214 protein-coding genes, 5 tRNA genes and 2 pseudogenes (1 of these 221 cut by a window edge) are annotated in these 230,686 nt (G+C 72.2%); 114 read left to right on the top strand and 107 right to left on the bottom strand.

Annotation, left to right across the window (positions count from 1 at the left end):
* From LV78_RS07650 to LV78_RS07640, 3 genes are all read right to left on the bottom strand, one after another.
* A protein-coding gene (locus tag LV78_RS07650) for a beta strand repeat-containing protein (protein ID WP_253844014.1) crosses the window boundary here: on the bottom strand, positions 1-1,734 show its 5' portion. The gene continues 1,329 nt to the left of window position 1, outside the view; only the first 1,734 of its 3,063 coding nucleotides appear in the window; its start codon is at positions 1,732-1,734; its stop codon lies off the left edge, out of view.
* A gap of 176 nt (positions 1,735-1,910) precedes the next feature.
* Positions 1,911-2,750 carry a hypothetical protein gene (locus LV78_RS07645; protein WP_253844013.1) on the bottom strand — a complete coding sequence of 280 codons (840 nt, stop codon included), beginning with the start codon at positions 2,748-2,750 and terminating at the stop codon, positions 1,911-1,913.
* A gap of 292 nt (positions 2,751-3,042) precedes the next feature.
* Positions 3,043-5,649, bottom strand: a complete 2,607-nt coding sequence (locus tag LV78_RS07640; RefSeq protein ID WP_253844012.1) for a hypothetical protein — start codon at positions 5,647-5,649, stop codon at positions 3,043-3,045.
* Positions 5,650-5,750: 101 nt separating this feature from the next.
* Here LV78_RS07640 and LV78_RS07635 point away from each other — a divergent pair, with 101 nt between their 5' ends.
* Positions 5,751-6,956 (top strand): AI-2E family transporter, encoded by a 1,206-nt coding sequence (locus LV78_RS07635; RefSeq protein ID WP_253844011.1) that lies wholly within the window; start codon positions 5,751-5,753, stop codon positions 6,954-6,956.
* 15 nt (positions 6,957-6,971) lie between these two features.
* Here the strand turns inward: LV78_RS07635 and LV78_RS07630 are convergent, their stop codons facing one another.
* Entirely contained in the window at positions 6,972-8,171 is a 1,200-nt protein-coding gene (locus LV78_RS07630) for a GGDEF domain-containing protein (protein WP_015805722.1), read from the bottom strand.
* Positions 8,172-8,333: 162 nt separating this feature from the next.
* Between LV78_RS07630 and macS the strand changes: the two genes are divergently transcribed.
* Together macS and LV78_RS07620 are read left to right on the top strand one after the other, a co-directional pair.
* Positions 8,334-9,479: a MacS family sensor histidine kinase gene (gene macS, locus LV78_RS07625; protein WP_253844010.1), complete on the top strand. Its 1,146-nt coding sequence runs from the start codon at positions 8,334-8,336 to the stop codon at positions 9,477-9,479.
* Complete coding sequence (locus LV78_RS07620) at positions 9,476-10,135, top strand: response regulator (protein WP_253844009.1); 660 nt, start codon at positions 9,476-9,478, stop codon at positions 10,133-10,135. The genes macS and LV78_RS07620 overlap by 4 nt, the downstream gene beginning before the upstream one ends.
* 38 nt (positions 10,136-10,173) lie before the next feature.
* Here the strand turns inward: LV78_RS07620 and LV78_RS07615 are convergent, their stop codons facing one another.
* Complete coding sequence (locus LV78_RS07615) at positions 10,174-10,485, bottom strand: hypothetical protein (protein WP_253844008.1); 312 nt, start codon at positions 10,483-10,485, stop codon at positions 10,174-10,176.
* Between the two features lie 141 nt (positions 10,486-10,626).
* Between LV78_RS07615 and LV78_RS07610 the strand changes: the two genes are divergently transcribed.
* From LV78_RS07610 to LV78_RS07570, 9 genes are all read left to right on the top strand, one after another.
* Positions 10,627-11,463 carry a helix-turn-helix domain-containing protein gene (locus tag LV78_RS07610; RefSeq protein WP_253844007.1) on the top strand — a complete coding sequence of 279 codons (837 nt, stop codon included), beginning with the start codon at positions 10,627-10,629 and terminating at the stop codon, positions 11,461-11,463.
* A 2-nt stretch (positions 11,464-11,465) separates the two neighbouring features.
* A complete protein-coding gene (locus LV78_RS07605; protein WP_308208683.1) occupies positions 11,466-11,663 on the top strand; it encodes a DUF397 domain-containing protein in 198 nt (65 codons plus the stop codon).
* A gap of 22 nt (positions 11,664-11,685) precedes the next feature.
* Positions 11,686-12,573 carry a DddA-like double-stranded DNA deaminase toxin gene (locus tag LV78_RS07600; RefSeq protein ID WP_253844006.1) on the top strand — a complete coding sequence of 296 codons (888 nt, stop codon included), beginning with the start codon at positions 11,686-11,688 and terminating at the stop codon, positions 12,571-12,573.
* Positions 12,574-13,248, top strand: coding sequence for an Imm1 family immunity protein (locus LV78_RS07595; RefSeq protein WP_253844005.1), 675 nt, complete (start codon positions 12,574-12,576; stop codon positions 13,246-13,248).
* A gap of 76 nt (positions 13,249-13,324) precedes the next feature.
* Entirely contained in the window at positions 13,325-13,924 is a 600-nt protein-coding gene (locus LV78_RS07590; protein ID WP_253844004.1) for a DUF1707 SHOCT-like domain-containing protein, read from the top strand.
* Positions 13,925-13,960: 36 nt separating this feature from the next.
* Positions 13,961-15,496 carry an SDR family oxidoreductase gene (locus tag LV78_RS07585; protein WP_253844003.1) on the top strand — a complete coding sequence of 512 codons (1,536 nt, stop codon included), beginning with the start codon at positions 13,961-13,963 and terminating at the stop codon, positions 15,494-15,496.
* A 61-nt stretch (positions 15,497-15,557) separates the two neighbouring features.
* Positions 15,558-16,592: an L-threonine 3-dehydrogenase gene (gene tdh / locus LV78_RS07580; RefSeq protein ID WP_253844002.1), complete on the top strand. Its 1,035-nt coding sequence runs from the start codon at positions 15,558-15,560 to the stop codon at positions 16,590-16,592.
* The gene (locus LV78_RS07575) at positions 16,592-17,776 is read left to right on the top strand and encodes a glycine C-acetyltransferase (protein ID WP_253844001.1); all 1,185 of its coding nucleotides are present in this window, start codon (positions 16,592-16,594) and stop codon (positions 17,774-17,776) included. Before tdh ends, LV78_RS07575 begins: the two co-directional genes overlap by 1 nt.
* Positions 17,777-17,838: 62 nt before the next feature.
* Entirely contained in the window at positions 17,839-18,753 is a 915-nt protein-coding gene (locus LV78_RS07570) for a LysR family transcriptional regulator (RefSeq protein ID WP_253844000.1), read from the top strand.
* Here LV78_RS07570 and LV78_RS07565 read toward each other — a convergent pair.
* From LV78_RS07565 to LV78_RS07545, 5 genes are all read right to left on the bottom strand, one after another.
* Positions 18,726-19,577: a hypothetical protein gene (locus tag LV78_RS07565; protein ID WP_253843999.1), complete on the bottom strand. Its 852-nt coding sequence runs from the start codon at positions 19,575-19,577 to the stop codon at positions 18,726-18,728. The two genes, LV78_RS07570 and LV78_RS07565, sit on opposite strands and share 28 nt — an antisense overlap.
* A gap of 78 nt (positions 19,578-19,655) precedes the next feature.
* Positions 19,656-20,738 (bottom strand): hypothetical protein, encoded by a 1,083-nt coding sequence (locus LV78_RS07560; protein WP_253843998.1) that lies wholly within the window; start codon positions 20,736-20,738, stop codon positions 19,656-19,658.
* 144 nt (positions 20,739-20,882) lie between these two features.
* Entirely contained in the window at positions 20,883-21,314 is a 432-nt protein-coding gene (locus LV78_RS07555; RefSeq protein ID WP_253843997.1) for a DUF4303 domain-containing protein, read from the bottom strand.
* A gap of 14 nt (positions 21,315-21,328) precedes the next feature.
* On the bottom strand, positions 21,329-22,960 hold the full coding sequence (gene ptsP / locus LV78_RS07550) for a phosphoenolpyruvate--protein phosphotransferase (RefSeq protein WP_253843996.1): 1,632 nt from the start codon (positions 22,958-22,960) through the stop codon (positions 21,329-21,331).
* Positions 22,961-23,032: 72 nt separating this feature from the next.
* Positions 23,033-23,884, bottom strand: a complete 852-nt coding sequence (locus LV78_RS07545) for a ribokinase (RefSeq protein ID WP_253843995.1) — start codon at positions 23,882-23,884, stop codon at positions 23,033-23,035.
* Between the two features lie 84 nt (positions 23,885-23,968).
* Here LV78_RS07545 and LV78_RS07540 point away from each other — a divergent pair, with 84 nt between their 5' ends.
* Complete coding sequence (locus LV78_RS07540; protein WP_253843994.1) at positions 23,969-25,855, top strand: DUF2339 domain-containing protein; 1,887 nt, start codon at positions 23,969-23,971, stop codon at positions 25,853-25,855.
* A 279-nt stretch (positions 25,856-26,134) separates the two neighbouring features.
* Here LV78_RS07540 and LV78_RS07535 read toward each other — a convergent pair whose 3' ends face one another.
* Complete coding sequence (locus LV78_RS07535) at positions 26,135-28,255, bottom strand: MMPL family transporter (protein ID WP_253843993.1); 2,121 nt, start codon at positions 28,253-28,255, stop codon at positions 26,135-26,137.
* A gap of 125 nt (positions 28,256-28,380) precedes the next feature.
* Here LV78_RS07535 and LV78_RS07530 point away from each other — a divergent pair, with 125 nt between their 5' ends.
* Positions 28,381-29,127 (top strand): TetR/AcrR family transcriptional regulator, encoded by a 747-nt coding sequence (locus tag LV78_RS07530; protein WP_253843992.1) that lies wholly within the window; start codon positions 28,381-28,383, stop codon positions 29,125-29,127.
* An 80-nt stretch (positions 29,128-29,207) separates the two neighbouring features.
* Here the strand turns inward: LV78_RS07530 and leuS are convergent, their stop codons facing one another.
* Entirely contained in the window at positions 29,208-32,012 is a 2,805-nt protein-coding gene (gene leuS / locus LV78_RS07525; protein WP_253843991.1) for a leucine--tRNA ligase, read from the bottom strand.
* 301 nt (positions 32,013-32,313) lie between these two features.
* Here leuS and LV78_RS07520 point away from each other — a divergent pair, with 301 nt between their 5' ends.
* Positions 32,314-32,718, top strand: coding sequence for an SdpI family protein (locus LV78_RS07520; protein ID WP_253843990.1), 405 nt, complete (start codon positions 32,314-32,316; stop codon positions 32,716-32,718).
* A gap of 22 nt (positions 32,719-32,740) precedes the next feature.
* Here LV78_RS07520 and LV78_RS07515 read toward each other — a convergent pair whose 3' ends face one another.
* Positions 32,741-33,322, bottom strand: coding sequence for a YqgE/AlgH family protein (locus LV78_RS07515; RefSeq protein ID WP_253843989.1), 582 nt, complete (start codon positions 33,320-33,322; stop codon positions 32,741-32,743).
* 169 nt (positions 33,323-33,491) lie between these two features.
* Here LV78_RS07515 and LV78_RS07510 point away from each other — a divergent pair, with 169 nt between their 5' ends.
* Positions 33,492-34,856, top strand: a complete 1,365-nt coding sequence (locus LV78_RS07510; protein ID WP_253843988.1) for an MFS transporter — start codon at positions 33,492-33,494, stop codon at positions 34,854-34,856.
* Here LV78_RS07510 and LV78_RS07505 read toward each other — a convergent pair.
* Both LV78_RS07505 and LV78_RS07500 read right to left on the bottom strand, forming a co-directional pair.
* On the bottom strand, positions 34,845-35,111 hold the full coding sequence (locus LV78_RS07505) for a response regulator transcription factor (protein ID WP_253843987.1): 267 nt from the start codon (positions 35,109-35,111) through the stop codon (positions 34,845-34,847). The genes LV78_RS07510 and LV78_RS07505 overlap by 12 nt on opposite strands.
* A 149-nt stretch (positions 35,112-35,260) precedes the next feature.
* Positions 35,261-36,829, bottom strand: coding sequence for a CCA tRNA nucleotidyltransferase (locus tag LV78_RS07500; protein WP_253843986.1), 1,569 nt, complete (start codon positions 36,827-36,829; stop codon positions 35,261-35,263).
* Between the two features lie 93 nt (positions 36,830-36,922).
* Here LV78_RS07500 and LV78_RS07495 point away from each other — a divergent pair, with 93 nt between their 5' ends.
* The 10 genes from LV78_RS07495 to LV78_RS07450 all read left to right on the top strand — a co-directional run bounded on the left by LV78_RS07495 (position 36,923) and on the right by LV78_RS07450 (position 48,342).
* On the top strand, positions 36,923-37,447 hold the full coding sequence (locus LV78_RS07495) for an NUDIX hydrolase (protein WP_253843985.1): 525 nt from the start codon (positions 36,923-36,925) through the stop codon (positions 37,445-37,447).
* Entirely contained in the window at positions 37,444-39,738 is a 2,295-nt protein-coding gene (locus LV78_RS07490) for a DUF6049 family protein (RefSeq protein WP_253843984.1), read from the top strand. The genes LV78_RS07495 and LV78_RS07490 overlap by 4 nt, the downstream gene beginning before the upstream one ends.
* Positions 39,735-41,369: a murein biosynthesis integral membrane protein MurJ gene (murJ, locus tag LV78_RS07485; protein ID WP_253843983.1), complete on the top strand. Its 1,635-nt coding sequence runs from the start codon at positions 39,735-39,737 to the stop codon at positions 41,367-41,369. Before LV78_RS07490 ends, murJ begins: the two co-directional genes overlap by 4 nt.
* Positions 41,370-41,406: 37 nt before the next feature.
* The gene (locus tag LV78_RS07480; protein ID WP_253843982.1) at positions 41,407-42,915 is read left to right on the top strand and encodes a protein kinase family protein; all 1,509 of its coding nucleotides are present in this window, start codon (positions 41,407-41,409) and stop codon (positions 42,913-42,915) included.
* A gap of 139 nt (positions 42,916-43,054) precedes the next feature.
* Entirely contained in the window at positions 43,055-43,666 is a 612-nt protein-coding gene (gene sigM, locus LV78_RS07475) for an RNA polymerase sigma factor SigM (protein WP_015805751.1), read from the top strand.
* Positions 43,663-44,529 carry an anti-sigma factor family protein gene (locus LV78_RS07470; RefSeq protein WP_253843981.1) on the top strand — a complete coding sequence of 289 codons (867 nt, stop codon included), beginning with the start codon at positions 43,663-43,665 and terminating at the stop codon, positions 44,527-44,529. Before sigM ends, LV78_RS07470 begins: the two co-directional genes overlap by 4 nt.
* Before the next feature lie 108 nt (positions 44,530-44,637).
* The gene (locus tag LV78_RS07465; RefSeq protein ID WP_253843980.1) at positions 44,638-45,390 is read left to right on the top strand and encodes a PIN domain-containing protein; all 753 of its coding nucleotides are present in this window, start codon (positions 44,638-44,640) and stop codon (positions 45,388-45,390) included.
* 267 nt (positions 45,391-45,657) lie between these two features.
* On the top strand, positions 45,658-46,653 hold the full coding sequence (trxB, locus tag LV78_RS07460) for a thioredoxin-disulfide reductase (protein ID WP_253843979.1): 996 nt from the start codon (positions 45,658-45,660) through the stop codon (positions 46,651-46,653).
* Between the two features lie 26 nt (positions 46,654-46,679).
* A complete protein-coding gene (gene trxA / locus LV78_RS07455; protein WP_253843978.1) occupies positions 46,680-47,006 on the top strand; it encodes a thioredoxin in 327 nt (108 codons plus the stop codon).
* Between the two features lie 196 nt (positions 47,007-47,202).
* Positions 47,203-48,342 (top strand): N-acetylmuramoyl-L-alanine amidase, encoded by a 1,140-nt coding sequence (locus LV78_RS07450; protein WP_253843977.1) that lies wholly within the window; start codon positions 47,203-47,205, stop codon positions 48,340-48,342.
* 125 nt (positions 48,343-48,467) lie between these two features.
* On the opposite strand, the gene LV78_RS07445 is transcribed toward LV78_RS07450, so the two are convergent.
* Positions 48,468-49,100: a GNAT family N-acetyltransferase gene (locus tag LV78_RS07445; protein ID WP_253843976.1), complete on the bottom strand. Its 633-nt coding sequence runs from the start codon at positions 49,098-49,100 to the stop codon at positions 48,468-48,470.
* Positions 49,101-49,250: 150 nt separating this feature from the next.
* On the opposite strand from LV78_RS07445, the gene LV78_RS07440 reads away from it, so the two are divergent.
* Positions 49,251-50,567, top strand: coding sequence for an aminotransferase-like domain-containing protein (locus tag LV78_RS07440; protein ID WP_253843975.1), 1,317 nt, complete (start codon positions 49,251-49,253; stop codon positions 50,565-50,567).
* A 13-nt stretch (positions 50,568-50,580) separates the two neighbouring features.
* Complete coding sequence (locus tag LV78_RS07435) at positions 50,581-51,525, top strand: D-alanine--D-alanine ligase family protein (protein ID WP_253844320.1); 945 nt, start codon at positions 50,581-50,583, stop codon at positions 51,523-51,525.
* A gap of 88 nt (positions 51,526-51,613) precedes the next feature.
* Here LV78_RS07435 and LV78_RS07430 read toward each other — a convergent pair whose 3' ends face one another.
* The 9 genes from LV78_RS07430 to rpmH form a co-directional block, all read right to left on the bottom strand.
* On the bottom strand, positions 51,614-52,609 hold the full coding sequence (locus LV78_RS07430; RefSeq protein WP_253843974.1) for a ParB/RepB/Spo0J family partition protein: 996 nt from the start codon (positions 52,607-52,609) through the stop codon (positions 51,614-51,616).
* Entirely contained in the window at positions 52,606-53,526 is a 921-nt protein-coding gene (locus tag LV78_RS07425) for a ParA family protein (protein ID WP_253844318.1), read from the bottom strand. Before LV78_RS07425 ends, LV78_RS07430 begins: the two co-directional genes overlap by 4 nt.
* Positions 53,527-53,644: 118 nt before the next feature.
* Positions 53,645-54,316, bottom strand: coding sequence for a 16S rRNA (guanine(527)-N(7))-methyltransferase RsmG (gene rsmG / locus LV78_RS07420; RefSeq protein ID WP_253843973.1), 672 nt, complete (start codon positions 54,314-54,316; stop codon positions 53,645-53,647).
* A gap of 418 nt (positions 54,317-54,734) precedes the next feature.
* Complete coding sequence (locus LV78_RS07415) at positions 54,735-55,202, bottom strand: NUDIX hydrolase (RefSeq protein WP_253843972.1); 468 nt, start codon at positions 55,200-55,202, stop codon at positions 54,735-54,737.
* Positions 55,203-55,551: 349 nt separating this feature from the next.
* On the bottom strand, positions 55,552-56,103 hold the full coding sequence (locus LV78_RS07410; RefSeq protein ID WP_372494818.1) for a Jag family protein: 552 nt from the start codon (positions 56,101-56,103) through the stop codon (positions 55,552-55,554).
* A gap of 28 nt (positions 56,104-56,131) precedes the next feature.
* Positions 56,132-57,196, bottom strand: coding sequence for a membrane protein insertase YidC (yidC, locus tag LV78_RS07405; RefSeq protein ID WP_253843971.1), 1,065 nt, complete (start codon positions 57,194-57,196; stop codon positions 56,132-56,134).
* Positions 57,197-57,200: 4 nt separating this feature from the next.
* Positions 57,201-57,470, bottom strand: a complete 270-nt coding sequence (gene yidD / locus LV78_RS07400) for a membrane protein insertion efficiency factor YidD (protein WP_253843970.1) — start codon at positions 57,468-57,470, stop codon at positions 57,201-57,203.
* Positions 57,467-57,811: a ribonuclease P protein component gene (gene rnpA, locus LV78_RS07395; RefSeq protein ID WP_253843969.1), complete on the bottom strand. Its 345-nt coding sequence runs from the start codon at positions 57,809-57,811 to the stop codon at positions 57,467-57,469. The genes yidD and rnpA overlap by 4 nt, the downstream gene beginning before the upstream one ends.
* A 13-nt stretch (positions 57,812-57,824) precedes the next feature.
* Positions 57,825-57,968 (bottom strand): 50S ribosomal protein L34, encoded by a 144-nt coding sequence (rpmH, locus tag LV78_RS07390; protein ID WP_015805767.1) that lies wholly within the window; start codon positions 57,966-57,968, stop codon positions 57,825-57,827.
* Positions 57,969-58,399: 431 nt separating this feature from the next.
* On the opposite strand from rpmH, the gene dnaA reads away from it, so the two are divergent.
* The 11 genes and pseudogenes from dnaA to LV78_RS07335 all read left to right on the top strand — a co-directional run bounded on the left by dnaA (position 58,400) and on the right by LV78_RS07335 (position 70,822).
* Positions 58,400-60,130, top strand: coding sequence for a chromosomal replication initiator protein DnaA (gene dnaA / locus LV78_RS07385; protein WP_253843968.1), 1,731 nt, complete (start codon positions 58,400-58,402; stop codon positions 60,128-60,130).
* A 772-nt stretch (positions 60,131-60,902) separates the two neighbouring features.
* Complete coding sequence (dnaN, locus tag LV78_RS07380) at positions 60,903-62,060, top strand: DNA polymerase III subunit beta (RefSeq protein ID WP_253843967.1); 1,158 nt, start codon at positions 60,903-60,905, stop codon at positions 62,058-62,060.
* 23 nt (positions 62,061-62,083) lie between these two features.
* Complete coding sequence (gene gnd, locus LV78_RS07375; RefSeq protein ID WP_308208689.1) at positions 62,084-63,016, top strand: phosphogluconate dehydrogenase (NAD(+)-dependent, decarboxylating); 933 nt, start codon at positions 62,084-62,086, stop codon at positions 63,014-63,016.
* Positions 63,017-63,023: 7 nt separating this feature from the next.
* Entirely contained in the window at positions 63,024-64,139 is a 1,116-nt protein-coding gene (gene recF, locus LV78_RS07370) for a DNA replication/repair protein RecF (protein ID WP_253843966.1), read from the top strand.
* Positions 64,140-64,326: 187 nt separating this feature from the next.
* A complete protein-coding gene (locus tag LV78_RS07365; RefSeq protein ID WP_372494816.1) occupies positions 64,327-64,758 on the top strand; it encodes a DciA family protein in 432 nt (143 codons plus the stop codon).
* A 238-nt stretch (positions 64,759-64,996) separates the two neighbouring features.
* Positions 64,997-66,970 (top strand): DNA topoisomerase (ATP-hydrolyzing) subunit B, encoded by a 1,974-nt coding sequence (gene gyrB, locus LV78_RS07360; RefSeq protein WP_253843965.1) that lies wholly within the window; start codon positions 64,997-64,999, stop codon positions 66,968-66,970.
* A gap of 46 nt (positions 66,971-67,016) precedes the next feature.
* Complete coding sequence (gene gyrA, locus LV78_RS07355; RefSeq protein ID WP_308208682.1) at positions 67,017-69,536, top strand: DNA gyrase subunit A; 2,520 nt, start codon at positions 67,017-67,019, stop codon at positions 69,534-69,536.
* Between the two features lie 35 nt (positions 69,537-69,571).
* The gene (locus tag LV78_RS41510; RefSeq protein ID WP_253843964.1) at positions 69,572-70,429 is read left to right on the top strand and encodes a DUF3566 domain-containing protein; all 858 of its coding nucleotides are present in this window, start codon (positions 69,572-69,574) and stop codon (positions 70,427-70,429) included.
* Between the two features lie 54 nt (positions 70,430-70,483).
* Positions 70,484-70,557: transfer RNA gene (locus tag LV78_RS07345), tRNA-Ile, on the top strand.
* Positions 70,558-70,593: 36 nt separating this feature from the next.
* Positions 70,594-70,704: pseudogene (locus tag LV78_RS07340) on the top strand (DLW-39 family protein); the annotation flags it as partial.
* Positions 70,705-70,749: 45 nt separating this feature from the next.
* Positions 70,750-70,822, top strand: a tRNA-Ala gene (locus LV78_RS07335).
* A gap of 338 nt (positions 70,823-71,160) precedes the next feature.
* Here LV78_RS07335 and LV78_RS07330 read toward each other — a convergent pair.
* Positions 71,161-71,592: a DoxX family protein gene (locus tag LV78_RS07330; RefSeq protein ID WP_253843963.1), complete on the bottom strand. Its 432-nt coding sequence runs from the start codon at positions 71,590-71,592 to the stop codon at positions 71,161-71,163.
* Between the two features lie 136 nt (positions 71,593-71,728).
* Between LV78_RS07330 and LV78_RS07325 the strand changes: the two genes are divergently transcribed.
* Positions 71,729-72,274, top strand: a complete 546-nt coding sequence (locus LV78_RS07325) for a DUF2020 domain-containing protein (RefSeq protein ID WP_096490928.1) — start codon at positions 71,729-71,731, stop codon at positions 72,272-72,274.
* An 82-nt stretch (positions 72,275-72,356) separates the two neighbouring features.
* On the opposite strand, the gene LV78_RS07320 is transcribed toward LV78_RS07325, so the two are convergent.
* A complete protein-coding gene (locus tag LV78_RS07320; protein ID WP_253843962.1) occupies positions 72,357-72,962 on the bottom strand; it encodes a hypothetical protein in 606 nt (201 codons plus the stop codon).
* Between the two features lie 94 nt (positions 72,963-73,056).
* Between LV78_RS07320 and LV78_RS07315 the strand changes: the two genes are divergently transcribed.
* Complete coding sequence (locus LV78_RS07315; RefSeq protein ID WP_253843961.1) at positions 73,057-73,605, top strand: peptidylprolyl isomerase; 549 nt, start codon at positions 73,057-73,059, stop codon at positions 73,603-73,605.
* Positions 73,606-73,667: 62 nt separating this feature from the next.
* Entirely contained in the window at positions 73,668-74,501 is an 834-nt protein-coding gene (locus tag LV78_RS07310) for a rhomboid family intramembrane serine protease (protein ID WP_253843960.1), read from the top strand.
* A 229-nt stretch (positions 74,502-74,730) separates the two neighbouring features.
* On the opposite strand, the gene LV78_RS41505 is transcribed toward LV78_RS07310, so the two are convergent.
* Both LV78_RS41505 and crgA read right to left on the bottom strand, forming a co-directional pair.
* Positions 74,731-75,153 carry a PH domain-containing protein gene (locus LV78_RS41505; RefSeq protein ID WP_253843959.1) on the bottom strand — a complete coding sequence of 141 codons (423 nt, stop codon included), beginning with the start codon at positions 75,151-75,153 and terminating at the stop codon, positions 74,731-74,733.
* A gap of 232 nt (positions 75,154-75,385) precedes the next feature.
* Positions 75,386-75,652 (bottom strand): cell division protein CrgA, encoded by a 267-nt coding sequence (crgA, locus tag LV78_RS07300; RefSeq protein ID WP_096490932.1) that lies wholly within the window; start codon positions 75,650-75,652, stop codon positions 75,386-75,388.
* 138 nt (positions 75,653-75,790) lie between these two features.
* Between crgA and LV78_RS07295 the strand changes: the two genes are divergently transcribed.
* Both LV78_RS07295 and LV78_RS07290 read left to right on the top strand, forming a co-directional pair.
* Positions 75,791-77,083 carry a class E sortase gene (locus tag LV78_RS07295; RefSeq protein ID WP_253843958.1) on the top strand — a complete coding sequence of 431 codons (1,293 nt, stop codon included), beginning with the start codon at positions 75,791-75,793 and terminating at the stop codon, positions 77,081-77,083.
* A 1-nt stretch (position 77,084) separates the two neighbouring features.
* Complete coding sequence (locus LV78_RS07290; RefSeq protein ID WP_253843957.1) at positions 77,085-77,243, top strand: hypothetical protein; 159 nt, start codon at positions 77,085-77,087, stop codon at positions 77,241-77,243.
* A gap of 31 nt (positions 77,244-77,274) precedes the next feature.
* On the opposite strand, the gene LV78_RS07285 is transcribed toward LV78_RS07290, so the two are convergent.
* Complete coding sequence (locus LV78_RS07285) at positions 77,275-78,621, bottom strand: FAD-dependent oxidoreductase (RefSeq protein WP_253843956.1); 1,347 nt, start codon at positions 78,619-78,621, stop codon at positions 77,275-77,277.
* Positions 78,622-78,686: 65 nt separating this feature from the next.
* Here LV78_RS07285 and LV78_RS07280 point away from each other — a divergent pair, with 65 nt between their 5' ends.
* Positions 78,687-79,328, top strand: a complete 642-nt coding sequence (locus LV78_RS07280) for an aminodeoxychorismate/anthranilate synthase component II (protein ID WP_253843955.1) — start codon at positions 78,687-78,689, stop codon at positions 79,326-79,328.
* A gap of 112 nt (positions 79,329-79,440) precedes the next feature.
* On the opposite strand, the gene pknB is transcribed toward LV78_RS07280, so the two are convergent.
* From pknB to LV78_RS07245, 7 genes and pseudogenes are all read right to left on the bottom strand, one after another.
* On the bottom strand, positions 79,441-81,489 hold the full coding sequence (gene pknB / locus LV78_RS07275) for a Stk1 family PASTA domain-containing Ser/Thr kinase (protein ID WP_253843954.1): 2,049 nt from the start codon (positions 81,487-81,489) through the stop codon (positions 79,441-79,443).
* A 685-nt stretch (positions 81,490-82,174) separates the two neighbouring features.
* Positions 82,175-83,221, bottom strand: a pseudogene (locus tag LV78_RS07270) (serine/threonine-protein kinase); the annotation flags it as partial.
* Positions 83,221-84,687 (bottom strand): peptidoglycan D,D-transpeptidase FtsI family protein, encoded by a 1,467-nt coding sequence (locus LV78_RS07265; RefSeq protein WP_253843953.1) that lies wholly within the window; start codon positions 84,685-84,687, stop codon positions 83,221-83,223. The pseudogene LV78_RS07270 and the gene LV78_RS07265, both read right to left, overlap by 1 nt.
* Positions 84,684-86,147, bottom strand: coding sequence for an FtsW/RodA/SpoVE family cell cycle protein (locus tag LV78_RS07260; RefSeq protein WP_253843952.1), 1,464 nt, complete (start codon positions 86,145-86,147; stop codon positions 84,684-84,686). The genes LV78_RS07265 and LV78_RS07260 overlap by 4 nt, the downstream gene beginning before the upstream one ends.
* Before the next feature lie 3 nt (positions 86,148-86,150).
* On the bottom strand, positions 86,151-87,572 hold the full coding sequence (locus LV78_RS07255) for a PP2C family protein-serine/threonine phosphatase (protein ID WP_253843951.1): 1,422 nt from the start codon (positions 87,570-87,572) through the stop codon (positions 86,151-86,153).
* A complete protein-coding gene (locus tag LV78_RS07250) occupies positions 87,569-88,033 on the bottom strand; it encodes an FHA domain-containing protein FhaB/FipA (RefSeq protein WP_012782663.1) in 465 nt (154 codons plus the stop codon). The genes LV78_RS07255 and LV78_RS07250 overlap by 4 nt, the downstream gene beginning before the upstream one ends.
* Positions 88,034-88,083: 50 nt before the next feature.
* Positions 88,084-89,364, bottom strand: coding sequence for an FHA domain-containing protein (locus LV78_RS07245; RefSeq protein WP_308208681.1), 1,281 nt, complete (start codon positions 89,362-89,364; stop codon positions 88,084-88,086).
* A 114-nt stretch (positions 89,365-89,478) separates the two neighbouring features.
* Here LV78_RS07245 and LV78_RS07240 point away from each other — a divergent pair.
* The 3 genes from LV78_RS07240 (at position 89,479) to LV78_RS07230 (ending at position 91,314) form a co-directional block, all read left to right on the top strand.
* Positions 89,479-89,561, top strand: a tRNA-Leu gene (locus tag LV78_RS07240).
* A 446-nt stretch (positions 89,562-90,007) separates the two neighbouring features.
* Positions 90,008-90,628, top strand: a complete 621-nt coding sequence (locus LV78_RS07235) for a hypothetical protein (RefSeq protein ID WP_253843949.1) — start codon at positions 90,008-90,010, stop codon at positions 90,626-90,628.
* 50 nt (positions 90,629-90,678) lie between these two features.
* Positions 90,679-91,314 (top strand): SDR family oxidoreductase, encoded by a 636-nt coding sequence (locus LV78_RS07230; RefSeq protein ID WP_253843948.1) that lies wholly within the window; start codon positions 90,679-90,681, stop codon positions 91,312-91,314.
* Positions 91,315-91,486: 172 nt separating this feature from the next.
* Here LV78_RS07230 and LV78_RS07225 read toward each other — a convergent pair whose 3' ends face one another.
* The gene (locus LV78_RS07225) at positions 91,487-92,764 is read right to left on the bottom strand and encodes a D-arabinono-1,4-lactone oxidase (protein WP_253843947.1); all 1,278 of its coding nucleotides are present in this window, start codon (positions 92,762-92,764) and stop codon (positions 91,487-91,489) included.
* An 83-nt stretch (positions 92,765-92,847) separates the two neighbouring features.
* Here LV78_RS07225 and LV78_RS07220 point away from each other — a divergent pair, with 83 nt between their 5' ends.
* A complete protein-coding gene (locus tag LV78_RS07220) occupies positions 92,848-94,035 on the top strand; it encodes an amino acid deaminase/aldolase (RefSeq protein WP_253843946.1) in 1,188 nt (395 codons plus the stop codon).
* Here the strand turns inward: LV78_RS07220 and LV78_RS07215 are convergent.
* Complete coding sequence (locus tag LV78_RS07215) at positions 94,032-94,664, bottom strand: TetR/AcrR family transcriptional regulator (RefSeq protein ID WP_253843945.1); 633 nt, start codon at positions 94,662-94,664, stop codon at positions 94,032-94,034. The genes LV78_RS07220 and LV78_RS07215 overlap by 4 nt on opposite strands.
* A 119-nt stretch (positions 94,665-94,783) precedes the next feature.
* Between LV78_RS07215 and LV78_RS07210 the strand changes: the two genes are divergently transcribed.
* The 3 genes from LV78_RS07210 to LV78_RS07200 are packed head-to-tail and all read left to right on the top strand — an operon-like array spanning position 94,784 to position 98,081.
* Positions 94,784-96,037, top strand: coding sequence for a family 1 glycosylhydrolase (locus tag LV78_RS07210; protein WP_253843944.1), 1,254 nt, complete (start codon positions 94,784-94,786; stop codon positions 96,035-96,037).
* A gap of 32 nt (positions 96,038-96,069) precedes the next feature.
* On the top strand, positions 96,070-97,317 hold the full coding sequence (locus tag LV78_RS07205; RefSeq protein WP_253844310.1) for an MFS transporter: 1,248 nt from the start codon (positions 96,070-96,072) through the stop codon (positions 97,315-97,317).
* Positions 97,314-98,081, top strand: a complete 768-nt coding sequence (locus LV78_RS07200) for an SDR family NAD(P)-dependent oxidoreductase (protein WP_253843943.1) — start codon at positions 97,314-97,316, stop codon at positions 98,079-98,081. Before LV78_RS07205 ends, LV78_RS07200 begins: the two co-directional genes overlap by 4 nt.
* Before the next feature lie 372 nt (positions 98,082-98,453).
* Here LV78_RS07200 and LV78_RS07195 read toward each other — a convergent pair whose 3' ends face one another.
* Together LV78_RS07195 and LV78_RS07190 are read right to left on the bottom strand one after the other, a co-directional pair.
* Positions 98,454-98,816: a hypothetical protein gene (locus LV78_RS07195; protein ID WP_253843942.1), complete on the bottom strand. Its 363-nt coding sequence runs from the start codon at positions 98,814-98,816 to the stop codon at positions 98,454-98,456.
* A gap of 13 nt (positions 98,817-98,829) precedes the next feature.
* Positions 98,830-99,153, bottom strand: a complete 324-nt coding sequence (locus tag LV78_RS07190; protein WP_253843941.1) for a hypothetical protein — start codon at positions 99,151-99,153, stop codon at positions 98,830-98,832.
* Positions 99,154-99,430: 277 nt separating this feature from the next.
* Here LV78_RS07190 and LV78_RS07185 point away from each other — a divergent pair, with 277 nt between their 5' ends.
* The 3 genes from LV78_RS07185 to LV78_RS07175 all read left to right on the top strand — a co-directional run bounded on the left by LV78_RS07185 (position 99,431) and on the right by LV78_RS07175 (position 102,122).
* Positions 99,431-100,753 (top strand): helix-turn-helix domain-containing protein, encoded by a 1,323-nt coding sequence (locus tag LV78_RS07185; protein ID WP_232520113.1) that lies wholly within the window; start codon positions 99,431-99,433, stop codon positions 100,751-100,753.
* Positions 100,754-100,814: 61 nt separating this feature from the next.
* Positions 100,815-101,711: a phosphotransferase gene (locus LV78_RS07180; protein ID WP_253844309.1), complete on the top strand. Its 897-nt coding sequence runs from the start codon at positions 100,815-100,817 to the stop codon at positions 101,709-101,711.
* Between the two features lie 111 nt (positions 101,712-101,822).
* On the top strand, positions 101,823-102,122 hold the full coding sequence (locus tag LV78_RS07175) for a hypothetical protein (RefSeq protein ID WP_041836481.1): 300 nt from the start codon (positions 101,823-101,825) through the stop codon (positions 102,120-102,122).
* A gap of 190 nt (positions 102,123-102,312) precedes the next feature.
* Here LV78_RS07175 and LV78_RS07170 read toward each other — a convergent pair whose 3' ends face one another.
* The 4 genes from LV78_RS07170 to LV78_RS07155 are packed head-to-tail and all read right to left on the bottom strand — an operon-like array spanning position 102,313 to position 105,207.
* Positions 102,313-103,332, bottom strand: coding sequence for a CopD family protein (locus LV78_RS07170; protein WP_253843940.1), 1,020 nt, complete (start codon positions 103,330-103,332; stop codon positions 102,313-102,315).
* Positions 103,329-103,877: a copper resistance CopC family protein gene (locus LV78_RS07165; RefSeq protein ID WP_253843939.1), complete on the bottom strand. Its 549-nt coding sequence runs from the start codon at positions 103,875-103,877 to the stop codon at positions 103,329-103,331. The genes LV78_RS07170 and LV78_RS07165 overlap by 4 nt, the downstream gene beginning before the upstream one ends.
* Complete coding sequence (locus tag LV78_RS07160) at positions 103,874-104,623, bottom strand: YcnI family copper-binding membrane protein (RefSeq protein ID WP_253843938.1); 750 nt, start codon at positions 104,621-104,623, stop codon at positions 103,874-103,876. Before LV78_RS07160 ends, LV78_RS07165 begins: the two co-directional genes overlap by 4 nt.
* A gap of 26 nt (positions 104,624-104,649) precedes the next feature.
* Positions 104,650-105,207 (bottom strand): hypothetical protein, encoded by a 558-nt coding sequence (locus tag LV78_RS07155; protein WP_253843937.1) that lies wholly within the window; start codon positions 105,205-105,207, stop codon positions 104,650-104,652.
* A 93-nt stretch (positions 105,208-105,300) separates the two neighbouring features.
* Here LV78_RS07155 and LV78_RS07150 point away from each other — a divergent pair, with 93 nt between their 5' ends.
* Entirely contained in the window at positions 105,301-107,067 is a 1,767-nt protein-coding gene (locus tag LV78_RS07150) for a BCCT family transporter (protein WP_253843936.1), read from the top strand.
* 52 nt (positions 107,068-107,119) lie between these two features.
* On the opposite strand, the gene LV78_RS07145 is transcribed toward LV78_RS07150, so the two are convergent.
* On the bottom strand, positions 107,120-107,560 hold the full coding sequence (locus LV78_RS07145) for a DUF6474 family protein (protein ID WP_253843935.1): 441 nt from the start codon (positions 107,558-107,560) through the stop codon (positions 107,120-107,122).
* 101 nt (positions 107,561-107,661) lie between these two features.
* Here LV78_RS07145 and LV78_RS07140 point away from each other — a divergent pair, with 101 nt between their 5' ends.
* Complete coding sequence (locus LV78_RS07140) at positions 107,662-109,296, top strand: TM0106 family RecB-like putative nuclease (RefSeq protein WP_253843934.1); 1,635 nt, start codon at positions 107,662-107,664, stop codon at positions 109,294-109,296.
* A gap of 39 nt (positions 109,297-109,335) precedes the next feature.
* On the opposite strand, the gene LV78_RS07135 is transcribed toward LV78_RS07140, so the two are convergent.
* Positions 109,336-110,088: an SDR family NAD(P)-dependent oxidoreductase gene (locus tag LV78_RS07135; RefSeq protein WP_253843933.1), complete on the bottom strand. Its 753-nt coding sequence runs from the start codon at positions 110,086-110,088 to the stop codon at positions 109,336-109,338.
* A 338-nt stretch (positions 110,089-110,426) separates the two neighbouring features.
* Between LV78_RS07135 and LV78_RS07130 the strand changes: the two genes are divergently transcribed.
* Positions 110,427-112,208: a gamma-glutamyltransferase family protein gene (locus tag LV78_RS07130; RefSeq protein WP_253843932.1), complete on the top strand. Its 1,782-nt coding sequence runs from the start codon at positions 110,427-110,429 to the stop codon at positions 112,206-112,208.
* Positions 112,209-112,297: 89 nt separating this feature from the next.
* On the opposite strand, the gene LV78_RS07125 is transcribed toward LV78_RS07130, so the two are convergent.
* Together LV78_RS07125 and LV78_RS07120 are read right to left on the bottom strand one after the other, a co-directional pair.
* Complete coding sequence (locus LV78_RS07125; protein ID WP_253843931.1) at positions 112,298-112,627, bottom strand: hypothetical protein; 330 nt, start codon at positions 112,625-112,627, stop codon at positions 112,298-112,300.
* Between the two features lie 1,364 nt (positions 112,628-113,991).
* Complete coding sequence (locus LV78_RS07120) at positions 113,992-114,366, bottom strand: hypothetical protein (protein ID WP_096490961.1); 375 nt, start codon at positions 114,364-114,366, stop codon at positions 113,992-113,994.
* Between the two features lie 374 nt (positions 114,367-114,740).
* Between LV78_RS07120 and LV78_RS07115 the strand changes: the two genes are divergently transcribed.
* A complete protein-coding gene (locus tag LV78_RS07115; RefSeq protein ID WP_253843930.1) occupies positions 114,741-116,039 on the top strand; it encodes an alginate O-acetyltransferase AlgX-related protein in 1,299 nt (432 codons plus the stop codon).
* 73 nt (positions 116,040-116,112) lie between these two features.
* Here LV78_RS07115 and LV78_RS07110 read toward each other — a convergent pair whose 3' ends face one another.
* The 9 genes from LV78_RS07110 to LV78_RS07070 all read right to left on the bottom strand — a co-directional run bounded on the left by LV78_RS07110 (position 116,113) and on the right by LV78_RS07070 (position 125,355).
* A complete protein-coding gene (locus LV78_RS07110) occupies positions 116,113-117,879 on the bottom strand; it encodes a glycosyltransferase family protein (RefSeq protein WP_253843929.1) in 1,767 nt (588 codons plus the stop codon).
* A gap of 1 nt (position 117,880) precedes the next feature.
* A complete protein-coding gene (locus LV78_RS07105) occupies positions 117,881-118,417 on the bottom strand; it encodes a hypothetical protein (RefSeq protein ID WP_253843928.1) in 537 nt (178 codons plus the stop codon).
* Positions 118,414-120,306, bottom strand: coding sequence for a glycosyltransferase family 4 protein (locus LV78_RS07100; RefSeq protein WP_253843927.1), 1,893 nt, complete (start codon positions 120,304-120,306; stop codon positions 118,414-118,416). Before LV78_RS07100 ends, LV78_RS07105 begins: the two co-directional genes overlap by 4 nt.
* 40 nt (positions 120,307-120,346) lie before the next feature.
* A complete protein-coding gene (locus LV78_RS07095; protein WP_253843926.1) occupies positions 120,347-121,948 on the bottom strand; it encodes an SAM-dependent methyltransferase in 1,602 nt (533 codons plus the stop codon).
* Positions 121,945-123,132, bottom strand: a complete 1,188-nt coding sequence (locus LV78_RS07090) for a DUF1707 domain-containing protein (RefSeq protein ID WP_253843925.1) — start codon at positions 123,130-123,132, stop codon at positions 121,945-121,947. Before LV78_RS07090 ends, LV78_RS07095 begins: the two co-directional genes overlap by 4 nt.
* Before the next feature lie 790 nt (positions 123,133-123,922).
* Positions 123,923-124,141 carry a hypothetical protein gene (locus LV78_RS07085; protein ID WP_096490968.1) on the bottom strand — a complete coding sequence of 73 codons (219 nt, stop codon included), beginning with the start codon at positions 124,139-124,141 and terminating at the stop codon, positions 123,923-123,925.
* Positions 124,142-124,232: 91 nt separating this feature from the next.
* Positions 124,233-124,658, bottom strand: coding sequence for an OsmC family protein (locus tag LV78_RS07080; protein WP_253843924.1), 426 nt, complete (start codon positions 124,656-124,658; stop codon positions 124,233-124,235).
* Positions 124,659-124,844: 186 nt separating this feature from the next.
* Positions 124,845-124,917, bottom strand: a tRNA-Gly gene (locus LV78_RS07075).
* 42 nt (positions 124,918-124,959) lie between these two features.
* Positions 124,960-125,355, bottom strand: a complete 396-nt coding sequence (locus LV78_RS07070; protein WP_253843923.1) for a DUF7674 family protein — start codon at positions 125,353-125,355, stop codon at positions 124,960-124,962.
* 238 nt (positions 125,356-125,593) lie between these two features.
* On the opposite strand from LV78_RS07070, the gene LV78_RS07065 reads away from it, so the two are divergent.
* The 3 genes from LV78_RS07065 (at position 125,594) to LV78_RS07055 (ending at position 129,084) form a co-directional block, all read left to right on the top strand.
* The gene (locus tag LV78_RS07065; protein ID WP_253843922.1) at positions 125,594-127,015 is read left to right on the top strand and encodes a sigma-70 family RNA polymerase sigma factor; all 1,422 of its coding nucleotides are present in this window, start codon (positions 125,594-125,596) and stop codon (positions 127,013-127,015) included.
* Between the two features lie 123 nt (positions 127,016-127,138).
* On the top strand, positions 127,139-127,576 hold the full coding sequence (locus LV78_RS07060) for a DUF983 domain-containing protein (RefSeq protein WP_253843921.1): 438 nt from the start codon (positions 127,139-127,141) through the stop codon (positions 127,574-127,576).
* A gap of 248 nt (positions 127,577-127,824) precedes the next feature.
* Complete coding sequence (locus LV78_RS07055) at positions 127,825-129,084, top strand: sensor histidine kinase (protein ID WP_253844307.1); 1,260 nt, start codon at positions 127,825-127,827, stop codon at positions 129,082-129,084.
* A 4-nt stretch (positions 129,085-129,088) separates the two neighbouring features.
* On the opposite strand, the gene LV78_RS07050 is transcribed toward LV78_RS07055, so the two are convergent.
* On the bottom strand, positions 129,089-129,256 hold the full coding sequence (locus LV78_RS07050) for a hypothetical protein (protein ID WP_012782702.1): 168 nt from the start codon (positions 129,254-129,256) through the stop codon (positions 129,089-129,091).
* Positions 129,257-129,296: 40 nt separating this feature from the next.
* Between LV78_RS07050 and LV78_RS07045 the strand changes: the two genes are divergently transcribed.
* The 9 genes from LV78_RS07045 (at position 129,297) to LV78_RS07005 (ending at position 138,082) form a co-directional block, all read left to right on the top strand.
* The gene (locus tag LV78_RS07045) at positions 129,297-130,169 is read left to right on the top strand and encodes a S49 family peptidase (protein WP_253843920.1); all 873 of its coding nucleotides are present in this window, start codon (positions 129,297-129,299) and stop codon (positions 130,167-130,169) included.
* Positions 130,170-130,265: 96 nt separating this feature from the next.
* A complete protein-coding gene (locus LV78_RS07040) occupies positions 130,266-131,093 on the top strand; it encodes a LytR/AlgR family response regulator transcription factor (protein WP_253843919.1) in 828 nt (275 codons plus the stop codon).
* Positions 131,090-131,518 carry a hypothetical protein gene (locus LV78_RS07035; protein WP_253843918.1) on the top strand — a complete coding sequence of 143 codons (429 nt, stop codon included), beginning with the start codon at positions 131,090-131,092 and terminating at the stop codon, positions 131,516-131,518. Before LV78_RS07040 ends, LV78_RS07035 begins: the two co-directional genes overlap by 4 nt.
* Before the next feature lie 3 nt (positions 131,519-131,521).
* Positions 131,522-133,330 (top strand): sodium/solute symporter, encoded by a 1,809-nt coding sequence (locus LV78_RS07030; RefSeq protein ID WP_253843917.1) that lies wholly within the window; start codon positions 131,522-131,524, stop codon positions 133,328-133,330.
* A gap of 293 nt (positions 133,331-133,623) precedes the next feature.
* Entirely contained in the window at positions 133,624-133,980 is a 357-nt protein-coding gene (locus LV78_RS07025; RefSeq protein ID WP_012782707.1) for a DUF485 domain-containing protein, read from the top strand.
* Entirely contained in the window at positions 133,977-135,563 is a 1,587-nt protein-coding gene (locus LV78_RS07020) for a monocarboxylic acid transporter (RefSeq protein ID WP_253843916.1), read from the top strand. The genes LV78_RS07025 and LV78_RS07020 overlap by 4 nt, the downstream gene beginning before the upstream one ends.
* 149 nt (positions 135,564-135,712) lie before the next feature.
* Positions 135,713-136,060, top strand: coding sequence for a rhodanese-like domain-containing protein (locus LV78_RS07015; protein WP_253843915.1), 348 nt, complete (start codon positions 135,713-135,715; stop codon positions 136,058-136,060).
* A gap of 1 nt (position 136,061) precedes the next feature.
* Positions 136,062-136,970: a DUF4328 domain-containing protein gene (locus tag LV78_RS07010; protein ID WP_253843914.1), complete on the top strand. Its 909-nt coding sequence runs from the start codon at positions 136,062-136,064 to the stop codon at positions 136,968-136,970.
* Between the two features lie 92 nt (positions 136,971-137,062).
* Positions 137,063-138,082 (top strand): glycerophosphodiester phosphodiesterase family protein, encoded by a 1,020-nt coding sequence (locus LV78_RS07005; protein ID WP_253843913.1) that lies wholly within the window; start codon positions 137,063-137,065, stop codon positions 138,080-138,082.
* 20 nt (positions 138,083-138,102) lie between these two features.
* On the opposite strand, the gene LV78_RS07000 is transcribed toward LV78_RS07005, so the two are convergent.
* Positions 138,103-139,335 (bottom strand): cytochrome P450, encoded by a 1,233-nt coding sequence (locus tag LV78_RS07000; protein WP_253843912.1) that lies wholly within the window; start codon positions 139,333-139,335, stop codon positions 138,103-138,105.
* Positions 139,336-139,557: 222 nt separating this feature from the next.
* Between LV78_RS07000 and LV78_RS06995 the strand changes: the two genes are divergently transcribed.
* The 4 genes from LV78_RS06995 to LV78_RS06980 all read left to right on the top strand — a co-directional run bounded on the left by LV78_RS06995 (position 139,558) and on the right by LV78_RS06980 (position 142,770).
* Positions 139,558-140,256, top strand: a complete 699-nt coding sequence (locus LV78_RS06995) for a glycerophosphodiester phosphodiesterase (protein ID WP_253843911.1) — start codon at positions 139,558-139,560, stop codon at positions 140,254-140,256.
* A gap of 19 nt (positions 140,257-140,275) precedes the next feature.
* Positions 140,276-141,220 (top strand): DUF5926 family protein, encoded by a 945-nt coding sequence (locus LV78_RS06990; RefSeq protein ID WP_253843910.1) that lies wholly within the window; start codon positions 140,276-140,278, stop codon positions 141,218-141,220.
* A gap of 70 nt (positions 141,221-141,290) precedes the next feature.
* Positions 141,291-141,617, top strand: coding sequence for a DUF952 domain-containing protein (locus tag LV78_RS06985; protein ID WP_253843909.1), 327 nt, complete (start codon positions 141,291-141,293; stop codon positions 141,615-141,617).
* Positions 141,618-141,738: 121 nt separating this feature from the next.
* Positions 141,739-142,770: a phenylacetaldoxime dehydratase family protein gene (locus LV78_RS06980; protein WP_253843908.1), complete on the top strand. Its 1,032-nt coding sequence runs from the start codon at positions 141,739-141,741 to the stop codon at positions 142,768-142,770.
* Between the two features lie 97 nt (positions 142,771-142,867).
* Here LV78_RS06980 and LV78_RS06975 read toward each other — a convergent pair whose 3' ends face one another.
* The 5 genes from LV78_RS06975 to LV78_RS06955 all read right to left on the bottom strand — a co-directional run bounded on the left by LV78_RS06975 (position 142,868) and on the right by LV78_RS06955 (position 147,253).
* The gene (locus LV78_RS06975; protein WP_253843907.1) at positions 142,868-143,428 is read right to left on the bottom strand and encodes a ferritin; all 561 of its coding nucleotides are present in this window, start codon (positions 143,426-143,428) and stop codon (positions 142,868-142,870) included.
* 148 nt (positions 143,429-143,576) lie between these two features.
* Positions 143,577-144,824, bottom strand: coding sequence for an arginine deiminase (locus LV78_RS06970; protein WP_253843906.1), 1,248 nt, complete (start codon positions 144,822-144,824; stop codon positions 143,577-143,579).
* Between the two features lie 139 nt (positions 144,825-144,963).
* A complete protein-coding gene (locus LV78_RS06965; RefSeq protein WP_253843905.1) occupies positions 144,964-145,617 on the bottom strand; it encodes a GOLPH3/VPS74 family protein in 654 nt (217 codons plus the stop codon).
* Between the two features lie 73 nt (positions 145,618-145,690).
* Positions 145,691-146,485: a CPBP family intramembrane glutamic endopeptidase gene (locus LV78_RS06960; RefSeq protein ID WP_253843904.1), complete on the bottom strand. Its 795-nt coding sequence runs from the start codon at positions 146,483-146,485 to the stop codon at positions 145,691-145,693.
* 9 nt (positions 146,486-146,494) lie between these two features.
* Positions 146,495-147,253 (bottom strand): DUF2470 domain-containing protein, encoded by a 759-nt coding sequence (locus LV78_RS06955; protein WP_253843903.1) that lies wholly within the window; start codon positions 147,251-147,253, stop codon positions 146,495-146,497.
* Positions 147,254-147,345: 92 nt separating this feature from the next.
* On the opposite strand from LV78_RS06955, the gene LV78_RS06950 reads away from it, so the two are divergent.
* Positions 147,346-147,972 (top strand): hypothetical protein, encoded by a 627-nt coding sequence (locus tag LV78_RS06950; RefSeq protein ID WP_253844306.1) that lies wholly within the window; start codon positions 147,346-147,348, stop codon positions 147,970-147,972.
* Positions 147,973-148,076: 104 nt separating this feature from the next.
* On the opposite strand, the gene LV78_RS06945 is transcribed toward LV78_RS06950, so the two are convergent.
* Entirely contained in the window at positions 148,077-149,270 is a 1,194-nt protein-coding gene (locus LV78_RS06945; protein ID WP_253843902.1) for a homogentisate 1,2-dioxygenase, read from the bottom strand.
* A gap of 69 nt (positions 149,271-149,339) precedes the next feature.
* On the opposite strand from LV78_RS06945, the gene LV78_RS06940 reads away from it, so the two are divergent.
* The 5 genes from LV78_RS06940 (at position 149,340) to cydB (ending at position 154,661) form a co-directional block, all read left to right on the top strand.
* Positions 149,340-150,206: a hypothetical protein gene (locus LV78_RS06940; RefSeq protein ID WP_269770681.1), complete on the top strand. Its 867-nt coding sequence runs from the start codon at positions 149,340-149,342 to the stop codon at positions 150,204-150,206.
* The gene (locus LV78_RS06935) at positions 150,203-151,387 is read left to right on the top strand and encodes a fumarylacetoacetate hydrolase family protein (protein WP_253843901.1); all 1,185 of its coding nucleotides are present in this window, start codon (positions 150,203-150,205) and stop codon (positions 151,385-151,387) included. The genes LV78_RS06940 and LV78_RS06935 overlap by 4 nt, the downstream gene beginning before the upstream one ends.
* A 2-nt stretch (positions 151,388-151,389) precedes the next feature.
* Positions 151,390-152,049: an IclR family transcriptional regulator gene (locus LV78_RS06930; RefSeq protein WP_253843900.1), complete on the top strand. Its 660-nt coding sequence runs from the start codon at positions 151,390-151,392 to the stop codon at positions 152,047-152,049.
* Between the two features lie 81 nt (positions 152,050-152,130).
* Positions 152,131-153,642 (top strand): cytochrome ubiquinol oxidase subunit I, encoded by a 1,512-nt coding sequence (locus tag LV78_RS06925; RefSeq protein ID WP_253843899.1) that lies wholly within the window; start codon positions 152,131-152,133, stop codon positions 153,640-153,642.
* A gap of 14 nt (positions 153,643-153,656) precedes the next feature.
* A complete protein-coding gene (cydB, locus tag LV78_RS06920) occupies positions 153,657-154,661 on the top strand; it encodes a cytochrome d ubiquinol oxidase subunit II (protein ID WP_253843898.1) in 1,005 nt (334 codons plus the stop codon).
* A 127-nt stretch (positions 154,662-154,788) separates the two neighbouring features.
* Here cydB and LV78_RS06915 read toward each other — a convergent pair whose 3' ends face one another.
* Entirely contained in the window at positions 154,789-155,778 is a 990-nt protein-coding gene (locus LV78_RS06915; protein ID WP_253843897.1) for a toll/interleukin-1 receptor domain-containing protein, read from the bottom strand.
* A 157-nt stretch (positions 155,779-155,935) separates the two neighbouring features.
* On the opposite strand from LV78_RS06915, the gene cydD reads away from it, so the two are divergent.
* Both cydD and LV78_RS06905 read left to right on the top strand, forming a co-directional pair.
* Positions 155,936-159,001 carry a thiol reductant ABC exporter subunit CydD gene (gene cydD, locus LV78_RS06910; RefSeq protein WP_253843896.1) on the top strand — a complete coding sequence of 1,022 codons (3,066 nt, stop codon included), beginning with the start codon at positions 155,936-155,938 and terminating at the stop codon, positions 158,999-159,001.
* Positions 158,998-160,116, top strand: coding sequence for a GAF domain-containing sensor histidine kinase (locus tag LV78_RS06905; protein ID WP_253843895.1), 1,119 nt, complete (start codon positions 158,998-159,000; stop codon positions 160,114-160,116). The genes cydD and LV78_RS06905 overlap by 4 nt, the downstream gene beginning before the upstream one ends.
* 195 nt (positions 160,117-160,311) lie before the next feature.
* On the opposite strand, the gene LV78_RS06900 is transcribed toward LV78_RS06905, so the two are convergent.
* The gene (locus tag LV78_RS06900) at positions 160,312-160,941 is read right to left on the bottom strand and encodes a response regulator (protein WP_253843894.1); all 630 of its coding nucleotides are present in this window, start codon (positions 160,939-160,941) and stop codon (positions 160,312-160,314) included.
* 60 nt (positions 160,942-161,001) lie between these two features.
* Here LV78_RS06900 and LV78_RS06895 point away from each other — a divergent pair, with 60 nt between their 5' ends.
* Positions 161,002-161,484 (top strand): GNAT family N-acetyltransferase, encoded by a 483-nt coding sequence (locus LV78_RS06895; RefSeq protein WP_118945124.1) that lies wholly within the window; start codon positions 161,002-161,004, stop codon positions 161,482-161,484.
* Positions 161,485-161,545: 61 nt separating this feature from the next.
* On the opposite strand, the gene LV78_RS06890 is transcribed toward LV78_RS06895, so the two are convergent.
* Positions 161,546-162,157 carry a macro domain-containing protein gene (locus LV78_RS06890; protein WP_253843893.1) on the bottom strand — a complete coding sequence of 204 codons (612 nt, stop codon included), beginning with the start codon at positions 162,155-162,157 and terminating at the stop codon, positions 161,546-161,548.
* Positions 162,158-162,260: 103 nt separating this feature from the next.
* On the opposite strand from LV78_RS06890, the gene pheA reads away from it, so the two are divergent.
* Entirely contained in the window at positions 162,261-163,151 is an 891-nt protein-coding gene (gene pheA / locus LV78_RS06885) for a prephenate dehydratase (protein WP_253843892.1), read from the top strand.
* Complete coding sequence (locus LV78_RS06880) at positions 163,148-163,759, top strand: histidine phosphatase family protein (protein ID WP_253843891.1); 612 nt, start codon at positions 163,148-163,150, stop codon at positions 163,757-163,759. Before pheA ends, LV78_RS06880 begins: the two co-directional genes overlap by 4 nt.
* A gap of 43 nt (positions 163,760-163,802) precedes the next feature.
* Here LV78_RS06880 and LV78_RS06875 read toward each other — a convergent pair whose 3' ends face one another.
* The 6 genes from LV78_RS06875 to LV78_RS06850 form a co-directional block, all read right to left on the bottom strand.
* Entirely contained in the window at positions 163,803-164,639 is an 837-nt protein-coding gene (locus tag LV78_RS06875; RefSeq protein WP_253843890.1) for an ABC-2 membrane transporter-related protein, read from the bottom strand.
* Positions 164,636-165,496: an ATP-binding cassette domain-containing protein gene (locus tag LV78_RS06870; RefSeq protein WP_253843889.1), complete on the bottom strand. Its 861-nt coding sequence runs from the start codon at positions 165,494-165,496 to the stop codon at positions 164,636-164,638. Before LV78_RS06870 ends, LV78_RS06875 begins: the two co-directional genes overlap by 4 nt.
* Complete coding sequence (locus LV78_RS06865; RefSeq protein ID WP_253843888.1) at positions 165,489-165,872, bottom strand: GntR family transcriptional regulator; 384 nt, start codon at positions 165,870-165,872, stop codon at positions 165,489-165,491. Before LV78_RS06865 ends, LV78_RS06870 begins: the two co-directional genes overlap by 8 nt.
* 82 nt (positions 165,873-165,954) lie before the next feature.
* Positions 165,955-166,371 (bottom strand): Imm1 family immunity protein, encoded by a 417-nt coding sequence (locus LV78_RS06860; protein WP_253843887.1) that lies wholly within the window; start codon positions 166,369-166,371, stop codon positions 165,955-165,957.
* A complete protein-coding gene (locus LV78_RS06855) occupies positions 166,365-166,940 on the bottom strand; it encodes a DddA-like double-stranded DNA deaminase toxin (RefSeq protein WP_253843886.1) in 576 nt (191 codons plus the stop codon). The genes LV78_RS06860 and LV78_RS06855 overlap by 7 nt, the downstream gene beginning before the upstream one ends.
* A gap of 18 nt (positions 166,941-166,958) precedes the next feature.
* The gene (locus LV78_RS06850; RefSeq protein WP_253843885.1) at positions 166,959-167,144 is read right to left on the bottom strand and encodes a hypothetical protein; all 186 of its coding nucleotides are present in this window, start codon (positions 167,142-167,144) and stop codon (positions 166,959-166,961) included.
* A gap of 214 nt (positions 167,145-167,358) precedes the next feature.
* Between LV78_RS06850 and LV78_RS06845 the strand changes: the two genes are divergently transcribed.
* Together LV78_RS06845 and LV78_RS06840 are read left to right on the top strand one after the other, a co-directional pair.
* A complete protein-coding gene (locus LV78_RS06845) occupies positions 167,359-168,222 on the top strand; it encodes a helix-turn-helix domain-containing protein (protein ID WP_253843884.1) in 864 nt (287 codons plus the stop codon).
* Positions 168,219-168,404 (top strand): DUF397 domain-containing protein, encoded by a 186-nt coding sequence (locus LV78_RS06840; protein ID WP_253843883.1) that lies wholly within the window; start codon positions 168,219-168,221, stop codon positions 168,402-168,404. Before LV78_RS06845 ends, LV78_RS06840 begins: the two co-directional genes overlap by 4 nt.
* A gap of 50 nt (positions 168,405-168,454) precedes the next feature.
* Here the strand turns inward: LV78_RS06840 and LV78_RS06835 are convergent, their stop codons facing one another.
* Complete coding sequence (locus tag LV78_RS06835) at positions 168,455-169,003, bottom strand: peptidylprolyl isomerase (RefSeq protein WP_253843882.1); 549 nt, start codon at positions 169,001-169,003, stop codon at positions 168,455-168,457.
* A 227-nt stretch (positions 169,004-169,230) separates the two neighbouring features.
* Between LV78_RS06835 and LV78_RS06830 the strand changes: the two genes are divergently transcribed.
* The 3 genes from LV78_RS06830 (at position 169,231) to LV78_RS06820 (ending at position 179,232) form a co-directional block, all read left to right on the top strand.
* Complete coding sequence (locus LV78_RS06830) at positions 169,231-172,617, top strand: TIM-barrel domain-containing protein (RefSeq protein WP_253843881.1); 3,387 nt, start codon at positions 169,231-169,233, stop codon at positions 172,615-172,617.
* 151 nt (positions 172,618-172,768) lie between these two features.
* Positions 172,769-175,918 carry a S8 family serine peptidase gene (locus tag LV78_RS06825; RefSeq protein ID WP_253843880.1) on the top strand — a complete coding sequence of 1,050 codons (3,150 nt, stop codon included), beginning with the start codon at positions 172,769-172,771 and terminating at the stop codon, positions 175,916-175,918.
* 173 nt (positions 175,919-176,091) lie between these two features.
* Positions 176,092-179,232, top strand: coding sequence for a S8 family serine peptidase (locus LV78_RS06820; protein WP_253843879.1), 3,141 nt, complete (start codon positions 176,092-176,094; stop codon positions 179,230-179,232).
* Positions 179,233-179,310: 78 nt separating this feature from the next.
* Here LV78_RS06820 and LV78_RS06815 read toward each other — a convergent pair whose 3' ends face one another.
* Both LV78_RS06815 and LV78_RS06810 read right to left on the bottom strand, forming a co-directional pair.
* Complete coding sequence (locus LV78_RS06815; protein ID WP_253843878.1) at positions 179,311-179,661, bottom strand: metallopeptidase family protein; 351 nt, start codon at positions 179,659-179,661, stop codon at positions 179,311-179,313.
* 4 nt (positions 179,662-179,665) lie between these two features.
* A complete protein-coding gene (locus tag LV78_RS06810) occupies positions 179,666-180,694 on the bottom strand; it encodes a septum formation family protein (RefSeq protein ID WP_253843877.1) in 1,029 nt (342 codons plus the stop codon).
* Between the two features lie 159 nt (positions 180,695-180,853).
* Here LV78_RS06810 and LV78_RS41500 point away from each other — a divergent pair, with 159 nt between their 5' ends.
* The 3 genes from LV78_RS41500 to LV78_RS06795 are packed head-to-tail and all read left to right on the top strand — an operon-like array spanning position 180,854 to position 183,251.
* Positions 180,854-181,618, top strand: coding sequence for a cell envelope integrity TolA family protein (locus LV78_RS41500; RefSeq protein WP_308208680.1), 765 nt, complete (start codon positions 180,854-180,856; stop codon positions 181,616-181,618).
* Positions 181,619-182,782 (top strand): glutathionylspermidine synthase family protein, encoded by a 1,164-nt coding sequence (locus LV78_RS06800; RefSeq protein WP_253843876.1) that lies wholly within the window; start codon positions 181,619-181,621, stop codon positions 182,780-182,782.
* Between the two features lie 16 nt (positions 182,783-182,798).
* The gene (locus tag LV78_RS06795; protein ID WP_253843875.1) at positions 182,799-183,251 is read left to right on the top strand and encodes a DUF350 domain-containing protein; all 453 of its coding nucleotides are present in this window, start codon (positions 182,799-182,801) and stop codon (positions 183,249-183,251) included.
* 162 nt (positions 183,252-183,413) lie between these two features.
* On the opposite strand, the gene LV78_RS06790 is transcribed toward LV78_RS06795, so the two are convergent.
* Entirely contained in the window at positions 183,414-184,088 is a 675-nt protein-coding gene (locus LV78_RS06790; protein WP_253843874.1) for a DUF3800 domain-containing protein, read from the bottom strand.
* 157 nt (positions 184,089-184,245) lie between these two features.
* Here LV78_RS06790 and serS point away from each other — a divergent pair, with 157 nt between their 5' ends.
* The 3 genes from serS (at position 184,246) to LV78_RS06775 (ending at position 187,246) form a co-directional block, all read left to right on the top strand.
* Entirely contained in the window at positions 184,246-185,496 is a 1,251-nt protein-coding gene (gene serS, locus LV78_RS06785) for a serine--tRNA ligase (RefSeq protein WP_253843873.1), read from the top strand.
* A gap of 194 nt (positions 185,497-185,690) precedes the next feature.
* Positions 185,691-186,590: a DUF4328 domain-containing protein gene (locus tag LV78_RS06780; RefSeq protein ID WP_253843872.1), complete on the top strand. Its 900-nt coding sequence runs from the start codon at positions 185,691-185,693 to the stop codon at positions 186,588-186,590.
* Positions 186,587-187,246 carry a DUF4328 domain-containing protein gene (locus tag LV78_RS06775; protein ID WP_253843871.1) on the top strand — a complete coding sequence of 220 codons (660 nt, stop codon included), beginning with the start codon at positions 186,587-186,589 and terminating at the stop codon, positions 187,244-187,246. The genes LV78_RS06780 and LV78_RS06775 overlap by 4 nt, the downstream gene beginning before the upstream one ends.
* A 38-nt stretch (positions 187,247-187,284) precedes the next feature.
* Here the strand turns inward: LV78_RS06775 and lhgD are convergent, their stop codons facing one another.
* Complete coding sequence (gene lhgD / locus LV78_RS06770; protein WP_253843870.1) at positions 187,285-188,463, bottom strand: L-2-hydroxyglutarate dehydrogenase; 1,179 nt, start codon at positions 188,461-188,463, stop codon at positions 187,285-187,287.
* Positions 188,464-188,473: 10 nt separating this feature from the next.
* Positions 188,474-189,364 (bottom strand): LLM class flavin-dependent oxidoreductase, encoded by an 891-nt coding sequence (locus tag LV78_RS06765; protein ID WP_253843869.1) that lies wholly within the window; start codon positions 189,362-189,364, stop codon positions 188,474-188,476.
* A 48-nt stretch (positions 189,365-189,412) separates the two neighbouring features.
* Between LV78_RS06765 and LV78_RS06760 the strand changes: the two genes are divergently transcribed.
* From LV78_RS06760 to glf, 8 genes are all read left to right on the top strand, one after another.
* Positions 189,413-190,237, top strand: coding sequence for an HAD family hydrolase (locus LV78_RS06760; protein ID WP_253843868.1), 825 nt, complete (start codon positions 189,413-189,415; stop codon positions 190,235-190,237).
* Positions 190,238-190,353: 116 nt separating this feature from the next.
* On the top strand, positions 190,354-192,270 hold the full coding sequence (locus LV78_RS06755) for a hypothetical protein (protein ID WP_253843867.1): 1,917 nt from the start codon (positions 190,354-190,356) through the stop codon (positions 192,268-192,270).
* A 9-nt stretch (positions 192,271-192,279) separates the two neighbouring features.
* A complete protein-coding gene (locus tag LV78_RS06750) occupies positions 192,280-193,326 on the top strand; it encodes a glycosyltransferase family 2 protein (protein ID WP_253843866.1) in 1,047 nt (348 codons plus the stop codon).
* 2 nt (positions 193,327-193,328) lie between these two features.
* A complete protein-coding gene (locus tag LV78_RS06745) occupies positions 193,329-193,838 on the top strand; it encodes a GtrA family protein (RefSeq protein WP_253843865.1) in 510 nt (169 codons plus the stop codon).
* A gap of 26 nt (positions 193,839-193,864) precedes the next feature.
* Positions 193,865-195,145: an acyltransferase family protein gene (locus LV78_RS06740; RefSeq protein WP_253843864.1), complete on the top strand. Its 1,281-nt coding sequence runs from the start codon at positions 193,865-193,867 to the stop codon at positions 195,143-195,145.
* A 101-nt stretch (positions 195,146-195,246) separates the two neighbouring features.
* Positions 195,247-196,881, top strand: a complete 1,635-nt coding sequence (locus tag LV78_RS06735; protein ID WP_253843863.1) for a glycosyltransferase — start codon at positions 195,247-195,249, stop codon at positions 196,879-196,881.
* Positions 196,878-197,777, top strand: a complete 900-nt coding sequence (locus LV78_RS06730; RefSeq protein ID WP_012782761.1) for a glycosyltransferase family 2 protein — start codon at positions 196,878-196,880, stop codon at positions 197,775-197,777. Before LV78_RS06735 ends, LV78_RS06730 begins: the two co-directional genes overlap by 4 nt.
* Positions 197,778-197,912: 135 nt before the next feature.
* Entirely contained in the window at positions 197,913-199,097 is a 1,185-nt protein-coding gene (gene glf / locus LV78_RS06725; protein WP_253843862.1) for a UDP-galactopyranose mutase, read from the top strand.
* A gap of 68 nt (positions 199,098-199,165) precedes the next feature.
* On the opposite strand, the gene LV78_RS06720 is transcribed toward glf, so the two are convergent.
* From LV78_RS06720 to LV78_RS06695, 6 genes are all read right to left on the bottom strand, one after another.
* Positions 199,166-199,957: an SdrD B-like domain-containing protein gene (locus LV78_RS06720; protein ID WP_253843861.1), complete on the bottom strand. Its 792-nt coding sequence runs from the start codon at positions 199,955-199,957 to the stop codon at positions 199,166-199,168.
* 73 nt (positions 199,958-200,030) lie between these two features.
* Entirely contained in the window at positions 200,031-200,828 is a 798-nt protein-coding gene (locus LV78_RS06715) for an SdrD B-like domain-containing protein (protein ID WP_253843860.1), read from the bottom strand.
* A gap of 512 nt (positions 200,829-201,340) precedes the next feature.
* Positions 201,341-202,237, bottom strand: a complete 897-nt coding sequence (glfT1, locus tag LV78_RS06710; protein WP_253843859.1) for a galactofuranosyltransferase GlfT1 — start codon at positions 202,235-202,237, stop codon at positions 201,341-201,343.
* 3 nt (positions 202,238-202,240) lie between these two features.
* Entirely contained in the window at positions 202,241-203,056 is an 816-nt protein-coding gene (gene wzt / locus LV78_RS06705) for a galactan export ABC transporter ATP-binding subunit Wzt/RfbE (protein ID WP_012782767.1), read from the bottom strand.
* Positions 203,057-203,072: 16 nt separating this feature from the next.
* Positions 203,073-203,984, bottom strand: coding sequence for a galactan export ABC transporter permease subunit Wzm/RfbD (gene wzm, locus LV78_RS06700; protein WP_253843858.1), 912 nt, complete (start codon positions 203,982-203,984; stop codon positions 203,073-203,075).
* 282 nt (positions 203,985-204,266) lie between these two features.
* The gene (locus tag LV78_RS06695) at positions 204,267-204,815 is read right to left on the bottom strand and encodes a bacterial proteasome activator family protein (RefSeq protein WP_253843857.1); all 549 of its coding nucleotides are present in this window, start codon (positions 204,813-204,815) and stop codon (positions 204,267-204,269) included.
* A 114-nt stretch (positions 204,816-204,929) separates the two neighbouring features.
* Between LV78_RS06695 and LV78_RS06690 the strand changes: the two genes are divergently transcribed.
* Together LV78_RS06690 and LV78_RS06685 are read left to right on the top strand one after the other, a co-directional pair.
* Positions 204,930-206,129 (top strand): cysteine desulfurase-like protein, encoded by a 1,200-nt coding sequence (locus LV78_RS06690; protein WP_253843856.1) that lies wholly within the window; start codon positions 204,930-204,932, stop codon positions 206,127-206,129.
* A gap of 106 nt (positions 206,130-206,235) precedes the next feature.
* Positions 206,236-206,874, top strand: a complete 639-nt coding sequence (locus tag LV78_RS06685; RefSeq protein ID WP_253843855.1) for a class I SAM-dependent methyltransferase — start codon at positions 206,236-206,238, stop codon at positions 206,872-206,874.
* A gap of 72 nt (positions 206,875-206,946) precedes the next feature.
* Here LV78_RS06685 and LV78_RS06680 read toward each other — a convergent pair whose 3' ends face one another.
* Complete coding sequence (locus tag LV78_RS06680) at positions 206,947-207,921, bottom strand: NAD(P)H-quinone oxidoreductase (protein WP_253843854.1); 975 nt, start codon at positions 207,919-207,921, stop codon at positions 206,947-206,949.
* A 44-nt stretch (positions 207,922-207,965) separates the two neighbouring features.
* On the opposite strand from LV78_RS06680, the gene LV78_RS06675 reads away from it, so the two are divergent.
* Positions 207,966-208,598, top strand: coding sequence for a GNAT family N-acetyltransferase (locus LV78_RS06675; protein ID WP_253843853.1), 633 nt, complete (start codon positions 207,966-207,968; stop codon positions 208,596-208,598).
* Positions 208,599-208,677: 79 nt separating this feature from the next.
* Positions 208,678-210,198 (top strand): M28 family metallopeptidase, encoded by a 1,521-nt coding sequence (locus LV78_RS06670; RefSeq protein WP_253843852.1) that lies wholly within the window; start codon positions 208,678-208,680, stop codon positions 210,196-210,198.
* 114 nt (positions 210,199-210,312) lie between these two features.
* On the opposite strand, the gene ypfJ is transcribed toward LV78_RS06670, so the two are convergent.
* Positions 210,313-211,218: a KPN_02809 family neutral zinc metallopeptidase gene (ypfJ, locus tag LV78_RS06665; protein WP_253843851.1), complete on the bottom strand. Its 906-nt coding sequence runs from the start codon at positions 211,216-211,218 to the stop codon at positions 210,313-210,315.
* Between the two features lie 459 nt (positions 211,219-211,677).
* Positions 211,678-213,405, bottom strand: coding sequence for a bifunctional metallophosphatase/5'-nucleotidase (locus tag LV78_RS06660; RefSeq protein WP_253843850.1), 1,728 nt, complete (start codon positions 213,403-213,405; stop codon positions 211,678-211,680).
* A gap of 195 nt (positions 213,406-213,600) precedes the next feature.
* Here LV78_RS06660 and LV78_RS06655 point away from each other — a divergent pair, with 195 nt between their 5' ends.
* Positions 213,601-214,032 (top strand): MarR family winged helix-turn-helix transcriptional regulator, encoded by a 432-nt coding sequence (locus LV78_RS06655; RefSeq protein WP_253844303.1) that lies wholly within the window; start codon positions 213,601-213,603, stop codon positions 214,030-214,032.
* Between the two features lie 13 nt (positions 214,033-214,045).
* Positions 214,046-214,130: transfer RNA gene (locus LV78_RS06650), tRNA-Ser, on the top strand.
* Positions 214,131-214,220: 90 nt separating this feature from the next.
* Here the strand turns inward: LV78_RS06650 and LV78_RS06645 are convergent.
* The 17 genes from LV78_RS06645 to LV78_RS06565 form a co-directional block, all read right to left on the bottom strand.
* Positions 214,221-215,597 carry a tyrosine-type recombinase/integrase gene (locus LV78_RS06645; RefSeq protein ID WP_253843849.1) on the bottom strand — a complete coding sequence of 459 codons (1,377 nt, stop codon included), beginning with the start codon at positions 215,595-215,597 and terminating at the stop codon, positions 214,221-214,223.
* 2 nt (positions 215,598-215,599) lie between these two features.
* A complete protein-coding gene (locus tag LV78_RS06640) occupies positions 215,600-215,788 on the bottom strand; it encodes a helix-turn-helix domain-containing protein (protein WP_253843848.1) in 189 nt (62 codons plus the stop codon).
* Between the two features lie 145 nt (positions 215,789-215,933).
* Entirely contained in the window at positions 215,934-217,286 is a 1,353-nt protein-coding gene (locus tag LV78_RS06635) for a DUF3987 domain-containing protein (RefSeq protein WP_253843847.1), read from the bottom strand.
* Positions 217,287-217,520: 234 nt separating this feature from the next.
* A complete protein-coding gene (locus tag LV78_RS06630; protein ID WP_253843846.1) occupies positions 217,521-218,219 on the bottom strand; it encodes a DNA cytosine methyltransferase in 699 nt (232 codons plus the stop codon).
* Positions 218,216-219,166, bottom strand: coding sequence for a bifunctional DNA primase/polymerase (locus tag LV78_RS06625; RefSeq protein ID WP_253843845.1), 951 nt, complete (start codon positions 219,164-219,166; stop codon positions 218,216-218,218). Before LV78_RS06625 ends, LV78_RS06630 begins: the two co-directional genes overlap by 4 nt.
* A gap of 18 nt (positions 219,167-219,184) precedes the next feature.
* Positions 219,185-219,358, bottom strand: coding sequence for a hypothetical protein (locus tag LV78_RS06620; RefSeq protein WP_253843844.1), 174 nt, complete (start codon positions 219,356-219,358; stop codon positions 219,185-219,187).
* 307 nt (positions 219,359-219,665) lie between these two features.
* A complete protein-coding gene (locus LV78_RS06615) occupies positions 219,666-221,741 on the bottom strand; it encodes a hypothetical protein (RefSeq protein WP_253843843.1) in 2,076 nt (691 codons plus the stop codon).
* A gap of 56 nt (positions 221,742-221,797) precedes the next feature.
* The gene (locus tag LV78_RS06610; RefSeq protein WP_253843842.1) at positions 221,798-223,537 is read right to left on the bottom strand and encodes a hypothetical protein; all 1,740 of its coding nucleotides are present in this window, start codon (positions 223,535-223,537) and stop codon (positions 221,798-221,800) included.
* Entirely contained in the window at positions 223,534-224,700 is a 1,167-nt protein-coding gene (locus LV78_RS06605) for a hypothetical protein (RefSeq protein ID WP_253843841.1), read from the bottom strand. Before LV78_RS06605 ends, LV78_RS06610 begins: the two co-directional genes overlap by 4 nt.
* Positions 224,697-225,026 (bottom strand): hypothetical protein, encoded by a 330-nt coding sequence (locus LV78_RS06600; RefSeq protein WP_253843840.1) that lies wholly within the window; start codon positions 225,024-225,026, stop codon positions 224,697-224,699. Before LV78_RS06600 ends, LV78_RS06605 begins: the two co-directional genes overlap by 4 nt.
* Positions 225,026-225,385 carry a hypothetical protein gene (locus tag LV78_RS06595; RefSeq protein WP_253843839.1) on the bottom strand — a complete coding sequence of 120 codons (360 nt, stop codon included), beginning with the start codon at positions 225,383-225,385 and terminating at the stop codon, positions 225,026-225,028. The genes LV78_RS06600 and LV78_RS06595 overlap by 1 nt, the downstream gene beginning before the upstream one ends.
* Positions 225,386-225,484: 99 nt before the next feature.
* Positions 225,485-226,027 carry a plasmid transfer protein KilB gene (kilB, locus tag LV78_RS06590; RefSeq protein WP_253843838.1) on the bottom strand — a complete coding sequence of 181 codons (543 nt, stop codon included), beginning with the start codon at positions 226,025-226,027 and terminating at the stop codon, positions 225,485-225,487.
* Between the two features lie 100 nt (positions 226,028-226,127).
* Complete coding sequence (locus LV78_RS06585; protein ID WP_253843837.1) at positions 226,128-226,346, bottom strand: hypothetical protein; 219 nt, start codon at positions 226,344-226,346, stop codon at positions 226,128-226,130.
* A 17-nt stretch (positions 226,347-226,363) separates the two neighbouring features.
* A complete protein-coding gene (locus LV78_RS06580) occupies positions 226,364-226,540 on the bottom strand; it encodes a hypothetical protein (RefSeq protein WP_253843836.1) in 177 nt (58 codons plus the stop codon).
* Positions 226,540-226,959, bottom strand: coding sequence for an RRQRL motif-containing zinc-binding protein (locus tag LV78_RS06575; protein WP_253843835.1), 420 nt, complete (start codon positions 226,957-226,959; stop codon positions 226,540-226,542). Before LV78_RS06575 ends, LV78_RS06580 begins: the two co-directional genes overlap by 1 nt.
* Entirely contained in the window at positions 226,959-227,516 is a 558-nt protein-coding gene (locus tag LV78_RS06570; RefSeq protein WP_253843834.1) for a hypothetical protein, read from the bottom strand. Before LV78_RS06570 ends, LV78_RS06575 begins: the two co-directional genes overlap by 1 nt.
* Positions 227,516-227,731 carry a helix-turn-helix domain-containing protein gene (locus tag LV78_RS06565; protein ID WP_253843833.1) on the bottom strand — a complete coding sequence of 72 codons (216 nt, stop codon included), beginning with the start codon at positions 227,729-227,731 and terminating at the stop codon, positions 227,516-227,518. Before LV78_RS06565 ends, LV78_RS06570 begins: the two co-directional genes overlap by 1 nt.
* A 240-nt stretch (positions 227,732-227,971) precedes the next feature.
* Here LV78_RS06565 and LV78_RS06560 point away from each other — a divergent pair, with 240 nt between their 5' ends.
* The 3 genes from LV78_RS06560 to LV78_RS06550 all read left to right on the top strand — a co-directional run bounded on the left by LV78_RS06560 (position 227,972) and on the right by LV78_RS06550 (position 230,640).
* A complete protein-coding gene (locus LV78_RS06560) occupies positions 227,972-228,724 on the top strand; it encodes a GntR family transcriptional regulator (RefSeq protein ID WP_253843832.1) in 753 nt (250 codons plus the stop codon).
* Positions 228,721-229,575, top strand: a complete 855-nt coding sequence (locus LV78_RS06555) for a phosphoribosylaminoimidazolesuccinocarboxamide synthase (RefSeq protein ID WP_253843831.1) — start codon at positions 228,721-228,723, stop codon at positions 229,573-229,575. Before LV78_RS06560 ends, LV78_RS06555 begins: the two co-directional genes overlap by 4 nt.
* A 420-nt stretch (positions 229,576-229,995) precedes the next feature.
* Positions 229,996-230,640, top strand: a complete 645-nt coding sequence (locus LV78_RS06550; protein ID WP_253843830.1) for a M50 family metallopeptidase — start codon at positions 229,996-229,998, stop codon at positions 230,638-230,640.
* The last annotated feature ends 46 nt before the right edge of the window (positions 230,641-230,686 follow it).

Raw genomic sequence — 230,686 nt, 5'->3', positions numbered from 1 at the left:
GATCGAGCCGTGCTTGCCGGTCGCCTCGGCCGGGCCGCCGACGTCGAACGTGCTGTCGCTGGTGGCGGTCGCGTTGGTGTTGCTCAGGATGCCACCGGCCATGCTGTGCATCTGCAGGCCGAGCGCGGTGGGCAGGCCGACCGCGTTGCTGGACACCGTGCCGTCGTCGTCGCGGGTGTTCGGCTCGCCGCCGACCGCGGAGCCCTTGACCTCGTCGGCCGTGCCGTCGGCCTGGCCCAGCACCGAGAACGCGTTGCCGAAGGACTCGGCGGGCACGAACGAGGGCAGCGACACCAGGTTGCCGGACACGACGCTGTCGTTGCCCCGGCTGGCGTTGAGGCCGCCGACCTCGGTGGTGACGAGGTTGTTGCAGTTGCCGTCGGCGTTGCCGCCCGCCGAGAGGCCGGTGCCGCACAGGTCGGCGGGGACGGTCACCGGGGCGGAGACCACGTTGGAGCCGAGCACGGCGCCGTCGCCGTTGGTGAAGGTGTTGCCACCCACCAGCGTCGTGGAGTCGTTGGTGTGGTCGGCCGCCGCGTTGCCGAGGACCGCCGCGCCGTTGCCGCCGACCGCGGCGGGCAGGCCGATCGGCAGGTCGCCGATGCTGCCGGACAGCGTGCCGTTCTCGCCGGTCGTGCTGGTGAAGCCGCCGACCTGCGAGTAGTTGGACGCCGAGGAGGTGGCGGTGGAGTTGCCCGCGACCACGACCGCGTTGTCGTCGGCCGAGATGGGCCCGGCGATCTGCGGCTGGAGGATGTTGCCCGCCAGGGTGCCCCGGTTGCCCGAGGTCTCCGCGTAGGTGGGCAGGTCGAAGATGCCGGTGTGCTCGCTGCCCGCCGTGGCGGTGGCCGAGTTCTCGGCGAGCACGTCGCCGTTGCCGAGCACGCCCGCGGCGTTGCCGTTCACGGCCGCGATGGGCGCCAGCGGGGCCAGCAGCGCGTTGCCGCCGCCGAAGCTGTCCGCGCCGCTCGTGGTGATGGTGCCGGGCACCTCGGCGGTGACGTCGGACGAGCCGTTGGCGAGCGCGTTGCCGATCGTGCCGACCGCGTTGTTGTTCAGCTGCACCGGCACGGCCCACTGGCCCGCGACGACGTTGCCGGACAGCGAGCCGCGCTCGCCGGAGGTGGTGATGTCGCCGCCCGCGACGGCGGACTGCGACGCGGTGGTGTTGGCCTCGGCGTTGCCCAGGCCCGCGATCGCGTTGCCGGTGACCGAGGTGGGCACGGCGGCGGCGATGGCGACGACGTTGCCCGCGAGCGAGTCGCGGGAGCCGTCGGTGATGGTCGTGCGGGTGCTGCTGGCCTCCTGCTCGCAGTCGGCCTCGACGTAGGCGTCGCCCAGGGCGCCGATCGCGTTGCCGCACACCATGACCGGCACGACGAGGTCGCCGACGATGCGGTTGTTGCGGATGATCTGGTCGGAGCCGATGCCCCGGCTGTCCTTGACGAGCGGGTTGGACTGCTTGCCCATCATCGTGTTGAGCGAGGGGACGACGAGCTTCTCGTCGATCTCGGGCAGCTCGACCGCGTCGCCCAGGACGCCGATCGCGTTCTTCTCGACGAGGACGGGGATCTCGATGTCGACGTCGGCCAGCTCCTGGCCGATGCTGTCGAGCATGGAGGGGGCGAGGTCGGGGCTGACCCGCTCCTCAGCGGAGGCGATGCCCGTGCCGAGCATCAGCAAACCACCGGTGACAAGTGCGGACTGGAGACCGCGCTTGGCCCAGGTCTGCATGTTTTCTCCTTCGATCAGTGAATGGGGGGTGGTCGGACGCGGACGGCGTCTGGGGGACGACCACCCGATTTCGGAAGAGCGCGCGGCGGATCGCCCGGAACGCGGTGCTCAGCGAAGAGCGCGCAGGCCGGAGACCGAGGGGCACGGGTGTGCCGCCTCGAAACCGCGCGCGGTGATCAGTCGGGGGTGATGCCGGGCTGCTTGCCGGGCATCGCGGTGTTCCGCTCGGTGGCGGGCAGCAGTGCCCGCGCCGCAGCGGTGGGAACACCGGAGGTGGACGCGATCGTGGAGAGCGCGCCGCCGTTGTTGTTGGACGAGGAAGCGCCGTCCGCGCCGCACGAGCAGTGCGCGGGCGTGCCGGAAGCGGGCACGACCGGGACGGACGGCAGGTCCGGGGTCACGGGCTGCGCAGGGCGGGCCTCGGCGGGCGCGTCGCGGTGCGACCGCTCGACCGGGGCCGCCTGGGCGACGACCGCCCTGGTGGACCGCTGCTGGGCCTCGACCTCGGCCGCGGCCGGGGTCTCGGGGGCCGCGACGGTCGCGGCCTCCGGTTCGGCCGGGGCCTGGTGCTGCGCGGGGAGCGCCGGGATCGCGGTGGGCGCGAGGCCCTGGTCGACGCGCTGGGCGTCCTGGACCTCGACCACCTGCAGCACCGGTTCGGCCCCGAGCAGGTCGCCGACCTGGTCCACGGCGCCGCGGACGTTCTCCACGACGCGGCCCAGGTCGGCCTGCGGGATCTCGGCCAGCGCCTCGCGCTGGGCCCGGATCACCGCGTCGAGGTCCTCGACCGCCTTGTCGACGGGGGAGAGGACCTCGCTGAGCGGACCGCTGCCGAGCACGCCCTCCGCGAGGACGCCGACCGGGTTCAGGTCGGCGGTCTCGGCGGAGGCCGGTGCGGCGGACAGCGCCCAGGCGGCGGCAGTGCCAGCCAGCGCGCCGCCCGCGACGAGCAGCGCTCGGGACAGCAATCCGCGGAAGCGGACCACCTTCCCGACTCGCTGCGCCGCTGCGGACACGCTGGTACCTCCACCTGGGAAAACGGACTCGGGGAGTCGGCTTGCACGATCACCGCCGTGGCTGGCCGACGCCGAGAGCCTGCCAGTGCTGCTCCCCTTGGCGCACCCCTTGACTGCTCTGTTCGCCGGATCGTGTGATCGCCACCGTGCGTTTCACCAGGATGACGCCTAGTAGCCGAGAAATTCTCGGATCTTCCGTGTCACGAACCCCGGTCGGGGACGCCGCCGCAGGTCAGCCGTTCGTGGACGGCCGAACCGGAACGACGGCGTCCCTCCGGGCCGTCACCGTCCGTCAGACCCGCTTCAGCACGCGGGCCGCGCCCGCCGCCGCCGTGGACGCCAGGATCCAGCCCACCGCGATCAGCGCGCTGGCGATCCACTGGGACACCCCGGTGAACTGCCAGCGGTTGTCCTGCCCCAGGTCGATGATCGGCAGCAGCAGGTCGGCGGCCAGCAGCCACGGGTTCCACACCGGCGACTCGTCGTCGTTGAGCTTGAGCATCTCGTGCCACTGGAACCACAGGGCCCCGAACAGCCAGAACGCGCTGAGCCAGGTGATCGCCAGCCACGGCCGGTAGCCGTAGCCGACCGTCCAGCGCTGGAGGGAGCCCCACGCCCGGTGCGCCAGGCCCAGCTCGGAGTACCGGCGGTGCTGCTTCTCGACCAGCACCACCTGGGCCAGCTCCTCGTCGCCGCCGTCCCGGTAGACGGCGGCCAGCTGCTCGTACGGGCCGGGCGCGAAGTCCGGCTGGACCTCGCGCAGCCAGCGCAGCCGGGTGCGCACGTCCACGTCCGGGACGGAGGCGATGGACCCGAAGGTGAAGTCCTCCACCGCGACCCCGCCGCCCGCCGCCCACAGCCCCGGCCCGTCCACGACCGAGGCCGCGCGGGTCCCGGTCAGCACGACCCGGCCGCGCGGGGCCTGCTCGGCGTCGAGCCGGAGCACGAGCTGCTGGGCGGTCATGCCCCTGGCGCCCAGCGCGGTGCCGCCGGGGTCGCGGCCGAGCAGGGCGCCCGCGAACGTCGCGGTCTTGCCGACCTCGGCCAGCAGCAGCCGGACGCCGCCCTCGGCGGTGAAGCCGCCGCTGCACAGCAGGTCCTTGCCGACGGTGGCGACGCGGGCGTCCAGCGACGGCTTGGCGGTGCCGTCGTCCCTGCGGCGCGGATCGCGCAGCACCGCGCCGGTGCAGTCGAGGGTGGAGCCGATCTCGGCGTTCTGCAGGCGCAGGGAGCCCTGCGCGCGCAGGTCGCGCAGGAAGAGCGTGCCGCCGACCTTGAAGCGGTCGGCGAACAGGACGTCGATGCCGGGGCCGACCAGGCGCGCGCCGGACAGGCTGGCGCTGCCGCGCACGCGGGCGTCGACCAGGCGGACCTGGCCGTGGGCGAGCAGCGCGGCCTCGCGGGCGCTCGGGCCGGTGAACGCGCCGTGCGCGGCGCCCCTGGCGTCGAGGTCGCCCCGGATCTGGACGCCGTCGGCGTGCAGGGCGACCGGGATGTGCACCAGGCCGTCGTCCTCGGAGTCGGGTTCGGGCTCGGCGGTCCCCGGCCGCTCGGCCGGGTCCGCACTGGCGCCCGCCTGCTCGGCGGCGGTCGGCTCTGCGGCGGTCGGTCCGGCGACGGTCGGCTCGGCGACGGTCGACTCGGCGACGGTCGACTCGGCGGCTTTCGCGGGGACGTCGGCGCCGCTCGCGGGAGCACCGCCCGAACCGCCCTCCCCCGCTCCGCCGGGGCTCGCCGCACCGGTCCCGTCGGCCCCGCCCGCGCCCACCCCGCTCGCACCCGCCCTGCCCGCGCCCGGCCTGCCCGCACCCGGCCTGACGGCCCGCTCGACCAGCGCCTTCTGCCCGATCCGCGCCCCGGACAGCCGCAGGTAGCCGCCGATCTCCGCGTTCGGCAGCCGGACCGTCCCGGTCGAGGTGAAGCCGTCGTCCAGCTCCACGTTCCCGTCGACCCTGATCCGGTCGGCGACCAGCGCGGCGGCCTCGTCGGCGGTGCCGCGCGGGATCACCAGCACCGGGCGCTCCACGGTGCTCGCCCGCAGCCGCGCGCCGGAGAACACGACGTTGCCGCCGACCCGCGCGCCGTCCAGCAGCACCCGGCCCTCGGCGGTGAACCGGCCGCCCTCGGCGTCGCAGAGCAGGCTGCCCGCGACCCGGACGCCGCTGGCCTCCAGCGCGTTGTGGCCGGGGTTGATCAGCCGGGCGCCGCCGAGGTGGACGCTGCCCCCGAAGTCGGCCCCGCGCAGCCGGACCTCGCCCCGCGCCCTGAGCGCGACCGCCATCAGCGAGCCGGAGACCCTGATCCTGGCGGCGAGCAGGGCGTGCGCGCCCCCGCGCAGGACCGCGCCCGCGAGGCGGAACGTGCCGTCGACGGTGGCGTCGGTCAGGTCGACCACGCCGTCGCTGGTGAACCCGGCCTCCAGGACCAGGTCGCTGCGCACCCGGACGTTGCGGGCGCGCAGGCCGGGCACCTTGCAGGCGCGCATCCGCAGCCCGACCAGGCGGGCCATCCGCAGGTCCGGCGGCTGCTCGAAGGTGCAGTCGAGCAGGTCGACCACGTGCGGCACCCGCGCCCCCTCCAGGCCGAACAGGCCGACGACGTGCGCGTTGATCAGCCGCAGCGCGGGCGGGCCAGGCGGCGCGGTGCGGGCGGACGCGAACTTGGCCGGGATGAACCTGGCCGGGGTCGAGCGGACCTTCGGGCGCTCGTCCGGGACGGCCTCGGCGACGGCCGCCCTGATGGTCGCGGGCCGGATGGTGGCGGTGCCGTTCAGCAGGGCGGCGAGGAACGCCCCGCGCACCGTCCGCTCCCGCTGCGGGGTCCTGGCGCCGAACCTCAGCCGCGTGCCGCCCGCGAACGCGGCGGCCACCCGCTCCTCTGCTGCGCTGATCGCTTCCACAACCCGATCCGATCATCCGGGTGGCGCGCTTGACCAGGTTCGGTGACGGGTACTGCTGAGCTGCGCGAAGTCGGGACCCCGGCGGGGGTGGGCGGGATACGGTGATCGGCGTGGGCACACCGGATTGGGAGAGCAGCAAGGTACCTCCGCTCCTGCGCGTGAGCGCGGCGCTGAGCTGGCGGTTCGTCGCCGTCGTCGCCGCGCTGTACGTCGTGTCGCAGGCCGTGGGCTACATGGCTTCGGTGATGATCCCGGTGGGGGTCGCGCTGCTGCTGGCCGCGCTGCTGTCGCCCGCGGTGACGCAGTTGACGAAGGTGGGCGTGCCGCGCGGGTTGGCCGCCGGGTTCGTGCTGGTGGGCGGGCTGGCGGTGGTCGGCGGGGTGCTCACGTTCGTCATCACCGAGTTCTCCAACGGCCTGCCCGAGCTGCAGAACCAGGTCACCGCGTCGCTGAGCACCATCCGGGACTGGCTCAAGGACGGGCCGCTGCACCTGAGCGAGCTCCAGCTCCAGCAGTACGTCGACCAGCTGCTGGAGACGGTCAAGGCGAACCAGGGCGAGATCACCTCGGGCGCGCTGACCACGGCGGCGACCGTGGGCGAGCTGCTGACCGGGTTCGTGCTGGCCCTGTTCACCCTCATCTTCTTCCTGCACGACGGCGACGGGATCTGGCGGTTCATCACCCGGATCGTGCCGCGCGACGTGCGCTCCAGGGCCGACCTGGCCGGGCGGCGCGGGTTCGCCTCGCTGGTCAGCTACGTGCGGGCCACCGCGGTGGTCGCGGTGGTGGACGCGGTCGGCGTCGGCATCGGGCTGTGGATCGTCGGGGTGCCGCTGGTGGTGCCGCTGGCGGCGCTGGTGTTCCTCGGCGCGTTCATCCCGATCGTCGGCGCGGTGATCACCGGCGTGGTGGCGGTGCTGATCGCGCTGGTCGCGAACGGCCCGGTGGCGGCGGCGGTGGTGCTGGCGATCCTGATCGGCGTGATGCAGCTGGAGAGCCACGTGCTGCAGCCGCTGCTGCTGGGGCGCGCGGTGAAGCTGCACCCGCTGGCGGTGGTGCTGGCGATCTCGACGGGCCTGGTGGTGGCCGGGATCGCGGGCGCGCTGCTGTCCGTGCCGCTGCTGGCGGTGCTGAACTCGGGGATCAGGTCGCTGCTCTCGGACGCGGACAAGCACGTGGACCCGCGGCGGGTGGACGTGGACGAGCCGCAGGCGTCCGCGCCGAAGGACCTGGGGGACGAGCACCGGGTGGACGAGCTCGGCTCGGACGACGACAAGAAGAAGGAGAGCGGTCGAGGGCGCCGCTGACCCCGCGCTCCCGGCTCAGGCCATCTCGACCAGGTTCCGCCCGTAGCTCTTGGCGGCCAGCAGCGCCGAGTCGGCGGCGACCATCAGGTCGGGCAGCTCGTAGCCGAAGCGCTGGGTGGTCGACACCCCGATGCTCACCGTCAGCCCGGTGAGCAGGTGGGCGTGGCCGTCGGTGCGCACGGTCGGCACCTGGAGGTCGGCGATGGCGTGCCTGACCCGCTGGGCGACCGACCTGGCCACGGCCGGTTCGGCGTCCGGCAGCAGCACCACGAACTCCTCGCCGCCGAACCGCCCGACCAGGTCGCCGCGCCGGGTGCTGGTGTTGAGCAGGCCCGCCACGGCGCTGAGCGCGGCGTCGCCCGCCAGGTGCCCGACCAGGTCGTTGACCTTCTTGAAGTGGTCGAGGTCGAGCAGCAGCACGGCCATCGGGCGCTCGGTGGCGCGGGCCTTGGCCAGCTCGTAGCGGGCGCGGCCGTCCCAGTGCGCGGCGTTGGCCAGCCCGGTCTTGGCGTCGCGCTGCGCCGACCGCCGCCAGTGCGGCAGCTGGGCGGCCCGCTCCAGCAGGGCCAGCGGCGGGCCCGCGACCACGGCGTGCACGGCCGTCGCCAGCGCGGCGAACCCCATCAGGCCGCCGATGCTGACCGCGACGACGCCCAGCACCACGTCGATCGGCTCGCCCACGACCTCCTCGCTCGGGGCGCGCGGGCTGCGCAGCTTCAGGCCGAGCGAGATCAGCGCCGCGCGGACCGTCAGCAGCATGGTGGCGCCCAGGACCAGCACGTCCAGCCTGCCCGTCGTCGGGTGCTCCCAGCCGATGGCCAGCCGGGTGCCGAACACCGCCAGCGCCGTCGAGGACAGGGTGAACAGCCAGCGGTGCACCTCGGGGCGCTGGTCGAGCAGGCCGTGCAGGGCGGGGCCGAACAGCAGCAGGACCAGCAGGTTCCCCGGCAGCGCGACCAGGCCCGCGGTGAGGTAGGACAGGTGGGCGGCCCACGGGTTGCGGGCGATCTCGCCGACGCGGTCGCTGTACACCGAGCTGACGATGATGACGGCGCCCGCGGTGCCCGCGATGGCGGAGAAGCGGGCGATCTCCTCGGGGGTCGGCCGCTCGGTGGCGACGATCGCGAGGACCGAGGCGGCGAGCGCGGCGGCGTCCACCAGGAGCCAGTAGGCCAGCGCGGGTCGCCGCAGCGTCCACAGCGGCCACTCGCGCACGCGGAAAACCTCCCCTGCCGGAGGACGCCCGGCGCGGTCACCCCCTGCGACGGGCACCGGACCCGGTCAGCCTTCCACAAGCGGGTGCGGTGGAACAGACGGCCACCTGGGGGTTAGCCGCGGGGCGCGGACACGGCAGGATAGGGGTGGGGAGGGCTCCGGATGGCACAGGCACAGCAGACCGGTTCGGGCGCGGCCGGGTTGGACGATCCCGTGGCGCACCTGTGGCGGGCCACGATCGTGCTCCGCGTGGTGACGTTCTTCTTCGCGGTGGGCACGGTCCTGGTGCAGCAGGGCGGGTACCAGCGGCCGTGGTTGGCGTGGGTGGCGCTGGGCGCGATGGCGGTCTGGACGGTGGTCACCTCGGTGGCGTACCGGGGGCCGTCGGGGCAGCGGACCTGGTTGGTCGTGACCGACGTGCTCGTCGTGTGCGGGCTCATGTCGCTGTCGCTGCTGATCCTGACGCCCGCGCAGTTCCTGTACGGCGTCCCGCTGATCACCACGATCTGGGCGTCGGCGCCCCCGGTGGTGTGCGGCGCGCACGGCGGGCAGTACGCGGGCGCGGTCGGCGGCGCGGTGGTCGGGTTGAGCACGTACCTGAGCAGGGGCGACCTGAACACCGACATGGTGCGGGACGTGGTGCTGCTGGTCGGGTCGGGGTTCATCGTCGGCATGGCGGCGACCGTCGGGCGCAAGTCGTCGGCGCAGCTGGCGCAGGCGCTGCGGGCCGAGGCTGCGACGGCGGAGCGCGAGCGGCTGGCCCGGTCGATCCACGACGGGGTGCTCCAGGTGCTGGCGCGGGTGCGCAAGCGCGGCAACGAGCTGGGCGGGGAGGCGGCGGAGCTGGCCGAGCTGGCCGGCGAGCAGGAGGTGGCGCTGCGCACGCTGGTGGCGGCGTCGCCGGAGGAGGCGACGGAGAGCGGCGAGGCCGACCTGCGGCCCGCGCTCCAGCTGCTGATCACCCCGAAGGTGCACGTGGCGACACCCGCGACGCACGTGCTGCTGCCCGCGCGGACGGTGATCGAGCTGGTGTCCGTGGTGCGCGAGGCGCTGTCGAACGTGGAGAAGCACGCCGGGCCGGACGCGCGGGCGTGGGTGCTGCTGGAGGACCTCGGGGAGGAGGTCGTGCTCAGCGTCCGCGACGACGGCCCCGGCATCCCGGAGGGCAGGCTGGCCAGCGCGGAGGCCGAGGGTCGGATGGGGATCGCCAAGTCGATCCGGGGCAGGGTCGAGGCCCTGCGTGGGACCCTGGAGCTTCAGACCGGGCCGGGGGAGGGCGCGGAGTGGGAGGTGCGGGTCTACCGATGAGCAGCGTGACCGTGATGGTGGTGGACGACCACCCCCTGTGGCGCGACGGTGTGGCGAGGGACCTCGCCGAGCGCGGTTTCCAGGTGGTCGCCACCGCCGCGGACGCGGGCTCGGCGGTGCGGATCGCGCGCGCCGTGCGGCCCGCCGTGGTGCTGATGGACCTGAACCTGGGCGAGGCGGCGTCGGGGGTCGACGCGACCCGGATGATCGCCGGTGAGCTGGAGGGGACCAGGGTGCTGGTCCTGTCGGCGAGCGGCGAGCACGACGACGTGCTGGAGGCGGTGAAGGCGGGCGCGTCAGGCTACCTGGTGAAGTCGGCGTCCGCCGAGGAGCTGGTGGAGGCGGTCAACCGGACGGCGGCGGGCGACGCGGTGTTCACGTCCGGCCTGGCCGGCTTGGTGCTGGGCGAGTACCGCAGGATGGCGGCGGCCCCGGACGAGGTGGACCGGCCGCAGCTGACCGAGCGGGAGACCGAGGTGCTGCGGCTGGTGGCGAAGGGCCTGACGGCGAGGCAGATCGCGACCCGGCTGGTGATCTCGCACAGGACGGTGGAGAACCACGTGCAGTCGACGTTGCGGAAGTTGCAGCTGCACAACCGGGTGGAGCTGGCGCGGTACGCGATCGAGCACGGGCTGGACGGGGACCCGGAGGGCTGAGGTCCCGGCGGGTTCCCCGCCCGCTTGGCCGCCGGGGGTCAGGCCCAGACCAGCCGCGCGGTGATCCGCTTGGCCGTGCCGGGAGCGGAGCCGGGGGCGGGGTCGGGGTCGCTGAAGAGCGCGGCGGCGCGCTCGGGGGTGGTGCTCCCGGCGCGGTAGTCGCGCTCGACGGAGACGACCTCGGCGTGCTCGGCGAACGCCATCCCCCAGGCCGCGACCCTGGCGCAGGGGTCATCGCGGTCCTCCTCGACGACGGCGAACACCCTGGGGGCGTTGTCGGTCACCATGCCCTGGACGAGGGCTTCGTAGTCGGGGCCGGTCCAGGACTGGGTCAGGTAGTCGGTGCTCATGGCGATCCTCGCTCTCCTGCGGAAATCGGTCAACTTGACGGTAAACCTGACCAGTCACCTTGACTAGAGACTCGATCAGGTGACCGCCTGGCCGGTGGGCGCTCCGGCAGACTGTCCGCGATCAACCCCCAGGAGGAGCGGATGAGCAGCGGGCCGACCCCGACCGACCAGCGGGCGCGCCTCGCCGACCGGCTCAGGGAGCTGGCGCGGGAGCGCGGTGTGCAGCGGGCCGACGTGCAGCGGGTGCTCGGGTGCTCGGAGTCGAAGGTGGGCAAGATCCTGCGCGGCGACGTGTCCGTCGTGCCGCTGGAGCTCGCGGCGCTGCTGGACCTGTTCGGCGTCGAGGGGGAGGCGCGCGCCGACCTGGAGCGCCTGGGCGAGGAGTCCCGGCGCAGGCGGCCGAAGACGCCGTGGGGCACGGCGGTCCCGGACCGGTTGCGGAAGTTCTTCAACACCGAGGAGACCGCGCGGCGCATCGAGTCCTACCGGCCCGACCTGCTGCACGGCCTGGTCCAGACCGAGGACTACGCCCGAGCGGTGATCTCGACCAACCGGTCGCTGCGGCCGGACGAGGTCGAGCGGCTGGTGCAGGCGCGCATGGCGAGGCAGGCGCGGTTGACCGGGACCAGCCCGCCGGAGCTGGTGCTGGTGGTGCGCGAGGCCGTGCTGGAGGCCCCGGTCGGGACGGCGGCTGTCCGGCGCGGGCAGCTCGCCCACCTGAAGCGGCTGGTGGACGGGGGTCGCGCGGTGCTCAGGGTGGTCCCCGGCAGCGCGGGGCTGACCGGGGCGCTGTTCTTCCCGTTCACCGTCCTGACCCCGCCGGGAGGACGGGCGCGGAACGTCTACGTCGAGACGCTGACCGACGGGTTGCTGGTGGACGAGGAGAACCGGGTCGCGCACTACTCGGCGGTGTTCCAGGAGCTGCTGGACGTGGCGCTTTCCCCTGCCGGGTCGGCGGGCCTGCTGGATAGGGTCTGACCGTGGTCCCTGAGCGGGTGGTGTGGCGGAAGTCCTCGTGGAGCGGGAACAGCGGGGGTGAGTGCGTCGAGGTCGGGCGCGCGGCCGAGTGGCGTGGGGTGCGGGACTCGAAGAACCCCGCCGGGCCGGTGCTGGTCTTCGGGGCGGCGGGGTTGTCGGCGTTCGTGGCGGCGGTCAAGCTCGGCGTGTTCGAGGGGTAGCGCCGGCGTCGGGAGGCCGCGGGTGTCGGAGTCGCTGCTCTCCGGCGTGTGGGCACAGGTCGCCATTGCGCTGGACCGCGCCGCTTCCGCCGCGCTCCTGCTGAACCGGGCCTTCGGGTTGCTGTGCGAGGCGGTGGACGGTCTGTTCGTGGTGGCCCGTGGGAGCGCGGGGGAGGTTCGGGGGCTCGTCCAGTGGTGGGCGGAGCGGGCTGCCGAGGTCGCGGAGTCGCTGTGGCGGATGCAGTGGAGCTACCTCCAGGCCGAACGTTCACTGCTTGCTTATGTCGCTCGACTGGGTGGAGTTCTGCCCGCCCGATCCGTCACGTTCCCCGGCCACGTCGAACCGGACGCGCACTTCGGCCCCAACCCGGAACGTCACCACCCGGCGCTGGTCGAGGTGCCGATCGTGCGGGCGGGGCGTCAGGAGGACCGCACGAGCACGTGGGCGAGACGTGTCCAGCGCGGGTTGCCCACCTACGCCAAAAGGGACAAAACCGCAGGCATGTTCTACAACGACAGCAGTCAGTCCTGGGAACTCCTGAGCGGCACCGATCACAGAGGAGGGCTGACCAGAAAAGCCAGGCAGCACATCTCGCGAATGACCTCCAAAGGGTTCTTCGACGATAAACCGCCGACGACCAAGAGCCACCACTCGCTGAAGCTCACCCACGCCAGCACGCACGTGGAGGTCAAAGCAGCCGTGTGGGCACGTGATTCCGGTCAGTCGGTTGTCGATGTGGTGATCAACCGCAGGTACGTCTGCGGTGACGACTACGATCCGACGGTTCCGGAGAAGCACCCCGGATGCCTTCAAGCGGTCGAGAGCATCCTCAAGCACGGCCAGGTCATGAGGGTCTGGCGAGTCGGTGGAGCGGGCGAGCCGGTAGTGATCCGCGGCAAGGGGGATTAGGTGCCGAAAGTGGAGTTCTGCGGAAGCATCGAAGGTGATCACTACCGGTCCGGCGAATGGGTCGTCGAATCCGCCGAGGAGATCACCGACGCGCTTGACCGGGTGTTCGCTCCCCGCTGGCCGCACTGGACGCACTGCCAACTGCACCTTCTGGGCAGCACCGACGGCTTTGAAATCTTCGTCTACCCCGAGAAGGGCTACACGTCCTTGCAGTGGGCCGGGACCCACAGCTCGAAGAACCCAAACCCCTTCCCTGACGCACCGCTGGTCGCCGAGGAGTACGACAACGACCCGCTGATGCACTGGATGCGTGATTCCTACATCACCCGCGAAGACGCGAGGGCTGCGATCCTCGAGTACGTCGAGACCGGAGAACGCCCCACCTGCGTCGAATGGCAACCGGATGGCCGGGAGGCCTACGAGCTCCCAGAGCCGATCGAGGGACACCCGGACCTGTGGGACGACGTCACCATCTCCATCATCACCGACAGCACTCCCGAAGCGGACGCCGAGGCCATCGACCGGGACCAAGCCGAAGCCTCGCCCTGGGTCCCGATCCGCCCGCACCGGCCCCCCGAAGAGGTCTCACCCGAACTCGCCGCGTGGGCCTGGCCGGGGCAGCTCCTCCCCCTCCGCGACCCCTGGTCCTCACCACCGCCTTGGACGGCCGACTAGCGGCGCCACCCCGCCAACACCCCGACCTGACTAATCTTGATCGCAGACTCACCGTCTTGAGGGGGACCGAGTGACGATGACCGATCCCAAGCAACTCCGGGTGTCCGACGCCGAGCGCGAGCACGTCGTCGGCCTGCTGCAGAAGGCCATCGGGCGTGGGCTCCTCACGCTCGACGAGTTCTCCGAGCGCACCGACCAGGCGCTCGCCTCGCGCACCAGGGGCGAGCTGAACTCCGTCCTCGTCGACCTGCCCGGCATGGTCAACTCCGAGCACCCGGTCGAGGAGGTCGTGCCGCAGCAGTTCGCGGGCAGCCCCAAGGAGCGGGTGGAGCTCAAGTCCACGATGTCCCACGTCGAGCGCAAGGGGCAGTGGTCCGTCCCGCGCACGATCGTGGTGCACAACCGGATGGGCAACACCGAGCTCGACTTCCGGGAGGCGCACCTGCCGCACCCCGTCGTGACGATCGACCTGGACGTGTTCGCGGGTTCCGTGCGCGTCCTGGTTCCCGAGGGCAGCTCGGTGAACACCGACGACGTGCAGATGAACGCCAGCATGCTGCAGGACAAGGTCAGGGTCGAGTCCGGTGGCAGGCCGCACTTCGTCATCACGGGCAGCGTGAAGGCCGGTTCGGTCGAGATCAAGGTGAAGCGGAAGTTCAGCTTCCGGAACGTCTGAGCTGCGATCTACCGCCCGTGCGCCGATGATCGGGTGGTGCGATGCCTCGTCACCGGTGCGACCGGTTACCTCGGCGGACGGCTCGTGCCCCGGCTGCTGGCCGACGGGCACCAGGTCCGCTGCCTCGTCCGCGATCCCGGCAAGCTCCGCGACGTCCCCTGGGCGAAGCGGGTCGAGGTGGTGCGCGGCGACGTGCTCGACCCCGACTCGCTCGCCGAGGCGATGCGGGACGTGGACGTCGTGCACTACCTGGTGCACTCCCTGAACAGCCCGGACTTCGTCGACGCCGACCGGAGGGCCGCCGAGAACACCGCGCGGGCCGCCGAGGACGCCGGGGTCGGGCGGATCGTCTACCTCGGCGGGCTGCACCCGTCGCGCGGGCGGTTGTCCCCGCACCTCGCCTCGCGCAAGCAGGTCGGCGACGTCTTCCTCGCCTCGCGCGTCCCCAGCGTGGTGCTCAAGGCCGCGGTGATCATCGGGTCGGGGTCGGCGAGCTTCGAGATGCTGCGCTACCTCACCGAGCGCCTCCCGGTGATGGTCACCCCCAGGTGGGTGCACAGCCGGGTCCAGCCGATCGCGGTCCGCGACGTGCTGCGCTACCTCGTGCAGGCCGTCACCCTGCCGAAGGACACCAACCGGTCGTTCGACATCGGCGGCCCCGAGGTGCTCACCTACCTGGAGATGATGCACCGGTACGCCCGCGCCGCCGGTCTCCCGAAGCGCCGCGTGCTGCCGGTCCCGCTGCTCACCCCCCGGCTGTCCTCGCACTGGGTCAACGTCATCACGCCCGTCCCCCGCTCGATCGCCGCGCCGCTGATCGAGTCGCTGGTCCACGACGTGGTGTGCCACGAGGACGACCTGTGCGACCTGCTGCCGGGTCCCCGGATCGGGTACGACCGGTCGGTGGAGCTGGCGCTCAACCGCGTCCGCGACGCCGACGTGGAGACCCGCTGGTCGAACGCCTCGCTGCCGGGCGCGCCGTCCGACCCGTTGCCGAGCGACCCGGAGTGGTCCGGTGGCTCGTCGTACACCGACATCCGCACCCACCTCACCGGCGCGACCCCCGGCCAGCTGTGGCGGGTCGTGGAGGGCATCGGCGGCGAGAACGGCTGGTACTCGTTCCCGCTGGCCTGGGCCGTGCGCGGCTGGGCGGACCGGCTGGTGGGCGGGGTGGGGCTGCGGCGCGGGCGGCGCGACCCCCGCAGGCTCCAGGTCGGCGAGGCGCTGGACTGGTGGCGGGTCGAGGAGATCGAGCAGGGCGTGCTGCTGCGCCTGCGGGCGGAGATGCGGGTGCCCGGTCAGGCCTGGCTGGAGCTGCGGGTGCAGCCGCTGGTGGACGGGAGCGCGCGCTACCTCCAGCGGGCCGTGTTCGTGCCGCGCGGGCTGGTCGGGCACCTGTACTGGTTCGCGGTGTGGCCGTTCCACGGGATCGTGTTCGGCGGGATGGTCGGCAACATCGCCGCCGCGGCCGAGGCGACCAACGCGCAGGACCGGCGGGCGTCGGCCTGGACGCCGCCACCGCCCAGGTCGGCCGAGGACGCGCCGGGGAGGTCGGCAGTGAAGCCGAGCTGACAAGCGAGTTCAGAAAGTCCTGATGGACCGAACGGCGCAACCCGGAGCAGACTCCACCGCTGTGAAGGCACTGGTCAAGGCTGAGGCCGGGCCGGGACTCTCGTTGACCGAGGTCCCCGACCCCACCCCCGGCGCGGGGGACGTGCTGGTGCGCGTCCTGCGCACCGGCATCTGCGGCACCGATCTGCACATCGACTCGTGGGACGAGTGGGCGGCGCGCACCGTGCGCGCCCCCCTCGTGCTCGGCCACGAGTTCACCGGCGAGGTCGCGGCCGTCGGCTCCTCGGTCACGGACGTCAAGGTCGGCGACCTGGTCAGCGGCGAGGGCCACCTGGTCTGCGGGGCGTGCCGCAACTGCAAGGCGGGCCGCAGGCACCTGTGCGCCAACACGCGCGGCCTCGGCGTGCACGAGAACGGCGCGTTCGCCGAGTACGTGGTGCTGCCCGAGGCGAACGCGTGGGTGCACCGCGCGCCCGTCGACCTGGACGTGGCGGCGATCTTCGACCCGTTCGGGAACGCCGTGCACACCGCGCTGTCGTTCCCGGTGATCGGCGAGGACGTGCTGATCACCGGCGCGGGCCCGATCGGGATCATGGCCGCCGCCGTGGCCAGGCACGCGGGCGCCAGGCACGTGGTGATCACCGACGTGAGCGAGCACCGGCTGGAGCTGGCCCGCAGGGTCGGCGTGGACCTGGCGCTGGACGTGTCCCGGCGGACGCTCGCCGAGGCGCAGGCCGAGCTGGGCCTGACCGAGGGCTTCGACGTCGGCATGGAGATGTCCGGCCAGCCCGTCGCGCTCCAGGACATGATCGGCAACATGGCGCACGGCGGGCGGATCGCGATGCTGGGCCTGCCCGCGTCGGACTTCGCCGTCGACTGGAGCAGCGTGGTGCTGAAGATGCTGCACCTCAAGGGCGTCTACGGCCGGGAGATGTTCGAGACCTGGTACTCGATGTCGGTGCTGCTGGAGCGCGGCCTCGACCTCTCCCCGGTGATCACGCACCGGTTCGACCACACCGACTTCCGGGAGGCCTTCGCCACGGCGCGCGGGGGCAAGTGCGGCAAGGTCATCCTCGACTGGACGGGAGCTGCCTGATGTACGGCGCGATGCGCGAAGACCTGCGGGCCGGGTTGGACGAGATCCGGTCGGCCGGGCTGTACAAGTCCGAGCGGGTCATCGGCGGGCCGCAGCGGTCGGCCGTGCGGGTCGGCGAGACCGACGGCCTGCTGAACTTCTGCGCCAACAACTACCTGGGCCTCGCGGACCACCCGGTGCTGGTCAAGGCGGCGCACGACGCGCTGGACCGGTGGGGCTTCGGGATGGCCTCGGTGCGGTTCATCTGCGGGACGCAGGAGCCGCACAAGGAGCTGGAGGCGCGGCTGTCGCGGTTCCTGGGGACCGACGACACGATCCTCTACAGCTCGTGCTTCGACGCGAACGGCGGCCTGTTCGAGACGCTGCTCGGCGCCGAGGACGCGATCATCTCGGACGAGCTGAACCACGCGTCGATCATCGACGGCGTGCGGCTGTCCAAGGCCCGCCGGTTCCGCTACCGCAACCGGGACATGGCCGACCTGGAGCAGCAGCTCAAGGACGCCGCCGACGCCCGCTACCGGCTGATCGCGACCGACGGCGTGTTCTCCATGGACGGCTACCTGGCGCCGCTGGACGAGATCTGCGACCTCGCGGACAAGTACGACGCGCTGGTCATGGTCGACGACTCGCACGCGGTCGGGTTCACCGGTCCGGGTGGTCGCGGCACGCCGGAGCTGTTCGGGGTGCAGGACCGGGTCGACGTGGTCACCGGCACGCTCGGCAAGGCGCTGGGCGGGGCGAGCGGCGGGTACACGTCGGGCCGGGCGGAGATCGTGGAGATGCTGCGGCAGCGGTCGCGGCCGTACCTGTTCTCCAACTCGCTGGCCCCGTCGATCACGATGGCGGCGATCGCGGCGCTGGACCTGCTGAGCTCGTCGGGTGAGCTGCTGGAGCGGCTGCGGGCGAACACCGCGCTGTTCCGGTCGCGGATGACCGAGGCCGGGTTCGACCTGCTGCCGGGGGAGCACCCGATCATCCCGGTGATGATCGGCGACGCGGCCGAGGCCGGGCGGATGGCGGAGCTGCTGCTGGAGCAGGGCGTGTACGTGATCGGGTTCTCGTACCCGGTGGTGCCGCACGGCAAGGCGCGGATCCGGACCCAGATGTCGGCGGCGCACACGACCGAGGACGTGAACCGGGCGGTGGACGCGTTCATCGCGGCCAGGGAGCGGATGAACGGCTAGTCCCGGCGGTGGACCGACGGCCCTGCGGGTTCCCGCAGGGCCGTTGGGCCCACAATGCGCAGGTGATCGATCCACGCAGGTTGCGCGTGCTGCGCGCGCTGGCCGACCACGGCACCGTGACGGCCGCGGCGGGCGCGCTGCACCTGACCCCGTCGGCGGTGTCGCAGCAGCTGGCCGCGCTGGAGTCGGAGGTGGGGCACGAGCTGCTGCGCAGGCGGGGCAGGCGAGTCGCCCTGACGGCGGCGGGCGAGCTGCTGGTGGGGCACGCGAACGCGGTGGCGGCGGAGCTGGAGCGGGCGCGGGCGTCGCTGGCGGCGTTCGCGGCCGGTGGTGGCGGGCGGGTCGTGGTGGCCGGGTTCGCGTCGGCGATCACGCAGGTGGTCGCGCCCGCGCTGGCGGTGCTGCGGGCTCGGGCGCCGGGGGTGGTGGTGCGGGTGCGCGACGCCGAGGGGAACGCGAGCGTGCCGCTGCTGCTGGACGGCGAGATCGACCTGGCGGTGACCGAGGAGTACCGGCCGGGCGGGCGGGACGACCGCCGGATCACCAGGTTCCCGCTGTACACGGAGCCGTTCGACGTGCTGCTGCCGCCGGGGCACCGGTTGGTGGGGGAGGCGGCGGTGGACCTGCGGGAGCTGGCGGAGGAGGAGTGGGTCGCGCCGCAGTTGGGGAACCCGGTGCGGGACGCGGTGGAGTTGACCTGCGAGAACGCCGGGTTCGCACCGGTGGTGACGCACGTGTCGGATGACTTTCGGGCGATCGGCGCGCTGGTGGGGGCCGGGGCCGGGGTGGCTCTGGTGCCCCGCGCGGCGGGGGCCGGGGTGCCGGTGCACGGCGTGGCGCCGCTGCGGCGGGTGTTCGCGGCGGTGCGGGCGGGGAGCGAAGAGCACCCGTTGATCAGGGGGGTGCTGAACGCGCTGTCGGAGGCGGTGAGCGGGTTGGGGCCGCCGGGTCAGGCGTCGGGGAGGCGGCTGACGTAGGCGCGGCAGACCTGGCGGACGCGGTCCTCGGGGACGTCACCGGAGAGGGCTGCGACTGCCATGTTGGTGCCGGGCGAGCGGGGGCCGCCGAACAGCTCGCGCAGAAGGGCGAGGCCAGCAGTGGACACCTCGCCGACGCGCTGGTCGCTGTTGAGGGCGCTCCAGGAGGCTGCGACTTCGGTCGCCGGAAACCCCACGAAGAGCCGGTAGACGTCACCGGCGTCCTTGTTGGTGAGCCGGTCGGGCCTGCTCTCCGCACCCTTGATCCGGTCGATGATCTTGTGCGCCTTCGCGACGAGCAGTGCCACAGGGCCTGCGACGTACGCCTCTGCGGAGCGCTCTGCGCCGTCCAGCGCGGTGATCGTCATGAGCGACCGGTCAACGACAGCCGTCTCCAGGCCGGGCACGCGACGGATGGCCATCTTGTCGTGGGGCGGCACCTTGGCGCTGCGCTTGCCCTTGCCCGCGAACCGCTCGGCCATGAGCAGGTCCAGCTCGATCGCGGCGGGCAGACCACCGACCACCTCGTTCCGGAACCACAGTCCGGGCTGGTCGGCCTTGGCGAGCTCGAAACCGGCACCTCGCAGGGCTTGCTCCAGCAGTGGCTCCTCACCGAGGAGGTCGGGATCCAGGCCCAGATCACCGTCGGAGGTGTAGGCGGCGGTGCTGATCCCAACCCCGGCAGTGCGCAGGTAGACGGCCTGGGCACCGACCACGGTGATGGCCGAGCGGTGATCGCGGAGCGCTTCCAACCCGTCGAGCAGGGTGTTGCGCGCGACGATCGTCAGCTCTTCCGGATCGACGTTAGCGGGAGCTCTGGACACTTCGGCCGCCTTCTCGGGTGAATGCGGCGATGAGCGTAGTGATCACACGTCGAACACGAACGGGTGACTAGCAGGCACTCACCGTCGCCACTCATCTTCGTGATCGGCCATCCAAGCGAGAACTGCCTCAGCCTCGGCGGGCATCCGCCCCGGCCCGGCGAGTCCGTCGAGCACGAGTTGGCTCGGCGCGACGTGCGGGAGACCTTCCAGCACCCTGACACCCTCGAACACCACCGGGTCCTGCGGCTTCAGGAACAGGACGTCAGGGCTTTCATCGGTGGGCAGCAGGCCGAGGTCGTCCATCAAACCGGTCACCTCGTGCTCGGCAACATCGACGTAGACCATCAACTGGCCGCCGACCGACAGAGGAGCCAGCGCGCGGGCCGCGTACGGACCGGTGATCGCGAACGGGCGATCGATCGCGCCGGAACGCAGCCGCTCCAGAACGTCCCGGACGCCGTTCAGCGCCAGGCCGCCGTGATGGGGGTTGTCGCGCAGCAGATCACCAGCCGCCGCACGAGCGCGCAGCAGTCCCCGCCAGTCGACCTCGGTGATCACCCTGGTCTCGCGCTGGATCAACAACTGCTCTTCCAGCTGTCCGAGCAGGCGTGACACCCATGCGGTGCTCACCTCCGCAATCCGGGCGACGTCCTTCGCCTGGCGGGGCGGCGCGTGATCCACCAGGAATCGAACGATCCGACCGGCACGACTTCCAGCGAGGGTGATCGTTCGGCCGGTGGACGGCTTGCTGGATGACTTGGTCAGCCCTTGGAGGTGGATCCGCATCAAGGGGTCGTCGCTGTTGAGCGAGACGTTGCCGGTCAGGTCCAGGTAGTCAACGCCATGCTCGCGCAGTGCGTGCTGGGTTCGCGGGCTGAGCCACGGTGAGACGACCAGCAATGACTGCCAGACATGGGCGTGACGCAGGATGCTGTGCATCTGCGCGATCTTGCCGTTGATGTCACGAGGAGTGAGCTCGCGCTCCGCGAGAACTAGGAACTCCACGACCTTGCTACCGGGGAAAACCAACCGAACCCGAGCGTCGAACGCCCCGTCGTCCAAGACCTCGTTGGTGATCTCCCACTTGGATCCCAGCAATGCCTGCAAGCTGCGGACGGCATGGTCAACGAGGGCGGACTCGGGTTCCTCCGGAGGTTCCACCACTGCCCACCCTTGCCTCAAACGCCAAGTTGCCTCACTCAGGCAACTTCCAGTTTGAGGCAAAGTTGCCTCAAGGCACCAGTTGCCTCACTCAGGCAACTTCCAGTTTGAGGCAAAGTTGCCCCAAACGAGGCAACTTTCACCTCACTCCGCCGCCTCCGCCAACCACCGCTCCAGCACCACCGAAGGCCGGTTCAGCCGCAGCACCCGAGCGGTGTTCGTGTGGTCCGGGGGCATGACCTCGGCGGCTAGGAGCAGGGACGCCCGCTGCGCGCCCGTGCCGAACGCGCCTTCCGCGTCCAAGACCGCCAGCGCCTCCACCGCGACCTCCAGCACCGCGTCCGGATCCCCCCTCGGGAACCGCACCCCCGCCAGCCACTCCTCACCCCAAGCGCAGTACGGCGAGTCCGCGTACGACCACCGCAGCCCCTCGTCCCCCACCCGCGCCAGCGCCTGCTCCGACCACGCCGTCAGCGCCAGCCGCTCGCCCTCGCCCGACGTCGTCAGCGTGACGTAGTACCAGTCCTCCCGGTGGCCGCGGCGCAGGTCGGTCCAGGCCGACCGCACCGCCGCCACCACCGCCTCCAGCACTAGTGCGGCGCCCGCGCCGCCAGCTTCGCGGACGCCGGGTCGCCCGCGCCCAGCGCGCCGCGCGCGGCCAGCTGGCACAGGTCGTAGCTGGTCGTCGCCAGCTTCGCGCCGACCGTGGCCAGCGCCGTGTGGTTCATCGACAGGCTGCTCACGCCCAGTCCCACCAGCACGCACGCCAGCAGCGGGTCCGCCGCCGCCTCGCCGCAGACTCCCACCGGCTTGCCCAGGGCGGTGCCCGCCTCGCCGACCAGGGCGATCAGCCTGAGCAGCGCGGGCTGCCACGGGTCGTTCAGCGCGGCCACGGCGCCCACCTGGCGGTCCGCCGCGAACACGTACTGCGCGAGGTCGTTCGTGCCGATGGACGCGAAGTCCACCTCCGCCAGGACCTCCTTGGCGGCCAGCGCGGCGGCCGGGATCTCGATCATCACGCCGACCCGCGCGATCCCCGCCTTCCTGGCGCGCTCGGCGAACCACGCCGCCTCGGCGGCGGTCGCCACCATCGGGGCCATCACCGACACCTCGGCGCCGCTGTCCTGCGCCGCCAGGGCGATCGCCTCCAGCTGGCGCTCCAGCACGTCCGGCCGGTCGAAGGCCACGCGCACGCCGCGCACGCCCAGCGCCGGGTTCGGCTCGGCCTCGGGGTTCAGGAACGGCAGCGGCTTGTCCGCGCCCGCGTCCAGGGTCCTGACCACCACCGGCTTGCCCGCGAACGGGGCGAGGACCGCCGCGTACGCCTTGCGCTGCTGGTCGACCGTCGGCTCCTCCGACGCCGACAGAAAGCAGAACTCGGTGCGGAACAGGCCCACGCCCTCGGCCCCCGCCGCGACGGCGGCGACCGCGTCCGCCTCGGCGCCCACGTTGCCGACGACCTTCACCCGGTACCCGTCGCGCAGCGTCCCGACGCCGTTCCACTCCACGCGCGGGCCGACGTGGGCCGCGCGGACCACGCCGTCCGACTCCACGACCGCGCCCGTCTCGCCGTCGACCGACAGCGCGTCCGCGCTCAGCGACAGCACGCCCCGGCACGCCACGACCGCCGGGATGCCGAGCGAGCGGGCCAGGATCGCGGTGTGCGAGGTCGGGCCGCCCTCCTCCGTCACCAGCGCCAGCACCTTCGCCGGGTCCAGCCCGGCCGTGTCGGCGGGCGCCAGGTCGCGGGCCACCAGCACGCTGGGCGCCTCCAGGTCCGGCACGCCCGGCGCGGGCACGCCCAGCAGCTCGGCGACCAGGCGGTCCCGCACGTCGCGCACGTCGCGCGCCCGCTCGGCCATGTACCCGCCCGCCGCCTCCAGCGCGGAGATGAACCCGGCCGCGGCCTGGTGGACGGCGCGCGCGGCGGGCAGCGACTCGGCGGTGACCAGCTCCTCGGCCTGGCCGAGCAGCGCCGGGTCCGCCGCCATCGCGGCGGTGGTCTCCAGCACGGCCTTCGCGTCGCCCTCCAGCACCGCGGCCTTCGCCGTCAACCGCGCGGCCACGGCCTCGGCGGCGGGCGCGATCCGCGCGGCCTCGGCGGCCGGGTCGGCCGGGGCCGGGGACGCCGGGGGCTCCCCGAGGGCCTCCGCGACCCGGACGACGGGCCCAGCGGCCCTCCCTGCACTGACCCCGACACCGCTCAGCCGCGCGTTAGCCATGATCTAGACCGTACTCCCAGGTGGGCGGCTTGTTCGAGGGTCCTTCACCACGCAGCGGGACGACCTCGCCACTCACCGCTCGCCCAGTTCGGCCAGCGTCGGGTAGGAGGGCTGCGCGCCCGCCCTGGTCACCGAGAACGCCGCCACGCGCACCGCGAACGCCGCCGCGTCCGCCAGCTCCCGCCCCTGCGCCAGCCGCACAGCGAGCACCCCGGCGAACGCGTCCCCGGCCCCCGTGGTGTCCACGACGCCCACCTCCGGCGCGGGGACCTCCAGCACCCCCGACGGGGTGACCACCGCCGCGCCGCGCGCCCCGAGGGTGACCACCACCGCGCGCGGTCCCAGCTCCAGCAGCCCCTCGAGCGACGGCGCCAGCTCGGCCGCCTCGTGCTCGTTGACGACCAGCGGGTCCAGCGCGGCCAGCACGTCCGGGGCGACGCCGACCACCGGAGACAGGTTCAGCACCACCCGGACCCCGGCCGCCGACGCCGCCCGCACCGCCTCCTCCACGACCGGGACGGGCACCTCCAGCGAGCACACCAGCACCGCGAACCGCCCCCACGGCGCCTCGGCGACCACGTCCGCGTTGGCCCCCGGCGCGACCACGATCGAGTTCTCGCCGTCCGGCGTGACCGCGATGTACGCGGCCCCGGTCGGCCGCCCGGACACCGCGAGCAGCGCCACGTCCACCCCGGCGCCCTCCAGCGACCGCCGCAGCAGCGCGCCGTTCCCGTCGTCGCCGACCGCGCCCAGCAGCGCCACCCGGCCACCGGCGCGGGCCGCCGCCACGGCCGTGTTCGCGCCCTTCCCGCCGGGCAGCACGACCGTGTCGGACCCGAGCACGGTCTCCCCGCCCGCCGGTCGCCGGGGAACGGACACCACGAGGTCGGCGTTGGCCGACCCGAGCACGAGGACCTCAGCCATGCCGGGCACTCTGCCGGCCCGCAGGACGGCGGGTTGAGTAGTGGTACCGATGATTTGTCCGACTTCCGGGGCGATCCTGGACGCATGACCGGTCCGGACCCGCTGATAGCCCTGGCCGCCGAGGTCGACGCCCTGTCCCGCCGCCTCACGCAGGTGGGCGCGGAACTGCGGACCCTGCGCCGCACGACGACACCCGCGCCGACGCCCGGAGCGGCGGTGGTGACGGCGGAACCGCCCACGACCGCGCCGATCGCCGGACCCGCCGCCCCGGAGCAGGCGCAGGCCCAGGCCCCGCACCCGGCCACGGCGGCGCAGCCCCCGATCGCGCAGGTCCCGCTCGCGCCACCCCCACCCCACCCGTTCCCGCTGCCCCCCGGCCCAGGGGAGCCGTTCCCCCAGTACCAGCCGTACACCCCGCAGCCCAGGGTCTCGCTGGCCGAGCGGCTGAGCCAGGACGGCGCGGGCAGCCGCCTGCTGGCCTGGGTCGGCGGCGCGGTCACCACGCTCGGCGTGGTCATGCTGCTGGTCCTGGCCGTGCAGCGCGGTTACCTGGGCCCGGTCCCCCGCGTGGTCGGCGGCGCGCTGCTGGGCGCCGCGCTGGTCGGGCTCGCGCTCCGGCTGAACCGCAAGCCGGACAACCGCACCGGCGCGCTCGCGATCGCCGCGACCGGGTTCGCCGTGCTCTACCTGGACGTCGTCGCCACCACCGCCCTCTACGGCTACTTCCCGACCTGGTTGGGCCTGCTGTCCGGGCTGCTGGTGGCGGGCGCGGGCCTGTGGCTGGCGGTCCGCTGGGACGAGGCCGTGCTCGCGGTGGGCGTCGTGCTGGCCTGCGCGGTGTGCGCCCCGGTGATCACCGGGGTCCTCGCCGTGGAGCTGGTGCTGTTCCTGCTGGTCCTCCAGCTGGTCGCGGCCCCGGTGCACCTGCTCAGGAGCTGGCCCGCGCTGGCCGTGGCCGCCGGTCTGCCGCCCGCGCTGGGCGCGCTGCCGGTGCTGACCGCGAGCGGCGCGGCCACCTCGACCTGGCTGTCGGTGGCCGTCGCGGTGGTGGGCGTGGCGGTCGCGGTGGTCAGCGCCCGCCGCTCCGGCGGCAACCCCGGCCTGGTCGCGCTGCTGGCCACCGCGCCCGCGCCGGTGCTGGTCACCGCCCTGCTGCTGCCCGGCGGCCGGGGCGAGCTGCTCGCGGGCGGGCTGACCGTCGCGCTGCTGGGGCTGTGGGCGGTGCTGCGCAGGACCGGGAAGCCGGAGTTCGGCGGGGCCTTCTCGACGGCGGTCGCCGCGATGGGGCTGCTGGCCGCGTTCGAGGCGACCGCGCTGGTCTCGGGCCTGCGCTCGTTCGGCCCGGCGGTGCTGGCCGAATCGGCGGCGCTGGCCGTGCTCGCCGGGCGGACGCGCTCGCGCGGCGCGCTCGTCGGCGCGCTGGGCTTCGGCGTCCCCGGCCTGCTCGCCGCGCTGGGGGAGAACCTGGAGCTCCCCCTGCTGCTGGGCGCGTTCAGCCGCGCCACCCCGACCGACCTGGTCACGGGCGTGTTCACCGCGCTCGCGCTCGCGGCGGCGGCCGTCGCGGTGACCTGGGCGGCGACCAGGGCGGGCGCCACGCCGTCCGGCCCGAACAGCTGGATCGCGGCGGGCGCGCTGGTGCTGTACTCGACGACGGGCCTGGTGGTCTGCGCCGCCCTGCTGGTCTCACCGACGGTGACCGCGTTCCTGTTCGGCCACGCGCTCGTGACGGTGGCCTGGACGGTCGCCGCGCTGGTGCTGCTGAACCGGGGCGTGGACAGCGCGCCGCTGCGGGTCAGCGGGCTGGTGCTGGTCGGCGCGGCGCTCGTGAAGCTGGTGCTGTTCGACCTGTCGGCGCTGAGCGGGTTCGCGCGGGTCCTGGCGTTCCTGGGCGCAGGACTGGTGCTGCTGGGCGCGGGCACCCGCTACGCCAAACTGGTGGCCGCGAAGAAAAATTCGGCAAATTCGTAGCACTCCGGAGCCAATCCGCCCCCGGTTACGTCATTTTGGTGGTATGCCTCACTTGGTCGGGGCAGGACCACCGGTGCTCAGCGCCGGTTGGAACCCGGCGCCGGTCGTTTCGCCCCCCGAGCGACCGGCGCCGGGTGCCGCCTGCTGCCGCCCGCTCCGCCGTCGCGGGCGGCAGCTCGCGTGCGGGCTGCCCGACCGAACCCCCTGGAGCCGACCGGTCCGCAGGAACGCGCGGAGCCCGGCCGCCGAGGCGAACCAGGCTCCGCGAGCACGACGGGATCAGACCCGCGCGGGCTCCTTGCCGTCCTCCACCGAGCCGTCCTCGACCGGGTCGCCCTCGTGGATCGCCATCCGCTCCTGGATGCGCTTGAGCGGACCGGGCGCCCACCAGGACGCGTCGCCGAGCATCCGCAGCACGGCGGGCACCAGCAGCATCCGGACCACGGTGGCGTCCAGCACCAGCGCGAGGATCATGCCGACGCCGACGAACCGCATCACGGTGATCTGGGAGAACGCGAACGCGCCGGTCACCACGATCAGCAGCAGGGCCGCCGCCGTGATCACCCGGCCGGTCTTGGCCAGACCGGTGGTCACCGCCTCCTCGGTGCTCGCCCCGCGACCGCGCGCCTCGACCATGCGCGAGAGCAGGAACACCTCGTAGTCGGTGGACAGGCCGAACACCACGGCCGCCATCAGCACCACGATGCCGGACTCCAGCGGCGCGGGCGTGACGCCGAGCAGCTCGGCGCCGTGGCCCTCCTGGAACACCAGCACCAGCACGCCGAAGGTCGCCGCGAGGCTCAGCGCGCTCATGATCACGGCCTTGATCGGCAGCAGCACCGACCCGAACGCCAGGAACATCAGCACGAAGGTGGCGACCACCAGCACGCCGATCATGATCGGCAGGCCGTCCTGGATGGCCTTGAGGCTGTCCGAGACCACGGCCGTGCTGCCGCCGACGAGCAGCTCGTCACCGGGGTGGTCCAGCGCGCGCACGTCCTTGAGCGCCTGCTTGGACTCGTCGCTGAGCGGGTCGCCGTCCAGGCCCGCGTTGATCAGCCACACGCCGTCCTTGGGCTCGGCGCCGGGCTGCGCGTCCGCGACGCCGGGGACCTCGCTGACGCGCTGCATGAACGCCTGCGCCTCCTGGGGCGCGGGGTCGCCGGTGAGGACGATCTTGAACCCGCCCGCGGCGAGCGCCCCGAAGTCCTCCTTGACCGTCTCGGCGGCCACCCGGACCTCGTTGCCCTCGGGCAGGACCTTCTCGGTGACCTCGCCGAACTTGACGTTCAGGAACGGCGAGCCGAGGCCGAGCAGCAGCACCACGATGGGCAGCGCGAACAGCACCGGCCGCTTCATCACGGTCGCGGCGAGCTTGCGCCAGCCGCTCTCCTTCGGCTCACCGCGCTTGGCCCACGGCAGCGCCAGCTTGTCGATGTTCTCGCCCAGCAGGGCAAGCATCGCGGGCAGCAGGGTCAGCGAGGTGATGGCGGCGATGGCCACCGCCGCCATGCCGCCGTAGCTGAGGGACTTGAGGAACCCGTGCGGGAAGATCAGCAGCCCGGCGAGGGCGATGATCAGCAGCGTCGCCGAGAACGCCACGGTGCGACCGGCGGAGCCGACGGTCCGCCTCACCGCGTCCTCGGTGCCGCGCCCGGCGGCCATCTCCTCGCGGAAGCGGCCGACCATGAACAGGCCGTAGTCGATCGCCATGCCGAGCCCGAGCAGGCTGGCGACGTTCACGGCGAACGAGTTGATCTCGAGCCCGAGCGACGCCGCGTGCAGCACGCCCAGCGAGCCCAGGATCGACAGACCGCCGACGAGCACCGGGAGGGACGCCGCGACGAGCCCGCCGAAGATCACCACGAGCAGGACCAGCACGATGGGGATCGACACCGCCTCGGCGGTGATCAGGTCGGACGAGGTGACCTCGTTGATCTCCCGCTGGGTCGGGATGAGCCCGCCGACGTGGCTGGTGACGCCCTCCTGGTGCAGCTGCGGCTCGATCTGCTCCAGCTGCTTCATCTGCCCGTTGGAGTCGGGGGCCTGGAGCGTGATGACCGCCAGGACCTTGTCGCCCTCGGGAGCCGGGATCAGCGGCGTGACCTGCTTGACCGCGTCGTCCGGCAGCCCCTCCAGCCGGGTGGTGATCTCCTGGAGCTGCGCCGGGTCGGCGGTTTCGTAGATCACCAGGACGTCGCCGTCCTGGCGGCCGAAGGTGTCCTCGGTGACCGTGACCGCGCGGTCCGACTCGCTGCCCGGCGCCTCGTAGCCGCCCTGGCTGAGCTTGTCGAAGACGCCGAGCCCCCACACGCCCCCTGCCACCGCCAGCAGCACTACCGCGATCAACACCACCCATCGGCGGCGGTAGGCGAGCGATCCCCACTTCGCGAACAACACGTCCTCCCTCGGTACCGTGCGTTACTGTTGCGTGAACGGTGTCAACTTCGTAAACACTGTTCACCGGATGACCGAGCCCGACCGTACGCGCGGTGAACACCGTTCACAACTCGATGGAGTGACACATGAGCGAAGCCACTCGCCGAGAACGGCTACGCGCGGAGACCGAACGCGACATCCTTACCCAGGCTCGCGCGCTTCTCACCGAGAAGGGCCGCGATTCGGTAACTCTCCGTGCCATCGCACGTGAACTGGGGATCACCGCGCCCGCGCTGTACCGCTACTACGACTCGCGCGAGGCGCTGCTCGCCCGGCTGTGCGAGGGCATCTGCGAGGACCTGGAGAACACGCTCGGCGCCCTGCTCGCGGAGGTGCCGGACACCGCGCCGATCGACCAGCAGGTGTACCTGGTGTGCCGGGGCTTCCGCCGGTGGGCGCTCGACCACCCGCAGGAGTTCTCGCTGGTGTTCGCCTCGACGGACGGCGACTACGTGGCGGGCCGGGAGGGCGCGGAGCCCGAGGAGCAGGTGCGGGACCGGTTCGGCCGGGTGTTCCTGGAGATCGCGGCCAGGCTGGTGGCCAGCCACCCGTTCCCCGACGAGGTGCCCGCGGGCGTGTCCCCGGTGATGCACGCCGACCTCGCGCTGTACCAGCAGGTGCTGATCAACCAGATCGCGGCGCGCGGCGTGCGCGTGGACGAGCGGACCCTCGACCAGGCGGCGATCTTCCACATCCTCCAGGCCTGGGTGCGGATCTACGGGCACGTGGCGCTGGAGGTGTTCGGGCGGTTCCCGTTCGCGGTGACCAACCCGGAGGAGATGTACGACCAGATGCTCGCCCAGCTGCTCGGCGAGCTGGGGCTCCGGGGCTGACCGACCCCCGAGAACAGCGGTGGCGGGGAACCTTCGGGCCCCCGCCACCGGTGCTCAGCCGCGCGTCGCGGCGCAGCGCGTCACAGCACGATGTTGACCAGCCTGCCCGGCACCACGATGACCTTCCTCGGCTCGCCGGTCAGCAGCGCCGCCACCGCCGGGTCGCCCAGCGCGGCGGCCTTGACCTCGTCCGGCGAGGCGGACGCGGGCACGGTCACCCGCGCCTTGACCTTGCCGCCCACCTGCACCGGGTACAGGACGGTGTCCTCCACCAGGTACCGCTCCTCGGCCACCGGGAACGGCCCGTGCGCCAGCGACTCGCCGCCGCCGCCCAGCCGCTCCCACAGCTCCTCGGCCACGTGCGGCGCCAGCGGCGCCAGCAGCTGCACGGCCGGACCGGCCAGCGCCCTCGGGGCACCCGCCGGGTAGTGCTTGGTGATGTGGTTGTTCAGCTCGATCAGCTTCGCGACCGCCGTGTTGTAGCGCAGGTTCGCGTAGTCGTCGTGCACGCCCGCGATGGTCTTGTGCAGCAGCCGCAGCGCGTCCTCGGACGGCTCGACGTCGGCCACCCGCAGCTCGCCGCTGTCCTCGTCGACCAGGTTGCGCCACAGCCGCTGCAGGAACCGCTGCGCGCCCACGACGTCCTTGGTCGCCCACGGCCGCGACACGTCCATCGGGCCCATCGACATCTCGTACACCCGGAACGTGTCGGCGCCGTAGTTGGCGCACATCTCGTCCGGCGTGACGACGTTCTTCAGGCTCTTGCCCATCTTCCCGTACTCGCGGGAGACCTCGGCGCCGTCGTGGAAGAACTTGCCGTCCTTCTCCACGACCTCCTCGGCGGCCACGTACGCGCCGCGCGCGTCGGTGTACGCGTACGCCTCGATGTAGCCCTGGTTGAACAGCCTGCGGTACGGCTCGTCGCCGGACACGTGGCCCAGGTCGAACAGCACCTTCTGCCAGAACCGCGAGTACAGCAGGTGCAGCACCGCGTGCTCGACGCCGCCGATGTACAGGTCGACGCCGCCGGGGTCGTTCGCGCCGTGCTCGGCCGGGCGCGGGCCCAGCCAGTACTTCTCGTTCTCGGCGTCCACGAACCGGCCCGGCTCGGTCGGGTCGACGTAGCGCAGCTGGTACCAGCAGGAACCGGCCCAGTTGGGCATGGTGTTGGTCTCGCGGCGGTACCGCTTGGGCCCGTCGCCCAGGTCCAGCTCGACCTCGACCCACTCCTGCGCGCGGGTCAGCGGCGGGGACGGCTCGGAGTTCGCGTCGTCCGGCTCGAAGGTGCGCGGCGAGTAGTCGTCCACCTCGGGCAGCACGACCGGCAGGTGCGACTCGGGCAGCGCGATCGGGGTGCCGTCCTCGTCGTAGACGATCGGGAAGGGCTCGCCCCAGTACCGCTGCCGGGAGAACAGCCAGTCGCGCAGCTTGTACTGCACGGTGCCCTCGCCCGCGCCGCGCTCCTCCAGCCAGGCGATGATCGCCTTCTTGGCCTCGGCGACGTCCATGCCGTCCAGGAAGCCGGAGTTGATCGCGGGGCCGACGCCGGTGAACGCCTCGCCCTCGAAGCCCTCGGTGGGCTGGACGGTGCGGATGATCGGCAGGTCGAACGCCTTGGCGAAGTCCCAGTCGCGCTGGTCCTGGCCGGGCACCGCCATGATCGCGCCGGTGCCGTAGCCCATCAGCACGTAGTCGGCGACGTAGACCGGCAGCTCGGCGCCGTTGACCGGGTTGACCGCGACCGCGCCGGTGGCGACGCCGGTCTTCTCCTTGCTCTCCTGCCGGTCCAGCTCGGACTTGCGGGCCACCTCGGCGCGGTAGGCGGCGATCGCGCCCGCCTGCGCGGGGGAGGCGATCGCGTCGACCAGCGGGTGCTCGGGGGCCAGCACGACGTAGGTGGCGCCGAACAGGGTGTCGGGGCGGGTCGTGAAGACCTCGATCCGCTCGTCGGTCCCCGCCGCGCCCTCGCCCGCCCGCACCTCGAACCGGACCCGCGCGCCGTGGGAGCGGCCGATCCAGTTCCGCTGCATGGACTTGACCTTCTCCGGCCAGTCCAGCCGGTCCAGGTCGTCGACCAGGCGGTCCGAGTAGGCGGTGATCCGCATCATCCACTGGCGCAGGTTGCGGCGGAACACCGGGAAGTTGCCGCGCTCGCTGCGGCCGTCGGAGGTGACCTCCTCGTTGGCCAGCACCGTGCCCAGGCCGGGGCACCAGTTCACCGGGGCCTCGGACAGGTAGGCCAGGCGGTGCTCGCCCAGGACCTTCTGCTGCTCGGCCCCGGACAGCTCGGCCCACGGGCGGCCGTCCGGGGTGGCGCGCTCACCGGTCTTGAACCGCTCGACCAGCTCCGCGATCGGCCTGGCCTTCTTCGCGTCCGCGTCGAACCAGGAGTTGTAGATCTGCAGGAAGATCCACTGGGTCCAGCGGTAGTAGTCCGGGTCGATCGTGGAGATGCGGCGGCGCTCGTCGTGGCCCAGGCCCAGCCTGCGGATCTGGCGCAGGTAGGTCTCGATGTTGGCCTTGGTGGTCTCGCGCGGGTGCTGGCCGGTGCGCACCGCGTACTGCTCGGCGGGCAGGCCGAACGCGTCGAAGCCCATCGTGTGCAGCACGTTCCGGCCGGTCATCCGGTGGTACCGCGCGTACACGTCCGTGCCGATGAAGCCCAGCGGGTGGCCGACGTGCAGGCCCGCGCCGGACGGGTACGGGAACATGTCCTGCACGAACAGCTTGTCGGCGGGGACCTCGCCCTCGAGCTGACCGGCCGGGTTCGGCGCGTGGAAGGTGCCGCGCTCCTCCCAGCGCCGCTGCCACCGCTGCTCGATCTCGTTCGCCAGCGCCGCCGTGTAGCGGTAGGCGGGCGTGTCAGCCGCCGCTTCCGTGCTCATCGGAGTTCCCTCTCCCTATCCCTGCCCCTGACATGACGAAACCCCCCAGCCGATGACAGGCATGAGGGGTTGCCGCGCGGACCAGGAGTCGACCGGTCAGCGCGGCTTGCTAAGGAGCAGGCGCGCCGTGCTCATGGCTCAACGGTAGCAGCGCCGCGCAACTTCGTAGCGTTGGGTGACCGGATCACCGCTGATCAACGCGGTGGGTGGCGACGGCTGTGATCAGTGCGATACCACGTCCGGTGGTGACGAGCACGGGGCGGCGCTGTGGATCGCGTGCGGCGCGCCTACCCTCGTCTGCGTGAACATCGTCCTGTTCGTGGTGCTGCTCCTGGTTGGCCTGCCGCTCGGTGCGGCTGGGGTCCTGGGCCTGCGCGGCACCCTGCCCCGCAACCGCTTCCTGGGAGTGCGCTCGAAGGCGTCGCTGCGCGACGACGAGACGTTCGCCCTCGCCAACCGGGTGGCCGGTGTGCCGAACCTGGTCGCCGCCGCCGTCGCCGTGCTGGCCGGGATCGCCGCGCTCGTCGCCCCGGAGACCGCGCTGGTCGTCGGCCTGGTCGGGCTCGTCGGCGCGATCGGCATCGGCGCGGCAGGCGGGGTGCTCGGCCACCGCGCGGCCGAGGCCGTCCCGGAGCCCGAGCCCGCCGCCGGGTGCGGTGGCTGCGCGTGCGCCGGTGGCGGTTGCAGCGTCCTGACCAGGGCCTGAGCGCCCCATCCGCGCGGTCCGCTCAGTTGCGGCGGACGTCCTCGGGGTAGGTGGCGAGCAGCGCCGTCGGCATCCCCTGGCGGCGCAGCACCCGACCCCACAGGTCGACGCCCGGCGGCGACAGCACGTCGTCGGGCAGACCGGGCACCACGATCCAGTCCTCCCGCTCCACCTCGCCCTCCAGCTGCCCCTCGCCCCAGCCCGCGTACCCGGCGAACACCCGCAGGCCGCGCACGCGGGGGAGCAGCGACTCGGGCTCCGAGTCCAGGTCGACCAGCGCGACCGGCCCGTGCACGCCGACCACGCCGTCCAGCGCGCGGTGGTCCTCGCCGGGGCGCAGCGCCGCCAGGCAGAGCGCGGTCTTCTGCTCGACCGGCCCGCCGATGAACACCGCCTGCGGGCGCGACACGTGCGGCCCCCAGGCGGGAAGGACGTCGTGCACGGCCACTTCGGAGGGCCGGTTCAGCACGACCCCCAGTGAGCCCTCGCCGCGGTGGTCGATGACGTAGACGACCGTACGGCGGAAGTTCGAGTCGTTCAGGGTCGGCGCCGCGACCAGCAGCGACCCCGGTTCGACCTCGGCATCAGCACCCACGGGCCCCATGATCCCAGAACCGCCCGCGTGGCGAAGCGGTGCGAGACCCCCGCGCGGCGCGGCCGGTCGGGCCCCCGGACCTCGGCGCCCGGCGCTCCGGAGCCCCCGTGCGACGCGGCTGCTCCCCAGGCGCGCCGCTCACCCGTCGCGAGCCGTCCGCCCGGCCTACCCTCGGTCCGTGACCAGCGCCGACGCGGGGGTGCGCCACCTCGGGGCGCGCAGGCTCCTCGCCGCCCCCGGCTTCCGGCGGCTCCTCGCCACCCGCCTCGCCGCCCAGTGGGGTGACGGCCTGTTCCAGGCGGGCCTGGCCGGGGCCGTGCTGTTCAACCCCGAGCGGGAGGCCGAGCCGGGTGCCATCGCGGCCGGGTTCGCCGTCCTGCTGCTGCCGTACTCGGTGCTCGGGCCGTTCGCGGGCGCGCTGCTCGACCGCTGGGACCGGCGGCGCGTGCTCGTGACCGCCGCGCTGCTCAGGGCGCTGTTCGTGCTGCTCACCGCCTCGGCCGTGGGCGCGGGGCTGGCCGGGGTCCCGCTGTTCGTGGCGGCGCTCCTGGTCACCGGGGTCAGCAGGTTCACCGGATCGGGGCTGTCCGCCTCGCTGCCGCACGTCGTCCCCCGCGCGCACCTGGTCGAGGCCAACGCGGTCGCCACCACGGCGGGCTCGGTGACCGCCGTGCTGGGCGCGGCCACGGCGGTGCTGCTGCGCGAGGCGCTCGGCGCGGGTGACGGCGGGTCGGCCTGGACCACCGCCGTCGCGGCGACGGGCTCCCTGCTGGCCGCCTTGCTGGCCGCCGGGTTCGCGCGGGGCGCACTGGGGCCCGATCCCGCGTGCGGAGCGGTGGTCGCGCGCAGGACGTTTTTCCCTGCGCGTGACCAGGCCTCTGCATGCGGAAATGTCACACCAGCATGCGGAGCGGTGGTCGCGCGCAGGACGCCTTTCCCTGCGCGTGACCAGGCCTCCGCATGCAAAAACGTCACAGCCGCGCTGGTCGCCCTGCTGGCGCACCGGATGGCGTTCGGGATGTCGCTGGTGGTCACGCTGCTGCTGATGCGCAACTCGTTCACCGACCAGGGCCCGTTCCGCGCCGGGCTGGCCGGGCTCGGCCAGGTCGCCGCCTGCGGGGGCGCGGGCGTCCTGCTCGCGGGCCTGGTCACCGACCGGCTCGTGGGCGCGTTCGGCCGCACGCGGGTCGTGCTGGGCGCGCTCGGGCTGGCCGCCCTCACCCAGCTCGGGCTCGGGCTGCCGATGCTGCTGCCCACCGTGATCGCGGCGGCGCTCCCGCTGACCTTCGCTGGCCAGGTCGTGAAGCTGTGCGCGGACGCGGCCGTGCAGGCCGAGGTCGGCGACGAGGTGCGCGGTCGGGTGTTCGCGCTCTACGACACCCTCTTCAACGTCACCCAGGTCGTCGCCGTGTCGGTGGCCGCCGCGCTGGTCGCGCCGGACGGCCGCTCGCCCGGCCTGGTGCTGGCCGCCGCGCTGGTCCTGCCGATCGGCGCGCTCGGCCACCTGCTGCTCACCCGGCCGGGCGGCGGTTCAGCGCGGTAGCGGCAGCGGCATCCGGATCATCCCGGCCTCGTGGGCGAAGACGACGGCGGAGATCCGGTCGCGCAGGTTGAGCCTGCGCAGGATCTCCGCCACCTCCCCGCCGACCTGCCTGCTGGTCAGCTGGAGCACACCGGCGATCTCGTGGTCGGCCAACCCCCTGGCCAGGCAGCGCAGCACGGCCCGCTGCCGGTCGTCGAGCAGTTCGAGGTCGGGCAGCCGGGTGCCGCGAGTGGCGGACAGTCCCCAGGCGTTCATGCGTCATCACCCCCCGTGCGCGTCGGACGCACACAGGGTCATGCTCTCGCAACCGGTAGCCACTTCGCTAACACTTCGCAGCAAATTGGTCACTCCGGGTGGTCGTCCGGATCGGACCACCTCCCGGTCGCAGCGCCCTGACCAGCCCGTTACCGCGATTCGGCGTCGGACGCGCCCTCGGAGTCAGCCCCTTCGGGCAACCCCTCGGCCGCCGCCCCACCGGACGCCCCGGCTGCTCCCGCCGACCCCGCGCCCGCCGACCCGACGCCCGCCGACCCGACGCCCTCGGCGCGCGCCCAGGCCAGCAGCTCCACCTCGGCCTCGTCGCGGTCCAGCGGCCCCCGGTCCAGCCGCAGCTCCTTGAGGAACTTCCAGGCCCGCCCGACCTGCGGACCCGGCGGCAGCCCGAGCAGCCGCATGATCTCGTTGCCGTCCAGGTCCGGCCGCACCCGGCGCAGGTCCTCCTCGGCGGCCAGCCGGTCGATCCGCTCCTCCAGGCCGTCGTAGGTGCGCTGGAGCGCGTTCGCCTTGCGCTTGTTGCGCGTGGTGCAGTCGGCCCGCACGAGCTTGTGCAGCCTGCTCAGCAGCGGGCCCGCGTCGGTCGCGTAGCGGCGCACCGCCGAGTCGGTCCACTCGCCGTTGCCGTACCCGTGGAACCGCAGGTGGAGGTACACCAGCTGGGCGACCTCCTCCACGACCTCCTTGGAGTACCGCAGGGCCCGCAAGCGCTTGCGCACCATCTTCGCGCCGAGCACCTCGTGGTGGTGGAACGAGACGCCGCCGCCGGACTCGAACCGCCGCGTCCCCGGCTTGCCGATGTCGTGCAGCAGCGCCGCGAGCCGCAGCACCAGGTCGGGGGAGTTGTCCTCGTCCTCCAGGTCGATCGCCTGCTGGAGCACGACCAGCGAGTGGTCGAACACGTCCTTGTGCTGGTGGTGCTCGTCGATCTCCAGCCGCATCGCGGGCAGCTCGGGCAGCACCTCGGCCGCGAGCCCGGTGGACTCGAACAGCTCGACGCCGCGCCTGGGGTGCGCGCCGCACAGCAGCTTCGACAGCTCCTGCTGCACCCGCTCCGGCGTGATCCGCGCCAGCTCGCCCGCCATGGCGGTCATCGCCTCGACCACCCGGTCGGCGGGCGTGAAGCCGAGCTGCGACACGAACCGGGCCGCGCGCAGCATCCGCAGCGGGTCGTCGCCGAACGACTGCTGCGGCGTCGCGGGCGTGTCGAGCACCATCGCGGCGAGCGCCTCGCGACCGCCGGTCGGGTCGACCAGCTCCCGGCCGACCAGGTCGTACGCCATCGCGTTGACCGTGAAGTCGCGCCGGACCAGGTCGCCCTCGACGGTGTCGCCGAAGGTCACCTCGGGGTTGCGGGTCACCCCGTCGTAGGCGTCCGCGCGGAAGGTCGTGACCTCGACGGTCCGGCCGTGCTTGGTCGCGCCGACCGTGCCGAACGCGATCCCGGTGTCCCACAGCGCGTCCGCCCAGCCGGACAGCAGCCGCTGGATCTGCTCCGGCCGGGCGTCGGTGGTGAAGTCCAGGTCGAAGTCGTCCCCGGCCGACCTCCCGAGCAGCGCGTCGCGCACGCTCCCGCCGACGAGGTACAACCGGTGCCCCGCGTCGGCGAAGCGGGCGGCGAGCTCGTCGGCCACGGGGAAGGTGCTGAGCAGCTCCACGATGGCATTGTCCTGCGCGGCGGACACGTTCGTTCCAGACACGAAGAGTCAGCGTATCCGCCCTGGCAAAGCGGTTACCGCCGGCGATGATCGGCAGACGGCCCGTGGCGACGCCCGCGCACTACCATCAGGGCCATGTCCCAGTCCTCCGGCGGCACCGGCGGACCGGCCCCGAGGCGCAGGCCCCGGCGGCGCGGTCGGCGGTTGAAGTCGGTGGACGAGACGTCCGCGGGAGGGCTCGTGGTGGACGTCACCCGAGGCCTCGCGGCCGTCATCGGGCGGCTCGATCGGCGCGGCAGGCTCCTCTGGTCGCTCCCGAAGGGACACATAGAGCCTGGTGAGACCCCGGAGCGGACCGCGGTGCGAGAGGTCCGGGAGGAAACCGGTATTCATAGCAGGGTAATGCGGCCGCTCGGCTCGATCGACTACTGGTTCGCAGCCGAGGACCGCAGGGTCCACAAGACCGTCCACCACTTCCTCCTCGAAGCGCTGGGCGGCGACCTTTCCGACGAAGACGTGGAGGTCACCGAGGTGGCGTGGGTGCCCCTTGGCGAACTGGACGAACGGCTCGCCTACGCGGACGAGCGGCGCCTGGTGCGCCGCGCCGCCGAACTGCTCGCCGAGTTCGGCGTTGACCTGGATGGAGCGGAGTCGGCGTGAAACGGCTGCTGTCCGTGCTGGCCGCGGCGTCGACGCTGCTCGTCGCTGGTGCGGCTGCCGCGCCCGCGGCGAGCGCCGACGCCCCGGAGGCGGAAGCCCGCAGCACCATCGGAGAACCACCACCCGCGACCCAGGTCTGGGCCACGCGGGCGGTGTCGAAGCAAGGTCCGCAGCCGCAGATCTTCCTCAGGCTCGACGTCGAGCAGCTCAGCCCGCGCGTGGTGATGGCGGGCAGCAGCGACTCGGTCACGATCAGCGGCAAGATCACCAACGTGGGTGACCGCCTGCTGCGCGACATCGACCTGAGGTTGGAGCGCGGCAACGCGCTGACCAAGGAGGAGGAAGTTCGCACGGCGCTGCGCGAGGGCGGGGACTCCGAGGTCGAGCAGCCGCTGTTCACCAAGATCGCCGACAAGCTGGAGCGCGGCGAGAGCAAGGACTTCACCCTGACCGTGCCGCTGCACGGCGACGACCCCAAGTCGCTGCGGGTCGACGAGCCCGGCATCTACCCGGTGCTGGCCAACATCAACGGCACCCCGGACTTCGGCGGGCGGGCGCGGCTGGCCGCGCTGAGCACGCTGCTGCCGGTGCTGACCGTCCCCGGCGGCACGACGCAGAACGCGCCCGGCGGCGGCTCGCAGCTGACGCTGCTGTGGCCGCTGGCCGACCGGCCGCGCGTGGTCGAGCAGCTCCCCGGTGACAAGTCGGTGCTGACGGACGACGAGCTGGCGGCCTCGCTCGCGCGCGGCGGCAGGCTGTACGGCCTGCTGGAGGGCTACAAGTCGGCGCTCGACGGCGAGCTGGCCGGTTCGGTCTGCCTGGCCGTCGACCCCGACCTGCTGCGCACCGTCAAGGTCATGTCCCAGGGCTACCAGGTGCGCGGCCAGGGCGCGGGCAAGGGCGGCGAGGACGCCAAGCTGTGGCTGGACCAGCTGCGCAGGCAGGTGTCCGGCAAGTGCGTGGTCGCGCTGGCCGACGCGGACGCCGACCTGGTGGCGCTCAGCCGCGCCGGGCTCGGCGACCTGGCCTCGAACGCGCTGACCGAGGGCGCGCGGGTGGTCGGCGACGTGCTGGAGTCCCAGAAGCCGCTGCAGGGCGTGGTGTGGCCCGAGGACGGCGTCCTCGACCAGGCCACCCTCGACCGGCTGACCGGCCAGGGCGTCACCGGGCTCGTGCTGGAGCAGCAGGCCGTCGCGGGCACGACGGGCACCGGCCCGGTGACCGTCGGCGGCGACAAGAAGGCCTCGGCCGCCCGCGTCGACACGATGGTGTCCGACGCGCTGGTGGGCACGACCAGCCTGATCGCGGGCGCCACCACGGCGGGCACCGAGCAGGCCGTGTCGGTGCAGAACGCGCTCGCGGCGCTGGCGTTCCGCACCGGGTTCCAGGGCAACGGCCAGAACGTGGTGGTCGCGCCGCCCCGGCGCTGGAACGCGCCCGAGGGTGAGATCACCATGTTCCTGCAGACGATGAAGTCGCTGGTGTCCAGCGGCTACGCCAAGCCGGTCGGCCTGGAGTCGCTGCTCGACACCACCCCCTCCGGGCAGAGCGCGGCGCTGAGCTACCCGGTGGAGGCGGGCGCCGCCGAGGTGTCCCCGGTGGTGACCGCCGAGCTGGCGCGGGCGTGGCGCGGCGTGCAGGACATCGCCTCCTCGATGAGCCAGCAGGACGCCGCAGCCGCCACGCCCGAGGACCTGGTGGCCCCGCTGCGGCTGGCGCTGCTGCGCGCGGCCTCCGGGGCGTGGCGCGGCGACGAGGCGGCGGCCCGGCGGGCGCTGTCCGTCGGGCTCGACCGCATCGACGGCCTGGAGTCCCAGGTCACCGTGGCGGAGCCGGCCAGCCCGATCCTGCTCGGCTCGGACAACAGCCCGATCCCGGTGAACATCTCCAACAAGCTGGACGTGCGCATCACGGTGCGGGTCGTCGTCGAGGACGTGCCCGGCGTGTCCGTGACGCAGATGCCGGACCTGGTGCTGCCCGCGCGCGGCGCCCGGCAGGTCATGGTGCCGCTGGAGGCGCTGCGGTTCGGCAAGTTCAGCGTGCACGTGCGGCTGACCACGCCGAACGGCGTCGAGCTGGGCGACCGGGCCCGGCTGGAGGTCTCCTCCAACTCCTACGGGACCATCACCATCGTCATCACGGGCGCGGCGGCGGCCCTGCTCGTCCTGCTGTCCGGACGCCGGATCTACCGGCGGGTGCGGGCGTCGAAGGCCGCTGCCGCCAGGGTGGCGGACGAGATCCAGCACGAGGACCAGATGCCGGCGACGCCGGAGAAGTCGAGCGCGAGTTGAGCGGACCCACCACAGCACAAGAGCAGTCCAAGCAAGAGCCGTCGCTGGCGCAGGCCAGCGGCTCGATGGCCGTCGCCACGATCGTCAGCCGCGCCTCCGGCCTGCTGTCCAAGCTGATGCTCATCACGATCATCGGCTCGGGCGCGCTGAACGACTCGTACCAGGCGGCGACCACGCTGCCCACGATGATCAACGAGCTGCTGCTCGGCGGCGTGCTCACCAGCGTGGCCATCCCGATGCTGGTGCGCGCCGAGAAGGAGGACCCCGACGGCGGGGAGTCCTACGCGCAGTGGCTGGTCACCATGGCGGTGACGCTGCTGGGCATCGGCACGATCATCGCGCTCGCCTGCGCCCCGCTGCTGACGGCGCTGTTCGTCGGCGACGCGGACCAGGCCAAGCCCGAGCTGGTCACCGCGTTCGCCTACCTGGTGCTGCCCGGCATCGTGTTCTACGGCCTGTCGGCGCTGCTGGGCGCGATCCTGAACACCAAGAACGTGTTCGGCCTGCCCACCTGGGCCCCGGTGCTGAACAACGTCGTGGTGATCGTGACCCTGGCGGTCTACGCGCTGGTCCCCGGCGAGATCACGCTGGACCCGGTGCGGATGGGCGAGCCGAAGCTGCTGATCCTGGGCCTCGGCACGATGCTCGGCGTCGCGGTGCAGGCGTCGGTGCTGCTGCCCGCGATGAAGCGGACCGGCTTCAAGTTCCGCTGGCGGTGGGGCTGGGACCGCAGGCTCGCCGAGTTCGGCGGGCTGGCGTTCTGGGTGCTGCTGTACGTGGGCCTCGGCTTCGTCAGCATGATCGTGCTGACCCGCGTCGCCATGAACGGCACGGGCGCGCTGACCGCGTACAACTTCCAGTGGCTCGTCGCGCAGGTGCCGTACGGCGTGCTGGGCGTGTCGCTGCTGACCGCGCTGATGCCCAAGATGAGCCGGGCGGCGGCCGAGAACGACACCCAGTCCCTGGTCGGCGACCTGTCGCTGGGCAACCGGATGTCGGCGATCATGCTCATGCCGTTCAGCGCGCTGATGACGGTCGCGGGCGTGTCGATCGGCGTCGCGGTGTTCTCGCACGGCGCGTCCGGGCTGGAGGGCGGCGAGCGGGTCGGCACGGCGCTGGCGCTGTCCGCGTTCGGCCTGGTGCCGTACGCGATCACGCTGCTCCAGCTGCGGGTGTTCTACGCGCTCAAGGACGCGCGGACGCCGACGATCATCCAGGGCGTCATCGTCCTGGTCCGGATCGGGCTGCTGTACGCGTTCCTGGCGATCTCGCCCCCGGACAAGCTGGCGGCGGGCGTGTCCATCGCGATGTCGCTGAGCTTCGTGGTGGGCAGCCTGGTGGGCCAGCTGTGGCTGCGGGTGCGGCTGGGCAGGCTGCGCACCGGCTACACGGTGTGGACGGTGTGCCTGTCCCTGGTGGCGTCGGCGATCGCGTTCGCCATCGCCACCGCGCTGGCGTGGGGCCTGGTCGCCCTGCTGGGCCTGGAGAACCCCGTTCCCAGGGCCGCGTGCGAGCTGGTGGTCCAGACGGTCGTCGGACTGCCGCTGAGCTTCGGCCTGATGGCGCTGTTCCGGGTGCCCGAGGTCAAGCCCGTGCTCGACAAGGTGATCCGTCTGGTGCGTCGCCGGTGAACGCGGAGCGACCGCCACGTCCCGTACCCTCGGCAGCGTGAGCGGCGGTCAGGCCCACAGCACCCCGTTGGTTCCCGGCGGGGTCATCGGCGACGGCAGGTACCGGCTGCTGGCGCTGTGCGGGCGGGACAACCGGTGCGACGCGCAGCTCTGGCACGCGCGGGACGGTCAGCTGGGCCGCGACGTGGCGCTCACCGTGCTGGTCGGGATCCACACCGACCACGCGGCGGCCACGCGCGCGAAGCGGACCGCCGAGCGGGCCATGCACGCGTCCAGCTTCACCCACCCCGGTGTCGCTCGGGTGATGGAGGTGCTCACGCCCGGCAACGGCGTGAAGTTCACCGAGGGCATCCTCGCGATCATCGTGGCCGACTGGACCCAGGGCACCGACCTGGTGGAGCTGCTGGCGGGCGGCGCGCTGAGCGCGGGCGCGACGACCACGCTGGTCGAGCACCTGGCGGCGGCCGTCGAGGGCGCGCACCACGCGGGCCTCGTGCTCGGCGCGGACCACCCGCAGCGCGTCCGGGTCACCCCGGAGGGCAGGCTGCGGCTGGCGTTCCCCGGCCCCAGGCCGGAGGCGATCGCGCGCGACGACGTGCGGGGCCTCGGCGCCCTGCTGTACCTGCTGCTGACGGCGCGGTGGCCGCTGCCGGGCGCCCCCGAGGGCTACCGACCGGCCGCGACCGGTCAGGACGGCTCGCCGGTCGCGCCGAGCGCGCTGAACCCGCACCTACCGCACGAGCTGTCGTCGGTGGCCGTGCGGAGCCTCCAGGACACGCCGGGCGGCATCCGGACCAGCGCGGCGATCCTGCAGGTGCTGGACCAGATCTCCCGGTCCGAGGCGCAGACGGCGATGATCGAGCCGGTCGGCGGCGGCAAGGACGACGGGGTCGTGTGGACGACCCAGCGGCCCGTCGCCGGGCGGGAGCACAACCGGAAGCTGATGATCAGCGTCGGCGTGCTGGCGCTGCTGACGCTCGCGGTCATCGGGTGGCTGGGCTTCCAGATCGTCAGCTTCTTCAGCACCGACACGTCCAAGGGCAGCGGGCCGACCGTGGTGGTCGGCCAGTCGTCCCAGCCGGGCCAGCCGGAGGCCCCGGTGCCCGCCGAGCCGGTGCAGCCCGCGTCGGTGGGCGTGTACGACGTGATGAACGCGCCGGACAACCCGAACCGGGCCAACCGGGCCGTGGACAACAACCCGACCACGGTGTGGCAGACCGAGGAGTACGCGCAGCCGTTCCCGGCGGTGAAGCCCGGCATCGGGTTGATGGCGTCGTTCGCGGAGCCGCTGCGGATGGCGTCGGTGTCGGTGACGTCGCCGAGCGCGGGCACGGTCGTGGAGATCCGGACGGCGCCGTCCAACGACGCGCCGCTGGAGGAGACCAAGGTGATCGCCCAGGCCACGCTGGCGGCCGGGCAGACGCAGGTGCAGCTGGGCGAGCACGAGGCCTCGCAGCACCTGCTGGTGTGGGTGACGAAGCTGGCCGAGCACGACAAGGGCAGCCAGTCCGAGATCGCCGAGGTGGTGTACGTGCGGGCCCAGTAGGACGCTCGACGGCTCTTCCCGGACGGCGGGTCCCCACTTGTGGGGGACCCGCCGTTCGGCCGTCAGGGGCCTTCGAGGGCGGCGGGATTCCGGACCCGCACTGGCGGTAGCACGCCGGTGAGCCGATACGCTCTCCCGCGTGACCGCCGCAGCCAGCTCGGACGCCGAACTCATCTCGGCTCACGCCGCGGGTGACCCGCACGCCTTCTCCGAGCTGGTCAAACGCCACCGGGATCGGATGTGGGCGGTCGCGCTGCGGACGTTGCGCGACCCGGACGAGGCCGCCGACGCGCTCCAGGAGGCGTTCATCTCGGCGTTCAGGGCCGCCGCCGGGTTCCGGGCCGAGTCGCAGGTCACGACCTGGCTGCACCGAATAGTCGTGAACGCCTGCCTCGACCGGTTGCGGCGGCGACAAACAAGGCCGACCGTGCCGCTGCCCGAGGCAGGCCCCGGCGAGCCGGTTGCTCCGCGTGACGCGATGAGTGAACGGGAAACCCGGTTGGTGGTCCAGGCTGCGCTGAACGAGTTGCCCGAGGAGCAGCGCGCCCCGATCGTCCTGGTGGACGTGGAGGGGTACTCGGTGGCCGAGACCGCGCGGTTGCTCGGCATCGCCGAGGGGACGGTGAAGTCGCGGTGCGCCAGGGGCAGGGCCAAGCTGGCCAAAGTTCTGGGGCACCTCCGGAACCAGAGTGCAAGTGCGAACGTCCCAGGTGATGGTGTCAAGCAGCAACGTCAGTGGGAGGAACGATGACCGGCAATGTGCGGCGTCCGGGGCCGCCGTGGTCCGTCGATCTACTGGCGGACCTGCACGCCGGCGCCCTCACAGCCGAGGAGGAGAACGAGCTCCGCGAGCGCATCGCCGACGACGCCGAAGCCCAGGAGATCCTCGCCGCGCTCGACGCCACGCTGAGCGACCTGGGTGCGCTGAGCAACCTCCCCGTCCCCCGGATGCCTGAAGACCTGGCCGCCCGACTGGATGACGCGATCGCCGCCGAACAGCGGACCCGCGTTGCGCAGGTCGGCGCACCGGGCATCCCGCAGCAGGCCCCGAGCGCCACCGCTTTCCCCGAGGCGGGTTACCCCGCGCAACGGCAGCTCCCGGCTTTCGCCGCACCGGCGGCCCCGCAGTCGGCCGCGCACCCGCCGTCGAACGTGGTGGACCTGGCCGCGCGCAGGCGCAAGCGCCTCGGCTGGGGAGCAGGCCTGCTGACCGCCGCAGCCGCCGTGGTGGGCGTCGCCGTGGTCGTGGTGCCGCAGCCCGCAGGACCGGGTGACAACGTCGTCGGCCAGCCGAGCGCGGCCCCCACGTCGACCTCTCCGGGGGTGCCGGAGGTGGAGGGCGGCAACTTCGGCCCGGTGTTCGGCGAGGTGCTGGCGGCGAAGGACTACGGGCAGCTGGAGAGCCCGGAGAAGCTGGAGCAGTGCCTGGCGGGCGGCGGCGTCACGTCGAAGCCGGTGGGCTTCGCACCGGTGAAGCTGGACGGCAGGGACGCGGTCATGTCGATCCTGACGGCGGGCAAGCCGGGTTCGTGGCGCGTGGTCGTGCTGGACCCGAAGACCTGCGGCCCGACCAACCCGGAGGGCGTGCTGGCCGACGAGGTGATCAACCGCTAGTTCTGAATTGGGGCCCGATGGTGGCGGTCGGAGCACCCAAAGCGGGATTTTCGGTGACTCATAGTTAAAACTGATCACTTGAGGTAGTGAGCTCGATACGGTCGGGCCATGCGTGTGGGTGTTTACGTCGACGGCTACAACCTCTACTACGGCGGGCGCAAGCGCTGTGGTCGGGGCGAGGCCGGGTGGCGCTGGTTGGACGTGCGGGCGCTGTTCGACTCGGTGGTCGCCGAGCAGGCCGAGCTCTGGCCCGGCGCCAGGATCGAGCGGCTCGTGTACTGCACCGCGCGGATCAGCGCCGCGTACAACGCGTCGGGCGCGCAGGACCAGGACGTGTACCTGAAGGCCCTGCTGGCCGCGAAGAGCGTGGACTACATCGAGTACGGGAACTACATCAACAAGGTGATCACGCGGCCGCTGGCCGTGGAGCGGGGTGGCAGCGGTAAGCACCGGCGCACACCGGTGCTGCTGAACCCCTCAGGGCCGATCAAGGTCAAGGTAAAGGGCGAACCGGCCGACGACGCGGTGTTCTTGGCGTCGGTGGCGACGTTCGAGGAGAAGGGCTCCGACGTCAACGTCGCCACGCACCTGCTCGTCGACATGCTCACCGACGTGGTGGACGCGGTCGTGGTGGTCAGCAACGACAGCGACCTCCACATGCCGGTCAACGAGGCGTGGAAGCGGGTGCCGGTCGGTCTGGTGAACCCCGGCAGCGGGTACACGGCGGGCGCGCTGTCCACCCACTCCGGGGCGGACGTGGGTGCCGGTCCGCACTGGTGGCGGACTCTGGAGGCCGACGACTACACCGCGCACCAATTGCCCGACCCCGCCGGCCGTTACAAGCCGCCACCGGGTTGGTGACCGGCAGTGTTTGACTAGCCGGATTCACGTCGGCTATCATTCGTCCCATGTTCGCCCGGCCCCTCGTGGGCCGGGTTTCTTTTTTGCCCTCATCGCCCCGTGAGCCCTCGCTCCACCCCGTCACGCACCGGGCACGCGCGAACGCGCTGCGTCAGCTCGGTCGACACCGGGGCCCGTTGTCGACCTCACTGCGCCGCACCGGAATTACCGCGCCCTACGATCCGTTGAGCACGATGCACGCCTGTCGCGTCAAACGGAGGTCGTAGGGTGTCGGACGTTCGGAACCTGATCATCGTGGGATCAGGGCCCGCCGGTTACACCGCGGCGGTCTACGCTGCCCGCGCGCAGCTCGAACCGCTGGTGTTCGAGGGCTCGCAGTACGGCGGCGCGCTGATGACCACGACCGAGGTGGAGAACTTCCCCGGTTTCCGGGACGGCATCATGGGGCCCGACCTCATGGAGCAGATGCGGGAGCAGGCGAAGCGGTTCGGCGCCGAGCTGCGGGCCGAGGACGTCGACGCGCTGGAGCTGGACGGGGACGTCAAGTACGTCACCGCCAACGGCACGCGCTACGCCGCCAAGGCCGTCGTGCTGGCGATGGGCGCCGCCGCGCGCTACCTGAACGTCCCCGGCGAGCAGGAGCTGCTCGGGCGCGGCGTCTCGGCCTGCGCGACCTGCGACGGCTTCTTCTTCCGCGACCAGGACATCGCGGTGCTGGGCGGTGGCGACTCCGCGATGGAGGAGGCCACCTTCCTGACGAGGTTCGCCCGCTCGGTGACGATCATCCACCGGCGCGAGGAGTTCCGCGCCTCGCGGATCATGCTGGAGCGCGCCCGCGCCAACGAGAAGATCAAGTGGCTGCTCAACTCCGAGGTGACCGAGGTCGTCGGGACGGGCGGCGCGGTCTCCGGGCTGAAGATCCGCGACACCACGACCGGTGAGACCGCCGAGCACCCGTTCACCGGCTTCTTCCTGGCGATCGGCCACGACCCGCGCAGCGCCCTGGTGCGCGGCCAGGTCGACGTGGACGACGAGGGCTACGTCAAGGTCAAGCCGCACAGCACCTACACCAACGTCGACGGCGTGTTCGCCGCCGGTGACCTGGTGGACCACACCTACCGCCAGGCCATCACCGCCGCGGGCTCCGGCTGCTCGGCCGCGATCGACGCCGAGCGCTGGCTGGCCGAGCACGGCGCAGGCGAGGCCGCCGTCACCGCCGAGCACGTCGGCGGCGGCTACGGCGAGCCCGCCACCACCGGCTGACCCCACCCCACCCTGAGGAGAGAACAATGGCAGGCTCGACCGTGGTCGTGTCCGACAAGACCTTCGCCGACGACGTGCTGACCAGCGAGAAGCCCGTCCTGGTCGACTTCTGGGCGACCTGGTGCGGCCCGTGCAAGATGGTCGCCCCGGTGCTGGAGGAGATCGCGGCCGAGCACTCCGACAAGATCACCGTCGCGAAGCTGGACATCGACGCCAACCCCGGCATCGCCCGCGACTACCAGATCATGTCGGTGCCCACCCTGATCCTGTTCCAGGGCGGTCGCGCCGTGAAGCAGATCGTGGGCGCCAAGCCGAAGGCCGCTCTGCTGAACGACCTCGCCGACGTTCTCTGAGACACATCTGACGCCCACTGGGCGCAGGCCTGTTACGTGGCCCGTCCGCCTTTCGATAAGGCGGACGGGCCACGTTCGTGTGGCCCGTGTGGGTTTCCCGCTAGCCCTGGGTGAGTCCGCCGCTGTGGCAGGGGCACAATAGGGCGATATGTCTAGCGTCGGCCCGTAGTCGACGCCCGTAGTGAGCGAGGGGTGAATGCTGCTACTCCGCCGCGGCGATGTCGGCCAGGACGTGGCCGAGGTCAGGGCCACCCTCACCAAGCTGGGTCTGCTGACCGATCCGCACGCGTCCCGGGTGTTCGACCTGTCGGTGGAACACGCGGTGCGCACCTTCCAGCAGCAGCGCGGCCTCATCACCGACGGCCTGGTCGGTCCGGCCACGTACCGCGCGCTGCGCGACGCGAACTACCGGCTCGGCGACCGCCCGCTGGCGTTCCTGATCGCCCAGCCGGTGACCGGCGACGACGTGCTGACCCTCCAGGAGCGGTTGCTGGAGCTGGGCTACGACGCCGGTCGCGCGAACGGCGAGTTCGGCCAGCAGACCGAGCAGGCCCTGCGCAGCTTCCAGAGCGACTACGGCCTGGTCGTGGACGGCATGTGCGGCCCGGACACGGTGCGCGCGCTGCGCCAGCTCCAGCCGAAGGTGCGCGGCGGCAGGCCGGTGTTCCTGCGCGAGCAGGAGCGGGTGCGCAGGGCGGGCCCGAGGCTGTCCGGCAAGCGCATCATCATCGACCCCGGTCACGGCGGTGACGACCGCGGCGTGGTGGTCGACGGCGTCGCCGAGGCCGACCTGATGCTGGACCTGGCGCGCCTGCTGGAGGGCAAGATGGCCGCCACCGGCATGGAGGCCCTGCTGACCAGGGGCCCGAACAACAACCCGGACGAGAGCGAGCGGGCGAGGTTCGCGAACGACGCGGGCGCCGACCTGATCCTGTCGCTGCACCTGGACGCGAACCGGTCCCCGCACGCGTCGGGCGTGGCGAGCTTCCACTACGGCACCGGCAACGGCACGTCGTCCACGGTCGGCGAGGGCCTGGCGGGCTTCATCCAGCGCGAGATCGTGGCGCGCACCGGGATGCAGGACTGCGGCACCCACCCGAAGTCGTGGGACATGCTGCGGATGACCCGCTGCACGGCGGTCCGCGTGGAGATGGGCTACCTGACCAACGCGGGCGACCGCGAGCGCCTGATGAACCCGGCGTTCCGCGACGTGGTGGCCGAGGGCGTGCTGGTGGCGGTGAAGCGCCTGTACCTGCTGGGCAAGAACGACCAGCCGACGGGCACCTTCTCCCTGGCCGACCTGGTCCGCCACGAGGTGACCCCGCAGGCGGGCTGAGGCCCGCCCGAGCACTGACGGCGAAGGCCCCGGTTTCACGTGAAACCGGGGCCTTCGTCGTCGACAGGTGGTGTTGCGGGGCGACCGCGCGGGCCACGAGCCCGTTCCGACCGCCTGAGCGCCCCTCAGGCGGGACGGAAGCTCGGTTCCGCCGTGGTGACCGTGACGGTGTTCAGCAGGCGCTCCAGGGCCGCCTCGACGTCTTCCTTCCACGACGACGCGCTGCGCAGCTCCAGCCTGAGCCTCGGCCAGCGCGGGTGGGGGCGGACGGTCTTGAAGCCCACCTGGAGCAGGAAGTCGGCCGGGGTGACGCAGGACGGCTTGTCCTCGGAGGGCTGGTTGTCGCCGAAGGCCTCGATCGCCTTCACGCCGCGCCGGGTCAGGTCCTTCGCCACGCCCTGCACCAAGACCCTCGCGAGGCCGCCGCCTCGGAACTCCGGCAGCACCTCCAGCGAGGTCATCAGCACCGCGTCCGGGCTCACCGGGGACGTCGGGAACGCCAGGGAGCGGGGGACCGCGGCCGGGGGAGCGTAGAAGACCGAACCGGCGGGGATGCCGTCGCAGTAGATGAGGCGACCGCAGGAGCCCCACTCCAGCAGCACGCTGGAGACCCAGGCCTCCTTCTCGAACTCGGTGTCCCCGAACTCCTCGGCCTGCTCCTTGAGGTGCGGCGCCAGCTCCCAGAACACGCAAGTCCGCCCGTGCTTGGACAGGTGCTCCAGGTTGTCCAGCGTGACGCCAACGACGCGACGCGACACCCGGACCTCCAGATTGTTAACCGCAAGGCGAACCACCATGAGGATAGGCGGATGTGACCCCGGCCCGGAAGCGGGATGCCCTGAACGGGACGGTGGTTACACTCAGCCGGGACCGACCTTCCCGGTACGCAGCCACCACGGAGTGCCCCCATGACCGCACCCGGACAGCCCGCCAAGCAGGGCCCCAGAAGTCTCGACCCGCATCTGCGCAGGTACGCGGCGCGCACCGCGGGCATGACGGCATCGGAGATCCGGGCGCTGTTCGCGGTGGCGAGCCGTCCCGAGGTGGTGTCGCTGGCGGGCGGGATGCCCCACTTGGCCGCGCTGCCGATGGAGTCGCTGAGCGCCGAGGTCGGCCAGCTCCTGGCCACCGACGGGCTCGTGGCGCTCCAGTACGGCTCCGCGCAGGGCATCCCGGTGCTGCGCGAGCAGATCTGCGACGTGATGGCCCTGGAGGGCATCACCGCGCACCCGGACGACGTCGTGGTGACCGTCGGCTCCCAGATGGGCCTGGACATGGTCACCCGGCTGTTCTGCGACCCCGGTGACGTGGTGCTCGCCGAGGGCCCGTCGTACGTGGGCGCGCTCGGCTCGTTCGCCGCCTACCAGGCGCAGGTCGTGCACGTGGGCATGGACGCCGAGGGCCTGGTGCCCGAGGCGCTGCGGGAGGCGATCGCGGGCGTCGAGCGCACCGGGCGCCGGATCAAGTTCCTGTACACGATCCCGAACTTCCACAACCCCGCCGGTGTCACGCTGGCCGTGCGGCGGCGGGCCGAGGTGCTGGAGATCTGCCGCACGCACAACATCCTCGTGGTCGAGGACAACCCGTACGGGCTGCTCGGCTTCGACGGCCAGACCTACCCGGCGCTGCGCTCCAGCGACCCGGACAACGTGGTCTACCTGGGCTCGTTCTCCAAGACCTTCGCCGCGGGCCTGCGGGTGGGCTGGGTGCTCGCGCCGCACGCCGTGCGGGAGAAGCTGGTGCTGGCCGCCGAGTCCGCCACGCTGTGCCCGCCCACGCTCAACCAGATGATCGTCTCCCGCTACCTGGAGACGCACGACTGGAAGGGCCAGATCAAGACCTACCGCGAGGCCTACCGCGAGCGCCGGGACGCGGCGATCTCCGCGCTGGAGCAGCACATGCCGGTTGGTTCCACGTGGAACAAGCCCGACGGCGGGTTCTACGTGTGGCTGTCCGTGCCGGAGGGCATCGACACCAAGGCGATGCTGCCGCGCGCGATCACGCAGCGGGTGGCGTACGCCTCGGGCACCGGTTTCTACGCGGACGGGCTGGGCAGCAGGCAGCTGCGCATCTCGTACTGCTACCCGACGCCGGAGCGCATCCGGGAAGGCGTCCGCCGACTGGCGAACGTCATCAAGGACGAGATGGAGCTGCACGAGACGTTCGGGCCCGCCGCGGGTCGTGCCGTCTCCGGTCCGCAGGCCCCCTCGCCCGACACCGCATGATCAGGAGTTGACGTTGTCCAACCGCTGGGTCGCAGTGCTGTCCGGTGGCCTTTCGCACGAGCGGGAGGTGAGCCTGCGATCCGGTCGGAGGCTCTCCGCCGCCTTGCGCTCGGCCGGTCTGGTCGTGGAGGAGTGGGACGCCGACGGGCAGCTCCTCAGCAGGCTGAAGGAGCACCGGCCGGACGCCGTGGTGGTCGCGCTGCACGGCGGCGAGGGCGAGAACGGCTCGGTGCAGACCATCCTGGAGCTGGCCGGGGTGCCGTTCGTCGGCGCCGACTCGCGCGCGTGCCGCCGGGCGTGGGACAAGCCGACCGCGAAGGGCGAGCTGTCCCGCGCCGGGCTGGCCACGCCGGAGTGGGCCGTCCTGCCGCACGCGACGTTCCGCGAGCTGGGCGCGCGGCCCGTGCTGGACTCGATGATCGACCGGCTGGGTCTGCCGCTGATGCTCAAGCCCGCGCAGGGCGGGTCCGCGCTGGGCGCGCAGGTGGTGCGCGACGCCGCCGACCTGCCGTCCGCGATGGTCGGCTGCCTCGCCTACGGGGACACCGTGCTGGCGGAGCGGTTCGTCGAGGGCGTCGAGGTGGCGGTCGCGGTGGTCGACGGTCCGGACGGGCCGCGCGCGCTGCCGCCGGTGGAGATCGTGCCGGAGAGCGGGGTGTACGACTACACGTCCCGGTACACCGCCGGGCTGACCGACTTCCACGCGCCCGCGCGCCTGGACGAGGCGACGGCGAAGGCGGTGGGGGAGCTGGCGGTGTCGGCGCACCGGCTGCTCGGGTTGCGGGACGTGTCGCGGACCGACGCGATCGTGGCGCCGGACGGCACCGTGCACTTCCTGGAGGTGAACGTGTCGCCGGGGCTGACCGAGACCTCGACCCTGCCGATGGCGGTGGAGGCGGCGGGCACGTCGCTCGGCGAGATCTACACGTCGTTGATCGAGCGCGCGGTGGCCCGCTGAGCCCGATTTACTGAACTTTTTTCACCAATACGGCCCGTGTCCATGTGGACACGGGCCGTATTCGTCACCGTTACATAAGTCCCTGGGGTCATCCCATGCTGTCGGAACGACCCTGCTGGGCCCCCTCCGGCGACATGAGCCCGATGATCCGCTCCAGGTCGTCCACCGAGCCGAACTCGACGACGATCCGGCCCTTCCGCTGCCCGAGCTCGACCTTCACGCGCGTGTCGAAGTTGTCCGACAGCCGCTCCGCCAGCTCCTGCAACCCCGGCGCCTCCACCGGCTTCCGCTTGGCCTGCTTCGCCTTCGCGGGCTCCGCGCCCTTCGCCAGCACGACGGCTTCCTCCGTCGCCCGGACCGACATGCCCTCCGCGATGATCCGGGTCGCCAGGTCCTCCTGCGCGCCGGGGTCGTCCAGGCCGAGCAGCGCCCGCGCGTGTCCGGCCGACAGGACGCCCGCCGCCACCCGCCGCTGCACGGGGAGCGGGAGCTTCAGCAACCGGATCGTGTTGGTGACGACCGGACGGCTGCGGCCGATCCGCTCCGCGAGCTCCTCGTGGGTGACGTCGAACTCCTGCAGCAGCTGCTGGTACGCCGCCGCCTCTTCGAGCGGGTTCAGCTGCACGCGGTGGATGTTCTCCAGCAGCGCGTCCCGCAGCATCGCGTCGTCGGCGGTCTGGCGGACGATCGCCGGGATCGTCTTCAGCCCGGCGAGCTGGGTGGCGCGCCACCGGCGCTCACCCATGACCAGTTCGTACTGACCCGGCTTGAGCAGTCGCACGACGATCGGCTGCATGAGGCCGAACTCGCGGATCGAGTGCTCCAGCTCGTGCAGCGCGTCCTCGTCGAACACGTGGCGCGGCTGCTTGGGGTTGGTCCTGATCGAGGTGACCGGCAGCTCCTGGTACACCGCGCCCGCCACCTCGACGGGCGGGGGAGCGGCGGCGGCAGGCTCCTCGGCGACCGGACGCGCAGGGGCGCCGCTGGGGACGCTCCGGAGCGGGGCCGGTGCACCCGGCGGGGGACCGCTCGGGATGAGGGCCGCGAGCCCGCGCCCCAGGCCACCCTTGCGCTGTTCCGTCATGCCAACCCCATCTCCGAGCCGTAGACCGCGATCTCCCGCGCGGCGTCGAGGTAGCTCATCGCGCCTCGTGAGCCCGGATCGTAGGCCAGGATGGTCTGCCCGTAGCCCGGTGCCTCGGACACCTTCACGCTTCGGGGGATCACGGTCTTCAGGACGGTGTCGCCGAAGTGGCCGCGCACCTCGCTGGTCACCTGGTCGGCGAGCTTGGTGCGACCGTCGTACATCGTCAGCAGGATCGTGCTGACGTTCAGGTTCGGGTTGAGGTGCGCCTGCACCAGCTCGATGTTCCGCAGGAGCTGGCCGAGCCCCTCCAGCGCGTAGTACTCGCACTGGATCGGGATCAGGACCTCCTGGGCCGCGCACATCGCGTTGACGGTCAGCAGGCCCAGCGACGGCGGGCAGTCGATGAACACGTAGTCGGGCTGGAAGTCGTCCAGCGCCTCCGGGCTCAGCGCCTCCTTGAGGCGGGACTCGCGAGCCACCATCGAGACGAGCTCGATCTCGGCGCCCGCGAGGTCGATCGTGGCGGGCACGCAGTAGAGGTTGGGGGAGGCGGTGCTCTGCTGGGCGGCCTCGGAGATGGACAGCTCGCCGATGAGCACCTCGTACACGGACGGCGTGCCGGAGCGGTGCTCGACGCCGAGCGCCGTGCTCGCGTTGCCCTGGGGGTCGAGGTCGATCACGAGCACCTTGAGCCCGTGGATGGCCAGCCCGGCGGCGATGTTCACCGTGCTGGTCGTCTTGCCCACGCCGCCCTTCTGGTTCGCCACGGTGAAGACGCGGCGCCGGGCGGGCTTGGGGAGTTGGAGGGAGTCGGGATGCAGGACGCTAGTGGCGCGAGCTGCTTCCTCCGCGATCGGGGTCCACACGGTGCTGTCTCCTACCGGGTCCGCGTTGTCGTCAGGCCGGGACTCCAGCCCGACCCCACCTTCGTTCGGCTCGGTTTCACGTGGAACCGCTGTTTCACGTGAAACGGGGGTTCCACGTGGAACATCGGGCTCCCGGAACTCCGGGACGAGGCGCCCGCCCACCACCTCACCGAGCCTTCCTTGCTCTGCGGTCCTTCCGGGCCGCCGGTTCGGCGCGCTCGACGACCACCAGCGTCGTCGGCACGTCGAGGACGTCACCGCCGCAGGAGGTCACGCGCGGACGGACACCACCGGCCCGCCGCACCGCCTCCGCGTCGCGGTCGATCTCCTCCTGGGCGCTCTCGCCCTTGAGGGCGACGAGGTGGCCGCCCGGTCGCAGCAGCGGCAGGCACCACCCGGCGAGCCGTTCGAGCGGGGCCACGGCGCGCGCCGTCACGACGTCCCTGTCCGACAGCCGCTTCCGCACCGGCCCCTCCTCGGCCCGACCGCGCACCACCTCGACCTGCAAGCCGAGCGCGTCGACCACCTCGGTCAGCCACGCGACCCGGCGGGCCATCGGCTCCAGGAGCACCAGCTCCAGATCCGGCCGAGCGATCGCCAGGGGGATGCCGGGCAGGCCCGCACCCGAGCCTACGTCCACGACCTTGCTCCCCTGGGGAAGCAACTCCGCGACAACGGCTGAATTCAGGACGTGGCGCTCCCAGAGGCGGTCGACCTCTCGGGGACCGATGAGCCCGCGCTCGACTCCGTGCTCGGTGAGCATGGCGGTGAACTCCACCGCCTTCGCGCTGTGCTCTCCGAAGACCCGTTCAACGCGGGCATCAACTTCTCCGGTCATGTCTCCCGTTCCACGTGAAACCACACGCCGCTCAGAACGTGGGTGGGGTGAGGGGTGCGGCCTCCGCCGGGCGTCGCGCCCGAGAACGTGCCGACGACCACTATGACGGATCACCCCGGCGACACGCCAAACGCCGTGACGAGATCGACGCTGTTTCACGTGAAACAGGGGGCGGTGTTCCACGTGAAACGTGGGGTGGGGTCCGCGACGAGGTCTGCGGCGGGGGCGTCACGCGCGACTCGACCGGGGAGCCGACCTCAAGCGCGACCGCACGGGGTCGCGCTTCAGGCGGGGCCGCACTCCGGGCGCGGCCGGACTTCGGGTGCTGCGGCGGTTCAGGCAGTGCGGTGCTTCAGTCGCGCGGCGGTTCGGCGTGGCCGCACCCAGGGCGCGGCCACGTTCCACGCGCGACCGTGTTTCACGTGAAACTCGGCAGGTGCCCGTGCGGTGGCGCGGCGCGGAGGAGCTCCAACCCGAAGTCGACGGACTCGACGTGGTCGAGCGCGGGCACCTGGTCGAGCGGGAACCAGGCGGCCTCGTCGGTGGACCCGTCCACCTCGAAGGTCAGCTCGCCACCGACGACCTTGGCCTCGTAGATGATGCGCAACCGGTGGTAGTCGTACTCCAGCCCGTCGACGTGGCTGACCCGCTTGCCGACCGAGGTCTGCATCCCGAGGAGCCGCTGGACCTCGACGTGGTAACCGGTCTCCTCGTGGACCTCCCTGATGACCGCGTCGTACGGGTCCTCGCCGAACTCGACCCCACCGCCCGGCAAGATCCACAGCTTGTCGCCGGAGCCGATCCAGCGGGAGAGGAGCATCTTCCCGTCGTCGATGACGACCGCGTAGGCGGCCACGCGGAACTTCCTCGGGTTGAGCTGAGTCATCCACGGACCGTTTCACGTGAAACACGGGAGCGGAAGAGGCTTGGGGAGTGGGGTGGATGACCTTCGCGGGAGGGGTTCGAGTGCTAGGGGTGACCGGCTGCGGCCGGGGTGGCGGACGGGACGCGGCGGCGCCGAGCCGTCCCTTCCGGTGGCTGCCCGCCCCACGAGTCATCCACCGGCCGGTGGGCGCTTCTCCCAGAAGCGTTCTCTCAGGAAAACCACCCCGCCGAAGAACCCGCCCCCGCGCTCCCCGCTTCTCCTCGCACCGCCCCCGGACAGCAGAACGGCCCGGCCCCCACCGGGGGACCGGGCCGTCGTGCTCACGCCGCGACCGGGGTCGCGTTCGCGCTCAGCTCTTCGGGAGAACCACGACTCGCCGCTGCGGCTCCTCGCCCTCGCTCTCGCTGTGCACACCGGCCACCGTGGCGACCGCGTCGTGCACGACCTTGCGCTCGAACGGGGTCATCGGGTGCAGCCGCACCTTCTCCCCGCTGGCGGCGACCTTCTCCGCCGTCGTCCGGCCCAGCTCGGCCAGCTCCGCGCGCCTGCCCGCCCGCCACCCGGCGATGTCGAGCATGAGCCTGCTCCGCACGCCGGTCTCCTGCTGCACCGCCAAGCGGGTCAGCTCCTGGAGGGACTCCAGGACCGTCCCCCTCGGGCCGACGAGCTTCTCCAGGTCCTCGCCGCCGTCGATGCTGACGATGGCTCGCCCGGCCTCGACGTCCAGGTCGATGTCGCCGTCGTAGTCCAGCAGGTCGAGCAGGCGCTCCAGGTAGTCACCGGCGATGTCGCCTTCCTGGACGAGCAAGTCCTCGGCGGACCCCGACGAACGGGTCTCCGCCGCGCCCTCCGAGTCCGCCTCAGGCGCGTCCACGTCGGCCGCCTGCAACGTCTCCGACACGTTGTCTCCTCTCCAGGACCGCGAGCGCTCAGCGGCGCTTCTTGTTGCCCTGCTTCTTGCTTGGGGAACGGTCTGGGCTCAGACCGGAAATCTGGTTCGCCGAGCTGTCCGACGTCGTGGCCTCGTCCGCCGCGCTGCCCTCGGGAGCGGGGGCCGTGCCGTTCTTGGGGCGCTGCGTCGGCGGCTTGATGCCCGCCGCCTTGGCGTTGACCGCCTTCACGCCCGCGCTGCGCACCGGCTTGGCGCCGGGCTTCGGCTTCATGCCGGGCTTCGGCGCCAGGTTCTGGCGCTGCTCGATCGCCGCCGCCTTCTGCGCGGCTTCCTCGCGGTCGATGCGGCCGTACACGACGCGCTGCTGCATCAGGGTCCAGCCGTTGTTGCTCAGCCAGTAGAGCAGGATCGCGACGGGGAAGAAGAAACCACCGGCGAGCGCGCCCAGCGGGAAGACGTAGACCACCAGCTTGTTCATGATGGCGGTCTGCGGGTTCTCCGCGGCGGCCTGCGTCTGGCGGGCGACCGAGTGGCGACCGGTGAAGTGCGTGGCGACCGCGGCGACCACGGCCAGCGGGATGGCGACCGCCATGACCGCGCCGCGCGTGGTGCTGAACAGCTCCAACTGGTCGGCGGGCATCGTGATGAACGTCGACAGGTTCGCGCCGAAGAGCTTGGCCTGGACGAACGAGTCCACGCCCGCCTTGTCGAAGAAGTAGACCTCGCCCCAGCCGGGCTTGAACGAGCGCAGCACGTGGAACAGACCGATGAACACCGGGATCTGCACCAGCATGGGCAGGCAGCCGCCGAGCGGGTTCACGCCGTGCTCGGCCTGGAGCTTCTGCATCTCCTGGGCCTGGCGCTGCCGGTCGTTCGCGTACTTCTTCTTGATCTTCTGGAGCTCGGGGGCGAACTCCTGCATCTTGCGCATCGAGCGGACCTGGCCGACGAACGGCTTGAACAGCAGGGCGCGCAGGGTGAAGACCAGGAAGATCACGGACAGGGCCCAGGCGATACCGCTCGACTCGCCGAAGATGCGCCCGAACACCCAGTGCCAACACCACAAGATGAAGGACACCGGGTAGTAGATGAAGTTGAGCACTGAGCTACTCCTCGGCAGCGACGTCGGGGACCCGTTTCGGCGGAACGGGGTCCAGGCCTCCAGGGTGCCAGGGTCCGCAGCGGCCGAGTCTGCGCACGGTCAGCCAACTGCCGCGGAGCGCACCGTGGACGGTCAGGGCTTCCACCGCGTAGGAGCTGCACGTGGGGTGGAAGCGGCAGGTGGGGGGCAGGTACGGCGAGATGAACCGCTGGTAGAAGCGGATCGGCAGCACCAGTACCCGCACCGCGGGGCGGACGGGCGCGGGTCCGGTCATCGGACCAGCCTGCGCAGCGCGGCGTCGACGTCCTCGGCCAGTTCGGCGCTGGACGCGGTCGCCGCGGGCGGCAGCGCGCGCACCACGAGGGACGACCCGGTGGGCAACGACGCCAGTCGGTCCCGCAGCACGTGGCGCAGCCTGCGGCTGACGCGGTGCCGGACGACGGAGTTGCCGACGGCCTTGCTCACGACGAAGCCCACCTTGGACTCTGCGTCCAAGGTGGGCTGCACCGGAATCATGGCGTGCACGACCAGCCGAGGCCGTCCTGCTCGGCGGCCTCGGCGGACCACCAGGCCGAAGTCCTGGCTGCGGGTCAGCCTGGCGGCCGCTGGGAGCACGGCGGCGCGGCGATCAGGCGGAGAGCTGCTTGCGGCCCTTGGTGCGGCGCGCGGACAGGATCGCGCGACCCGCACGGGTGCGCATCCGCAGCCGGAACCCGTGCGTCTTCGCACGACGGCGGTTGTTGGGCTGGAAGGTGCGCTTACCCTTGCTCACGGTCGGACTCCCGAGTGCTTAAAACTGCAAAGCAGGTCTGTGGTTGTCCCCTGCGCCGGTGAGAGCGCAGGCGCGCTAAACGCACCTCGCACAAGACGGGAGACTCTGTAGAGAGTACGCAGCCCGGGGGCTCCGACTCAAATCGGGGGTCCTCCCGGCGCACCCGGGGGCGGCCGACCTGCGCTCCTTGTGGCATCGGCGGTGACCTTGTTAGCGTGCTGCCTCCGCGTGCGGTCGTGGCCGGAGCACCAGGAGCACGCGTGAGGACGACGTCCACGGGGCAACGGGGGGACCGCTGCGCCCGGGGTCCCACGTCAGTGCACAGTTGTGGATAACTCTGTGGATACCTCTATTCTCCGTGTCCACGCGTGGACGCTCCCCGCCGTGCGGGGTCTTTCACAGGGGGAGTGCGAGGGGAGGGGAGCGCGGAGGTGTCCGACCACCAGACCGACTTGGGTCTCGTGTGGGAGCAGGTGGTGGAGGAGCTGGCCAACAGCGCCCTCTCGTCCAGCACCCTGTCCCCCCAGCAGCGCGCGTGGATGCGGGTGACCCGGCCGATCGGCCTGCTCGACGGCACGGCCCTGCTCGCGGCGCCCAGCGACTTCGCCAAGGAGGCGATCGAGCGGGCGCTGCGCGAGCCCATCACGGCGGCGCTGTCCCGCAGGCTCGGCCGCGCGGTGTCGCTCGCGGTGAAGGTGGACTCGCCGGAGCCGCCGATGGCGAGCGGTCCGCCGACGACCCCCATCCCGGTGCCCATGCCGCCGGTCCCGCCGAGCGTCGCGCACGGCATCACCTTCGGCCAGCAGGTGCTCGGCCCGGTCGGGCCGAACGGTCAGACCTCGCTGCCCATAGGGGGGCAGGCCGACGGCCCGACCGGGCAGCAGCCGTCCCCCGCAGGTCTCCCGTTGGAGCAGCCCGCCACCGCGCAGGCGCCCGCGGAAGGCAGCGAGTCGGACGGCGAGCCGGAGGAGGCGGACGAGGAGCGCGAGACGCTCGCGACCGTCAACGAGATCTGGCCGAAGTTCTCCGGTGGCGCGGGCGGTCAGCCGACCCCGCCGAGCGGGACGCCGTTCACCCGGCCCGCGAACCCGGCCTCCTCGCAGACCCGGTTGAACGAGAAGTACAACTTCGACACCTTCGTCATCGGCGCCTCGAACCGGTTCGCCCACGCGGCGGCGGTCGCGGTCGCGGAAGCTCCGGCCAGGGCCTACAACCCCTTGTTCATCTGGGGCGAGTCCGGACTGGGCAAGACGCACCTGCTCCACGCGGTCGGGCATTACGCGCAGCGGTTGTTCCCCGGGATGCGGGTCCGCTACGTGTCGACCGAGGAATTCACGAACGACTTCATCAACTCGCTCCGCGACGACCGGAAGGTCGCCTTCCAGCGCCGCTACCGGGACATCGACGTCCTGCTCGTGGACGACATCCAGTTCCTGGAGGGCAAGGAGGGGACGCAGGAGGAGTTCTTCCACACCTTCAACACCCTCCACAACTCGAACAAGCAGATCGTGGTGTCCTCGGACCGGCCGCCGAAACGGCTGGAGACCCTGGAGGACCGGCTGCGGACGCGGTTCGAGTGGGGCCTGATCACCGACATCCAGCCGCCCGAGCTGGAGACGCGGATCGCGATCCTGCGGAAGAAGGCGGCGCAGGACCGGCTGGCGGCGCCCGCCGAGGTGCTGGAGTTCATCGCGGCCAGGGTGGTGCGGAACATCCGCGAGCTGGAGGGCGCGCTGATCCGGGTCACGGCGTTCGCGTCGCTGAACCGTCAGCCGGTCGACGTCCAGCTGGCCGAGATAGTGCTGCGCGACCTGATCCCGGACTCGCACGTCCCGGAGATCACCGCGCCGACCATCATGGCGGTGACCGCCGAGTTCTTCGAGGTCACCATCGAGGACCTGTGCGGTCCCGGCAAGACCAAGGTGCTGTCCACGGCCAGGCAGATCTCCATGTACCTGTGCCGCGAGCTGACGGACCTGTCGCTGCCGAAGATCGGCCAGACGTTCGGCGGCCGGGACCACACCACGGTCATGTACGCGGACAAGAAGATCCGCAAGGAGATGGCCGAGCGCAGGCGCATCTACGACCAGGTCCAGGAGCTCACCTCGCGCATCAAGCAGCGCTCGCGGTACCTGGTGGCCCCCCCGGTCGACCCGGCCTGACCCTGGCCCGCTCAGTCCCCCGTCCGGGGCTGCGCCACTGTTTGAATACGACTGTCCACCCCCGATGGGCGCTTCTCCACAAGGAGGAGCGCCCATTCCGCTTTGTGGCGCTTCCGACGTTCCCGCAGGTAGGAGGGCTGGTTCGGGCGCATCGGACGGCCACGAGTTATCCACAGGTTTATCCACATACACCTGTGTATTCGTACTAAATTCTCAGCTAAGGGAATTTTTCTACTCTGGGTCGTAAAATCGTCACTCTGTGGTGTGGGGATTCCGACATAGAGTTACGACTAGCCTGTTGAGAACCCGGGGATAACTACCCCCAAACCCGGGGATGGACCCGGGGATAAGTCGACCGTATCTGTGGACGGATGGTGGCATCATCCGAGTTGTCCCCGGGGACGCCGAGTTGTCCCCGGGTTCATCCCCGGGTTATCAACAGGGGGTCACCCACTCTGAGCTGCGAAAACGGCGGTTATCCACACTTTCCACAGGACCTACTGCTGTTGCTGTTCTCTCCCTTGAAGTGAGGAAGAACAGAAAAACAGGCGGCGGGGAGGGAGGGGAGGGCTCGGTCCATCGGGGGTCGATCGGGCCTGGACCCGAGGTGACGGGCAGGCGGTCGACGCTCTACGGTGGTGAGCCTGAAGTCCCCGGGGTCGAGGCGAGTTCGGACAGGGACACCGACCCCAGGGGCACAGTGTGCCAGGACACCCGACCGCAACAGCTCAAGTTGCGCCTCCCGCTGTGCCGCATTGAGGAAGGACGCCCCATGAAGATCCGCGTCGAGCGCGACGGTCTGGCCGACGCCGTCGCCTGGGTCGCCCGCAGCCTGCCGTCCAGGCCGCCCGTCCCGGTCCTCGGCGGCGTCCTGCTCGACGCGGGGGCGGAGGACGGTTCCGGCGACGCGCTGACCGTCTCCGGCTTCGACTACGAGGTCTCCGCCCAGTGCGGCGTCCCGGCCACCATCTCCGACGGCGGCAAGGCCCTCGTCTCCGGCAAGCTCCTGGCCGACATCACCAAGGCGCTGCCGAACCACCCCGTCGAGATCAACGTCGACGGCGCCCGGATGACCATCAGCTGCGGCAGCGCCAAGTTCAGCCTGCCGACCATGCCGGTCGAGGACTACCCGGCGCTGCCGTCCATGCCGCAGCTCGCGGGCGAGCTCCCCGGCGAGGTCTTCGGCGAGGCCGTCGCCCAGGTCGCCGTCGCGGCGGGCAAGGACGACACGCTCCCGATGCTCACCGGCGTCCGGCTGGAGATCGCCGACGGCAAGCTCGTGCTCGTCGCCACCGACCGGTTCCGGCTGGCCATGCGCGAGTTCGAGTGGACCCCCGACGAGACGCTCGGCGACGTCGCCGTCCTCGTCCCGGCCAAGACGCTGAACGACTCCGCCAAGACGCTCGGCGCGTCCGGCGCGAAGGTCGAGCTGTCCCTCGCCGCGAACGACGGCCTGCTCGGCCTGTCCGGCAACGGCCGCCGCACCACCACCCGGCTGCTCGACGCGGACTTCCCCAAGTACCGCCAGCTGCTGCCCAGCGAGCACTCCGCCGCCGCGATCATCAGCGTCGACACCCTGACCCAGGCGATCAAGCGGGTGTCCCTGGTCGCCGAGCGCGGCACGCAGGTCAGGCTGGAGTTCGGCGCCGGGCTCAAGGAGTCCGGTGACGCGGGCCTCAAGCTCTCCGCCGGTGGCGACGACGAGGGGAGCGCCGAGGAGGAGCTGGCCGTCGACTACCAGGGCGACCCGGTGACCATCGCGTTCAACCCCACGTACCTCCTGGAGGGCCTCCAGGCCGTGCGGACGCCGAGGGCGCACTTGTCCTTCACCACACCCAGCAGGCCGGCACTGCTCAAGCCCGTGAACGAGGATGGGGAGGTGGCGGAGGGCTACGTGTACCTGCTCATGCCCGTCCGCCTGCCCGGCTGATCCACTCAGCGGGGATCGACTCGATCAGGGAGAGAACGACCGTGCAGCTCGGAATCGTCGGCCTCGGCAAAATGGGCTTCAACATGCGCGAGCGGGTCCGCCGCGCTGGTCACGAGGTCGTCGGCTACGACCGCAACCCGGACGTGAGCGACACCACGTCGCTCGCCGACCTCGCGGCCAAGCTGACCGGCCCCAGGGTGGTCTGGGTGATGGTCCCCGCCGGGGAGATCACCAGGAACACCGTCGCCGAGCTGAGCGAGGTGCTCAGCGAGGGCGACCTCGTCATCGACGGCGGCAACTCGCGGTTCACCGACGACGCCCTCAACGCCGCGAAGCTGGCCGAGAAGGGCATCGGCTACCTGGACTGCGGCGTGTCCGGCGGCGTCTGGGGCCTGGAGAACGGCTACGGCCTGATGGTCGGCGGCGACGCGGCCGACGTCGAGCGCGCCATGCCGATCTTCGACGCGCTGCGCCCGGAGGGGCCGCGCGAGGAGGGCTTCGCGCACGCGGGCAAGCTCGGCGCGGGCCACTTCGCGAAGATGGTGCACAACGGCATCGAGTACGGCCTGATGCAGGCGTACGCCGAGGGCTTCGAGCTCCTGGACGCCTCCGACCTGGTCGAGGACGTGCCCGCCACGATCAAGGCGTGGCAGCGCGGCACCGTCGTCCGCTCCTGGCTGCTCGACCTGCTGGTCAACGCGCTGGAGTCGGACCCGGAGCTGGACGACCTGCGCGGCTACGTGGAGGACTCCGGCGAGGGCCGGTGGACCGTCGAGGAGGCGATCAACCACGCGGTCCCCGCGCCGGTGATCTCCGCCGCGCTGTTCGCCCGGTTCGCGTCGCGCCAGTCCGACTCGCCCGCCATGCGCGCGGTCGCGGCGCTGCGGAACCAGTTCGGCGGGCACGCCGTGCAGGCCGCGGGCCCGACCTCCGGTTCCGGAAGCACGCAGGGCTGACCCCGAGTTGTACGTCCGGCACCTCCAGGTGACCGACTTCCGGTCGTGGGAGCACGCGGACCTGGCCTTCGAGCCGGGGGTCAGCGTGCTGGTCGGTCGCAACGGCCACGGCAAGACGAACCTGGTCGAAGCGCTCGGCTACGTCGCCACGCTCGGATCGCACCGGGTCGCGTCGGACGCGCCGCTGATCCGGAGCGGCGCCCAGCGCGCCGTGGTCCGGACGGCGGTGGTCAACGAGGGGCGCGAGCTCCTCGTCGAGCTGGAGATCACACCGGGCAAGGCGAACCGGGCGCGGGTCAACCGCGGCCCGGTTCCCCGGCCCCGCGACGTGCTCGGCATCCTGCGCACGGTGCTGTTCGCGCCGGAGGACCTGTCGCTGGTCCGGGGCGACCCCGGTGAGCGCAGGCGGTTCCTGGACGAGCTGCTGACCCTGAGGGCGCCCCGGTACGCCGGGGTGCGCTCGGACTACGAGCGGGTGCTGCGGCAGCGCGGGGCGCTGCTGAAGACGGTGCGCTCGGTGCGGTCGGCGGAGCTGGGCACGCTCGACGTGTGGGACGGCCACCTGGCCAGGCACGGGGCCGAGCTGCTCGCGGCCAGGCTCGACCTGGTCGCCGCGATCGCCCCGCACGCCGCCGCCGCGTACGCCGAGGTGGCGCCCGAGTCGCGGCCCGCGCTGCTGTCCTACCGGTCCAGCCTGGGGGAGGCGTTCCCCGGCACGCACGACCGCGAGGTGCTGGAGGACGCGCTGCTCGCCGAGCTGCACCGGCTGCGCCAGCAGGAGATCGACCGGGGGGTCTGCCTGGTCGGCCCGCACCGGGACGACCTGGAGCTGTCGCTGGGGGAGCTGCCCGCGAAGGGCTACGCCAGCCACGGCGAGTCCTGGTCGTTCGCGCTCGCGCTGCGGCTGGGCGCGTACGAGCTGCTGCGCGAGGAGGGCGCCGAGCCGGTGCTGGTGCTCGACGACGTGTTCGCCGAGCTGGACCGGGGCAGGCGGCGGCAGCTGGCGAAGGTGGCGGCGGCGGCCGAGCAGGTGTTCATCACCGCTGCGGTCGCCGAGGACGTGCCCGAGGAGCTGGACGCCGCGCGGTTCCACGTCGGCCACGGGGAGGTGCGGCGTGACTGAGCCGCCGTTGGACCGAACGGGTGTGACTCGATCCACACCTGGGGATAAACCTGTGGATAGTGTGGATAACTCGCCCACTTCCGGGGGAGTTTCCACACCTCAACCCGCTCCTGAGGGTGTTCTGCGGGGTTCCGACCTCGCCCGCGCCGCGCTGGAGGCCGCCCGCGCGGCGAACAAGGCGCGCGGCGTGCGGAGCAGGCGCGCCACCGGCGGGGCCGCCGCGCGCAGGCGCAGGCGCACCTGGTCCGGTCCCGGCCCGGACGACCGCGACCCGCAGCCGCTCGGCAGGCTCGCGTCCCGGATCGCCGCCGATCGGGGGTGGGCGGAGAAGCTCAGGGGCGGCCAGGTCATCGCGCAGTGGCCGAAGCTGGTGGGGGAGGACGTCGCCGAGCACGCGCAGCCGGTGACGTTCGAGGACGGCGAGCTGACCGTCCAGGCCGACTCGACGGCGTGGGCGACGCAGCTGCGCCTGCTCCAGCGGGAGCTGCTGAAGAAGATCGCCGCCGGGCTCGGCCCGAACGTCGTCAAGCGGCTCAGGGTGCTGGGTCCCGCCGCGCCAAGCTGGCGCTACGGCCCCAGGCACGTTTCGGGGCGGGGTCCGCGCGACACCTACGGGTGAGCGGAGGGCGGTCCGCAGCGTCGATCCTGTGGCGCGGTGAGCGGGCGGCAGCGCTTCCCGGAACAGGGGTTGGCGGTGGCCCCTCTCTGTGAGTCGCTTCCGGGCTTCTGTGAGCAACTGAGGTGCGTCCTTGGTGTGCTCCTGTCGGTGCGCCCCGGTAGACTCTTGGGGAAGCGTTACCGTTCTGCCGCAGAGTTGCGGCATCCCTGTCGCTCCAGTTCGAGGAGACACCAGGCCCGTGACAGCCCAGAAGAACGAATACGGCGCGTCGTCGATCACCGTGCTGGAAGGGCTGGAAGCGGTCCGCAAGCGCCCCGGCATGTACATCGGCTCCACCGGGGAGCGCGGTCTGCACCACCTGATCCAGGAGGTCGTGGACAACTCCGTCGACGAGGCGATGGCGGGCTACGCCTCCAAGGTCGTGGTGACGCTGCTGGCGAACGGCGGTGTCCGGGTCGTCGACGACGGTCGCGGCATCCCGGTCGACCTCCACCCCGTCGAGGGCAAGCCGACCCTGGAGGTCGTGCTCACCAAGCTGCACGCGGGCGGCAAGTTCGACAGCGACTCCTACGCGGTGTCCGGCGGCCTGCACGGCGTCGGCATCTCCGTGGTGAACGCGCTGTCCACCGCCGTCGACGTCGAGGTCAAGCGCCAGGGTTTCACGTGGAACCAGCGCTTCGAGGCCAGCAAGGCCGCGCACGAGCTGCAGCGGGGCGTCCCGACGTCGGAGACCGGCACCACGATCACGTTCTGGGCCGACCCGACGATCTTCGAGACCACCGACTACAACATCGAGACCATCTCGCGCAGGCTCCAGGAGATGGCGTTCCTCAACAAGGGCCTGAGCATCGTCCTGCGGGACGAGCGGGTCGCCGAGGCCGCCGACGAGGAGGCCGACGCCGAGGGCCACGTGGCCAAGGTCCGCGAGCGGGTCTTCCACTACCCCGGCGGCCTCGAGGACTTCGTCCGCCACCTGAACCACACGCGCGAGGCCGTCCACCAGAAGGTGGTCAGCTTCGAGGCGAAGGGCGAGGACCTCGAGGTCGAGGTCGCGATGCAGTGGAACACCGGTTACACGCCGTCGGTGTACACCTTCGCGAACACGATCAACACGCACGAGGGCGGCACCCACGAGGAGGGCTTCCGCGCCGCGCTGACCCGCGTGGTCAACGAGTACGCGCGCGACAAGAAGCTCATCAAGGAGAAGGACGCCAACCTCACCGGCGACGACATCCGCGAGGGCCTCGCCGCGATCATCTCGGTGAAGCTCAAGGAGCCCCAGTTCGAGGGCCAGACGAAGACCAAGCTGGGCAACAGCGAGGCCAAGTCGTTCGTGCAGAAGTCGACGAACGAGCACCTGGCGGACTGGTTCGAGCGCCACCCCAACGAGGCCAAGACCATCATCACCAAGGCGGTCTCGTCCTCGCAGGCCCGCATCGCCGCCCGCAAGGCGCGCGAGCTGGTGCGCCGCAAGGGCGCCCTGGACATCGGCGGCCTGCCCGGCAAGCTCAAGGACTGCCGCTCCTCCAACCCGGAGGAGTGCGAGGTCTACATCGTGGAGGGCGACTCCGCGGGCGGCTCGGCCAAGGAGGGCCGGGACTCCATGTACCAGGCGATCCTGCCGATCCGGGGCAAGATCATCAACGTGGAGAAGGCCCGCATCGACCGGGTGCTCAAGAACACCGAGGTCCAGTCGATCATCACGGCGATGGGCACCGGCATCCACGACGAGTTCGACGTCAGCAAGCTGCGCTACCACAAGGTCGTGCTGATGGCGGACGCCGACGTCGACGGCCAGCACATCCGCACCCTGCTGCTCACCCTGCTGTTCCGCTTCATGCGCCCGCTGCTGGAGCACGGGCACGTGTACCTCGCCCAGCCGCCGCTGTACAAGATCAAGTGGCTGCGGGCCGAGCCGGAGTACGCCTACAGCGACCGCGAGCGCGACGGCCTGATCGAGCGGGGCCTCGCCGCGGGCAAGAAGATCGGCAAGGACGACAACATCCAGCGCTACAAGGGCCTTGGCGAGATGAACGCCGAGGAGCTGTGGGAGACCACGATGGACCCGGCCAACCGGGTGCTGCTCCAGGTGACGATGGACGACGCCGCCGCGGCCGACGAGCTGTTCAGCGTGCTGATGGGCGAGGACGTGGAAGCCCGCCGGTCCTTCATCACCCGCAACGCCAAGGGCGTCCGCTTCCTCGACGTGTGACCCGTCCCGCCCGTAGCCCGTTGTCCTCTCCCAGGAAAGAAGAACCGTGAGCGAGACGACCCTGCCCCCGATCGGCGGCGGAAGCGACCGCACCGAGCCGCGCGACCTCCAGCAGGAGATGCAGAACTCGTACATCGACTACGCCATGAGCGTGATCGTGGGACGGGCCCTGCCGGACGTGCGCGACGGCCTCAAGCCGGTCCACGTGCGCGTGCTGTACTCCATGTTCGACTCCCGCTTCCTGCCCGAGCGCAGCTACAACAAGTGCGCCCGCGTGGTCGGCGACGTCATGGGCAACTACCACCCGCACGGCGACTCGGCGATCTACGACGCCCTCGTGCGCCTGGCCCAGCCGTGGGCGATGCGGTACCCGCTCATCGACGGCCAGGGCAACTTCGGGTCCCAGGGCAACGACCCGGCGGCGGCCATGCGGTACACGGAGTGCCGCCTCACCCCGCTGGCCATGCGGATGCTCGCGGACATCGAGGAAGACACCGTCGACTTCCGCGACAACTACGACGGCCGCATCCAGGAGCCGACCGTCCTGCCGTCGCGGGTGCCGAACCTGCTCATCAACGGCTCGTCCGGCATCGCGGTCGGCATGGCCACCAACATCCCGCCGCACAACCTCCGCGAGGTCGCGGACGGCGTGGTGTGGGCGCTGGACAACCCGGAGGCCTCCGACGAGGAGACCCTGGAGGCCATGATCGCCCGCATCAAGGGCCCGGACTTCCCGACCTACGGGCAGATCCTCGGCACCCAGGGCATCGAGGACGCCTACCGCACCGGTCGCGGCTCGGTGAAGATGCGCGCGGTCGTCGAGATGGACGAGGACGCCAAGGGGCGCACCATCCTCGTCGTGTCCGAGCTGCCCTACCAGGTCAACCCGGACAACCTGGTCGAGAACATCGCGTCGCTGGTGCGCGACCAGAAGATCAACGGCATCTCGAACATCGCCGACGAGTCCAACCGCCGCTCCGGGATGCGCATCGTCATCACGGTCAAGCGCGACGCGGTGGCGAAGGTGGTGCTGAACAACCTCTACAAGCACACCCAGCTGCAGTACTCGTTCGGCGTCAACATGCTGTCGCTGGTCGACGGGGTGCCCCGCACGCTGCGCCTGGACCAGATGATCCGGCACTACGTGAAGCACCAGATCGAGGTCATCGTCCGGCGCACCAAGTTCCGGCTGCGCAAGGCGGAGGAGCGGGCCCACGTCTGGCGCGGCCTGGTCAAGGCGCTCGACCAGCTCGACGCGGTCATCGCGCTGATCCGCCGGTCGGACACCACCGAGTCGGCGCGCACCGGCCTGATGGAGCTGCTCTCCGTCGACGAGGTGCAGTCCAACGCGATCCTGGAGATGCAGCTCCGCCGCCTGGCCGCCCTGGAGCGCCAGAAGATCATCGACCAGCTGGCCGAGATCGAGCTCCAGATCGCGGACCTCAAGGACATCCTGGCCAAGCCGGAGCGGCAGCGCGCCATCGTGCGCGAGGAGCTGCTGGAGATCGTCGACAAGCACGGCGACGACCGGCGCACCAAGATCGTCCCGTTCGACGGCGACGTGTCCATGGAGGACCTGATCGCGGTCGAGGACGTGGTGGTCACGATCACCAGGACCGGCTACGCCAAGCGCACCAAGACCGACCTGTACCGCGCCCAGAAGCGCGGCGGCAAGGGCGTGCAGGGCGCGCAGCTCAAGCAGGACGACATCGTGCAGCACTTCTTCGTGTGCTCCACGCACGACTGGATCCTGTTCTTCACCAACAAGGGCCGGGTGTACCGCACCAAGGCCTACGACCTGCCCGAGGCCAGCCGCAACGCGCGCGGCCAGCACGTGGCGAACCTCCTCGCGTTCCAGCCGGACGAGGAGATCGCCCAGGTCATCCAGATCAAGAACTACGAGGCCGCGCCGTACCTCGTGCTGGCCACCCGCAACGGCCTGGTGAAGAAGTCCAAGCTGTCGGACTTCGACTCCAACCGCTCGGGCGGCCTGATCGGCATCAACCTCCGCGAGGAGGACGAGCTGGTCGGCGCGGTGCTCACCGGCGAGGGCGACGACCTGCTGCTGGTGTCCAAGGACGGCCAGTCCATCCGGTTCCACTCCAGCGACGACGTCCTGCGCCCGATGGGCCGCGCGACCTCCGGCGTCCAGGGGATGCGCTTCAACAGCGACGACGAGCTGCTGTCGATGGGCGTGGTGCAGGAAGGGCTCTTCGTTTTGGTCGCCACCGACGGTGGGTATGCCAAGCGCACCCCGATCGAGGACTACCCGGTGCAGGGGCGGGGCGGCAAGGGCGTGCTGACGATCCAGCACGACCGCAGGCGTGGGAGGCTTGTGGGAGCTCTCATCGTCGACGTCGAGGACGAGCTGTACGCGATCACCTCCGCGGGCGGGGTCATCAGGACCAGCGCCAAGGAGATCCGCAAAGCGGGTAGGCAGACCAAGGGCGTTCGCTTGATGAACCTCGGGGAGAAGTCGACCTTGATCGCGGTCGCGCGCAACGCGGACGAGCCCGCCGACGTCTCCACCGGTGAAGAGGAGCAGGCGACCGAGCCTGCCAACTGAGAGCAGCGCGGACGACGAGAGGTTGAGGACAGCTCGTGACTCCACCCGAGAAAGAGGACCGGGACGCGGACAAGACCGCGGTGATCACCCGGCCGAGCGTCGAGGCGGCCAAGGCGCCCGAGGCGGCAGCCGCGTCATCGGGTGAACCGGAGAAGAAGCCGGAGGAGGTCGTGACCACCGCCGCGCCCGCAGCCGCCGCTCCGGAGGCCGCGAAGGCCCCGGAGAAGCCCGCGGACGAGAGCCCCACGGTGGCGGTGACGCCCCCGCCGTGGCAGCGGTCCACCAGCGAGGGCGGCTACAGCGAGGCGGCCCAGGTCGGGCCGGGCGACGACGTGAAGCCCGCCGAGGCGGGGGCTCCCGCGTCGCCGGTCTTCCCGTCGCTGGACCAGGACACGGTGGCGGTGGCCAAGCCGGTCCCGCCCGGCGCCGCTCCGGCGGCTGCCGCGGCGGCGGCAGCGCCGCGCACGGCCGTGAACCTGGGCAACCAGTCCAGGCCGCAGGCGTCGTCCTCGGCGCGCCGCCCCGGCAGGGGACCCCGGCGGGCCAGCCTGCAGGTGAAGCGGGTCGACCCGTGGTCGGTCCTGAAGCTCGCGCTGGTGCTCAGCGTGGCGCTGTTCTTCGTCTGGCTGGTCGCGGTCGGCGTGCTGTACGGCGTGCTGAACGGCATGGGCGTGTGGGACAAGATCAACAACACCGCGAACGACCTCCTCCAGAGCGAGGAGGCCAGCGGTGATCCGCTGATCAGCGCGGGGCGCGTGTTCGGCGTGTCCGCCATCGTGGGCGCGGTCAACATCGTCCTGTTCACCGCGCTGGCCACGGTCGGCGCGTTCGTCTACAACGTCTCTGCCGACCTCGCGGGCGGCTTGGAGGTCACGCTCTCCGAGCGGGAGTGACCCCGATTTGGGGCAACGGCGGGTGGTGTTGTAGTCTTCTCGTCGTTGCCCCGAGGGCCTATAGCTCAGGCGGTTAGAGCGCTTCACTGATAATGAAGAGGTCGGAGGTTCAAGTCCTCCTAGGCCCACCGGATGTATCCAGGGATTGCTCAGAGGGGAACACTGTGAAGAAGATCATCGCACTTGTCGCAGTCGCCGGTGCGGTCCTGTTCTTCGTCAAGCGCAGTCGCGCGGCCAAGGCCGACGCTGACCTGTGGCGCGAGGCCACTGCTCCGGCCAACTGACGCCGCGAGGGCGGTTCGTTCTGCCGCCCCCCGCGAGGGGACGTAGCTCAATTGGCAGAGCACCGCCTTTGCAAGGCGGGGGTTAGGGGTTCGATTCCCCTCGTCTCCACTCGGCCGAGGCCGATCTGTGTTCGCGGAGAGCGCGAACCGGGTCGGCCTTCGTCATTTCCACCGGGGGCGCAGCCCCCGGACCCCGCCCGGAGGGCTTCGCCCCCGGACCCCCTGCGGTGGTCCTGATCTGCGGTAGTCGCCGCCGAGTGTGTTTTTTGCTCCGGTCCCATTCGGGTCGGGGTTTTTTTGTTTTGTGATCAAGAGCACCGATCGAGAGCGCCGGTGGTGCGTGGGGGCTTTTCCCGGACGTGGAAGGGCCCGCACCCCCGGCCGGGAGGGTGCGGGCCCCTGGTTCCTTGCTGACGCCCTTGTCAGTTGGTGCTGAGGTAGTCGCGGTCAGGCCGCCGCGTTCGCCAGCTCTCGGTTCTCGGTGCTCCGCTTCCTGGAGGCCAGGATGGTGTCCACCGCCCAGACGCCCGGACCCGTGAAGGCCAGGAGCAGGAAGGCCCACGAGTAGACCGCGGCCAGTTCGCCCTTGTTCTCGATGGGGAGCAGGCCCATCGGCTGGTGGACGACGAAGTAGGCGTAGGCCATGGCGCCGGAGACGATGATCGACGCCACGCGGGTCCAGAGGCCGATCAGGACGAGCACGCCGCCGATGACCTCGATGAGGCCCGCGGGGCCCGAGGGCCAGTTCAGGGGCGAGAAGCCGCCCTTGCCGCCCAGGACGCCGAAGACCTTCTGGGCTCCGTGGCAGATCATGAAGAAGGCGATCACGATCCGGAAGACCGAGAGGATCTGCTCTCGACCTCGATCCAACAAGCTCATTTCGATTCAGTCCTCACTTGGCAGGGGCGAGTGGCAGGTAAGGACAAGCTAACGGTCTTCACGTTACGTGCCTAGATCGTCACGCTGTCGATTCGCTGTCTGGGGTCTGTCGGCGATCTGGTTGACTTGCCGCGCCATGAAGCGACTGCTGCCCTCCCTGCTGATCCTCGGCGCGCTCACCGCGTGCGGGGGTCAGGAAAGCCCCGGTGGGACCTCGGCGCAGGCATCCCAGCCCGCGTCCACGCAGGTCACCACGTCCTCCACGCCCAGCGGGCCGCCCCCGGCGCCCGAACCGGCGGTCGAGGGCACCTGCCCCTATCTGGACAAGTCCGAGGTCGCTCAAGCCAACGGGCAGCTCGTGCCCAAGGTGATGCTGTCGAGCGACAAGACGAATCCCGCGTGCTTCTTCTACGCGAACGCGACTGAGATCCAGTTGACCGTTCGGGTGTACCGGGGTGACGCCACAACGGCCAAGGCGTTGGTCAACGAGGCGGCCCCGATCGCCGATTCCAACCCCGCCACCGAGCCCGCGGGCTGGGAGGGCGGGTCGATGGCCACCGACGCGGGCGCCGTCTACGCGGTCGCCAAGGCCGGGGACGCCGTCGTCATCACCAGCAACCAGAAGCAGACCATCAAGGCGAAGCAGATCGCCAAGCTGGTCGTCCAGGGCCTGGCGGGCTGAGCCGGGCCGCCCGGAACGCGCGAAGCGCCCGTCCCCCTGCTTTGGAGGGCGGGCGCTCGCGGTTCGTGGTGGGTTCGGGGCGTCAGCTCCGCTCGGTGACCCGGCCGTTGCGGGACGCGGCGTCCCGGTCGGACGAGCCGGAGTACGGGATGTCGCCGTTCAGCGGGTGCACGGGGGCCTCCTCCTCCAGGAGCACCTCCTGCGGGCGCTTGTTCAGCGCCGCCCAGCCCGCGACCGCGCCCGCGGCGAGCAGGCCGAGCACCCAGGGCCACTTGCGCGAGGACTTCTGGGGCTTGCCGAACTCCTTGCGCGCCTGCTTCGCCGCCTTGCGGATGTCCTTGGCGCGGACACCGGCCTCCTTGCGGGCCCGCTCGGTGGCCTTCGCCACGTCCTTGCGGACCGCCTTGGCCCTCTTGGCGAGCTTGCGGCGGCTGCGCCTGGTCTGCTTCTCCACCTGCTCGGCACGCTCGACGAGCAGGCCGGCGCGATCGGCGACGACGCCGCGCACGTGGTCGGCGGTCACCCCGCGCTCGGCGAGCTTGCCCTCGAGCTTCCCCGCCCACTGAGCTGCGGCGTCAGCGCTGGCGTGACCAGCGCGAACCGCTCCCCGGCGGGCGGCGCGGAGACCCGTTCCCACTGCCCTGCCCGCCGACTCGCCTGCTCGGGTCATGGCGTCTACCTCATCCATATCGCGCTCCACAAGCTGTCGGACAGTCACATTTCGGCAATACCCATCCTGCCCCTTCCCCAACCACAGCGCCGGTAGATGGCACGATGGGGAGGTGGCAGACAGCAACGAATCGCTCGTCGGGCGCAAGGTGACGGCGACCCTGCACACCTCGCAGGGCGTCATCAAGATCAACCTTTTCCCCGACCACGCCCCCAAGACGGTGGCGAACTTCGTGGGCCTCGCCGAGGGCACGAAGGCGTACACCGAAGCCAACGCGAAGGGCGAGGCCAGCGGGCCCTTCTACGACGGTGCGATCTTCCACCGGGTCATCGCAGGCTTCATGCTGCAGGGCGGTGACCCCACGGGCACCGGTCGCGGCGGCCCCGGTTACAAGTTCGCCGACGAGTTCCACCCGGAGCTCAAGTTCGACCGCCCCTACCTGCTGGCGATGGCGAACGCCGGGGCCAACACCAACGGCTCCCAGTTCTTCATCACGGTCGCCCCGACCTCGTGGCTGAACTTCAAGCACACGATCTTCGGCGAGGTCGCCGACCAGGAGTCCCGCGGCGTCGTCGACAAGATCGAGAACGGTCCGACCGGTGCGGGTGACCGCCCGGTCAACGACGTCGTCATCGAGAAGGTCACGATCGAGAAGGCCTAGTGGCAGGCACTCCGGTTCCACCCGGCGGCCCGATCGGGGCGCAACCAGGCCAAGCGGCCTGCGTGCGACACCCCGATCGGGCCACCGGCCTGCTGTGCGCGCGGTGCGAGCGCCCCGCCTGTCCCGACTGCCTGCGCGAGGCGGCCGTGGGCTTCCAGTGCGTCGACTGCGTCACCGAGGGGGTCCGCACCACGAGGCAGGCCCGCACGGTGGCGGGCTCGACGCACGCCTCGACCGGGCGCGGGCTCCTCGTGGTCCCCGTGCTCATCGGCATCAACCTCGCGCTGTTCGCGCTGACCGCCTACCTGGGCGGCGGCGTGACCGACCGGGACGTCTTCCAGAGCGCCGTGACCCAGGAGGGGGCGCTCGTCCCCTACTTCGTCGCCGTCGGCGAGTGGTGGCGGCTGGTCACCTCGGGCTTCCTGCACCTGGGCATCACGCACATCGGCCTCAACATGGCCTCGCTGTACATCCTCGGGCGCGACCTGGAGCCCGTCCTCGGGCGGGTCAGGTTCCTCGCGGTCTACCTGGTGTCCCTGCTGGGCGGCAGCGCGGCCGTGTACCTGTTCGAGGAGGTCGTCTCCATCACGGCGGGCGCCTCGGGGGCCATCTACGGCCTGATGGGCTCCCTGCTCGTCGTGCTGCTCAGGCGGCGGCTCAACGCCACGCCGGTGCTGGCGGTCATCGCCATCAACGTGTTCCTGAGCTTCTCGCTGCCCAACATCTCGATCCTCGGGCACCTGGGCGGCATCGCGGTCGGCGCGGCGGTCACCGCGGCGCTGGTCTACGCGCCGCGCGGGCCGAACCAGGCGAAGTGGCAGCTCGGGTCGGTCGCGGCGTTCGCCGTCGCGCTGGTCGTGCTCACCGTCGTCCGCACCGCCGTGCTCGTGGGCTGAGCCCCGCGAGGGGTTCGGGACCCCGACGGCCGGAGCACCGGAAGTTCACCTGAAGCGGGATCGGGGGTCGGGGGTGTCGCCCCCGGCCCGACCGCGCCCAGCCGGGTCGGCCGGGCGCGGCGGGGCAGTTGTCCACAGGTGGGAGCGGAACCTGTGGAATACCGGGGACGGTGATGAGCGCCACTCGACGCTCACCCGTCCGGGGCGGGTCTTGATCGGGCCGAGCGGGTCACGGCCGCAGCGCGTGCAGCACCTCGGCCACGTCCTGCGGGTCGGCGCCCAGGTCGAGCTGGGTGAGCACCACCAGGCGCTCCTGCTCGCCGCGCTCCCAGTCCAGCTCCAGGGTCCGCACCACGCGCCCCAGCCTGCGGGTGCTCTGCAGGCGCACCTTCACCTCGTGCCAGGCCATGTGGTGCTCCCGGCGCAACCCGCGCACGGTCAGACCCGTCTCATCAACGGCCAGCCTGGGGCGTACCAGCGCGCCCTGCAGGGACATCCACCCCAGCAGCGCGACGGCGAGGCCGAGCATCACGCGGGAGGGGGCGTCGGGGGACATGAGCAGCAGCACCAGCACGATTACGGCCAGTGCTCCCGCGAGGGCCACGAACGCGGGATTCGTGGCCCAGGACCGGGTGGGCGGAGGTGACGTCACACCCGTGAGTGTCCCGCACTCCGAGACGGGGCTGTGGACAACTCCCGCCCTGGACCGGGGCTTGTGCGTTTTGGCGCAAAGTTATCCACAGGAGTTGTCCCCATTGGGGATGACTTGCGACCGTGCGCTCCGGTCACCCGCTGTTCACCCGGTCAGGCCGGGCCGGACACGCGAGAGGGGCCGGGCGCGCAGTGCGCCCGGCCCCTCCGGAGAGCTGTCCCGCGTCGACCGGTCAGCGCCAGCGCATCGTCATCAGCAGGCCGACGATGATCAGCGCGAAGCCGATGCCGAAGTTCCACGACCCGAGGTCCATCATCACCGGGATCTTCTCGCCCGCGATGTAGTTGACCACCAGCCAGGCGAGGCCGAGCAGCATGACACCCAGCATCACCGTGATGTAGAACGGGTGCGAAGGACCTGCTGCCTTGACCTTCACCGGGGTGCGTCGATCGGCAGGCGCCGTGTAGACGGCCTTCTTGCGGACCTTGGACTTGGGCATGGCTGTCCTCGCCTGACGGTGGATAGGCCTGGGTGGGCGCGTCAGTTAACGCCCACCGCTGGGGGAACACGTTAACGTAACCGAGCAGGTCCTAGAAGCACTGTGCTGGACTGGAGTCATGGCCGGGAGGTTTCTCAGGTGAGCTTCGACCCGCCCGCGACGCGCGGCGGACCGTCGGGACAGCCGCCGCACGCTCAGCGCCCGAGGCCGTACCCAGCCCCGCAGGCGTCCGGTGGCAGACCAGGCGGCCCGCCGCCGACCCCGCCCCAGGGCGGTTGGTCCGCGCCGCAGCCGACCACCCAGGTCGCGCGCCAGCCGCAAGGCCCCCGGCCTGCGCCGCGCGGTCCCCGGCACTCCCAGCAGCGCCCGCCCCAGGACGAGGCGACGCAGGTGCTGCGGCCGGTCGGCGACGCGCCGACGCAGTACGCGCAACCCGTGGGGCACAGCCTCCCCCCGGCGCCGGGACGGCCCGTCGCCCCGCCGCGCCACCGGGCGCCGCGCAGGCCCGTCGAGCCTCCCACGGAGGTCATCCCCAGGTTCGCGGGCGACCGGGACGACTACGAGGACCCGCAGGACGACCTCGACCACGACGACCTCGACGAGGGCGCCGGGGCGGACCGGCACGAGCCGGACTACCCGCCCGAGGGCCCGCTGCGCAAGGTCGTGCGGGGCACCGGTGAGGCGCTGATCACGCTCGGCCTCGTCGTGCTGCTGTTCGTGGTCTACGAGGTCTACGTCACCGACCTGATCTCCGCGGGCAAGCAGGACGACGTCACGTCCGCGCTGGACGAGGAGTGGAAGGACTCGAACACCGTCGCGGCCGACCCGCAGCGCGAGGTCAAGTACGACCTGCTCGACGGCAAGGCGTTCGCGAAGATCTACATCCCGGTGTTCGGGGCGGACTACAAGTTCTCCATCGTCGAGGGCACCACCGACAAGGACCTGGAGACCGGTCCCGGCCACTACAAGGGCACCGCCCTGCCGGGGGAGAAGGGCAACTTCGCGGTCGCGGGGCACCGGGTCGGCAAGGGCTCGCCGTTCAACGACCTCGACCTGCTCAACTCGTGCGACGCGATCGTGGTGGAGACCCAGACGTCCTGGTTCGTCTACCGGATGCTGCCGAAGAACAGCGAGGTCGCGGGGTGGGCCTCCCGCGCGTCCGACCCGAGGTGCAAGGACGTCGTGCCGCTGAGCGGGGCGTACTCCAGGACCCAGGGCCAGGAGATCGTGCTGCCCTCGGCGGGCGAGGTCATCAACGAGGTCCCGTACAACGAGACCGAGGTCCCCGACGACCAGCTCAAGCCGCTGATGACGCTGACCACGTGCCACCCGCGCTTCTCGGACAAGCAGCGGCTGATCGTGCACGCGTCGCTGGCCCAGCACTACCCGAAGTCGGACGGCTTCCTGCCCCCCGAGCTCAAGGAGCAGTGAGGTGTACTCCTGGATCTGGCGCCACCTCCCCGGCCCCCTGCCGGTTCGGGTCCTCGAGGCCGTCCTGCTGGCGGCCGGGGTGGTGGCGCTGCTGATGTTCGTCGTCTTCCCCTGGGCGGAGCCGATGCTCCCGTTCAACCAGGTGACGACCGAGCAGTGACCGCCGGGTCGCGGCGGTCAGGTCGTGGCCGTCAGGACCGGGAGACCGAGGTCATCTCCTCCCGGTCCACGACCTTGACCCGCTCGCGACCGCGCTCGGCGCCCAGCGCCTTCTCGTGCGCGTCCAGCTTCAACCAGCCCTCCACCGTGGTGAACGGGACGGCGCGCTGCTCCAGGAACCGGACGATCGCGTCCGGCTCCGGGAACTGGCAGGCGGGCAGCGCGTCGGCGTCCGCCAGCAGGTTCGTGACGGTCTCCAGCGCGTCGCCCTTGGTGTGGCCGATCAGGCCGACCGGGCCGCGCTTGATCCAGCCGGTGACGTACACGCCCGGCAGCGGCTGCTCGTCCAGGTCGACCACGCGGCCCCCGGCGTGCGGGACCGTGCCCGACGCGGTGTCGAACGGCAGGTCGACCAGGCTCGTGGACAGGTAGCCCACCGCCCGGTACACCGCCTGCACCGGCCAGTCGGTGAACTCGCCGGTGCCCTTCACGTTGCCGTCGCCCGCCAGCTCCATGCGCTCGGTGCGCAGGCCGACGACCTTCCCGTCCTCGCCGGTCACCTCGACCGGGGCCTCCAGGAAGTGCAGGTGCAGCCTGCGGGGCCGGTCGCCGACGTCGCGCAGCGCCCACTCCTGCAGCGTCTTCACGACCATCTCGACCTGCTTGCTCGACCGGATCGAGGCCATGCTGCCCTCGTCGAAGTCGATGCCCTCGGGGTGCACGATCACCTCGACGTTGGGCGAGTGGTCCAGCTCCCGCAGCTCCAGCGGGGTGAACTTCGCCTGCGCCGGGCCCCGGCGGCCGAACACGTGCACGTCGGTGACGGGGCTGGTCTTCAGGCCCTCGTAGACGTTGTCGGGGATCTCGGTGGTCAGCAGCTCGTCGGCGGTCTTGGCCAGCACGCGGGCGACGTCCAGCGCGACGTTGCCGACGCCGAGCACGGCGACCTGCGAGGCGGTGAGGGGCCAGGTCCGGGGCACGTCCGGGTGGCCGTCGTACCAGGAGACGAAGTCGGCGGCGCCGTAGCTGCCGTCGAGCTCGATGCCGGGCACGTCCAGCGCCCGGTCCTTCTCGGCGCCGGTCGAGAAGATCACGGCGTCGTAGTGCTGCCTCAGGTCCTCCAGCTTCACGTCCACGCCGTACTCGACGTTGCCGAAGAAGCGGATCTCCGGCCGGTCGAGCACCTTCTGCAGCGCGTTGACGATCCCCTTGATCCGGGGGTGGTCGGGAGCGACGCCGTACCTGATCAGACCGTACGGGGCGGGCATCCGCTCGAACAGGTCGATGGAGACCTCGGCGTCGGACTTGGTCAGGATGTCGGCGGCGTAGATGCCCGCGGGGCCCGCGCCGACCACGGCGACGCGCAGGGAACGACTCATACCCTAAGGTTAGGTGGGCCTTAGTTCAGTACCTGCGAGAGGTTCCTCACGGCTACCCTGGCGCCATGCGCGTGCTGGTGGTCGACAACTACGACAGCTTCGTCTACAACCTCGTCCAGTACCTGGCGCAGCTCGGCGCCGAGTGCGTGGTCAAGCGCAACGACGAGGTCGAGGCCTCGGACGTCGCGGCGGCGGGCGGAGTGCTGATCAGCCCCGGTCCCAGCACGCCGCAGCGGGCCGGTCGGAGCATGGACGCCATCCGCTGGTGCGCGGACTCGGGCGTCCCGGTGTTCGGCGTGTGCCTCGGCCACCAGGCCATCGGCGCGGTGTGGGGCGCGACCGTCGACCTCGCGCCCGAGCTGCTGCACGGCAAGACGTCGGTGGTGACCCACGAGGGCGCGGGCGTGCTCGCCGGGCTGCCCCGGCCGTTCACCGCGACCCGCTACCACTCGCTGACCGTGCTCCCGGAGACGATCCCCGACGAGTTCGAGGTGACCTGCCGGACCGAGGGCGGCGTGGTCATGGGGATGCGGCACCGCGAGCTGCCCGTCGAGGGCGTCCAGTTCCACCCCGAGTCGGTGCTCACCGACGGCGGCCACCGGATGCTGGCCAACTGGCTCGCGGTGTGCGGCCACGAGGTGCCTGAGGCCGTCGTGGGCGAGCTGGAGCGCGGCATGAGGGACCTGGCCGCGGCGGCCCGGCGCTAGGCCGTTCCGCGTCCGCTCAGACGGCGAAGGGCCCTCCCGGCAGCTCCGGGAGGGCCCTTCCGCGTTCCGCCGACCGCGCCGACCCGGCTCCGGGGTCCCGGCGCGCGGCGGCCTAGTTGCTGGGCGGCGTGCTGCTCGACCCCGGCCGGAACTCGCCGACGACGACGCTGAGCCGCTGCGCCTTGGTGATCGCCGACCCGACGGAGGTCTGCTGGGACTGGACCTTGCGGTCCTGGGAGAGGTCGCTCACCGCCGTCTTGGTGACCTGGAGGTCGCCGTTCCACTGGGCCTGCCGCAGCGCCGCCTTGGCCTCGGTCTCGGTCATGCCCCGCAGGTCCGGCATCGAGATCATGTTGCCCTTGGACACGCTGAGGGTGACCGTGGTGCCCTTCTCGACCCGGCCCGCGCCGGGGTCCTGCGCGATGACCTGGCCCGCGTCGGTGGCGCTGTCGACCTGCTTGACCTGCACCTTGAAGCCCGACTGCTCCAGCGAGGCCCGCGCGTCGTCCTCCTGCACGCCGATCACGTTCGGCAGCACGACGGACTCGGGCTCCCGGCCGATCTTGATCGTGATCGTGGTGCCCTTGGGGGCCTTCGTGCCGTGCATCGGGTTCTGCTCGACGACCTTGTCGACCTTCGCCGGGTCGCTGGTCTCCACCCGCTCCTGGTTCGTGTCGAGCTTCCAGTCCTCGCCGAGCTTGGCCTGCGCGTCCGCGACGCTCAGCCCGGTCAGGTCGGGCACCTCGACGTCGTCCGGGTTCGTGCCCACCATGACGACGACCTTGGTGTTCCGGTCGACCGCCTTGCCGCTCGCGGGGCTGGTCTCCAGCACCCGGTCGATGTCCTTGGCCGCGTCGCACTTGGGCTGGCTGCCCGGCTGGCACGGCACCAGCTGGAGGCTGATCTCCAACCCGGCCTCGGACAGCGCGTTGCGCGCCTCCGAGGTGGTCTTGCCGACCAGCGTCGGCACCGCGACCTGCTGGGAGTCGCCGCTGGAGGTGTCGTTGTCCCCGAGCACCGACGTGGTGATCCAGATCGCCAGCGCCAGCACGCCCGCGCAGAGCAGGACGACGATGGCGATCATCCACATCCGCCTGCGCGCGGCCAGGCGCTCCCGCTCCTCCTCCAGAGCCGCGCTGTAGTTGCCGGTGTCCTCGCGGTCGCGCTCCCGCTCGCGCTCCCTGACCGCCGACTGCCGGTGCCTGCCGCCGCCGCTCGTCGTCTGCACCGCCTCGCTGCGCGTCGGCGCGGAGGGCGCCTGCTGCTGGTCCAGCAGCGCGGTCCGCTCCTCGCTCGTCATCACGACGGGCGCGGACGGCCGCTGGCCGGACAGCACGCGGACCAGGTCGGCGCGCAGCTCGGCGGCCGACTGGTAGCGGTTCGCAGGGCCCTTGGCCATCGCCTTGAGCACGATGGAGTCCAGCGCGGGCGACACCTTCGGGTTCAGCGACGACGGGGACTTCGGCTCCTCCCGCACGTGCTGGTAGGCCACCGCGACCGGCGAGTCGCCGGTGAACGGGGGCTCGCCGGTGAGCAGCTCGAACAGCACGCAGCCCGACGCGTACACGTCGCTGCGGCCGTCGACCGCCTCGCCCTTCGCCTGCTCGGGGGAGAGGTACTGGGCGGTGCCGATCACCGCGGCGGTCTGCGTCACGGCGGCCTGGCCGTCGTGCACGGCGCGCGCGATGCCGAAGTCCATGACCTTGACGGCGCCCGAACGGGTGATCATCACGTTCGCGGGCTTCACGTCGCGGTGCACGATGCCGTGCCGGTGGCTGAAGTCCAGCGCGGCCGACACGTCCGCCATGACCTCCATGGCGCGCTTGTTCGACAGCGGGCCCTGGGTCTTGACGATGTCGCGCAGCGTCCGCCCGTCCACGTACTCCATGACGATGTAGGGCAGCGGGCCGTACTGGGTCTCGGTCTCGCCGGTGTCGTACACGGCGACGATGGCGGGGTGGTTCAGCGCTGCGGAGTTCTGGGCCTCACGACGGAACCGCTCCTGGAACTGGGCGTCGCGGGCGAGGTCGGCGCGGAGCACCTTGATCGCCACGTCCCGGCTGAGCCGCACGTCCTTGCCCTTGTGGACCTCGGACATGCCGCCGTAGCCGAGGGTCTCCCCGAGTTCGTAGCGGTTGGAGAGCAGTCGCGGAGTGCTCATCAGTGCTTCGTCCCGCTCCTCGTCAACGGTCTCAAGCCTTGTCGTGCCCGTCGTGCGCGTTCAGCCTGCCGCCCCCGGTTCAGGTGGGCACGCACGTGACGCGCACCCGTGTACCGATCGCGACCTCTCCCTCGGGTTCCAGCTCGCTCACCCGGCACCGCCTCGCGTCCGAGGGCGCGCCGCCCCGCTCCGAGCGGATCTCGGGCTCGACGCCGTGCCCGGCCAAGGTTGCCGCGACCTCGTCCGCGGGCGCGCCGAGGTGGTCCGCCCCGGTGATCCGCACCGTCGGAGTGCCGGGGAACCGGTCGGTCGCGTCCTCCCGCGCCGACCTGCTCGCGGAGGGAGTGCTGTCCTGCGGGTTCGGACCGCCGGGCACCCCATCGTCCCCCGCGACCTCGCGCACGATGAGCACGCTGAGTGCGATCAGCGCGATCACCAGGAAGGCGACCATAACCCACAGCAGAGGGCGACCGCGTCCAGGATGCCGGCCCGGAGCGCCCGACGGGTGGAAAGCACCCGTGTGCGGGCCTGCCGCGGGAGGGTGGATGGGCTGCATCCCCGGACGCGAACCGGGGTGCGTCACGGGGATGCCGGGGTGGGTGAGCTGCGCCGGGGGCGTGAGCTGCTGCGGGGCCATCGGCGGGGGAGCCGCCAGCTGCTGCGGCGGCGTGAGCTGCGCCGGGAGCTGCTGCGACGGCATCGGCGGCGCGCTCATGGGCGGCGCGCCCATCGGCTGGACCGCCATCGGCTGCGCCTGCGCGGCCTGCATCGGCTGCCCGGTCATCGGAGGCGCGCCCATCGGCTGCACGGGCAGCTGCTGCGAGGGCGGGGCCTGCGGAGGGGGAGCCAGCTGCGGGGCGCCCACCGCCATCGCCAGCCCGGACGGCGCGGGCAGCGGCTGACCGGCCCGCACCGCGGCCACCGCCGAGGCGAACTCGCCGCCGTTGCGGTACCGCTGCCTCGGGTCCTTGACCAGCGTCGCCTCGATCAGCGCCCGCACGGCGGGCGGCACGTCCGGCGGCAGCGGCGGCGCGACGTCCCTGATGTGCATCATCGCGACGGTCACCGCGTTCTCCGACAGGAACGGCCGGTGCCCGACGAGGCACTCGTAACCGCACACCGCCAGCGCGTACACGTCGCTCGCGGGCTCGGCGTCGTGCCCGGTCGCCTGCTCGGGGGCGATGTAGTGGGCCGTGCCCATCACCATCCCCGACCGGGTCACCGGGGCCGCGTCAGCCGCCTTCGCGATGCCGAAGTCGGTGATCTTCACCTTGCCGTCCGGGGTCACCAGGATGTTCCCCGGCTTCACGTCCCGGTGCACCAGGCCCCGCTCGTGCGCGGCCTGCAGCGCGGTGCCCGCCTGCTCCAGCACGTCGAGCACCCGCTCGGCGTTCATCCGCCCCCTGGCGATGACCGCGGCCAGGGGCTCGCCCTCGACCAGCTCCATCACCAGGTACGCGGTGTCCTCCGGCCCGTCGGGCTCGGAGGCCGTCTCCCCGTAGTCGTGCACCCCGGCGATGCCGGGGTGGTTCAGCGACGCGGTGGTCCTGGCCTCGATGCGGAACCGGTTCAGGAACTCGGCGTCCCCGCTCAGCTCCGCCTTGAGCACCTTCACCGCGACGTTGCGGTCCAACCGGGTGTCGGCGGCCTCCCAGACCTCGCCCATGCCGCCGACGGCGATCCGCCTGGTGAGGCGGTACCGCTCGGCGAGGAGCTGGCCGGAGGACAGCATCACCTGCTCCCGAGGTAGCTGCTGATCACCGCGCGGCCGACGGGCGCGGCCACCCGGCCGCCGGTCGCGTTGCCGCCGGACTGGCCGCCGCTCTTCTCGACGATGACCGCGAGCGCGATCTGCGGGTCGTTCGCCGGGGCGAACGCGGTGTACCAGGCGTGCGGGTTCGGGGTCGAGCCCGCGCCCCACTCGGCGGTGCCGGTCTTCGAGGCGATCTGGATGTTGCTGAGCTTGCCCGTGCCGCCCGCCTTGTTCTCGGCGGCGATCATCATCTCGGTCAGCATCTGGGCGCTGTCCTCGGACATGGCCTCGTCGACCTCGTCGGGCTTGGTCTCGGAGATGGTCGCCGTGTCGGTGCCGAGGATCTTGTCCACCAGGTACGGCTTCATCCGGACGCCCTTGTTGGCGATGGTCGCGACCATCACCGCGTTCGCCAGCGGGGTCACCTGGACGTCGCGCTGGCCGATGCCGGTCTGGTAGAGCGCGGGCTGGTCCGGGATCGGGCCGATCGTGGAGGCCGCCGTGGTCATCGGGACCTGGTACTTCTGGTCGTCGATGCCGAACTTCGCCGCCTGCTCGCGCAGCTTCGCCGTGCCGAGGTCGCTCGCGAGCTTCGCGAACGCGGTGTTGCACGACTCGGCGATCGCCTGCTCCAGGGTCGCGTTGACGCCGTTGTTGCAGTTGTTGCCGTTGAAGTTCGGCAGCTCGGTGTTCGTGCCCGGCAGCGTGATGGTGGGGCGCGCGTCGACCTGGGTCGACTTGTCCATGCCCTCCTCGAGGCCCGCCGCCGCCACGACCAGCTTGAACGTGGAGCCGGGCGGGTAGGTCCAGGACAGGGCGCGGTTGGCGTCGGGCTGCGCCGCGTTGTCCTGGGTGACCTCGTTCCAGTACGCCTGCTCCTCGGCGATGTTCTGCACGGCCAGCTTGTTCGGGTCGAACGAGGGCGTGCTCACCAGCGCCAGGATCTTGCCGGTCTTCGGCTCGATCGCCACGACCGCGCCGGTCCGGTCGCCCAGCGCCTCGTACGCGGCCTGCTGCGCCTTCGGGTTGATCGTCACCTGGAGGCTCGCGCCCTTGGGGTCGCGGCCGGTGATCAGGTCGGACAGCCTGCGCGTGAACAGCCGGTCGTCCTCGCCGATCAGCAGGTCGTTCTCGGCCCGCTCCAGCCCGTTCGAGCCGAAGTTGTTGGCCAGGTAGCCGGTCACCGGCAGGTACATCGGCCCGTTGGAGTAGACCCGCTGCCAGCGGTCCTTGTCCGGGATCGGCGTGACCGTGGCCAGCGGGGTGCCGTCGGAGGCGATGATGCTGCCGCGCTCGCGGGAGAGCATCTCCAGGAGGCCGCGCCGGTTGTACTGGCTCGTGCGGTACTCGTCGGCCTTGATGACCTGCACGTACGTCGCGTTCGCGAGCAGGATGACCATCATGACCATCATCGCGACGCCGACTCGGCGGAGCGGGGTGTTCATTTCGGACGCTCCACCATGACAGTGAACTGGTCGGCGATCGCGGGCTGCTGCGCGCGCGGCTTCACCGGCGCCTGCGGCGACCGGGCCGCGTCGGAGATCCGCAGCAGCAGGGCCACCAGGACGTAGTTGGCGAGCAGCGACGAGCCGCCCTTGGACAGGAACGGGGCGGTGATGCCGGTCATCGGGATCAGCTTCATGACGCCGCCGATGATGATGAAGACCTGGAACGCCACCGCGAACGCGAGGCCGCCGCCGAGCAGCTTGCCGAACGTGTCGCGCACCGACAGCGCGTTGCGCAGGCCGCGCAGCGCGAACACGGTGTAGAGCAGCAGCACGGCGACCAGGCCGACCAGGCCCAGCTCCTCGCCGATGACGGCGGCGATGAAGTCGGTGTTCGCCTCGGGGACCAGGTCCGGCCTTCCGCCACCCAGCCCCGCGCCGAACAGGCCGCCCGTGCCGAAGCTGAACAGCGACTGCAGGATCTGGTGGCCCTCCACCAACGGGGCCGCGAACGGGTCGATCCAGTTGTCGACGCGGGTCTGGACGTGGATGAACAACCGCCACGCCACGACCGCCGCGCCCATGAACAGGCCGACGCCGATGATGATCCACACCGCGCGCTCGGTCGCCACGTACAGCAGCACCAGCACGATGCCGAAGAACAGCAGCGACGAGCCGAGGTCCTTCTGCAGCACCATGACCGACACCACGACCGCCCACACGGCGATCAGCGGGCCCAGGTCGCGGGCGCGCGGCAGGTCCATGCCGAGGAACCGGCGGCCCGCGATGGTGAACAGGTCCCGCTTCGAGACCAGGAAGGCCGCGAAGAAGACCATCAGCAGGATCTTCGCGAACTCGCCCGGCTGGATCGAGACGCCGCCGAAGCGCAGCCAGATCTTCGCGCCGTTGATCGTCGGCGCGATGAAGCCGGGCAGGACGCCCGGCAGGATCAGCGCGACCAGGCCGACCAGGCCCGAGACGTAGCCGAACTTGGCCAGCGTGCGGTGGTCCTTGAGCAGCTTGAGCGCCGCGCAGAACAGGACGAGCGACAGGCCCGTCCACATGACCTGCTTCGGCGCCGCCGGGGACCAGGGCTCGCCCTCGATGAGGACGTCGGCCATGCCCAGGTCGATCCGGTGGATCACGACCAGGCCGATCCCGTTCAGCAGCGTGACGCACGGCAGGATCACCGGGTCCGCGTAGGGCGCCCAGGTCCGCACCGCGAGGTGCGTCACGGCCAGCATCACCAGGTAGGCCAGGCCGTACCAGATGATGTTGAGCGAGAGCTCCTTCTCCTGGTTGGCCTCGACCAGGACCAGGGCGGCGGTGACCAGCACCGCGCCGAAGGCCAGGAGGAAGAGCTCGGTGCTCCGCTTGGTGGGTGGCGGTTTCAACCCCGGCGACGTGCCGCTCGCCCTCGCGAGCGGGGTGTCCTCCGCGCCGGTGCCCGGCGAACCCATCGGCTACTGACCCTTCCGGCAGTCCGTGCCCGGCGTCTGCGCGAGCGTGGGGAGGGGGGTGCCCTCCGTGGTGGTGGTCGGCGGGACCGATGACGAGGACGGGTCCTGCGCGCCGCTCGGCGGCGGCTGCTCGGCGCTCGTCGCCGACCCGGTGGTCGTCGACGGCGGGGTCGGGGGAGCCGTCTGCGGGTCCGCGCACAGCGGCAGCAGCTGCTCCGTGCGCAGCCTGCGGATCGCCTCGCGGGCGCCCTCCAGGCCGTCCACGGCGGTGATGCCGCTGCTCACCTCGTCCCGCATGAAGACCTTCAGGTCGTCCAGTGCGATCGGCTCGCAGCCCTGGGAGCCGGGCGGGCACGAGCCCTCCACGACCGTGTTCAGCTCGAAGCCGAGCACGCTCCCGGTCACCCCGCGGAACACCGACACCTGGCCGTCCTGCGCCGCGCCCACGTAGTACTGGCGCATCACCCACCAGCGGGTGGCCAGACCGGCGCCCGCCAGCAGCAGGAGCACCAGCACGAGCAGCGCCAGGACCTTCAGCTTGCCCTTGCGCTTCGGGGCCTGCGGCGGCGGTGGCGGCTGCTCCTGCCTCGGCGGCGCGGGCCGGGGCCCGGTGATGGAGCTCGCCCGCGAGGCGGGCGAGTCCGGCGGTGGCGGGTCGTCCCCGCCGTCACCGGCCGCTCCGCCCACTATCGGGGCGTTCTCGCCGAAGTCGACGTCGACGACGTCGGCCACGACCACGGTGACGTTGTCGGGCCCGCCGCCCTTGAGCGCCAGCTCGATCATCCGGTCGGCGCACGCCTGCGGGTCCGGGATGCGGATCGCCTCGTCCAGGGTCTCCAGCGTGACCACGCCGGAGAGGCCGTCCGAGCAGAGCAGGTAGCGGTCGCCCGGCCTGGCCTCGCGCACCATCAGGCGCGGTTCGACCTCGTGGCCGGTCAGCGCGCGCAGCAGCAGCGAGCGCTGCGGGTGCGTGGCCGCCTCCTCCTCGGTGATCCGGCCCTCGTCGATCAGCGACTGGACGAACGTGTCGTCGTGCGTGATCTGGCTGAAGGTCCCGTTGCGCATCATGTAGGCGCGCGAGTCGCCGATGTGCACCATGCCGAGGCGGGTGCCCGCGAACAGGACGGCGGTGAGCGTGGTGCCCATGCCGTCCAGGTCGGGGTCGCTCTGCACGAGCTCGGAGATCGCCCCGTTGCCGTTGATCACCGCGTCGCGGAGCTGGCCGAGGAGGTCGTCCCCCGGCTCGTCGTCGTCGAGCGGCGCGAGGGCCGCGATGACGACCTTGCTGGCGACCTCGCCCGCGGCGTGGCCGCCCATGCCGTCGGCGAGCGCGAGCAGGCGGGGGCCCGCGTACACGGAGTCCTGGTTGTTCTGGCGGACCAGGCCCCGGTCGCTCCGGGCCGCGTATCGGAGGACGAGGGTCATGACCTCAGCTCGATCACCGTCTTGCCGATCCGGATCTGGGAGCCGATCGGGACCCGGACGGGACTGGTGACCTTCGCGCGGTCGAGGTAGGTGCCGTTGGTGGACCCCAGGTCCTCAACGAACCACTCGTCGCCGCGCGCCGACAGACGCGCGTGCCGGGTCGACGCGAAGTCGTCGTCCAGCACGAGCGTGGAGTCGTCGGCCCTGCCGATCATGATCGGCTTCCCGTCAAGCGTGATCCGGGTGCCCGACAGGGCCCCCTGCGTGACCACGAGCTGCCTGGGCGCCTTCGCGCCGCCCTTGCCCGCCCCCCTGAACCCCTTCTTGATCGACGGCGTCGGGACCCTCAGCCCCGACGCCGCGTAGAGGTCAGAACGCACCACTCGAAGCGCAGCCAACACGAACAACCAGAGCAGGATGAGGAACCCCGCTCTGGTCAGCTGCATCACCAGCTCTGGCACCGGTTGTAACCGCTCCTGACTTGAGTGCCGTCACGTCACACGTCTCGACCTCAGCCCTGTGTGCGGAAGACCAGCGACGAGTGGCCGATGCGGACGACGTCGCCTTCCGCGAGCTGCCAGGTCTGCACCGGGGTCCCGTTCACCGTCGTGCCGTTGGTCGAGCCGAGATCAGCGAGCATGGCACTGTGCCCGTCCCAGGTGATCTCCAGGTGCCTCCTGGAGACCCCGGTGTCGGGGAGCCGGAAGTCGGCCTCCTGGCCGCGGCCGACCACGTTGCCGCCCTGCTTCAGGTTGTAGGTCCGGTTGGACCCGTCGTCCAGGTGCAGCGTCGCGTTCAGCTGGCGCTGCGCGCCGCCCGCCGGGGCGCCGCCGTAGCCGCCCTGCTGGCCGTAGCCCTGGTCGTAGCCGCCCGCCTGCTGGCCGTAGCCCGCCTGGTCGTAGCCCCCGGCCTGCTGGCCGTAGCCCGCCTGGCCGCCCTGGTCGTAGCCCGCGCCGCCCTGGCCGTAGCCCTGGTCGTAGCCCTGCTGCTGGCCGTAACCGGGCTGCTGGCCGCCCTGGCCGTAGCCCTGGTCGTAGCCGGGCTGCTGGCCGCCCTGGCCGTAGCCCTGCTGGTCGTAACCGGGCTGCTGGCCGCCCTGGCCGTAACCCTGGCCGTAGCCCTGGTCGTAGCCCTGCTGCTGACCGCCCTGGCCGTAGCCCTGCTGGTCGTAACCGGGCTGCTGGCCGCCTTGGCCGTAGCCCTGCTGGTCATAGCCCTGCTGGCCGTAGCCCTGCTGCTGGCCGCCTTGGCCGTAGCCCTGCTGGTCGTAACCCTGCTGGCCGCCGTAGCCGCCCTGCGCGTAGGGGTCGTAGCCGGGCTGGCCCTGTCCTTGTCCGTAGCCGGGAGGCTGGCTCATTGATCCGTCTCCTGCAGTGCGAGGTGGTGCTGACCGTCGGCTGTCAACTTTCACGTCGGGGTCGACGGACGAGCGGGTTCGGAACTGACCGGTGTGCAGCGCGTCGGAGCGCTCCAGGGAGACTACGACGTCACCATAGGTATCCCATCCGCTCTCCTCCAGGTGCTCCTGGATGGAGTCGCCCAGGGACTTGGTGATGCGTAGTTCATCCTGGCCGTCACCGGCAAGCCTGTCGTGGTCCTCAGGGCCGAGCAGGACCACGTAGTGGTTGGGGGCCAGCAGCCGCCCGCCCGCCAGCTCCCGGATGTTCCCATCCGCCTCCCGCTGGAGGGCCTGGGCCACTTCCTGCGAGACGACGTTGCCGCCGAACACCCTGGCGAAGGTGTCGCCAACCATGCCTTCGAGACGGCGCTCGAAGCGCTGTACGAGGCCCACGGCAACCCTCCGACTCGGTCGACTTCTGACCCGATCGTATCCGGGCCGGGGAGGCGGGACACGGGCCAATTGGTAATCCGGATGGAGATCGTGCTAGTGTTCTCCTCGTCGCCAGGGCGAGTGGCGGAATGGCAGACGCGCACGGTTCAGGTCCGTGTGTCCGAAAGGACGTGGGGGTTCAACTCCCCCCTCGCCCACCGAATACCGGAGGCCCACCCCCAACAGGGGGTGGGCCTCTTGGGTTTTCGGAGGTTTTCCGCTGTTCGCCACGGGCAAACCGGGCAGTGATGTGTGTCACTCGAACGGCCCCGCGCTCGGCGGTCGGTTGGTTTCAAGCGGTGAACGGTCGTCGATGCGGTTCGCCGCCGTTATTCGAGCCCGGCGCGTATCGGATTCCAGGCGAGCGGTGTGCCTGTGCGTGCCCGTCGCGGGCCGTTCCCAGGGTCTCGTGTCACCCGGACGGCAGCATCGCCGGGCCGAATTCGCCGAACCGGTCAACGACCGGTCACCGACCCGGTGAAACCGCTGAACTCAGGGCCGGTCCGCAGCGGGGGGCGAACGGCGCTCCGACTGGTACGCCTTATCCAGAGCACGAGTCGAAACGCGGCGGATCGACCGCCGTGGTTCCCGAGGAGGCTTTGGCGTGAGCAGCACACCCGCACGTATCGAGGTCACGGACTCCGCGAAGGCGAGGGCCTCGTCGGCCGCGGCTGTCCCGATCCCCGAACTGCCCGGCTCCGTCGAGGAGCTGGCCAGCGTCGCCGCCGTCCGCCTCGGGTGGCACGGCGTTGTGCTGCCGGAGATGGTCCTGATGGGCCGCAAGGTCGTGGTCGTGGCCGACCTGATCGCCGACGCGCACGCCGAGCGGCTGTGCCTCGGCGCGACCCCCGAGGTCGACCGGGCCACCGTCTCCACCTGGGTGTGGCCGGAGATGGACGGCCGCGTGCCGCCCGCCGCCGTGCGCATCGTCGGCGTCCTGGCCGTGGCCAGGCACTGGCGGACCGCGCTGGCCTCCGCCGTCCCCTTCGCGCGCTTCGGCAACGCCGCCGCCGTGCTGCCCGCCTCGGTCGCGCTGAGCCACGACTACCTGGCCAACTGCCTGCCGCGCGTGCGCAGGTACGGCGTGAACGTCCTGCTCGCCGACGAGAGCAGCGAGCTCACCACCGACGTCTGCGGTCGCAACGAGACCGTGCCGGTCGAGGACACCGCCACCACCCGCTGGGTCAACGAGCTGGTCTACGAGCGGGTCCTGGCCACCGCCTGACCCGCGCCGCCGATCTGTGGCGGGCCCGCGCGGCGACTAGCGTCGGCCGCATGAGGGTTGTGATCGCGGGAGGGCACGGGAAGATCGCGCTGCACGTCCAGCGGCTGCTGGCGGCCGAGGGGGACTCGGCCACCGCGCTGGTCCGCAACGAGGACCACTTCGCCGACGTGACCGAGGCGGGCGGGGTCCCGGTGCTGTGCGACCTGGAGGCGAGCGACGTCGCCTCGGTCGCCGAGTACCTGACGGGCGCGGACGCGGTGCTGTTCGCCGCGGGCGCCGGGCCCGGCAGCGGGGTGGCGCGCAAGGACAGCGTGGACCGGGGCGCCTCCGCGCTCCTGGCCGACGCGGCCGAGCTGGCCGGGGTGCGCAGGTTCGTGCAGATCAGCTCGGCGGGCATCGGCCGGACCACCGGTGACGAGGTGTTCGACGCCTACCTGCTCGCCAAGGGCGCGGCCGAGGACGACCTGCGGGCCCGCGACCTGGACTGGACGATCGTCCGGCCCGGCAGGCTGACCGACGAGCCCGCGACCGGCGCGGTCCGGCTCACCGAGGGGGACGCGGAGGACGGGGCGGTGCCGCGCGCCGACGTGGCCGCCGTGGTCGTGGCGGCGCTGGGGCGGCCGTCGTCGATCGGCAAGACCTACGAGCTGGTCTCCGGCGGGACGCCGGTCCAGGACGCGTTCTAGGTCACACCGGTCGCGCCGGTCCGGGTCCCCGGACCGGCGCGCCGGGATCGGGGCGCTGGGATCGGGCGCTGAGATCCGGATCACGGTCCGCCGGTCCCGCGCCCCGCGCAAGACAGGGGTGTGACGGGTCTCGCACCGCCGGGCGCGGCACTGGCCGCGCCCGGCGGTCGCCTCAGCCGAGCACCCGCTCCAGGTGCCGGTTCCCGAACTTCCGGTCGGGGTCGACCTCGTCGCGCACGCGGCGGAAGTCCTCGAACCGGGGGTAGCGCCCGGCCAGCTCCTCGGCGCCCAGGCTGTGCAGCTTGCCCCAGTGCGGCCTGCCGCCCGCGGCGAGCGCGATCCGCTCGAACGCGTCGAAGTACCGCCGGTGCGGCATCCCCACGTACTGGTGCACCGCGACGTAGGCGGTGTCCCGCCCGTGCGCGGTGGACAGCCAGATGTCGTCGCCCCGCGCGACCCGCACCTCCACCGGCACGATCACCCCGTGCTCCAGCTTCCCCACGGCGGCGCGCAGCTCGGCCAGCACCCCGTGCAGCTCGGCGCGGGGCACCGCGTACTCGGTCTCCACGAACCGGACCCGGCGCGGGGTGGTGAAGACGCGGTGCGACTGGTCGCGGTAGTCCCGCTCGCCGATCAGCGCCCCGCACATCCGGTTGAGCCCCCTGGCCGTCGCGGGCACGGCGCGGGCCACCTTGCACACCGCGCCGAACGCGGCGTTCTCCATCACGTCGTACTCGTAGAACCGGCGCAGCCCGGACAGCGGCGCGCACGGCTCGTCCACCCGGTTGTTGCGCTTGACGATCACCCGGTCGCCGTGCGGGAACCAGTGGAACTCCACGTGGTCCTCGGTCGCGGTGAGGTGGTCGAACTCCTCCAGCACCGCGTCGAGCCTGGCCGGGTACTCGCGGGCGTGCAGCACGAACGACGGCACGCAGCGCAGGGTCAGCGTGCTGATCACGCCGACCGCGCCGAGGCTGAGCCTGGCCGCCTCGAACAGCGCGGGGCGCTCGGCGGGGGAGCAGCGGACGAGCGAGCCGTCGGCGAGCACGACCTCCAGCGCGACGATCGCGGTGGCCAGGCCGCCGAGCGCCGCGCCGGTGCCGTGGGTGCCGGTGGCGGTGGCGCCCGCGATGGTCTGGGCGTCGATGTCGCCGAGGTTGGGCATGGCGAGCCCGTGCTGGTGCAGCAGCTCGTTCAGCGCGCGGAGGGTGGTGCCCGCGCGGACGGTCACCAGCTCCCCCGACACGTCGACCAGGCCGGTCCAGCGGTCGAGGTCGAGCGCGACCGAGGGGGCGACGGCGACCCCGGTGAAGGAGTGGCCGCTGCCCCGCGCGCGGATGGCGTCGGCGGTGCGGACGACTTCGGAGATCCCCTCCGCCGTCGTGGGGTGCTCGACCCGGATCGGGGCTGCGGTCTCGGTCCGCGCCCAGTTCGTCCAGGGGGGTGCCATCTGCGCCTCCGGTGTGAGGAGAGCCACACAAGGTAAGTGAAAGCGTTTCACCTTTCAAGCTTTTTCGACGTACCGTTGGCGCCATGCAGCCGAGGACGCGACTCGACCTGGCGACCAAGGACCTCGAAGCCCCGCTCGCGATCGTCGACCTGGACGCGTTCGACCACAACGCGGCCGACCTGGTCCGGCGGGCCGGGGGCAAGCCCATCCGGGTGGCCAGCAAGTCGGTCCGGGTGCGAGCGCTGCTCGACCGCGTCCTCGCCAGGCCCGGTTACGCCGGGCTGATGTGCTACTCGCTGCCCGAGGCGCTCTGGCTGTCGTCCCAGGACACCGCCGAGGACCTGCTGGTCGCCTACCCGACCGTCGACCACACCGCGCTGCGCGCGCTGGCCGCCGACGAGAAGGCCCGGCGGCGGATCACGATCATGGTGGACTCGACCGCGCACCTCGACCTGGTCGACGCCGCGCTCGGCGACGACCACCCGGAGATCCGGGTGTGCCTCGAACTGGACGTCTCGTGGCGACCGCTGCCCGGCGTGCACGTCGGACCGCGCCGCTCGCCGGTGCACACCGAGGGCGACGCCGTCCGGTTCGCCCGCGCGGTCGTGGCCAGGAAGGGCTTCCGGCTGGTCGGCGTCATGGCCTACGAGGGCCAGGTGGCGGGCATCGGCGACGCGCCCGCCGGACGGCGGGCCTGGGGGCTCGCGGTGCGCTGGATGCAGGCCCGCTCGGTGCCGGAGCTGACCGAGCGCAGGGCCGCTGCGGTGGCCGCGGTGCGCCGGGTCGCGGAGCTGGAGTTCGTCAACGGCGGCGGGACCGGGAGCCTGGAGTCGACCGGCGCCGACCGGTCGGTGACCGAGCTGGCCGCCGGGTCCGGGCTGATCGGGCCGACCCTGTTCGACGCCTACCGCTCGTTCCGGCCGCGCCCGGCCGCGCTGTTCGCGCTGCCCGTCGTGCGCAGGCCCAAGCGGAACGTGGCCACGCTGTTCTCGGGCGGGTACCTGGCGTCGGGGACCGGGACGCCGGACCGGCTGCCCTCGCCGCACCTGCCGAGCGGGCTGGAGCTGCTCGCGCTGGAGGGGGCCGGGGAGGTGCAGACGCCGGTCGTGGGGAAGGCCGCCGACCGGCTGGAGCTGGGGGACCGGGTCTGGCTGCGCCACGCGAAGGCGGGCGAGCTGGCCGAGCGGTTCGCGGAGTACCACCTGGTGAGCGGGGACCGGGTCGAGGCCGTCGTGCCGACCTACCGGGGAGAGGGCAAGGCCTTCGGCTAGGCGGTGGCCGGTGGCTGATCGGGCATCCTGGTGGACAGGTAGCCCCTGATCAGCGCCTTGGCCTCGTCGAGGACGAGCGGGTCGCCCGCCGGGTCGCGGCGGAAGGCCAGGCCCAGCACGCCGTCGGCGGCCTCCACGGCTATGGAGATCGGCAGCCTGACCTCGTCCAGGGGTATCGCGAAGCGGGTGGAGATCATCTCGGCGATCCGGTCGGACACCACGGAGTTGTTGTCCTTGCGGTCGTCCATCAGCCGCAGGTCGACCACGTCGCCGAAGTGCAGCCTGCTGAACGCGGGCACCTCGCGGTGCATCGCCACGTAGACGTCGAAGATCGAGTCGACCGCGTCCCACCAGTGCGCGGGCGTCCTGGTGGCGAAGGTGCCGTCCACGGTCTGGATGAACCGCTCCAGGTTGCGCAGGGTCAGCTCCTGCACGACGGCCCGCTTGTCCGGGAAGAACTGGTACAGCGAGCCGACCGCGACGCCCGCCCGCTCGGCGATGAGCGTCGTGGTGACCCCGTCGTAGCCGACCTCCTCGACGAGCGCGGCGCAGGCCTCCAGCATCCGCTCGACGCGCTTGGCGCTGCGCTGCTGCACCGGCTGCCTGCGCAAGGGGGTCGTGCTAGTCACGGCGACTCCTGCTGGACTGGTAGGGGCCTTCATAGTGCCCGGTCGAAGGCTCGATGACTTCCCACCACACCGCAACACGCCTACTGTGTGAATCCGTTTCACGTTTCGTGGGAGGTGTCATGACCGGACCTGATTTCCTCTGGGGCGTCTCGACTTCCGCCTTCCAGATCGAGGGGGGCTTCGACGAGGACGGCAGGCTTCCCTCAGTGTGGGATGAATTTCCCTCGTTCGAGGGACAGACCGCGCGGGTGGCCTGCGACCACCGCAACCGGCACGCCGAGGACGTGGCGCTGCTGCGCGAGCTGGGGGTGAACGCGTACCGGTTCTCGCTGTCCTGGCCCCGCGTCGAAGGCGGTCGGGCGGCGGGCGGGGGCAGCAGCGGGCTGGACTTCTACGACCGGCTGGTCGACGACCTGCTCGACGCGGGCATCGCCCCCGTCGCGACGCTCTACCACTGGGACACGCCCGCCCACGTGGAGGAGGCGGGCGGCTGGCTCGCCAGGGACACCGCCCACCGCTTAGCCGACTACGCCGCCACCGCCGCCGCGAGGCTGGCCGACCGGGTCGCGATGTGGATCCCGGTCAACGAGCCCGCCATGGTCACCCTGCTCGGCTACGCCACCGGCCAGCACGCGCCGGGCAAGGCCCTCCTGTACGACGCGCTGCCCACCGCCCACCACCTCAACCTCGGCCACGGCCTCGCCGTCCAGGCCCTGCGCGCGGCGGGCGCCACCTCGGTCGGCACCGCGAACAACCACACCCCGGCCTGGCCCGCCACCGGCTCCGCCGAGGACGCCGCCGCCGCGAGCGCGTACGCCGACCTGCACAACTGGCTCTACGCCGACCCGGTCCTCGCCGGGCGCTACCCCGAGGCGCTGGTCGACCTGCTGCCGATCTACGACGGCGACCTCGCCACCATCGCCCAGCCGCTCGACTTCTACGGGGTCAACTACTACAACCCCACCCGGCTCGCGGCCCCGTCGCCGGGCAACCCGCTGCCGTTCGACCTGGTCCCGATCACCGAGCACCCGCTCACCGGCTTCGGCTGGCCGGTCGTGCCCGCCGGGCTCGGCGAGATGATCGACGCCCTGCGCGCCAGGCACCCGCACCTGCCGCCCGTCCACATCACCGAGAGCGGGTGCAGCTACCCGCACTCGCTCGACGACACCGAGCGCGTCGAGTACCTGGCCGCCCACAGCGAGGCCGCGATCGCCGCCGGGGCGAAGGGCTACTTCGTCTGGTCGGTGCTGGACAACTTCGAGTGGGACTCCGGGTACTCGCAGCGCTTCGGCCTGGTCCACGTCGACTACGCCACCCAGCGCCGCACCCCGCGCGCCTCCTTCCGCTGGTACCGCGACCGGATCCGCCGGTGAGCGCCCCCGGACCGGGCGCGCCGGACCCCGAGATAACCGCCGCCGCGCCCGCCGCGACCGCCCCCGATCCGCTCGCCGAACCGGTCACCCCGGTCGGCCGGGGCTGGACGACACTGCTGTTCCTGGCCAACCTCGGCCTGTGGCTCGGCGTCTACGCCCCCATCCAGGTGCTGCTGCCGCAGCAGGCCGAGCGGATCGCGCCCGACGCGAAGGAGCTGGTGTTCGGCCTGGTCACCGCCCTGGGCGCGGCCGTGGCGCTGGTCGCCAACCCGCTCATCGGGCTGTCCTCCGACCGCACCTGCTCCCGGTTCGGCCGCCGCCACCCGTGGACCCTGGGCGGCGCGCTGGCGGGCGCGCTCGGCCTGGCCGTGCTCTCCGGGGCCGACGCGGCCTGGTCGATGGCGCTCGGCTGGTGCCTGGTCCAGGCCGGGCTGAACGGGATGCTCGCCAGCCTCACCTCCGGCGTCCCCGACCGGGTGCCGGTGGCGCAGCGGGCCAGGGTCGGCGGGCTCGTCGGCATCAGCCAGATGCTCGGCACCGTGCTGGGCGCCGTCGTGGTGACCGTGCTGGTCACCGGCCAGACCGCCGGTTACCTGGTGTGCGCGGCGCTGGTCGTCGCGGGCGCGCTGGCGTTCGTGCTCGCCACCCCGGACGCCCGGCTGCCGCGCGCCGCCCGCCCGCCGCTCGTCGCGCGCGAGCTGTGGGTCTCCCCGAGGCGGCACCCCGACTTCGCCTGGGCCTGGACCGCGCACTTCGCCATCAACCTCGGCAACGCGCTCGGCACCCTCTACCTGCTGTTCTTCCTGGCCGACGAGGTGCGCCACCCCGCGCCCGAGGACGGCCTGCTGGTGCTGATGCTGCTCTACGGCGCGGCACTCGCGGTCGGCGCGGTGCTCGTCGGCGCCCGCTCCGACCGCACCGGCCGCAGGCGCGGCGGCGTCCACCTGTCCGCCGCGCTCATGGCGCTGGCCGCGCTGCTGCTCGCCGCCTGGCCGACCTGGTGGTCCGCGCTGGTCGCCGCCCCGCTGCTCGGGTTCGGCTTCGGCGCCTACTGGGCGGTCGCGCTGGCCATGCTCACCCAGGTGCTGCCCGCCGCGACCGACCGCGCCAAGGACCTCGGCGTCGTCAACGTCGCGAACGCGCTGCCCCAGGTGCTCGCCCCCGCGCTGGCGTCGGTGGTGCTCGTCCACCTCGGCGGCTACCGGGGGTTGTTCCTGCTGTCGGCGGTGGCGACCGGCGTCGCCTCGCTGTGCGTCACGAGGGTCAGAGGAGTGCGATGAGGGTTCTGGTGACCGGCGCGTCCCAGGGGATCGGGGCGGCCGTCGCCGAGCGGTTCGCCGCGCTCGGCGCCGAGGTGCACCTGGTGGCGCGCGGGGAGGTCGCGCTCGCGACCGTCGCCCGGCGGATCACCGAGCGCGGCGGGCGGGCGGTGGCGCACGTCGCCGACCTCGCCGACGAGCGGCGGGTGCTCGCCCTCGCCGAGGAGGTCGGACCGGTCGACGTGCTGGTCAACAACGCGGGCGTCGGCCGCTGGCTGTTCCTGGACGACACCGGTCCGGACGAGCTGCGCGGCATGACCGCCCTGCCGTACGCCTCGTACGCCCTGCTCACCTCGCTGCTGCTGCCCGCCATGCGCGAGCGCGGCTCGGGGCGGCTGGTGTTCCTGAACTCGCCCGCCTCGCGGATCGCCATCCCCGGCGCCACCGGCTACACGGCGGCGCGCTGGGCGGTGCGCGGGCTGGTCGCCGCGCTGCGCCAGGACCTGCGGGGCACCGGGGTCGGCGTCACCGAGGTCGTGCCCGGCGCGGTGCGGTCCAACTACTTCGACAACAACCCCGGCTCGGCCGAGCGCATCCCGTCGGTGGTCAGCAGGTTCGTTCCCACGATGACCCCCGAACGGGTGGCTGCCGAAGTGGTGAAGGCGGTCGAGCGGGGACGCTCCGAAGTCGTTTTCCCGTGGCAGATCAAACTCTTCGACCTGGTCGGAAGGGTGATTCCTGGAGCTGTCGCATATCTCGCCTGGCGGACCGGCGTTCACAGGTGAACGCGTTCGGCTCTGCGGTGTGCGCTGAATGGCCCCCAAAAGGGGGAACAGTGCGTAACCGGGAAACTGTGCGGAACGTGAAGGGCCCTGAACGCGAAAGTGCGGAAATGCGAAACCCGGACGTGGAACCGTCCCCGATGCCCGCGCGGGAGGAGCGGACATCGGGGCCGGACTTGGTGCCCGCGGACCGGCGCCGGTCGGGAGGGAAGGTGTGCACGGCACCGGCCCGCGGATGACTGTGGTGTTCGGTTGTGAAGCTGACCGGCGGCCCGTTCGTCGCGGTCGGGGGTTCGCACGTCCCGGACCGCCGGTCAGCGTGAGGCGGGTGGACGACCGTGTCGCGTCGGGGGAACGACAGGTCGCCACCGCCCGTTAATGGGCTCGGACAACTGCTCCTCGGCGCGACCGGGTGACAGGAGGGGTCACCGGCGCCGTGCGGAGGTGCCGAGCCGGGCGCGGGGCCAGTCCGCCCGCGACCAGGTGTTCGTACGCGGCGCGCCACACCGAGCAGGGGCTCTTCTGCTGCCGCCAACGACCGGAGCACTCGGGGCAGTTGCCCTTGTCGTCCGGTTCGTGCGCGGCGAGCAGGGCCCGCCATCCCTCGGTCAACCGAGGGAGCTCGGATCGTGCCACCGACAGGAGGGAAGGGGCGTCGGCCTGGCTGGCCAGCTCCGTGAGCAGGTCCAACCGTTCCCAGACCGCGTTGCGAAGAACTTGACCGAGGATCTCGTCCACCGAAACGTCACCGTCACCTTTCCGCCTTCTCGGCGGCTTCGCGTAGCGCTGCCCTGAGCTGTACGAGTCGGTCGGCCGAAAGGACCGCCGCCCCACCGGTCGGGCCGACCAGGGGCGCGGGGCCCCCGGAGGTCCGGGCGGTGGAGCTGCGGTCCCGGCCGTCCACGCCGTCGGGGCTGGAGCACCACCGACGACGCTGCCCGGTCGAGCCGCGCCATCCGGAGCCGAGGTCGGTCGGCTCCTGGATAGACAGGGAAGTGGAGGGGGAAACACCGAGGACGACCTCGCCCGCGACGCCACCGCGCCGGGTGGTCACCGCCCGCTCGATCAGATCCACCGCGTGTCCCTCTCCGAGTTCACTCGCTTACCGGAACCTAGATTGCGATGATTCAAGCCGGAGCGGGGCACTCCAGCGGTGGCCGGTGCTCGTTCCACGGTAAGCGGTCAACGGAGTTCAGTAGGGCCGATCAGCCTCGCCGATCGACACTTCTCGCAGTTGGTGGAATGCCCCTACTCTGCCGTTGACGCCCGGTAAGGACTGTGAGGGGGCGCAATTGAACACCATCGGTTCGTCGAACTCTCCTGTTACGCCCGAGGTCTGGGACCAGCAGGAGATGCGCGACGCCCTGGCCAAGCGGGAGATCAGCACGGTCTACCGGTTGCTGCGCAGGCACGGCGTGTCGCAGCGCCAGATCGCCGCGCTCACCGGTCAGTCGCAGTCCGAAGTGTCGGAGATCCTCAAGGGTCGTCAGGTCATGGCCTACGACGTCCTGACCAGGATCGCCACCGGCTTGGGTGTCCCCAGGGGATACATGGGCCTCGCCTACGACGAGGCCACGGCAGTGCGGGTGGCCGCCACGGCGGAGGCACCCCATTCTGAGGAGGACGAGTCGGTGAAGCGAAGGAAGTTCCTCGCGCACGCCGCCGCCATCACCGTCGGTGCGGCCGTGTTCGGCACGGACTCCGGGTCTTGGACGGGCTCTCCCGCGCAGACCCCGGCCCCCGGCCGGATCGGCATGACCGACGTCCGCCAGGTCGAGGCCGCCACCAAGGCCCTGCGCACGCTGGACTACCAGTACGGCGGCGGCTCCTGCCGCGACGCCGTCGTCGCCCAGCTGTCCTGGGGGCAGCAGATGCTGGGCGCGAACGCGACCGAGCTGGTCAAGGAGCGGCTGTACGTCGCGCTCGCCGACCTGCACAACCTCGCGGGCTGGACGTCGTTCGACACGGGGCTCTACGACTCGGCGCGCAACCACTTCGGGCAGGCGCTCAGCCTGGCCAAGCAGGGGCGCAAGGAGGAGCTGGTCGCGAACATCCTCTACCGGATGGGGCGCGTCTACCTGCACCAGGACGCCCCGGACGACGCGCTCAAGGTGTTCCAGCTCGGCCAGCTGGCCGCGCAGAACTCCGGCTCCGAGCTGGCGGTCGGCATCCTCTGCGCGAACGAGGCCTGGGCCTACGCGAAGATGGGCTCCGACACGCAGGCGCTCAAGCTGCTCGGCAGGGCGCGCGACGAGTTCGCCAGGGCCAACGTCGCCGAGGCGCCCGCGTGGGCGCGGTTCTTCGACGCGAACGACCTGTCCGCGATGGTCGGCACGGTGCACACCGAGCTGGCCCAGACGGTGGACGTCAAGTACACCCGCACGGCCATCCCGGCGCTGTCCAAGGCGATCGGCGGCTACGGCGAGGACATGACGCGCAGCAAGTCGTTCAACTTCATCTCGCTGTCGATCAACCACCTGCTCCAGGGCGACCTCGACCACGGCTCCAAGGTCGGCCGCCAGGCGCTCGACCTGTCCGAGAGCCTCAAGTCGATCCGCACCAAGGACCGGATGAAGCCCCTCCTCGGCGAGGCGCAGAAGCGCCGCAACAACCAGGACGCCCGTGAGCTCGCCGAACGCGTCTCCAAGTTCACCGGCACCGACAGCGCGGCCTGAGGCGTTGCGGCTCGGACCCCCGCCGGGGTCCGGGAGCGGCGCCGAGGGGGACGGCGCGCGGGTGGCGGGCGGTGGCAGGTTCACCCCCGCCGTGCTCGCGGACGTGCTGGAGCGGCTGTGCGCGGGCCTCGGCCTCGACCACCGGGGCGCACGGCTGCTGAAGTTCACCGCCAACGCGGTGTACGAGCTGCCCGCCGACCGGGTCGTGGTGCGGATAACGGGGTCGATGGCGCTGCGCCACCGGGCGCCCAAGGTGGTGGCGGTCGCCCGGTGGTTGGCCCGGCACGACGTGCCCGCCGTGCGGCTGGTGGAGGACGTGCCCCAGCCGCTCGTGGTGGGGGAGCACGTGGCCACGCTGTGGCGCACCGCGCCGAGCGGCGGCCCGCCCGTCGACGGCCGGGACCTCGGCAGGCTGCTCCGGTTGCTCCACTCGCTGCCGGAGCCGGACTTCGAGGTGCCGAAGTGGTCTCCGCTGGAGGACGTGCGGCGGCGGATCGCCGACGCCGAGGAGCTGGCGGCGGACGACCGGGCGTTCCTGGAGGAGCGCTGCGCGGCGCTCGCCGAGCGGCTCGGCGCGCTGGAGACCGAGCTCCCGGTCGGCGTCGTGCACGGGGACGCGCACCTGCGCAACCTCATCCCGAGCCCGGACGGGCCGCTGATCTGCGACTTCGACTCGACCGGCCGGGGGCCGAGGGAGTGGGACCTGTCCATGGTCCCGGTCGGCGCGGCCCGGCTCGGCCACCCGTGGCGGTGGCACGAGCAGCTCGCCGCCGAGTACGGCTTCGACGTGACCGGCTGGCCGGGGTACGCCCTGCTCAGGGACGTGCGTGAGCTGAAGCTCACCACCAGCGTCCTGCCGATCCTGCGCAGCCACCCCGAGGTCGCCCCTGAGCTGCGGCGACGACTTCGATCACTGCGCGAGGGCGATTCGGACACCCGCTGGGAGCCCTACCGCTGAGCCCGCAATTCGCGTAACACCGCGCACGTGGAATGCGACTGAACCCATCGACGGGGAGCTTCGCAGTGCCTAGGGTTCGGGTGCTGACTCGGGCGATGGGGTGTTGCCACGGTGCGCGGAATCGGACAGTTGCTCGGCACTAGGCGCCGGCGCGCCAAGCGTGCCCTCGACGCGGCCAGGATGCTGGACGAGGTCGTGGACACGCAGTTGCCGCTGCTGGCCTCGTTCGACGAGGAGCGGCGGAGGCGTTCCGCGGACTACCTCGCGGAGCTGGTGAAGCTCGCCCAGGACTACCGCTACTTCGCCAACGGCTGGATCGACGCCCGCGAGCTCGACCGGCGCGGGCAGGAGGCGCTGGTGGTGCTCGGGAAGTTCCGCAACGACCCGACCGCCAGGCTCGCCCAGGACTGAGGGCGATCGCTCGGCCCAATCGCCGCTGGTCCTTCCGGGCGCAGTTCATCGCACCGGAAGGACCGTTCGGCGCTGGGCCGAATCGACCACAACCGGTTGACCGGTGCCCGGCAACCGGTGGGCCCGCCCGACGAGCGGTCACCGCCCCGTTCTGGCCCGGTTCGGCCCGGTCGGCGCTCGGCCGGAGCCGCTAGGCGACCGGTGCGCGCGAGAGCACCACCGCGAGCCCGAACGCCGCGCCCATCACGGCCAGCTCGGCCGCCGCCCAGCCGACCAGCGCGGTCGGCCGGTGCCGCGCGACGTGCGGCAGCAGCCACCAGCGGATGCGCGCCCCGAGCGCGGCGAGCGCCAGCGCGCACAGCGCCTTGCCGACCAGCAGCAGCCCGTACGGGGTGGTCACCAGCGAACCCGGCAGCCCGCCGCCCGGCGCGGCGGCCAGCTCCAGCAGCCCGGTGCCGACCCCGGTCGCGGTCACCACCAGCAGCGCGGCGGTGGCCAGCGCCGAGAACCGGGGGAGCGCCTCGGCCAGCAGCCCCCTGCGGTGCGCCACCAGCGCGATCAGCGCGACCAGCCCGCCGGTCCACAGCGCCGCGCCCAGCACGTGCAGCTCCATCGCGACCACGGCCACGTCCCGGAAGTCCCGGTTCGACGCGTGCCCGGTGGCGGGCAGCGGGAGCAGCCCGAACAGGGCGACCAGCACCCGCAGCTCGGCGGGCACCGACTCGCCGCCGCGCACCGCGACCGCGCCGATCCCCAGGCACACCACCGCGCACACCGCGCTGAACAGCAGCCCCTGGCCCGCCGGGACCCGCTGCACGTAGTCGAGCACCCGGTCCGAGGTCAGCGGCACGTCCGGCCTGGTCTCGTGGGCGCGCAGCACGATCGACAGCAGCGCGGCGAGCGCCCACACCGCCGACAGCACCACGGACGCGGGCCTGGCCAGCCGCAGCACCGGCTCGGTCGCCGACGGCCGGGCCGAGCCGAGCAGCCTCGGCAGCAGCGACAGGCCGACCACGGCCGTCGCCGAGAGGTCCAGCAGGACCCTGACCAGCGGTTGGGCCACCAGCGCCGGGAGCCCCGGCCCGCCGGGGGACTCGCCTGCGCCCGCGATCGCGAGCCCGACGACGACCCCGGCGAGCGCGCCCAGCAGCAGCCCGCCCGCCACCCGGATCCGGGGACGGGCGGGGCCGCTGGTCCGGTCGGCGGTCACCGGTCGGCGCCGTCCCCTCCACCGCGCAGGGCGAAGAAGACGCCGCCGCCGAGCAGCACGACCGCGCCGACGATCCACACCCAGATGGGGACGCCGCCGCCCGAGTCCTCGCCGGAGGCGTCCGGGGTCGAGGTCTCCGAGGCGGGCACGGGCGTGCCCTGCGCCGCCGTCGTGGTGGTGAACTTCAGCGAGCCGCTCACCGGGTGCCCGTCGGCGGACAGGATCCGGTAGCCGATGGTGTACTCGCCCGCCGGGCCCAGCTCGCGCACCGGGAAGATCACCGAGTTGTCGCGCACGGTCGGCGCGGCCTGGTCCTCCCAGCGGGTGCCGTCGGCCGAGGTGACGGTGAGCGTGTTGAACCGCTCGCCCGCCTGCACCGGCTGGTCGAAGGTCAACGTGACCTCGCGCGGCCCGGTGGCCAGCTCGGCGCCGTCCTTCGGGTCGCTGGAGATCAGCACGTTGTGCGCCCACGCGGCCGGGGCCGCGCCGAGCGCGACCCCTCCCGCCACGAGCGCGGACAGCAGCAGCGAGACCGCGCGCCTCATGCCGAGGGCTTGCCCGAGCGGCGGGTGCGCAGGACCGCGCCCGCGCCGAGGCCGAGGCCCAGCGCGCCGACCGCGAGGCCCGCGCCGCCCAGCCAGCGGGCGGTGTCGTCGGTGGTCGTGGACGTGGCGGTCCCGGCGTGCGAGTCCTCGGACCCGGCGGGGGCGTTGCCGTGCGAGTCGGCGCCCTCGGCGGGCTTGACCAGCTTCAGCACCGGCGCGGGGTGCTCGGGCTCCTCGTCGGCGGGCGGGGCGCTCCAGTCGACGACCTCGCCGCTGGCGTAGGTCTGCTTCGCGGGCATGACCAGCTGCTCGGTGGTGTCGGGCAGCGGGCCGACCGACACCTCGAACTCGTTGAACTGGCCGGGGGCGATCTGCACGCCCGCGTCGGCGGTCCACACCACGGTGCGGACGGCCTCGGTGACCTCGCGGCCGTGGCTGGTGACCGGCTTGTCGAGCTTGGCCTTGACCGCCTCGACCTGCCAGCCGGGCAGCGGCTTCGTGCTGACCGAGGCCAGCGGGTACTCGGCGGGGAGGGTGACCTCCAGCTTGACCGTGCCGGAGTCGGGGCGCTCGTTCGGCACCCGGAAGGTGACCTTGGCGTAGCCGCCCTGGGTGGCCGGGGCGGTGGTCGACGCGGTGACGTGCGCCGAGGCGGTGCCCGCCGTGCCGAGCGCGAGGAAGCCCGCGGTGGTGAGGAGTGCTCCTGCGCGGACGAGCGAGCGCAGGCCGGTGCGAGTGGTGGACATGGTGTGGGGTGCTCCTGATCGCGGGTTCAGCGTGGTCCTGGGTGCGGGGCGATCGGGAGCGCGGGCGGGCCCCGGCGGGCGTTGACCCGCCTGAGGGCGATCCGGACGGGGGTGGTCTGGGGGCGGTCCTCGGGTGCGGGGAGCGCGGCGGGGCGGGCGGCCGGGCGGGGTTCGCGCAGCACCGGCAGCAGCCGGGCGGCGGCGCCCGCGAGCGCGAGCAGCACCGCGTCCGCCCTGGCCAGCAGCAGGCCGGTGAGCAGCGCGGCGACCACGTGCGCGGCGGCCATCGCGAGCGGGTCGAGGCCGAGGCCCGGACCGTGGTGCCGGTGCGAGGCGAGCGCGAGCACCGCGTGCTGCCCGACCTGGGCCAGCACCAGCGCGCCCACCACCGACCAGGGGCCCCGGCGGCGCTCGGCCAGCGCGGTCCCGGCACTCGCGGTGAGCAGCAGCAGGGGCAGCGCGGGGGCCAGCTCGACGGCCTCGCCGCCCGCCGCGCCGTGCGCTGCCAGGCCCAACGAGGTCGAGGTCACAGCGACCAGCGCCCCGCGCGCCGCGCGGGACGTCACACCTGGTCGAGTGGCCACGTCACCCAGCGTAGGAGACGGGTGGGCGCGCGCGAGAGGCCCGTCCGGACCTCCGAAGGTTTGGTCCGAACGGGTGAGGGGTACGGCATACCGGTGACGACCGCAGAACCGCAGATCAAACAACCTCTGCCGGGGGAGCCGAAGGTCGACCGCCCCGGCCGCACCGACTACGTCGTGTTCGGCGTGGCCGCCGCTATCACCACCGCTTTCCTCGGCTGGGGCGTGTTCGCCACCGATTCGCTCGCCTCTGCTTCCAAGACTGCCCTCGGGTGGGTCATGGGAAACCTGGGGTGGGCGTTCGTGTTGCTCGCGTCCGGTTTCGTCCTGTTCGCCCTCTGGCTCGCCGTCAGCCGCTACGGCCGCATCCCGCTCGGCCGCGACGACGAGCGGCCCGAGTTCAAGACCGTGTCCTGGATCGCGATGATGTTCAGCGCGGGCATGGGCATCGGCCTCATGTTCTACGGCGTCAACGAGCCGCTGACGCACTTCGTCAACCCGCCGCCCGGCACCGTGGAGGCCTCGTCCGACGAGGCGCTGCGCACCGCGATGGCCACCACCCTGTTCCACTGGACCCTCCACCCGTGGGCGATCTACGCCGTGGTGGGCCTGGCCATCGCCTACAGCAGCTTCCGCAGGGGCCGCAGCCAGCTGATCAGCTCCGCGTTCGCGCCGCTGCTCGGCGAGCGCACCGCGAACGGCGGCGTCGGCAAGGCGATCGACGTGCTGGCGATCTTCGCCACGCTGTTCGGCTCGGCCGCCTCGCTCGGCCTGGGCGCGCTGCAGATCGGCAGCGGCCTGGAGATCGTCGGGTGGGCCGGTGAGGTCGGCAACGCCGTGCTGGTCGGCGTCATCGCCGTGCTGACCGTGGCGTTCATCGCCTCCGCCGTCTCCGGCGTGGCCAAGGGCATCCAGTGGCTGTCCAACGTCAACATGGTGCTGGCCGTGGTGCTGGCGCTGTTCCTGTTCGTGGTCGGCCCGACCGTGTTCATCCTCAACATGGTGCCCACCGCGATCGGCGAGTACTTCCGCGAGCTGGCCGAGATGACGGGTCGCACCGCCGCCACCGGCGGCGACCCCATGGAGACCTGGCTGTCCGGCTGGACCGTCTTCTACTGGGCCTGGTGGATCGCCTGGGCGCCGTTCGTCGGCATGTTCATCGCCAGGATCAGCCGGGGCCGCACCATCCGCCAGTTCGTCGCGGGCGTCATCGGCGTGCCGAGCCTGGTCAGCCTGATGTGGTTCGCCGTCTTCGGCGGCACCGCCATCGCGACCCAGCGGGGCGGCGCGGACATCGCGGGCCAGTCCACCGCCGAGGGCCAGCTGTTCGCCGTGCTCCGCGAGTACCCGGTCGCGTCGGTCTCGATCGTGCTGGTCATGGTGCTGGTGGCGATCTTCTTCGTGTCAGGCGCGGACGCCGCGTCGGTGGTCATGGGCACGCTGTCCCAGCGCGGCTCCATCGCCCCGACCAGGGGCGTGGTGATCTTCTGGGGCGTGGTGACCGGCGCCGTCGGCGCGGTGATGCTGCTGGTCGGCGGGTCGAGCGGGCTCACCGGCCTGCAGAACCTCACGATCATCGCGGCGCTGCCGTTCGCCGTGGTCATGGTCGGCCTGTGCCTGTCGCTCGCCCGCGACCTGCGCAGCGACCCGATGATCCGGCGCGAGGAGCGGGTCGCCGAGGTGCTGGAGGAGGTCTCGACCAAGATCGGTCCGGAGGAGGCCGCGCTGCGCGCGGTCGAGAGCCTGACCAAGGGCGAGGGCCTGAGCGACGCGGAGAAGCGCGTCCGGTCCGAGGCCGCCGGGAGGAGCGCCGAGACCGACGAGCGCGCCACCGCCGACGGCGCGAGCCTGACCAAGAAGTAGCCGGGGTGGGCGTCGGCCCGGTGGGAGCGGTCCTGGGGGCCGCTCCGCGCGCCTAGTCGACGCCCAACCTCTTCAGCAGCTCGCCCTCCACCGCGTCCAGGTCGGCCGCGACGGCGCGGTGAGCCGCCTTCCTGCGCGGTGCGGGCATCCCCTCGGAGGCCCGCACCGCGGCCTGCAGCTGGGCCAGCCGCTGCCCGCACCGCTGCGCGTAGCCCGCGTCCGACTCCACAAGGCCGGACAGCGCCTCGCCCGCGTTCGAGATCCGCGCGTGCAGCCGGGCGCCCCGGCCCGAGTACTCGGCCAGCCGGTCCACGTCCACGCCCAGCCTGGCCGCGCGGTACCGGTCGTACCGGTCGCCCGCCGCCGACGCCGCGCGCGCGGCCAGCGGCGCGAGCACCGGGAGCAGGGCGGGCACCACGATCTTGGCCACCCCGACGAGGTTCTTCGCACCGCTCGGGGTGATGCCCCGCTTCCGCGCCGGATTCCGCGCCATCGCCGCACCTCCTGACCGCACAGTAGCCACCCGCGTGGAAAAGATCGCGCCGAGCGCGGGTTGCGGGTACGAGCCCGGACCTCCCGGCTTACCCTTCTCCGGTGACTTCCCAGGTGCAGCTCGACGCCGGTGTGGTCACTCGTTGCCGGCGGCGGGTGCACCTCGAACACGACCCGGACGTGCGGGAGGCCGCCAAGGCCCCGCCGGACGCTGCCGGGCAGCAGCGCCGGGCCGACGCGGTGGACCACCGGGCCGCCGTCGCCAGGGCGCTCGGCCGCGAGGTCGGGTCGGCCCTCGTCGAAGTTCCCCCGGACGTGCCGGTCGCCGACCGCGAGCGGGTCACCGCCGAGGCGATGCGGGCGGGCGCCGAGTACATCTGGGGCGCGGTGCTGCCGCGCGACCCGCGCGGTGGCCGCAAGGGCGGCGTCGAGCTGCTGGTCCGCGACCGCACCGGGTACGTGCCGGTGATCGTCGTGCGGCACAAGACCACCGACCCCGGCCACGGCGCCCGCACCTCCCCGCTGTCCTACCCGCAGCCCGCGGGCGCGCGCACCGACCCGGTGCGCAAGGTCCGCCCCCAGCCGCGCGACCAGCTGCGCCTCGCGCACGTCCAGCGGCTCCTGCAGGCCGCCGATCGCGCCGCGCCCGGCCGGGCCACCGGCGGCGCCATCGGCATGGACGCCGACGTCGTGGTGTGGCACGACCTGGAGGCCGCGACCTGGCCCGGCGGGCGCACCGCGCTGTCCGAGTACGACGCCCGCTTCGCCGACCGCCTCGCCATCGCCGACGCGGCCATCGCCGGGACCTCCCCGCTGGCCAGGCCGTCGCGGGTGGTCGAGTGCAAGACCTGCCCGTGGTGGCCGGTGTGCTCGGACGCGCTGGTGCGGGCCCGCGACGTGTCGCTGGTGGTGCGCGGCGAGGACGCGATGGCCCTGCGCAGGGCGGGCGTGCCGACCGTGGACGACCTGGCCGCGCTCGACCCGGCCGAGCCCGCCGTGCCGCTGGTCGGGATGCCGCACGAGGACGCGGTGGTGCTGGCGCGGGCGTGGCTGCGCGGGCTGGCCGTGGCGCGGCGGGTGCCCAGGATCGAGGTGGCCAGGGCCGACGTCGAGGTCGACGTCGACATGGAGAGCTTCGGCGACCTGGGCGCCTACATGTGGGGCTGCCTGCTCAGCGGCGCCGACGTCGGCCAGGAGCCCGGCTACCGGGCGTTCGCGACCTGGGACAAGCTGCCGTGCGCCGACGAGGCCCGCTCGTTCGCCGAGTTCTGGGCGTGGCTGACCGGGGTGCGCCGCGCGGCGGCCGAGCGGGGGCTGGGCTTCAAGGCCTACTGCTACAACGAGCTGGCGGAGAACCGGTGGCTGCTGTCGTCGGCCCAGCGGTTCAAGGGGCAGCCGGGCGTGCCGCCGGTGGCCGAGGTGAAGGAGTTCATCACCTCGCCGGACTGGGTCGACCTGTTCGGCGTGGTCAGGGACCAGTTCCTGTCCACCAACGGCAAGGGGCTCAAGACGATCGCCCCGCTGGCCGGGTTCCACTGGCGCGACCCCGAGGCAGGCGGCGAGAACTCCATGCGCTGGTACCGGGACGCGGTCGGCATGGACGGCCAGGAGCCCGACCCGGCGCAGCGGCGCAGGCTGCTGGAGTACAACGAGGACGACGTCCGGGCCACCCACGCCCTGCGGGGCTGGATGACCTCGGACGCCGTGGCCGGGCTGCCGTACGCCGGAGACCTGTAGGCCCCCGGCCCGGCCGCCGGTGCGTGACCTCCCGCGCGACTACCTGGGCGCCATGCGCAGCGCGCCGTCCATCCGGACGACCTCGCCGTTCAGGTAGTCGTGCTCGATGATCGACAGCGCCAGCTTCGCGTACTCGTCGGGCAGCGCCAGCCGCTTGGGGAACGGCACCCCGGCGGCCAGGCCCGCGCGGAACTCCTCGGACACGGTCGCCAGCATCGGGGTGTCCACGATGCCGGGCGCGATGGTCATCACCCGGACGCCGACCGAGGAAAGGTCGCGCGCGGCGGGCAGCGTCATGCCGACCACCGCCGCCTTCGACGACGCGTAGGCGACCTGGCCGATCTGGCCCTCGTAGGCGGCGACGGAGGCGGTGTTGACCACGACGCCGCGCGCGCCGTCCGGCCCCGGCTCGGTCGCCCCCATCGCGGCGGCGGCCAGGCGCAGGACGTTGAACGTCCCGACCACGTTCACGTCGAGGACCTTGCGGTACAGGTCGAGCGGGTGCGGGCCGGACTTGCCGACCGTCCTGGTCGACGGGCCGATGCCCGCGCAGTTCACCGCGATCCGCAGCGGAGCGCCGGAGTTCGCGGCGGTGTCGACGGCCGCCTGGACGTCCTCCTCCGAGGTGACGTCCGCCGCCAGGTAGGTGACGCCCTCCACGGCGGGGGCGCCGTCCACCGAGATGTCCAGCGCGAACACGCGCGCCCCCCGCGCGGCGAGCGCGCGCGCGGTGGCGGCGCCCAGCCCCGACGCTCCGCCGGTGACGATCGCCGCGGTGCCCGAGATCTCCATCAGCAACCTCCATGACCCAGTCGTGGGTCTGGAGGTTAACGGTCGTTCAGCCCGTGGTGCTCGGAGACGTGCAGCAGCGCGACCAGCGGGACCGCGGCCACCAGGGCCAGCCCCGCGAACACGAGTGCGAACATGAGTACCTGCATGGAAGAACGATGCACCCGACCGCACCTCCGGCGCGTCCCCCGGAGAGGTGTTCTCCGTCCACCCTCAGGACTACTTCGATCACGCTCCGCGTCCGACTTCAGTCGGACGGTCCCCGGCTGAAACCTCGGGGTCGCGATCCGTTCCTTTAGCGAAGGCAACGAAGCAGCCCCCGTCCACGTAGGTTTGTCCGCGTGTTCACCACGCGCCCTGAACTAGCGGGAACCCACGGCATGGTCGCGTCCACCCACTGGCTGGCCTCCTCGGCGGGCATGGCGGTGCTGGAGGACGGCGGCAACGCCTTCGACGCCGCCGTCGCGGCGGGCTTCGTCCTCCAGGTCGTCGAGCCGCACCTCAACGGACCGGGCGGCGAGGTCCCGGCCCTCTTCTCGGTCAGGGGCGGCGCGCCGCGCGTGCTCTGCGGCCAGGGCACCGCCCCCGCCGCCGCCACCGCGGCGCACTACCGCGACCTCGGCCTCGACCTGGTCCCCGGCAGCGGCCTGCTCGCCGCCACCGTCCCCGGCGCGTGGGACGGCTGGCTCACCCTCCTGCGCGACCACGGCACCAAGTCGCTGCGCGAGGTGCTCGGCCACGCCATCGGCTACGCCCGCGACGGCTTCCCGCTGCTCGCGCGCGTGCCCGTCACCATCGCCGCCGTCGCCGACCTGTTCCGCGACCACTGGACCACCTCCGCCGACCTGTGGCTGCCCGGCGAGAAGCCGCCCGTCGCGGGCGAGCGGTTCCGCAACCCCAAGCTCGCCGACACCTGGGAGTGGCTGCTGGCCGCCGGTGAGGCCGCGGGCGCCGACCGGGAGGCCCAGATCGAGGCCGCCCGCCGCGCCTGGTCCCAGGGCTTCGTGGCCGCCCAGGTCGAGGAGTTCTGCCGCACCGCCCACCGCGACGACTCCGGCCGCGACCACGCGGGCGTGCTCACCGGACAGGACATGGCGGACTGGGAGGCCAGCTACGAGGAGCCGGTCACCGCCGACTTCGGCGACTGGACCGTCGCGAAGATCGGCGCCTGGTCGCAGGGTCCGGCGCTGCTCCAGCAGCTGCGGCTGCTGGAGGGCTTCGAGGACCGGCTGGAGTACGTCGACGGGGCGCCGACGGCCGAGACCGTCCACCTGGCGGTGGAGTGCGCGAAGCTGGCGTTCGCGGACCGCGAGGCCTGGTACGGCGACAGCGGCGACGTGCCGCTGGACGCGCTGCTGTCGCGGGAGTACGCCGCCGAGCGGCGCGCGCTGGTCGGCGAGCGGGCGTCGCTGGAGCTGCGGCCCGGCACGCCCGGCGGGGTCGAGGCGGTGCTGGCGCAGCACATCCGGCGCGGGCCCTCCCTCGCCGAGGAGCTCGGCGGCGCGGTCGGCGAGCCCACGGTGTCCAGGACCGGCGCGGTGCGCGGCGACACCGTGCACGTGGACGTGGTCGACCGCTGGGGCAACATCGTCTCGGCCACGCCGTCCGGCGGCTGGCTCCAGTCCTCGCCCACGATCCCGTCGCTCGGGTTCTGCCTCGGCAGCCGGGCGCAGATGTTCTGGCTGGACGAGGGGCTGCCGAACTCGCTGGCGCCCGGCAAGCGGCCGAGGATCACGCTGTCCCCGTCGCTGGCGCTGCGCGGCGGCGAGGCGGTGCTGGCGTTCGGCACGCCCGGCGGCGACCAGCAGGACCAGTGGCAGCTCGGGTTCTGGCTGGCGCACGCGGTCGGCGGGATGAACCTGCAGGAGGCCATCGACTCGCCGATGTGGCACTCGAACGCGTTCCCCAGCTCCTTCTACCCGAGGGCGTGGACGCCGGGCGAGCTGGTCGTGGAGTCGCGGGCGCACGGGCTGGACGAGCTGCGCGAGCGCGGCCACTCGGTGGTGGACGCCGGTCCGTGGGCGCTGGGCCGGATGTCGGCGGTGTCGCGGGACCCGAGGAGCGGGCTGCTCAGGGCCGGGGCGAACGCGCGCGGCGCGCAGGGGTACGCGGTCGGGCGGTAGCCGGGCGGACCCGCGCGGACCCGCCAGGAGGAACGGCCCCGGCCCGAGGGGGAGGGGGTCGGGGCCGTTCCGGCTTCAGGGGGCGCTGGTCACTCGTTGCCCTCGATCAGGAGGTGGACCAGCGCGTCGGCGGGCAGGTCGCCGTTGTTGACCAGCGCCTGGAGGTCGTGGGCGAACACGTCGGCGTCGACGTTGTCGTCGTCCAGCACGGTCAGGTCGAGGTCGCTGATCTCGTTGACGTCGAGGTCCACGAGCTCGCCGATCTTCACCGCGTCCGGCGCGTGGGCGTCGATGTCGGGGTTGGCGGTGGTGGTGATGTCGATGGTGTCGGCGGCCATCGCGGTACCACCGAGGCCGAGCATGGCGGCTGCGCTGCCGAGGCCCAGCAGGGCGCCCGTGACGGTCTTCCTCAGGTTCATGGGCCGGAAAGTTCCGCACCCGGAGACCCCCGATCAAGCTCCCTAATCCTCCGGGGTGGATTAGTTCACCCGGCACGGTGGACACCGCTGTTCGGACGAGCGCTCCGGCCCGATGCGCCACAGGGGTGGCGGTGGCCCGCCGCGCGGGATGGCGGGGTCTGCCGCAGGAGGCGGGGCGGGGAGCCGGGGCGTGATCGCCACGCGGGGGTAGCCCGCGTGAGGGGGTGCGCCGCCGGGCGGATCAGCGGCGGTGAGGGCTCCGGGCTCTCGGGGCGGAGGCGCGGAGGGACGGGGCGGGCCTGCGGTGGGCCTGCCGGGTGGCGGAACCGGCGTGGAGCGGCGTCCCCGTGGCGCGCGGGGAGTGGCGGGTGCGCGCGGACGGGCCGCCTTCCGCTCGGCGTCACGGTGGTCGGGGCGGGGAGGGAATGTCATGACCGCCTTCCGCCCGGCACCACGGTGGCCGGGCTGGGCCGGGCCGGGCCGGGTCGGGTCGGGTCGGGACTGGGCGGGGCGGGGTGCGCGGGCGCGGGTCGCCACTACCGGCCTTTCGCCCGGCGACGATGAGCGAGGTGGTGCGCGGGTGACGGGAGCGGTGTCCTCGCGGCCGACGCCCGAGCGGTGGACGAGCGGGGGTGGAACCGGCTCGTGGGGCGGTCGCGTGGCGAGCGCGGGTCCGCGCGTCGGAGGCGGGCGCGGCGGCGCCTCGGCGTCGGGTGCGCCTGCGCGGTCGCGCAGGGGGAGCGGAACCGGTGACCAGGACCGCCCGATCGGGCGCGGCCAGGGGTGTGGCGGCCCCTGAGGTGGCCGGGGCACCGGTGCCCACGCGGCTGTCACGGCGGGTCCCGAGCGGGGCCGGGGGAGTGCTCCGGGTGGCGGCCGAGCGGGTCGGCGGGGCCTCGGGAGCGTTGTTCCGGCGCAACGGGCTGGGGCGCTGCCCCGAGGGCTCCGGGAGCCGCCGGGGCCTGCGGGCGGTGACCGGCGGTGATCAGCGGCGACGCTGCGGCGCGGGGTGGGTGCGGCACCCAGCGTGACGAGGCTGCCTGAGCGGGAATGCGCTGGTCGTGGGCCGTGCCAGGTGGACTGGCGGGCTCATCGGCGTTCCAGGGGGTGACGGGCCCGGCTCCGGGGCGCGGAGCCCCTCCGCAGTTCTGCGGAGGGGCTCCGCTGGTCATGCGGGTGGCCGCGGCTTCCGCGTCGCTTCCGCGCAACGAGTCGCGGCGGGGTAATCACCATTTGCGGATCGTCGGCCGGTTGTTGTTCTTCCGGCTGGACCGACTTCGCTTCCGGTCTATACGGGGTGAATATTCACCCGGTATTCGGTGACGATCTGTAATTGAGGTGTTCCGGTCGTTTTGGTCGCGCGATTACGCGATGGCGCCGGGGGGCAGCTTCAGGGTGAACGGCAGCGTCGTGACGACCGCGAGGTCGGACGCCGTCCGCTTCATGAGGGTGGGCGCGTTGCGCGTTCCCGGCTCGGGCAGGTCGAGCAGCCGGTCGACCGCCTCGACGAGCGGACCTTCATAGATCCAGACCGCCTGAGCTGCGCGTGAGCTCTCCCGGACGGCGGGCAGCCGACCGGCGCGCGCCTCGGTCTCCGACCAGAAGAGGATCGAGTCGATGAAGCCTCTGCGCTGCTTGAACGCCATGATGCGGTCGAGTTGTCCGTCCTCGTCCCGGAGGTGGAGGAACTGGAACCCGCTTTCGCGCAGCTCGACGACCTTGCTCAGTGCGAGATCCATGACGCACCTACCTCTGGTTCTGAGGTTCCCCAGCATGAACAGGGCCGGCGACCCGGAAATGATCGTACGCCAAGCCGACAATCCCCCGTAAGGACTAGGTCGGAGAAGTCGCGGGATTGAGATGACAACGGGTGACGCTTTTTGGAGTGCCCGCAGCGCATCGGCGGTTCGAGTCCACAATTCCGCCGCCGGAGCGGTGACGAGGCTCACGTGACGCCACATCGGCCTCCCGTGCCGTCACCTGGTCCGGTGAACCCCTGCCCGGACGTGCGACTTGTGCCGGAGGTAGCCGCCGCCCGCCCCGACCAAACCCCCCGGCCCCCGGAAGTGCCAAGAGCGCGCTGCGGGACCACCCCTACCGTTACCCTGGAAGGGTGACCTCTGACCAGCGCGCAGGGCTGCCGCCGCTGCCGGAGTCGATGCTCCCGAGGGACCACGCCCTCTACCGCCCCCGGCACTCGGGCAGGCAGCGCACCGCGCTCTCCTGCCTGGGCATCTTCTTCTTCGTGCCGGTGCTGCTGGCCGTCGTGGGCGTGCGCCCGCCCGAGTTCGAGAACCGCCCGCTGACCCCCTTCCCGTCACCGTCGGACGGCTTCGGCTTCTTCACCGGCATGGGCAAGTGGGCGACCGACCACCTGCCGCTGCGCGACCACGCCGTCACGCTGGCCGACTCCATCAGCCGAGGGGTGTTCCAGGAGCCCTACCCGTTCGGCCAGCGGCACGAGGGCGGCCCGATCGAGGGCGGCGCCACCAAGCCGGAGGACGAGTCGCTCGACGGCGTCGAGATCCCCAGGACCAGTGGCTTCCCGCTCGTGGTCGAGGGCAGGGACGACTGGCTGTACCTGGGGTACGACATCCAGGCCGCCTGCGCCACGGACAAGACCACCGAGCACGTCATGGGCCAGCTGAACAAGCTCCGCCAAGGCGTCGAGTCCACCGGGCGGAAGTTCGTCCTGACGGTGGCGCCGAACAAGACCACGGCGGTCCCCGAGCAGCTGCCCGACAGCTTCCTCGGGTCCAAGTGCTACGCGAACATGGTCGAGCAGTTCTGGGCCGCGCTCCCCACCACGGGGGCCATCGACCTGCGACCGGGGTTGGAGGCCGCGGCGGCGAAGGCCGGTGGACCGGTCTACTTCAAGAACGACACCCACTGGACCCACGACGGCGGGCTGGTCATGGTCCGCGCCCTGGCCGACGCGATCCAGCCCGGTGCGACCGCCAGCTGGAAGTTCAGCGCGGAGAAGGACGGGGAGCTGGTCGGGGACCTGCCCAAGCTCGTCGGGCGCACCCAGCACAGCAAGGTCAAGGCGTACAAGCTCGCGCCTGACGGGGAGAACGTGCGCAGCAAAGCGGTCACCGACGACTTCAAGCAGCCCAGGCACTACACCCAGGCGCCGACGAAGGGCACCGTGAAGGCGAAGGTCGGGCTGATCGGGGACTCGTTCAGCTTCACGATGGCCAGCTACTTCGTCGGCGGGTTCGCGGACATCACGATGATCCACAGCGAGTTGTTCAACGACGACGTGGCCGAGCTGGGGCGCAGGCTCGCCGACCAGGACGTGGTGGTCCTGGAGGCGGTGGAGCGGGGGCTCGTCTCGGGGACCAACCCGATCCTGAACGACGACGCCATCGACGAACTGGTCGCGGAGCTGGCCAAGAAACCGCGACGGTGAGCTCCTCCGGGCGCGCCCAGCGCGCCCGGAGCGAGGCTCCCGCGCTCTCGATCCGGTGGGGTTCGGCGCTCGATCAGGCGTCCAGCGCCCGCTGCCACGCCCGCCGGGGGTCCAGGTCCAGCGGCCTGGTCTCCGGATCGGGGTGCTCACGGCGCAGCAGCACCTGCTGGACCAGTGCCGTCGTGGCGTTCCGGTACAGCGCGCGCCGCCAGAACACGTGGTCCTCCAAGCCCGCCAGCCACGGGTCGGCGGACCAGCCACCCAGCTCGTCCAGCAGCGAGCGGCGCACCAGGTAGCCGGACCCCAGGTAGGGCAGGTGGCCCAACCTTCGCTCCTCCGGGGGAAGCGCCCCCACCAGGCCCTCCACCGGGTCGCCGACCGGGCAGTGCACCACGTCCGCCTTCACCGCCAGCATCCGCTCCAGCAGGTGCGGCGAGGCGCGGAAGCCCGCGTCCAGCACCAGCACCCGCTCCGCCGACGAGCGCTCCAGCAGACCATTGCGCGCCACTCCCCGGCCCAGCACCGCCTCGTGCTCCAGCACCGCGGTGGCCTGCGTCGACGTCGACGGCACGGCGCCGTCCACGCACAGCAGCACCCGCTCCGGTCGCACCGGGCCCGCCAGCAGGTCGAGCACCAGCCGGTCGACGTCGGGCTCGCCCGGCTGCTGCACCAGCAGCACGTCCACGCCCGAACCCGGCTCCGCCCGCCTGCGCCCGTGCCAGTGCCTGCCCGAGCCGCGCTGGGCGAACGCCGTGCGCTCCGCGGCCAGCGACGCCGCCAGCACCGTCGTGCGGTCCGGCTCACCGCCCAGTGAGCGTGCGCCCGCGAAGCGCGCGTCCCACGACGGGGTGTCCACCGCCAGCGGCTTCTCCGCCGACGCCGACTGCGGCGCGGGCAGCGCGGGCAGGGGGGCCACCACGCCTCCCGCCGCCAGCACGTCGGAGGCGAGGTCGACCAGCGTCTTGGCCGAGCCGAGCAGGTCGAGCCCCGTGGTGACGAACTCGTAGCCCGCCATCCGCAGCTCCAGCTCCCGCTCGGGGGAGCTCACCAGCGCGGCGGCCATCGACCCCAGCGACTTGGACCTGCCCACCAGCAGGTGCCTGCCCGGCACCAGCGGTTCGACGTCGGTCGACGGCTCGGTCACCACGACGCAGCCGTTGATCAGCGCTTCCAGCACCCGCACCCACTCCAGCGCCCTCGACCGGCTCCGGTGCAGGTTCAGCAGCACCCTGGAGTCGGCCAGGTGCCGGTGCTTCAGGTCACCGGGCAGGAAGTCGACCCGCTCCGGGCCCATCGGCTCGTGCGGCGGGGTCAACAACCGCACGCGCAGGTCGTCCAGGTCCTCCGAGTAGGAGTCCAGCAGCACCGACCGGCGCTGCTCCGCCGTGCCCAGGTAGGTCACGTCCACCCGGCGGCGGTGCTCGGGATCGCCTCCCCACCGGTCCCACAGCGGGGTGTAGCCCAGCTGGAAGTGCTCGACCGAAGCCCCGCGCCTGCGCAGCTCGTCGGTCGAGTCCAGGTTGATGTCCACCGCGGCCGCCAGCGACGGCACGAGCGCGGCCGTGCGGTCGAACGTCATGGTGCCGGGGTGCTCGACGCAGAACGCGATCGTCCGCGCGCGCTGCTCCTCGGTGGGCCGGTCGGCGACCGGTGCGACGTAGAAGTACTCGTGCGGCACCACGACGTAGACCGTGTCCGGTCCAGCCTCGGGGAACCTGCCGACGGCCGTCCTCGCCTGTCCGCCGACCCGCCGGACGGCGTCGGCGACGACCTCGAAGATCTCCTCCATGAACACCGAGCCGCCCTCGGCGGACACGAGGCAGAGGTCAGGTGCGCTCACGTCAGCGGGTCTTCTTCCGCACGGCGCGCAGGGGAGCGGTCACCCGCCAGCTCACCGTGGAGCGGGTCGCCGCCAGCTCGCGCGCCAGGTGCGCCGCGCGGGCCTCCGCGACCGCGATCCGGTCGGCCGAACCAGCAGGCGCCACGGGGACGGCCTGCGCCGGACCGCGCTCGTCGCCCTCCAGCGCCAGCTCGGCGTCCAGCAGCCGCAACCGCAGCCGGTCCCGCTCGGCCCTGGTGTCCGCCAGCGCCTGGCGCAGCGAGTCGCGCTCGCGCTCCACGTCCGCCACGTCCCTGCGCAGCGCGTCGACCAGCTCTTCCTGCTCCTGGGACTCCCGAGCCCGCTGCGGCTGGTTGGCCACCTCGTTCGCGAGCCGGTCCCGGTCGGCGATCAGCGCCCGCACCTCGCCGTCGGTCTCCCGCAGGTTCGCCAGCAGCTTCTCCCGCTCGGCCACGAAGACCACCCGCTCGGCGCGGAGCCTGGTCAGCTCAGCCCGCAGCGGCCCCGGCAGGTCGCTGAGGTCCTCGTCGGTGGTCATGCGTCGTCCCCTCGGTGTGCGAGTTCGGTGAGCATCGCGGAGTACTCGTCGGCGTAGCCGATCGGGTCGAGCCAGCCGTGCAGGCCCTCGAACGCCCGAGCGGCCATCTCGGCGCGCTCCTCCGAGGGGGTCTCCAGCGCGCGGAGCAGTGCCACGGTAAGCGCGTCCACGTCGTTCGGCTCGAACAACCACCCGGTCGAGGGGTCGGAGATCATCTCTCGAGCCCCGAACACGTCGCTGGCCAGCACGGGGAGCCCGCAGCACACCGCTTCCAGGATGGAGCGGGGCAGCGACTCGACGTCCGAGCTGTTGACGAACAGGTCCGCCGCGTGGAACCACGGCGTCGGGTCCCGCTGGATCGGCACCAGCCGCACGTTGTCCGACAGGCCGCTGCGCTCCACCAGCTCGTCCAGCGCCAGGCCGAACGGCGTGGGGTGCTGGCCGATCACCGCGAGCACCAGCTCCGGGAACCTCGGCAGGACCCGCTCCACAGCGGCGATCAGCCCGGCCTGGCCCTTGCGCGGCTCGACCACGCCGACGTTGAGCAGCAGCACGGCGTCGTCGGGCACGCCCAACCGCTCGCGGGCCTCGCGGCGCCTGCGCTCGCTCACCTTGCCGCCGAACCTGATCATCGGCGTGCCGTAGCGGATCGTGCGGCAGCGGTCCGGCCGCGAGTAGGGGGCGAACATCGACTTCGTCGCGTCGGCCACGAACAGCAGCCGGTCCACCGCGCCGAGGCTGTGCTCCCAGCGCCGCTTCACCGAGGGGGACAGACCAGCGGGCCCCCAGTTGAGGAAGGAGAAGTCGGCCAGGTCGAAGCTCTCGTGCACCACCCACGCCGTGGGCAGGCCCGCTCGGGTCGTCGCGTCGGCGGGACCGAACGCGCCCAGCGTGTTCACCAGCGCCACGCCTGCGCCCGACGCGCGGGCCAGCAGCGCCAGCTCGGCGACGTGGCCCTCGTAGGAGGCGATGTCCCCGGTCCGGTAGTACGAGGTCAGGTGCACCGGGATGCCGAGGTCGGCGCAGTCCTCGCGGAGCGGCCCGTCGACCTGGGTGACCACGGTCGCCGACCAGTCGTGCTTCTTCACCAGCCCGGTCAGCAGCTCCTGGAGCCACAACTGCCCGCCGCCGATCCCCAGGCTGTGCGTCAGCACCAGCACGTGCTTCGGATCGGTTCTCGGGGTGACCGCCTCCAGCAGCCGCGCGGTCTGCGCGGGCAGCGCGACGGCCAGCTCCTCGTCCGCCTCCTCGCCCTCGGGGTTGCTCACCACCGCGTAGCGGACCGGCGTCGTCCACTCGCCCGCGCCGTGCGCGCTGACCCGGACCCGCACCGAGACGCGGCGCTTCCCACCCGGCTCCACCGCGATCGGGATCCGCGCCTCGAAGCCGCTCACACCCGCGTCGGTGAAGTCGGGCAGCGCCGCGGCCACGTCCGGCCTCGGCAGCCGGGTCCGCGCGGGCACCGTCCCGCCGCCCTCCACGGACACCTCGACGCGGGCGGGCGCGCGACCGCCCAGCAGCGCCCAACCGGACACCAGCACGAGGTCGCCGACGAGCTTCATCTCCGGGGACGGGTGGTCGACCTCGCCGAGGAACAGCGGAGCGTCCTCGGTCCCCGCGACCACCACGACGCCCTCGGTCAGCAGCACGCCACCCGAGCCGCGCACCCGCACCGGGTGCACACCGCACGGCACCGCGTTCACGGGTTGCGCGACCCAGCCGAAACCTCCCCTGGGCACGCCTTGGGCCGCGTCCAGCACCCGGACCTCGGCACGCTGGTTCGCGATCGTCACGACCACTTCCGCCGGAGCCCCGGCGTCGACGGCCCAGCCGCGCAGCTCGAACCGGTGCCCGACGGGTTCGGTCGGCAACTCGATGAAAGCGGTCACCGCAGGCCCTTCCGCGTGCCAGCCCTCACGGGCTTCCCCCTCATCCAGCCACGAGTTCGGTCAGCCGCGTGTGCCACGCGGCCCTCAAGTAGTCCTGCTCGCGGCGCAGTCCGGCCCCCGTCGAACCGCCGCAGATCCGCGCGGCCTGGAACCGCGCCTCGCGCTCGGCGGCCTCGTCCACGTACGTCGGGGCGTACCCCAGCAGCACGCCCAGCCAGCTCGCCAGATCCCGCACCGAGGTGCGCTCACCCGCGCCGGACCACCCGGTCCTGGCCAGGTGGTCGGCGGTCAGCAGCAAGCCCCGCTGCTCGACCGCGATCGGGTCCGCGCCCTCGACCTGCCACTCCAGGTCGATCGCTCGAGGACCCTCCTCGGTCACCACGACATTGTGCGGCACCAGGTCCCAGATCGCCGGGCCCAGGTCGGCCGCCCGCGCCGCCAGAAGGTCGCGCCACAGCACCAGCAGCTCCTCGACCCGCCACGGCTCGTCGGACAGCAGCGACAGCAGCGGCGCGCCCCGGTGCACCTGCTCGTCGTAACCGCGCACCGAGACCGGGTCGCCGCCCTGCGGGAGCATGGGGGACTTGCTGATCCGGTCCGGGAGCACTTCGGCGGCCGTGCACCAGCGGGCGGCCCGGTCGGTGCTGAAGTAGGAGGCGAGCCTGCCCGTCGGCCAGGGGGTGACCCCCGGCTCCCCGTTGGTTGCGATCACGAGGAAGCTGTTGACCGCCTCCCCCGCCAGGCCCGCGTTGACGAGCTGCTCCCACATCCTGGCCTCGTCGGCGACCCGCTCGACGGAGGAGCCCCAGTCAGGGCTAGGGAAGGACGGGAGGGCGGTCACCAGGCCGGGGTGCCGGTCGACCAGCTCGTCGGCCAGCACCACCCTCGTGATCTTGTAGTCGGGGAAGCAGCCGAGGGTGCGCGCCACCTCGAAGCCCGCCGCGCGCAGCAGCGCCTCCAGCGGCTTGCGGGCGAACGTGCGCGCGGGTGAGCCGTGCGGGTACCCCTCGGGACCGTCCCACGGTCGCCCGCTGTGGTCCTCCGGCGCGCCCGCCAGGTACTTCACGCCGAGCTGGTTCTCGATCGCCAGCACCAGCGCGCCGCCGGGGCGCAGCCTGCGGCGCAGCGCGGTCAGGAAGTCCAGGTACGGCCCGTCGTCCCGGCTGCCCGAACCCACGTACTCCAGCACCCCGATCGAGAGCGCCAGGTCGTAGGCGGGTTCCTCGGGCACGTCCTCCAACCCGCCGACGAACACGCGGGCCGAGGGCAGGTCGCGCACCCGCTGCGCCGCGACCCGCGCCCTGGCCTCCACCGGTTCGACCGCGTCCACCGCTGCCACGACCTCGCCGAGGTAGCGGGTGATGGCCCCGCACCCCGCGCCGATCTCCAGCACCGAGGCCTCGGGCGGCAGGGCGAGCGCGCGCAGCACGTTCGCCCTGCCCCGGTCCATGTGGTACTGCTCGGCCCAGGTGCGGCCGGCGTGGTGCAGCTCGTCGCTGAGCGAACCGAGGTCGCCCGCCTGGCTCACGATCGCGTGCACCAGCTCCTCGGCGCCGTCGAGGTAGGCCACCCCGGTGTCGTCGCCGAGGAGCAGGCACCCGGAGCGCTCCGGGAGGTCGAGGTCCCTCAGAGGCGTCGTCACTGCACCGCGGGGAACTTCTCCAGCAGCGCCTTCAGCTGGTTCTGGTAGCTGCCGCTCAGCGCGGCCTCCTCCACCAGCGGCGTCTGCGTGACCTCCACCAGGACCACGTTGCTGCCCGAGGTGTAGATGCCCCGGTAGACGGCGGCGTCCGCGACGACCCGCTTGTCGAAGGAGACCGACGCGGGCATGCCGGGCAGCGGCTCCTTGATGTTGATGAAGCCGTTCGAGCGCTGGTTGGCCAGGAACTGCTCGACCAGCCCGCTCGCGGTCTCCTCGTCGGCGGCCTTGATGACCAGCGCCTGGTGCAGCTCGGAGCCCTTGTTGTCGAACGCGGGGGTCTTGCCCGCGCTGCGCCAGCCGACCTTCTCGACCTTCGCCTCGGTGAGCAGGGCGACCTCCGGCTCGGTCAGCACCTTCTTGGCGCCGATCTCGGTCGGGGTCAGCACGCCGCTCTCGGCGTCCTTGCGCACCAGCAGCTGCGGGATCTCGTCGAGGAACTGCTCGTCCGGAGACTTCGGCGGGGTGGTGGTGGTCGGGGTGGACGAACTGCTGCTGTCGCCGCCCGCCTGGTTGTTCCCACCGCCGTCACCGCTGTTGTTCAGGAAGAACCAGACGCCGAAGCCGATGGCCGCGAGCAGCACGACGCCGCCCACGATCATGAGCACGCGCTTGCTGCCGCCGGAGGACGAGTCCTCGAAGACCTCGGGCCCCTGGGCGATCCACGAGGGGGCCTGCTCCTGGGAGTACATGCCGCCGGTCCACGGCGGGTTGCCGCCGCCCTGCTGCGGCTGCTGCGGGCCGGGGCCGCCGGTCCAGCCGCCCATCTGGGGCTGGCCGTGCGGAGGGGTGACCGGACGCACGACCTGGGTGCGCTCGGAGGCGTTGCCGCCGTTGTTCTTGACGACCTGGGTGGCGTCCGGGTTCGGGTTCCCGCCCTGGTTCTGCCCGAGGACGACCTGGGTGGCGTCGGGGTTCTGCGGGGGCTGCTGTTGCTGCTGCCCCCAGTGGAAGGGCTGCCCGAACGGGTCAGACGGCTGTGCGGGCTGCTGGGGGGGCTGAGAGGGCTGGGGGTTCGACGCCGCGCCTGCCAGCAGTTCGTCCCTGCGCTTGCGGTAGTCGTCGGCCGTGATCCGTCCTTCGGCCAGGGCGGTGTCCAACTGCTGAAGGTCGTCTTGCCAGGACATCGTTGGGCCTTTCCAGTGCTGCTCGGGCAGAGTCATTGTGACGCACGCGGCTGCGCCCGCCGCGTACGCCTCCGCAATCGCCGACGGGAAGCGCGAGCCTGCCGCAGGGGCAGGAGTTCGCCGCGGTCGTCCCGGACCGGTGTGACGACTTCCGCAGACCTTTGGTTCTGTTGCTCAGTCAAATCACACGATCCTCGAACGAGGGAGCCACTTTCCGGTGGTATGAGAACGCACCAAGCCTGGCGACGCAGCCGGCAAGTCCGGATCGTTACCAGGTGCACCGTGCGTGGGACTCACTTTCGAGGAGAGCTGTGCCCAAGGGGTGAGCAACCCCACCGGGATCGCTCGACGGCCCGCATCGCTGCGGGGGCGCGCTACCGGCTCAGCCCTGGCGTTTCACGTGAAACACGCCACTGGCGCACGTGGGGCAGGTGGGCGCGCGGTGGTCGACCGCCCGGCGACGGCGCTTCCTCCGCTCGGAGGTCTTGAGGAACCAGGGAAACTTACCGGGTGGCGCAGGGGGGTGCGTACACCCGTTCAGGTCGCCACACCGTGTTGTCGGGTGGTTGCGGACGGCAGCGGCCCTCGATCTTCCGCGCCTGCGGTCGCAGACCCGGCGCCACCTGCGGTGGAGGTGGAGCGGGTGGCGGTGGCCCGTGCCCGCACGGCTGCCGCGAGCGTTTTCCGGGAAGGGCTGTCCCACCGCGGTGGCCTGAGCCGGTTCCGCGGTCGCGTCACCCGGCCGGGTGGTTCCTGCGCGTGGACCCGGCCTGGTCTTCCCGGCCGGTCGCTACTTCTTGGTCAGGATGGTCGGCCCGACGATCCTGCGGGCGATCCGGCGCAGCTTGCTCTTCCGGGCGACCGGTTGGGCTTGCTGGCGCTGAGCCGGGGGGACGGTCCCCGGCCCGGCGGCCGGAACGGCCGGGATGATCGGGGCGACCGGCGCGATGCGGATCGTCGGCTGGTCGTAGTTCGGCTTGGACTGGTCAGACTCATGGCTGAACGTCACGTGCGCGATCTTGCCAAATGGGTGCGGGTAACCCGAACGGTCACCCCACCCCCGTGTGGGCAAGCCCACACGGGGGTGCAGGTTCATCCGATCAGGCGAGAGACGCCGACAGCGTGATCTCGACGCCCGCGAGCGCCTGGCTCACCGGGCAGTTCTTCTTCGCGTTCTCGGCCGCCTCGGCGAACCCGTCCGCGTCCAGGCCGGGGACGACCGCCTGGACGGTCAGGTGGATGCCGGTGATGCCCGTGCCCGGCTTGAACGTCACCTCGGCGGAGGTGTCCACCTGCTGCGGCGGGGTGCCCGCCTGGGCGAGGCCGTGCGACAGCGCCATCGAGTAGCACGACGAGTGGGCGGCGGCGATCAGCTCTTCCGGGCTGGTCTTGCCGTTGGCCTCCTCGGCCCGCGACGGCCAGCTCACGTCGTAGGTGCCGATGCCGGAGGACTCCAGGGTGACGGTGCCGTCACCCTCCATCAGGCTGCCCTTCCAGTGGGTGGTGGCCTTGCGAACGGTCGCCATGCGCAACTCCGTGGTCGAGTGGGAACTTTCGGTGACCAGCTAAGCACCTACCGCGAGGGAAGCGCAGCGTGCGGAGCGGCCGACACGCGCGGGAAGTCGGCGAGGGGTGGGGGGCGCGGGGAAGCGGGCAGACCCCGGAAACGCGGAAGTGGCCGGTACCCGACTGGGTACCGGCCACTTCCGGAGAGCGGATGACGAGACTCGAACTCGCGACCCTCACCTTGGCAAGGTGATGCGCTACCAACTGCGCTACATCCGCCTGACCACTTGCTGTCTGACAGGGAGAACTCTAGACCACGGGTCAAACCGCCCGTTCACCGGGGGTCCCCGAACCGCTCAGCAGCCGGTCTACCTCGGACAACCTCTCCTTCGACCACCGCCACTCCCACAGCGGGCGGACCTTGTCGACGACCTCGGTCGGCAGCCACGGCGCGACCGCGTCCCGCAGCTCCCACTCGTCGAACACGTGCTCGTAGAAGCTGACCACCGCGGCGTTCGCCAGGAAGTGCTCCTGGCGGAAGCACCAGTGGGCGAACCCGTAGACCCTGGTCAGCAGGTCGCGGTCGTCCTCGCGGTGCCCGTCGAGCGCCAGCTGCCACAGCTCGGTGAGGAACACGTGGCAGGACCACGACTCGCGCTCGACCACCGCGGTCAGCTCCGGGAGGAGTGACGCGGCTCTCGTTCTCCAGTCGGCCACGGGGCGGACGCTACCGCTCTGAAGTGCCCCGTGGGGGCCCTGTCTCCCGCCGACACCCCGAGCCGTGACCGGGTCGTCACCGTGCGCACTGCACCGGAACAGGCGCATCGGTTGCGCCGAACGGCCCACGACGGTCGGTCGGTCTTCGGGGTCGGGCCGACGCGGCTTCGGGGTCGCCCCACCCCGCTGTGGCATCTTGGCGATCGGGGCGCGACTCGGGCTGGAGGTGCCGGGCGGGATGGCCGACGAAGCCGATGTCGACCGGGAACTGCTCGCGAGGGTCCGCGCCGGGGACGACGCCGCGTTCGGCGAGCTGTACACCCGGCACGCGGACGCCGTCCGGAGATTCGCCCTCCGCCACGTCCGCGAGCACGCCGAGGCCGACGACCTCGCCGCCGAGGCCTTCTTCCGGGTGCTCCAGGCCATCCGCCGGGGCAGCGGGCCCACCGAGCACGTGCGCACCTACCTGCTGACCACCGCGCGCCGGGTCGCCTGGGAGTGGAGCGGTCGCAGGCGCGACGTGCCGGTCGAGGACGAGGAGCTGAGCAGGCGGGTCGAGCCGTTCCCCGACGCCACCGCAGGGCGGGCCGAGCACACCCTGATCTCGCGGGCGTTCACCAGCCTGCCGGAGCGGTGGCGCAGCGTGCTGTGGCAGGTCGAGGTGGAGGGGGTGCGGCCGTCCGCCGTGGCGCCCGCGTTCGGGCTCAGCCCCAACGCGATGGCGGCGCTGGCCAGGCGCGCCCGCGAGGGGCTGCGGGCCGCCTACCTCCAGGCGCACCTGGCCGACGACCGGGGGCCGCGCGCGTGCCACTCGGTCGTGGTCAAGCTGGGCTCCTACACGGCGGGCGGGGTGCAGGGCGCCGAGCAGGCGCGCATCCGCAAGCACCTGCGGACCTGCTCGTCCTGCAACGCGCTGCACGCCGAGCTGGCCGAGGTCTGCTCGACGCTGCGCGCCCACGCGGGCCTGCTCGCCGCGCCCGCGCTGCTGTCGCTGGCGTTCGCGCCGCAGCTCGCCGCGCCCGTGGCGGGCAAGGTGAAGCTGGCGCTGACCGCCGCCTCGGTGGCGGCGGTCGGGGTGTTCGGCGTGGTGGCGGGCGCGCTCGACGGCGGACCGGGGCCCGCGCTGGTGCAGCCGGGGCCGCACGCGCTGCGCACCACGGTGGGCGACGCGCTGACGCCGCTGCCGAGCGTGACGCTGACCGGGACGGCCACCAGCGTCCCGCCGACCGGGGAGGGCTCCGCGCGGCCCGCGGTCGTGGACCGGCGGGCGGGCGGGAAGCAGGGGGCGCTCACCGGTGGTGACCGGGTCGGGCCGCCGAGCGGCGCGCCCGCGACCTCGGGGCCCTCGACCGGCGCGCCACCGTCCGGTGGGCGCTCGTCAGGCGAGCCCGCGTCCCGCGAACCGGGCTCCGGTCAGGCCGAGCCGCCGACGACCACCAGCTCCGACCCCGGCGCGCTGGAGGAGCCCGGCACCACCGCCCTGAGCACGCCGGACGACCCGGAGCAGCCGGGCAAGGAGGACCCCGAGCCGCCGACCACGACCACCACCGGTCAGGAGCCCGAACCGGAGCCCGGCCCGTCGGTGCTCCAGAGCCCGGAGCAGGGGGTCACGCCGACCACGATCACCCTGCACCCCCGGACGGCCTACCCGGTGGGCTGAACGGCCGCGGGCGATCACAGCGCGCCACCGGGATCGGGCGCAGGGTTCACCCCAGTGGCTCACGTCCCTAGGGGTACCGTTGAAGCACGCTGAGTGATCGCTCGACGTCTGAGGAGACGGTTGATGACGCGGCTGGTGCGCGGTGCGGACGGCCGGATGTGGACGGTTCGCAGTCAGGTCGAGTGGCGCAACCCCGCCGCCGACGCCGACTTCGAGCACGACGTGAGCGGTGGTCAGGGGCCCGGCGTGCTGATGCTCGCCATCGTGGCCGCCATGGGCGTGCTGCTCGTGGCGTGGACCCCGGAGCAGGTCGTCGTCCCGGCGTGGCTCGGCCTGGCGCTGGTGATCATGTTCCTGTTCTTCCCGGTCCGCTGGGCGCTGCGCAGGCCGCACCTGGTGGTCGCCGAGTCCAAGGCGACCGGCGACGACCTCCCGCCCGAGCGCTGGACCGGCCACGTGCGCGGCGTGCTGAACGTGCGCGACGAGGTCGGCAACATCGCCCGGAAGATCGAGATGTACTCCCTCCCGGACATCGACGGCCCGCTGCAGCCGGTCGACTGACCGGGCGCGGCGGCCCGCCGACGGGTGGTCGCGCGCGCCGGATCACCCCTGCCGGACAAGGGCGGCGCCGGTTCGCCCGACCAACGACACGCCCGGAACGTGTTGGCCGCCAATGGAACCGGTGATCCGCCCGACCGGCCGCCGACCGGAAAACCCCAGGCGGGACCGGGAATTCCCGGTGCGCGGGCGCGACCGCCCCGTGAAGATCGGGGTGAGACCCCTTGCCTGGAGCACGCCGAGCCCACAGCATGGACGGCGTGCGCGATCTCCTGACCGAGCGGGCGGTGCTCGGCGTCATCGCCACCCTGGCCGTCCTGGGGCTGTTCGTGATGCTCTGCCGGGCGCGCAGGGTGAGCACCTCGGTCGAGGACGCCGTGATGGACATGCTGCACCGCATGTCGAAGGCCTCGGCCGACCTGCGCGAGGGCCTGACGGCGGAATCCGCGGACAAGGCCACCCCGCACCTGCGGGAGATGCTGCGCTGCGTCGCGGTCGGCATCACCGACGACGTGGGCGGCGTGCTGTCCTGGGACGGCGGCGCGGCCGACCACTACCAGCTGATGCGCGGGCACATCGAGCAGGCGATCGGCGAGGTGCACAAGGAGCACGTCGAGCACCGCAAGCTCGACTGCGACCTGTCCGGGCCGTGCCCCATGCACAGCGCCGTGATCGTGCCGCTGATCGTCGAGTCGGAGGTCGCGGGCACGCTGATCGTGATCAGCGGGGTGCCGAACAAGCGGCAGATCCGGATGGCGGAGGAGACCGCGCGGTTCGTCTCCACGCAGCTGGAGCTGGAGGTGCTGCAGAAGTCCCGGCAGGCGCTGGCGCAGGCCGAGGTCCGGGCGCTGCGGGCGCAGATCTCGCCGCACTTCGTCTACAACGCGCTCAACACCATCTCGTCGCTGATCCGGACCGACCCGGTGTACGCGCGGGAGCTGCTGCAGGAGTTCGCCGAGTTCACCCGCTACTCGTTCCGCACCGACGGGTTCTTCACGACGCTGTCGGACGAGCTGACCAACATCCACCGGTACCTGACCATCGAGCAGGCCCGGTACGGCGCGCGGCTGGAGGTGCGGCTGCGGATCGCCCCCGAGGTGCTCCAGGTCGTGCTGCCCTTCCTGTGCCTGCAACCGCTGGTGGAGAACGCGGTCCGGCACGGGCTGGCCAAGAAGCCCGGCGGCGGGATGCTCACGATCACCGCCGAGGACAACGGGGCCGAGGCGCTGATCAGCGTCGAGGACGACGGGGTCGGCATGGACCCGGAGCGGTTGTTCGAGGACCTGAAGGACGCGCACCAGACCGGGGCGCACGTCGGGCTGGGGAACATCAACCACCGGATGCGGGCGGTGTTCGGCGACGACTACGCGCTGGTCGTGGAGACCGCGCCGGAGGCCGGGATGAAGATCATCCTCAAGGTCCCCAAGTACCGGCAGGGCGTTCGCCCCAACCTGACCCTGGTGCCCCCGCGCGTGGAGGAGACCGGCGAGCAGGCCGTGCTGCGCGCGTGAGGCGCTAGCGCGCGGCGACGGCCAGCGCGGTCACCAGCATGACCCCGCAGACCGCCCAGGTGATCCACATCCAGTAGACGTGCATCGCGCTGGGGCCGTCGGCGTTCTTCCGGCCCCGCTCGTCCCACCACTCGACGTAGCGCTCCAGCCAGCGGATCGGGTTGAACGTCACCAACCGATGCTAGCGCCGGAACCTCAGTAGGCTCGGGACCATGAGCGTGACCGACAAGATCGCCTCGCGGCTCCCGAAGATCGTCGGCGACCGCGTCGACCGGAGCCCGGTCGTCGCCGCGGTCCGGCTGCACGGGGTCATCACCCCGAACCCCGGCCCGGTCGCCGCGCGGGGCAGCCTGAACGCCCAGTCCGTCGACTCCGCGCTGACCCGCGCCTTCGAGCACGAGCGCCTGGTCGCCGTGGCGCTGCTGGTGAACTCGCCCGGCGGCGCCCCGACCCAGTCCGCGCTGATCGCCGACCGGATCCGCGAGCTGGCCGCGAAGCGCCGCGTGCCCGTGCTGGCGTTCTGCGAGGACGTCGCGGCCTCCGGCGGCTACTGGCTGGCCTGCGCCGCCGACGAGATCCACGCCCACCCCACCTCGCTGGTCGGCTCCATCGGCGTGGTCAGCTCCGGCTTCGGGCTCACCGGCCTGATGGAGCGCTTCGGCGTCGAGCGCCGGGTGCACACCGCCGGTGGGAACAAGGTGCGGCTCGACCCGTTCCAGCCCGAGAAGCCGGAGGACGTGGCCTGGCTGGAAGGCCTCCAGTCCGAGCTGCACGCGCAGTTCAAGGCGTGGGTCACCGAGCGCCGGGGGCGCAAGCTGGCCGCCGACGCGCCCGACCTGTTCACCGGCGAGGTCTGGACCGGGGCCAAGGCGCTCGAGCTCGGGCTGGTCGACGGGCTCGGCACGCTGCGCGGCGTCATCGGCAAGCGCTACCCCGACGCCGAGATCGCCGTCGCGGAGCCCCGCAGGAACCTGCTGAGCAGGCTCGGCATCGGCAACGCGGCGTCCACACGATCGGGTGACTTCGTGTCGCAGGCGCTGGCGACCCTGGAGGAGCGCGCGCGCTGGTCCCGATTCGGCTTGTGAGCCCCTCGTCGGCGTGACGCGGCCCCGGCGCGCGGCCCCCGGCGTGGACACGACCCCACCCTGATCGGCAAGATGCGCGGCACAGTGAGTACGCCAATGAGCTCCGGCCTCCTCGTCCTGGCGGTGGACGACGAGGCGCCAGGCCTGGACGAGATCAAGTTCCTGCTGGAGAGCAGCCCGCACATCCGCCGCGTGCTGACCGCGTTCGACGCGGCGGAGGCGCTGCGCATCCTCAGGGGCGACTACGACGCCGAGGTGATGGAGCGCCAGGAGGCGGGCCAGCCCCCGGTGGACGCGGTGTTCGCCGACATCAACATGCCCGGTCTGAGCGGCACCGACCTGGCCCGCGTGCTCGGCGCCTTCCGCGCGCCGCCCGCGCTGGTGTTCGTCACCGGCGTCGAGCACTCCGAGGCCGTGGTGGCGTTCGACGTCGGCGCGGTCGACTTCGTGACCAAGCCGATCAACAGCGACCGGGTCAACAAGGCCATCGCGCGCGTGGTCGACCGGGTCAACTCGGTGTCGGCCGCCGCCGCGTCGCCGGAGCCGACCGCCGCCGACGCCCAGGACGACGAGGTCATCCCGGTCGAGCTGGGTGGAACGATCAAGCTCGTGCCGAGGGCCAGCGTCCGCTACGTCGAGGCCCAGGGCGACTACGCTCGGCTGCACACCAACGACGGCCAGAGCCACCTCGTGCGCATCCCGCTGGCCCAGCTGGAGGAGCGCTGGGAGAACGCGGGGTTCGTGCGCATCCACCGCTCCTTCCTGGTCGCGCTGCCGCTGGTGACCGAGCTGCGGATGACGTCCAACGGCTACGCGGTGGTCATCGGCAGCGGTGAGGGGGCGAAGGAGCTGCCGGTGAGCCGCAGGCACACCAGGGACCTGAAGGAGCGGATCGTGCGCCCGCCGAAGAGCAGCTGGGGATGACCGAGCAGTCCGGACCGGCCGCGGAGCAGCCCGCGCCCGGCGAGCAGCCCGCGCCCGCGCAACCGGGCCGCAAGCCCCGGCGCAGGCGCGTCGTGCTGGCCGACCCCAAGGGCAGGGGCCGGGTGCTGCGCACGATCATCGAGCTGGAGGAGCAGACCAGCGTCGGCGAGAAGCTGGTCCGCGACCTGATCCGGCAGCAGCTGCGCACCGCGTTCCTGCTCGGCGGCGGGACGCTGCTGGCCATCGCGCTGCTGCCGCTGGTGTTCTACCTGTTCGACCTGTCCGACGCGCAGCTGTTCGGGGTGCGCCTGCCGTGGCTGCTGCTCGGGCTGGTGCCGTTCCCGCTGTTCTACCTGGTCGGGCTGCTCAGCCGCAGGCAGGCCGAGCGGCACGAGCGCGACTTCGTCAGCATGGTCGACCGCTGAGCCATGGTGCAGAACCTGTGGAGCCTGAGCCTGGTCGCCGTGGTCGCGGTGGTCACGTTCCTGCTGGGCTACGTGGGTTCCCGCCGGGCCAACACCACCCCGGACTTCCTGGTCGCCCGGCGCGCGGTGCCCGCCACCCGCAACGCCGCCGCCATCTCCGGCGAGTACCTGTCGGCGGCGTCGTTCCTGGGCGTGGCCGGGCTGATCCTCAAGGACGGCGTCGACGCGCTCTGGTACCCGATCGGCTTCACCGCGGGCTACCTGGCGATGATGCTGTTCGTCGCCGCGCCGCTGCGCCGGTCCGGCGCGTACACGCTGCCCGACTTCGCCGAGGCGCGGCTCGGGTCGCGCAAGCTCCGGCACTTCTGCACGTTCTTCGTGGTGTGCATCGGGGTGCTGTACCTGGTGCCGCAGCTGCAGAGCGCCGGGCTGACCCTGAACACGATCACCGGGCTGCCCGCGTGGCTGGGCGGCGTGCTGGTGACGCTGATCGTGGTGGCCAACGTGCTCGGCGGCGGGATGCGGGCGATCACGCTGGTCCAGGCGTTCCAGTACTGGGGCAAGCTGTTCGCCATCTCGGCGCCGACGTTCGTGCTGTTCGCGGTGTTCCTGACCGGGCCGGGCAACAGCGCGCAGTCCGTGGACGCCGAGGGCGTGCTGCTGTTCCACGAGCCGGTCACCGTGACGACCGTCGACCCGGTGCGGCTGGAGGTCACCGCGCTGACCAAGCTGCACGTGGTCGGCGAGGTGGACGGGGCGCGCGCGGACGGGCCCGCGTACTGGGGGCCGGACGCGGGCGGCGCGCCGAAGGTGTACTCGGTCGCCAAGGGCACCGAGCTGCGGTTCACGACGGGCTCGCCGGTGCCGGTGGTGGAGGGCGCGCCGAGCTCGAACGACGTGTGGCTGCGCCCGCAGACCGACGGGCTGGGCGGGCTGTTCGAGACCTACTCGCTGATCTTCGCGACGTTCCTGGGCACGATGGGGCTGCCGCACGTGCTGGTGCGGTTCTACACGAACCCGGACGGCCGGGCGGCCCGGCGCACGGCGCTGCACGTGCTGTACCTGCTGGGGCTGTTCTACGTCTTCCCGACCGTGCTCGGGGTGATCTCCCGGCTGTACCTGCCGCAGCTGCTGGTGACCGGCAAGACCGACGCGGCGGTGCTGCTGCTGCCGAGCACGGTGCTGCCGGGGGTGCTCGGGCAGATCCTGGGGGCGGTGGTGGCGGCGGGCGCGTTCGCGGCGTTCCTGTCCACCTCGTCCGGGCTGGTGGTGAGCGTGGCCGGGGTGGTGTCGACGGACATCCTGCGCGGCAAGGTGCGGGACTTCCGGTGGGCGACGGTGCTGACCGGCGCGGTCGCGATCGGCCTCGCGCTGCTGCTGCCGCGCAGCGACGCCTCGCTGACCGTGGCGATGTCGTTCGCGCTGGCCGCGTCGACGTTCTGCCCGCTGCTGCTGCTGGGCATCTGGTGGCGGGGGCTGACCTGGGTCGGCGCGGTGGCCGGGCTGGTCGTCGGCGGCGGGCTGGTGATCCTGTCGCAGGTGGTGACGGCGGTGAGCAAGGCGACGGGGGACTGGGCGCCCGCGCTGCTGGCCCAGCCCGCGCTGGTGACGGTGCCGATCGCGTTCCTGACCATGGTCTGGATCAGCAAGCTGACCGAGCCGAGCAGGCCCGCGGACGTGAACCAGGTGCTGCTGCGGCTGCACGCGCCCGACCGGCTGGGGTTCATGCGCGACCGGGGGGCGCGGTTCGCGCCCGGCGGCGGCGCGCGCAAGGTGGGCGAGGGGCAGCACCGGGGCGTGGCGGGGGGCTGAGCGGGCGGACGAGGGGGGCGGGACGTGCGCTGGTCGGCCGATCGGCAGCGCCAACCGGGTGGTGGGGTTCACACCGTCCGGTGAACGGTGACGTTGCTCACCGCGTTATCCCTTCGTCTCACTTTCCCTACCGCTCGTCGCATCACTCGACAGTTGGGCGCAATAGCACGTTCAGGGACTACCCGGAGTGACCTACGTCTCTTTACGGTCCTCGGCGTACCAGAACGCACCAGGAGGACTTACGTGCCGTTCATGCCGCCGACATCGTCGCCGAGTACGCGAGGAGGGGACCTGTGAGCACCACCGAGGACTCCGCCGGGCCCACCCCCGGTTCCCCCGACAGCACCGACTGGGTGGCGGTGCAGTCCAGCCCCGAGTTCACCGAGCTGCGCCGCAGGCTGCGGACGTTCGTCTTCCCCATGGCGGGCCTGTTCCTGACCTGGTACGTGCTCTACGTGCTGCTGGCCGACTACGCGCACGGGTTCATGTCGACCAAGCTCGTCGGGAACATCAACGTGGGCCTGGTGCTCGGGCTCCTCCAGTTCGTGTCCACGTTCGCCATCACGGCGCTGTACGTGCGGCACGCGAACCGGAACCTCGACCCCACCGCCGAGAAGATCCGGCACGAGCTCGAAGGGGGCGACGCGTGAACACCAACGCCGTCCTGAACATCGGCATCTTCGGCCTCTTCGTCGCGGCGACCCTGGTCGTGGTCATCAGGGCCAGCCGCAACACCAAGACCGCGGCGGACTACCTGGCGGCGGGCCGCGCGTTCACCGGTCCCCAGAACGGCATCGCCATCGCGGGCGACTACCTGTCCGCCGCGTCGTTCCTCGGCATCGCCGGGGCGATCGCGGTCTACGGGTACGACGGGTTCCTGTACTCCATCGGGTTCCTGGTGGCCTGGCTGGTGGCGCTGCTGCTGGTCGCGGAGCTGCTGCGCAACACCGGCAAGTACACGATGGGCGACGTGCTGAGCTTCCGGATGCGCCAGCGCCCGGTCCGCGCGGCGGCGGCCACGTCGACCATGGTCGTGTCGTTCTTCTACCTGCTGGCGCAGATGGCGGGCGCGGGCGGCTTGGTGGCGCTGCTGCTCGGCATCACCGGCAAGGGCGGCCAGGCGATCGTGATCGCGGTGGTCGGCGCGCTGATGATCGCGTACGTGCTCATCGGCGGCATGAAGGGCACCACCTGGGTGCAGATCATCAAGGCCGTGCTGCTGATCGTCGGCGCGGGCGTGATGACCGTCTGGGTGCTGGCGAAGTACGGGTTCAACCTGTCCACGCTGCTCGGCGCGGCGGTCGACAACGCGCCGAAGGCGGGGGAGAAGCTGCTCGGTCCGGGCCTGCAGTACGGGGCCACCGGCACGACGAAGCTGGACTTCCTCTCGCTCGGCCTCGCCCTGGTGCTCGGCACGGCGGGCCTGCCGCACATCCTGATGCGCTTCTACACGGTGCCCACCGCGAAGGAAGCGCGCCGCTCGGTCGTGTGGGCGATCTGGCTGATCGGCCTGTTCTACCTGTTCACCCTGGTGCTGGGCTACGGCGCGGCGGCCCTGGTCGGCCCCGACAAGATCAACGCGGCGCCGGGCAAGGCGAACTCGGCGGCCCCGCTGCTGGCCGAGGCGATCGGCGGGCCGCTGCTGCTGGGCCTGATCGCGGCGGTCGCGTTCGCGACGATCCTCGCGGTCGTCGCCGGGCTCACCATCACCGCGTCGGCGTCGTTCGCGCACGACATCTACGCCAACGTGATCAAGAAGGGCGAGGTCGAGGACAAGGACGCGGAGGTGAAGGTGGCGCGGCGGACGGCCATCGTCATCGGCGTCGTGTCGATCCTCGGCGGCATCGCGGCGAACGGCCAGAACGTGGCGTTCCTGGTGGCGCTGGCGTTCGCGGTGGCGGCGTCGGCGAACCTGCCGACGATCCTGTACTCGCTGTTCTGGAAGCGCTTCAACACGGCGGGCGCCCTGTGGAGCATCTACGGCGGCCTGTCGGTGACCCTGGTGCTGATCGTCCTGTCGCCCGCGGTGTCCGGCAAGCCGACCTCGATGTTCCCGTCGATGGACTTCGACCTGTTCCCGCTGTCGAACCCCGGCATCATCTCGATCCCGCTGGCGTTCCTGCTGGGCTACCTCGGCACGGTCCTGTCGAAGGAGAAGAACCCGGAGAAGTACGCCGAGATGGAGGTCCGCGCGCTGACCGGCACGGGCGCGGAGAAGGCCACGTCGCACTGACGCGCCGCACGAACCACCCGGAAGGCCGTTCCCGCTTCGGCGGGGGCGGCCTTCCGGCGTGCGGGCCGGGATCTTCCCCACCGGGGGCGCCGAGAGCGCGCGCCACGCGAGTTCCGGCTTCATGCCCTCCCGATGCCACCCGTGGCAGCATGTCCCGTGTGACGGTTCCCAGCGTTGAAGTGTCCGACGTTCCGGCCGAGCTGCCCGAAGGCGCCGTGCTGCTCGACGTGCGCGAGGTCGACGAGTGGGCCGCCGGGCACGCGCCCGGCGCGGTGCACATCCCCATGAGCGAGCTCGCCGGGCGGCTCGGGGAGGTGCCCGAGGCGGACGTCGTCTACGTCGTCTGCCGGATGGGCGGGCGGTCCGCCCGCGTCACGCAGTACCTCAACGCCAACGGGTGGGACGCCGTGAACGTCGACGGCGGGATGCAGACCTGGTCCCTGCAGGGCAGGCCGCTGGTCGCCGAGCTGCCCGACGCGGAGCCGGAGGTCATCTGACGTGCGACCGCTTCAGCCGATGCGGGTGGACTGGGTGGCGACCCCGCCGCCCGGCGCCTACCCCGCCCGCCGGTTCGGCGGCGCCCGGCGGCCCTACGCCGGACCCCCGTCCTACCCGGTGCCGCCGCGCTGGGGCTTCCCGCTGCTCGCCTGGCGCTGGCCCACGTCGGTCGCGCTGGACGAGGCCCGGCCGCTCGACCGGATCGACCAGGTGCAGCGCCTCGCCCGCACCGCCTCGCACGCCCTCGGCCTCGCCGGGATGACCGCGCTGTGGGCCGCGGGCAGCGAGGTCTGGCGCTACGCGCTCCTCCTGCTCAGCCGCACCGGCGCGCTGTCCGCCACGGTCGTCGGCGTCTCCGACGCCATGGTCGTCGCCGCCTCGGCGGTCGCCGGGATCACCTCGGCCATCGCGCTCGTGCTGTCCTTCCTGTGGGTCCGCCGCGCCCGCGCCGCCGCCGCTGCCGCCTCCGGCTACGCCCCCTCGCGCTCCGAGCGCGAGCTGGTGCTCGGCCTGGTCGTGCCCGGCGTGAACCTGGTGGTCCCCGGCTCGGTGCTCGCCGAACTGGAGCACGCCGCCCTCCGGCTGCCCGCCGACGCCCGCCCCAAGCCCTCCAAGCTGCTGCTGCGCTGGTGGGCGCTCTGGGTGCTCTCCGCGCTGTTCTTCGCCTTCACCCTCGCCTGGTCGTTCCGGACCAGCGTGCAGGCGCTCGCCGACGGCGTCCTGCTGCACGCCGCCTCCGACCTGCTCGCGGCGGGCGTCGCGCTCACCACCGCCGTCGTGATCCGCCGCGTCACCACCCTGCTCCTGCCGCTCGACCCCGCCTCGCTGCGCCGGATGCGCGTCGTCGGCGTGAAGGACGCCCCCGCGCCCGAGCTGCGCGCGATCAGGGCATCCGGTTCACCCAGGTAGCCCCCACCGCCACCGCGCCGCCCCCCGGAGTTCACCCGGCGTCCCCCGAACAGGCCCTGAGCCGGAGCCGCCCGCTCTGCCACGGTGGGGACATGCGGGCACTGGGCGCGGCACTCGTGGTGATGCTCCTGCTCCCCGGCACGGCCGGAGCCGGGCACGGGCACGGGAAGCGGGACTTCGACCTCCAAGCGCACCGGGGCGGCATCGGGCTCACCGTCGAGAGCACGCTCGCCGCGTTCGCCAAGGCGCTGGAGGTCGGCGTCACCACGCTGGAGCTGGACGTCCAGATCACCAGGGACGGCCGCGAGGTCGTCACGCACGACCGGAGGACCAACCCGGCCAAGTGCGCCGACACCGCCCCCGCCCGGCCGGGCGACCCCGAGTTCCCCTACGCGGGCAAGTACGTCAAGGACCTCGACTTCGCCCAGGTCCGCACGCTCGACTGCGGTTCCCGCCGCTCGGCCCAGCACCCCGACCAGGAGCTGTCGCCCGGCGCCCGGATGCCCACCCTCGCCGAGGTGTTCGCCCTCGCCCGCCGCTACCGCGCGCACGACGTGCGGTTCAACGTCGAGACCAAGGTCGAGGCCGCCGCCCCGCACGAGACCGCGCCCCGCGAGCAGTTCGTCGACGTCACCTGGCGCGAGGTCCGCCGCTCCGGCTTCGAGCGCAACGTGACGATCCAGTCCTTCGACTGGGGGACCCTGATGCTGTGGCGCAAGGTCGCCCCGCGACTGCCGGTCATCGCCCTGACCCAGCCCGAGTTCCTCGTCCCCGGCTCGCCCTGGACCGGCGGCCTCGACCTGGCCGACTTCGGCGGCAGCCCGGCCCGCGCCGCCCGCAGCTTCGGAGCCTCCGCGCTGTCCCCGGTGCACGGCAACCCGCAGAACGGGGAGGTCGGCGACCCGGACTACGTCCCGTTCACCACCGAGGCACTGGTCAGGGACGCGCACCGGAACGGGCTGAAGGTCATCCCGTGGACCGTCAACGACCCCGCGACCATGCGCAAGCTCATCCGCGACGGCGTGGACGGCCTGATCACCGACTACCCCGACCGGCTGCGCGCCGTCCTCAAGGATCTCGGCCACCGCCTGCCCCCGCGCCACCACCGCTGACGGGCGACACCGGGGAGAGCTCAGCCCGCGCCCAGCGGCAGCTCGTGCAGCCCCCGGATCACGAACTCCTCCCGCCGCCTCGGCACCGCCGCCAGCTCCATCCCCGGCAGCTTCCGCCGCAGCGCGTCCACCGCCGCCTGCACCTCGATCCGCGCCAGCGGCGCGCCAAGGCAGTAGTGGATGCCCATGCCGAACCCGAGGTGCTGGTTGGGCGTGCGCCCCACGTCGAACTCGTCCGGCCGCTCGAACACCTCGGGGTCGCGCGCCGCCGCGCCGAGCAGGGCCGCGATCTTCGCGCCCTCCTCCACCACGTGCCCGGCGATCTCCACCCGCTTGGTCGCGGTCCGCTCGAACAGCTGGAGCGGCGAGTCGTACCGGATCAGCTCCTCGACGGCGGTCTCCAGCAGGCCGGGGTCGGCCACCAGCCGCTCCCACTGGTCCCGGTGCTCCACCAGCGCCAGCACCCCGTTGCCGATCACGTTCACGGTCGCCTCGTGCCCGGCCATCAGCAGCAGCACCGACGTGGCCACCAGCTCGTCCTCGCTCAGCCGGGCCCCGTCCGCGTCGGTCACCGCGACCAGGTCGGACACCAGGTCGTCGCCGGGCTGGCGCCGCCGCAGCGCCACGACCTCCCGCAGGTACGCCACGAACTCCCGCGCGGCCTGCTCGGCCGCCGCCCGCTTGTCCTCGGCCAGCCCGTGCTCGTACATCTTCACGATCGCGTTCGACCACGGCTGGAGCAGCGACCGCTCCGAGTGCGGCACCCCCAGCAGCTCGGCGATCACCTCCACCGGCAGCGGCCCGGCCACGTGCTCCAGCAGGTCGGCCGACCCGTCCGCGCGCACCCGCTCGACCAGCCCGTCGACCAGCCGGTCGGCCAGCTCGGCGATCCGGGGCCGCAGCCGCTCGACGTGCCCGCGCCCGAACGCCGCCGACACCAGCCGCCGCAGCCGCGCGTGCGTGGTCCCCTCGTTCTCCAGCAGCGAGTTCCGGTGCAGCAGGTTGAACGAGGCGAACTCCTCCAGCGGCTTGGCGTCGGTCCACAGCCGCCCGAGGCCCCGGTGCCGCAGCACCGCCGACGACGCGGCGTGCGACACGGCGACCGCGAGCCCCATCCCGTCGTGCCAGTGCACCTCGCCCCTGGCGCGCAGAGCGGCGAAGACCGGGTACGGGTCCGCGATGAAGGAGGGGTCGTTCTGGTCGAAAGGCGCCACGACCCCGGACGGTAGGTCTTGAGGACCGCTCGCGTCCATCGGAAACGCGACACCCGCCCGAAGGGACAGCCGACCGTGACCGGACGGGTGGCCGGAGCCCGGTTCCGAACCACGACCCCGGCGTCGCGACCAGGACGCCCGACTGCGGTGACCCGACCCCCGCGCCGCGATCCCGGCGCCCCGACCGCTGCGCCCCGACCGCTGTGACCCGACCGGCGAGCGCTTGCCGCCACCCACGACCACCGGGGAGCATCCAGGCCCGTGTCCCCCGAAGTGGTCGCCCACCGAGGCGCCTCCGCGGCCCTGCCCGAGCACACCCTCGCCGCCTACGAGCTGGCGGTCGCCGAGGGCGCCGACGCGCTGGAGTGCGACGTCCGCCTGACCAGGGACGAGCAGCTGGTCTGCGTCCACGACCGCACCGTCTCCCGCACCAGCGACGGGCGGGGCGCGGTCGGCGCGCTCACCCTCGCCGAGCTGCGCGCCCTCGACTTCGGCTCCTGGCACGGCGGCGACCCGGCCCCCGTGCTGACCTTCGCGGAGCTGGCCTGCCTGGCCGCCGACCACGGGAAAGCCCTGTTCGTGGAGACCAAGCACCCGGTCGGCACCGGCGGCCTGGTGGAGGCCAAGCTCGCCGAGGAGCTGGCCAGGCACTCGCTGGACGTCCACATGATGTCGTTCTCCGCGCTCGCCGTGCGCCGCTTCAAGGCGCTCGCCCCCGCCGTCCCGACGGTCTGGCTGCTCGACCGGCTGTGGCCCCGGCGGCTACCCGAATGGGCGGATCTGCCGGGGCCGGGGGTGTCCCTGCTGCGCCGCTCGCCGGGGCGGGGCCGGGGCGCTTACTGCTGGACGGTGGACACGGCGCCCGACATCGAGCTGTGCCGCGAGCGGGGCGTCCGCTTCCTGGCGACCAACCACCCGGCGCGAACCCGCAAGATCCTTGCGGCAGACTTGGCCCCCTGAACCAGGAGGAGGCTTCGTCGTGGCCAAGCGGACGGCTGTGAAGAGCAAGTCGGCGGACGGGGTGAACCCGCGCCAGCCGTGCCCGTGCGGCTCCGGCAAGCGCTACAAGGCGTGCCACGGGGGCGCGGACGGCGGGGCCGACGTCATCGTCGCCAGGCCCTTCGCCGGGCTGGCGGCCGAGGCCGAGCTGATCGCGCTGCGGGAGTTCGTGCCCTCGGCGACGGTGAAGCTGCCGCTGAAGGACGCGCCGCGCGAGGTCGTGCTGGCCTCGGTGCTGCCGATGGCCGCCGCCGGTCTGGTGCGCGCCGACGGCACCGCGTTCGTGGGCCTGCAGGTGCAGACCCGCTCCGGCGACCTGAGCCGCGACCTGGCCCGCGCCGTGCAGTGGGCCTACACCGCCGAGACCGGCGACGTGCTGCCCGTGGTCGGCCCGGAGGACGGGACCAACCCCGGCCGCCTGCAGGACCTGCTGGACGTCGAGGCGCAGGTCAGCCCCGAGCTGCACACCGACTTCGCGTGGTGGATGCCGCCGGGCAACGAGCCCGCCGGTGACGTCGCGCTGTCCCTGGAGCGGGCGAACGCGGCGATCCTGCCGACCGAGCGGGTCGACGCGCCCGGCGTGACGGCCGCCTACTGGGTGGACGCGGGCGACAAGGCGCACCTGCGCTGGGTGCGGCCGGAGCCGGAGGAGCAGCTGCTGGCGGCGCTGGCGCGGCTGTCCGTGCGCGGCGAGCTGGACCTGGGCGAGGGCACCCGCTACGCGGGCTCGTTCCGCGCGCACGGCCTGCTGGTGCCGGTGTGGGACCTGGACCGCGAGTCGCACTCCAGCGAGTGGGCCGGTCCGGCCGAGGCGCTGGGCAAGCGGCTGCTGGACGCGCTGGCGAGCCTGGACTCCGAGCCGCTGAGCGAGGCGGAGCGGCGGTCGCGGGACGGCCTGCGGGGGCGGCAGATCACCCTCCGCTAGGAGGGCGCGATCGGCGGTGGGCGAGTTGTCCACAGGTTCATCCACAGCTTTCCACAGGAGGTGTGGACAAGTGCTCCTGCGGATCAGCACGCGGGCGGACTGGGCGGAGGCGAGGGAGAGCGGGGCGATCCCGCTCGACCTGGAGGGGTTCGTGCACTGCGCGGACCCCGGCACCGTCCACCTGCCCGCGAACGCGCGCTACCGGAACCGGTCCGGGCTGGTCCTCCTGGTCGTCGACCCGGAGGGCCTGCCCGTGCTGTACGAGCCGGGGGACGGCGACGAGTCCGGCCCCTGGTACCCGCACGTGTACGGCCCGATCCCGACCGACTCGGTGGTCGCGGTGCTGGATTTCGAGCCCGATCCCGACGGGGTCTTCCGCCCGCCACCCGTCCTGTAGTGGATCTTAAACGCGCTGTGACCAACGGTCACGGAACTGGGGCTTACGTCTTTAGTCCGAACGGCTCATCCTGATCTTCAGGTCCTACTCGCTGTAGGCCTTTGGACACAGGAGGTATCCGTTGTCTTCCCTGCCACTGGACGACCGGGCGACCGCCCACCGGCCGGAGGAGCACGTTCCGCGCAGCGGCCCCGCCCAGGAGGTGCGCTGGCCGGAGGGGGCGACCCACCTCGTCGTGGCCCGCGTCGGCGTCCAGACCGACGACTCGGCGGCCGGCGTGAAGGCCATCGCCCGCGTGCTGGAGCTGGCGGCGGGCGAGAGCGGCCCCGCCCTGGTCGAGCGGGTCAGCGACGACGACAGCGAGATGGCCGTCTGCTACTGGTCGGACCCCGAGGCGCACCGCGCCTGGTGGAGGAGCGAGCCGGTGCGCGCCTGGTGGGACTCCCTGCCCGTCGACGGGCCGCTCGGGCACTGGCACGAGACCTCGGTGACCCCGCTCGACCGGTTCGAGACGATCTACTCGGCCGAGTTCTCCGGCGGTCCGGCGCGACTGGCCGCGACCGGCCCCACCAACCTGCACGACTACGACGGCGCCGCGCTGGACCGGATGCCCGCCGCGGCGCACCGCGACCTCGCGGGGGAGCGCGCCGAGGAGCCCGTCACCGACCTGCCGCCCGGCGAGTCGCCGCGCGGTCGCCGGGTGAGGCTGGCCGAGCCGTCCCCCGAGGGCCTGTGCTGGATCCGCACCGCCCAGGAGTGGTCGACCGCGCCCGACGACCAGCTGGCCTCCTACCGGGACGGGGTCGAGCCCGCGTACCGCACGGCCGTCGCGTACCTCCAGGACAACCTGCACGAGAGCGGCTGCCTGTCCACCAGGTTGGTCAACAACCTCGACGCGAACGGCGCGCGGGCGGCGGGCTCCGAGACGATCGCCTGGTGGCGCGGCATCGGGGACCTCCTGCGCTGGGCGCACCACCACCAGACGCACCAGGACATCCTGAAGGCGTTCTGGGAGGAGATCGCGCTCGTGTACGGCCCCGGCATGAAGGTGCGGCTGTGGCACGAGGTGCACGTGCTGCCCGAGGGCGGGCTGACCGCCGAGTACGTCAACTGCCACCCCGGCACGGGGCTGCTCCAGACCTGGCCCGGCTGACCCGACCGGCGCCTGCCCGAACCACCCCGGACAGCCGAACGCCCGCCGCACCCCCGGTCGACGGAGGTGCGGCGGGCGCGTCCAGGCCCCGCGCGGGTTAGAGCGCGCCACCCGCCGCGGCGGGGGCGGTCGGGTCGTCGCCCTCGGCGCTCAGCTCGCGGGCGATGAAGTTCTCCACGTGGAACAGGTTGCCGTCGGCGCGGTCCACCACGGTCAGCAGCGTGCTCATCGACGACACCTCCTCCACCTGCTCCTTGAGGAACCACTGCAGGAACTGCTCGCCCAGGTAGTCGCCCTCGTCGCGGGCGGCCTTGGCCAGGGCCACGATCTGCTCGGTGACGGTCTTCTCCTGCGCCAGCGCCAGCTCGACGGGCTCGCGCGCCGAGGTGAAGTCGTTGCGCACCTCGCCGACGCCGGGGACGGTCACCGGCACGTCGGTGTCGAGCAGGTACTTGACCAGCATCATGGCGTGGTTGCGCTCCTCCAGCGCCTGCGCGTAGAAGTGCGCGGCGAGCCGGGGGAGGTCGCGGGAGTCGTACCAGACCGCGATCGCGGTGTACTGCTGCGAGGCGGTGAACTCGTTCCCGATCTGCGCCTGGAGCAGTTCGCGGAACTTCGAGGAGGTTTCGGTGGGGAGCTTCTTCAGGTTGAGGGCCATGTCCCCGATAATAGAGGAACAAATACCCTTGCGCATTCAAGGAAAGGCTAACCCAAATACGGATAGGATTACCTAAAATAGTTTAGGCAAACCTTCCCCGGCGAACCCGGACCACGCTGTCCGGGCAGGTCGGGTCGGTGCGGGGCGATCAGACCAGCGGCGCGCGGTCGATCGGGCAGGACATGCAGCGCGGCCCGCCCCGGCCGGAGCCCAGTTCCGAACCGCTGATCCTGAGCACCTCGACCCCCGCCTCCTCCAAGCGCGCGTTGGTCTCCACGTTCCGCTCGTACGCCACCACCAGACCGGGGCCCACGGCGAGCGTGTTGTTCCCGTCGTCCCACTGCTCCCGCTCGGCGGTCACCGCGTCCAGCCCGGTGTCGATCACCCGCAGCCGGTCGATGCCCATCGCCTCCGCCGCCGCCTCCAGGAACGGCCTCGGCCCGGAGACCCGCACCCCGCCCGAGCCGTCCTGGCGCACCGGGTAGGCGAACAGGTTGTCCCGCACCGCCGGGTACATCACCACGGCGTCCCGGTCGACCATCGTGCACACCGTGTCCAGGTGCATCGTGGCCCGCTGCTGCGCGATCGGCACGGCGAGCACGGTGTGCGCCAGCCCGTCCGCCAGCGCCGAGCGGGCGAACGACTCGGCGCCCGCCGGGGTGGTGCGCTCGCCGACGCCGATGGCCAGCACGCCCGGCGCGAGCAGCAGCACGTCGCCGCCCTCCAGCGGGGCCGAGTGCGCCCCGTAGGCGCGGCCGGTCTTCGCGAAGCGCGGGTGGTAGGCGTAGATCAGGTCGGTCAGCGCGGTCTCCCGGCCGCGCGCGGGCATGGCCAGCGAGGTGATCGCCACCCGGTCGCCCACCCACACCGACGAGTCGCGGGTGAACAGCAGGTTCGGCAGCGGGTCGACGGCGAAGTCGCCCGGCTGGTGCATCCGGCGCACCAGCGAGGCGCCCTCGGCGGCGGGCAGCTCCTCGAAGGTCATGCCGCTGGTCAGGATGGTCGCCAGCGCGTCGGGGGCCAGACCGGACAGGTGCGAGCGCAGCGCGTCCGCCAGGTGGATGCCGAGCCTGCGCTCGTCCACCGCGCTGTGCACGCCCGCGATGCGCGCCCGGTCGTCGTGCAGCGCCCGCACCAGCTCGTCCCCGAGCAGCAGCACCTCGACGCCGCGCGAGCGCAGCACCCCGGCGAACGCGTCGTGCTCCTCCTGCGCCCGGTCGACCCACGGGACGCCGTCGAACAGGAGCTGGTCGTTGTTGCGCGGGGTCAGCCGCTTCAACTCGGCCCCCGGCCGGTGCAGCAGCACCGTGCGCAGCGGGCCGACCTCGCTGTCCACCCTGGGCGCCGGTCCGGGCGCGGGGGTGGCGGACTGGGTGTGCTCGATGTGCGCGGTCACCCTGCCGAGGGTAGTCCCGGACCGGCGGAAACAGCAGTTCAGAGCGAGTCTTTCCGAACAATTCGATCGCGTTCGACGCTCGGGGCAGCGAATCGTGAAGAATTACCGGCGAACGACCATCGAAACGTTGCGCAGCGCTTCAGGCTCCCGCGGCGGCCACGGCCGCACCCGCCACCAGCGCCAGCTGGATCTCGTCGATGGCCTTGCGCACCGCCTCCGAGGCCCAGGCGCCCTCGCCGATCTCCTTCAGCCTGGCCTTGAGCCGGTCCTTCGGCACGTCGGGGAGCACCTTCCGCTCCTGCCGGGCCGCCCCGATCAGCGCGCACAGCGCGGCCGTCCGCTCGTCCACCGGACCGTCGCCCTCCAGCGCGGCGCGCAGCCGGGCGCGCGCGTCCGCCTCCAGCGCGGGCTGCCTGCCGTCCGGCGTCGGGTAGCGGGTGGTCGGGAAGACCAGCAGCACCTTGGCCGCCTCGCGCCGGACCACGCCGCGCTCCACGAGGCCGTCGAGCACCTTCGTCGTGCTCTCCTTGTAGAGCTTGTGCATCCACTGCTGCGGCTTGCGCGGCTTGTCCGCCTCGGCGAGCCGGGCCAGCAGGGCGTCCACGGCCGGTTCGCCGGTGGGGGTCGGGTCGGTGACCACGACCTTCTTGTCGGCCAGGTCGACCCGGCCCGCCAGCACCAGCTCGGTGAGCAGCGCGCCGGTCACCCCGTAGCCGAGGATCGGGTGGGTGAACGAGGGCTTGCCCTCGTCCGAGTAGCAGATGAGGACCAGTTCGTCGGCGAGCGTCGTCATGCCCCGATTGTCCTCCCCGCCCGGCCCCGGCGGGGCCGTTCGGCCGATCGCGCCCGATCTTCCGGCGGTGCGGTCATGGCAGCCAGGACAGGTGGTCGCGCAGCAGCGAGTAGCCGACGAAGGCGACCACGTCGAGCAGGGTGTGCGCGCCGATCAGCGGCCACAGCCTGCCGGTCCGCTGCCAGAACTTCCCGTAGACCAGGCCCATCACGACGTTGCCGATGAACCCGCCGAACCCCTGGTACAGGTGGTACGAGCCGCGCAGCACGGCGGCGACCACCAGCGAGGTGTTGTCCTTCCACCCCAGCTGCCGCAGCCGGGTCAGGACGAACCCGACGACCAGGACCTCCTCGGCCCAGGCGTTGCCCGCCGCCGCCAGGGTCAGCGTGATGGCGCTCCACCAGGAGTCCAGCGTGGACGGCTGCACGGCCAGGTTCAGCCCCAGGTTCCAGGCCACGAGGTAGAACGCCAGGCCGGGGACGCCGATCAGCGCGGCCAGCCCGAGGCTGCCCCACGCGTCGAACGCGGGGCGGGCCCGGTCAAGGCCGACGGCCTTGAACGTCACCCCGCTGCGCCACAGCAGGTACAGGCCGAGCCCGCCCCACGCGGACAGCTGGAGCACGCTCAGCAGCTGGGCGATCAGGTCGAGCAGGTCGAACCGCGCCTGCGGGACGTTGATCGCCACCGTCTGCTGGTTCAGCGGGACCGGCCGCAGCAGGCTGTCCACCAGCCGAACCAGGCTGCGCAGCCCGGACAGGCCGAGCGTGACGCTGAAGACGAGCAGCAGCTCGACCTGGTAGCCCTTGCGCTGGTCGGGTGTGAACCGCTCCGGCCCGAACTCCGCAGGCTCGTTCCTCTGGTCGATCACCAGCACACGTTAGCGGCGCTGCGCCAGGAACGGGCAGCCCATCAGCCTGCGCAGCTCCGAGGACAACTCGGACGGGGTCGCCACCGGGCGGGAGAACGCGATCCGCACGTCGTGGTCGGTGTCCGCCAGCTCCACCCGCAGCCGCAGGCCGAACCGGTCAAGGCCCAGCGGCCGGACGTGCCCGCCGCGCAGCGCCTCGGGCAGGTGCTGCACCAGCAGCCCCACCACGTCCCGGTGCGAGAGCTCCAGGTGCCGCAGCCAGTGGTCCTCGTAGCCGCAGAACGGGTCGGGCTCGGCCTGGGCGAACACCTCGGGGCGCAGCGAGGTCGTGGTCTCCGCGTCGGCGACCACCAGGGAGGCCGGGACCAGGCGCAGCGCGGTCAGCCCGTGGCCGACGTCGAGCAGGCGCGGGTCGGGGTGCTCCTCGGCGACCTCCAGGCAGGCCTCGCGGGCGTCCTGCCCGTCGAGCGCGCGCAGCCAGCCGGTGATCCACAGCAGGCCGCGCACCGGCTCGCGCAGCGGCACGGCGGCGTGGTCGGCGATCTCCAGCATCGAGGTCACCTCGCCGAGCGCGGCGCGCGCCACCAGCGGGTGCTCGTCGGGCAGCAGCAGCGTCGCCTCGCCGCAGGCGTGCACGTGGTGCAGCTCCGGCACCACCCGGTCCTCGGCGCCGTCCGGTGGCAGCAGCGCGGCGCGCCCACCCCTGGTGGCGATGGTCCGCGCGCGCTCGGCCGGGTGCGGCGCGGGTGGTCTGCGGATCTCGGTCACCGCGTCACCTCCCCAACTTAGGGCAGCCTAACTTGCCGTGCGGTGGAAAAGGAAGTCCCCCGGTGGACGTACCCTGATCGTGCTTGGCGGAGGTGCTCGTGGTCGTGCCCAACCAGCCGTCCACCGAAGGGGCGGCGATCGATGACCGCTGGACCCACCACTGCCTCGAGACGGCCAGCAGGCGGGTCTTCGGCTGGGTCGTCCTCGGGGCTCTGGCGTTCACCGCTCAACTGGTGCTGGTCCTCTGGTCCGACGTGCCCTCGCACGTCCCGTTCGTGCTGCTCGCGTTCTCGCTCGGGTCCATCGCCTGGGGCCTGGTGCGCAGGCCGTCGCCCGCCGGGGCGATGCGCGAGGAGCCGTGGCGGTTCGCGCGCGTCCATTGGAGCAACGGCAGGCTCGTCGTGCACGGCGAGGAGAGGTCCTCGGTGCTGGAGGTGCGCGGCGCCGGGCCCCTGGTGCGCGGCCGGATCGGCAAGCACCGCAGGGCCTGGCTCGTGCTGCCGGACCGGCAGGGCAACACCGTGGTGACCTTCCGGGGCGTGCCGAAGCTGTTCCCGGCGCGGGTGCTGCGCGCGCCCGTGCGGCGCGGGACCGGGAAGCAGGCGGGCGGCGCGGCGAAGGGCGTGAAGGCTGGGCGCACCAAGCGCGGGTCGGCCAGGGGGAGCCCCCGCGAGCGCGGCTCCGGGGGCGGCACTGGGCGTGACCGCTCGAAGGACTGACGGCCGTTCGGGGGACGCCCGAACCGGGGGAGCCCGGCGACGCCGGGTGCCCGCCGATCGGCTCGTCCCGATCTCGGGCGGACCCGGCCCCGCCGAACGCCCGCTCAGCCCGGGTCCGGCCCCCGGCGCGACCAGGACCACGCGTACCTCGGGTCCTCGCCCGCCAGCGCGGCCTCGCCCAGCTCCAGCGGCCGGAACGTGTCCACCATGACGGCGGTCTCGTCGAACGCCTCCGCGCCCAGCGAGGCCTCCACCGCCCCCGGCTGCGGCCCGTGCGCGCAGCCCGCCGGGTGCAGCGACAGCGACCCGAGCCCGATGCCGGAGCCCTTGCGCGCCTCGTAGTCCCCGCCCACGTAGAACATCAGCTCGTCCGAGTCGACGTTCGCGTGGTTGTAGGGCACCGGCACGGCCAGCGGGTGGTAGTCGACCTTGCGCGGCACGAACGAGCACACCACGAAGTTGGGCCCCTCGAACGTCTGGTGCACCGGCGGCGGCTGGTGCACCCGCCCGGTGATCGGCTCGAAGTCCCCGATGTTGAACACCCACGGGTACAGGCAGCCGTCCCAGCCCACCACGTCGAACGGGTGCGCCGCGTAGGTCATCCTGGTCAGCCCGGCGCGGTGCCGCACCAGCACGTCCACGTCCTCGCCGTCCACCAGCAGCGGCTCGGCGGGCCCGCGCAGGTCCCGCTCGCAGTACGGCGAGTGCTCCAGGAACTGCCCGCGCGCGGACAGGTACCGCTTCGGGGGCCCGATGTGCCCGGTGGCCTCCAGCACCAGCAGGCGCATCGGCGTCCGGGGCACCAGCCGGTAGGTGCAGGAGGTCGGCAGCACCACGTAGTCCCCGGACTCGACCACCAGCGCGCCGTAGATCGTCTCGACCACGCCCTCGCCGGACTGCACGTACAGCAGCTCGTCGCCGAAGGCGTTGCGGTACAGCGGGCTGGGTTCGGTGGCGGCGGCGAAGCAGATCACCACGTCCGCGTTGCCGAACAGCACCCTGCGGCCGGTCACCGCGTCCGCCGCTCCGCCTCGGCCGTCCGGGCCCGACCCGACCAGGGGACCGGTCTTGAAGTGGCGGGGCTTGAGCGGCAGGTTCGGGACGAGGGGTCCTCGGGTGTCCGGGACGGTCACCGCGTCGACGATCGCGGTGGGCAGGTGGCGGTGGTAGAGCAGGGCCGAGTCGGCCGAGAAGCCCTCCACCCCCATCAGCTCCTCCGCGTACAGGGAGCCGTCCGGAGAGCGGAACTGGGTGTGGCGCTTTCGGGGGATCTCCCCGACCTGGCGGTAGTGCGGCATCGGTCACCCCGGACGTTCGATAATCGGACATCTTTGTTCATTGACCGGTACGCCACTAGCGTGTCAGCCGTGTCAAGCGCCTTCGAACTCCGTGCGCCCGGTCCTCGCGGCACACCACCACTGCTCGCGCGGCTGGTGGACGACGCCGCGCTGTTCCCTCCCGGCGACGCGACCATGGCCGACGCCGTGCGCGGTTACCTGGACTCGCGCTCCGGCGACTGGGCCGGACCGCTGAACCTGTTCCTGTGCCCGGCCTCCCGGCTGGCCGAGCTGATCACCGAGCTGATCAAGGTGAAGCCGGTCAAACCGGTCGCCCTGTCGCTCGTGATCGACACCGGTCTCGGCGGGGTCCCGAAGGCGGTGTCGATCGTGGAATCGCGCAGCGAGCTGCTCGCGCTGCGCATGGTCGAGATGCCCGCCCCCTCCGACGTGGACGAGGTGTGGCTGGAGCGCGTCTCGGAGTTCGTCCCCGAGGACGTCATCCGCGTGGTCGAACCGCGCAGGGGCGGCGCCGAGTGGCTCGACGGGGTGCGCCGGGTCATCGAGCACGGCAGCTGGCCCAAGCTGCGCTGCGGCGGGATGCGCAAGGAGAACTTCCCGAGCGTGGACGAGGTCGCCGACTTCCTGGCCGTCGTCAGCGGCGGCGGGGTGGCGTTCAAGGCGACCGCGGGCCTGCACCACGCGGTGCGGCACGAGGACCCGGAGACCGGGTTCACCCACCACGGGTTCCTCAACCTGCTGGTCGCCACCGCCCGCTCGCTGTCCGGCGGGGACGTGCGCGCCGCGCTGTCCAGCACCGACGCCGAGGCGCTCACCGCCGAGGCCAAGGCGCTGTCCGACCAGGCCGCCCACGCGGTGCGCGGCGTGTTCGCCTCCTACGGCTCGTGCTCGCTGGCCGACCCGATCCGCGACCTGGAGGAGCTGGGCCTGCTGTGAGCTGGATCGAGGACCCGGCGTTCGGCCCGGACCACCCGTTCGGGCCGCAGACGCTGCCCTACGGCGTCACCCCGGACGGCGTGGCCGTCCGGGTGGGCGACCGCGCGCTGCCGCTGCGCCCGCTCGCCGGGTCCCTCGGGCGGCTGGCCGACCTGGTGTCGGCGCCCGACCTGGACCCCCTGCTGCGCGCGGACCGCGCCACGTGGAGCGAGCTGCGGGCCCGGCTGGTCGACCTGGTCACCGCTCCCACCGCCCCGCGCGGCGCGGCGCTGACCGACCTGGGCGGCGAGGTCCTGCCGTTCACCGTCGCCGACTACGTCGACTTCTACTCGTCCCGGCACCACGCGGAGAACGTCGGCCGGATCTTCCGGCCGGACGGCGACCCGCTGCTGCCCAACTGGACCCACCTGCCGGTCGGCTACCACGGCAGGGCGGGCACGGTCGTCGTGTCCGGCACGCCCGTGGTCCGCCCGCGCGGCCAGCGCCGCGCCGAGGGCGGCCCGGTCTTCGAGCCCAGCGCCCGGCTGGACGTGGAGGCCGAGGTGGGCTTCGTGTGCGGCGGCCCGCCCGCCTCCCGGCTCACCCCCGACCGGGCCGCCGACCACGTGTTCGGCGTCGTCCTGGTCAACGACTGGTCCGCGCGCGACGTGCAGGCCTGGGAGTACCAGCCGCTCGGCCCGTTCCTCGCCAAGTCCTTCGCCACCAGCGCGTCGGCCTGGATCACCCCGCTGGAGGCGTTCTCCGCCGCCAGGGTCGCCCCGCCCGCGCTGCCCAACCCGGTGCTGCCGCACCTGGTGGAGGAGCGGCCGTGGGGGCTCGACCTGACCCTGGAGGTCGAGTGGAACGGCGAGGTGGTCTCCCGGCCGCCGTTCCGCGAGATGTCCTGGACGTTCGCCCAGCAGCTCGCGCACCTGTCGTCCAACGGCGCCCCGGTGCGCCCCGGCGACCTGATCGCCTCCGGCACCGTCTCCGGGCCCGGCGTCGACGAGCGCGGCTCGTTCCTGGAGCTGACCTGGAACGGCCGCGACCCGGTGGTGGTCGCGGGCGCCGAGCGGTCGTTCCTGGCGGACGGGGACACCGTGCGGATCACCGCCACCGCCCCCGGCCCGGACGGGTCCGTCGTCGGCCTCGCCGAGGTCGTGGGCACCGTGCTGGCCGCCGCGCCGGTCCGGGAGGGGTAGTCGTGAGCCGGTCACCGGAGGCCGGGCGCGCCGACCAGAAGGAGAGCTCGCTGACCCTGGAGCGGGGCCTCGCGCTGCTCCAGGCCGTCGCCGACGCCGAGTCCGACGCGCCCACCATCAGCGAGCTGGCCACCGCCATCGGCGCGTCCCGCGCGGCCGTCTACCGGCTGCTCGTCCCGCTCCAGGCGCGCGGCCTGGTGCGCCGCGAGGGCTCCAAGGTCCGGCTGGGCCTCGGCGTGCTGCGGTTGGCCGCCAACGTGCTGCCGCAGCTGCGCATCGCCGCGCAGCCCGCGCTGCGCGAGCTCGCCGAGGCGGTGGGCGCCACCGCGCACCTGACGGTCGCGGACGGGGCGGAGGCACAGGCCGTAGCCGTGGTGGAACCGTCGTGGACCGCTTTTCACGTCGCCTACCGGGTCGGCAGTCGGCACCCGGCCCACCGCGGTGCGGCCGGACGGGCCATCGGCCTCTCGACCGAGGGGTTGCAGTGGATCGTCTCATCGGGCGAGCTGCAACACGGCGCGTTCGGCGTAGCGGCCCCCGTCAGGGGGGTGCACGGGCTGCGCGCCAGCGTCGGGGTGGTCTCCCTCAACGAGCTGGTCGGCGACCGGGTCGGTCCGCAAGTGGTGGCCGCCGCGCAGCAGGTGGCGGACGCGCTGCGCTGATCGATCACGGGACCTTGGTCCCGGGCACCGCAGGACCACGGCACCTGAGATGCCACCCCTATGTCGACTTACGGTCACCGTGTGAACGTCCTCGACCTGTCGCGGTGGCAATTCGGCATCACCACCGTCTACCACTTCCTGATGGTGCCGCTGACGATCGGTCTCTCGCTGCTGGTCGCGGCGATGCAGACGGCGTGGGTGCGCACGGGCGATCGCAAGTACCTCGCCATGACGAAGTTCTGGGGCAAGCTGCTCCTGATCAACTTCGCCATGGGCGTGGTGACGGGCATCGTCCAGGAGTTCCAGTTCGGCATGAACTGGAGCGCCTACTCGCGCTTCGTCGGGGACGTCTTCGGCGCGCCGCTGGCGATGGAGGGCCTCGCGGCGTTCTTCGTCGAGTCCACGTTCCTCGGGCTGTGGATCTTCGGCTGGGACCGGCTGTCCAAGAAGGCGCACCTGGCGTGCGCCTGGGCGTTCTCGCTCGCGACGATGCTGTCGGCCTACTTCATCCTGGCCGCCAACTCGTGGATGCAGCACCCGGTCGGCACGATCATCTCCGACGAGGGCCGCCCGCAGCTGGTCTCGATCGGCGAGGTGCTCACCAACAACACCACCCTCGCGGCCTTCCCGCACGTCATCTTCGGCGCGTTCGCCGTGGCCGCCGCGTTCCTGGTCGGCATCGCCTGCTGGCACCTGTGGAAGCGCAGCGACGAGGAGCCCGTGTGGCGCGCCTCGGTGAAGCTGGGCGCGTGGGTCGGCATCGTCTCGTTCGTCGGCCTCGCCATCACCGGCGACTTCCAGGGCAAGCTGATGTTCCAGCAGCAGCCCATGAAGATGGCCGCCGCCGAGGCGCTGTGCCACACCGAGGAGCCCGCCGCGTTCTCGATCTTCGCGGTCGGCGACGTGAGCCGCGCGGACTGCGAGTCGGTCAAGAGCATCACCGTCCCGGCCCTGCTGTCCTTCCTGGCGCACAACGACTTCTCCAGCGAGGTCAAGGGCGTGCAGGACCTGGTGACCGAGTACCAGGCCAAGTACGGCGAGAACTACCCGGTCGACGACCGGCTCGGCGAGCTGTCCGGCCAGCCCATCGACTACGTGCCGATGCTGCCGGTCACCTACTGGGGCTTCCGCCTGATGATCGGCTTCGGCGCGATCTCGGCGCTGGTCGGCGCGGTGGCGCTGTGGCTGGTCAGGGGCGGCAGGCAGGCGCCGACCGGCAAGTGGTTCCCCCGGCTGATGCTGCTCAGCATCGCCACCCCGTTCCTGGGCAACAGCTTCGGCTGGATCTTCACGGAGATGGGGCGCCAGCCGTTCGTGGTCGCGCCGAACCCGACGGGCGTCGACGGGGTCTGGATGTTCACCGCCAGCGCGGTCTCGGCCAACACGGTCGGCGAGGTGCTGACCTCGGTCACCGTGCTGACCCTGCTGTACGGCGCGCTCGCGGTCGTGGAGGGCTTCCTCCTCAAGAAGTACGTCGCGGGCGGTGTCGCCGGCGTCATGCCGCCGGTGAAGGCCCCGACCGGCGACGGCAAGGACAAGGACTCCGACGACAAGAGCGATGACGATGACGACGTCCTCGCGTTCGCGTACTGAGAGGGGGTGCTGACGTGGAGACGTTCTGGTTCTGCGTGATCGCCCTGTTCTGGCTGGGCTTCCTCTTCCTGGAGGGTTTCGACTTCGGCGTCGGGATGCTGCTGCCGGTTCTGGGCAAGGACAACACCGAGCGCCGGGTCATGATCAACACGATCGGACCGGTCTGGGACGGCAACGAGGTCTGGCTGATCGTCGCGGGCGCGGCCACGTTCGCCGCCTTCCCGCTCTGGTACGCGTCGCTGTTCAGCACCGCTTTCCTCGCGCTGCTGCTGTTCCTGGTCGCGCTCATCGGGCGCGGCGTGGCCTTCGAGTACCGGGGCAAGGTCGACAGCGAGCGCTGGCGCAGGAACTGGGACCTCGTGATCATCACGACGTCCTGGGTCGCCTCCTTCGGCATCGGCTTCGTGCTCACCACCAACGTCTACGGCCTCCCGATCGACGCGATCGGCGACCGGGTCGGCGGGCCGTTCAGCTACATCACCTGGCAGGGGGTCGTCGGCGGCCTGGCCGTCTCCGGGTTCTCGCTGGTCCACGGCGCGCTGTTCACCGCGCTCAAGACCGAGGGCGAGATCCGGGAGCGGGCCCGCGCGCTGGTGTTCAAGATGGCCCCGGTCGCGCTGCTGCCGCTGGTCGCGACCCTGCTGCTGGTGCAGTTCGAGTTCGGCACCGCCGCCACCTGGGGCGCCACCGTCGTGGTGCTGCTCGCGGCGGTCGGCTCGCTGGCCCGGCTGTGGGTGAAGCGCGAGGGGCAGGCGTTCGCGCTGATGGGCCTCGCGGTCGTGGCCACCGTGATCGCGCTGTTCGGGGCCATGTACCCGAACGTGCTGCCGTCCACGGTCGACCCGGCGTTCTCGCTGACGATCGAGAACGCGTCCTCCAGCTCGTACACCCTGACCGTCATGACCTGGGTCTCCGCCTTCGGCGCGCCCGCCGTGCTGGTCTACCAGGGCTGGACCTACTGGGTGTTCCGCAAGCGCATCGGGGTCAAGAACATCCCCCCGGTGCACGTCCCGTCGTAACCAGGGGCAGGGGGTGGTCGCGCGGTACCCGCGGCCACCCCCGCACGACCCCCAGGTGCCGCCGGACTCCGGCCCCGCCTCGCGGCGCACGCGGCGGGGCCGGTTCTCTTCCCCGGCCCGACCCCGCTCAGCCGGACCCGCGCTCGACCAGCAGCAGCGCCGTCTGCAGCGACTTGCAGCCGCGTCGCAGCGTCCGCAGCGTGTGCCGCAGCGGCGCGTACTTCTCCTCCAGCGGCCGGAAGCGGTCGAGCAGTCCGGACACCGCCCGCTCGTCCGCCCACAGCGCCGCCACCTCGTCGGCCATCCCCGCCGCGCCCGCCCGCCGCTCCGGGGCCAGCGCCCCGGCCACCGCCGCCTCGTAGTCCCGGCACCCGTCGCTGAACCGCTCGCCGAGCACCCGCAGCGAGGCGGCCACGCCCAGCGCGATCCGCTGCGCCTCCGGAGCGGGCCGCGTCGAGGCGCGCTCGGCGGCCACCAGCTCGTCCGACAGCGCCGCGCGCACCTCGGCCAGCAGCGCCCCCACCGCCCGGTGCCGCTCGCGGAACGCGCCGAGCAGCGGGTCCCCGTCGGCGCCCAGGGCCGGGGGAGCGGTGGCCAGCACCCGCTCGGCCTCCTCCACCACGTCCACCAGGTCGCCCGCCAGCGCCAGCACCGCCCGCCGCCACACCGCCGACCCGCTGCCCTCCAGCATCGCCTCCCGCAGGTCCCGGTACTGGCGCTCGCTGATCACCCGCACCAGCGGGTCCTCGTGGTCGGGGGTGAGCATCCGGTGCCCGAGCAGCACGACCGGCAGCAGCAGCGACGGCACGCCCCGCCGGTCGGCCTCGCTGTGGAAGCGGTGCAGCTCCTTGCGGCAGTACGGGCGGTCGAAGTACAGGTTGGTGATCAGCGGCAGGAACACCGGCGCGCTGTCGATCGCCTGGTCGATGCCGCTGCGCCACTCCTGGCCCCACACCAGGTCGGAGCGGTCGACGAAGACCTCGACGCGCCTACCCCGGTCGGAGAAGGCGAACTGCTCCAGCGCGCGGGTGAACGGGTCGATGAAGCCGAGCACGTGGTCGTCGTCCTGCGCGTAGCTCAGGAAGACGCGGATGGGGGACTCCTCCGAGGGCGGCACACCGCAGGCTAGCCCGCCCGCACCGCGCCCTTCCCGCACTTCTGCGCGGAGCCGGGCGGTGACGGGGCGCGCCCGAGGGGGTCCCGGGACCTTGGTCCCACGCGGGCCGGGACCGTCGCCCCGCACACGCGCGCCCACCTCGGCATACCGTGGAACCGTGAGCTTCCCCGGTGACCTTCCCGCCAGGAAAAAGCCGGGGCGGGGCCCGCTCGGCGCGCTGCCGAAGCTGTCCGGTTCAGCGCGCCGGGCCCTGGTCCTGTGCGCCTTCCTCGCGGGCTGCACCGCCGTCGCCCTGGTGGCGCAGGCGGTCACCCTCGGCACCGCGCTCGCCGACCTCGTCGCGGGCGGCTCCCCGCAGCTGTGGCCGATCGCGGCGACCGTCACCGCCCGCGCCCTGCTCGCCTGGGCCACCGAGTCCGCCGCCGCGCGCGCGGCGGCAGGCGCCAAGGAGGAGCTGCGCGCCGCCCTGCTCGACCGCTCGCTCGCCAACGGCCCGGCGTGGATCACCGAGCGCGGCCCGGCCGAGCTGACCGCGCTGGCCACCAAGGGGCTCGACGCGCTCGACGCCTACTTCACCCGCTACCTGCCCGCGCTGGTGACCACGGCCGTCGTGCCGCCCGCCGTCGGCCTGTGGATCCTGCTCAGCGACCCCACCTCCGCGGTGCTGATCGCCATCACCATCCCGCTGATCCCGGTGTTCGCCATCCTGATCGGCAAGTTCACCGAGCAGAAGGTCGCGAAGGTCGCGACCACCACCGAGAAGCTCTCCGCCCGGCTGCACGAGCTGGTCCGCGCCCTGCCGGTGCTCACCGCGTTCGGCCGCGCCCAGGCCCAGGCCGAGGCGGTCCGCCGCACCGGCGACGCCCACCGCAGGGCGACCATGGGCACGCTGCGCGTCGCGTTCCTGTCCGCGCTCGTGCTGGAGATCGCCGCGTCGCTGTCGGTCGCGCTCATCGCGGTCGGCATCGGCGTCCGCCTGGTCTACGGGGACATGAGCCTGGCCACCGGCCTGATCGTGCTGATCCTGGCCCCCGACTGCTACCTGCCGCTGCGCAACGCGGGCGCCGCCCACCACGCCAGCGAGGACGGCCTGGAGGCGGTCCGCCGGGTCGCCGAGGTCGTCGACTCCCCGCAGGGGGAGGTCACCGTCCCGGAGGCGGGCGAGACCGGCGTGGAGGTGCGCGACCTGCGCGTCGAGCGGCGCGGCGGGTTCGCCCCCGACGGGCTGAGCCTCACCGTCCGACCGGGGCAGGTGCACCACCTGGACGCCCCCAGCGGGCGCGGCAAGTCCACCACCATCGCCGCCCTGCTCGGCTTCCTCGCCCCCACCTCCGGCGAGGTCCGGGTGCGCGGCAGCGTCGCCTGGGTGCCGCAGCGGCCCGCGTTCGCCGCCCGCACCGTCGCCGAGGAGCTGGAGCTGACCACCGGCCGCGTCGACCACGAGGTGCTGCGGCGGGTCGCCGCCGAGCACCTGGTCGACCGGCCGATCGCCGAGCTGTCCACCGGCGAGCGGCAGCGCGTCGCCGTGGCGCGCGCCCTGAGCACCGGCGCGGACGTGCTGCTGCTCGACGAGCCGACCGCCCACCTCGACCCGGCCACCGCCGCCAAGGTCATGGCCGCGATCACCGCCGCCGCCGAGGGCGGGGCCGCCGTCGTGCTCGCCACCCACCGGCTCGCCGAGGCCGCCGACACCGCCGACGAGGCGACCGCCGTGCGCGCCGCCGACCGCGAGAGCGCCACCCCGCGCACCCCCCGCCCCACCCGCCTGCTGCTCGGCGGCGCCGCCATCGGCACGGCCGCGCTGCTCAGCGGCGTCGCCCTCACCGCCCTCTCGGCCTACCTGATCGCCAAGGCCTCCACCCAGCCGCCGATCCTCACCCTGTCCGTGATCACCGTGGGCGTGCGGGCGTGCGCGCTGGCCAAGGGCGTGCTGCGCTACCTGGAGCGGCTCGTCACGCACGACGCCGCGTTCCGGTTCGCCGACGCGCTGCGCATCGACATGTGGCGCAGCCTGCGACCCGGCCGGGCCGAGCTGACCCGGCTGGTGGACGACACCGACACCGTCCGCGACCTGGTGCCCAGGGTGCTCCAGCCGCCGCTCGCCGCCGCGGGGGTCGGCCTCGCCGCCGTGGTCCTGTTCACCGTCATCCAGCCGGTCGCCGGCCTGGCGCTCGCGGCGTTCCTGCTGGTCGGCGGGCTCGCCGCGCCGCTGCTGGCCGCCGCGCTCGACCGCCGCGCCACCACCGCGCTCGCCAGGGGCCGCCGCCGGGTCTCCGAGGACGTGCTGACCCTGCTCACCGCCGCACCCGACCTCATCGCGTTCCGCGCCGAGGGCCGCTACCGGGCCGGGCTCGCCGCCGTCGACGCCGAGCTGGCGCGGCAGACCCGCCGCCAGGCGTTCGGCGCGGGCGCGGCCACCGGCCTGATCACCCTCGCGACCGGCCTGGCCGCCGTGGTGTGCACCGCGCTCGCGGGCGACGTCGACCCGCTGCTGATCCCCGTCCTCGGCCTCGTCCCGCTGGCACTGGTCGAGACGCTGAGCACGCTGCCCGCCGCCGCCCAGCACCGCACCGCGCTGCGCGAGGCCTACGGCCGGATCACCGAGCGGCACCCCGAGGCGAGGCCCGCGACCGGGCCCGCCAAGCTGGAGAACGTGGACGTCCGCTGGCCGGGCTCGGCCGAACCCGTGCTCCGCGACTTCACCCTGACCCCCGGCGCGGGCGAGCGGATCGCCGTCGTCGGACCGTCCGGCGCGGGCAAGTCCACGCTGTTCGCGCTGCTCCTCGGCTTCCTGGAGCCCGAGCGCGGCCGGGTCAGCCGCCCCGAGCGGATCGCCTGGTGCCCGCAGGAGCCGATGCTGGTGTCCACCACCCTCAGGGAGAACCTCAAGCTCGGCGACGCGCACGCCGACGACGACCGGCTCCGCGAGGCGCTGGTCACCGCCGGGCTGCCCGAGTGGGTCGACCGGCTCGACACGATGATCGGCCCCACCCTGCTCTCCGGCGGCGAGGCCCAGCGCGTGGCGCTGGCCAGGGCGCTGCTGCACGACGCCGACCTGGTGCTGCTCGACGAGCCGACCGCGCACCTGGACCGCCCCACGGCCGAGGCCCTGCTCGACCGGCTCGACGTAGCGCTGCGAGGGAAAACCGTGGTCCACATCACGCACCGGCCCGAGGAGACCAGGCACGCCGACCTGGTCCTGTCGATGAGGCCCGCCCGATGACCGCCGTCGACCCGGCCCGCGTCCTCGCCGCCTCCACCGAGATCACCTCGCTGGCGCTGGAGGGCGACGACCCGGACGCGGTGCTGCCGCTGGTGGTCAGGCACGCCGCCGAGCTGGCGGGCGCCGACCTCGGCCTGTCGATGATCTCCGCCGACGACGGCACGCTGACCGTGGAGGCCTCCTCGGCCGGGTCGGAACCGGTCGGCATCGTGGTGTCGAGCCGCTCGTCCGCCGCCCGCGCCGCCCGCACCGGCATCCCGGTGGTGGCCGCCGACCTGGTCAGCGACCCGAGGACCGCCCCGTTCGTGCCGAGGCCGCTGCGCGGCTACGGCCCGTTCGCGGTCGCCCCGTTCGGCACGAAGGAGCGGCGCATCGGCGCGCTCGCGGTGTACCGCAGGCGCGGCTCGGCCCCGTTCAGCCCGGACACCGTCGACGTGCTCACCGCGTTCGCCGCGCACGCCGGTCTCGCCGTCGTGCTCGCCGAGGGCACCACGGCCCGCCAGCGCGTCGCCGTCTACCAGGAGCGCGAGCGCATCGCCCGCGACCTGCACGACGTGGTGATCCAGCGGCTGTTCGCGACCGGCGTCCAGCTGGACCTGCTGGACCGCAAGCTCAAGCTGGAGGGCAGGGAGGCCAAGCGGCTCGCCGACGCCGTCGACCAGCTCGACGAGACGATCGCCGAGGTGCGGGCCACCGTGCGCGCCCTGCGCGGCACCATGCCGGAGCAGCTCGCGCACACCGACCTGGTCGACTCGGTGCGCTCCGAGGCCCGCACGGCGGGCGAGCTGCTCGGGTTCCGCCCGGACGTGCGCATCGTCGGCCACTTCCTCGACCTCGACCCCGCGCTGGCCGACCAGGCGCGGGCCGCGCTGCGCGAGGCGCTGGCCAACGTGGTGCGGCACGCGGGCGCGGGCTGGGTGGGCATCACGGTCGACAAGGACGCCGAGCGGCTCGCGCTGGAGGTCGGCGACGACGGCTGCGGCATCCCGGACGGGGTGGAGAAGCGCGGCCTGCGGCACCTGGCGGAGCGGGCGCTCGCGCTGGGCGGCGGGTGCGAGATCAGCTCGTCGCCGTCGACCGGCACCACGGTCCGCTGGCACGTGCCCCTCGCCTGACGACGGCCGGGCGCTCCCGCGCCGCGACACCGCCTCAGCCGCCCGCCCGCCGAACCGGACGTTCGAGGACCCCACCCCACCGGGGGCAGGCGCTCCTGCGGCCGACTGGACCCCGTTGCGGGGGCCGTCAGCCGAGCCGCGTCACCCGGTCGGGGCGGGCCGGTCGGCCGGACCGGGGGGACCGACCGGAGTCGGTCACCGCCCCCGGCGGGCCACCCACGCGGCGGCCTGCGTCCGGCGCTCCATGCCGAGCTTCGACAGCACCGCCGTCACGTGGTTCTTGACCGTCTTCTCGGCCACGAACAGCCGCTCGGCGATCTGCCGGTTCGACAGGCCCTCGCCGATCAGCGACAGCACCCGGCGCTCCTGCTCGGTCAGCGTCGCCAGCTCGTCCGGCTCCTGCGGCTTGCGCATCCGCTCCAGCACGCGCGAGGTCGTCACCGGGTCCAGCAGCGACCGCCCGGCCGCCACCTCCCGCACCGCGTGCACGAGGTCCTGGCCCCGCACCTGCTTGAGCAGGTAGCCGGACGCCCCCGCCGTGATCGCGCCGACCAGCGCCTCGTCGTCCTCGAACGCCGTCAGCACCAGGCACCTCGGCCCGCCCGGCAGGTCCTGGAGCCTCCCGCACAGCTCGACGCCGTTGCCGTCGGGCAACCTCATGTCGACTACGGCTACGTCTGGCTTGCTCGCCTGCGCCCGCACGACCGCCTCCCGAACGCTCCCGGCCTCGGCCACGACCTTCAGGTCGGCCTCGTCCTCCAGCAGTTCGCGGAGCCCCCTGCGGACCACCTCGTGGTCGTCGACCAGCAGTACCCGGATGGTCACGAATCAACCATAGGTCGGATGCCGGTACCCACTGCAGCCGGTGCTCGGGACAGTTCAGGGATGCTGGTTCGCGCGATCGAGGAAGCCGACCGGATCGTGGTCGGCCGTCTGGTGCTGGAGTTATGGGGGACGCACACCTCCGTGGCCCACGGACAGGTGTTCTTCCCGGCCAGTTTGCCCGGATTCCTGGTGGAGCAGCAAGACCAGGTCCTCGGGCTTCTCACGTACACGACCAACGACAACCTGCTGGAGATCGTGACCATCGACGCCCTGCGGCGCGGCCGGGGGGTCGGCACCGCACTGCTGGAGGCGGTGGTGCACCGGGCGCGGCAGCTCGGCTGCAACCGGATCAGGCTCACGACCACCAACGACAACCTGGACGCGCTGCGGTTCTACCAGCGGCGCGGGTTCCGCCTCACGGCGCTGCGCTCGGACGCGGTGCGCGAGTCGCGCCGGGTGAAGCCGGAGATCCCGTCGGTCGGCGACTACGGGATCCCCATCGTGGACGAGCTGGACCTGGAGCGCTGGGTGGCGCCGCGCTGATCCGGTCCGCCGGGTTGTCCACAGGCTGTGGGCAAGTTCTCCACAGACCTGTGGACAACTCCTAGCGCCTGGGGATCGGGCTGAACACCTCGTCCCAGGCAGCCGCGACCTGACGTGCGCAGGTCCACGGCGACACTCCGTCGACTCCGGTTCCCAGCCCCGGCATGGCGATCGTGCGGACGACGTCGCGCAGGAGCCTGCCGTCGTCGAGCCGCCCGGTCTGCCACAGCCGGAGCACCGCGCGCGCCGCGAGGTACGGGTGCACGCTGTCGTCCGGCAAGCGCTCGCCCAGCACGCGCCTGGTCGGCGCGCTGACGAGCCACTCGGGCTGGGGCTCGCCGGTCGGCACGGCCAGCGCCTCCCCGACCGGGAGCTCGCCCCCGTGCAGCGCCAGCACCGCCCGCCGCACCTGGTCCTCCACCTGGGGGAAGGCCCGCGCGTACAACTCGTCCACGCCGGTCCGCAACCAGCCGGACGAGTTCCCGAAGCTCACGACGACCTCGGCGACGATGTCCAGCACCGAACCGCGGTGCACCACCACCCCTGTTCGGCCGTCGGCCACACCGGCCCAGGCCCTCGCGAGCGGTTCATCTACGGCGCACAGCACCAGACGGGGAACTACAACCGGAGCGTTGATCTCACCCTCCGTATCGGCGGCCACGTGGACAAGCATTCCAGGAGAGATGCGCTGTGCGGAACAGGGGCGGCCACCCGCCGGGCGGGTGATCCTCGCCTCAGCGGTGATCACCATGTGTGCTGCTCGTATGGTTGCGCCCGTGCCACGCATCGCCTACTTCGGACCCAGGGGAACCTTCACCGAGCAGGCCGCGCGCGGCTTCGGTCCGGACCTGGAGCCCCGCGAGACCATTCCAGCAGCCCTGGAAGCCGCCCGCACGGGCGAGGCCGAGCTCGCCTGCGTGCCGGTGGAGAACTCCGTCGAGGGCGCCGTCCCGGCCACCATGGACGCGCTCGCCGAGGGCGCCCCCCTGGTCGCCGTCGCCGAGACGGTGCTCGCGGTCAGGTTCAGCCTGCTGGTCCGTCCGGGTGGTGGACCGGTCCGCACCGTCGCCAGCCACCCGCACGCGCTCGCCCAGGTGCGGCACTGGCTGGCCGAGAACCTGCCGGACGCCGTCGCGGTGGCCGCGACCTCCACGGCGGCGGCGGCCGTCGCGGTGGAGCGCGGCGAGCACGACGCGGCGGTGACCGCGCCCGTGGCGGCCGAGCACTACCCGCTGGAGGTCGCGGCGACCGACCTCGCGGACGTGCGCGACGCCAAGACCCGGTTCCTGCTGCTGCGCGCGCCCGGCGCCCTGCCCGAGCCCACCGGCTCCGACCGCACGTCGGTCGTGGTGACCGCGCCGGACCGGGTGGGCGTGCTGTCGGACGTCCTGGTCGAGTTCGCGCTGCGCGGCGTCAACCTGACCAGGATCGAGTCCAGGCCCACCAAGGGGCCGCTCGGCCAGTACCGGTTCTACATCGACTTCGACGGGCACGTCGCCGAGCCGAGGGTCGGGGACGCGCTGGCCGCGCTGCGCAGGCACTGCCCGGACACCCGGTTCCTCGGCTCGTACCCGAAGGCGGTGCGCGAGGACGTGGTGGCGGAGAACGCGGATTTCGTGGCCGCGGCCGAGTGGGTCGCGGCGATCAGGGAGGGCAGGGACGCGTGAGGTTGCTGTTGGTCAGGCACGGCGAGACGGCGTCGAACGTGGCGATGGCGCTGGACAGCCTCCCGCCGGGCCCGCCGCTCACCGAGGCCGGGCAGGCCCAGGCGGAGGCGCTGGCGCGGGACCTGGCGGACGTGCCGGTCACCGCCGTGCACGCGAGCGCCGCGGTGCGCGCCCAGCAGACGGCCGCGCCCGTCGCGGCGGCGCACGGCCTGGAGGTCCAGGTCGTGGACGGCGTGCAGGAGATCTTCTGCGGCGACCTGGAGGGCCGCAGCGACCGCGAGGCGTACCGGACGTTCATGAGCACCGTGCGCTCGTGGGCCGATGGCGACCTGGACGTGCCGCTGCCCGGCGGCGAGTCCGGCAGGCAGGTGCTCGACCGGTACCTGGCGGCGGTGGAGGGGATCACCGCCGGGCGGGCGGAGGACGACGTGGTGGTGCTGGTCAGCCACGGCGCCTCGCTGCGCATGGCGGCGCTGGCGCTGGCGACCAACGTGACCCCGGCCCTGGTCGCGGCCGGGCTGCTGCCCAACACCGGGCGGGTGGAGCTGGAGCGGGTCGGCGACGGGTGGGTCTGCACGTCGTGGACCGGCGTGGACGTGGCGGGCTGAGCGCCCGGTCGGGCCCGCCCCTCGTCGGGCCCGACCGGGGGGGTCACCGCAGCCTGCGGCCTGCCACCCACCAGCCAGCCGCCAGCAGGACGGCCGCGAGGGCGAGGAAGATCCCCAGCTCCACGAACTGGAACGGCCAGAAGCGCGAACCGGGGTGGTAGCCGACGGTCCACTCGCCCGGCAGGCCCTCGCCGGTGCACGGGTTGTCCGGCGAGGCGCACGGGTCGGCGGCGACCGGGCCCTCCGGTCCCCGGTGCTGGAGGTAGGTCACGTACCAGGCGCCTGGTGGCACTTCGTACTCCCGCCCGGTCAGCGGCGGCGCGTAGTACCGGCGCAGGCCGAGCAGGGACGCCATCGCCAGCGGCAGGTACGCCAGCAGCGAGCCCACCACCGCGAGCAGCGCGTTCCCCCGCAGCAGGCCCAGCAGGGCCGCCGCCGCGAACACCACCAGGGTGTGGCCGACCGGGACGACGCCCTGGACCTGGAAGAACGGGCTCATCAAGCTCGGTGAGCCCCGCCCCGGCTCGACCTCGTAGGTCCAGGTCGCCACCAGGCCCGTCACCAGCGCGCCCAGCGCGAGCGGCACCCCGGTGACCAGTACTTTCGTCGCCCACCAGCGGTTCCTGGACACCGACTGGGTCAGGGTGAGCGCGTGCGATCCGCGCTCGACGTCCGGCGCGAACACCGACGCTCCGGCCAGGGCGCCCACTACCGCGGGGCCGCCGAGCAGCCCCAGCGGCAGCAGGACGGTGTGGGTGAAGTTCCCGATCGGGTCCAGCACGCCCAGCCGCGCCAGCGCCAGCAGAGCGCACGCGATCACCGTGAACCCCAGGATCCCCAGCACGTGCGCCCGCTGCTGCCGCCACGCCAACCAGGTCATGCCGCCACCGCCCGCGACGTGCGCAGGTAGCCCAGCGCGAGGTCCTCCAGCGACGGCCGCGCGCAGGTCCAGCCCGGCACGTCACCCGTCCGGGCCAGCAGCGTCCGCTGCCTGCCCACGGTGCTCGACTCCACCACCCCGTCGGGGACCTCCAGCTCGGCGGGCCCGACCAGCACCCGGTGCGCGTCCAGCAGCTCGTCCACCGGTCCTTCCAGCGGCACCCGGCCGTCGGCGAGCAGGACCAGGTGGTCGCACGCGCTCTCCAGCTCGGACAGCACGTGCGAGGACATCAGCACCGACATCCCGGTGTCGGCGACCTCGCCCAGCAGCGCCCCCATGACCTCCCGGCGCGCCAGCGGGTCCAGGTCGGCGAGCGGCTCGTCCAGCAGCAGCAGCTCGGGCCGCCTGCCCAGCGCCATCGCGAGCGCCACGCGGGTGCGCTGGCCGCCGGAGAGCCGGTCGACCTTCGCGTCCAGCGGCACGCCCGCGCCCTCCACCAGGCCCAGCGCGTGCGCCGCGTCCCAGCCGGGGTTCAGCGCGGCGCCCGCGCGCAGCACCTCGGCGGTGGTGAACCCCCGGTAGAGCGGCTTGGTCTGGCCGAGGTACCCGACCCTCGGGTGCGCCCCCGACCGGCCGGGCCGCCTGCCCAGCACCAGCAGCTCACCGCTGTCCGGCCGCAGCAGGCCGACGGCCAGGCGCATGAGCGTGCTCTTGCCCGCCCCGTTCGGCCCGACCAGCGCCGCGAAACCACCGCGCGGCAACCGGAACGCGCAGTCGCGCAGCCCGCCGCCACGCCGGTGGCGCAGCGTCAGGGCCGACGCCTCCAGCACGTGCTCCACTTCGTTCCCCCTAGTCATCGTGGTCCCGGTACACCGCGTCGAGCCGCGCTTGGACGAGCGCCTCGACGTGCTCCCGGTCCAACCCGGCCACGCGTGCGCGGGCGACCCAGTCGGCCAGCTCGGCGCGCAGCGCCCCGTCGTCCGGCCCGGCCAGCGAGGCGGAGACGAACGTCCCGAGCCCGCGCCGCGCCTCGACCAGCCCGTCGCGCTCCAGCTCGCGGTAGGCCTTCAGGACGGTGTTGGGGTTGATCGCGGTGGCCTCGACGACCTCCCGCGCGGTGGGCAGCCGGTCACCGGGCCGCAGCAGCCCCAGGCGCAGCGCGTGCCGGGCCTGGTTGACGATCTGCTGGTAGGCGGCCACCCCGGAACGGCGGTCGATCCGGAACTCGATCACCTCAACACCCTTTCACTACTTAATTAGTGAAAGCATGGTGCACCGAGGGGAGGGGGGTGGTCAAGCGGGGCCCGGCGAGGCGTCAGCCGGTGGGGAAGAGGTGCAGGTCGGGGTGGTCGTCGGGGATCAGGCCGTCGTGGGCGAGGAAGGCGGCCAGGACGGCGCGGACGGTCGCGAGGGGGACCTCCTCGCTGGCGGGGACGTCCTCGCCGTTGCCGCAGTAGTCGTACAGCACCGTGCCGGTGGCGCTCGGGTCGCCGACCGTGGTCCGGTAGGTGTCGGGGCCGTTGAGGTGGACGAACCCCCGTTCGACGCCGATGCCCGCGTCGATGTAGGCGTGCCCGTAGGGGTCCTCCTCGACGGTGATCTCCACCATCGACGGGCACTCCTGCCGGGCCGAGTCGCCGCTGATCAGGTCGATGGCCGCGTCCAGCTCGGCCGCGCTAAACACGAGGATCGGCTTGCCGCGCTGGTGGCTGATCCGCAACCTCGTCACCACTTCGGTGTCCTCCGGTGGTTGAGGCGGCGCATCGCGGCGGCCACCTTCATCTCGGCGTGCGCCACCACTACCGGTGGCCGTGGGAGTGGGATGCCCGACTCGCGGAGCAGGCGCCACGCCTCCACCGAGTCCGCGTCCTTCCCGCTGACCGAGTCGCGCACCGCGCCGCTCCCGTCGAACCACCGCCCGTGGGTTTTCTGCCCCTTGCCCGGAACCACCGGCGGCGGCAGTTCTTCGCGCAGCGTCGCTATCCGGTCCAGCACCGGCGTGCCGTGCGGGCCGTCCACCGGGTCCTCGACGCCGTTCCTGGCGGCGTAGGCGCGGATCGCGTCGGTGATCGCCGCCAACCGGTGCGTCAGACCCTCCGGCTCCTCGATGCCCTCCGCCACGGCCGCGAACGTCGCTCGGGCCTCCGCCACGTCGCCCCTGGACGTCCCCTCGCCCGCTGCGGCCAGCAGGTCGCCCGCCTCGGTCGCCAGGCGGCCCGCCGTGTTCGCCGTCGCGACCGCGTCCTCCACCAGGGCCACCGCCCGGCGCAGCGCCGCCCCCACCTCGCCCAGCGAGGCCACGGCGTCAGCTCGCCGCCGTCAGCTCACCGCCGCTCCTCGCGCCTCCAGCGCGGCCAGGGCCTCGGTCAGGGTGGCCACGGTCCGGCGGGCGGCCTCCCTGGTCAGGACCAGGTCCACGGTGCGGTCCACGGTCAGCTCGACCTCGCCGTCGGCCGTGCCGCACTCGATCGTCGCGCCGTCCTCGACCTTGATGTACGTGGACATGTGGGTTCCGCCTGTGAGGATCACGGGTTTCGGCCTTCCGCTCGGGGAGCTCGGGGCCGGTGGGATCGCGGGCGCGAGGTCCCGGAGGACTCGCTGCGCTTCGTCGGAGACGCGATCCCACCGACGCGAAGCACGTTATCGGCGCACGTGCACTTAGTCATGCTCCCGATCGAGTGATATCGGAATGATCGAATGCCCCATAGAGTTGCGCCCCATGGCGAACACGCAGACCAGGCGCCGCCGAAAGCTGGGCCTCTACCTGCAAGAACTGCGGAAGAAGGCGGGTCGCACGCCGGACGACGTCGCCGACCTGCTCGGCATCTCGCGGCCCACCGTCAACCGGACCGAGAGCGGGCACACGCGGTGCCGCCGGGCCGAGTTGCAGGCCGTGCTCGGGTACTACGGGGCCTCCGAGGACGAGCGCGCCAAGGCCGTCCTGCTCTGGGAGGACGCCAAGGACGACGCGACCAAGATCCGGTTCCCGGCCCGCAGCTCCAGCGCCTTCCGCAACTTCCTCCAGGCCGAAGCCGAGGCCACCGATCTCGACGCCCTCGACCCGTACTTGGTCAGCGGCCTGCTCCAGTCCCCGGACTACGCCCGCGCGGTCCAGAGCGCCGTCGCCCTGCCCTTCGAGGAGTCGGAAGCCGAGGTCGGCCAGTACGTCACCTCGCGGCTCGACCGCCAGCGTCGGCTGACCGGGGAGAAGCCGCTGGTCATGCGCGCTTTCCTGGACGAGTCGGTGCTCACCCGCGAGGTCGGCGGCCCGAAGGTCATGGCCGGGCAGCTCCGCCACCTGCTCGACCTCGTCGAACGCCGGAACGTCGAGATCCGCGTCCTGCCCTTCGGCGCGGGGGCGTACGGCTTGATGTCCGGCGGTTTCACCATCCTCGGCTTCGGCGATCCGGAAGACCCGCCCGCCGTCTATTTGGAACACGCAGGCGGCGGTGTCTGGGTAGAGGATGAAGAGGCAGTGCAGCGCTACGTCCACATGATCAGCGAGCTCGGAGCGGTGGCGTTGTCGGAGAGCGCGACCGTCGAGCTGATCCAGAACAACATGAAGGCGTTTGAGAGGCGATGACTACCTGGCGCAAGAGCAGCAGGTCTGGTGCAGGGGCCAACAACTGCGTTGAGGTCGCGCACGACCGGGGCTCCGCCCTGTTCCGCGACAGCAAGGCCCCCGAGTCCGGCCGGTTGACGTTCACCACCGACGAGTTCCAGCGGTTCCGCACCGCCGCCGCCGAGGGGCGGTTCGACCGCTGAGCGTTCGGGGCCGGGCCTCGTGCCCGGCCCCGAACGTCGCGGGGCCAACCTCAGTCCCGCTCGATCGTGACCTTCTCGATCACCACGTCGTCGACCGGCCGGTCCTGCGGCCCGGTCTCGGTGAGCGAGATCCGGTCCACGACGCCGCGCGACGCGCTGTCCGCGACCTCGCCGAAGATCGTGTGCTTGAAGTTCAGCCACGACGTCGCGTTGACCGTCACGAAGAACTGCGACCCGTTCGTGCCCGGCCCGGCGTTGGCCATGGCCAGCAGGTAGGGCTTGTTGAACGACAGGTCAGGGTGGAACTCGTCCCCGAACGTGTAGCCGGGACCACCCGTCCCGGTGCCCAGCGGGTCGCCGCCCTGGATCATGAAGCCGGAGATGACCCGGTGGAACACCGTGCCGTCGTACAGCGGAGCTGTTGTCCGCTCACCGGTGCTGGGGTCCGTGTACTCGCGCCTGCCCTCGGCCAGCTCCACGAAGTTCGCCACCGTCTGCGGGGCGTGCTGGGGGAACAGCTTGATCCGAACGTCCCCGGCCGTGGTGTGCAGAACGGCGAACACGTCGCGGCCGGTGATCACGTTGTTGCTTTCCGTCATCGCGTCATCGTGTCACCACCACCGGGGCGTCCCGGCACGCCACCCCCCTGATCTTCCACCCGAACGGGAATGGCGCAGGCGCTCCGCCCGGCTGGCGCGGCCCCGTGAGAGCGCTCCCGCGAACGCCCGAAGTGTTCCGCCGCCCAGGGGCTGGCGCTGTCCGGCGGACAACGGCCAGGTTCGGAGGCGACCTGAGCCGGTTCACCGACGAACCCCCTGGGGGCACCATGCCGCGTCCGCTCCTCGCCGCCGTCCTGGCGCTCGGCGCCGCCCTCGCGGGCACCGCCGCGCTGGACCCGCCGACAGCCGAAGCCGCGACCGGCACGATCGTGGACGGCGCCGCCCGCTTCCAGGTGCTCAGCCCGACCCTGATCCGCCTGGAGCACGCGGGCGACGGCGCGTTCACCGACGCCCCCACGTTCAACGCGCTCAACCGGCGCTTCCCGACCCCGCAGTACACGACGACGGTCTCCGGGCAGTACCGCGAGATCCGCACCTCCGCCCTGACCCTGCGCTACAAGCGCGGCAGCGGCCCGTTCACCTCCGCCAACACCACCGTCACCACCCCGGTGGGCACGGGCGCGCCCGCCTTCCCGTCCCACTGCGCGTTCGGCACGGCCTGCGAGGCGGAGAACGGCCTGTTCGGCGGCGCCGCCTCGGCCGCCTACGACCACGTCGGCCACTCCGGCTCCGGGTTCCTCGCGGGCTTCACCGGCGCGGGCGCGAGCCTGACCCACCGGATCTCGGGCGTTCCCGGCGCCGGGGACTACCAGCTGTCCGTGCGCTACGCCAACGCGGTCGGCGGCGACGGCCAGCAGGTCACCCGCACCCTCGCCACCTCGGTCGACGGCGTCCCCGGCCCCGTGCTGACGCTCCCGGTCACCGGCTCCTGGGACACCTGGTCCACCGCGTCGGTCCGCATCACGGTCGGCGCGGGCGCCCGCACCGTGCGCCTCGCGCAGGACGGCGGCGCCACCGGCAACGTCAACCTGGACACCGTCGCGCTGACCCCCGTGGGCGCCGCGCACCCCACCGCCGACACCACCCTGCTCACCACCGCCTACGGCGCGGGCCCGAAGAGCGCCCTCGGCGGCTGGGCCAGGTCGCTGGACAACCCGAGGACCGTGCCCGTCCCGCTGAACCCCGGCGTCCTCAACCGGGGCGGCTGGTACCTGCTCGACGACACCCGCACCCCGCTGTCCACCGGACCCCGCCCGAGCCACGGGAACCAGACCTACCAGGACGGCTACCTGTTCGGGTACGGCAAGGACCACAAGCGCGCCCTCGGCGACCTGAACGCGCTGACCGGCGACTCCGCGCTGCTGCCGCGCTCCGCCTACGGCGTCTGGTACTCCCGGTACCACGCCTACTCGGACGCGGACTACCGCGACACCCTGCTGCCCGCGTTCCGCGCGAACTTCGCCCCGATCGACTGGCTCGTGGTCGACACCGACTGGAAGTCCCCGGCCAAGTGGGACGGCTGGAACTGGGACCGGAACCTGTTCCCCGACCCCGACGGCTTCCTGGAGTGGACCGAGCAGCAGGGGCTCGACGTCTCCCTGAACGTGCACCCGGCGATCGAGAGCGACGACCCGGCCTTCGCCGAGGCGAACCGCGTCGCGGGCGGGCTGAAGCACGAGGGCGGCACCCGCCACACCTGGGACTGGTCCAACCCCGCCCACCTGCGCTCCTACTTCGGCCTGCACGAGCCGTTCGAGCGGCAGGGCGTGCGCGCCTGGTGGCTCGACTACTGCACCGGCTGCGGCGGGGCCAGGGCGTCTGACCAGGGCTTCGCCGCCGACAACCTGATCAACCAGGCGTACACGGAGGACGCCGAGGCGCGCGGCCTGCGCGGTTTCGCCTTCTCCCGGATCGGCGGCGCGGAGCAGGGCGGCATCCAGTCCAACTACGCGCTCGGCCCCTGGTCGGAGCGCCGCAACACGATGCACTTCACCGGTGACACCCCCGGCACGTGGGAGCTGCTCGCGTTCGCCGCGCGCTTCACCCCGGACGCCGCCGCGGCGGGCCTGTCCAACACCAGCCACGACATCGGCAGCTTCCACGGCAAGCACCTCGCCGACGACCTGTACGCGCGCTGGGTGCAGCTCGGCGCGTTCCAGCCGATCGACCGGCTGCACTCCGACCACGGCGACCGGCTCCCGTGGGACTACACCGGCGCCGCCGCCGAGGCGGGCCTGAAGTTCCTGCGGCTGCGCGAGGCGCTCGTCCCGCACACCTACTCGCTGGCCAGGCAGGCGGCGAAGACCGGCGTGCCGATCACCCGGCCGATGTACCTGAACTACCCGGACCACGAGGACGCTTACAACCACCCCGCCCAGTACCTGTTCGGCGACGACGTGCTCGTCGCGCCCATCACCACGCCGAACTCCGCGTCCGGCACCGGCTCGGTGGACGCCTGGATCCCGCCGGGCACCTGGACGGACTACTTCACCGGCGCCAGGCACACCGGCCCGGCGAAGGTCACCCTGACCGCGCCGACCACCGAGATGCCCGTCCTCGTCCGGTCCGGCGGCATCCTCACCACCCGCACCGACTACGTGCACGATCAGGGCGAGTCGCCGCTGACCAGGCTCACCCTGACCGTCGGCTCCGGCGGCGACGGCACGACCTCGCTCTACGAGGACGAGGGCGAGGGCCTGGGCCACCGCTCCGGCGCGTCCGCCACCACCGCCCTGAGCTGGCGCGACGCCACCCGCACGCTGACCGTGGGCGCGCGCTCCGGCGACTACCCCGGCGCGGTGGGCAGCCGGGCCTACACGCTCAGGCTCGCGGGCGCGACCGCCCCCACGTCCGTCGCGGTCGACGGCGTCCGCCTGCCCGAGACGGCCTGGTCCTACAACACCAACACCCGCACCACCACCGTCACCACCCCGGAGCTGGCCACCACCTCGGCGCACACCGTGGCGCTGTCCGGCTCGGCCACCGGCAACCCGACCACCGGCCGGGTCACCGGACCGGACGGCCGCTGCCTGTCCGCCCGGCCCGCCGGGCTCGCCGCCTGCGACGGGTCCGCCGCGCAGCGGATCAGCGCGCCGACCGGCGGGACCGTCCGCGCGCTCGGCCAGTGCCTCGGCCCGGCCGGGACGTTCGCGGCCTGCGACGGCTCCGCCGGGCAGACCTGGGTGCTGCGCACCACCGGCGAGCTGGCCAACCGCGCCACCGGCACGTGCCTGGACGCCACCGGCGCCCGGCTCTCCGCGTGCTCCGGCGTGGCCTGGCGCTTCCCGCCCGGCCCGCTCACCGGGCCCGGCGCCCGGTGCGCCGACGTCGCGAACGCCGACCCGGCGTCCGGCACCGCCGTGCGGCTGTGGGAGTGCAACGGCAGCGACGCCCAGCGCTGGCACGCGCCCGCCGACCGGACCGTGCGCGCGCTCGGCAAGTGCCTGGACGTGCGGCACGGGGCCACCGCCGACGGCACCCCGGTGCAGCTGTGGGACTGCAACGGGACCGGGTCGCAGCTCTGGGAGACCCAGGCGGACGGAACCCTGCGCAACCCGGTGTCGGGCCGCTGCCTCGACGGCTCCGAGGCCACCCAGCTGCGCATCAGGAGCTGCTCGGGAACGGCCGCGCAGCAGTTCCGGCTCGACGCCTGACGGTCGTCCGGCAGCGGGCGGGCGACGGGGTTCGGCGACCCGCGCCCGCCCGAAGAGACCCGCTGCGGGGATGACAACCCGACAGGGCCCGAGTGCTTCTAGCTGTTGGCGCGCGTCGAGCGCGCCGATCGGCACAGCGGAGGTGTCCTGAGTGGGTCTTCGACGAAGAGAGCACGCTGCCCTGGCGGTCGCGGTGATCACCGCGGGGTTGGTCGCGGCGCCGATGGCGCCCGTCGCGCTGGGAGCGCCGTCCGGCGCGCCCGAGCCGGAGGGCGCCACCGGCGAGGTCACCCTGGTGACCGGCGACCGGGTGCGGTTGGAGAACGGCCGGGTGCGGGCGCTGCTCCCCGGACCCGGCCGCGCGGAGGTCGGGGCGGAGCGCTTCGAGCGCGACGGGCACGCCTACGTCATCCCCGCCGACGCGGCCCCCGCCGTAGCCGGGGGCAAGCTGGACCTGCGGTTGTTCGACGTGACCGCGCTGGTCGAGTCGGGGTACGACGACGCGCGGCGCGACTCGGTGCCGCTGATCGTGACGCACCGGGACGGCGGCGCGGCGGCGCGGCGCACGTCCGGGCTGCGGGTCACCTCGGACCTGCCCGCGGTGCGGTCGTTCGCGGCGCGCAGCCCCAAGGCGGACGCGGGCGAGGTGTTCCAGGCGCTCGTGTCCGACCCGGCCGTGGAGAAGGTGTGGCTCGACGGGCTGCGCAAGCCCGCGCTGGACCGCAGCACCGCGCAGATCGGCGCCCCCGCCGCCTGGCAGGCCGGGCTGACCGGCGCCGGGGTGAAGGTCGCCGTGCTGGACAGCGGCGTCGACGGCGCGCACCCCGACCTCGTGGGCCGGGTGAGCGCCGAGGCCGACTTCACCGACGAGGCCGACAGCACCGACACCGTCGGCCACGGCACGCACGTCGCCGCGACCATCGCGAGCACCGACGAGCGGTACCGGGGCGTCGCGCCGGACGCGGAGATCCTCGCGGGCAAGGTCTGCACGACCTGGGGCTGCCCGGACTCCGCGATCCTGGCCGGGATGCAGTGGGCCGTCGACCAGGGCGCGGACGTGGTCAACCTCAGCCTGGGCGGACCGGACGCGCCCGGCGTCGACCCGCTGGAGGGCGCGGTCGACGCGCTGTCCGCCGGTGACGGCCCGCTGTTCGTGGTCGCCGCGGGCAACGACTGGCTGGACGGCTCGGTGAACTCGCCGGGCAGCGCGGACGCGGCCCTCACCGTCGGCGCGGTGGACCGCGAGGACGCGCTGGCCGACTTCTCCAGCCGGGGGCCGCGCCTGGACGACGGCGCGGTCAAGCCCGACCTCACCGCGCCGGGCGTCGACGTCGTGGCGGCCAAGGCAGCCGCAGGCGTCATCGGCACGCCCGTCGACGAGGACCACGTCGCGATGTCGGGCACCTCGATGGCCACCCCGCACGTCGCCGGGGCCGCCGCGCTGCTCAAGCAGCAGCACCCCGACTGGAACGGGCAGCGGATCAAGGCCACGCTCATGGCGTCCGCCAAGCACAACCCGGCGCTGACGCCGTACGAGCAGGGCGTGGGCCGGGTCGACCTCGCCGCCGCGATCACCGCCGACGTCATCGCCGAACCGTCGTCCGTCGCGCTCGGCTCGCAGGCGTGGCCGCACGACGACGACGTCCCGGTGACCCGCGAGCTCACCTACCGCAACAGCGGCAGCGCCCCGGTCACGCTCGACCTGAGCGTCGAGACCACCGCGCCGTCGGGCATGTTCACCGTCAGCCCCGCCCAGCTCACCATCTCCTCGGGCGGCACCGGCACGGCGACCGTCACCGGTGACCCGCGCGTCGGCACGGCGGACGGCTCGTTCAGCGCCTGGGTCGTCGCGGGCTCAGGGCCGCGCGTCCCGGTCGGCCTGAACCGGGGCGAGGAGGTCCACGACGTCACGTTCGAGACTCTCGGGCTCGACGGCGCGCCGCACCCGGACGGCACCATCTCGATCCTGGGGATGTCGAACAGCACCCACCACTACCTGGCCCTCTCCGAGTCCACGACGGTGACGCTGCCGCCCGGCCACTACCTGGTGGGCACGGCGTTCTACCGACCCAGCGGGTCCATCACGGCCTCGGTGGTCCGGCCGGACCTGGTGGTGACCGGCCCGGCCACGGTCACCACCGACCTCAGGACGGCGCCGCTCGTGGACGTCGACCTGCCCGACCCGTCGGCCAGGCTCGACTTCGCCTCCACCGGCACGAACCACTGGTTCGACGGCGTCCGGTACGGCTACGGCACGTCGATGATCGGCGAGGGCCTGCGGTTCGCGCAGGTGGGCCAGGCCCCGCCCGAGGGCGCGCTCAAGACGCTCTTCGAGCACGAGTACGGCGCCGACCCGGTGGACGGCGCCGAGGCGCGTTACCGGCTCGCGTGGGTCGAGGACGGGCTGGTGGACGCCGTCGACCGGACCTTCACCGCGCAGGACCTCGCCGAGGTGCGCACCGAGTTCGGCCCCGCGCCTGCGGGCGTCGGGTTCTGGCACGGCGCCTACGCCCGCGCGGGCGGCCTCGGCAGCGGCATCCTGCTGCGCCCGGTGCCGCCCTCCGGGCAGGTGGTCGACCGGGTGAACACCGAGGCGCGGTGGGACTGGGAGCACTGGCAGGGGCAGCGGGGGAGCGAGCGCCGGTACGTCACCGGGCAGCGCGAGTACCAGCCGGGGAAGACCTACCGGGAGCGGATGGGCACCCCGGTCCACGGCCCCTCCGGGCGCGTCTCCGCCACCCGAACCGGTGACTCGATCGAGGTCGACGTCCCCCTGTTCGACGACGCCCAAGGCAACTACGGCAGCTCGCAGTTCAAGTCCGCCCGCACGGCCCTGCACCGCGACGGCGTGCTCGTCGGCGAGACCGAGGACGCCGGCCACGGCCGGTTCGAGGTCGCGCCCGGTGAGGCCGAGTTCCGGGTGGAGGCGTCCTACGAGCGCGACTCGGTGCTGGAGTTCGGCAGCGCCCTGAGCGCGAGCTGGACGTTCCGCTCCGGGACCACCGCCACCCCGACGGCGCTGCCGCTGGGCGTGGTCCGGTTCGCGCCCGAGCTGGACCGCGCGGGCACCGCGCCCCCCGGTCCGTTCGCCGTCCCGCTGGACGCGACCCGACCGTTCGCCACGACCACCGCGGACGCGTCGTTCGACGACGGCGCGACCTGGACGGCGGTCCCGGTCGTGAACGGCGTCGCGACGGTGCCCAACCCGGCGTCCGGGTGGGTCTCGCTGCGCGTGGCCGCCGAGAGCGCTGACGGGACCGCGTTCGGGCAGACCGCCATCCGGGCCTACCGCATCGGGTGACCGGAGGTGGGGGACGTCGTCCGACGGCGTCCCCCACCAGCCCCGGCCGGGCCCGCGCGCGGTTGATTCGGGGCCGAAGCAACCCCCGTCCGCGATCCGGCACCCAGCGGAGCCGGATCGCTATACCCGGTCCCGTGCACTGGGCACATGAGGGTTCAGCGGAGGTGTCCTGAGTGGGACTTCGACGACGAGAACACGCCGCGCTGGCGGTCGCGGCGGTCACCGCCACACTGATCGCGGCGCCGGTGGCGCTGGGAGCGCCGTCCGGCGCGCCCGAGGCAGGTGGCGCGGCCGGGGAGGTCACCCTGGTCACCGGTGACCGGGTGCGGCTGGTGGGCGACCGGGTGCAGGGGCTGATCCCCGGACCCGGCCGCGAGAAGATCGGCGTGGAGCGCTTCCAGCAGGACGGGCGGGTGCACGTCGTCCCGGCCGACGCGGCGAGCGCCGTCGCGAGCGGGAAGCTGGACCTGCGGCTGTTCGACGTGACCGCGCTGGTCGAGGCCGGGTACGACGACGCGCGCCGCGACTCGGTGCCGCTGATCGTCACGCACCGGGACGGCGGCTCGGCGGCGGGCCGCGCGTCCGGGCTGCGCGTCACCGAGGACCTCCCCGAGGTCAGGTCGTTCGCGGCCAGCAGCCCCAAGGCGGGCGCGGGCGGGGTGTTCGCCTCGCTCCTGGCCGACCCGGCCGTCGAGAAGGTCTGGCTCGACGGCCTGCGCAAGCCCGCGCTGGACCGCAGCACCGCGCAGATCGGCGCCCCCGCCGCCTGGCAGGCCGGGCACACCGGCGCGGGCGTGAACGTCGCCGTGCTCGACTCCGGCGTCGACGGCGCGCACCCCGACCTCGCCGGTCGGGTGAGCGCCGAGGCCAACTTCACCGACGACCCGGACGCGACCGACCTCGTCGGCCACGGCACGCACGTCGCCGCGAGCATCGCGAGCACCGACGAGCGGTACCGGGGCGTCGCGCCCGACGCGCGGATCCTCGCGGGCAAGGTCTGCACGACCAGGGGCTGCCCCGAGTCGGCCATCCTCGCCGGGATGCGGTGGGCCGTCGACCAGGGCGCCGACGTGGTCAACCTCAGCCTGGGCGGCGAGGACACGCCCGAGGACGACCCGCTGGAGCAGGCGGTCGACGCGCTGTCCGCCGGGGACGGCCCGCTGTTCGTGATCTCCGCGGGCAACAACTACTCCGACGGCACGGTGGGCTCACCGGGCAGCGCGGCCTCGGCCCTCACCGTGGGCGCGGTGGACCGGAACGACGCGCTGGCCCGCTTCTCCAGCCGGGGCCCGCTCCCGGACGGCTCGGTCAAGCCCGACCTCACCGCGCCGGGCGTCGACGTCGTGGCCGCCAGGTCCGGCTCGGGCGCCATCGGCACGCCCGTCGGCCAGGACCACGTGGCCCTGTCCGGGACCTCGATGGCCGCGCCCCACGTGGCCGGGGCCGCCGCGCTGCTCAAGCAGCAGCACCCCGAGTGGAGCGGGCAGCGGATCAAGGCCGCGCTCATGGCGTCCGCCAAGCGCAACCCCGCGCTGACGCCGTACCAGCAGGGCGTGGGCCGGGTCGACCTCGCCGCCGCGCTCACCGCCGACGTCACCGCCGAACCGGCGTCCGTCGCGCTCGGCTCGCAGGCGTGGCCGCACGACGACGACGTCCCCGTGACGCGTGAGATCACCTACCGCAACACCGGCGCCGATCCGGTCACGCTGGGCCTGGCCGTCGAGACCACCGCGCCCGCAGGCATGTTCACCGTCAGCCCCGCCCAGCTCACCATCCCCTCGGGCGGCACCGGCACGGCGACCGTCACCGGCGACTCCAGGGTCGGCGCGGCGGACGGCTCGTTCAGCGCCTGGGTCGTCGCGGGCACCTCGCTGCGCGTCCCGGTCGGCCTGCACCGGGCGCCCGAGCTCTACGACGTCACGTTCGAGAGCCTCGGGCTCGACGGCGCGCAGCACACCGAGGGCAGCCTGCTGATCATCAGCCTGTCGGGTGGCGCCAGCGAGTACCGGACGCTGTCCGAGCCCGCGACGGTGGCGCTGCGACCCGGCCACTACCTGGTGGGCACCACGTTCCACAGCCCCGACCGGTCGGCCGTCATCGGCGCGGTGGTCCGGCCCGAGCTGGAGGTGACCGGCCCGGCCACGGTCACCGCCGACCTCAGGACGGCGCCGGTCGTGGACGTCGACCTGCCCGACCCGTCCGCGAGGCAGGGGTACGTCTTCGCCACGACGAACCGCGAGCACGACGGCCGCCGGTTCGAGCACGGCACGATGACGGACGCCCAGGGCCTGCGGTTCGCGCAGGTCGGCCAGGCCCCGCCCGAGGGCTCGCTCAAGACGCACCTCCAGTTCCAGTACGACGCGGACCCGGTGGACGACGCGGCGGTGCACTACCGGCTCGCCTGGGTCGAGGACGGGATGGTGGACGCCGTCGACCGGACCTTCACCGCGCAGGACCTCGCCGAGGTGCGCACCGACTTCGGCGTCGTCCCGGACGGCGTCGAGTTCCTGCACGGCGGCTGGGCCTACGTCGGCGACCTCCAGAACGGCGCCGTCCTCGACCGCGTGCCGCCCTCCGGCCGGGTGATCAACCGGGTGAACACCGAGGCGCGCTGGCAGTGGGACCACACGCGGGGCGAGTGGGGGAGCGAGGGCGACTACCGCTCCGACCTGCGCGACTACCTGCCGGGGCAGGTCTACCGGGAGCGGATGGGCACCCCGGTGAACGGCCCCTCGGCGCGCGCGTCCGCCACCCGCACGGGTGACTCGATCGACGTCGCGGCCCCCCTGTTCGACGACTCCGAGGGCAACCGGGGCCAGACCCAGCACAAGACCGCTCGCACGGCGCTGCACCGCGACGGCGTGCTCGTCGGCGAGACGACCCAGCCCGGCTACGGCTGGTTCGACGTCGCGCCCGGCGAGGCGGAGTTCCGGCTGGAGGCGTCGTACGAGCGCGACTCGGTGCTGGAGTTCGGCCGCGCGGTGAGCGCGACCTGGACGTTCCGCAGCGACACCGCCACCGCACCGGTGGAGCTGCCGCTGCACGTGGTCCGGTTCGCGCCCGAGCTGGACCGCTCCGGGAACGCCCCGGCGGGCGCGTTCCCCGTGCCGCTGGAGGCGACCGGGCCGTTCACCACGACCACCGTGAGCGCGTCGTTCGACGACGGTGCGACCTGGACGGCGGTCCCGGTGGCGGACGGCGTCGCCACCGTGCCCAACCCGGCGTCCGGGTGGGTCTCGCTGCGCGTGGCCGCCGAGGCCGCCGACGGGACCGCGTTCGGGCAGACCGCCATCCGGGCCTACCGCATCGGGTGACCGGAGGTGGGGGACGTCGCCCAGCGGCGTCCCCCGCCAGGCCCGTTCCACCTGGCCCGTTCCGCCAGGCCGGGTCCGCTAGCCCCAGCCCAGCTCGTGCAGCGTCGCGTCGTCGATGCCGAAGTGGTGCGCGATCTCGTGCACCACGGTGACGGCGACCTCCTCCACCACGTGGTCCTCGTCCTCGCACACGTCGAGCAGCGCCTCGCGGTAGATCGTGATCCGGTCCGGCAGCACCCCGCCGTACTCGCTGGTCCGCTCGGTCAGCGCGACCCCGTGGTACAGCCCCAGCAGCGACGGCTCGTCCGGGTTCCGGTCCTCGACCAGCACCACCACGTTGTCCATCGCCGAGGCGAACTCCGGCGGGATCTCGTCCAGCGCCTCCGCCACCAGCTCCTCGAACCGCTGGCGGGTCATCTCCACCGGCACCGGGTCACCCGCCTTCCTCCTCGTTCTCCTTGCTCGACGGCGGGGCGGAGGAGGACGGCGCGGACGACGACGGCGCGGACGACTCGCTCGACGGGGCCTCGGAGTGCATCGGCGCGCCGGTCGCCTCGGCCTGCTGCACCGCGGAGGTCTGCGGCGGGTTCGACGGCACCAGCGGCGGGGCGTCCGGGTTGTGCACGCTGCCCGTCCAGGCGGTCAGCAGCGTGCCGTTCGGCGGCGCGCCCACCTTGCAGTTCGCCAGCTTCGACCCGGCGTCCCAGCTCTCCTGCGCGCGGTAGTCCCCGGTGACCAGCAGACCGCGCTCCTTGATCACCTTGCCGCCGCTGTACTCGTTGGCGATCGCGTCGCACTTCTCGGTCATGATGGCTTCCTGCTCGTCCTCGGTGGGGAACTGCGTGTTCCCCGCGCCGAGGTCGACCACGCCGATGATCTCGAAGGTGTGCGGCTCCTCGCAGCTGACCGGGTCGCCGACCGAGTTGTCCTGGATGCCCAGGCACACGCCCGCGTCGTGCACGTCGGACTGGTCCTGGGTGCGCGCCGACCCGTACGAGGGCAGCAGCCGCCCGGACGGCGCGGCCACCTGCAGGCCGCAGCGCAGCGTCCGCTTGCCCGCCGCCCAGCGCTTCTCGCCGGGGTTCAGCGGGCCGACCGAGTACTTGCCGAACGGGTCCAGCTTGTTCGACAGGTACTTGAGCGACTCGGTGGAGCAGTGGTCGGCGTTGATCGTCTGCCAGGTGGCGGCGTCCGGGAACGGCGCCTGGGGCCCGTACTCGGACGAGATGTCCACCACACCGCTGACCTCGAACAGGTGCGACGCCGAGCACTCGACCTTGCCGATGTCGGCGAGGTCGTCGCGGGCCCAGTTCAGGCAGTCACCCGCCTGAGCTGCTTCAAAGGGGTCGATTCGCTCGGGTGGGGTAACCCCGCCGAGCGGCCCCGAGCTGAAGGGGAGTGTTGTGAACGAGCTCAGTCCGAGCAGGAGGAGCGCGCCGACGAACGCGCCGACGAGAACCACGTGGTCACTCCGGCGAAACCAACCCGCGCGCGCAGACATCTACTCCATGATGCCTGCAAGGAGCCCGGGGCCCACCGGCCGGGTGGACTGTGTCTCTATTAGGACACTCGTCACCCGTTCGGCGGCCATCCTGGGTAGCGTCCCCGCCGGGAGTGGCTGATGACTGAGAACGACGGAAGCAAGAACACACCGAACACCGGGAGCAGCGGCAACCCGCCGCCTCCCGCAGCGCCGCAGGGGCAGCAGCCCTCGCAGCAGTTCCCGGTGCCGCCGAAGGCGCCGGGGACGCCGCCGAGCGCCGGACCGGGAACGCCCCCTCCGGGGTTCCCGCCGCCCGCGCCGCCGGGACCGGCCACCGGGCCGCAGCCCGCGCCGCCGGTGGCGCCTCCGCGCGGGCAGATCCGCAACCAGGTCTCCGGCGTGACCCAGCCCCGTCCGCCCTCGCTGGCCGAGCAGCGCGCGCGTGAGCACGCCCTGCGCGAGCAGGAGCAGCAGCGCCAGGCCTACGAGGCCGAGCAGGCGCGCAAGCAGAAGCTCCGCAAGCGCTTGCTCATCGGCGGTGGCGTCGGCGTGGGCGTCGTCGCCCTCGTCGCCATCTGGTACGCCGCGTCGACCCCCGACGAGGTCGAGGCGCAGTGCACGGCGGACGGCGTCGTCGTCGACGACAAGTACTGTAGCGAATCGTACGCGACGAGTAACGGCGGGCACGTCAGCGGTGGGTTCATCTACATCGGTGGCAGCTCCTACCGGTACCACTACGGTGGCGCCAGCACCCCGGTCGGCCAGAAGGTCAGCGGGGGCAGCTACACGATGCCGGACAACTCGAAGGTCACCACCAAGTCGGGCTCGACCGTGCAGCGCGGCGGGTTCGGCGTGACCGACAGCGGCAAGAGCAGCGGCGGCACCAAGAGCGGAGGCAGCTGAGTGCGACGGGAGTTGTCCGTCCCCCGGCCGAACTGGCAGCGCACGGTGTCCGACCAGGGCCTCGTCTTCGGGGCGCCCGCGTCGCGCGTCGACGGCACGCCCCGGCCGTACTGGGACGAGTCGGTCCACTACGTCTTCGACATGAGCGACGTCCTGTCCATGGAGGCGGACGTCGAGCTGCTGCACACCATGTGCCTGGAGGCCGTCGACAACGTGGTGCTCACCGAGCGCTACCGCGACTTCGGCATCCAGGAGTGGGTGTGGCCCGCCATCGCCGAGTCGTGGAAGCGGCGCGACCTGCACCTGTACGGCCGGTTCGACCTGCGCTACGACGGGCGCGGCCCGGCGAAGCTGCTGGAGTACAACGCCGACACGCCCACGTCGCTGCTGGAGGCGTCGGTCATCCAGTGGAACTGGAAGACCGACGTGCACCCGGACGACGACCAGTGGAACTCCATCCACGAGAAGCTCGTCGAGCGGTGGGCCGAGATCGGCGGCAACCTGCCGTCGTCCGAGCTGCACTTCACCTGGTCGGGCGGTGACGCCTCCGGCGAGGACCACGTGACCGTGGCGTACCTCCAGGAGACCGCGGCCGAGGCGGGCATGAACACGGTCGGCCTCGCCATCGAGGAGATCGGCTGGGACTCGCTGCTCAAGCGGTTCGTCGACCTCGAAGAGGCCACGATGAACACGGTCGTGAAGCTCTACCCGTGGGAGTGGATGACCGACGACCAGTTCGGTCGGCAGGCGGTGGAGAGCCTGCCCGCCACCCTGTGGGTGGAGCCGCTCTGGAAGATGCTCCTGTCCAACAAGGCGCTGCTCGCGGTGATGTGGGAGATGTACCCCGGTCACCCGAACCTGCTGCCCGCCTACCTCGACGACCCCGGCCTGCTCACCGAGTACGTGCGCAAGCCCCGACTGGGCAGGGAGGGCGCGAACATCCAGATCGTCGCGCCCGGCTACGAGACCCAGACCGGCGGCGTGTACGGCAAGGAGGGGTTCGTCTACCAGTTGTTCGACCCGCTGCCGGAGTTCGACGGATACCGACCCGTGCTGGGCGCGTGGGTGGTCGGCGACCAGGCCGCGGGCCTCGGCATCCGCGAATCGGTCGGGCTGGTGACGGACGACGGGGCGGCGTTCGTGCCGCATCGGATTGTCGAGTGAAACGGGAGAGCCACAAGTGACCACCAACCTCGCGCTGGACCCAGGGTTCGGTTCCGCGCTCGTCCAGGGCCTCGGCGCGATCGCCCTGTACGCGATCGTCGGCCTGATCCTGATGGTCGTGGGCTTCTACGCCATCGACTGGACCACTCCGGGCAAGCTCAGCACCCTGGTCCGCACGGGCGCGCCCAACGCGGTGATCGTCACCTCGGCCGGCCTGGTGAGCATGGCGTTCATCGTGGTCATCGCCATCTACAACGCGGGCGGCAAGCTCGCGGAGGGCCTGCTCACCGGCCTGGTCTACGGCCTGGCGGGGATCATCGTGCAGGTGCTCGCGGTGCGCCTGCTGGAGTGGGTGACCCGCCTGGAGATCGGCAGCATGATCGAGTCCGACCGCTTCGCCCCGGCCTCGGTCGTGGTGGCGGCGGCGCACGTGGCCCTGGGCCTCGTGGTGGCGGTGGCGATCTTCTGACCCCCTCGGGGGTGCGCGTTCGGGGTGGTGCGTCTGGGAGGCGCACCACCCTTTCGTGTGACGGGAAGAGCTTGGGGACCGAGCGAGGTCTTTGCTAAGCTGGTGATGCGGACCCGCCCCCTTGCTCTTGGGGAAAGCGGGTCCAGCTTTATTTGCGGACCTTCACAGCTCTTTGGGCGTGCTGCCGGTGGTGCTGGTGCCGCCGAGCAGGTTCGGGTACCACTCCCAAGTGGCCTCCTTGCCCGGTGTTCGCAACACGTGCTGATACGCCGCGTAGGCGATCAGGTCGGCCACCTGCACCCACTGGTTGAGGTACGAGCCCTGGAAGTTCGGGTCGTCGATGATCCGACGGGTCTTCAGGTCCAGTGCCCGGTGCGCGGGCCGGTAGAACGGGGCGGTGCCGTCACCGTCCATGCACACGATTCCGAATTCACCCGCCGAGCTGAGTCGCTGGTCGATTTCGCGCACCAGGTCCGCGTACAAGGCCGCTTTCGCCGCCGTGTACCTGCTCCCGACGCGCCGGTACACGGCGCCGGTGCGCGTGCCGGGCAGCGTGCCGACAGTGGCCAGTGCGTCGACCATCGCCGCATTTCGCGCGGACCTGTTCCGATCCCAAGGCGTGTTCGTCGGGTTCCCCCTGCCGTTGGCGAAATCGCTGGCGTGCAGTTCGTAGTTGGTGGGCACGCCCGTCGAGTCGTGCAGCGCGTTCCTCCAGTCCAGCCAGGTGAGCAGAGCTGGACTCCAGTTCTGCGACAGCAGTTCCACCCAGCCGTAGACGACGAGTTTCGAGACTGCGGAGCCCGAGTCGTCAATGTAGAACAGTCGCACGTCAGCCACGGGAGTAGATGCTAATTATCCGAGGTGTCCAAAAGGAAATCCGGTCAATTTATTCGGAATATTCCACTGTTTCGGAATAGTGCTCGCGGTCCCCAGGGGCCGCCACTGCGGCCCGGCCTGCGGTGCCGCGCGCTCCGAGCGGCTACCCTTACCCCTCGTGATCGACCTCAAGGCACTGCGCGAGAACCCGGAAGCCGTTCGTGCGTCCCAGCGGGCGCGGGGCGAGGACGAGTCCCTGGTCGACGCCCTGCTGTCCGCCGACGAGCGCCGCCGCTCCGCCGTCTCCCGCGCCGACACCCTGCGCGGTGAGCAGAAGGCGTTCGGCAAGCAGGTCGGCAAGGCTCGCGGTGAGGAGCGGGAGGCGCTGCTCGCCAAGGGCAAGGAGCTGGCCGCCGAGGTGAAGGCCGCCGAGGCCGAGCAGGTCGCCGCCGACGCCGAGCTGACCGAGCTGCACCGCTCGGTCCCCAACCTCGTGCACCCCGACGCCCCCGAGGGCGGCGAGGACGACTACGTCGTGGTCAAGCACGTCGGGAAGCCGCGCGAGTTCGACTTCGAGCCCCTCGACCACCTGGACCTCGGCACCCGGCTCGGCGCGATCGACATGGAGCGCGGCGCCAAGGTGTCCGGCTCCCGCTTCTACTTCCTCACCGGCATCGGCGCCCAGCTCGAACTGGCCCTGCTGAACATGGCCGTCGCCCAGGCGACCGCCGCCGGGTTCCAGCTGATGATCACCCCGACCCTGGTCCGGCCCGAGGTCATGGCGGGCACCGGGTTCCTCGGCGCGCACTCCAGCGAGATCTACCGCCTGGAGGCCGACGACCTGTACCTCGTCGGCACCTCCGAGGTCCCGCTGGCCGGCTACCACGCGGACGAGATCATCGACGGGCCGCGCCGCTACGCGGGCTGGTCGTCCTGCTACCGCCGCGAGGCCGGTTCGTACGGCAAGGACACCAGGGGCATCATCCGGGTGCACCAGTTCAACAAGGTCGAGATGTTCTCCTACGTCCCGCCGGAGGAGGCCGAGGCCGAGCACGCCCGCCTGCTCGCCTGGGAGGAGGAGATGCTCGCCAAGGTCGAGGTCCCCTACCGGGTCATCGACACCGCCGCGGGCGACCTCGGCACCAGCGCGTCCCGCAAGTTCGACTGCGAGGCGTGGGTGCCCAGCCAGCAGGCCTACCGCGAGCTGACCTCCACCTCGAACTGCACCACCTTCCAGGCCCGCAGGCTGAACGTGCGCTACCGCGACGAGAACGGCAAGTCGCAGATCACCGCCACGCTCAACGGCACCCTGGCCACCACCCGCTGGATCGTCGCCATCCTGGAGAACCACCAGCAGGCCGACGGCTCCGTGGTGGTCCCGCAGGCGCTGCGCCCGTTCCTGGGCAAGGACGTCCTCCTCCCGGCCTGACCCGGAGCACCGACCCCGAGGCCCCCGCGCGCACCGCGCGGGGGCCTCGCGCGGTTGCCGCTCCGACCGGTCCGAGGCAGTTCGCAAGATCACCCGCGAAAGCGGCTGAACGGAGCACTTCCGCAGGTGGGGCCACCCCCTACGATCCGGCCACCGGGCGCGGGAAGCGCCCGATCAGGGACTGGGGGATCACCGTGGCGGAGTGCTCGAACTGCCGAAGACCGGTCGGCACGGGGAACACCACGTGCGTCATGTGCGGCGCGGACGTCCGCGAAGCGGGGGAGCGCGCCGCTCGAACGGCGGCGGAACCGGCCGCCGAGCAGCGCGTGGAAGCGGAACCGGAGCCGGAACCGGCCGAGCCCGCACCGGCCGTCGAGGAGCACCGCGAGCCCGCGCTCGCGAGCGCCGCGCCGCAGCAGGTGTCGCAGCAGCGGCAGGTGTCGCCGCAGGCGCCGCCGAGCTTCCCCGCCATGAACCCGGTCGGCCTGCCGCCCGCGCACCCCGCGCCGTGGCAGCCGGTCCACCACGTCCCGCAGCCCTACCCGCGGCAGGCGCCGCGCGCCCCGCTCGCCTGGGTCACCCTGCCCGCCCCATCCCCCAACCAGGTCGAGGTGTTCGCCTACCCGCTGGTCGGCCTGCTGGTGCTCCAGATCCTGGCCACCCCGATCGCGCTCCTGCTCGGCAACCTGGCCTACGGCCTGGTGACCACCCCGCTGCTGGTGCTCACGACGGGCCTGCTCCCCGCCTGGTGCTACCGGGCCAGGCTCGCCACGCACGACGCGCCGCACCGCTTCAGCCCCGGCATGGCGGCGGGCGGCTGGTTCATCCCGCTCGCCAACTTCTACGTCCCGGCGCGGGTGGTGCTCGACCTGGTGCGCGCCCGCGACCGCTCCACCGCGTGGACGGCGGTCGTGCTCACCTGGTGGGGGTGCAGGCTCCTCGCGGTGGCGCTGGTGGCCATCGCGTACTGGGGCGGTTCCTGGTCGTCCCTGGAGCCCAACGGGTTCCTCGTCGCCTTCGACGTGCTGTCCCTCTCGCTGCAGATCGCGATCGTCCTGCGCGTCACGGCGGGCATCCGGAGGGGGTCGCGATGACCGAGTGCCCGAACTGCCGGACCCCGTTCCAGTCGCAGAGGACGAGGTGCGGCTGCTGCGGGGTGGTCACCGAGCCCACCGCCGCCTGGGTGGCGCTCCCCGCCCGGCACCCGTCGTTCCCGAGTCACCCGGACGGGCGAGACGCCTGGGCGCCCCCGCCGAACGCCACCCCGGACGGGGTCGCGAAGCTCGGCAAGACGCTGGCCGGCCTGCTGCTGGTGCAGGTCGCGCTCGGCTTCACCATGATCAGCGGCACGCTCGCCGCACTGCTGCCCCTGCCGCTCATCCTGGCCACGGCCACGATCGTCCCGCTGTGGACCCGCAGCGCCCGGCTCGTCACCCCCGACGAGGGCAACCGCTTCGGCGCGGGCCTGGCGGCGGGCGGCTGGTTCATCCCGGTCGCCGGTCTGGTCATCCCCGTCGTCGTGGTGGTCGACCTCCTGCGGACGCGCAACAGGGCGCCCGTCCACACGGTGGTGGCCGTCGCGTGGTGGGTGGCCTGGCTGGGCTTCTGCGCCACGGCCTTCGGCGTCGAGGGGATGCTGATGTCGTTCAACGAGTACAGCGCGTTCTGCTACGTGCTGTCCGCCGCGCTGCTCGCCGTGACCGTCATGCGGATCTCCCGCGACATCCGCGCGGGCGCCCCCACCCGGTGACCGTCCCGGTGCGGCCCCCGCCCAGGGGGCCGCACCGGTCAGCGCACCAGCCCCGCCACGTGCGCCCCGATCTCCAGCGACCCGGTCGCCGCAGGTGACGGCGCGTTCAGCACGTGCACCTGCCCCGGCGCCTCCTGCACCAGGAAGTCGTCCACCAGCGACCCGTCCCGCCGCATCGCCTGCGCCCGCACCCCGGCCTCGGCCCGCACCAGGTCGTCCTCGCCCACGGCGGGCACCAGCCGCGCCAGGCTCGCCGCGAACCGCCGCTTCGACAGGCTCCGCAGCACCTCGGCGACCCCCGTCGGGTAGGCGTGCTTCCTGGCCAGCCGCCACGTGCCGGGGAACCGCAGCACCTCCGCCACGTCCCCCGCCGACACGTCGCCCCACCGGTAGCCCTCGCGGCTCAGCGCCAGCACCGCGTTGGGCCCCGCGTGCACGCTCCCGTCGAGCATCCGGGTCAGGTGCACGCCGAGGAACGGCAGCGCCGGGTCCGGCACCGGGTAGATCAGCCCGCGCACCAGGGCGCGCCGCTCCGGCCGCAGCTCGTAGTACTCGCCCCGGAACGGCACGATCCGCGCCTCCGGCTCCAGCCCGGCCATCCGCGCCACCCGGTCGCTGTGCAGCCCGGCGCAGTTGACCAGCGCGTCCCCGCGCACCACCCCGCCGGGCGTGGCCACCTCGACCCGGCCCGCGCGGGTGCGGATCGCCAGGGCGGGGGTGCTCGTCCGCAGGTCGGCGCCCGCCTCGGTCAGCTCCCGCGCCATCGCCGCGCACACGGCGGGGAAGTCGATGATCCCGGTGCTCTCCACCCGCAGCGCGGCCACGCACGACACTTCGGGTTCGTGCTCGCGCGCTTCGGCCGCCGACACCTCCCGCGCCGGGACGCCGTTGCGCGAGGCCCGCTCGGCCAGCGCGCGCAGCCGGGGCACCTCCTCCTCGGAGGTCGCCACCACGAGCTTGCCGCACACCTCCACGGGCACCCCGTGCTCGCGCGCGTAGGCCACGATCGAGGCGTTGCCCGCCACCGACATCCTGGCCTTCAGCGACCCCGGCTTGTAGTACAGCCCGGCGTGCACGACGTTGCTGTTGTGCCCCGTCTGGTGGGCCGCCCAGCGGCCCTCCTTCTCCAGCACCACGACCTCGTCCCCGCGCCGGGACAGCTCCCGCGCGGTGGCCAGGCCCACGATCCCGCCGCCGATGACCACGATTCGCCGCACGGCGGCCACGCTAGCCGCTGACGAGCTCCGGGAGCACCTCGGAGGCGACCCGCTCCAGCACCGCCTCGCTGCCCGCGTAGACCCCGTCCTCGCGCGGCCAGTGCACCAGCAGGTCGGTGAAGCCCAGCTCCTGGGCCCGGCCCGCCACGTCCCGGAAGTGCTCGGCGCTGGAGAGCGAGTAGGCGGGGGAGGAGTCGGCGTTCAGATACCAGTCGATCGTGTGCTTCCGCCTGCCGATGGCGTCCAGCGCGCGGGTGAACCGCGCCGCGTGCCGCTCGACCCCGGCCCACCACTCCTCGGCCGTGTCGACCGAGCCCGCCGGTGGCCCCGTCGTCACCCATCCGGTGCCGTAGCGGGCGGCCACGGCCATCGCCTTCGGCCCGTTGGCCGCCACCACGAACGGCAGGCGCGGGCGCTGCACGCACCCCGGCGCGCTGCGCGCCTCCCGCACCTCGTAGTGCGCGCCATCGAACGTCGTCCGCTCCCGCGTCAGCAGCAGGTCCAGCACGTCCACGAACTCCGCGAACCGGGCCGTGCGCTCGGCCGGGGGCAGCTCGGTGTCCCCCATGACGGTGGTGTCGTACCCCACAGCGCCCGCCCCGAGCCCGACCGTGATCCGGCCGTCGGACAGGTCGTCCAGCGCCATCAGCTCCCGCGCGAACGGCACCGGGTGCCGGAAGTTCGGCGAGGCCACCAGGGTGCCGAGGCGGATCGTGCTCGTCACCATCGCCGCAGCTGAGAGCGTCGGCACCGCCCCGAACCACGGCCCGTCGACCAGCGTCCGCCAGCCGAGGTGGTCGTACGTCCACGCGTGGTCGAACCCGTACTCCTCCGCCGCCCGCCACTTCGGCTCGGCGACCCACCAGCGGTGCTCGGGGAGGATGACGATTCCAGTGCGCACGACGGCGACCGTAGCCGACCCCGACACCCGAACGTGCACCATGTAGGCGTGCAGAAACCCTCCCTGGTCGGTTCGGACGTAGACGGCACCCTCCTCGGCACCGACGGGCGGCTCAGCGCCCGCACCGCGACCGCGATCGGCCGGGTGCTGGAGTCGGGCACCCCCTTCGTGCTGGCCACCGGACGGCCGCCGCGCTGGATCCCCGAGGTCGCCGACGCGGCCGGGCTCACCGGTTACGCGGTGTGCTCCAACGGCGCCGTCCTCTACGACATCGGCGCCGACCGGGTGATCAGCCACCACGGCCTCGACCCGGTGCTGCTGCAGGACGTCACCAAGGTGCTGGACGAGGCGCTGCCCGGCTGCGCGGTCGCCGTCGAGCGGGTCAGCGACTCGGTCCGGGACTTCGACGACCACCACCGGGACTTCCTCGCCGAGACCAGCTACGAGCACCCGTGGATCGAGGGCGGCCAGCCCGTCCTCGGCCACAGCCGGGGCGAGGTGCTCGGCCACCCGGCGGTCAAGCTGCTGGTGAGGCACACCGGCATGACCAGCGCCGAGATGGCCGCAGCCGCAGGTCCGCTGCTCGGCGACCGGGTCGCGCTCACCTACTCCACCAACGCGGGCCTGCTGGAGCTGGCCGCGCCCGGCATCTCCAAGGCCACCGGCCTGGCCGAGGTCGCCGACCTGCTCGGCGTGCCGCACGACGAGGTCACCGTCTTCGGCGACATGCCCAACGACGTGCCGATGCTGACCTGGGCCGGTCACGGCGTGGCGATGGCCAACGCCCACCCCGACGCGCTCGCCGCCGCCGACGAGGTCACCGCGGCCAACACCGAGGACGGGGTCGCGCAGGTTCTCGAACGCTGGTTCTGATGCCAATCAGGGGGGCGGAACCGGTAACACGTGGTGCTCACTACAATTCGCCCGAAACGCCACCCTGGCAGGTGTGCTGCGTACACCCGGTCTTACCGGGTGCTCTAGGAGAGTCTGTGTCTACCTCGTCTGAGATCGACAGCACCGCGCTCGGGGACGAGCCGGAGAGCACAACCGCGCGAGCGAGTCGCTGGGGGCGGCTCCCCGAACTGGCGACTTCCTGGGAAGCGCCGTCACGCGCCGTGCTTTCCTTCAGCGCGCTGCTGACCGTGATTTTCTGGAACTTGCCCGCGTTCACCCCCAATCAGCCGAAGGGGGATTACGACTACGGGCTGCTCATCTACCTGGCCAGGCAGACCGGCCTGAGCTTCGGCACCGAGATCTCGACCACCTACGGGCCGCTGTACTTCCTGGCGATCCCGAACGTGCTGCACCGGGGCGAGGTCCTGGTCGGCTACCTGCTGTGGTTCGCGTTCGCCACCGCCGCGACCGCCGCCATCCACCAGGCGCTCGCCCGCACGGTCGGGCGGAACCTGGCCTGGCTGGCCGTGGGCGTGATGGCGCTCAGCTCCAGCTTCGTGCCGCTGACCGTGGTCATCACCAGCACGTTCGCGTTCGTGGTCGTCCTCTCGCTGTTCTTCGTGCGCGAGGAGCTGCCCCGCTGGGCGGACCGGGCCTACCCGATCGCGATGGGCCTGCTGGTCGGCGCGATGCTGCTCACCAAGTTCTCCGTCGGCCTCATGTGCGGCCCGGTGATCCTGGGCGCGGTGCTCGCCCGCGAGGGCCGCGTGCTGCGCGGGTTCCTCGAGTACGCGATCAGCGGCATCGCCGGTCTGGTCGGGTTCTGGCTGCTCGCGGGCCAGCCGCCGCTGGAGGTCGTGGACTACGTCGTGCGGGCGCTGTCCGTCGGCAGCGGCCACGCCCAGTCCATGGGCCTGGAGATCCCCGGCAACGTCTGGGAGTACGTGATCGCGGCGCCGATGGTCGTGGTCCTGGTCGTCGCGCTGGTCACCACCGACGCGGGCAAGCGGCGCTGGCTGTTCTACGTCGGCACCGCGCTCGGCACGTTCCTGCTGCTCAAGCAGGGCTTCGTGCGGCACGACTCGCACTCGGCCCAGTTCTTCTCGGTCGCCGCGGGCTTCTCCCTGGTCATCGCGCTGCTGCGGCGCAGCTCCGTGCTCGCCTCCACGGCGGTCGTCGCGCTGCTCGCGCAGGCGTTCAGCTTCGGCGGCGGCCTCAGCTCGTCGATCGACCCGTCCCGCTCGCTGAAGATGTTCGGCGAGGGCATGTCCGTGGTCGCCTCCGGCGGTCAGCGCGACCGGATCGTCGCGGACGCCCGCGCCGACCTGCTGAACCGGATGCAGGTGCCCGAGCGGTACGTCGAGCGCATCGGCGACGCGAAGATGCGCACCGCGCCGTTCGACTTCGCCATGGGCTGGACCTACGGCATGACCGTCGACATCCTGCCGACGCTGCTGGACTACGGCGCGTACACCGAGCTGCTCGACGAGATGAACGAGGAGTGGGTGGTCGACGACGCCCGCGCCCCCGAGTTCATCGTCCGCGAGGACACCCGGATCACCCTGGACAACCGCTTCCCGCTGTGGGACTCGCCGCGCGTCAACCTGGCGCAGGCCTGCCGCTACGAGCTGGTCGACAGCGACGTCCGCTGGCAGCTGCTCCAGCGGATCGAGAACCGCTGCGGCGAGGAGAAGCCGCTGGGCGAGGTCACCATGGGCGCGCACGAGAGCATCCCGGTGCCCACCTCGGACGAGGGCCTGGTCGTCGCCCGCTTCCACCCGGAGCAGTCGATCCTGGCCAAGCTCAAGTCGACCGCGTTCCGCTCCGGTGAATACTGGATCACGCTGGACGGGGAACCGCACCGGCTCCCGCTTTCCCACGCCGAGGCGCCCATTCTCATCTCCGCGCCCGGTGACGACTCGCTCGTGCTGGGCGGCCGGGAACTGGACACCAAGAACATCACTGCCAACATTCCGGGACGCGTTGTGTTCTCGGTAGTCACGACCAAGTAGGGGATCGCAATGGTGGGTGCTCCGGCCTCGCGGCGGAAGATCACTTACATCTTCCCGATCTACAACGAGCAGGACAACATCGACCTGCTCCACCAGACGATCGACGAGGTCACGACCCCGCTCCGGGATCGCTACGACCTGGAGTTCGTCTACGTCAACGACGGGAGCAGGGACGCCTCGCTCGACAAGCTCCTCGCCCTGCGCGAGCGCGACGAGCGCGCGACGGTGATCAGCCTGTCCCGCAACTTCGGCCACCAGCTGGCGGTCACCGCGGGCCTGGACGCGGCGGCCGACGCCGACGCCGTGATCATCATGGACGCGGACATGCAGGACCCGCCGCGGGTCAGCCTGGAGCTCATCGAGCGCTGGGAGCAGGGCGTGGACGTGGTGTACGCGCAGCGCCGCTCCCGCCAGGACGGCCTGTTCAAGCGCCTCACCGCGAACGTCTTCTACCGCACGCTGGAGAAGCTCGCCTCCATCGACATCCCGCGCAACACCGGCGACTTCCGGCTGCTCGACCGCAAGGTCGTCGCCGAGCTGGCCAAGTACCGGGAGCAGCACCGCTTCCTGCGCGGCCTGGTCAGCTACATCGGCTTCCGCCAGGAGGCCGTGCAGTTCGACCGGGACGCCAGGCACGCGGGCGAGACCGGCTACCCGCTGCGCAAGATGCTCAAGTTCGCCGCCGACGGGATGCTCGGCTTCTCCACCACGCCGCTGAAGCTGATCAGCCGCATCGGCTACCTGCTGTCCGTGGTCGCCTTCACCGGCGTGCTGTACGTGCTGGGCGTCAAGCTGCTCGACCCGAGCAGCGCGGTCCCCGGCTGGGCGTTCATGACGATCGCCCTGTTCCTGATCGGCGGCATCCAGCTGATCATGCTGGGCGTGCTGGGCAGCTACATCGGCCGGACCTACGTCGAGGTCCAGCGCAGGCCGCTCTACGCGGTCGCGGTCGTCGCGCGCTCCGCGGGCCGGGCCCCCGAGGCCGCCGAGGGCAGCGAGGGCGGGACCCCCGAGGACGGGACCCCGGCCACCGAGTACGAGCTCCAGGGCACCTGACCGTGGCCGTGGACGACCAGGCGGGGCACGACCCCGCCGAGCAGGCGCTCGCGCCGGAACCGGTGCTCTCGCCGGTCCCGGCGCCGGTTCCGGCGCCCGCCCCGTCGGGCGGGCTGGGCCAGCTCGTCCGGTTCGGCCTGGTCGGTGGCGTGAACACGCTCATCGACCTGGTGCTGTACATGGTGCTGACCGGCGCGGGCCTGCCCTTCGTGGTCGCGAACTTCGCGTCCACCTCGGCGGGCATGGGCTTCAGCTTCGTGGCCAACAAGTACTTCACCTTCGGCGGCGGGGGCGGTGGCGCGGCCAAGCAGGGCGCGCTGTTCTTCGCCTTCACCGCCTTCGGCCTGTGGGTCATCCACCCGGTGGTGATCCTCGGCGCCGAGGCGCTCATGGCGGCCCTGGACCAGCCGCCGACCGGACTGGCGGCCTGGCTGCCGAAGCTCGCCGCGATCTGCGCGGGCCTGGTGTGGAACTACACGGCCTACAGCCGCGTGGTGTTCCGCCGACGATGAACCGAGACAGGGGACGGGAAACGGGGATGCAGAAGGCCGACACTCAGGTCACCGAGCAGGTCACGGGGCAGGCTCCGCCCGCCGTGAACGGCTCGCCCAGCGCGGCCTCGCGCGTCCCGCACATCAACCAGCTCACCGGCATCAGGGCGCTCGCCGCCCTGTGGGTGCTGCTGTTCCACTTCCGGCCGGAGCTGATCGAGGCGTTCGGCTTCCTCTACCCGCTCATCCCGCTGATGAACGTCGGGTACCTGGGCGTCGACCTGTTCTTCGTCCTCTCCGGCTTCATCCTCACCTACACCCACCTCGACCGCATGATCGTCGGGTGGGGACCGCGCAAGATGATCGCGTTCCTGTGGCTCAGGCTCTCGCGCATCTGGCCGGTCATGTTCACCATGCTGATCGTCTGGGGCTGCTACCTGGCCTGGCTGGCGACCACCACGAACGACGGCGGCTACCACTACGCGCTCCAGCCCGGCCGCTTCCTGGCGCACGTGTTCCTCGTGCAGGCCTGGGGCACGGCCCACCACGACTGGAACCCCATCGACTGGTCGCTCAGCGCCGAGTGGATGGCCTACATCGCGTTCTGCTTCCTCGTGGTGCTGCTGGCCAAGTTCCGCACCCTGCTGTCCAGCAAGGCGCTGATCGGCCTGGCGCTGCTGGCGGTCCTGCCGATCGTGCTGGTCGGCATCGGCTTCCAGGACGGCAGCGACCTGATGTGGGACGGCGACAAGGTCGTCGAGGGCATCGTCCCGCTGCGCGTGCTCACCGAGTTCGTCGGCGGCGCGATCGTCGCGGTGCTGGTCCTGCGGCACGGCCTGACCGCCAAGCTGCCCTGGTTCCTGCGGCCGACCGTCGTCCTGCCGCTGATCCTGGTCGTGATCTACGCGATCTGCCTGTACGACCCGGCGGTGCGGGTGCGCTTCGCCGCCGACTGGCGCATCAACGGCCACCTCATGTGGGGGGCCACCGAGACGGTGGTCGTCGTCCCGCTGTTCCTGCTCCTGGTCGGCTCGCTCGCGGTCAGCGGGCGCGACGTCACCTCGCGCTTCCTCAGCACCAAGGTCATGGTCTGGGGCGGCAAGGTCTCGTTCGCGCTCTACCTCGTGCACTGGCTGCTGCTCGACCTGATGCGCAGGCTGCTCACCTCGTGGGGCTACGTGGACGACCCGAGCAGCTGGGGCTACCGGCTCCTGCTGATCGCCGCGCTCGTGCTCTCCGTCGTGGGCGGGTGGCTGCTGCACCGCTATGTCGAAGAACCGTGCCAGCGCTCCATGCGGAAGATGCTCCCGCGTTCGATCAAGGTCTGATCCGAGCGAGTCCGCAGGGGTTCGGTAAGCTCGACAACTGCCTCACACGCCGCCCCGACGGCGCTACTCGACAACAACCGAGAGATGTGACGGAAGGGCCCGTGAACCAGCTTCCAGGAATTGTCGAACTTCTCGACGAAAGCGGCGTCGGCCTGACCGGTGGTGGAGGACTGCTCGACGAGCGGGAACGCCGCATCCTCATCGGCGCGATCAATTTCCACGCGCTCACCAGGCCCGGTCAGACGTTCCGGATCACCGTTCTTCGTGGTCCCAGGGGCTCGATGCCCTCGTTGACCGACGAGAAGACCCGTCAGATCGAGTGGGAGGACGACCGCGAGGTCGTCGGCTCGCTCGTCGTGCGCAGCACCGTGCAGACCACGACCGGCAAGGGCGCCACCGAGGGTCTGCTCGACCTCGCCGTCGACCTGGGCGGCGAGCCCGAGATCGCCTCGGCGTACCACCAGCTGCCCGGCGTGCTCGGCAAGGTCCGCCGCTCGGTGCGCTTCTTCGCGCCGGTGCAGTTCGACGTGCTGCGCCAGTACCGCACCGACGTGACCGAGAAGCGCTACCGCCAGCGCGACGTGCCGAAGAAGGCGCCGGTCCGCATCACCAGGGGCACCACGGCCACCACCGCGGGCACCACCCCGGCGATCCTGTTCGGCATCCACTGGCTGGAGCTGGGCGGCGCCGAGCGGTTCGCGCTGGAGACGGTCCAGCTGGCCAAGGACGCGGGGTTCACCCCGATCGTGGTCACCGACCGGCCGTCCACCCACCCGTGGATCACCCGGCCGGAACTGGACGGCGCGATCGTCGTCCCGCTGACCCACCCGGTCGCCGCCGCCGAGGAGTCCGCGTTCCTCAACGGCGTGCTCTCCGCGTACGACGTGCGCGGCGTGCACCTGCACCACAGCACCTGGCTGGCCCAGCGCCTGCCGTGGCTGAAGTCGATCCGCCCCGACCTCCCGGTGGTGGACTCGCTGCACATCCTGGAGTGGCGCACCGGCGGCTTCGTCGACATCTCGGTGCGGATGACCAACGTCATCGACCAGCACCACGTCATCTCCCCGATGCTGCGCGACTACCTCATCGGCAAGCAGGGCGTGAACCCGGAGAAGGTGAAGCTGGCGACGCTGGCCAACCTCACCACCAAGGGGATCGAGGAGAACGCCGCCGGGGTCGAGAAGCCCGCGGGCGCCCCGTTCACGGTGGCGTTCGTCGGCCGGTTCACCCAGCAGAAGCGCCCGTACCTGTTCCTGCAGCTCGCGGCGAGCCTGAAGGAAGCGGTCGACAGCCCCATCAAGTTCATCGTCCACGGCGACGGCGAGCTGGCGTCCGAGGTCACCGGGCTCATCGCCCGGCTCAACCTGTCCGACGTGCTGGAGCTGCGCGGCCCGGACAAGCCGGTCACCAGGACCCTGGCCGACGCCGACGTGCTGGTGATCTCCTCCGACAACGAGGGCCTGACCCTCACGTCGTTCGAGGCGACCGCCGCAGGCGTCCCGGTGGTGTCGACCGAGGTCGGCTCGCAGGCGTCCCTCATCGCCGAGGACCTGCTGCTGCCGCGCCACCCGTACCCCTTCATCTCCACCGCGACCAAGCGCATCCGCACCATGATCAATTCGCCGGAGCAGCGCAAGATCTGGCTGGACGAGCAGGCAGGCAAGGCCGCCGCGTTCGCCAAGCTGCCCGACGCCCGGACCTGGGTCCGCGACACCTACGAAGGATGGCTCAAGTGAGCACCGTTGCCGCCGTTGTCGTCACGTACAACCGCAAGGCCAAGCTCCCCAAGGTGCTCGACCACGTGCTGGCCCAGACCCGCAAGGCCGACTGGCTCGTGATCGTGGACAACGCGTCCACCGACGGCACCGACGAGGTCCTCAAGCAGTACGAGGGCGTCGAGAACGTCGAGATCATCCGGCTCACCGAGAACACCGGCGGCGCGGGCGGCTTCGCCACCGGCATGAACCGGGGCTACGAGCTGGGCGCGGACTTCGTCTGGATCATGGACGACGACTGCTACGCCAACAGCGACGCGCTGGAGGAGCTGCTGAACGGCCTGGCCAAGGCCGAGGCCGAGCTGAACATGCAGCTCCCGTTCGCCTGCTCGCTGGTCAAGTGGGTCGACGGCTCCATCTGCGAGATGAACAACCCCGTCACCACCTGGGACTGGGGCCGCCTCATCTCCAAGGGCCAGGAGAACGTGCTGGTCAAGCACTGCTCCTTCGTCTCGGTGATGTTCCCGCGCTGGGCCCTCACCAAGCACGGCCTCCCGCTGCGCGAGTACTTCATCTGGTTCGACGACCAGGAGTACACGCTGCGCGTCAACAAGTCCGGCCCCGGCGTGCAGGTGCTCAGCAGCGTCGTCGTCCACGACCTCGGCGTGAACCGCGGCGTGAACTTCAGCGACGTGAACGCCTCCAACATGTGGAAGTTCGAGTACGGCGCCCGCAACGAGGCCTCGTACCGCCTGCACCACGAGAACCCGGTCGCGTTCGCCAAGTTCGTCGGCCGCGTGCACCAGGGCCTCAAGCAGGGCCGCGTGCCCATGGGGCTGCGCGTCAAGCTGTTCAAGAAGATCGTCGAGGGCGTCAAGTTCAACCCGAAGCCGGAAATGCCGCGCTCGGTCCTCTGATCTCCCGCTCCTCCCCACCGGGCCCGCTCCCCACGGAGCGGGCCCGGTTTTTTCCGCGCTGGGCGGGAAAAGCGCGGGATCACCGGAATCGGGGTGCTCCCTGTCACAGCGGGTCACTGCCGTACCCTCGCGCTCGTGAGCTTCGCTGGATTTGATCTGATCGTCGTCGGTTCCGGTTTCTACGGCCTCACGGTCGCCGAGCGCGCCGCGTCTCAGCTCGGCAAGCGCGTCCTGGTCCTGGAGCGCCGCGACCACATCGGTGGAAACGCCTACTCCGAGGCCGAGCCCGAGACGGGCATCGAGGTGCACCGCTACGGGGCGCACCTGTTCCACACCTCCAACAAGCGGGTGTGGGACTACGTCAACCAGTTCACCGAGTTCACCGGCTACCAGCACCGCGTGTTCGCCATGCACGACGGCACCGCGTACCAGTTCCCGATGGGCCTCGGCCTGATCACGCAGTTCGTCGGCAAGTACCTGTCGCCGGACGAGGCGCGGGCGTGGGTCGCCGAGCAGGCGGCGGAGATCGACGCCAAGGACGCCACGAACCTGGAGGAGAAGGCGATCTCGCTGATCGGCCGCCCCCTCTACGAGGCGTTCGTGCGCGACTACACCGCCAAGCAGTGGCAGACGGACCCGAAGGAGCTGCCCGCCGCGGTCATCAGCCGACTGCCGGTGCGCTACAACTTCGACAACCGCTACTTCAACGACACCTACGAGGGCCTGCCGGTCGACGGCTACACCGCCTGGCTGCAGAAGATGGCTGACCACGAGAACATCGAGGTCCGCCTGGGCACGGACTTCTTCGACGTCCGCGCCGACATCCCCGAGGGCACCCCGGTCGTCTACACCGGCCCGGTCGACCGGTACTTCGACTACTCCGAGGGCTGGCTGGGCTGGCGCACGCTGGACTTCGAGATGGAGGTCCTGAACACCGGGGACTTCCAGGGCACGCCCGTCATGAACTACAACGACGCGGACGTCCCCTACACCCGCATCCACGAGTTCCGGCACTTCCACCCGGAGCGCGAGTACCCGACCGACAAGACGGTCATCGTCCGCGAGTTCTCCCGCTCCGCGGAGAAGGAGGACGAGCCGTACTACCCGATCAACACGGCCGAGGACCGCGCCAAGCTGGAGAAGTACCGCGAGCTGGCGAAGAAGGAGGCCTCCGAGCACAACGTGCTGTTCGGCGGTCGCCTGGGCACCTACAAGTACCTCGACATGCACATGGCGATCGGCGCGGCGCTGACCGCGTTCGACAACAAGATCGCCCCGCACCTGACCGAGGGCAAGGCGCTCGACGGCTCCCTGGACTGACCGGTCCCGGCTGACGGGAAGGGCCCCGGCGCGTCGCGCACCGGGGCCCTTCCGCGTTCCGGGTCAGCTCACCCGGCGTTGATCGCGGTGGTCAGCGAGTTGTTGGTGTGGTCGGGGTCGAAGGAGTCGTTCCACATCGTGGAGATCTTGAACTCGGCGGCGTTCAGCGGCCGGTCGATCACGACGCGGGCGCCCAGCGTGTAGGCGTGACCCGCCGCGCGGCGCTCGGCCGCCTGGCCGGTGACCTGGTTGGGCTTGTCGGTCGCGTAGAACGGCAGGTAGTCGCCGAGGCGGTCCAGCTTGGTGACGCCGTCCGGCAGGTCCAGGGTGGCGTGCGTGGAGTAGCAGCCCGCGCCGTCGTGCGTGATGCCGCCGAGCACCTCGACCACGTCGCCCACGGCGTAGACGTCCTTGGCCGGGCTCAGCGCGAACTCGGTGGGCTGGAAGTCGAAGCTGGCGGTCACCAGGCCGCCGTCCACCCGCACGGTCTCCCCGGCCCCGACGCTGATCGGCGCGGTCTCGCCGGTGCAGAGCCCGAACGCCGAACCGCCATCGGCCTGCGGGCCCCAGACCTTGCCGAAGCCGCTGTTGTCCCCGAGGTGCACCACGTGGTCGCCCGCAGGCGCGGTGATCGAGTAGCTGCCGTCCTCGGCGGTGGCGACGTAGCTGCTGTTCAGGCCCTTGATGCCGACGTAGGCGTTCTTGACGCCCGGCTCGCCCGCGTCGCGCAGGCCGTTGGCGTTCAGGTCGTGCCAGACGATCCCGGTGACGGTGCCGGTGGCCTCCTCGGCCAGCGCGGCGGGCGCGGCGGCCAGGGCCGATGCGGCGATGACCAGTGCGGTGATCCCTGCCTTGCGCATTGCTGTTCCCCCAGTGCTGTTCGGTGCTGCGGTCTGGTGCGGCGCCCCGGCGGTGCGCCGGGGCGCGCGCGGGTCACTTCGCGGTGATGGTGGTGCTGGTCGAGTTGTTCGCCGGGTTCGGGTCCTCGGAGGGAACCCACATCGTCGAGAGCCTGAACGCGGCGGCGTCGAGCGGCCGGTCGACCACGACGCGCGCCCCCAGCGTGTAGGCGTGGCCCGCCGCGCGGCGCTCGTTCACCTGGCCGGTGACCTGGTTCGGCTTGTCGGTCGCGTAGAACGGCAGGTAGTCGCCCAGCCGGTCCAGCTTGGTGACGCCCGAGGGCAGGTCCAGGGTGGCGTGCGCCCCGGAGCAGCCCGCGCCGTCGTGCGTGATGCCGCCGAGCACCTCGACCACGTCGCCCACGGCGTAGACGTCCTTGGCCGGGCTCAGGGTCAGCCCGGTGGGCTGGAAGTCGAAGACCGCGGGCACCAGGCCGCCGTCCACCCGCACGGTCTCACCCGCCCCGACGCCGATCGGCGCGGTCTCGCCGGTGCAGTGCCCGAACGCCGAACCGCCATCGGCCTGCGGGCCCCAGACCTTGCCGAAGCCGCTCTGGTCCCCGAGGTGCACCACGTGGCTGCCCGCCGGTGCGGTGATCGAGTAGCTGCCGTCCTCGGCGGTGGCGACGTAGCTGCTGTTCAGGCCCTTGATGCCGACGTAGGCGTTCTTGACGCCCGGTTCGCCCGCGTCCCGCAGGCCGTTGGCGTTCAGGTCCTGCCAGACGAAGCCGGTGACGGTGCCGGTGGCCTCGGCGGCCGACGCGGCGGGAGCCCCGCCGAGCGCCGCGGCCGTCGCGGCGATGGCCAGTGCGGTGATGCCTGCCTTGCGCATTGGTGTTCCCCCAGTGCTGGCGCCCGTTGTCGGGCGGAAGGTGTTGTACCGAGCGGTTCTCGGAGTGATCAAGGCACGAAGTGAGCAGAACTCGCTTTTCGCCGTGGCCGGTGGGAAGCCCTCGCGGACCTCCCACCAGGCCCGACGCGGAACCCCGGTACCCCCAGCACCGGACTTCCCCCAGCTTCGGGACACCGCGCCCCCCGTGCGCGGTTCCCCCCTGCCGCCACCCCGCCCGGCCGGACCGCGACGTCCTGCGACGCCGCGGCCCGCCGTGCGACGGCCGACCGGTCCGAGGGCCTCCCCCGAGCCCCCCTCGCGGCGCCGCTCGGCGGGACCCGGTCTCCGACCGCGTCCCCGGCGCCGTTCCGGTCCATCTCCGCCTCCTGAGCGAGGAGGCGGCTCCTCCGCCTCACAACGAGAACTCTGCCGCGAGGTGCTCCGGAAAAGCTGAAAGCGGCCCTTGAGGAATCCTCAAGGGCCGCTCCAGGCCTGACTTCGCGCTCCGGCGCTCACTTCCGGAAGAAGTGCTCCCGCTGGCCGAGCCGCACCAGCTTCAACCACTCCACGAACGCCTTGGGGTCCTTGCGGACGCCCAGGAAGTACAGCCCGAACCGGGCCAGCTCCAGCAGGCCCAGCTTGCGCATCCCCGGCTGGGACAGCAGGTAGCCGCGGTTGCGGTAGGTGTAGTACCGCTTGATCTGGTTCTCCGGGTCCTGGGCGTGGAACCGGCCGCCCAGCATCGGCTTGAACTCGTCCGAGCCGTCCGGGTGCAGGTAGGCCACCTTCAGCGAGGTGCCGAACGGCAGCCCGGTGCGGACCAGCCTGCGGTGGATCTCCACCTCGTCGCCCCGGAAGAACAGCCGGTAGTCCGGCACGCCGACCACGTCGAGCGTGGACGCGCGGAACAGGGCGCCGTTGAACAGCGACGCGATCCCCGGCAGGAAGTCGGAGCCCAGCGCGCCGGTGTCCCGCTTCCAGGTCAGGCCCCGGCGCATCGGGAACGCCAGCTTCTCCGGGCGCTCGATGTTCGTGACGACCGGGGAGATCGCCGCCAGGTTCCGGCGACCGGCCTCCTGGAGCAGCACCTCCAGCACGGTCTCGTCGGCGGGCCTGCCGTCGTCGTCGGCCAGCCACACCCAGTCCGCGCCCAGCGAGAGCGCGTGCAGCATCCCCAGCGCGAACCCGCCCGCGCCACCGAGGTTCCGGTGCGAGACCAGGTAGGTGGTGGGGATGGGGCACTCCGCGACCAGGTCGTCCACCGGCTGGTCGGGACCGTTGTCCACGACCACCAGGTGATCGAGCTGCCTCGTCTGCGAGGCGAGCACCTTGAGCGAGTCGGCCAGCAGTTCGCGCCGGTGCCGGGTCACCACGACCCCGACGACGGACCCCTTGGGCAGTGCGCTCACGTCCTACTCGCCACCGTTCGCAGTCGTGACCTTGGACTGACCGAGCCTCTTGAGCGTTTCCTCGCTCATGTTCGCGAACGGGTCGCGGCCCTTGTACGCCGTGAGGACCTCGCGCAGGTCGCCCTGCTGCTTGACCCGACCCTCGTCCATCCAGATCGCCTTGGTGCACAGCTCGGCGAGCCACTCGTCGGCGTGCGAGGCGAACACCAGCAGGCCCGCGCGGTCCACCAGGTCGTTCAGGCGGTCGCGGGCCTTCTCCAGGAACGCCGCGTCGACCGCGCCGATGCCCTCGTCCAGGAGCAGGATCTCCGGGTTGATCGAGGTGACCACGCCCAGCGCCAGGCGGACCCGCATACCGGTCGAGTACGTGCGCAGCGGCATGGACAGGTAGTCGCCGAGCTCGGTGAACGACGCGATGTCGTCGACCCGCTTCTCCATCTCCTTGCGGGACATCCCGAGGAAGAGGCCGCGGATCATGATGTTCTCGTACCCGGAGATCTCCGGGTCCATGCCGACGCCGAGGTCGAACACGGGCGCGACCTTGCCGACGATGCGCGAGCTGCCGCGCGTCGGCTCGTAGATGCCCGCGAGGAGCCGCAGCAGCGTGGACTTGCCCGCGCCGTTGTGGCCGACCAGGCCGACCCGGTCGCCGTGCTTCAGCGAGATGTTGATGTCGTGCAGTGCTTCGATGATCGGCACGCGGCCCTCTGAGCCGATCTTGCCGCCGACCTTGCCCAGTGCGAGCTTCTTGAGCGACCTCGACTTCGCGTCGAAGATCGGGAAGTCGACCGAGGCGTTCCAGACGTCGATGCTGACCATTTGCTTACGGCCTCACTCAGACCCAGTAGGAGACGCGCGCGCGGTAGTTGCGCAGCGCAAGGAGCGCCAGTGCCCAGCCGATCACGGTGAAGGCGCCCACGACGACCCAGTGGTGCCAGTCCTGCGCGTGGCCGAGCAGCGGCGCGCGGACGATCTCCAGGAAGTGGTAGAGCGGGTTCAGCTCCGCGATCAGCACTCGCCAGTCGCCGCCGCCCTCGCCGAGCTTCGACAGGATTCCGGTGTGCCAGACGATCGGCGTCATGAAGAACACCAGGTTGATGAAGCTGTGGATCACCGGCGGGATGTCGCGGAAGCGGGTGCTGATGATGCCGAACAGCAGCGCCACCCACACCGCGTTCACCGCGAGCAGGAAGAAGCCGGGGATGGCGAGCAGGATCGTCCAGCTGATGCCGGGGTGCAGGTTCGGGTCGCCCTGCATGTGGTACGGCTCGGAGAGCGTGCCGAAGAAGATCCCGGCCACGATCACGTAGACGACCAGGTTGTGCACGAAGAACAGCATCTGCCGCCACACCAGGCGCAGCACGTGCACCGTGATGGGCGCCGGGAGGTGCTTGATCAGCCCCTCGTTGGCGATGAAGACGTCCGTTCCCTCGGTGATGCAGCCGACCATGAAGTTCCAGATCAGGAACCCGGCCGTCATGTAGGGGAGGAACGTCGAGATGTCCTGGCCGAACAGCTGGGAGTAGAGCAAGCCCATCGCCACGGCCGTGGTCCCCATGGAGATGGTGATCCACAGCGGGCCGATCACCGACCGGCGGTAGCGCTGCTTGATGTCCTGCCAGCCGAGGTGCCCCCACAGCGCCCTGTTTCGCCAGGCGTCGCGCACGTCCGCGAACGCGCGTGCGAACGTGCGGGAGTCAGGTGCGAGGGGTGCCTGGGGGTCGGCGACCGTACTAGTGGGTTGCACGGTGATTGAGAGTACCGGCGACGCTTTCTTGTGTTCCCCGCCGGTCGGTCACGTTGCGATTACTGCCTACCGCAGCGGTGGATGTTCGTCACTCGAACGAACAAGCGCCCGTAGTTTTAGATGCACGCGTCGTAGTGAAAAAGGCGGATCATCCCCTCCTGTTCCGCCAACCATGTCTCACAGTGACCGGCGGCCGGGTACGGTGCCCGCTCCCGGCGCCCGCTCCAGGCCCGCCCCCGGAACCCGCGTCGCGGGCGCTCGGGGACGGGCGCGTGGGACAGCTCACAGGTACTGGCCGGTCCCCTTGAAGTGCCCGCCCTCGGCGGCCGACGCGGAGGCGCCGCCGCCGGGGGGCAGCGCACGGCCGCGCATCTGCTCCAGCTGGGCGCGGGCCGCCATCTGCTGGGCGAACAGCGCCGTCTGGATGCCGTGGAACAGCCCCTCCAGCCAGCCGACGAGCTGGGCCTGGGCGATCCGCAGCTCCGCGTCCGAGGGCGTGCCCTCCTCGGTGAACGGCAGCGACAGCCGCTCCAGCTCGTCGCGCAGCTCGGGGGCCAGGCCGTCCTCCAGCTCGTGGATCGACCGCTTGTGGATCTCCTTCAGCCTGGCCCGGCTCGCCTCGTCCAGCGGAGCCGCCCTGACCTCCTCCAACAACTGCTTGATCATGGTGCCGATCCGCATGACCTTCGCGGGCTGCTCGACCAGGTCGGTCACGTCCTGGGGCACCCCGTCCTCACCGCCGGTGAGGCGGGCCGCCCCCACCGGGGCGCCGTCCGGGCCCACGACGATGACGTGCTGGTCGGCCTCGGCCTGCTCGCGTGGCTCGCTCATGGCACCATCCTCGCCCGCGCGCCCGCCCGGTGCCGAACCGGCCCCGCGACATCCCGCGCCGATCCGGCCGCCCCTCCTGTCGCCACCCGCCCCCCGCTACGTACGGTGTGCGGCATGGCGTTCGACGTCGCACGGGTCCGCGGCCTCTTCCCCGCGCTCGGCGACGGCTGGGTCCACCTGGACGCGCCCGCCGGGATGCAGGTGCCCGAGCAGGTGGCCACGGCCGTCTCCACGGCGCTGCGCGCACCGGTCTCCGGGCCGGGCGGCATCTTCCCCGCCTCGCAGCGCGCCGAGGCCATCGTCGACGCGGCCCGCCGCGCCGTGGCCGACCTGGTCGGGGCCGACCCGGCGGGCATCGTCCTCGGCCCCAGCTCCGCCGTGCTGCTCCAGCGCCTGTCCGACGCCCTGTCCGAGGGCTGGTTCCTCGGCGACGAGGTCGTGGTCTCCCGGCTCGACCACCCCGGCAACATCGCGCCGTGGCAGCGCGCGGCCCAGCGCACCGGCAGCGTCGTGCGGTGGGCCGAGGTCGACATAGAGACCTGCGAGCTGCCCGCGTGGCAGTACGACGAGCTGATCACCGACAAGTGCAAGCTGGTCGCGGTCACCGCGGCCTCCGGCGCGGTCGGCACCCGGCCCGACCTGCCCAGGATCGGGGCGGTCGCGCGCGAGCACGGCGCGCTCGTGGTGGTCGACGCCTCCGCCGCCGCGCCGTTCGTGCCGCTGGACATCACCTCCATGCGCGCCGACGTGGTCGCCGTGTCCGCCAACACCTGGGGCGGCCCGCCGGTCGGCGCCCTGGTCTTCCGCGACCCGTCCCTGCTCGACCTGCTGCCCTCCGTCGCCGTCGAGGCGGGCGCGCGCGGGCCGGAGCGCCTCGAGCTCGGGCCGCACGCCTACCCGCTGCTCGCCGGGCTCGTCGCGTCGGTGGAGTACCTGGCCGGGCTCGACGACGCGGCCATCGGCCCCCGGCGGGAGAAGCTGCTCACCTCGCTGGGCTCGGTGAAGGCCTACCAGGCGGGCCTGCTCGCGAACCTGATCCACGAGCTGCGCTCGCTGCGGCACGTCACGGTCATCGGCGACGCGATGCGCCGGGTGCCCGCGCTGGCCTTCACGGTCGCCGGGGTCAAGTCCGCCGAGGCCGTCGAGCACCTCTCCGAGCGCGGGGTCTGCGCGTTCGCCGACCCCGGCCAGCACGGGGTGTTCTCCGTGCTCGGCGTCGGCGAGGTCGGCGGGGCGGTCCGGGTCGGGCTCGCGCACTACACCAACGCGGCCGAGGTGGACGAGCTCGTGCGGGCGGTCGCCGAGCTGGGCTAGCCGCCGAGCTGGGCCGGGGGGCGTCCACCGGGCAGACTTGTCGCACCGGCGCACCCTCGCCGGACTGGGACTTCCCGCGCGGCGTGGACTGGGAGTGGGAACGGGCTTGGACGAAGCGCTGGCGAGAGAACTGGCCGACCTGTCCGCGCTGCACCGCCTGGCGCCCCTGATGTCGGAGTACCTGCCGTCGACAGCGCACGAGCTGAGCCCGTCGGGGCTCGTCGCGCTGCTCGACGAGGTGCTCCTGGGCTCCAGGACGGTGCTGGTCGAGTGCGGCTGCGGGTCCTCGTCGGTGGTGCTGGCGAGGCTGCTGGCCAAGCGCGGCTTCGGGCACCTGCTGTCGGTGGAGCACGACGAGCGCACGGCAGCCTTCGTCGCCAGCCAGCTGCGCGGGGAGGGGCTGGGGCACGTGGCGCGCGTCGTGCACGCCCCGCTCGCGGCGCACCCGGCGGCCGGTCCCGGCGGGCGGTGGTACGCGCCGTCGGCGGTGCGCGACGAGGTGTCGGCGTTCGTGGACAGCCACGGCCTGGTCGACCTGCTCATGGTCGACGGCCCGCTGCTGGGCGACTCGCGCTACCCGGCGCTGCCGGTGTTCCGGGACGTGCTCGCGCCGGGCGCGGCCGTGCTGGTCGACGACGCGAACCGGCCGGGGGAGCGGGCCGTGCTGGAGCGGTGGTCGCGGGAGTACGCGCTGCGCTTCCGGCCGACCGGCGGCTCGCTGGCGTCGTCCACCGCGCTGCCCTGAGCCGCCGCGCCCGCCCGGACCACCGCACCGGTCCACGGGGAGGGGGCGCGTCCGCGCCCCCGCCCCGACCGCTCAACCGGTCGCCAGCACCAGCTTCCCGAACACCGCGCCGCCGCCCTCCAGCGCCCGGTGCGCGTCGGCCGCCCGCTCCAGCGGCAGCACCTCGTGCACCACCGGCCGCACCCGCCCGTCCGCGACCAGCGGCCACAGCCCCTCGCGCACCGCCGCCACGACCGCGCCCTTGCCGGTCCGCCCCTCCACCGGCCTGCCCCGCAGCCCGGTCGCCACCAGCGTCGCGCGCTTGGCCAGCATCTTCCCCAGGTTCAGCTCGCCCTTCACCCCGCCCTGCATCCCGATCACCACGAGCCTGCCGTCCGGCGCGAGCACGTCCACGTTCCGCCCCAGGTACGCCGCGCCCATGTTGTCCAGCACCACGTCCGCCGCGCCGACCACCTCGACGAAGTCCTGCTCCCGGTAGTCCACCAGCACGTCTGCGCCCAGCTCCGCGCACCGCGCCAGCCGCTCCGCCGACCCGGCGGTCACCGCGACCCGCGCCCCCAGCGCCTTCCCGACCTGGATCGCGTGCGTGCCGATCCCGCCCGCGCCGCCGTGCACCAGCAGCGTCTCCCCGGCCCGCAACCCGGCCAGCTCCACCACGTTCGACCACACCGTGCACGCCACCTCGGGCAGCGCCGCCGCCGTCACCAGGTCCACGCCCCCCGGCACCGGCAGCAGCTGCGCGGCGGGCACGACGACCCGCTCCGCGTACCCGCCGCCCGCCAGCAGCGCGCACACCTCGTCGCCCACCGACCAGCCCTCGACCCCCGGTCCCAGCGCGGCCACCACGCCCGAGCACTCCAGCCCCAGCACCTCGGACGCGCCGGGCGGCGGCGGGTAGCGGCCCTCGCGCTGGAGCAGGTCCGCCCGGTTGACGGCGGTGGCCGCCACGTCCAGCAGCACCTCGCCGGGGCCGGGTGCGGGGTCCCGCACCTCCGACCACTGGAGCACCTCGGGCCCGCCGAACTCGCTCAGGGTGATCGCGCGCATGGAAATCAACGGTAATCCGATCTTCGACCGGGCACCATCCAGGCATGAACCCCTGGCCCTTCCACGACCTCGTCATCACCACGCCCAGGCTCGAACTGCGCCCGGACGACGACGCGGGCCTGCTCGAACTCGCCGCCGAGGCGCAGCGGGGCGTCCACCCGCCGGAGTACATGCCGTTCGCCTTCCCGTGGACCGACGCACCCGCCGACCGGCTGACCACCAACACCCTCCAGCACTTCTGGCGGATGCGCGCCGCGCTCACCCCGGACGACTGGTCGGTGAACTTCCTGGTGCGCCTGGACGGCCGGGTGATCGGCACGCAGAGCGTGGAGGCCAAGGACTTCGCCGCCACCCGCGAGGTCACGACCGGCTCGTGGATCGGCCTGCGGCACCAGGGCGCGGGCCTGGGCACCGAGATGCGCGCCGCCGTCCTCGCCTACGCCTTCGACCACCTGGGCGCGGTCCAGGCGCGCTCGGCCGCGTGGGAGGACAACGCCGCGTCGCTCGCGGTCAGCCGCAAGCTCGGCTACCGGCCGGACGGCACCAAGGTCGCCGTGCGCCGGGGCGAGGCGGTCACCGAGATCCGGTTGCTGGTGACCCGCGAGCAGTTCACCCGCCCGACCTGGAATCCCACCGTCGAGGGACACGCGGCGTGCGCAGAACTGCTCACCGCGTGAAGAAACCCCCGGCCGAAGGATTGCGGGCGCACCGCCGGGTTTAGGAGGGTGCCGCAATCCGAGTGAAGGGGACGACCCCATGTCAGCAAAGAACGGAGCCCGGCGCGCGGTGGCCATCGCCGCGTCGGCTTCCCTCGCGCTGGTAGCCGCTCCGACCGCGACCGCCGCCCCGGCCGGTCCGGACGGCCCCGCACTGGCGAAGAGGCTCGTGAAGGAGGTCGCGGTCGACGGCGTCAACCGGCACCTGATCGCCCTCCAGCGCATCGCCGACCGCAACGACGGCAACCGCGCCGTCGGCACCCCCGGCTACGACGCCAGCGTCGACTACGTGGTCGGCAAGCTGCGCGGGGCCGGGTACGAGGTGACCACGCCGCAGTTCACCTACCCGGTCCAGATCTACGACGCGGCCACCGCGGTGGTCGGCGGCGACGAGTACGAGGCGCTGGCGCTGGAGGAGTCGCCGCAGACCCCGGTCGGCGGCCTCACCGGCCCGCTGCGGGCCGTCCCCGAGGACGCCACGCCCGGCTGCGAGGCCGAGGACTTCGCCGGGCAGGACTTCACCGGCGCGATCGCGCTGATCCGCAGGGGCGCCTGCACGTTCGACGTGAAGCACCGCAACGCCGCCGCGGCGGGCGCGGTCGCCGTGCTGATCGCGAACAACGCGGACGGCCCGCTGTCCGGCGTCACCCTCGGCTCGCCCGGCGTCGTGCCCACGGGTGGGGTGAGCAAGGCGGACGGCTCCGCGCTGTTCGGCCGGGCCGGGCAGCAGGTGACCGTGGACCTGCGGTTCCACGAGGAGAACCGGGTGGCGCGCAACGTCATCGCCCAGACCAGGACCGGCCGCACCGACAACGTCGTGATGGCGGGCGCGCACCTGGACAGCGTCGAGGAGGGGCCGGGCATCAACGACAACGGCACCGGCTCGGCCGGGCTGCTGGAGACCGCGCTGAAGCTCGGCGGCTCGCCCAAGGTGACCAACGCGGTGCGGTTCGCCTGGTGGGGCGCCGAGGAGCTGGGGCTGGTCGGGTCCACCGAGTACGTGCGGGCGCTGGACTTCGAGCAGCAGCTGGACATCGCGCTGTACCTGAACTTCGACATGATCGGCTCGCCGAACGCCGCGTACTTCGCCTACGACGGCGACGACTCGGACGGCGTCGGCGCGGGCCCCGGCCCGCACGGCTCCGCCCAGATCGAGCAGGCGTTCACCGACTACCTCGCGGTCGCCAAGGGCGTCGAGGTCGAGGGCACCGACTTCGACGGCCGCTCGGACTACGGCGAGTTCATCGCCCTGGGCATCCCGGCGGGCGGCCTGTTCACCGGGGCCGAGGGGACGAAGACCGACGACCAGGCCGCGAAGTGGGGCGGCGAGGCGAACGCCGCGTACGACCCGAACTACCACGGCCCCGGCGACACCCTGGCCAACGTCGACCGCACGGCGCTGGACCGCAACGCCGACGCGCTCGCCTGGGTGACCGCGAGCTACGCGATCAGCACCGAGGACGTGAACGGCGTCCCGCCCCGCACCACCCGGTCGACCCTCCGCGCGCCCGCCCAGGCCCGCGCGGCGGCGGTCCACCCGAGCCACGCCGACGTGGCCTAGGAACGGGAGGCGCTGGAACGGGAGAAGGGGGCGCACCGCCCAGCAGGCGGTGCGCCCCCTTCGTCGTCCTCCGCTCCGCGCGGACGTCGGCGCCCGCTCTCGCGGGCGCCCGCGTCAGCCGAGGTCGTCGGTGTCGAACGTCCCGCACTGCGCCGGGTTCCCGCTCCGGTACCCGGCGGTGTACCACTTCTGCCGCTGCTCGGAGGACCCGTGCGAGAACTGCGTGGTGTCCACCCTGCCGCCGCCCAGCTCCTTCTGGATGAAGTCGTCGCCGATGCGCGCGGCGGCGTCGAGGGCGGCGGCGATGTCCTGGTCCGTCACGCCGGTGATCAGCGGCTTGCCGGACGCCGTCGGGGTCGTGGTCGCGTGGTTCGCCCAGGCGCCCGCGTAGCAGTCCGCCTGGAGCTCCAGCCGCACCGAGCCCGACTTCGGCCCGGTCTCCCTGCCGACCCGGCTGGACGTGCCCAGCAGGTTCTGCACGTGGTGCCCGTACTCGTGGGCCAGCACGTAGGCCTCCACGAACGGGCCGCCCGTGGCGCCGAACTTCGTCTTCAGCTCCCGGAAGAACGTCAGGTCGATGTACACCTGCGAGTCGGCCGGGCAGTAGAACGGGCCGGACGCGGAGCTGGCGCTGCCGCAGCCGTTCGTGCGCACGCCGCCGGAGAAGAAGTTGGTCTGCGCGGCCTTGTAGGACCGGCCCGACCGGGAGAACTGGTCGTTCCAGAACGCCTGGATCGAGTTGATGAACGCCACCGCGCGGCAGTCGTCCTCGCGGTTCGCGTCGGCCCCCGTGCGGCACTTCTGCGCCAGGGACTGCGACCCGACCTGCTGGTCCTGCCCCACGTCGCCGAACCCGGACCCCTGGGGCAGCGGAACGCCGCCGCCGATCTGGTTCAGCACCAGGTAGATGATCACGCCGACGATCCCGAGCCCACCGCCACCGAGAGCGACCCGGCCACCGACGCCGCGCTGGTCGTTGACCTGCGAGGTGTCCAGTTCCGCGTCCTCGTTGAACTGCACGAGGTTCCTCCAGCAAGTCGCGTCCGCCACGGGCTGCGATCAACTTTAGCCCCGGACGCGCCAGGAGGTGGGCCCGAGCTTCCGGGCCCACCTCCTGGTTGCTTCCACTACGGGAGTGACGTTCGCGTCCGGCGCGAGGTTGGCGTGGACCTCGGGCGGCGTCGTTCGAGACGGCGCCGGAGAGCACCGGGTCAACAGCGTCAAGCGCGTGGACTGCGCCCGATCCCTCCGCGGGACTGCGGGACGTCACTGAGAGGACTTGTCAGCACCGCACCACCTAACCCTTCCGGAGTGCGAGCCGGAGTGGTTCCGGCCGCCGTTCCTGGTTTCGAGGATGCGCCTGCTCGACCCGTGATCGCAACCCGCCTGAACTGGTGAAACGAGGACACACCGTCCGTGGTGGACAGTGGTCGCGGACGGTGAGCGGGCCGTGCGTGGCCCGCCCACCGCCCCACCCGACTACGGGGTGGTGGTGATGCGGTCCAGTGCTGGGGCGGACACGTTGGGGTGCGCGGCCAGGTACCCGGTGAAGGCGTCCAGGTCGATGCCGCCACCGGTCACCGAGGTGCCCGAGGTGAAGGCGCTGAAGCCGTCGCCGCCGCCCTGCAGGAAGCTGTTGATCGTGATCCGGTAGCCGGTGGCCGGGTCGACCGCCGCGCCGTTGATCGCCAGGTTCGAGACCTTGGCGCCCTGCGGCGCGGACGCCGACCAGGAGTAGGTCAGGCCCGCCGACGGCTGGAGCACGATCTGCCGCTGCGCGCCGTTCACGGTCTGCCACTGCTGCTCCAGCGCCGCCTTGAGCTGCGCGCCGGTCAGCGTGACGGTCTGCAGGATGTTGCCGAACGGCTGCACGGTGAACGCCTCGCCGTAGGTCACCACCCCGTCGCCCTCACCGGCGGGCGAGCCCGCGTAGGTCAGGTCGGCGCGCACGCCGCCGGGGTTCATCAGCGCGGCGACCGCGCCGTTGCCGGTGGTGGCGGCCAGCTGCGAGTCCGCGATCAGGTTGCCCAGCGGCGACTCGCCCGCCGGGTTCTGCGCGCGCGGGATGTCCGACGCGACGGTGCCGATCTGCTTGTTCGCGATCGGGCCCGCCTTGGTCTTGGCCTGGTCGATCACGGCCTGGATCTTCGGGTCGGCGGTGACGTCCTGGGTGACGACGTGGTTGCGCGCCCTGGTGGCCGAGCGCACGACGTCGCGGGTCCGCTTGTCGATCTTCAGGTCGACCACGGACAGCTCGCGGCCGAACGCCAGGCCCTCGATGAACGGGCGCGGGTTGCCCGCCGGGTCGGTGACCGTGCAGTTGTACTGCTGGTGGCTGTGGCCGGAGAAGACCGCGTCGATCTTCGGGCTGACCTTCTCCGCGATCAGCCGACCGGGCCCGCCCGCGACCGTGTTGCAGTCGTCGGGGCCGCCGCCGGTGGTGTTGTCGCCCTGGTGCACCAGCAGCACGATGGACTTGACGCCCAACCAGTTCAGCAGCTCCGCGTACTTGTTCGCGGCGGCGATCTCGTCCCCGAACTTCAGGTCCTTGATGCCGTTCGGGTCGACCAGGATCGGCACGTCCTTCAGCGGCATCCCGATGAAGCCGATCGGCACGCCGTCGCGGAACTCGACCCAGAACGGCGGCAGCGCCGGAAGGCCCGACTTGGCCAGGGTCACGTTCGCGCCCAGGATCTTGAACTTGGCGCCGGTGTAGGACGGGCTGAACTGGCAGCCGTCCACCGGGTGGCAGCCGCCGTGCTGCATCCGCAGCAGCTCGCGGTAGCCCTCGTCGAACTCGTGGTTGCCCGCCGCCGTCGCGTGCATCCCGACCTTGTTCAGGATCTCCACGGTCGGCTCGTCGTGGAACAGCGCCGACACCACGGGCGAGGCGCCGATCAGGTCGCCCTGCCCGACGATCACCGAGTTGCGCACCTCGGACTGGAGCTTCTTGATGTGCGTGGCGTTGAACGCCGCGCCACCGGCGTTGACCGTCGTCCCGTCGGCCAGCGTCACCCGCCCGGAGGAGCCCGTGGGCGGCTCGATGTTGCCGTGCAGGTCGTTGATGCCGATCAGCCGCACGTCCACCGTCTTGCCCGACGCGCGGTCGCCCGCCTGCGCGGGCGTGGCCGGGGACTGCGCGAGCAGGACCGCGGCGCCGGCAACGGCGGTCGCGGCCAGCGCGGCGCTCCGTCTGAACCAGGTCATGTTGGGGACTCCTAGGAGGAGGCGCGCTCCGGGTAGGGGAGGAGCGCGTTCGGCGTGGCAGTCTGCCCGGCCGGGGTGAAGGGCACCAGACGTCCCGGAGGATCGTCCGTTAACGGAGATGTCCCAGGCGCGCCCGCGCGCGGCCTTAGCCTGTGCGGTGTGGGAGCTGAACCGCGGTGGTTGGACGAGGCCGAGATGCGCGCGTGGCGCAACTACGTGGTCGGGGCGGCGATGCTCTCGGACCGCCTGCACCGCGAGCTCCAGACCGACCACGACCTGTCGCTCGCGGACTACGAGGTCATGGTGCGGCTCTCCGAGCAGCCGAGCGGCCGGATGCGGATGTCCCAGCTGGCGGAGGACGTGGCGTCGTCCAAGAGCCGGGTGTCCCACCAGGTCGCGCGGATGGAGAAGGAAGGCCTGGTCAGGCGCAGGGAGTGCCCCGAGGACGGGCGCGGGGTGTTCGCCGAGCTGACCGACGAGGGCGCGCGGGTCCTGGAGAACTCGGCCCCGACGCACGTGCGGGGCGTGCGCGAGCACATGGTGGACCTGCTGGACCCGGAGGAGCAGGAGGTGCTGGCGAAGGTCTTCAACCGGGTCATCACGCACCTGCGGGGGTTGGACGGGTAACCTCGTCGCGCAGGGAAGCGTGGCAGAGCGGCCTAATGCACCCGCCTTGAAAGCGGGAGACCTTCACGGGTCCGGGGGTTCAAATCCCTCCGCTTCCGCAGTGGTTGAGCAGCGAAAACGGGCTGCCCCAAGGTCGTCTTGGGGCAGCCCGTTCGCGTCTTCCCAGGTCTAGGGGCTCAGTTAAGGGCTCAGTTGTTCCCCCAGAGGAGCCCTTCGAGCTTGCTCGCCACGTCCTCGCGCAGATCGTCGGAGACGTGGATGTAGCGCTTGAGCATCGACTGGGAGGACCACCCCATGATGTCCATGATCACGCGGTGGTCGATGCCCAGGACCATGAGCGTGGTCGCTGCGGTGTGCCGCGAGTCGTGCAGCCGGGCGTCCCGCACCCCGGCCTCCTTGAGCAGCGACTTCCACTCGTCGTGGTCCGACCTGGGGTCGAGCGGGCGGCCATCCGGTTGGGTGAAAACCGCGCCGTTTTCCTGCCACAGGTCACCTGCCAACTCCCGCTCGGCGGCCTGCGTAGCCCGGTGGGCGACCAGGGCGCGCACCAGCGGCGCAGGGATGGGCACCGAGCGGCGCCCCGCGTCCGACTTCACCTCCACCCAGTGCAGCCCGCCACCGTGGCGCTGAGGGCACTGCGCGGCGTGCCTGACGCAGCCCGGCGGGCAGGGCGGCGGGCACGACTTGTGCCGCTTGCAGCTCGCCGGACACGGATCGGTCTTGTGCGGACCGCACGCGGCCGGGTTCTTGCATCCGTGCTCCCAAGGGCGCCGCTGGAGCTGCCTCGGCGTGCGCAGGGTTCCGGCCCAGAGCACGGCCGGGCAGTCAGCCGGGTTGGCCTGCCCGCAGTGCGGCGCGCACCCGTGCTTGCACCGGATGTTGACCCGCTGCCACTTGAGCCCCAGGCACTCGCCCTTCCGCAGCCCGAGCGCCAGGGCGAGGGTGAATCGGAGGCCGTTTCGGCGTTGGTTGGTGGCTTTGAGCAGCAACCGCGCCTCGTCGGGGGAGAAGGGCTCGATCTCCTGCTCTTCAAGCCGTGGCGCTTTGGCGATCTTGGCCGGGTTCTTCACCAGCCGGTCCCGGTTCACTGCCTCGTTCAAGGCGGTTTTGAGTGTCCGGTGGATCTGGTGGACATTGCCGGGCGCATGGCCTTGAGCTTTCAGCCGGGCGTAGAGGCTTTCCAAGTGCTCGGGCGTGAGCCGATTCAGCCGGTGCCTGCCAATACCGGGAATCAGGTGCTTATAGACCGCAGTGCGGTAGCCCTCCAGCGTCTTGAACCGCACCGATGGGGCGGCGATCTTCTCCACCCAGTGGATCAGCCATTGCTCAACCGTCCATGCGCGACCCGGCTTGCTGACCAGACCGCTAGCGCGCTCTGCCTCCAGTGCTCGGACACCGGCGTGGGCGTCGGTTTCGGACTTGCGCTTGACGTGCCGCCGGTCTGGGTCGCCGTTGTCCTTGACGCCCATTGTCACGCGGCCATGCCACTTGCCGTCGCTTCCGAGGTAGACGGTGCTCGCGCCGTTGGGCGCTCGGGTGCCTTCTGCTCGCTTCTTTCTGGCCATGGTTACCCCTGTTCCTGCTGAAGGCGGCCGACGTAGGCGGCAAGGGCGGTGGCGGGGACTCGGCGCAGCTTGCCGATGAGCACCGAGGCGACGTCGCCGGACTTCAGCAGGGCGTACATCGTGGTGCGGCTGACGCTCAGCTGCGCGGCTGCGGCTTCAACGGTGAGCAGGGATCGGGCTGGTTCAGGCATGGCTGTGCCCTTCGGACGTGGTTTACGTGGAAACGTGGTTTGGGTCTGACCTGCGGTTTCGTGGAGGTCAAACCACGTGGCTACGTGGAAACCCGGTGTGCTCGCGGCGTATTTGTGCCGGTCAGCGAGTTACCGAGTAACCACGTCAACCACGTGGCGGGCCGGTGGTGGCGTAGACCTCGGTGGGCCTGCCGCCGCGCCCGCCCGCCGGGGGCCTGGTGCTGCGGGCGAGCTGGCCGGAGTCGATGAGCTGGCCCAGCACCGTGGTGATCTCGGCGGCGGACTTGTTGCCCTTGAAAAACTGGGCGCGGATCTCCTCGCGGGTGCGGCCGGTGGTTCCCGCCTCGCCGATCCAGGCCGTGAGCCTGGTCAGCGTCGGGTCGGCGCTGAAGATCGAGCGGGCCGAGGCGACGGAGTAGCGGACCAGGGCGGCGGCTGCGGTGAGGTGGTGGACGTCGATGAGGTCGGTGCCGTCCAGGGCGGCGTGCACACCGGCGATGCGCAGGCAGTTGGGCGCGGTGCGGGACAGGAACTGCTCCACGGGGCCGCCCTCGCCGTGGTCGATGCCGAACTCCACGTAGAGGCTGCGCCACAGCAGCGCGCCCTTGTCGGTGAAGCCCAGCGCACCGACCTGGGAGCCCTGCTTGAGCCGCGCGGCCAGAGCGCGGCCCAGGGCGCTGACGAGTTCGGGCGCCGCCCCGCCCGCCAGCGGCAGGAACTTCGAGCGGGCCACGGCGATGGGCAGGAACCGGTTGTAGGTGCCCCCGGCGAGGTCGGAGCTGGAGACCTTGGCGCGGAACTCGTCGGGGGTGATGTGGGCCAGCAGCCCGACGTGGGAGCTGGGGGCGATGCGTGCGGTGACGTTGAGGGTGGACAGGTCCCCGCCCTCCCACGCTTGGCGCAGGGTGGCCGAGAGGGCATTGCCCTCGCGCTTCATCCGTGACATGACCCCGGCCCACTCGGGCTCGAACACCATCAGCCGCAGGTCGCCGGGCGGCAGCAGTGCGGTACCGGTGTTCTTGCGGGGCTTGCCGGTGGCCTGGTCGTCGGCGTCCTGGTCGGCGAACACGGCGGCCAGGCCCTCGCCGCTGGTGAGGCCGGAGCGGATGTTCGAGCCGGTGAAGCCGGGGTCGGCGGCGGCGAGCAGCCGCTTGGGCGTGGACCAGGACGCGCCCTTGCGCCCACCGCCGGTGCGGCCGACGATCAGCGGCCACACCAGCAGCGGGTGGGGGTCGTCACCGGCGCGGATGTGCGGGCGTTGTCCGAGGTGGACCCCGGCGGCGCAGATTAGGGAGGCCAGGATGCCGACCGGGTCGCCCTCTGTGGAGTCGGAGAGCTGGTCGACCACCTCGCCGAGGTGGCAGTCGAACACGGCGGGGTCGAGCTGGGGCAGCTCGGCACGTGCGCGGTCGACCTCGGCGCGGGCGCGGGCCTCGGCGGCGTCAAGGTCGGCGCTCGGGTCGGGGACAGCGCGCAGGGGGCGAGCTGGGGTGGTCATGGTGAAGATCCGTTCACGCGGTGGTGGGCGGTGAGAGGGTGTGGCCTGCTCACCGCAGGGCGTGTTGGCGTTCGCGGTAGGCGGCTTGGCGGCAAGCCGGGGAGCAGTGCTGCGGCCAGCGACCGGTGGCAGGCCTGGTGAGGGCGGTGCCGCACCGGCAGTGACGCAATCCACCGGTGGCATTCGTCAGCGGTCCCGCGCGGTGTGGTGACGTTTGAGTCCTGGTCGCTTCCGTCACCGTGGCGGGGCGGTTGGGGTGGATGAGCAGTTGGGTGCCGAGCGAGAACGTGTAGGCGGGCGGGATGGCCTGGTGAGGTTGTCCCAGGGCATCCAGTCGATGCCCATCGCGGTGCGCCCGCCCTCGGCACCACCGTGCTGTGACGGTTCCTCGTCGACGTCGACGTCGACGGAGTTTCGTCCTTGCCCGCGGGGCTTACGTCTCGGGCGTTGGCCGTGGGTGCCGTAGACCGGCACGGCCGGGGCGTCGCGGTCGTGGTGGCAGCCGGTGCCGCGCAGCACCACGTTGGACTCGAACAGCCGGTGCCTGCGCACCCCGAGCCGCAGGCTGTCCCCGCACAGCAGCACGGGGTCCAGCAGCGGGGAACCGGGCACGTTCTCGATCACGTAGGCCCACGCGGTGCCCTCGGCCACGGCCTGCCGCAGCCTCTCGCGCACCGGGGCGACCAGGTCGGGGTGGCCCTCGCGGCGGTCGGCCGGGGTGGCGGTGGAGTAGCGCTGGCACGGCGGGCTTGCGGCGATGACGTCGTAACCGTCCAGGTCGACCGTGAGGGCGTCGGCCCGGATGAACGGGAACGGGTAGTGCGGCTGGGGTTCGATGTCCACACCGGTCACGTCGAACCCGGCGGCGTGGTACCCGGCCGACGCGCCCCCGGCACCGCAGCACAGGTCCAGCAGCCGCAGCCGGGCGCTCACGCCGCACCCCGTGCGGTCGGGGTGCGCGGACGGGCGACACCGGCGCGCAGGCCGTTGGCGATGGTGCGGGCGATCTCGCGGTCGGTGCAGCCGCACCGGCCGGTGACCATGTGCGCTGCGGCCTGGTGGAGGGCGTCTTCGGCTGTAGCCGAGGGGAGTGCCTGGCCGCCGACCAGCTGACCGAGGGCGACGGCGGCGGCGAACAGCACGCTGCTGTGCCGCCCCGATGCGGCTGCTGCGACCTTGTCGCACTCGCCCCGGACCGCCGCGTCCACGTAGGCGGAGTGCTGCTCAGAGCCGGTCTGGGGAGCGGCTGTGCGGGCCACCACGGGCTTGGGGGTGAGGCGCTGGTGCAACCAGGTGGGCAGGTCGGCCACGGGCAGGTCGTCGGTGATCGTGTAGGAGCCGGTAGGGGTGCTGCTGCCGGGCGCCACGACGTAGCCGCCGTGCGCGCGGGTGTCGACCTTCCAGCCCAGGCCGTTGCCGTCCTCGCCCTGCGTGGAACGCAGCTGCGCACCGGCGGGGGCGCGGTAGTAGAGGTGGGTGCCGCCCCTGGTGGTGCGGACGCTGAAGGTCTCCCACGGCACCGGGTGCCCGGCCTCGCGGCAGAGCAGGTCGAACACGTCGTGCCCGTCCCGGACCCCCTCCCGGTTCCAGCCGTCCGGGGGCACATCGGCGGGCGACTTGGCCGTGTCCAGGTCGACCACGACCAACCCTGAGGGGCCGGTGGCGATGCCGATGTTGAACTCCCCGGCCGCCCAGCAGCGCCGGATGGTGTCGGGGTCGGTGGTAGCGCGCTGCTCCCACCCGAGGTGCCCGTCCACGCACGGGGCGGTGCGCGGGCAGTGGCGAACGCCGTGCAGGGCGGGCTTCTTGGTGCCGGGGCGCAGGGGGAAGACGTGCCAGCCGCGTTCGGCGGCGTGCAGGGCTGCGGTGAGCATGGTCATGGCGGTGGCTCCTCTCGGTCAGTGGCGCTTGTCGTGGGTCCAGCCCGAGAGCTGGAAACAGATCTGGCACAGCGGTGCCTGCCGCTCGGCCCCGGCGATGCGAGCGCCGCATAGGGCGAGGGGGTTGGTGATCAGGCCGAGGGTGTGCGCCCAGGTGGAGCCGGTGCGCGCGATGTGCATGAGGTGGTCCACAGCAGTCCCCTTGGTTACTTTGTGTAGTGATTGGTGGGCGTGCGAGGTCGGGCCGTGGTCACGGCCTGGTGGTGTTCGTCGGGGTGGGGTGTGCAGGTGTGCAGCTCTGGAGGGGGCACCCCCTCCAGAGGCCGCTGGTCCAGGTGGCGGGGGGTGGGGCGTGCACACCTGCACATGTGCACACCTGGGCGTGGCGAGTGCTGTTTTAGCTGGTCAGTGCCTGCACGCCTGGCCTGTGCAGGTCGCGCTGTCAGGCTGTGCAGGTGTGCAGGCCCTGCACACCCCCGTGCACACCCAGGTGTGCTGGTCAGTCAGCGTCGGCAGGCGTCCACTCGGCGACGTCGACCGGCACGGCGACCTCACCGTTTCGGATACGCTCCGCAACCGCCCGGAGGTCGGTGAGGGCGTAGCCGCGCTGCCGGTCCGGGCCGACGTAGAAGGCGTCCGGCAGCGCCTTGACGCCGATCTGCGGCAGCAGCTTGCCCAGCACGGTGGGCGTGGTGCCGACCTGCGCGGCCAGGGCCGAGGTGTGCAGCCGCTCGTGGTCGGTGCCGTCGAACACCGCCAGCAGCCGCGCCAGCAGCTCGGGCAGCGCGGGCGCCGCAGGGACGGTCAGACCGGGCAGGTCGATCGGCGGCCAGGTGCTCGGGTCGAGCGGGTTGAACCCCTCGGCGGTGGCGGGCTTGGTGGTGAACACGGCCGCGCCCGCCTCCAGCGCGGCGGGGTCGAACCCCGCCGTCACGGGCTGCTCGACCTCGGCCGGGTCCTCCTCGTCTTCCTGCGGGGCGGGGGTGTCTGCGAGCAGGTGCTCGGCGCGGTCCCAGCGCGTGGCGTAGTCGTCCCCGGCCAGCCGGGCGCTGACCTCGTCCAGGCCGGGGCGCAGCCCGGCCACCGCGACCGCGCCCGCCGCGAGGGCGGCACCGACCAGGCGGTAGCCCTTGAAACCGGTGGGCTGGCCGATCGTGTCCTGCAAGTAGAGGCCGCAGCCGGGGTAGGGCATGTCCTGCGGGTCTGCCTTGCAGTTCCAGCCGAACAGGTAGTTCAGCTCTTCGGGGTCGCTCACGCGCATGGAGATGCGGGCGCGGGCCTGCTTGCGGACATTGGTCGAGCCGATGACGTCGGCGGTCGCGGACAGGCCGCAGAACACCAGGTTCACGCCCATGGCGCGGGCGATGCGCTGGATCTCCTCCAGGTCGTCGCGCAGCTTGGGGTGCTTGGTGCCGCTGCCCATGATCTCGGCGCACTCGTCCACCACGATCATGATCTGCGGGATCTCGGGGGAGACGGGGAGCTTGTCGTCGCCCTGCTGCTCGCACAGCTGCTGGTACTCGACCTTGCGCCCCTTGGCGATGCGCAGCGCGGCTGCGGTCAGCCTCTTGGCCTCGGCGGCGGTGGAAGCCACCCAGTCCACCGCCGGGGCGGCGACGGTGCCGGTGGTGTCGGTCAGCCACGGCCTGATCCACGGCAGCGACATGCCACCGCCGTTGAGGTCGATGTGCCACACCAGCACGTCCACGCACCGCACCAGCCCGGCGTTGACCACTTGGAGTTCGTTGGTCTTGCCACCTCCCTTCTGCCCGGTCAGCAACACGGTGTCGCTGCGCAGCTCCAGCCCGGCCACCGTGGCGTCCCGGTGCTGACCGATCGGGATCAGGTTCAGGATCGACAGCACCGACCAGTCCTCGGGGTAGTCGATGACCTCCTCCCACGCGTCCTTCGTGGCCACCCGCAGCAGCGCCGAACGCCGCGAGACGCCGGGCCTGGCCTCCACGGTGCAGCCGTTGGGCAGGTCGGCATCGGCGGCCAGGCCGCCCTGGTGCTTGGCCAGGTCCTTCCACGAGTGCCCGCCCTCGGGCAGGTTCAGGTCCAGGGTGTAACCGGTGCCCTCCTCCCACTTCTGCACGCCCATGACCTGCACACCCTTGATGCCGCACACCCGGTCGATCCGGGCTTCCCACTCCCCGGCGGTCCTGGCGCGCTGGGTGGCGAACATGACCTGCTGCCCGATCTCCTGCCGCTTGCTCGCGGCGGCGCGCACCAACGTGGCGGTGACCCCACCGGCGACACCGAGCACCGCCAGCGAGGACACCGAGGCGGCCGACCACGGCGTGGTCTCCAGCGCCCACACCATCCAGCCGCCCCCGGCCACCCACCCAGCGGCGCGGGCGAGCACTCCGGGCCTGGTGGTGCCGCGCCCGGCGGAGGCCACCGTGTGCGCTGCGGCGCCCACGGCCGCACCCCCGGCGGCCCAGGCCGGAGGCAACGCGGCGAGGGAACCGACCATGCCGGTGGCCAGCACCGCACCGACGGTGTTCGCGGTGCCGGTCAGGACGGTGTGCTTGCCGCTCCAGTCCACCCCGCCGCGCGTGGTCTTGGCGTTCATGGTCGGTTCCCTTCGCGATTCTCTTTGCGCTGTAACGGTTTTCGATCAGACGAGGGTCAGCGGGGCACGTTCCACAGGTGCTCGCCGGGGCGCGGGGCCTGGTGGCGGGACAGGTCGATCGAGTGGGCGCGGGAGAACAGCACCGGGACCTCGTTCGCGGCCGAGGCGGCGGTACCGAGGGCCTGGTAGACCTCGGCGAGCTTCTCCATCACGACCGGGTGGACCGGGTACTCGGCGCTGCCGCGCTTGACGAAGGTGGACAGGGCGATGGCCAGGTGGCCGATGGCGTCGGGCCACTGGGTGAGGTCGCCGCCGAAGAAGGCCATCGAGTCGGGGGTGTAGCGGGCGGCGCGGGCGGCCTGCTCCATCGCCAGGTCGGAGAGGTTGAAACGGGACACGGTGAGACCTCCAGAGGAGTGGGGAGTGGACAGTCCCGGTCGGACCGGGGAGACAGGGCCGGTCGGACTGACCGGCGTCGGGCCGGTGGTGGTGCGCCAGGTGGGCAGTCGGGGCGCGGACGGACGCGGGGCGGGCACGACGAACGGGACGGTCGGGGTGTCCGGCATGGTGGAGCGGATGCGGCTGGCCACGACGTAGCCGCGGTGCGGCACGGTCGCGCCCAGCGCCAGCAGTTGCTGTGCCTGCCAGTGCCGTGACCAGGCCGCGTAACCGGCGGCGGCGGCCCACGCCCCGGCTGCCCAGCCACCGGCGTGCAGCGCCCGGATCGGGGCTGGAGCCGAGGGGGGTCCGGCGACCTTGGCGCGGCCGTAGACGATGCGATAGGTGGCAGACCGGGCCGCCCTGGCGGTGGGCGCGGTGGCGATCACCTCGCGCACCATCCACCCGTTGTCCCGTCGTGCACGCTGGGCGGCCCAGTAGGCGCGCTTCGCGTTGTCGCGCAACGCTTTGCGCTGCCTGGCCTGGTCACGAAGCCTGTCCGTGGCACCGTTGCTCGACCACCTACCGTCCCGGCTGGTCGGGGTGCTCCCGCCTCTCGGCCTGCCCCCTCGACTCGTGCCGCCGTTGCCGGAGCCGCTGCCGTTCCGGCGGCTGCCCAGGCCTCCGCCGCTGGTGGGCCCGCTCTGCCGCCCGAACAGGCCACGCCCTCCAGCGGCGCGACCACCGGGACCGCCCTTGCCCAGCAGCCGCGACAGCGGTCCCCGCGCCCTGTTGGCGGCGGCGGTGCCGGTGGCGGGCCTGCCGGTGGAGGCGCGCCCGCCGGGCGGGACGGTGCGGGTGGTCGCAGCCGCCCCGCGCCCGGCCCGCTGGGCGAACGCCGCAGCAGCCCGACCGCCCGGCGTCGCCCGCTGCCCGGCACTCGCACCGGCACGGCCGGTGCCGGTGCCCCGCCCGGCCGCGCCAGCGCGGCGCCCGGCCAACGCGGACCGCACCCGACTCGCCAGCCCGCCACCACCCGACCGGAGACCGCCGCGCGACCGGCCCCCACCGGTCCCGGCCACAGTCCGCCCGCCGATGCCACCGGACCGGGAGGCCCGGCGGGCACGCGCCCGCCGAACCCCCGCCGCCACCGCCGTGGCACCCGCGACCGCACCGGCGGTCACCAGACCCGGAACCCCACCGGCCCACGCGGCGGTGCTGCCCGCGATCGTGGCCAGCTCCACCGCCGACACTGCCGCCGGAACACCCGGCACCACCAACGGCTGCGGCCCGGAAGGCCCGCGCTCGTCCCGCCCGGCCGGAGCCGGAGCGGCCTCCGGCGCTGGCGCGGTGATGCCCATGTACACCCCGCCCTCGGCCGTCTCCTCGATCGGCCTGGTCGCCGTCGCGGTGCTCACGCGGTCACCTCCTGACCGGGGTCCTGGTCGCCGCCGAGGGCGCGCGCCACGGCGGCGGCGTACTCGGTGCGGCAGCGCAGGAACCGCTGCACGTCCTTGCGCGAGGGTGCGGCGGGCAGGCGGCCACCGTCGATGGCCGCACGTGCCCGCGCCGTGTAGCGCGCGATCTTGTCCGCGTCGGCACTGGTGGGCGTTTGCGCTGTTCCCGAGGTGTGCGCGGCCTGCGCGCCCGTGCCGGTGTGGGGCTGCTCGGCAGGCTCGCCGCGCTCCTGCGCGGCGGGCGTGCGCGGGGTGGCGGGTAGTGCCGCGAGGTACTCGTTGATCTCGCTCATGAGGACCTCGGCGACGGTGTCCTCGGCGGTGACCGGGAGTCCGGCCACGGTGGTGGGCACCAGCCGCGCGCGGCCGAGGCGGCGGCGCAGCGCGACCATGCCGGGGCGGTGCACCAGGCGCGCGGTGCCGTCTTCGGCGATCTCGGCCACCGCCTGCCGCAGCGCCGCCCGCCGCACCCGGTGGACCCGCTGCCGCGCGGCCCGCTCCAACCGCGCCGCGTCGCGCTGGGCACGGGTGGGCCGGGCCTTGCCCTCGGCGGCGGTGATCAGCTGGTGCACCACCACCCCGGACACCGACACCAGCGCCATCACCACACCGGAGGCCACTCCCGCGTGGTCCCCGGCGTCTAGGCCGTGCACGAAGTTCAGCGCCCCGGCCACCAGCGCGAACACCGCCACGCCCAGGTGCAGCCACCGGGTCGGGCGCCCGGCCCGCCGCGCCAGCGGCACCGCGAACGCGAACGCCCACATCGCCACCTCGGAGAACAACGGCAGCAGCACACCTACCGGACCGAACACCTGCGCCCCGTAGGCGGCCATCGCGGTCCAGGCCAGCAGCGCCGGGACCAGGATCACCGGCACGAACATCAGGTTCAGCGCGTTGGCCCGCACCCACCCCGTGATCGCGGCGACCAGGCGCTCACGCCGCTCGCGGGCGGCCTCGCTCCGCTGCCGGGCGAGCAGCTCGGCGGCCTCCCGATCGGCCCGCTGCTGCTCGGCCCTGGCCGCCGCGTCCAGGCGGCGCTGCTCGAACGCCTGCGCCCGGTCCGCCCGGTCCTGCTCCCGCGCCAGCGCCTTGTCGGCGCGACGGCTCTCCTGCCAGGTGCTCATGCCCGCACCTCGCCCGTCACGACGGCAACACCCTCGGCCTGGGCGTCAACCTCGGCGTGGGCGCGGCGCAGCTCCCGCGCCGAAGCCCGCATCTCCGAGCGGTGCACCGCCCGTACCGCGACCATCCGCACCAGCCCGCCGTGCGCGGCCCGCGCCGCCCACCGCACGCAGTACAGGTAGAACAACGCGACCAGGGTGCCCAGCAGCGCCCACCCGGCCGGGGCCAGCCACCACAGCAGCGCCACCGGCACCACCGGGATGGCCACGATCCGAACCAGGTCCAGCGCCACCCACAGCGGCAGCGTCAACATCCGTCCCAGCGTCATCACCGACCACCCGCCACTGCCTCGCTGGCCAGACGAAGGAAGACGTGGGCGGTGCGGAGCAGGCGCCAACCAGACTCGGTCGTTGCCTCCACGGCCTTGAGCAGGTGCACGCGGACCTGAAGGACGTCCTCGTCGAACTGGTCGAGTGCACTGGCGGGCACCGATGGGCCGCGCTCGACCACGGCGGCCACGTCCAGAAGGCTGTTGGCCACCGCCACGCGCAGGTCCTGGTCAATCGGGAAAGTCAGCACCTCCCGTGCGGCCTGGCGGTAGCTCTCCGCTGCTCTGCGGCAGTGGGCGGCCGAGACTCGTTCGCCTTCACCAGTCGGGGAGTTGTGGAGCTTGCTCGTGCTCGACATGCTTGGCTTCTCCTCAGTGCGCCTCTGCGAGCGCGTTCGGGGATGGGCCGGACCGGCGGGGCTGTTCTTGGCGGGACGTGCCCGCCGGTCCGGGCGGAACTAGCTCTCGACCGCGCCGACCTGCCTGCGACCGATGCGCTTGCGGGGCTTGGGGTCGGGCAGACCGGCGCCGATCCGGCGCATGAGGTCGACCATCGCCTCGCTCAGGGTCTCCCTGGCGGCCTTGGCGGCGAGCCTGCGGCGGGTCAGCTCCTCGGCGCTGCGGCCGGGGTACATCGCGGTGTCCATGCGGTAGGTGCCCTGCACCGCGCCCTCGATCTGCTCGGCGAGCTGCGGGCACAGCGCGAGCATCTGGGCGTGCGGCTTGGTCACGGCGGAGCGGGTGACCAGCGTGGCCGCGAGCGTGGTCGCGATCTCCTGGGCGTCGCCGCGCAGCCGCGCGGCCTCCAGGTCCCACATGGTCATGTAGTGGTCGCCCAGCACCCGCATCAGGTCGCCGTAGACCTCGACCACGGTGACCTGCCAGTCGTGCACGCGACCGGCCTGGTCGGAGCGGGTCTTGAGCGTGCTGGTGAGCAGGGCACCACCGAACACCCCGACCAGGGGCGCGGTGGTGGTGATCAAGGTGGACAAGGTGGACATGCCGGGTTCTCCTGACTGCGCCCCGTGCGGGGCGTGTTCGGGGATGGGCCGGACCGGCGGGGCTGTTCTTGGCGGGACGTGCCCGCCGGTCCGGGCGGGGTCAGTGGAAGCGACCGGGGTTGGTGCGGTGGTCCTGGATGTCCTCGGCCACCTCGCGCAGGTACTGGGCGCGCTCGCTCTTGTCCTTCGGGTCGAGCTCGCTGGCGGCCTTGAGCACGTCGTTCTCGTTCGCGGTGGCCTTCGCCTGCTTCGCGGCCTGCCGGGCGCCCTCCGCCTGGTCGTGCTGGTGGGTGAGGCGGGCGTTGTTCTTCCAGCTCATGACGGGTTCTCCTCAGGTCAGTTGTCGGGCTGAAGGCCGTAGCCGCTGGCCACCAGGCGCTCCCACGAGCGGGAGCGCTGAGAGGGCGGCGGAGTGCCGTCCGCGCCGGTGACCGGCTGGACCGGGCCGTAGGGACGCTCCTGGGTAAAGCGGGCGCCGGTCTTCGGGTCGATCAGGTTCCGCTGGTGGGCCATCACGCCACCTGCCCGACGTAGCAGTCCGAGCACTGGCGCAGCGGGCCGCGCACCACGTGGTCCACGTGACCCAGGTGGGTGCGGCAGAACCGACGGGCACGCAGCGCCGCCTCGATCGCCAACCACCGGGCCGGGGTCATCGGCCGCACCGCACGCGCGGTCTCCCGGCGCCACAGCGGACACACCTCCACCGACCGCGCCGCCCGCCGGTGCCCGAACACCAGCAGCGCCACCGGGTCCGCCCCACCGGGCCGCAACCCCTCGGCGCGCAGCTGCCGCCGGGTGCACAACCCCGCCGGGACCGCGCCCGGCCTGCCCCGCCACCCGAACACCGGCAACCCGTCCAACTCACCCCGGCAGAACACCGCCTGCCCGGACCACGGCAACACCACCGTGACCAACTCGAACCGGCGGCCCATCACGCCACACCCCGCTCCGGCTCCAACGCGGCCAGCACCGGCGCGACCACCCGCTCCAGCTCAGCCACCACCACCCGCACCGCCCGCTTCGCCGCCTCCACCTCCGGCACGCCGCCATCCAGGTAGCGCGGCTCGGGCAGCGCCTCCACCGGAACCGGCACCCGCACCACCAGGCTCGGCAGCAACACGACCCGGTCGCAGCGCTCCGGCTCCAACCAGGACACCTGCCCGGCGAACCGCTTGCGCTCCCAGCCCAGCGAGCGGCGCCCCTGCGGCTCCAGCGCGGCGGGCAGCGCCGACACCAGCGACACCGCGAACACCAGCTCGCCCATGTCGCCCCGCAGCGCGGACACGTCCTGCACTCGCGGGTGGGGGAGCACGTAGCCCGGCGACATCACCGGCGGCAGCGCCACCGTCATCGCCCAGGTGGCGAAACTGGCCGGGTCCTGCACGTACTCGAACCGGCCGGGCTGCCGCAGGTAGGCCCCGAACCGGGACACCCCGTCACTCGCGGCAGACCAGTCGCCGCCCTCATCGACCCTGAACGCCGATGCCATCACGCCACCTCGGGCATCTGCGGTACCGACGCCAGCGCGGCCTGCTCGCACGACTTCACGTACTCCGCGACCGCGTCGTGCGGGATGCGCATCGCGCCCTTGCCGGTGCCGACCTTCAAGGCACGCAGCGTTCCCGCCTCGATGGCGCGGTAGATCGTGGCCACCGAGACGTCGAACATCTCCGCGACCGCCTTCACCCGATACATCTGCATCATTTGCTCCCGGTAGTCGGTACCCGCCCCCGGCTGGTGTTGCTGAGTCCGTCAGGGCTTCCTGCGTCTCCCGCAAGGGCTGACGTCCCTGCGATCAGTGCGACGTCAGCAAGGTAGCAAGCGTTCTAGAACACCGTCAAGAGGGTGTACTAGAACACCCTGGTTAGGTCCCTGAACTGCGGTTACCTCGCTTGTTACAGTGGGTGTGCTAGAACGCGGGCGCGATGCCGAAGGGGTGCCAAAGTGCCAACCATCGAACGGTCCGAGCCTCCGTACTTGCAGGTGGCTCGCCACTTCAGGGAGCAGATCGTTGCTGGGCAGCTCAAGGACGGTGATCCCGTGCCCTCGGCGCGGGAGATCGCTCGAATCTGGAACGTTGCCCTGGCCACGGCATCCAAGGCGCTTGCCACTCTGAAGTCCGAGGGGCTCACAAGGGCTGTCAGCGGTGTGGGCACGGTCGTTCAGACAAAGGGTGCTCTCCACCATTCTGCGCGCGACCGCAGCATTGCGATTCATCGAACCGGGAAAATTTACCCTCCAGGTCACTACGCCGAGATCCGCGCGGCCGATTTGGCTCCTGCTCCAGAATTGGTCGCCAATGCCTTGGGGGTCGACGAAGGTGTGCCGGTCATTCGGCGACGGCGCACTACCTATACGGCGGACAATGTGCCGATTTCAACGTCGATCTCCTGGTTTGAAGGAAGCCTGGCCGCTGTTGCACCACTTTTGCTCGCGACAGAGCGGATCGTTCAGGGGACGGCTAAGTACGTTGAAGAGCGAACCGGGCGAGCTGCGGTCGCTACATACGTCCAGCACGCCGCAGGGGTTGCTGCGGAGGAAGATGCGATCGAACTCCAAGTGTCCGAGGGGTCCGCTGTCCTAGTTAGTCGAAATCGCTATGTCGATGCTGCCGGTGCTGTTCTTGAATATGGCGAGTCGATCGCACTGCCCGACCACTGGGTTTTTTACGAATACACTCACGAGGATGCGGAATGAAGCATATCCACAGCGGTAAGGTCCGCGACCTTTATGAGCTTGACGGGGATATCCTTCTCGTCGCCTCTGACAGGGTTTCGGTGTACGACGTCTCTTTGCCCACCCCTGTTCCGAACAAGGGGGCGCTGCTGACGCAACTGTCGGCCTGGTGGTTCGACAAGCTTGGTTCGATCGTGCCAAATCACGTCATCTCAACTGAAGACGTGCCGGCGGAGTTCGCCGGTCGAGCGGTTCGCTGCAAGCCGCTGAAGATGATTCAGGTGGAGTGCATTGCCCGTGGCTACCTCGCTGGTCTTGGACTGCGGGAGTACCAGCACGATGGCACTGTTTCTGGTGTGGCGTTGCCTCCTGGTCTGGTAGAGGGAAGTCGCCTGCCGGAACCCATCTTCACGCCCACGACGAAGATTTCCGACACCGGCCATGACGAGTTCATGACCTTTGACGAGGTTGTCAACGAAATTGGTCGTGACACCGCTGACCGAATTCGTGAGCTGACGATCGAGATCTACCGTCAAGGGGCGGAACACGCTGCTTCGAAGGGCATCATCATCGCGGACACCAAGTTGGAGTTCGGTATCGATGAGGACGGCGTTCTGACGCTGGGCGACGAAGTTTTGACGTCGGACTCGTCACGTTTCTGGCCCGCCGATGAGTGGGAGCCTGGTCGTTCGCAGCACGCGTTTGACAAGCAGTTCGTCCGCGACTGGTCCTTGACGACTGGTTGGGACAAGACCCCACCTGGACCCGAGATCCCGGCAGAAATCGTGCAGGCAACGCGCGAGCGGTACACCGAGGTTTACGAGCGCATCACTGGGAACAGTTGGCTTAGCAAGGAGAAGAATGATGCCTGACTCTCAGGCGTATGACCCGTACGTCCTCCTTGACGATGTCGTCAAGCTCCTGTCCGAACGGGGGTTGTCTCCGCAGCGCAACGAAGAATCCTCTCAGGAGCGCATTCGGGCGGCTTGTGCTCTCTTGGCAGGGCTTGGCATCGAACCGCGACTCGCGCAGGGTGCCACTCCCGATCTTGACGGGAACATGAACTACAATCGCCGAATTCACGGTGATTAATTTAGTGCTCATGGGAAGCCCTGGCTGAGGGTTGGCCAGGGCTTCCTGCGTTGTGAATCCGTCGGCTCATGGCTATCTAGAACGCGTAGTAATGCTCGCCCAATAAAGGGGAAACGGTGGCTGAGGAAACTTCTTGGTCGGTCACAGCGCCAACGGGCTTACCGCACTGGTGGGTCCCGGCAGTCACAGGCGCTCTGGCCTTGCTGATCAGCGTCCTGACCGTGCTCCCGCAGACTTCCAGCGCGCACCGTGTCGCCTACGCGTTCAATGTGTTCGGCACCATCGCGCACGAGTTCAGCCACGCAGTCGGGGGCGTGGTGACCGGCGGAGGTGTGCACCTCATCCAGGTGCACAGCCCGCATTCCGGGGTCACGCACACCTGGTACTACACGCGCTTCTCGGCGATCGTCACCACCGCAGCCGGGTACGCCCTGCCGCCGCTGGCCGGTTTGGGCGCCGCCTCGCTGTTGGCCAGAGGACACTCGCCGATGGTCCTGGCGCTCACGGTCGCGACGATGCTTCTCATCGTGGTCGTCACCCGCGACCTGATCACTTTCTCCAGCGTCCTCGCTGTGGGGCTGCTTGCCGGTGCCGCCCTGTGCTGGGGAAGTGCCTGGGTTCAACACGTGGTCGCCTACACCGAGGCGTGGCTGCTGCTGCTCAGCCAGCTCTCGGGCGTCTGGTTCCTGGTGCTGCGCCGCATCAACGGGCACGACGGCCAGGAGCTCGATGACTCCGAGGGGCTTGCCGCGGCTACCTACATCCCCGGCGTGGTGTGGATCGCCACGTGGACCGCGCTGATCGGGTGGTCGCTGTGGACCGCAGCCCCGCTGCTATGGCCTTGAGTCGGTTGGACTGGCTTGGGTGAGGTTTCCGGCCGCCTTGTAGGCG

It is taken from the genome of Actinosynnema pretiosum (genome assembly GCF_024171695.1).
Classification (GTDB): domain Bacteria; phylum Actinomycetota; class Actinomycetes; order Mycobacteriales; family Pseudonocardiaceae; genus Actinosynnema; species Actinosynnema pretiosum.
The sequence above is the reverse complement of the archived record's forward strand: the minus strand, read 5'-3'. Positions and strand labels throughout refer to the sequence as shown.

Excerpts from the sequence above, each read along its gene's own strand:
- macS (WP_253844010.1), top strand. The coding sequence starts at position 8,334 with ATGGCACAGGCACAGCAGACCGGTTCGGGCGCGGCCGGGTTGGACGAT.
- LV78_RS07620 (WP_253844009.1), top strand. The coding sequence starts at position 9,476 with ATGAGCAGCGTGACCGTGATGGTGGTGGACGACCACCCCCTGTGGCGC.
- LV78_RS07615 (WP_253844008.1), bottom strand. The coding sequence starts at position 10,485 with ATGAGCACCGACTACCTGACCCAGTCCTGGACCGGCCCCGACTACGAA.
- LV78_RS07610 (WP_253844007.1), top strand. The coding sequence starts at position 10,627 with ATGAGCAGCGGGCCGACCCCGACCGACCAGCGGGCGCGCCTCGCCGAC.
- LV78_RS07590 (WP_253844004.1), top strand. The coding sequence starts at position 13,325 with ATGACCGATCCCAAGCAACTCCGGGTGTCCGACGCCGAGCGCGAGCAC.
- LV78_RS07575 (WP_253844001.1), top strand. The coding sequence starts at position 16,592 with ATGTACGGCGCGATGCGCGAAGACCTGCGGGCCGGGTTGGACGAGATC.
- ptsP (WP_253843996.1), bottom strand. The coding sequence starts at position 22,960 with ATGGCTAACGCGCGGCTGAGCGGTGTCGGGGTCAGTGCAGGGAGGGCC.
- LV78_RS07545 (WP_253843995.1), bottom strand. The coding sequence starts at position 23,884 with ATGGCTGAGGTCCTCGTGCTCGGGTCGGCCAACGCCGACCTCGTGGTG.
- LV78_RS07540 (WP_253843994.1), top strand. The coding sequence starts at position 23,969 with ATGACCGGTCCGGACCCGCTGATAGCCCTGGCCGCCGAGGTCGACGCC.
- LV78_RS07530 (WP_253843992.1), top strand. The coding sequence starts at position 28,381 with ATGAGCGAAGCCACTCGCCGAGAACGGCTACGCGCGGAGACCGAACGC.
- leuS (WP_253843991.1), bottom strand. The coding sequence starts at position 32,012 with ATGAGCACGGAAGCGGCGGCTGACACGCCCGCCTACCGCTACACGGCG.
- LV78_RS07515 (WP_253843989.1), bottom strand. The coding sequence starts at position 33,322 with ATGGGGCCCGTGGGTGCTGATGCCGAGGTCGAACCGGGGTCGCTGCTG.
- LV78_RS07505 (WP_253843987.1), bottom strand. The coding sequence starts at position 35,111 with ATGAACGCCTGGGGACTGTCCGCCACTCGCGGCACCCGGCTGCCCGAC.
- LV78_RS07495 (WP_253843985.1), top strand. The coding sequence starts at position 36,923 with ATGTCCCAGTCCTCCGGCGGCACCGGCGGACCGGCCCCGAGGCGCAGG.
- LV78_RS07470 (WP_253843981.1), top strand. The coding sequence starts at position 43,663 with ATGACCGGCAATGTGCGGCGTCCGGGGCCGCCGTGGTCCGTCGATCTA.
- LV78_RS07465 (WP_253843980.1), top strand. The coding sequence starts at position 44,638 with ATGCGTGTGGGTGTTTACGTCGACGGCTACAACCTCTACTACGGCGGG.
- trxA (WP_253843978.1), top strand. The coding sequence starts at position 46,680 with ATGGCAGGCTCGACCGTGGTCGTGTCCGACAAGACCTTCGCCGACGAC.
- LV78_RS07450 (WP_253843977.1), top strand. The coding sequence starts at position 47,203 with ATGCTGCTACTCCGCCGCGGCGATGTCGGCCAGGACGTGGCCGAGGTC.
- LV78_RS07440 (WP_253843975.1), top strand. The coding sequence starts at position 49,251 with ATGACCGCACCCGGACAGCCCGCCAAGCAGGGCCCCAGAAGTCTCGAC.
- LV78_RS07430 (WP_253843974.1), bottom strand. The coding sequence starts at position 52,609 with ATGACGGAACAGCGCAAGGGTGGCCTGGGGCGCGGGCTCGCGGCCCTC.
- rsmG (WP_253843973.1), bottom strand. The coding sequence starts at position 54,316 with ATGACCGGAGAAGTTGATGCCCGCGTTGAACGGGTCTTCGGAGAGCAC.
- LV78_RS07415 (WP_253843972.1), bottom strand. The coding sequence starts at position 55,202 with ATGACTCAGCTCAACCCGAGGAAGTTCCGCGTGGCCGCCTACGCGGTC.
- yidD (WP_253843970.1), bottom strand. The coding sequence starts at position 57,470 with ATGACCGGACCCGCGCCCGTCCGCCCCGCGGTGCGGGTACTGGTGCTG.
- dnaN (WP_253843967.1), top strand. The coding sequence starts at position 60,903 with ATGAAGATCCGCGTCGAGCGCGACGGTCTGGCCGACGCCGTCGCCTGG.
- LV78_RS07330 (WP_253843963.1), bottom strand. The coding sequence starts at position 71,592 with ATGAGCTTGTTGGATCGAGGTCGAGAGCAGATCCTCTCGGTCTTCCGG.
- LV78_RS07325 (WP_096490928.1), top strand. The coding sequence starts at position 71,729 with ATGAAGCGACTGCTGCCCTCCCTGCTGATCCTCGGCGCGCTCACCGCG.
- LV78_RS07320 (WP_253843962.1), bottom strand. The coding sequence starts at position 72,962 with ATGGATGAGGTAGACGCCATGACCCGAGCAGGCGAGTCGGCGGGCAGG.
- crgA (WP_096490932.1), bottom strand. The coding sequence starts at position 75,652 with ATGCCCAAGTCCAAGGTCCGCAAGAAGGCCGTCTACACGGCGCCTGCC.
- LV78_RS07285 (WP_253843956.1), bottom strand. The coding sequence starts at position 78,621 with ATGAGTCGTTCCCTGCGCGTCGCCGTGGTCGGCGCGGGCCCCGCGGGC.
- LV78_RS07280 (WP_253843955.1), top strand. The coding sequence starts at position 78,687 with ATGCGCGTGCTGGTGGTCGACAACTACGACAGCTTCGTCTACAACCTC.
- pknB (WP_253843954.1), bottom strand. The coding sequence starts at position 81,489 with ATGAGCACTCCGCGACTGCTCTCCAACCGCTACGAACTCGGGGAGACC.
- LV78_RS07265 (WP_253843953.1), bottom strand. The coding sequence starts at position 84,687 with ATGAACACCCCGCTCCGCCGAGTCGGCGTCGCGATGATGGTCATGATG.
- LV78_RS07260 (WP_253843952.1), bottom strand. The coding sequence starts at position 86,147 with ATGGGTTCGCCGGGCACCGGCGCGGAGGACACCCCGCTCGCGAGGGCG.
- LV78_RS07255 (WP_253843951.1), bottom strand. The coding sequence starts at position 87,572 with ATGACCCTCGTCCTCCGATACGCGGCCCGGAGCGACCGGGGCCTGGTC.
- LV78_RS07230 (WP_253843948.1), top strand. The coding sequence starts at position 90,679 with ATGAGGGTTGTGATCGCGGGAGGGCACGGGAAGATCGCGCTGCACGTC.
- LV78_RS07225 (WP_253843947.1), bottom strand. The coding sequence starts at position 92,764 with ATGGCACCCCCCTGGACGAACTGGGCGCGGACCGAGACCGCAGCCCCG.
- LV78_RS07220 (WP_253843946.1), top strand. The coding sequence starts at position 92,848 with ATGCAGCCGAGGACGCGACTCGACCTGGCGACCAAGGACCTCGAAGCC.
- LV78_RS07210 (WP_253843944.1), top strand. The coding sequence starts at position 94,784 with ATGACCGGACCTGATTTCCTCTGGGGCGTCTCGACTTCCGCCTTCCAG.
- LV78_RS07200 (WP_253843943.1), top strand. The coding sequence starts at position 97,314 with ATGAGGGTTCTGGTGACCGGCGCGTCCCAGGGGATCGGGGCGGCCGTC.
- LV78_RS07185 (WP_232520113.1), top strand. The coding sequence starts at position 99,431 with ATGCGCGACGCCCTGGCCAAGCGGGAGATCAGCACGGTCTACCGGTTG.
- LV78_RS07165 (WP_253843939.1), bottom strand. The coding sequence starts at position 103,877 with ATGAGGCGCGCGGTCTCGCTGCTGCTGTCCGCGCTCGTGGCGGGAGGG.
- LV78_RS07160 (WP_253843938.1), bottom strand. The coding sequence starts at position 104,623 with ATGTCCACCACTCGCACCGGCCTGCGCTCGCTCGTCCGCGCAGGAGCA.
- LV78_RS07145 (WP_253843935.1), bottom strand. The coding sequence starts at position 107,560 with ATGGCGCGGAATCCGGCGCGGAAGCGGGGCATCACCCCGAGCGGTGCG.
- LV78_RS07135 (WP_253843933.1), bottom strand. The coding sequence starts at position 110,088 with ATGGAGATCTCGGGCACCGCGGCGATCGTCACCGGCGGAGCGTCGGGG.
- LV78_RS07125 (WP_253843931.1), bottom strand. The coding sequence starts at position 112,627 with ATGAACCTGAGGAAGACCGTCACGGGCGCCCTGCTGGGCCTCGGCAGC.
- LV78_RS07120 (WP_096490961.1), bottom strand. The coding sequence starts at position 114,366 with ATGGATCTCGCACTGAGCAAGGTCGTCGAGCTGCGCGAAAGCGGGTTC.
- LV78_RS07105 (WP_253843928.1), bottom strand. The coding sequence starts at position 118,417 with ATGACCACCGACGAGGACCTCAGCGACCTGCCGGGGCCGCTGCGGGCT.
- LV78_RS07090 (WP_253843925.1), bottom strand. The coding sequence starts at position 123,132 with ATGTCCTGGCAAGACGACCTTCAGCAGTTGGACACCGCCCTGGCCGAA.
- LV78_RS07080 (WP_253843924.1), bottom strand. The coding sequence starts at position 124,658 with ATGGCGACCGTTCGCAAGGCCACCACCCACTGGAAGGGCAGCCTGATG.
- LV78_RS07065 (WP_253843922.1), top strand. The coding sequence starts at position 125,594 with ATGGCCGACGAAGCCGATGTCGACCGGGAACTGCTCGCGAGGGTCCGC.
- LV78_RS07060 (WP_253843921.1), top strand. The coding sequence starts at position 127,139 with ATGACGCGGCTGGTGCGCGGTGCGGACGGCCGGATGTGGACGGTTCGC.
- LV78_RS07055 (WP_253844307.1), top strand. The coding sequence starts at position 127,825 with ATGGACGGCGTGCGCGATCTCCTGACCGAGCGGGCGGTGCTCGGCGTC.
- LV78_RS07045 (WP_253843920.1), top strand. The coding sequence starts at position 129,297 with ATGAGCGTGACCGACAAGATCGCCTCGCGGCTCCCGAAGATCGTCGGC.
- LV78_RS07040 (WP_253843919.1), top strand. The coding sequence starts at position 130,266 with ATGAGCTCCGGCCTCCTCGTCCTGGCGGTGGACGACGAGGCGCCAGGC.
- LV78_RS07035 (WP_253843918.1), top strand. The coding sequence starts at position 131,090 with ATGACCGAGCAGTCCGGACCGGCCGCGGAGCAGCCCGCGCCCGGCGAG.
- LV78_RS07030 (WP_253843917.1), top strand. The coding sequence starts at position 131,522 with ATGGTGCAGAACCTGTGGAGCCTGAGCCTGGTCGCCGTGGTCGCGGTG.
- LV78_RS07015 (WP_253843915.1), top strand. The coding sequence starts at position 135,713 with ATGTCCCGTGTGACGGTTCCCAGCGTTGAAGTGTCCGACGTTCCGGCC.
- LV78_RS07005 (WP_253843913.1), top strand. The coding sequence starts at position 137,063 with ATGCGGGCACTGGGCGCGGCACTCGTGGTGATGCTCCTGCTCCCCGGC.
- LV78_RS07000 (WP_253843912.1), bottom strand. The coding sequence starts at position 139,335 with ATGGACGCGAGCGGTCCTCAAGACCTACCGTCCGGGGTCGTGGCGCCT.
- LV78_RS06975 (WP_253843907.1), bottom strand. The coding sequence starts at position 143,428 with ATGGCCCTCAACCTGAAGAAGCTCCCCACCGAAACCTCCTCGAAGTTC.
- LV78_RS06965 (WP_253843905.1), bottom strand. The coding sequence starts at position 145,617 with ATGACGACGCTCGCCGACGAACTGGTCCTCATCTGCTACTCGGACGAG.
- LV78_RS06945 (WP_253843902.1), bottom strand. The coding sequence starts at position 149,270 with ATGCCGCACTACCGCCAGGTCGGGGAGATCCCCCGAAAGCGCCACACC.
- LV78_RS06905 (WP_253843895.1), top strand. The coding sequence starts at position 158,998 with ATGACCGCCGTCGACCCGGCCCGCGTCCTCGCCGCCTCCACCGAGATC.
- LV78_RS06895 (WP_118945124.1), top strand. The coding sequence starts at position 161,002 with ATGCTGGTTCGCGCGATCGAGGAAGCCGACCGGATCGTGGTCGGCCGT.
- LV78_RS06890 (WP_253843893.1), bottom strand. The coding sequence starts at position 162,157 with ATGCTTGTCCACGTGGCCGCCGATACGGAGGGTGAGATCAACGCTCCG.
- LV78_RS06875 (WP_253843890.1), bottom strand. The coding sequence starts at position 164,639 with ATGACCTGGTTGGCGTGGCGGCAGCAGCGGGCGCACGTGCTGGGGATC.
- LV78_RS06870 (WP_253843889.1), bottom strand. The coding sequence starts at position 165,496 with ATGACTAGGGGGAACGAAGTGGAGCACGTGCTGGAGGCGTCGGCCCTG.
- LV78_RS06850 (WP_253843885.1), bottom strand. The coding sequence starts at position 167,144 with ATGTCCACGTACATCAAGGTCGAGGACGGCGCGACGATCGAGTGCGGC.
- LV78_RS06845 (WP_253843884.1), top strand. The coding sequence starts at position 167,359 with ATGGCGAACACGCAGACCAGGCGCCGCCGAAAGCTGGGCCTCTACCTG.
- LV78_RS06840 (WP_253843883.1), top strand. The coding sequence starts at position 168,219 with ATGACTACCTGGCGCAAGAGCAGCAGGTCTGGTGCAGGGGCCAACAAC.
- LV78_RS06835 (WP_253843882.1), bottom strand. The coding sequence starts at position 169,003 with ATGACGGAAAGCAACAACGTGATCACCGGCCGCGACGTGTTCGCCGTT.
- LV78_RS06830 (WP_253843881.1), top strand. The coding sequence starts at position 169,231 with ATGCCGCGTCCGCTCCTCGCCGCCGTCCTGGCGCTCGGCGCCGCCCTC.
- LV78_RS41500 (WP_308208680.1), top strand. The coding sequence starts at position 180,854 with ATGACTGAGAACGACGGAAGCAAGAACACACCGAACACCGGGAGCAGC.
- LV78_RS06775 (WP_253843871.1), top strand. The coding sequence starts at position 186,587 with ATGACCGAGTGCCCGAACTGCCGGACCCCGTTCCAGTCGCAGAGGACG.
- LV78_RS06750 (WP_253843866.1), top strand. The coding sequence starts at position 192,280 with ATGGTGGGTGCTCCGGCCTCGCGGCGGAAGATCACTTACATCTTCCCG.
- LV78_RS06740 (WP_253843864.1), top strand. The coding sequence starts at position 193,865 with ATGCAGAAGGCCGACACTCAGGTCACCGAGCAGGTCACGGGGCAGGCT.
- LV78_RS06720 (WP_253843861.1), bottom strand. The coding sequence starts at position 199,957 with ATGCGCAAGGCAGGGATCACCGCACTGGTCATCGCCGCATCGGCCCTG.
- LV78_RS06715 (WP_253843860.1), bottom strand. The coding sequence starts at position 200,828 with ATGCGCAAGGCAGGCATCACCGCACTGGCCATCGCCGCGACGGCCGCG.
- wzt (WP_012782767.1), bottom strand. The coding sequence starts at position 203,056 with ATGGTCAGCATCGACGTCTGGAACGCCTCGGTCGACTTCCCGATCTTC.
- LV78_RS06695 (WP_253843857.1), bottom strand. The coding sequence starts at position 204,815 with ATGAGCGAGCCACGCGAGCAGGCCGAGGCCGACCAGCACGTCATCGTC.
- LV78_RS06690 (WP_253843856.1), top strand. The coding sequence starts at position 204,930 with ATGGCGTTCGACGTCGCACGGGTCCGCGGCCTCTTCCCCGCGCTCGGC.
- LV78_RS06680 (WP_253843854.1), bottom strand. The coding sequence starts at position 207,921 with ATGCGCGCGATCACCCTGAGCGAGTTCGGCGGGCCCGAGGTGCTCCAG.
- LV78_RS06675 (WP_253843853.1), top strand. The coding sequence starts at position 207,966 with ATGAACCCCTGGCCCTTCCACGACCTCGTCATCACCACGCCCAGGCTC.
- LV78_RS06670 (WP_253843852.1), top strand. The coding sequence starts at position 208,678 with ATGTCAGCAAAGAACGGAGCCCGGCGCGCGGTGGCCATCGCCGCGTCG.
- LV78_RS06660 (WP_253843850.1), bottom strand. The coding sequence starts at position 213,405 with ATGACCTGGTTCAGACGGAGCGCCGCGCTGGCCGCGACCGCCGTTGCC.
- LV78_RS06655 (WP_253844303.1), top strand. The coding sequence starts at position 213,601 with ATGCGCGCGTGGCGCAACTACGTGGTCGGGGCGGCGATGCTCTCGGAC.
- LV78_RS06645 (WP_253843849.1), bottom strand. The coding sequence starts at position 215,597 with ATGGCCAGAAAGAAGCGAGCAGAAGGCACCCGAGCGCCCAACGGCGCG.
- LV78_RS06640 (WP_253843848.1), bottom strand. The coding sequence starts at position 215,788 with ATGCCTGAACCAGCCCGATCCCTGCTCACCGTTGAAGCCGCAGCCGCG.
- LV78_RS06635 (WP_253843847.1), bottom strand. The coding sequence starts at position 217,286 with ATGACCACCCCAGCTCGCCCCCTGCGCGCTGTCCCCGACCCGAGCGCC.
- LV78_RS06625 (WP_253843845.1), bottom strand. The coding sequence starts at position 219,166 with ATGACCATGCTCACCGCAGCCCTGCACGCCGCCGAACGCGGCTGGCAC.
- LV78_RS06615 (WP_253843843.1), bottom strand. The coding sequence starts at position 221,741 with ATGAACGCCAAGACCACGCGCGGCGGGGTGGACTGGAGCGGCAAGCAC.
- LV78_RS06605 (WP_253843841.1), bottom strand. The coding sequence starts at position 224,700 with ATGAGCACCTGGCAGGAGAGCCGTCGCGCCGACAAGGCGCTGGCGCGG.
- LV78_RS06600 (WP_253843840.1), bottom strand. The coding sequence starts at position 225,026 with ATGACGCTGGGACGGATGTTGACGCTGCCGCTGTGGGTGGCGCTGGAC.
- LV78_RS06595 (WP_253843839.1), bottom strand. The coding sequence starts at position 225,385 with ATGTCGAGCACGAGCAAGCTCCACAACTCCCCGACTGGTGAAGGCGAA.
- kilB (WP_253843838.1), bottom strand. The coding sequence starts at position 226,027 with ATGTCCACCTTGTCCACCTTGATCACCACCACCGCGCCCCTGGTCGGG.
- LV78_RS06585 (WP_253843837.1), bottom strand. The coding sequence starts at position 226,346 with ATGAGCTGGAAGAACAACGCCCGCCTCACCCACCAGCACGACCAGGCG.
- LV78_RS06580 (WP_253843836.1), bottom strand. The coding sequence starts at position 226,540 with ATGGCCCACCAGCGGAACCTGATCGACCCGAAGACCGGCGCCCGCTTT.
- LV78_RS06575 (WP_253843835.1), bottom strand. The coding sequence starts at position 226,959 with ATGGGCCGCCGGTTCGAGTTGGTCACGGTGGTGTTGCCGTGGTCCGGG.
- LV78_RS06570 (WP_253843834.1), bottom strand. The coding sequence starts at position 227,516 with ATGGCATCGGCGTTCAGGGTCGATGAGGGCGGCGACTGGTCTGCCGCG.
- LV78_RS06565 (WP_253843833.1), bottom strand. The coding sequence starts at position 227,731 with ATGATGCAGATGTATCGGGTGAAGGCGGTCGCGGAGATGTTCGACGTC.
- LV78_RS06555 (WP_253843831.1), top strand. The coding sequence starts at position 228,721 with ATGAAGCATATCCACAGCGGTAAGGTCCGCGACCTTTATGAGCTTGAC.